This window comes from Bacillus sp. FSL R5-0820 (assembly GCF_038593385.1).
GTDB classification, from domain to species: domain Bacteria; phylum Bacillota; class Bacilli; order Bacillales; family Bacillaceae; genus Bacillus; species Bacillus altitudinis.
Genome location: NZ_CP151991.1, coordinates 1971854 through 2202539, shown reverse-complemented (window position 1 = coordinate 2202539; position 230686 = coordinate 1971854). Strand labels below are relative to the sequence as shown.

The following is a 230686-nucleotide window of genomic DNA, read 5'->3' as shown; positions in this document are numbered from 1 at the left end:
GCTCACAAAGGATGCTGGACAAGGCGCCATCGCTTCAAAAATAGAGCTTGGCGGCAAGATTCTTATTTTGGTCATGGCGGTACCGATTTTAACGGTCATCATTGAGACGATCCTAGGTATGATCCCGTCCATGACTTGATGGAAAAGAGGTGATGATGATGAAACGGGCGACAGCTGTGCTGGGGTTTATGATGTTCTTTTGGATGATCGTTCCGTATGCAGGTGCAGAAGAAAGTGTGCCTTTATCAAGTGAAGAACCGGTCGCAGAAGAAGTTGCGGGTGGACAGGCTGATGCCTTAGAGCTTCATTCTATCAGTGACTTTTGGGAAACGATATTGGACGAGTATGGCGGCTTTCTGCCTGAAAGCCAAAAAGGTACAGTGAAGGAAATGATCGATGGCGATAAAGAGCTATCTCCCCAAACGTGGCTGAAGGCTTTTGTTCATTATCTGTTTCATGAGCTGATTGCCAATGGAAAGCTCTTAGGCACACTTATATTACTCACCATCTTTTGTTCGCTTTTGCAGCTTTTGCAAAATGCGTTTGAGCAAAGCACTGTTAGTAAAGTTGCATACGCTCTTGTTTATATGGTGCTTATCATTATTGCATTAAACAGTTTTCATGTTGCGATCTCTTATGCAACAGAAGCCATTCAAACGATGACTAGTTTTATTCTTGCTCTTATTCCTCTTTTATTAGCACTTATTGCCTCATCAGGCGGGCTTGTCTCAGCCGGATTCTTTCATCCTGTGATTTTGTTTTTAATGAACACGAGCGGTGTTTTTATTCAATATGTCGTTCTTCCGCTTATTTTTTTATCAGCGATATTGAGCATTGTCAGTACGCTGACTGAACAATACAAGGTTACCCAGCTTGCCCAGCTGTTAAGAAATGTGGCCATTGGCGGGCTCGCTGTTTTTTTAACCGTATTCCTCGGCGTCATTTCTGTACAGGGGGCATCTGCTGCTATCACTGATGGCATCGCTCTTCGCACAGCTAAATTTATTACCGGAAATTTCATCCCTGTCCTCGGCAGAATGTTTACTGATGCGACAGATACCGTTATCAGCGCCTCTGTGCTGTTGAAAAATACGGTTGGCCTTGTAGGCGTCGCCATTTTGATTTCAATTGCGGCTTTCCCAGCGATTAAAGTGCTGTCGCTCGCTCTGATTTATAAACTGGCCGCTGCGATTCTTCAGCCTTTAGGGGGCGGGCCGATTATTAGCTGCCTTGATGTCATTTCAAAAAGTGTTCTTTATATATTTGCTGCATTAGCTGTTGTATCGCTTATGTTCTTTTTAAGCATTACCGTTATTATCACTGCTGGCAACCTCACCATGATGATGAAGTAAGGAGGGGACACCATTTGAGTTTTCTCACAGAATGGATCACAAGTATTATTCTATTTATTTTATTTGCGATTGTGATTGATCTTTTGCTTCCCAATTCAAGCATGCAGAAGTATGCAAAAATGGTCGTCAGCTTACTGTTAATTGTGGTGATGCTCAATCCGATCTTTGCGTTATTCCGGGCAGATCCGGACCAAATTTTCTCAGAAATCATGAAAGGGAAGGACCAAGCGCAATCAGAAGAAATAAAAAATCAGATGAATTTAGAAAAAAAAGAAATACAAGCTTCACAGCGTGCATATATTTTAAAGCAAATGGCTGTCCAACTAGAAAAAAGCGCAAAGGAGCCACTGGAGAAGGAGAGCTATGAAATGAAACACGTAGAAGTGTTGGCAGATGAGGAGCACCTTGATCAGAATATGGAGGCAGATCAATTTCGCATCAAAGCAGTCCTTGTCCCGCTCACAGGTGATGCTGTAGAAACGGTGGCAAAGGTCGACATTGATCTCTCCAGGCAAAAGGAGGAAAGCGCCGGGGCGTCAGCAAAAGAGATGGCGAGGGTGAAAGAGACGCTTGCAGATGTATGGAATACACGGCCTGAACACATTGCGCTGAACATTGAGGGAGGTGACGCAGCAGATCATGAATAACAAAGACTGGAGACAAAAACTGAAATCAATGTTCCAAGCACCTGAAAAAGGTGAAGGGAAACCAAAATTAACGAAGCACCATTACTTACTGCTTGTCTTCATCATCGGCGTGTCATTCATGTTAGTCAGTCAGATTCTGTCACCGCCATCAAGCAAACAAGAGGCTGCTGTTCCTGCGTCTAAAAAAACATCCTCAGAAGAGCAGGCGGTGTTCAAACCATCCTCTTCAGGTAAGTCAAACAACTCGATAGAGGATGTTGAACAAGAATACGAAAATCAGCTGAAAGAGATTTTAGAAACGATCATTGGTGTTGAGGATGTTTCCATTGTGGTAAATGTAGACGCAACTTCTTTAAAAGTGTTTGAAAAAAACAAATCCAATAAAAGCACTACGACCGAGGAAACAGACAAAGAAGGCGGCGTGCGAAGTGTCACGGATCAAACAAAAGAAGAAGAGATTGTCATTATTAAAAATGGAAATGAAGAAACACCTGTTGTTGTCCAAACGAAAAAGCCAGCCATTCGAGGTGTCCTCGTTGTTGCTCAAGGAGTAGACAACGTTCAAATAAAGAAAACCATCATTGAAGCGGTTACACGAGTGCTTGATGTACCGAGCCATAGAGTGGCTGTTGCCCCTAAAAAAATCAAGGAGGATTCGGAATGATGTTAAAAAAACAAACGGTTTGGCTATTAACGATGCTAAGTTTAGTTGTCGTATTAAGTGTGTACTATATCATGTCTCCACAAGGTGAGAATGCTGTGACAGTAGAAGATACAAAATCAAAAGGAATGGAAGAGAAAAAGGCTGAGCCAGAAAAAGGGACTGACAAAGGAACCGAAAAGAACGCAGAAGAGAAATCAACTGACAAAGAAACCAATGCGAAACAAGAAGATGTTGAAACAAGTGGAGAAGAAGGAAAGGCTGTTTCAGAGCAGACCGACGATGAACTTTTCACAACCTACAGACTTGAACTGGAAGATAAGCGCAGCAAGCAGCGTGAAGAGTATAACGAAATCGTGTCTAGCGATGATGCAACAGCGCAAGAGAAAAGTGAAGCTTATGATCAAATGACAGCGCTTAGTGAGGCAGAAGGAACAGAGCGTCAACTGGAGACATTAATCAAAACAAAAGGATATAAAGATGCGCTCGTCAGTGCAGAAGGAGATAAAGTGAACATCACGGTTCGTTCTGATAAAAAATCAAAGTCCCAAGCAGCAGATATTATTGATTTGGTCACAAAAGAAATGAGAGGGCTTGATAACGTAGCCGTCACTTTTGAGCCATCGAATCAATAAAAAATGCAAAAGCGCCCTTTTCTGAAAAGGGCGTTTTTTCATGCGGGTTGACGCCCTTTTTCAGGTGCTTGTGCGAGGAGTGTCATCACATTAATAGTTGAATTCAACGAAATCCTCCTGTAAGATGGTTATAGTATGTACTTTTAGTACTAGCCTATAAAAAAAGATAAATCCATACATAGGGGTGCAAATCCATGTTAAAAATTGAAGAGATTCATGAACTAATTAAATTAATTGACGAATCAACAATTGATGAATTTACGTACGAAAATGAAGGTGCAAAAATCAAGTTAAAGAAAAATAAAGAAGTCGTTCAGCAAGTTGCGGCACAAGCACCAGTGGCTCCTGTCCAAGCAGCTCCAGCTCAACAAGCTCCTAAAGCACAAGCTCCAGCTCAGACCGAAGCCCCTGCACAAGAGGCAACTGCGTCTGAAAACCTGCATAAAATCACATCCCCAATGGTTGGCACATTTTACGCTTCTTCTTCACCAGAAGCAGATCCATATGTGACAACAGGTTCTAAAGTGAAGGAAAACTCAGTTGTATGTATCGTTGAAGCGATGAAACTGTTTAATGAAATCGAAGCAGAAGTAAAAGGCGAAATCGTCGAAGTATTAGCTGAAAACGGTCAGCTTGTAGAATTCGGACAACCCCTCTTTCTAGTGAAAGCAGAGTAAGGAGTACGATCATGATTAAAAAGCTATTAATTGCAAACAGAGGAGAAATCGCAGTTAGAATCATCCGTGCTTGTAAAGAGCTTGGAATTGAAACAGTTGCGGTATTTTCTGAAGCGGATCGTGATGCGCTGCATGTTCAAATGGCTGATGAAGCATATTGCATCGGACCGACTGCTTCAAAAGATAGTTATTTAAATGTGACAAATATTGTCAGTGTGGCAAAACTAACAGGTACAGATGCCATCCATCCAGGATATGGTTTCCTTGCTGAAAATGCAGACTTTGCAGAGCTTTGCGAGGAATGTAATGTCATCTTTGTTGGACCAACTGCGTCAGCAATTTCCAAAATGGGAACGAAAGATGTGGCAAGAGAAACAATGAAGCAAGCTGGTGTTCCAATTGTCCCTGGTTCTCAAGGAATTGTAAAAGATCTTGATGATGCTGTTTCAACAGCAGCTGGTATTGGGTATCCTGTCATTATTAAAGCAACTGCAGGCGGCGGTGGTAAAGGTATCCGTGTGGCTCGCACAGAAGAAGAGCTCATTAACGGTGTCACCATCACGCAGCAGGAAGCAGCACAAAACTTCGGGAACCCAGGTGTCTATTTGGAGAAATTCATTGAAGACTTTAGACACGTTGAAATTCAAGTCCTTGCTGATCAGCATGGGAATACCATTCACTTAGGTGAACGTGATTGTTCTATCCAAAGAAGAATGCAAAAGCTTTTGGAAGAAACGCCATCACCTGCACTAAATGCAGATATTCGTGAGCAAATGGGTGAAGCTGCCGTAAAAGCAGCCGAAGCTGTTGAATACACAGGTGCTGGAACGGTTGAATTCATTTACGATTATAATGAAGAGAAGTTTTACTTCATGGAAATGAATACACGTATCCAAGTAGAGCATCCTGTAACGGAAATGGTCACTGGTGTTGATTTGATCAAAGAACAGATCAAAGTAGCTTCAGGTGAAAAGCTTTCCCTTACGCAAGAGGATGTCGTATACGAAGGCTGGGCGATTGAATGTCGTATTAATGCAGAGAACCCTGAGAAAAACTTCATGCCTTCTGCTGGTGAAATTAAAATGTACCTTCCGCCAGGCGGTTTAGGAGTACGTATTGATTCTGCCGCTTATCCTGGTTATGTGATTCCGCCATATTACGATAGTATGATTGCGAAAGTGATCACATATGGTAAAACGAGAGAAGAAGCAATTGCAAGAATGAAACGTGCGCTTCAAGAATTCGTCATTGAAGGAGTCTACACAACGATTCCATTCCACCTCAGATTACTAGAGCACGAAACATTTGTGAGCGGTAATTTTAATACGAAGTTTTTAGAAACGTATCAAATTATGAAATAATAACAGCTTTCGGAGGTGAATGATCGTGTCAGAAAACAATTTGCTTGAAATGAACCTTGATGAAGATCAATTGGGAAAAGTGCAAATTGCGCCAGAAGTGATTGAAGTCATTGCTGGGATCGCTGCATCAGAGGTCGAAGGAATTGCGGAAATGCGCGGCAACTTCGCTGCTGATGTGGCAGAACGCTTTGGGAAGAAAAATCACCGTAAAGGTGTGAAAGTAGATGTCTCTGATGAAGGCATCACAATTGATGTGTATTGTGTGGTTGAATTTGGCCTATCCATTCCAAAGGTATCCACTGCTGTTCAAGAAAATATCCGTCAAACCCTTTTAAACATGACGGCCTTAACGATTAATGAAATCAACATTCATGTCGTCGGCATTCAATTTGATACAAAAACAGCTGAAGCTGAAGTTGATCAAGAAATGTAAAAAGGGTTGAAGTGAAACCAAGGAGGCATTGCCTCTTTGGTTTTTTAAAGCCCATTTTTGGGGAAATTCCGCATGATGATTACGTCACGCATGGAGAGATTCGTTTTTCGTCACAGCTCGCATGGATCTTGGTGCGACTACGGTCAAAATATGTTATGATCTCTGTATGGCTTAACGACAAGCGGATAAAGTGGTTAAAGGAGTAAATAATGAAAAGAAGAACTGCAAGAGAAAAGGCGCTACAAACATTATTTCAAATTGATGTCAGCAATATTGATCCGAAAGAGGCCATTACACATGCGCTGGATGAACAAGAATCAGATCCTTTTTTCGAGGAACTGGTTTTCGGTGTGCTCGAACAAAAGGACAAGCTCGATGACATGATTTCACAGCATCTTGTGAATTGGAAACTTGATCGTATTGCGAACGTAGACAGAGCCATTTTAAGGCTGTCTGTGTACGAAATGGTATATCAAGAAGATATCCCGGTGAGTGTTTCAATGAATGAAGCCATTGAACTGGCTAAATTGTTCGGTGACGATAAGGCGCCGAAATTTGTAAATGGTGTACTTTCAAACATTAAAAACGACCTAAAGCAGTAATAGGAGGATTCGACATGACAGCAACAATCATCGATGGGAAAGAAACAGCAAAAGAAAAGCGTGAACAATTAGCAAAAGAAGTAGAAGAGCTAAAACAAAAAGGAGTCACACCTGGTCTTGCCGTTATTCTAATCGGTGATGATCCGGCTTCACTTTCTTACGTACGCGGGAAGAAAAAAGCAGCAGAAGCCATGGGCATGCATTTCCAGCTTGATCATTTAGATGCTTCTTTAACAGAAGAGGAATTGCTAAAGATGATTGATCAGTACAATGCAAATGATCAATTCCACGGAATTCTTGTTCAGCTTCCACTGCCAAAACATATTTCTGAAAAAGCCGTCATTGAACGAATTTCACCAGAGAAAGACGTAGATGGTTTTCATCCGCTGAATATCGGGAAAATGCTACTTGGGGAAGACACATTCCTCCCTTGCACACCAGCAGGTATTGTTGAATTATTGAACAAAACAGGTGTGGATCTCTCTGGTAAAGAAGTGGTCGTTGTAGGACGAAGCAATATCGTCGGCAAACCAGTTGGACAATTGCTATTAAATGAAAATGCAACCGTCACCTACTGTCATTCAAGAACGGCGAACATTTCAGAACATACGTTAAAAGCGGACATTTTAGTTGTTGCCGTCGGTCGAGCAAACTTTATTAAAGCTGACCAAATTAAAGAAGGCGCTATTGTCATTGATGTAGGAGTCAATCGTCTAGAAACGGGGAAACTTGTAGGGGACGTTGACTTTGAAGCAGCAAAAGAAAAAGCTTCTTACATCACACCAGTCCCTGGCGGAGTGGGTCCAATGACAATTACGATGCTTGCACACAATACGGTTAAATCAGCAAAACGTACATTATCATAAGCTTGATCCATTCATCCACCTGCGTGCTGCCGGTGGATGAATGTGCGTTTTTGAAGAGGAGGAATACGTCATGAGTGAAAAAGCCTTTGTGACGGTCACAGCCCTTACAAAATACATAAAAAGAAAATTTGATGTTGACCCTCATTTAGAAGATATTTGGATCAAAGGTGAGTTATCAAATGTGAAGATTCATTCAAGGGGGCATGTTTATTTCACCTTAAAGGACGAAAATGCACGTATGCAAGCTGTCATGTTCCAGCGCTCCGCGTCCAAGCTGCCTTTTTCACCAAAGAGCGGAATGAAAGTGTTCGTACGTGGCGGAATTCAAGTCTACGAACCGAGCGGAAGCTATCAATTATATGCAAAAGAAATGCAGCCTGATGGTGTTGGTGCTCTTCATCTTGCCTATGAAGAGCTGAAGAAGAAACTAGCAAGTGAAGGCTTATTTGATGAGCGCTATAAAAAAACAATTCCTGAATTTCCAGAGGTTGTTGGTGTCATTACATCCCCAACAGGAGCAGCTGTTCGAGATGTCATTACCACGATCAATCGGCGCTATCAGCAGGCCAAGATCATTGTGCTTCCGGCATTAGTCCAAGGAGAAAATGCTCCGCGTTCGATTGTGGAACGGATTAAAGAAGCCAATGAAAAACAGCTTTGTGATGTCTTGATTGTCGGGAGAGGCGGAGGATCGATTGAAGAACTTTGGGCCTTTAATGAAGAAGCAGTCGCAAGAGCGATCTTCGCATCAGACATTCCAATCATTTCTGCGGTTGGGCACGAAACAGACTTTACCATTAGTGATTTCACTGCAGACATGAGAGCACCCACACCAACAGGAGCAGCAGAACTAGCTGTTCCAAGCACCGCCGACTTAATCGAACGAATCAAATCAATCGACATTCGGTTAACAAGAGCGGTAAAAAATCGAACGTCACAAGCAAAAGACCGTCTTGTGGCACTTCAATCCTCTTATGCTTTCCGTTTTCCAAAGCGATTACAAGAGCAAAAAGAGCAGCAATTTGATTTGGTATTTGATCGTTTTCAAAAACAGCTGACAAGACAAATGGAACAAAAACGCAGTCAACTTGACCGCCAAACATATAGGCTGAAGCCGCTTCATCCAAAAGAGCAGCTGCTTCAGGCGAAAAAACGCCACGCCAATGAAACAGAACAGCTCATTCGGAGCATGAATGTGCAAATGAAATCAATTCATTCGCAGTTCCAATCGGTTCTTGGTAAACTAAATGCATTAAATCCGCTTCAAGTCATGGAAAGAGGCTATAGTTTAGCCTATAAAGAAGATGAGCTCATTAAAAGTGTGAATCAAGTAGAAACGAAGGATCAACTGACGATTACAATGAAGGATGGACGTCTGATTTGTGAGGTTATTGAGAAGGAGGGCAATCATCATGACAGAATCAAATAAACAAAAAGAAGAACAAATGACATTTGAAGAGGCCATGAAAGGACTTGAAGAGATTGTGGGAAAGCTCGAAGAAGGCGATGTACCGCTTGAACAAGCCATCCACTATTTCCAAGAGGGTATGACACTCTCAAAACTTTGCCATGAAAAATTACAGCATGTTGAAAAGCAAATGGATTTCATTTTAAAAGAGGACGGTGAACTGGCTCCTTTTTCAGTGAAGGAGGCAGATGCTGGTGACAAGTAACTTAAACGAATTTTTAACAACACGAAAACAAGCAATTGAAGATTATTTATTTACATATGTGCAGGAATTGTCTATTCCAGAAGAGCTGAAATCTTCTATGCTTTATTCTCTGAAAGCTGGCGGAAAAAGACTGCGTCCTGTTCTTATTCTTGCTCTTTTAAATGCGTATGGAAAAAGGGAAGAAGACGGTATACCAGTAGGCTGTGCAGTGGAAATGATTCATACGTATTCCTTGATACATGATGATCTTCCTTGTATGGACGATGATGATCTGCGCAGAGGAAAGCCGACCAACCATAAAGTTTATGGCGAGGCAACAGCCGTTCTTGCAGGTGATGCGCTGCTCACTGAAAGCTTCCGTCTGATTACATCGCAATTATCTGACGATGTACCTGCTGATCAAAAGCTTAGAATCATAGATGAACTTGTTACATCAGCAGGTGCACTCGGAATGGTTGGCGGGCAATTTGATGATATGGAAGCAGAACAGAAACAAATCCCTCTTTCTGAATTAGAATCGATTCATGCTCGCAAAACAGGAAAGCTACTCACCTTTAGTGTGGTTGCTGGTGCGATACTGGCAGGTGCACCTGATGATGAGATCGAAAAGCTGAGAGAATTCAGCTATCATATTGGCATTGCTTTTCAAATCCGTGATGATATTTTAGATCTTGAAGGCAGCGAAGAGAAAATAGGAAAGCGGATCGGCTCCGATACAGCAAATGAAAAGTCGACATATCCTTCTTTATTAACGCTTTCAGGAGCAAAAGAAAAGCTGGATGAACATATCACTCGTGCGAAAGAAATTGTCTCAAATCTTGAGTTAGAGCAAAACTTGCTGCATGATTTATGCGATCTGATTGCCTCACGAGATCACTAAAAACAGCCTAGATTTGAGGGTCCTCGAGCAATTGTGGTAAACTGTAAACAGTTTATCATGATGAGACAACTCTTATTCCTGAATTGGTTTTCATAGGAATAAGGCATTATATATGTAGATAGAAATTTTGTTGAAAGCGAGTTGATCCTGATTGGATCTTTTATCAATAAAAAATCCAACGTTTCTAAAAGGAATGTCAAATGCAGAATTAGAGGAGCTTAGTGCGGACATTCGCACGTTTTTAATTGAGTCGTTAGCGAACTCTGGTGGGCACATTGGTCCAAACCTTGGTGTCGTTGAACTTACTGTTGCACTTCACAAAGTATTTGACAGCCCGAAAGACAAATTTCTTTGGGATGTTGGACATCAGTCTTACGTTCACAAGCTGTTAACTGGAAGAGGCGCCGAGTTTGATACACTTCGTCAATATAAAGGGCTCTGCGGTTTCCCTAAACGAAATGAAAGTGAACATGATGTTTGGGAGACTGGACACAGTTCAACCTCATTATCTGGTGCAATGGGAATGGCGGCAGCGCGTGACATTAAAGGAACAGATGAATACATTCTCCCGATTATCGGCGATGGTGCACTAACCGGCGGTATGGCGTTAGAAGCACTGAACCATATCGGGGATGAAAAAAAAGACATGATTGTGATCTTAAACGACAATGAAATGAGTATTGCACCAAACGTTGGTGCGATCCATACAATGCTTGGCAGACTACGTACAGCTGGTAAATACCAATGGGTAAAGGACGAGCTTGAATACTTATTCAAGCGTATCCCAGCAGTAGGCGGGAAGCTTGCTGCAACAGCAGAACGTATCAAGGACAGTCTGAAGTATTTGCTTGTCTCTGGTATGTTCTTTGAGGAAATGGGCTTTACTTACTTAGGACCAGTAGATGGACATTCCTATGAAGATTTGTTTGAGAATCTTGAGTACGCAAAGAAAACAAAAGGCCCGGTTCTCCTTCATGTCATCACGAAAAAAGGAAAAGGCTATAAGCCGGCCGAATCTGATAAGATCGGCACATGGCATGGAACAGGACCATACAAAATCGACACAGGTGACTTTGTGAAACCGACAGCAGCCGCACCGTCATGGAGTGGTCTCGTCAGTGAAACCGTCAGAAAGCTGGCACGGGAAGATGGGCGAATTGTCGCAATTACACCTGCAATGCCCGTTGGCTCAAAGCTTGAAGGGTTTGCAAAAGAATTCCCAGAGCGAATGTTTGATGTTGGAATTGCAGAGCAGCACGCTGCAACAATGGCAGCTGGACTTGCTACACAGGACATGAAGCCATTTTTAGCGATTTATTCAACGTTCCTCCAAAGAGCCTATGACCAAGTGCTGCATGATATTTGCCGTCAAAATCTCAATGTGTTCATTGGAATTGACCGTGCAGGTCTTGTCGGTGCAGATGGAGAAACACATCAAGGTGTGTTTGACATTGCTTTCATGCGTCATATGCCGAATATGGTTCTCATGATGCCAAAGGATGAAAATGAAGGACAGCATATGGTCAACACAGCCATTCAATATGATGATGGTCCAATTGCCATGCGCTTCCCGCGTGGAAATGGACTAGGCGTCAAAATGGATGAACAGCTGAAAACCATCCCAATTGGTTCTTGGGAAGTTCTTCGTCCCGGGAAAGATGCTGTCATTTTAACATTCGGTACAACCATTAAAATGGCGCTGCAGGCAGCAGAAGAACTGCAAAAAGAAGGAAAATCAATTCGTGTTGTCAATGCACGTTTCATTAAGCCTCTTGATGAAGGCATGTTAAATGAGATACTGTCTGAAGGTTTGCCAATTTTAACAATAGAAGAAGCGGTGCTTCAGGGTGGATTTGGCAGCAGCGTACTAGAATATATTCACGACAAAAAAGCGTCTCATATAAAAGTAGAACGTATGGGCATTCCAGATGAATTTATTGAGCATGGAAGTGTCGATGCGCTACTTGAGGAAATTGGACTGACGAAAACACAGGCTGCTGAAACGTTACGTGACCTGCTTCCCGCAGCACCAAGAAAAGGAATTGGATCATGACATCAAAGAAAGAACGACTTGACGTTTTATTAGTCGAACAAGGACTAATGGAAACGAGAGAGAAAGCAAAACGCGCCATTATGGCAGGGATCGTTTACTCAAATGAAAACCGTTTGGATAAGCCAGGAGAAAAAATCGCTCGTGATACCCCGCTGACTGTGAAGGGGAATCCGCTGAAATATGTCAGCCGAGGTGGGCTAAAGCTCGAAAAGGCACTTCAAGAATTTGATTTAACCGTTGAAGGAAAGCTTTTAATTGATATCGGCTCATCAACAGGGGGATTTACAGATTGCGCACTCCAAAATGGAGCAGTCAAATCCTATGCTGTGGATGTTGGCTACAATCAGCTTGCGTGGAAATTACGACAGGATGATCGGGTGATCGTCATGGAACGCACCAACTTCCGCCATTCTGTTCCGGCAGATTTCACCGAAGGATTACCAGAGGTTGCATCTATTGATGTATCATTTATCTCGCTCAAACTCATTCTTCCCGCATTAAAGCATATTCTTATCCCAGGCGGCGACTGTATTGCGCTAGTAAAGCCGCAGTTTGAAGCGGGCAGAGAGCTTGTTGGAAAAAAAGGCATTGTGCGAGAACCTTCTGTACATCTTGGTGTGCTAGAAGAAATGAATCAATTTGCTGCAAAAGAAGGCTATGATGTAAAGGATGTTTCGTTTTCACCGATTACAGGTGGAGATGGAAATATCGAATTTCTCCTCCACTTGGTCCTGCATCCCGATCAAGAAGAGAATACGGCACTTCCAGTATCTGAACTTGAAAAAGTCGTCAAAGAAGCCCATGCCGTATTGAAAGAAAAGAAAAACAGTCCTGAGCCGGCTGACACATGAATTATTGAAACAAAAGGAATAATAGCTCGCTATTATTCCTTTTAGATTGTTGACAAAGGGCTAAAATGAACTTGATTTTAGCCCTTTGTCTTCTTTTCAGCGTGATAGAAAACCTTTGCAGTCTAGGAAGGACGAGTACTGGCGCGGAGCGAATTTGGCATTCGTGAGCACCAGAGCGCAGGACTGACAAAGAATGCGAGGGTTTGTCTACATGCTGAAAGGAATAATAGCTCGCTATTATTCCTTTTTACATGGTCAAAAGATCAGAATTAACCGTTTCTCACGTAATGCTTGTTTTTTGAAGTGTGCATCATATAACATAGAACGTAAAGACAAACTGAGATTCTAACGCCTAGGGGGGTCAAAATGAACAAAGGTCAAAGACATATTAAGATTAGAGAAATTATCGCAAGCCAAGAAATCGAAACACAAGACGAATTAGTCGATATTTTGAAAGCGGATGGATATAACATCACACAGGCGACCGTATCAAGAGATATCAAAGAACTGCATTTAGTCAAAGTGCCAACAAATAATGGAACATATAAATACAGCCTTCCTGCAGATCAGCGGTTTAACCCGCTATCAAAATTAAAGCGTTCCTTAATGGACGCATTTATTAAAATGGATGCTGCCAGTCATTTAATCGTTCTAAAAACAATGCCTGGGAACGCTCAAGCCATCGGTGCTTTAATGGATAATTTAGATTGGGAAGAAATTATGGGAACCATTTGTGGGGATGATACCATCTTAATCATTTGCCGCACGCCAGATGATACGGATACCGTTTCGTCCAAAATTTTAGAGCTTCTATAAAGAGATCAGGTTTACAAAAAGAGGTGTCAAATGAGTGTTAGCAGAACTAACCATTAAAAACTTTGCAATCATTGAGGAGTTAACGGTTTCGTTTGAAAAAGGACTCACAGTTCTAACAGGGGAAACAGGTGCCGGAAAATCAATCATGATTGACGCTGTCTCACTTCTCGTAGGGGGAAGAGGATCATCCGAATTTGTCCGTTATGGCGAAAAAAAAGCAGAGCTGGAAGGTCTTTTTCTTGTACCAGCAGATCATCCTGTATTTGCCCTTTGTGAGGAGCAAGGAATTGATGCATCTGATGAAATGATGATTCTTCGCCGTGATATCAATCAAAGCGGGAAAAGCATTTGCCGCATTAATGGTAAGCTTGTCACCATCTCGCTTTTAAGAGAAGTCGGCCGGCTTTTGCTTGATATACATGGACAGCACGATAATCAGCTGCTCATGGAGGATGAAAATCATTTGCATTTGCTTGATCAATTTGGAGCAGAAGAAATTGCACCTGCTCTCTCGCAGTATCAAGAAGCGTATGATCAATATATGAAGACAGCGCAAAAGCTCAAACAGCTGTCTGAAAATGAACAGGAAATGGTTCACCGGTTAGACTTATTGCAATTTCAGCTGGAAGAGATTGAAGCGGCACAATTAGAGCCTGGAGAAGATGAGAAGCTTCAAGAGGAACGTCATCAAATCAGCAATTTTGAAAAAATCTTTTCCTCGCTTCAAAACGCATATAATGCTCTGCGTAATGAGCAGGGAGGACTTGATTGGGTTGGAATGGCTTCAAGCGAGCTTGAGCAAGTTTCTGAGATCAACGACGATCTGAAAAAGCTCTCTGAGCAAGTGTCAAACTCCTATTATTTATTAGAAGATTCTACTTTTCAAATGCGCAGCATGCTTGATCAATTAGAATTTGACCCAGCCCGTCTTGATTTTATTGAGTCTAGGTTAAATGAGATGAAGCAGCTGAAGCGAAAGTACGGCACAACCGTTGAGGAAATTTTAGAATATGCGGCTAAGATTGAAGAGGAGATAGACCAAATCCAAAATCGAGACAGCCATTTGCAGACACTTAAAAACAAACTTGATGCGATAAGTCGGGATGCATTGCTTGAAGCGCTTAACGTGTCAGAGCTCCGTAAAAAATGGGCGAAAAAACTGGCGAAGCACATTCAAGCTGAATTGAAGGATTTATATATGGAGAAGTCTTCTTTTGATACCGCTTTTACGATTCGATATGCACCATTTGGCAGTACGGACTGCCCGCTTTTAGATGGAAAACCCGTACAGCTCGGGAAAAATGGCATAGATCAAGCGCAATTTGTCATTTCTACAAATCCGGGTGAACCGATGAAATCTTTGTCAAAAGTAGCATCTGGAGGAGAAATTTCACGTGTCATGCTGGCAGTGAAAAGTATTTTCTCAGCGAAACAAGAAGTGACGTCCATTATATTTGATGAAGTGGATACAGGCGTTAGCGGCAGAGTCGCACAAGCCATTGCTGAAAAAATTTATAAAGTAGCAGCAGGCTCACAAGTACTCTGTATTACCCATCTGCCGCAAGTCGCAGCAATGGCTGATACACATCTTTTTATTTCTAAACGCGCTAAAGCTGGTAGAACAATGACGAACGTCAAACCACTAAGTGATGATGAAAAAGTGAGTGAAATCGGCCGAATGATTGCTGGTGTAGAAGTCACTGAGCTCACAAAACAGCATGCAAAAGAATTACTGCACCAAGCAAATGATGTCAAAACGACAGGGTAGCTGAAACAACAGCTGCCTTTTTTATATTGTCTCATATTCGCCGTATATACGCATGAATTCGTCTTTTTCTTTTATCAATTTATCCAATCATTTTCTAAAGGTGTCGGTTATAAATCCTCGCTAAGAAGGCAAAAGTAAAGATGTAGCCAAAACATTAATGTTCTGGTGTGGGTAAGGAGCGAGGAGAGTGAAAAATGAATGCCCGAAAAGATGAGAAAAGCCATTGGTGTGATTCTCCTTGTTTCTTTAATAAGTACAGGGTTTATGAGCATAGTGAAGGAATATATCAGCATTCCAACAACTGTCGCAGTATTTGAACACGAGAAGCATTCGATTGATACATCCATTGAAGCGTCAGCCATTGCTTCTTCACCAGCCTTTAGTCTTTCAGAGAAAAAGAATCAACTTGAAGTAACGGGACAAAAGGCGGGAAAAGCCGAAATTGTTTATGATTTTAAAGGATTTCCTATTAAGAAAACAAAAGTCGATGTTCTTCCCGAATTAAAAGTCATTCCTGGAGGACAATCCATTGGCGTCAAACTCCACTCTGTCGGAGTTCTCGTTGTCGGTTTTCATCAAATCACAACAGCAGACGGCAAAAAATCACCAGGTGAAGCCGCAGGCATTCAATCAGGGGATATGATCATTGAGATCAATGGTCAGAAAATGGAGAAGATGAATGACCTCACCCCATTTATTCAGAAAGCCGGAAAAACGGGGGAAACCCTTCATTTACTCATAAAAAGAGACCATAAAACCTTTCAAACGACATTAACACCCGCGAAAGATGCAAGTGAAGGTACTTATCGAATCGGTCTTTATATTCGTGATTCCGCAGCAGGAATCGGGACGATGACCTTCTTTGAACCATCTTCTAAAAAATATGGCGCCCTTGGGCATGTGATTTCTGACATGGATACAAAAAAACCAATCGTGGTCGACAATGGTGAAATTGTCAGATCAACCGTCACATCCATTGAAAAAGGGACAGGAGGCAACCCTGGAGAAAAATTGGCCAGGTTTTCTTCCGAAAGAAAAACGATAGGTGATATTTCACGTAACAGTCCATTCGGTATATTTGGTAAGTTAACCGAAAAACTTGAAAATCATGTAGCAGACAAACCACTTCCAGTCGCGTTATCAAGTGAAGTAAAAGAAGGTCCAGCCGAAATATTAACGGTTGTGGACCATGATAAAGTAGAGAAATTTGATATTAAAATCGTCAGCACAACACCGCAAAAATTCCCGGCAACAAAAGGAATGGTGCTTAAAGTAACGGATGAGCGCTTATTAAGCAAAACGGGCGGGATCGTTCAAGGAATGAGCGGAAGTCCGATCATCCAAAATGGCAAAGTCATTGGAGCGGTCACTCACGTGTTCGTCAATGACCCGACAAGCGGATACGGCGTACACATTGAATGGATGCTGTCAGAAGCAGGAATTGATCTTTATCAAAAAAACAAAAAAGCAAGCTGACGAAAAACTGCCGCGAATCTTCCGGCAGTTTTTTTCTACCCTTTCTTTCTCTCCCATCATGTTATAAAATAAGGAAAAAGAGATTTTTCGACAAAATGGAAAACAGTGTATTGTCAAATTGCAATAATCGTCGATTCATTAAGAAAAACGTAGAAAAAGCTAGATAATGCTCTATTATTCGGAAAATTAAACTTTTTTAAAGGGGATAGCATGGTTTTGTCGAATTGAACACTCAGAAGAGAAATGCAAAAGACTAAGGAATCGACATTGGGGAGGAAAGAACGTGGAGAAAATTAAAGTGTGTGTAGCTGATGATAATCGAGAACTTGTTGGCCTTTTGACAGAGTATATTGAGGGACAGGAAGATATGGAAGTACTTGGCGTGGCGTATAATGGTCAGGAATGTCTGACATTATTTAAAGATAAAGAGCCCGACGTTCTCCTCTTAGATATTATCATGCCTCATTTAGACGGTCTTGCTGTACTGGAACGCCTCCGTGAAAACAATGAAATGACCAAACAGCCAAGTGTCATTATGCTGACGGCTTTCGGACAAGAAGACGTAACGAAAAAAGCGGTTGATTTGGGCGCATCCTATTTCATTTTGAAACCATTTGATATGGAAAACCTCGTAGGTCATATTCGTCAAGTCAGTGGAAACGGCACACAAGTCAGCCATCGATCTTCATCTATCCAAAACAGTGTCCTTCGCAGCAAACCTGAACCGAAACGTAAGAACTTAGATGCGAGCATTACGACAATTATTCATGAGATTGGCGTGCCAGCTCATATTAAAGGCTATTTATACTTAAGAGAAGCCATTTCGATGGTGTACAATGATATTGAACTACTCGGCAGTATTACAAAAGTATTGTACCCAGACATTGCAAAGAAATTTAACACGACAGCCAGCAGGGTAGAACGAGCGATTCGTCATGCCATTGAAGTGGCTTGGAGCAGAGGGAATATTGACTCCATTTCCTCACTCTTTGGTTACACAGTCAGCATGTCAAAAGCCAAACCAACCAATTCAGAATTTATTGCGATGGTGGCTGATCGTCTGCGTTTAGAGCATAGAGCAAGCTAAGTCAACGTCCATAAAAAAACGTTTCTTCAATGAGGCGTTTTTTTATTTTTGTAAAATATTGCTAAAAAATGGATATGTTGATAAAATCATCTTTAATGTTTAAATTGGACAAACGGGTCGCTTTATTTTCAGAATAAAATGAAAAATAAAGCATGAAAGAAATGAATAGGACATAAAATAGTGGTAATCAGCTACGCTAATCAACTGGCTTATAGAAGAAGAAAACGCTCATTCGTAAGAAAAAGGATGAGAGGAAAAGGTCTTATGTAATTGGTAAATAAAGCAAATGAGATCGAAAGTTCTATTTCTATTGACCCGATTGATTGGCGTTTTAAAGTCACTGGCTTCTTAGAGATTGTGCCATTTGAACTGAATATTCCCATTGTCGAATTTAATAATTTTCACATTCTTTTACTATGCTATAATAATGAAAAGAAGAGGGTGAGGTTATGGGAAAGCTGAAAATCCACTCTGCTGAGGTTGCGAACGAAATTAGCAAGTGGACGAGGGTCATTTCTCAGAATGACCTAGAAAAATCTGCTGTCTATAAAGAGAAAATTCAGAATTTGCTAAAAAATACAGATGAGGACCGAGAAGTTCTTCTTTATTATCAGCTAGTCGACGGCAGACATGAAATGTTACTTGGAAATATTGAAAAAGCCAATCAGATTATGAAAAGTGTCGGAACGCTGGATGAAAAAGCAGATGACATTATTAATTTTTATTTTTACTTTTATAAAGGCCAATATGCCGCCTATGTCAAAAAATATGATGAGGCGATTAGTTTTTATAAGATTGCAGAGCAGCGTCTAAAACGTGTGAATGAAGATCTTGAAGTAGGGACTTTTCATCATAAAGTCGCTTCCATTTATTACGAACTGAAGCAAAATTTCATTTCCATTAATCATATTAAAAAAGCCATTGATACGTTTAAAGCGCATGAGGAATATACCGCACAGGCGATTGACAGCTTAATCTTACATGCGAGCAACTGTATTGATTTACTACAGTTTGATGAAGCTGAGGAAAAGTACCAAGAGGCACTTGAGAAAAGTAAGCGCATTAACAATGAAGTGCTGATTGGGAAGTGCTATCACAATTTAGCGGTTCTTTATTACGCAAAACATGATTATGAAAAAAGCGCACAATACGCCAAAAAAGGGATGAGCATTCAAATTCATCGCGACAATAGCCATTATTTCATCCAATCTTTATATGTTCTCGCAAATGCCTTAGTTCATTTAGGAGATCATGAGGCGAAAGAATATATTAAAGAGGGGATTCAATATAGCTGCGATATCCAAAATAATGAATATATAGTAAAATTTGAAATTTTGGATCTGATGTGCGAAAATAGTGGAGCAGCAGACGTATTCTCTGAAAAATTAGACTACATAGAAAAAAATAGATTATATGTGGAGCTTGAGGATTTGTCTGAACAAATATCGAAATACTTCAAGGAACGAAATGATTATCAAAATGCCATTCGTTTTCTTGAAAAGAAATTCGATGCACAAATACTTCAAAAGAAAGTGGAGGTTATCTTATGAAAAAGTTGTTGTTAGGTGTAACAATCGTTACAGCAGTCGCAGTTGTTTCTTCCCTTTTTGCTCTTGACGCAGAGACGACAGAGCAAGCCATCAGAGCGATTACGTGATCGAATTTACCTGTCAACCTCTTCTCTCTAATCAGAAGAGGTTTTTTTATGTGCTCAAACTGGAAAAACGAAAACAGACACGTCATAATATAGGTAATCATCATATTTAGAGGTGGCATATGACGAAAATTTTTGCACATAGAGGCTTTAAAGGAAACTATCCAGAGAACACCATGATTGCCTTTGAGCACGCACTCCATTCTGGAGCGGATGGAATTGAGCTTGATGTTCAGCTCACCAAAGACGGCAGACTGGCTGTCATTCACGATGAAAAGCTGAATCGAACGACCAATATGAAAGGGTTAGTGAAAGACTATACATATGAAGAGTTAAAAAGAGGGGATGCCAGTCATTCTTTCTATGAAGAAACGGGTGCGGTCTCCATTCCTCTTTTAGAAGAAGTATTAGAGCTAGTGACGCAGCGACCATCCTTTATGATCAACATTGAATTAAAAAACTCTATTTATCGATATCCAGGGATTGAAGAGAAAGTAAAAGAGCAAATTGAGCACTTTCAAATAGAGGATCGTGTGCTTGTCTCATCATTTCATCACGGCAGTTTAGCTCTTTTTCACAAGCTGATGCCGCACATTGAACTGGCGGTCCTCACGATGGATGTGATTCATCAGCCGGAGATGTATTTAAAAACAATACCGGCAAAGGGATACCATCCGAATATAAAGGGCGCTGGGGTGACAAAAGAAGTTGTATCCGCTCTCCATGCGGACCAACAAGTGATCAGACCGTTTACTGTAAACAGTGAGAAGCAAATAAAAAATATGTTGACCTTGGGTGTTGATGGAATCTTTACAGATTTTCCTGATCGTGCCGTCAAAATAAGAGAAGAAATGAAATAAAGACCTGCTATCAACAGCGGGTCTTTTTCATGATTACCTTTGCTTAAAACGAGTTGTTACTTTATTTCGTTTACGATCCCTATATAAAATAAATCCTGCAACAACATAAAGACCTCCCCCTAAAAATAACAACCCTGCAATTCCTTGCAGCCATAAATATGGAAATGGTGCAATGATGATGCCGAAAACAGTGTCACGCAGCAGCTTAATGCCAAGTGCTGCAAAGGCTCCAGGTATTAAAATAATCACTAATGCGAGTAGTCTTCCCATCGAATGTCCCCTTAAACGTCATTTACTTCCATTGTCTAATTCAAAAAATATTTTGTCAAGAAAGGAAAACGTGGTAATATAGGTGTTGTGCAATTTTTTGCAACGGAAAAATATGGTGTGCAAAATTTTTCATATAAAGGGGTAACGGGATGCAGAGAGTCTTGATTGTCGGTGCAGGACAAGGTGGATCAGCACTGCTTGAAACATTGCTGAAAACAAATACGGTTCAAATCATTGCGATCGCCGACCTTGATCTCGAGGCACCGGGGATGGATGAAGCGAAAAAGAATGGAATTGAGACGACGACGGATTGGAAAGAATACATAAAAGATGACATTGATATCATCATTGAAACCACAGGCAGTTCTGCTGTACTGAAGGAACTAATTGAACAAAAACCAGAGCATGCTGTGATTGTGCCAAGCTCGATGGCATACGTCATTTCAGAATTAATGGCAGAGAAACAACAGCTTATTCAAATATTGAAGGAACAAACCTATAAACATGACCGCATTTTTAATGCAACGAATGATGGCATGATTTTTATTAATATGGATGAAGAAGTGGTCCTGTTTAATCGATCGGCTGCCAAAATGGTGGGGTGCTCGCAAAAGGATGCGATTGGCCGTCACATTCGAGAAGTGATTCCGAACACGAAACTTCCCGATATATTAAGGTCAAGGGAGCCGGAATTTAATCAAAAGCAATTTTTGAATCAGCAAATTCAAATTGTGACCACCCGTCTGCCGATTATTGATGACGCGGGGAGAATGTTAGGTGCTTTATCCATCTTTAAAGACATTACAGATGCGGTGGAGCTTGCGGAGGAAGTAACGAACCTCAAAGAAGTAAGAACGATGCTTGAGGCTATTATTCAATCATCAGATGAAGCCATATCGGTTGTCGATGAGCAGGGGAAAGGTATCTTGATCAACCGTGCTTATACGAAAATGACCGGTTTAACGGATAAAGAGGTCGTGGGTAAACCAGCAGGAGCTGATATTTCCGAAGGGGAAAGCATGCACTTAAAGGTGCTTGAAACAAGAAGACCTGTTCGAGGCGTCAGAATGAAGGTTGGTCCAAACAAAAAAGATGTCATCGTCAATGTAGCACCTGTTATTGTTGACGGCATTCTAAAAGGCAGTGTCGGGGTCATTCACGATGTATCCGAAATCCAATCATTGACGAATGAATTAAATAAAGCAAGACAGCTCATCCGAACACTTGAAGCAAAGTACACATTTGAAGACATTATTGGAGAAAGTGAACAAATGCTTGTCGCGCTTGAGCAGGCAAAGCTGGGCGCAAAAACGCCCGCAACCATTTTACTCCGCGGAGAATCAGGTACTGGGAAAGAGCTGTTTGCGCATGCCATTCACAATGAAAGTGATCGCAAGTACAACCGCTTTGTCCGTGTCAACTGTGCTGCCTTATCAGAAACTCTTTTAGAGTCAGAACTGTTTGGCTACGAGGAAGGAGCGTTTTCTGGTGCAAGGCGAGGCGGGAAAAAAGGGCTGTTTGAAGAAGCCAATCAAGGCAGCATCTTTTTAGATGAAATCGGTGAAATGACGCCAAGTACACAAGCGAAATTGCTGCGTGTCATGCAAGAAAAAGAAATTGTTCGGGTAGGCGGAACGAAAGCGATACCGGTCGATGTGCGTGTGATCACAGCGACAAATGTCAATATTGAAAAGGCGATGGCAGAAGGTAAGTTCAGAGAGGATTTATATTATCGAATGAACAGATACCCGATATCGATTCCACCACTCAGACAGCGTCTCGAAGATATTGAATCATTAAGTAAACGCCTCATTCAGAAGATCAATTTAGACTATGGGCGAAACGTCAGTGGCTTAACAGATCGTGCGCTTAATAGACTTCGATCATATAGCTGGCCAGGCAACGTGAGAGAGCTTGAAAATGTGCTTGGACGAGCTATGATCTTTTTGAATCCGCAAGAAGAATGGATCGATGAAGCACATATCGCCTTCATGGAGTCAGAAGAGCATGATGAAAAAGAGCAGCAGGAACTGGCTGTTAGTCAATTTGAGGGGGAGACGCTCTCGGATGCTGTAGAAGCATTTGAAGCGCAGCTGATCAAACAAACCCTTGAAAAACATCAATTCAATCGTACAAAAACAGCAAAAACGTTAGGGATCAGCATTCGAAATCTTTACTATAAAATGGATAAGTATCAGCTTGCAAAAGATAGCATGCAGTAACATGCACGTAACCTGCAAGAAATTGCATGATTTCTTTGCGAAAAGGTTTATTTTTCACACATTTCAAGCTGGCACGGAACTTGCATATAAAAAGAGGAACCGAGCACAAGGAAAGGTGGGCAAGTATGAAGCTTGACGATCTGATTATCAAAGCCTCGCAGCTGCAGAATAAAACAGCGGCTGTGGCTCATGCAGAAGACGAAGAAGTGCTTCATGCCATCAAAATGGCAATCGAACGAAAAGTCGCTCGCTTCCTGCTGGTTGGAAACAAACGCAACCTAAAGGAGCTAGTCAAACAGCATGAGATCAATGAAGACTGGATAGATATTATTCATTCAGATTCACCCGAAGAATCTGCCAAAATTGCCGTTCAGGCAGTAAGTGAAAATCATGCAGATATTCTCATGAAGGGTCATGTCCCGACAGCCGTATTGTTAAAAGCTGTCCTAAATAAAGAGTATGGGCTTCGGACAGCGAGTGTCCTTTCACATGTTGCAGCCTTCGAAGTACCGGGCTTTGACCGTTTTATCTATGTGACGGATTCTGCGATGAACATTGCGCCTGATTTAAATATGCTGAAAGAAATTACGGTGAATTCCGTTCAAGTCGCACAAGCTGTCGGAAATGATATGCCCAAAGTGGCGGTATTATCAGCGGTAGAAGTCGTAAACCCAGCGATGGATTCGACACTCACAGCTGCAAGTCTTGCGCAAATGAATCGAAGAGGTCAAATTTCTGGCTGCCTGATTGATGGGCCGCTTGCTTTAGATAATGCCATTTCTCAAACGGCCGCTTCTCATAAAAATATTACGAGTGATGTGGCTGGTCATGCTGATATTTTGCTTGTGCCAACCATTGAAGCAGGCAACATTCTTTATAAATCTCTCATCTACTTTGCTCATGCAAAAGTGGGGGCTGTGGTGGCAGGAGCGAAGGCCCCGATTGCTTTAACAAGCCGGTCTGATTCAGCAGAAAGTAAGCTCTATTCAATTGCACTTGCCATCTGTACATCAAATTAAGTGAAAGTAATAGGAGGAAAAGAAAATGGAACTTTTTAAATATATGGAACGATACGATTATGAACAGCTTGTATTTTGTCAGGATGAACAGTCTGGTTTAAAAGCCATCATTGCCATTCATGATACAACACTTGGGCCAGCACTCGGCGGAACAAGAATGTGGACATATGAAAATGAAGAAGCAGCTATCGAAGATGCCTTGCGTCTTGCAAGAGGTATGACCTATAAAAATGCGGCGGCAGGGCTAAACCTTGGCGGCGGTAAAACGGTCATCATCGGTGATCCGAGAAAAGACAAGAATGAAGAAATGTTCCGTGCTTTTGGCCGTTACATTCAAGGATTAAATGGCCGTTATATCACCGCTGAAGATGTCGGTACAACGGTAGAAGATATGGATCTTATCCATGAAGAAACAGACTTTGTCACAGGAATCTCTCCTGCATTTGGTTCTTCAGGAAACCCATCTCCAGTGACTGCTTACGGTGTATATAAAGGGATGAAAGCAGCTGCAAAAGCAGCATTCGGTACAGATTCATTAGAAGGAAAAACAATTGCCGTTCAAGGTGTTGGAAACGTGGCTTACAACCTATGTAAACACCTGCATGAAGAAGGCGCACAGCTCATCGTCACTGATATCAACAAAGACTCAGTTCAGCGAGCTGTAGAAGACTTCGGTGCAAAAGCGGTAGACCCTGATGATATTTATGATCAAGAATGTGATATTTACGCACCATGTGCACTCGGTGCAACCATTAACGATGTGACGATTCCTAAATTAAAGGCAAAAGTCATTGCAGGTGCAGCGAATAACCAGCTGAGAGAAACACATCATGGAGATCTTATTCATGAAATGGGCATTGTGTACGCACCGGATTATGTGATCAATGCAGGCGGTGTGATTAACGTTGCAGATGAGCTTTATGGCTATAATGCAGATCGTGCAATGAAAAAAGTAGAAGGCATTTACCAAAACATTGAGCGAGTGATTGAAATCTCTAACCGTGATGCCATTCCAACTTATAAAGCGGCAGACCGATTGGCTGAAGAGAGAATTGAAAGAATGCGCAAATCAAGAAGCCAATTCCTGCAAAATGGTCAACATATTTTAAGTCGTCGCTAAATGGATGAATGAGTTGAAACGGAGGTTTTGTTTTTGCTGACAAAAGAATGGCGTATTCTCACTATTAATCCTGGCTCTACCTCAACAAAAATCGGTGTGTTTCATAATGAACGATCTATTTTTGAAACGACATTAAGACATACAGATGAGGAAATCAAGCAGTTTCCTCATATCATTGATCAATTTTCATTCCGTAAAGAAACCATTTTGAAAACACTGCATGAACAGGGGATGAACATCTCAAAGTTTGATGCAGTTTGCGCACGCGGTGGTCTTCTTCGTCCGATTGAAGGTGGCACATATGAAGTAAATGAGCAAATGGTTGAAGATCTAAAAGAAGGGTATGCTGGCCAGCACGCCTCTAATCTAGGCGGAATCATTGCCCGAGAAATTGCACTTGGTCTTAACATCCCAGCTTTTATTGTGGACCCAGTAGTCGTAGATGAACTACAGCCGATTGCTCGTATTTCAGGACTGCCAACAATTGAGCGGAAAAGCATTTTTCATGCGTTAAATCAAAAAGCAGTCGCAAGAAAAACGGCTGCTTCGTTTGGAAAACGTTATGAAGATTTGAACATGATCATTACCCATATGGGCGGCGGAATTACGATTGGTGTACATCAAAAAGGAAAAGTCATTGATGTGAATAACGGTCTTCATGGCGAGGGTCCTTTCAGCCCAGAGCGGGCAGGTACTCTTCCAACAGGCGACCTTGTCAATTTATGCTTTTCTGGTGAATATTCGCAAGAGGAAATGCTCAAACGCATTATTGGTGAAGGCGGTCTTGCGGGCTATCTTGGCACGACAGATGCAGTAAAAGTAGAGCGCATGATCGAAGCAGGTGATGAGCGTGCGGCGCTTATTTATGAAGCGATGTGCTATCAAATTGCCAAAGAAATCGGTGCGGCTAGTGCGGTCTTAAAAGGAGCTGTAGACGTCATTGTGTTAACAGGCGGCCTTGCGTACAGCAAACAAATTACGTCAAGCATTAGAGGATACATTGACTGGATTTCAGATGTTGTTGTGTACCCAGGTGAAAATGAATTGCAATCCTTAGCAGAAGGGGCGCTTCGTATTTTAAAAGAAGAAGAAACACCAAAAGAATACCCAAATGATCAAAAGGCGGAGAAAGGAGTGACAAGTCATGGCAACTGAATATGACCTCGTCATTCTTGGTGGAGGCACAGGCGGCTATGTAGCGGCCATTCGTGCCTCTCAACTTGGATTGAAAACAGCAGTCGTAGAAAAATCAAAGCTCGGTGGAACATGTCTTCATAAAGGCTGTATCCCATCTAAAGCGCTTCTTAGAAGTGCAGAAGTCTATCAAACGGTCAAACGTGCCGCTGATTTTGGCGTTGAAGCAAGCGGAATTGCCTTACAATTTGCAAGCGTACAAAAAAGAAAAACAGAGATTGTCGACAAATTAGCAGGCGGCGTCAAACACTTAATGAAACAAGGGAAAATTGATGTATACGAAGGAATAGGCCGTATCCTAGGCCCTTCGATCTTTTCGCCAATGCCAGGCACGATCTCGGTAGAAATGGCGAATGGCGATGAAAATGAAATGCTGATTCCAAAGCAGGTCATCATTGCGACTGGATCAAGACCGCGCGTCCTGCCTGGGCTTGAAGCGGATGGAACACACATCCTTACATCAGATGAAGCACTTGAACTGCAAGAACTTCCTCAGTCCATGCTGATTGTCGGCGGAGGCGTGATTGGGATCGAGTGGGCTTCCATGCTTAACGATTTTGGCGTAAAAGTCACAGTGATCGAATTTGCAGATCGCATTTTACCAACAGAGGATCAAGACATTTCTAAAGAAATGGAAAAGCTTTTGACGAAGAAAGGGATTACCTTAGTGACAAATGCGAAGGTTCTGCCAGATACTGCCGAAAAGCACGAGAATCTCGTCAAGATCCAAGTGGAACAAGGTGGAGACACTCAGTCGTTTGAAGCAGAGAAACTGCTTCTTTCAGTTGGCCGAGTGCCAAACGTGGAAGGCATAGGTCTTGAAAACACGGACATTCAGACAGAAAAGCAAGGCATTGTCGTGAATGAGCATTATCAAACGAAAGAGTCGCATATTTACGCAATAGGTGATGTCATTGGCGGTCTTCAGCTGGCGCATGTCGCATCACATGAAGGCATGATTGCAGTAGAACATATGGCTGGTCAAGATCCAAAGCCGCTTGATGAAACGCTCGTGTCTAAATGTGTTTACTCTCACCCAGAAACCGCTAGTGTTGGGCTGACTGAACAGGCGGCAAAAGAGCAAGGCTACGAAGTCAAGATTGGGAAGTTTCCCTTCATGGCGATTGGAAAAGCGCTTGTATTTGGAGAGTCTGATGGATTTGTCAAAATCATTGCTGACCAAAAGACAGATGATATCTTAGGGATTCATATGATTGGTCCTCATGTAACAGATATGATATCTGAAGCTGGATTAGCTAAAGTACTAGATGCAACTCCGTGGGAAGTGGGGCAGACGATCCACCCGCATCCAACCTTGTCAGAGGCAATTGGCGAGGCAGCACTGGCTGTTGACGGAAAGGCGATCCATTTTTAATCAAGGAGGGAAACATGATGAGTAACATGCGTCATCAGGAATTAGGATTATCAGATGAACAAGCGATTGACATATATAGAACCATGCTTTTAGCAAGAAAAATTGATGAACGGATGTGGCTGTTAAACCGTTCTGGAAAAATTCCATTCGTCATCTCTTGTCAAGGACAGGAAGCGCAGCAAGTCGGTGCCGCTTTTGCCCTCAATAGGGAAGAGGATTACGTTTTACCTTATTACCGTGATATGGGGGTTGTCCTTGCATTCGGGATGACGGCGAAAGATTTAATGATGTCTGGTTTTGCGAAAAAAGACGATCCAAACTCAGGCGGGAGACAGATGCCAGGTCATTTTGGGCAAAGATCAAACCGAATTGTGACTGGATCATCACCTGTGACAACGCAGGTTCCTCATGCGGTTGGCATCGCACTTGCCGGGCGTCTAGAGCAAAAGAATTTTGTTAGCTTTGTCACGTTCGGTGAAGGCTCTTCAAACCAAGGAGACTTCCACGAAGGCGCCAACTTTGCTGCGGTGCATAAGCTGCCTGTTATTTTCATGTGTGAAAACAATAAGTATGCGATTTCTGTCCCGTATGACAAACAAGTGGCATGTGAGCGTATTTCAGATCGTGCAATAGGGTACGGAATGCCTGGTGTGACGGTTGATGGAAATGATCCGCTTGAAGTGTATGCAGCGGTCAAAGAAGCGAGAGACCGTGCAGCAAGAGGTGAAGGCCCAACATTGATTGAAACCATTTCTTACCGGTTAACTGCGCATTCAAGTGATGACGATGATTCTAGCTATCGAGAAAAGGAAGAAGTGCTCGAAGCAAGAAAGAAAGATCCGCTCATTCAATATGAAACGTACTTAATCGAAGGAAATGTCATGAGTTCTGAAATGAAAGAAGACATGACCAAAGAAATCATGCAAATCGTAAACGAAGCCACTGATGAAGCGGAAAATGCAGCTTATGCCGATGCAGAAAGCGCACTTCGTTACGTGTATGCGGAGTAAGGGGGAAGAAAAATGCCTGTTATGTCATATATAGACGCTATTACACTAGCGATGAAAGAAGAAATGGAGCGAGATCCGAAAGTGTTTGTGCTCGGAGAGGATGTCGGGAAAAAAGGCGGCGTATTTAAAGCAACAGCGGGTCTTTACGAGCAATTTGGAGAAGCACGCGTCATGGATACGCCTCTTGCCGAATCAGCGATTGCAGGTGTAGGTATTGGGGCTGCTATGTATGGAATGCGTCCGATCGCGGAGATGCAATTTGCGGATTTTATTATGCCAGCCATCAACCAAATCATTTCAGAGGCTGCAAAAATTAGATATCGTTCCAATAATGATTGGAGCTGCCCAATGGTCATTCGTGCTCCTTACGGGGGCGGCGTACACGGGGCGCTTTATCATTCACAATCGGTCGAAGCCATTTTTGCCAATCAGCCAGGCTTAAAGATTGTGATGCCTTCTACACCTTATGATGTCAAAGGGTTGTTAAAAGCCGCAGTGCGTGATCCAGATCCTGTATTGTTCTTTGAACACAAACGTGCATACCGTCTCATTAAAGGAGAAGTGCCTGAAGAGGATTATACGCTCCCTATTGGAAAAGCGGATGTGAAACGAGAAGGCGATGACATTACGGTCATTACATATGGCCTTTGTGTTCATTTTGCCCTCCAAGCAGCAGAGCGCCTTGCGAAGGACGGAATTTCTGCTCATATTCTCGATTTACGTACAGTGTACCCGCTTGATCAAGAAGCGATTATTGAAGCGGCATCAAAAACAGGGAAAGTACTCTTGTTAACAGAAGATACAAAAGAAGGAAGCATCATGAGTGAAGTGGCTGCCATCATTTCAGAGCACTGCTTGTTTGATTTAGATGCGCCAATTAAACGTCTAGCAGGACCTGATATCCCTGCAATGCCTTATGCACCGACAATGGAGAAATTCTTCATGGTTAATCCGGATAAGGTAGAAGCTGAAATGAGAGAACTAGCGGCGTTTTAAGAAAGAGGAGGGTTTCAAAGTGGCAACTGAACAAATGAAAATGCCTCAGCTTGGTGAAAGTGTAACAGAAGGAACCATTAGCAAATGGCTCGTTTCACCTGGCGATCATGTGAATAAATACGATCCGATTGCGGAAGTTATGACAGATAAAGTAAATGCAGAGGTTCCGTCATCCTTTACAGGAACAATCACTAAACTAGCGGCTGCAGAGGGTGATACACTTCAAGTAGGAGAAGTGTTTTGTGAAATTGAAGTAGAAGGCAGTGCGCAGCAGAGTGCGAAAACAGAAGAGGCGCCTGCGCAAGATGAAGCACCAGAACCTGACCAAACAAATGTGGATCAGAGTCAAAAGAAACGATACTCTCCGGCAGTCCTGCGTTTAGCAGATGAGCACGGAATTGATTTAGCGGCTGTTCAAGGAACGGGAGCTGGCGGCAGAATCACAAGAAAAGATTTGCTGAAGCTTATCGAAAGTGGAGGCGCACAAGAAACGGCAGCACCTGTGAGTGATAGTGCGGGTCAACCAGAGCCTGCGAAGCCGTCACAAGCAAAAGCGGCTCCTTCCATCTCTTCAATGCCTGGAGATGTTGAACTGCCGGTCACACCGATTAGACAGGCGATTGCCGCAAATATGCTAAGAAGCAAGCATGAAATTCCACATGCCTGGACGATGATGGAAGTGGATGTGACAAACCTTGTGACAAGAAGAAATCAGCTAAAAGATCAATTCAAAGCAAAAGAAGGCTTTAATTTGACGTTCTTTGCATTCTTTGTCAAAGCAGTGGCTCAGGCCTTAAAGGAATTTCCTGAAATGAACAGCATGTGGGCTGGAGATAAAATTGTTCAAAAGAAAGCGATCAACGTCTCCATTGCTGTTGCAACAGATGACGCTCTTTTTGTCCCAGTGATTAAAGATGCGGATGAGAAAACGATTAAGGGAATCGCCAAAGAAATTCATGAACTTGCTTCCAAGGTCAGACAAGGCAAACTGAAGCAAAGTGACATGGAAGGCGGCACTTTCACTGTGAACAACACAGGATCATTTGGTTCAGTTCAATCAATGGGGATCATTAACTATCCGCAAGCAGCCATTTTACAAGTAGAATCTATTGTAAAGCGCCCGATGATTGTAAATGGTATGATTGCCGCAAGAGATATGGTGAATCTTTGTCTTTCATTAGATCATAGAGTACTCGATGGTCTTGTATGCGGTAGATTCCTGCAAAGAATTAAACAAATTCTTGAAGGCATTGACGAAGAGACGTCCGTCTATTAAGCTCATTTATATGTCCCCTTCTCACAATGAGAGGGGGATTTCCATATCAATCAGAAAGGAGCGATGAGATGTCTGGATTAGATTTCTTTGCTTTTCTTACGATTGGTCTGATGTTTATAACAGCCATTGCGTTCGCTTTTCTTCGGTATATTTCCAAATCACGCAATCATCCTGAACGCTTACTGCTAATCATATCAATCGTTTCAATCATTCAAATCGCCTATTGCTTGTTGATGATAGGTGGATTTAAAGGAGTCGCCAATAGTTTATTAGGCATTTCCCTTCTTATAGGTACACTGCTAGGGTATGCACTTGAATATTTATACAGACGTTATATCAAAAAAACGCCCGCATCGAAATGATGCAGGCGCTTTTTATTCTGCTGGAACAATAAAGGTCAAATGCTGTTTTAATACTTCAAGGGAAGAAGGAGCAGTCATATATACCTCACCATCTGTATCTGCATCCATTTCCTCTTTTGTATGAATATGAATGCGGGATGCTTGAATAAGAGACAGGTCACCTTTAAAATCTTCTAGCTCTTCGCGGTTCATTGAAAAAATCTCTTTTAAAGCAGAGAAACTCGTATTTCTGCAAATTAAAATTTCGGCTTTTCCATCATCAATTGAAGCATTTGGCAGATCTATTTTATTTGTACCGATAAAGTGCCCATTCATGACAAGGACAATCACAGCTTCTTCTTCCCAGTTTTCCTCTTCGGTTTCAATGCGTACGTAGAAAGGTTCTGTCTGCTGAAGGGTTCGAAGAGCGCTCGTGAAGTAACTGATTTTTCCGAGGACAGCTTTTTCTTTATCATTAATATTGTTTGAGGTATCTGCGATGAGACCAATCCCCCAAAAATTTAAAAGGTATCGATCATCTGCTTTGATTAAATCGACCTTTTTTTCAGTGCCATCTATCACCATTTGAGCGGCCTTTGGCATCTGCTGCGGGATGCCTAGCGTTCTAGAAAAGTCATTGCACGTCCCGCCAGGTAAAATCGCTACAGCTGGCCTTTTTTCTAAACCGCCAATTCCATTCATACATTCATGGACGGTTCCGTCTCCGCCTAGTATAATCAACAATTCAATCGACTCATCCATCTCGCGGCAGAAATGATAGGCATCATTTGGCTGTTTTGTAGGCTTAAGGATGAGTTCATCAATATGTAAAGAAAGAAGAGGCACTGTTTGACCTAGTGTTTTTTCCATGTTTTTTTGTCCAGCATTTCCGTTATAAATGAGTATCGCTTTTTTGAATTGTGCCATCACGCAGTTCTCCCTTTCATCACTTTATTATCACTTTTCCCCAATTCCACAGGTCATAAACGACGTTTGAAAAAAGTGAAGGGGGCGAAACAAGACATTTGCCCGCCGGCGTTTTCCTTGATATGATGTAGTTAAAATGGTTTTGTACGTAGAAGGAGTGGACGGTTATGAATATTGATTTTAATTTATTTATGAATGATATCGTGAAACAAGCACGAGAAGAAATTAAACAGGCAGGCTATACGGAGCTGACAACAGCTGAAGAAGTTGATGAAGCGCTAACGAAAAAAGGAACGACACTTGTTATGGTGAATTCAGTGTGCGGCTGTGCAGGCGGTATTGCAAGACCAGCGGCTGGTTATTCTGTTCATTACGATAAGCGTCCAGATCAATTGCTCACAGTGTTTGCTGGACAGGACAAAGAAGCAACCGCAAGAGCACGTGAATACTTTGAAGGCTTCCCGCCATCTTCACCATCATTTGCTCTATTAAAAGACGGGAAAATCATTAAAATGGTCGAACGTCACGAAATCGAAGGACATGAACCGATGGAAGTGGTGTCAAAACTTCAAGCCGCTTTCGATGAGTATTGCGAAGAAGTGTAACATGTTACTTTTGAATGAATTATTCAAATGCAGTCCGGTCTTTTGATCGGTCTGCTTTTTTGTTTTACATGACATACGAATCAAAATAATTTTAGCAAAATACTATTGCATATCAAAAAGAAAGTGTTTAAAATACATTATAGTGAATAAATATTCAAATCTACTCATGATTTTAAATACTAGGAGGCATTATCATATGAAAAAGTGGTTATTATTACTTATGACAGCTGGTCTTGCAGCTGCATTAGCAGCATGCGGAACTTCTTCTAATAATTCAAACGCATCAGGAGACGACAAAACACTCATTATGGCGACTTCAGCAGATTATCCGCCATTTGAATCAAAAGACGGTGATAAAATTATCGGTTTTGATGTCGACCTTGCTACAGCTCTAGCGAAAAAGAACGGCTACAAGCTAGAAATTCAAGATATGGACTTTGCAAGCCTCGTGTCAGCTCTTAAAACAAATAAAGCTGATATTGTGCTTGCAGGCATGACACCTACTGAAAAGCGTAAAAAACAAGTTGATTTCTCAGATGTTTACTACAATGCTGAAAACTTGGTTGTATCAAAGAAATCTAGCGGTATGAAAACAGAGAAAGATTTAAAAGACAAAACGGTTGGTGTTCAATTAGGTTCTATCCAGCAAGATGAAGCAAATGGATTGCAAAAGAAATATAACTTAACGGTCGAAGATCGTAATAAAATCTCTGATATCATTCAAGAAATTAAGGCAGGCCGTTTTGATGCAGCCATTATTGAAGATAAAGTAGCGGCTGGCTACTTGAAAAAGGAAAAAGATTTCCAAGCGTTTGGATTGAATAGCTCAAACGAAGGTTCAGCCATTGCATTCAAAAAAAATAGCGACTTAACAGCGAAATTCAATAAATCATTAAAAGAAATGAAGGATAATGGCGAACTTGATAAACTAATTAAAAAATGGTTTGCTGATGAAAAGTAAGTCAGGAAAAGGATCAGCGTCATTCATGAAAATCAAGTAGAAAGCGCTGAAAAGTTCAACATGTGTTGAACTTTTTTCCTGTTTTATTCTTTGATTTTATCTGAAGGAAAAAAAGGAGAATATCATGATGGATTTTAAAGATGTAATACCTCAGATGCCCTTTATTTTAGAAGGTCTTAAAGTAACGCTTTCTATTGTTGTGGTATCATTGTTCCTTGGTTTTATTTTAGGAATCTTATTAACGCTCTGTAAAATTAGTGTATTTAAGCCGCTTATCTGGCTAGCAGATTTTTATACGTCAATCTTCCGAGGCACACCGCTTGTGCTTCAGCTTTTGATTATTTATTTTGGTCTTCCCCAGCTGCTCGGCTTTCAAATTGATCAATACTGGGCAGCTGTAGCCGCATTTTCACTAAACTCGGCGGCGTACGTTTCTGAGATCATTCGTGCAGGAATCAATGCCATTGATAAAGGGCAAAAAGAAGCGGCCGTTGCTTTAGGTATTCCGTATGCTAAAATGATGAAGGACTTATTGCTTCCGCAAGCATTCAAAAATATTTCACCAGCACTTGTGAACGAAACGATTACACTGACAAAAGAATCAGCGATTGTCACAGTCATTGGACTGGGCGATGTCATGAGACGAGCTTATCAAGCAGGTGCCGTCACCTATAACTATCTTGAACCGCTTATTTTTGCGGGTCTCATCTATTATGTCATCGTGCTTATTCTTACCTTCGTCGGCAAATCGGTGGAAAGGAAGTTAAAATCAAATGATTAAAATAGAGAAACTCACAAAATCTTTCGGTAAAAATGAAGTGTTGAAAGGGATTGATACCACGATTAAAGAAGGCGAAGTGGTAGCTGTCATCGGGCCGTCTGGTTCAGGAAAATCAACATTTCTTCGCTGTATTAACTTACTTGAAAAACCGACTTCTGGAGTGATTACGATTCAGGGGACGGAAATTACCAATCCAAAAACAAATGCATTAAAAGTGCGCGAAAATATTGGTATGGTGTTTCAGCATTTTCACTTATTCCCGCACAAAACAGTGCTAGAAAATATTACGTATGCGCCAATGAATGTAAAGAACCAATCGAAGGAAGACAGCATCAAGCAGGCAGAGGAGCTTTTAAAAAAGGTCGGACTTCTAGAGAAAAAAGATGATTATCCGAATCGGCTGTCAGGTGGTCAAAAGCAGCGTGTCGCCATTGCACGTGCCCTTGCGATGACACCAGATATCATGCTTTTTGACGAGCCGACGTCTGCTCTTGATCCAGAAATGGTAAAGGAAGTATTAGAGGTCATGAAAGAGCTCGCTCAATCTGGGATGACGCTGATGATCGTCACACATGAAATGGGCTTTGCAAAAGAAGTGGCAGACCGTGTGATCTTTATGGATGATGGGAAAATTGTAGAGGATGCCAATCCTGTAGAATTCTTTGAATCTCCGTCTTCACAGCGTGCTCAAGATTTCTTACAAAAAATATTATAATGAAAAAAACGAGGAGGAGACTTAACATCTCCTTCTTTTTTTGATTATAATGGGGAAAGTAAAAAAAGTTCATCATTTCACAAAAGTAGACAGAAAAGAGTGAATCACATCATGTTTAAAATCGGCTACCGAACGCTGAAAACAGCATTAGGAACAGCTCTAGCCATTTACATTGCACAAATGCTCGGTCTGCAAAACTATTCAGCTGCCGGCATTATTACGATCTTATGTATTCAGGTGACGAAAAAAAGGTCACTCCTCGCATCTGGGGCCCGCTTTGCCGCATGCAGTCTTGCCATCTTATTTTCTTATTTATTTTTTGATCTGATTGGGTATCATCCTTTCGTCATTGGACTAATGCTGCTCGTCTTTATTCCAACAACGGTCTTGCTTCGGATTAAAGAAGGGATTGTCACAAGTTCAGTGATTATCCTTCATTTGTATATGTCTGGAGGCATTACGCTTCATCTCATCTGGAATGAGCTTTTACTCATCACCATTGGTGTAGGGGTCGCACTCATTATGAACCTGTATATGCCTAGCGTTGATAAAAAGCTGAAACAATACAGTGAACAGATTGAAGCGAATTTTGCGAAAATCTTTGAAGAAATCGAGCAATATTTAATGACCGGAAAACAAGACTGGACAGGAAAAGAAATACCAGAGACGCATCAATTGATTAAAGAAGCGAAAGCTCTTGCATACCGTGATGTTGAAAACCATGTCTTAAGACATGAAAATCTGTATTATCATTATTTCAACATGAGACAAAAGCAATTTGAAATCATTGAGCGGGTGCTTCCGAAAATTACGTCCATTTCTGTTACAACGGAGCATGGGCAAATCATTGCAGAATATATTAGAGATTTACGAGAACATATTCACCCAGGGAACACAGCGCATAAGTTCTTAAGACGCCTGATTGATATGAAAGAAGAGTTTGATGCACTGCCGCTTCCGCAAACACGTGAAGAATTTGAAGCTAGAGCCGCACTCTTTCATTTTCTCGGGGAAATGGAACAATATTTGGTGCTGAAAAGTTATTTTAAAGGGATGAAAGAATAAAGACGCATGAGTTCCTCCTTCATTGGTCAATCTAATGAAAAAGGAGGAGCCTATGCGTCTTTTATTTTATACTGTGCTGACCATGTCCCTTTCACCCATCTGGCCGCTCGGGCAAAACCCGCTTCCAGGTGATCCGTATGTCATTATTAATAAACAAACGAATGAGCTTGCGTATATTGATCATGGGAAAATTCAAAAAGTCTACCCGGCTTCTACTGGCAAAACAGCTGATTTAACGCCAGAAGGTGAATTTACGATTATGATCAAAGCGAAAGATCCTTATTACAGAAGAAAAAATATTGAAGGCGGCGCAAAGAATAACCCACTCGGCCGAAGGTGGATTGGATTTGATGCGCGAGGAACCGACGGGAGAATCTATGGCATTCATGGAACAAGTGATGAGACATCGATAGGGGAATTTATTACGGCAGGCTGTGTACGTCTTCATAATCAAGATGTAGAACGGCTATTTGATCAGCTTCCAGTTGGTACAAAAGTATGGATCACGAAATCAAGCGATGCATTTGAAAAACTGGCTAAAGACAAACAGGCCATTCGTTAAAAAACGAATCACCTGCTTGTCTGCTTTTTTATCAACACTTTATAAAAAGGCTGCCGCTCCTGCTAAAAGTGAAGAAATTAACAGTAAGCTAATCATGAGCAATACCATAAATTTCATGAATTTCTGAGACATATCGCACCCCTATAATCAAATGTTTTTGCGACGAGCGCACCTTTCTTTATTCTAGCTCGTTTTTACGCAGGCGACAAGTGATGTACAAAGGAAGTGAACGGATGAATCAAATCGATCATATTGCCATTGCCGTTTTTTCTATTCAAAAAACAGCATGTATGTTCTCCAGGCTGTTTAACTGGGAATTTTCAGACATAGAAGTACTTCCGAATCAAGGGGTCAAAGTATCTTTTGCTTCCCTAGGTAATCTGCACATTGAGTTGATTGAACCGATGTCAAATCACAGCACATTACATACCTTCTTAACAAAAAGAGGAGAGGGGCTTCATCATATTGCATTAAAGTCAGGTGACATTCAGGCTGATCTCAGTCAACTTGACGAGCTCGGCATACAGCTCATTCAAAAGGACGCACAAAATGGTGCGAACGGAAAGCGCATTGCGTTTATTTCACCAAAAGAAACGTCAGGTGTGCTATTTGAATTGTGTGCGCCATTGAAAGGAGAGAAATAGGAAGATGCATGAATCGTTCAATGACTTGTCTGAATGGCGCGAGAAAGCTTTAAGGGGCGGCGGTGAAAAACGAGCAGCGGCTCACCTGAACAAAGGCAAGCTGACTGTTCGTCAGCGGCTTCATGAACTTCTTGATGAAGGCAGCTTTATGGAAATCCAGTCATTTGCTAAAGGCTCCCGCTCAGAGCATTTAGGGGATGGCGTTGTCACTGGGACGGGACTGATTCATGGGAAACAAGTAGGCGTTTATGCACAAGATGCGACCGTGTACGGGGGTTCACTAGGGGACATGCATGCGAAAAAAATAGCGGCTTTAATGGATTTGGCGGCTAAAAATCAAATGCCTGTTATCGGTCTAAAAGACTCAGGTGGTGCGAGAATTCAAGAGGGTGTGGTATCATTAGAGGGATATGGTCAGATTTTTAAACGGAATGTGCTGTACTCTGGTCAAATTCCGCAAATATCCGTTATTTTAGGCTCCTGTGCGGGAGGTGCAGTTTATTCACCTGCATTGACGGATTTTGTATTCATGACGGAGCAAACAGCTCATATGTTTTTAACTGGTCCGAAAGTGATAGAAAAAGCAACAGGAGAGACGGTCTGTCCTGACCGGCTTGGAGGTGCAGCAGTTCAGCATCAAACAAGCGGGAATGTGCACTATACAGGGAAAGATGAGAGAGACGTGTTAAAAGCAGTTCGAACGCTTTTAACGTACATACCAACGAAACGACGGCCTGTCATTCATCGTAAGGTGCAAAAGCATGATGCGAGCGATCTTGGGAACATCTTGCCAAAGGAGCCATCACGCACTTATGATGTCAAACAAGTGGTGACAGCGATCACCGACCACGGCTCATTTTTTGAAACGCAGCGTTGTTTCTCCAAAAATATCGTCACAGGTTTTGCCAGATTACAAGGGTCTTCCATTGGTCTTGTAGCCAATCAGCCTAAGGTGCTGGCAGGAAGCCTTGACCTCGATGCTGCTGATAAAGCGGCTCGGTTTATTCGATTTTGCGATGCATTTCATATTCCCATTTTAACCCTTGTGGACGTTCCTGGATTTTTGCCAGGTGAGAAAGCTGAGCATGCAGGCATTATCCGCCACGGCGCAAAGCTTCTATATGCGTATGCTGAGGCGACCGTTCCAAAAATCACTGTGATTTTGAGAAAGGCGTTTGGCGGCGCATACGTTGCGATGAATAGTAAGGGATTAGGTGCTGACTTTGTATATGCATGGCCAGAGGCAGAAATTGATGTCATGGGAAAATCGTTTGCAGACGAAATTGTTCATCCTGCTTTGCGTGAGGTGGACAATGAACCTAGTGTCATGAAGGCAGCACAATTAGGATTAATCGACGATATTTTAATGCCAGATGAAACGAGAGAGCGGCTCATTCGCTCATTTGACCTGCTTCGCAGTAAGGAAGAAGATAGACCGTTAAAAAAGCATGGAAACATGCCGCTATAAGAGGAGGAGCTTCATCATGATCAATGAGAAACGCTTATTAGACGAATTTTTAGAACTTGTACAAATCGATTCAGAAACAAAACATGAAGAAAAAATTGTTGAAGTCCTAAAAGAGAAATTTACTGGTTTAGGGCTTAAAGTAATCGAAGATGATTCAAAAGAGACAACCGGCCACGGAGCAGGCAACCTTATTTGCACACTTGAAGGGAATCAAGAGGCAGATACGATTTATTTTACTTCTCATATGGATACAGTTGTACCAGGTAATGGCGTTAAACCAGTCATTGAAGACGGCTATGTCAAGACAGATGGAACAACCATTCTTGGTGCTGACGATAAAACAGGGCTTGCTGCAATGTTTGAAGCGATCCGTGTCCTAAAAGAGAAAAATGTACCGCATGGCAAGATTGAATTTGTCATTACAGCTGGTGAAGAATCAGGACTTGTAGGAGCAAAAGCGTTAGATCCGAAACTGATGACAGCAAAATATGGTTATGCCCTTGATTCAGATGGCAAGGTCGGTACCATTATCGTGGCTGCGCCAACACAGGCGAAAGTACGCGCAACCATTTACGGAAAGACAGCTCACGCAGGTGTGGCACCAGAAAAAGGCGTTTCTGCGATTACGATTGCATCAAAAGCGATCGCCAGCATGCCGCTTGGCCGTATTGATGAAGAAACAACGGCGAATATCGGCCGTTTTGAAGGTGGAACACAAACGAATATTGTCTGTGATCAAGTGGATATTCTGGCAGAGGCGCGTTCTTTAGAACCGGCAAAAATGGAAGCACAAGTAGCAAAAATGAAAGAAGCCTTTGAAAAAACCGCTAAAGAAATGGGCGGAAGTGCCGATGTACAAATTGACATCATGTATCCAGGCTTTAAATTCTCACACGGCGATCAAGTCGTTGAAGTGGCGAAAAAAGCGGCTGCGAAAATTGGCCGCCCTTCAGAACTACAGACAAGCGGGGGAGGCAGTGATGCAAACGTCATTGCTGGAAATGGCATCCCAACTGTCAACCTAGCTGTTGGATATGAAGATATTCATACGAAAAATGAGAAAATGCCGATTGAAGAATTAGTCAAGACAGCTGAAATGGTTCTCGCCATTATCGAAGAAACGACAAATCCATCGTAAAGGCAGGAGACTCTGTGAGCACGCAAAAGATCATTATTTTCCAAGTGGGACAAGAGGATTTTGGTATCAGCGTAGAGCATATACGCTCGATTGAGAAGGTCCCTTATTTACAAGAAGTATCGAACCTTCCAAAAGAGATTAAAGGACTCATGTCGTTAAGAGGAGAGGTCATTCCAGTCAGTGACACAGGTGTCATGCTGCACGGAAAACCTCTGGATGTAACCGAACAGTCTAAGGTTCTACTATTTGAATTAAACGATCAAATGATTGGCTGCCTTGTTTCTGATGCAAAAGATATCATTGATATCGAGCTAAATGAGATCAAGCCATTTCATATGAACACAAAAGCATCTGAATATTTCTTCGGCGTCGTTGAGAGAGAGAACAAGATGATTTTACAAGTGGACCCTAATAAGTTTCTTGGGAAAATTGAGGATCTTGATCAATTGCCTGAGCGATTGAAAGAGGAATTGGCATAAACAAAGGCCCCTTATCCATGGATAAGGGGTCATTTTGCGTGCCGGAGCTCACGAATCTTTTATTTGTTGCGCTCTACAGAAGACAAATATAGCCCCCTTATCATGTTTAGGTAAGGGGGCTATAATTTATTCAGCTGCTGGGTTAATTGAATCGTTTGCCGCAGCTTTTGTTTTTGATTTTTGGTACATCACATTTAAAATAATCGTTTGAATGGTGAGTAAAAGTCCACTTGTCATCCAATATAAAGGAAGAGCAGCGGGAGCATTAATTGATAGAAACAGCATCATGACTGGGAAAATCATGCCCATGATTTTTGCTTGTTTCAGTGCAGCTTCTGTTTGGGTGCCTGATTGCTTTGCGAATTTTTGTGTGACATAAAATTGCAAGAAATACATGGCCCCTGCAAAGATCGCCACCAAAAGATCAGTTTGTCCTAAGTTAAACCATAAGAACGAATGCGTTGCGATCTCAGGTGTTGAGCGGATTGCCGAGTAAAAGCCAAGAACAATTGGGATTTGAATCAGCATCGGCAGACAGCCCATTGCCAGCGGGTTCACATTGTTGTCTTTATATACTTTCATCATTTCCATTTGCAGTTCTTTTTGTTTTTCAGGTTCTTTCGTTTTTTTCAATTTGCTTTGTATTTGGTCAATCTGAGGTTTAACGAGTGCCATTTTCTCTTGCATCACTCTCTGCTTTTTAAATTGGTTTGCAAAAAGCGGGAAAATAAGCAGCCGGACAATCAATGTCACGAACATAATGGATAAACCGTAGTCATCATGGAAAAAGTTCGCAAGCCAGATAATCAACTCAGAAAAAGGCTGAACAAAATAATGATGGAAAAACCCATCAGAGCTTGTATTTGTTTGCGCACTCGCAGCAAATGCCGGTGACGCTACCATCATCAAAAATAAAGTCGTACAAATAGTCAATAAACGTTTCAATTCGTTTCCTCCTCAATAATAAAATCTAATAAGAGAGAGGAAGCGAATGGTCTTCATCATCATTTGATGATCTTTTCATTCGAATGACTTTACTAATCCAAGTTGTAATGCGATCATATATGATAAACAGAAAGTCTGTTCGATTCAAACAAGATGCGTCCAACTCTTCTAAACGATGTCCTCCGAGGTGCTCGTTCATTCGGCAGTCTTTTAATAAGAAAGCAATACCGATGGCGGTCAGCGCTGGAAGAATAATCGTAAAGAATTCAACAAGGAAAAAGACTTCATTGAATGTATCAATAATCATGATTATCACATCCATTTCATTACTCACAGTGTACTATACACATTGTTAAATGTCTAACCGAACCATTCGTTTCCTCCATTAAATAAAATACTTAATTTAACTAAAATGGTAATTGTCATCCAAACTTCATAGTTCTTCTCTTATAATGAAGTGGAATAGAAGAAATGGAGGTTTTGAAATATGACAAGTATTTACCCTAAATTTCGAGCAGCTGCGGTACAAGCAGCACCCATCTATTTAAATTTGGAGGCAACAGTTGAGAAGTCATGTAAAATGATTGACGAGGCAGCTTCAAATGGTGCAAAGCTTGTGGCATTCCCAGAGGCATTTTTGCCTGGTTATCCTTGGTTTGCTTTTATTGGTCATCCAGAATATACAAGAAAGTTCTATCATGAATTGTATAAAAATGCAGTGGAAATCCCCAGCTTAGCCATTCAAAAAATAAGTGAGGCAGCAAAAAGAAATAAAACGTACGTTTGCATATCATGCAGTGAAAAAGATGGTGGCTCTCTCTATTTAGCTCAACTTTGGTTTAATCCAAAGGGGGATTTAATAGGAAAACACCGAAAAATGAGAGCTTCTGTAGCAGAAAGACTAATCTGGGGTGATGGAAGCGGAAGTATGATGCCGGTTTTTCAAACGGAGATTGGAAATCTTGGTGGGTTGATGTGTTGGGAGCATCAAGTGCCGTTAGACCTTATGGCGATGAATGCCCAAAATGAGCAGGTACATGTTGCATCCTGGCCAGGTTATTTTGATGATGAGATTTCAAGTCGATATTATGCCATCGCGACACAGACATTTGTGCTAATGACTTCATCTATATATACTGAGGAAATGAAAGAGATGATTTGTTTAACACAGGAGCAAAGAGATTACTTTGAAACATTTAAGAGTGGGCATACGTGCATTTACGGTCCAGATGGAGAACCGATCAGTGATATGGTTCCAGCTGAAACAGAGGGGATTGCTTATGCTGAAATTGATGTGGAAAGAGTAATTGATTTTAAATATTATATTGATCCGGCTGGACACTACTCTAATCAAAGTTTGAGTATGAATTTTAATCAACAGCCCTCGCCGGTTGTTAAACATTTCTATCAGAGTAAACATGAAGTGTTAACCTATGAGGATATTCAATATCAAAATAGTATACTTGAAGAAAAAGTTTAAATGATTGTGGAGCCTTCTCTTTTTTAGGAGAAGGTTTTTTTGAGGAAAGGTGAATCAAATCAATGTATAATTGAGGATAAATGTAATCTACAATGATTGATTCAATCTGAACCGATTAAAAATATAAGTAGACAAGAAAATGGGGTTATTCCAATGTCAAATATTATTTTTCATATAGACATGAATGCTTTTTATGCCAATGTAGAAATGGCGTATGACCCTTCTCTGAGAGGGAAACCATTAGCCATTAGCGGAAATGCAAAAGAGCGCAAAGGGATTGTTGTGACCTGCAGCTACGAGGCAAGAGCACTCGGTGTGAAGCCCCCGATGCCACTCTGGGAAGCGAAGCGGCTTTGTCCGGGACTGATTGTGCGTACACCCAACTTCGACCGGTACCGCAGCTCCTCACAAGAAATGTTTACCATACTAAGAGAATATAGTGACTTAGTTGAACCCGTTTCAATTGATGAAGGCTATATTGATTTAACCAATACCCCTTATGCGGAGCATGCTGTGAAAACCGCTCATGATATTCAAACGAGGCTAGTAGAAGAGCTCATGCTTCCTTCTAGCATTGGCATTGCACCAAATAAATTTCTAGCGAAGATGGCGTCTAATTGGAAAAAGCCAATGGGCATTACCATTTTGCGTAAACGAGATGTCCCGAGAATGCTCTGGCCGCTCCCGGCAGGTGACATGCATGGGGTTGGACAGAAAACGGCAGATAAGCTGAAAACCATCGGAATTCATACAATTGAAGATTTAGCGAAAGCGAATGAATATGCGCTGAAAGAGTTATTAGGCATCAATGGACCGAGGTTAAAGCAAAAGGCAAACGGAGAGCATGACGGCATTGTCGATCCAGAAAGAATATACGAATTTAAATCTGTCGGCAATTCTTCCACTCTTCCTCACGATTCTGATGATACAGATGAACTGGTCTCATTAATAGAGAAACTGTCGCAATCGGTGAGTGCCAGATTACGAAGAAAAGAAGTGATGGCGAATCGGCTACTTATTATGATTCGCTATGCGAGCTGGAAAAATATCACACGGAGCGTCACACTCACGAATCCAACTGATCGAAAGGAAGATCTATTTGAGGCGGCAAAGCAGCTATTCCTAAAGCATTGGAATGACCAGCCAGTAAGACTTTTAGGTGTGACGGGGACCGATCTTGTGGAACGAAAATCAGCCGTCAAGCAGCTTGATTTATTCTCTTATACAGAAGATGCAAAAGACGAACCGCTCCAATCTCTTTTAGACGGACTGAAAGAAAAATACGGTAAACCACTCATTCAAAGAGGAGTGACCATGAAGGAAAAAGAGAGCAAAACAAGTGGTACAAGTTTTAATAAAGACTTTTTTCAGGACGAAAGAGGAAATGACTAGCCTGAAAACTTGATAAAAGAGGTGATGTTGTGGTAATTTCAAAGGGTACATCATTTCAGCAGTAATCAATATAGTGTGTTAGAAGGGACGTCAGAATTATGTCAAAACAACAAATCGGTGTCGTTGGACTAGCCGTTATGGGGAAAAACCTTGCCCTAAATATTGAAAGCCGCGGTTTCTCCGTGTCCGTTTATAACAGATCTAGCAGCAAAACAGAAGAGTTTCTTCAAGAATCACAAGGGAAAAACGTTGTAGGCACATACAGCATTGAAGAATTTGTTCAATCGCTTGAAACGCCGCGTAAAATTCTTTTAATGGTAAAAGCGGGTGCAGCAACAGATGCAACCATTCAATCATTACTGCCTCACCTAGAGAAAGGTGACATTTTAATTGATGGTGGAAATACATATTACAAGGATACACAAAGACGTAACCAAGAGCTTGCGGAAAGTGGTATTCACTTCATTGGAACAGGTGTTTCTGGCGGTGAAGAAGGCGCACTAAAAGGTCCTTCTATCATGCCTGGCGGTCAAAAAGAAGCGCACGAGCTAGTGAAACCAATTTTAGAAGCCATCTCTGCGAAAGTAGATGGTGAGCCTTGTACAACGTATATCGGTCCAGATGGAGCAGGACATTATGTCAAAATGGTTCATAACGGTATCGAGTACGGAGACATGCAATTGATCTCTGAATCATATTTTATCTTGAAGCATGTGGCAGGATTGTCAGCAGAGGAGCTTCATGAAGTATTCTCAGAGTGGAATAAAGGCGAGCTTGACAGCTATTTAATTGAAATTACAGCTGACATTTTCACAAAAGTGGATGAAGAAACAAATCAGCCGCTTGTGGATGTGATCTTAGATAAAGCTGGACAAAAAGGAACTGGGAAATGGACGAGCCAAAGCTCTCTTGATCTAGGTGTTCCGCTTCCAATCATTACTGAATCTGTTTTCGCGCGTTACATTTCAGCAATGAAAGATGAGCGTGTTGAAGCAAGTCAATTAATTGAAGGTCCTAAGCCAGCGCAATCAGCAGAGAATAAACAAGAGCTGATCGAAGCGGTTAGAAAAGCCCTATTCATGAGTAAAATCTGCTCATATGCACAAGGTTTTGCGCAAATGAAAGCAGCGTCTGATGAGTATAACTGGGATTTGAAATACGGTGAAATTGCGATGATCTTCCGCGGTGGATGTATCATTCGTGCAGCCTTCCTGCAGCAAATCAAAGAAGCATATGACCGTAACCCTGAATTAAAAAACCTATTGCTTGATCCTTACTTTAAGGATATCGTAGAAAGCTATCAATCATCACTTCGTAAAGTGATTTCACTTGCAGTAGAACAAGGTGTTCCTGTTCCTTCATTCTCAAGTGCACTAGCTTACTTTGATAGCTATCGTACAGCTGTCCTTCCAGCTAACTTAATTCAAGCACAGCGTGACTACTTCGGCGCACATACGTATGAGCGCACAGATAAAGAAGGCGTCTTCCATACTGAATGGATGAAATAAGTATAAAACCTCAAAAGACCTTACCTTTGGTAAGGTCTTTTTTGTGTTTACATCTATTCGGCTAAAAATCCGAAAAAGAGGGATGCTAAGTAAAAAAGAACAGAAAGTAGGGATAGAAGTGGGCATTTTATATGCACTTCTCCCAGCGATATTTTGGGGAAGTATTGTTCTCATCAGTGTCAAACTTGGCGGGAATGCCTATCAGCAAACACTCGGCATTACCCTCGGCGCTTTTTTGTTTTCAATCGGCGCCTATTTGATCAAAATGCCGGAACTGACACCGCTTATTTTTGCGGTTTCCGTTATCTCTGGGATCTTTTGGAGTATTGGGCAAATGAATCAGCTTTCAAGTGTCGCCTTTCTAGGGGTGTCAAAGGCTGTTCCTTTATCAACGGGTATGCAGCTTGTGAGCACGACATTATTTGGTGTCATTGTCTTCAAAGAATGGCAGACCATGACGGTCATACTTATTGGTTCTTGTGCCATTTTATTTATTATTGCTGGCGTTGTCATGACATCCCTCGGTCAAAAAAAGAGTGGCGGGAACGAAGGCGGCAATTTTAAAAAGGGAATCATCATTTTGCTCATCTCAACCGTAGGCTACGTCGGATACGTCGTCATTTTAAGATGGTTTCATATAGATGGCTGGTCTGCGCTCGTTCCGCAATCTGTCGGCATGCTGCTTTCATCGTTAGCGATTAGTCTAAAGCAAGACCCGTTTAGCAAATATACGTTCAGAAATATCATTGCTGGTCTTGTGTGGTCGACAGGAAATCTAGGGCTTCTTTTGGCGATTCCACTCATTGGCGTAGCAGTAAGTTTTTCCATGTCTCAAACAGGAATTGTCATCTCGACTTTAGGCGGTATTTATTTATTAAAAGAGAAAGCATCTAAAACAAGCTTTGTCATTGCAGGCTGCTTGATGATTATCGCAGGTGGTGTGCTGCTAGGTTTTACAAAATAGGAGGTTAAACGAATGTATCCAGATTTGGAAGGAAAAACAGTTCTCATCACAGGAGCAGGTACAGGGATAGGTCAGGCGATGGCGCGCCGGTTTGGACAAGAAAAAGCCAATGTAGTGATCAATTATTTCTCAGATAAAGAAAACCCGGACGACACGATTGCTGAGATTCAAAAAAGTGGCGGACAGGCTGTCAAAATTCAAGGGGATGTATCAAAAGAAGAGGATATGAAGGCGATGATTGATCAAGCTGTTGATACATATGGCAGTCTTGATGTCATGATCAATAATGCAGGAATTGAAAATGAAGTTCCTTCAACTGAAATGACGCTAGATAACTGGAACAAAGTGATGTCCACCAATTTAACAGGTATGTTTTTAGGGTGCCGTGATGCATTAAAGTATATGACAGAACACGGGATCGAGGGGTCGATTATTAATATGTCGTCGGTCCATCAGCAAATTCCGTGGCCTCATTTTGTCCATTATGCAGCAAGTAAAGGAGGCGCCAAGCTTTTGACAGAAACGCTGGCACTAGAATATGCCCCTAAAAAAATTCGTGTAAACAGCATTGCACCAGGTGCAATTGATACCCCGATCAATGCCGAAAAATTTGATGATCCAGCATTGAAAAAGGGCGTCATTGAGCTGATACCGATTGGTTATATCGGAAAACCGGAAGAAGTGGCAGCATGTGCTGTCTGGCTTGCATCAAAAGAGGCGAGCTATGTGACAGGGTTGACGTTATATGTAGACGGCGGTATGACCAAGTACCCTGGATTCCAAGCAGGAAAAGGATAATCGTGATGAACACGGGCTGGGCTCAGAGGATAACACAACATCAAATTATGATCTAGTATGTTGTCATGCTAGTGAAAAGCGTGAGCATAAACATTGCACACGCTTTTATCCATTTATTCGCCTTTTTCAAATATGGCTTCTTTGTTCTTCACGATGATGCCTACTTTCGTTTTGACACGAGGAACGCCATCTTTTTGAAGATAATCATATAAAATGGGTTCTATTTCATTGATATCTGTACGAAGTATTTTAGGTGATAACTCCTCGATAAATGGATCGTTTTTAACTGCTAGACAGTTCGCCATTGTATCGAGTGCAATTAAACTGAAAGGTCTTCCTTTGTTTAGCCAAGATTTCATTCTGAGCCATGTTGGAAAGCATGCTGATGCCAACCTGCCCCAACTATCGTTAAAAGAGGAGCAATGAGACTCCATCCAATCAAGTATGTGATGTGAACGGAAACGATATAGGCTGGAGAGAGCGGTCATTGGCAATTCCTTTTCACTTACACATTTCAATTGATCAAAAATACGTCTCATTCCTTCCTCGGCTGGTAAACTACTGGCTGCTGCCCAAGAAAGCGGATGAAAAAATTTATCGGCATCATTCTCCCAAAGCTCTCTTACCCAATCCGAAGCTGCAGTACCTAAAACATCAGCTGCGATCTCCAGCATTCTTGATTTGACTTCATGATTTTCCGTTCCATAAAATCTAGCTTTTACAGACATCAACATTTTTTGTGTATCGTGTTTTTTCAGGGCAATGATGACATCGTTGTGAAGAAACCATCTTGTGATTGAGAAATCTAATAAAGACTCCAAATCATGTTGAACCGCTTGTAATGTGGGTATTTTCTCTTCTGCTGTGACCAATACATCTTCTTCTGGCTGACAAGCCTCTCCGTCTTCTTCATAAAAATCATCGTGCAATAAAAATTTCTTTGGAGAGTGGATGATCGCTAAGTGATACCATTCAATTGGCCGTAAAGAATAGGTTAAGAGCCGCCTGTGACAATCATTGCATAATCGATAAGGCTGAGCTGGTTCATCAGAAATTTTTACAACATCAATCTCGTTTCTTTTACAGGCTTCACACAAATGAGTGACTGCCATGATATCCACTCCTTTTGATTGCAAAGATATGAATAGATTCGAAAAGTAGCAGCAAAAGACGTTTACCTATCCATCAAATTGAGTGGGAATAGAATCTGTTTCCATCTCTGGGCAGTTACTTCTCATGATTTATGGGATGAAAAAATGGGTTTTTGAATGAGCTAAGTCATTCGCACTTATTTTAACAAAGTTCTCAAAGACTGTCTTCTGAAGAAAAAGCTACTTTATGGTTCATTCGGAGAGTATTTTTTAAAAGAAAAGGGGTCTCGTTCATATCTGGATGAGATCTCTTTCGTTTTGAAAGCTTGTTTTGAGTAATGATACGGTCATTTTTAAAATAAAATACATACATATAAAATTAAATGTCTAGACATTTAAAAATAAAAATATATAATATTAACTGGAAGCGCTTTTATTACAACAATGGGGTGAGAGAAATGAAACGTATTTTATTAGCATGCAGTTCAGGTATGTCTACGAGTTTACTAGTCACAAAGATGAAGGCACATGCTGAGTCTATAGGGGAAGAAGCAGAGATTTGGGCAGTCGGACAAGACCAAGCGAAAAAAGAAATGGCACATGCCGATGTTGTATTAATTGGACCGCAAATGAGCTTTTTAAAAGGGGATCTTCAAAAAGAAGCTCAAAAATATGGGATTGAAGTAGAGGTCATCGATATGCAGGCGTATGGGCTAGCAGATGGTCAAAAAGCGTATGAACAAGCGGTTTCATTGATGGGGGAATCTTAAAGGATGGAAAAGAAAACACTCGAAGGACTCACGGAAGAACAAATCAGTTTTCAATTGATCTTACACAGCGGAAATGCACGAAGCAAATTGCTTCAATCTCTTAAACAATTTAGAGAAGGTCATGAAACAGTAGCATCTGACCTTCTCAAAGAAGCGGAAGATGACTTGCGGAATGCACATGATATCCATTTTCAAATGGTACAGCAAGAGGCAAGCGGAGAAACGATTTCATTCTCCTTGCTGCTCATGCATGCCGAAGATCATTTCATGTCAACGATGACGATAAAAGAGCTTGTGGGAGAGCTCTTACCGATATTGCAATCACTGAAACAATAAAGGGTGTAAACAAGGGGGGAAACCAATGTTTGATAAAATAAGTGCGATTTTGGTTCCGATTGCTGGGAGATTGAACAACAATCGCTATCTAGGGGTATTAAGGGATGCCTTTATGCTTGCGTTCCCATTAACGATTTTTGGTTCCATCATGGTCGTATTAATGAATTTGCCATTTTTAGATAAGATCATGAGTCAAACAGCACTTGAAGGTGTTCAGTCTGCACTGAATATTGCACCTAGTGCGACCATCAGCATTATGAGTGTGTTTGTTGTATTTGGGATTGGCTACTATTTATCGAAAAGCTATGATGTGGAAGCTGTCTTTGGCGGTGTGATCGCTTTAGCCTCTTTTCTTCTCCTTACGCCATTTTTACTAGAACAAGAGGGCGGTGCATCCATTGCAGGCGTCATCCCAGTCGATCGTTTGGGCGCAAAGGGAATGTTCCTTGGAATGATCACAGGCTTTTTGTCTGCTGAAATTTATCGCTATTTTGTCCAAAAGAAATTTGTCATCAATATGCCGCAAGGGGTTCCGCCAGCTGTTTCTAAGTCTTTTGCTGCACTCATCCCGGCTACTTTGACACTCACAACCTTTTTACTGATCAATATCATCATTACACAAGGGTTCAAAACCAACATGCATGACTTGATTTACAATGCGATTCAGGCGCCGCTTGTCGGACTTGGAAGCGGTATCATTCCGACCTTGATCGCTATTTTCTTTATACAAATTCTTTGGTTCTTTGGGCTCCACGGCCAAATTATTATCAACTCTGTCATGGACCCGATTTGGAATACATTGTCCATTCAAAATCTAGAAAGCTACACAAAAACAGGTGAGGTTCCGAACATCATCAGCAAGCAGTTTATCGAAATCTATACAGTGGGTATGGGTGGAACCGGTATGACGCTAGCTGTTGTGTTTACGATTTTAATTTTTCTTAAAAGTAAGCAATTGAAACAAGTAGCAAAGCTCGGCTTAGGACCAGGTTTATTTAACGTCAATGAACCCATTATCTTCGGTTTACCGATTGTGATGAACCCGCTTATTCTCATTCCATGGATTTTGGCACCAATGGTGATTACTTGTATTTCTTATTTTGCGATGGCCGCAGGTATTGTGCCGCCTCCGACAGGCGTGAATATTCCATGGACAGTACCGATCTTTATTAGCGGAGTCATGGCAACAAATTCATTAGCGGGCGGTCTGCTTCAGCTGTTTAATTTAATGATTGTGTTTGTCATTTGGTTCCCGTTCCTAAAATTTATTGATCGTATGAATGTGAAAAATGAAAAAATAGTCACGACAGAAAAAACGAAACAAACAAACATCAAAGGTGAAGGAGACTCAATACATGTCGATGGAAACTAACAGTCAATCATATACATTTCCAGAAGGTTTCTGGTGGGGATCTTCTGCCTCTGCTACGCAAACAGAAGGCAGTTATCCAGGAGATGGAAAGGGACCGAACATTTGGGATCACTGGTTTGAAAAAGAGCCGAATCGTTTTTTTCAGGGCGTCGGTCCAGGTGTGACCTCGCAATTTTATCGTAAATACAAAGAGGATATCCGACTCATGAAGGAGATTGGGCACAACTCGTTTCGTCTATCTATTTCATGGTCACGCCTTTTACCTGAGGGAAAAGGGGCTGTTAATGAAGACGCTGTGGCTTTTTACAATGATGTGATCAATGAACTGATAGCGAGTGACATTGAACCGTTTGTGAACTTGTATCATTTTGATATGCCAATGGCGCTTCAGGAGACGGGAGGATGGGTAAACAGGCAGGTCGTAGACGATTATGTCAGCTATGCGACATTGTGTTTTCAGCTTTTTGGCGACCGGGTGAAAAAATGGTTTACCCATAACGAGCCGATTGTTCCTGTAGAGGGTGGATATATGTATAGCTTCCATTATCCAAACGAAGTTGATTTCCAAAAGGCAGTGCAAGTTGGATTTCATGAGATTTTATCAAATGCTAAGGCCATTGCGGCTTATAAAGAGATGAAGCAGGATGGGAAAATAGGCATTATCCTCAACCTTACTCCTTCGTATCCGCGAAGCCAGAATCCGCGGGATGTCGAAGCAGCTGAGATGGCTGACGCCTTCTTTAACCGGTCCTTCCTAGATCCAGCTGTGAAAGGACATTTCCCTGAAAAGCTAGTGGACGTGTTAAAGAAAGAAGGATTGATGCCGGCTATGGAGGAAGGAGACCTTGAACTCATTCAAGAGAACACGATCGACCTTCTCGGCATCAACTATTATCAGCCAAGAAGAGTGAAAGCAAAGGAACATATGCCTCACCCTGATGCACCATTTATGCCAGACCATTATTTCGATTCTTTTGAAATGCCGGGCAGAAAAATGAATGTGTACCGCGGCTGGGAAATCTATGAAAAGGGTATTTACGATATATTGAAAAAAGTCCAGACAGACTATGGGAATATTGAATGCTTTATTTCTGAAAATGGAATGGGTGTCGAAGGAGAAGAGCGGTTTCAGGATGAAGAAGGAATGATTCACGACGATTATCGCATTGATTTTATTTCTGAGCATCTTAAATGGGTGCATCAAGCCATTCAAGAAGGAAGTCATGTAAAAGGCTATCACCTGTGGACGTTTATGGATAATTGGTCATGGTCGAATGCCTATAAAAATCGCTATGGATTTGTCTCAGTGGACCTTGAGAAAGACGGGAAACGTACCATCAAAAAAAGTGGCTACTGGTTTCAATCGGTTTCAGAGAATAATGGTTTCTAATCAAGATACTTGCTCTTTCCTTGAAAAGGGCAAGTATTTTTCTTATGTAAAGATGAAAGGGTTGAAATGAAAGTGGCTCGAACCTTTTAAGCGCACTAGGCTTAGTGTAGAATGAGAGGAAGGCTAGAAAGCGCTATAATAGGATATGAAAAAACAAGTCAGTTGGTGGTGTGAGATGACAAAGTACGAACTCATTTCAGAAGAAATTAGAAAAAGAATAGGAACAGCATATTATCCAGAAGATCAACCCATTCCAGATGAAAACTCGCTTGCCGCTGAATTTAAATGCAGCAGAATGACGATGAAGCGTGCGCTCGATCTTTTAGTGGCGGAAGGTCTGCTCTTTAGAAAAAGAGGTCATGGCACATTTATTGTGAAGGCAGCGCTAAATCAAGGTGCGATCAACGTATCAGGTCATGAAAATAAAGGGTTCACGAAAGTGATGGCAGATAAAAACGTGACGAGCCAAATCATTCGCTTTGATGTGCATTTTCCAAGTGAAGAGGTGGCAGCTCATTTATCCATTGACTCAAGCACACCCGTCTATGACATTATTCGGCTCCGTTTGGTGGAAGAAGAGCCATATGTATTAGAAAAAACCTTTATGCCTGTCAATGTCATTAAGGGAATAGATGAAGAGGTTTTATTGGGGTCTATCTATAGCTACATTACAAACACACTTCATTTAAAAGTGGCAGGAGCGCACAAAAAAATTAGAGCGGCTAAATCAGATCAGCTTGATCAGCAATATTTAGGCTGTGACCCTACGGATCCGGTGCTAGAAGTGGAGCAGGTGGCTTATTTAAACACAGGCCGGCCGTTTGAATATTCCTTTAGCCATCATCGCTATGATAAATTTGATTTTTCAACGGTTGAAATTACGAAAACACGACTTTAAAAAAAGAGCAGAACCCCCTCAATCGGGAGACTGCTCTTTTTTCGTTGATTTTATATATTCCACCAGTGATATCCATCTTTTTCAAGAAGCTGATCTGCTTCTTTTGGTCCCATAGAACCAGCAGGGTAATTTGGTTTTAACGTTTTGGTTTCAGCCCATTTTTCTGAAATTGGATCAACAAAGTTCCAAGACAGTGCCACTTCATCCCAGTGGGCAAAGTTTGTTGCGTCACCTAGCAAACAGTCATGAATCAGCTTTTCATACGCTTCTGGTGTATTCATGATGTCGTTGTAATTTGTTTGATAGTCCAGCTTAATTGGTTTAGCATACGTTCCGCCATCAAGCTTGCGAGCATTCAGGTGAAGGGTAATGCCTTCGTCTGGCTGAATGTGAATCACAAGTAAGTTTGGATGCATGGAATTCCCGTTTCCATAGTACAGGTTCATCGGAATGTCTTTAAATTGCACCACGATTTGAGTGGATTTCTTTTCTAGACGTTTTCCTGTACGAATGTAAAATGGTACCCCGGCCCATCTAAAGTTATCGATGAGAAGTTTCCCTGCAACGAATGTTTCTGTGTTGGAGTTTGGGTCCACATTTTGCTCTTCAAGATAGGAAGGAACCATATTGCCATCAATCGTTCCTGCATCATACTGTCCGCGGACAAAGAATTGATCCACTTCATCTTTCGAGAAAGGACGAAGCGCACGCAATGCTTTCCGTTTTTCACTACGGATTTCCTCTGTATTGAGCTTAATCGGTGGCTCCATGGCTAGTAGTGCAACCATTTGAAGCATATGGTTTTGTACCATATCTCTCAGTGCACCAGAACTCTCGTAATATCTCGCACGGTCTTCGACACCTAATGATTCACTCGATGTGATTTGAATGTTTGAAATATAGCGGTTTGTCCAAAGCGGTTCAAAGATCGCATTCGCAAAACGAATTACCTCAATGTTTTGCACCATCTGTTTACCGAGGTAGTGGTCAATACGATAAATTTGATCCTCTGTAAATGCATCTCGGATCTCTTCATTTAATGTTTTGGCACTAGGCAGGTCATGACCAAACGGTTTTTCAATAACAAGTCGAGACCATCCAGTCGTTTCTGATACGCCTTCACTTTTTAAAAACTTCGCAATGGTTCCGAAGAATTCTGGTGCCATCGCTAAATAGAACATCCGGTTATTCGGGATACTGTATGTATCTTCAAGACCAGAAAGAAGTGTGTTCAGTGCTTGATAGGAAGCAGGGCTTGAGACATCAAAATCATGGTAATAGAAATGAGAAATAAATTCCTCTGCTTTTGCTTCTGCATCATCAGAAGAGACCGATTCTTTTACCACAGCTCTTAGGTCTTCATGAGACCAAGGACGACGTCCAACCCCTACAACGGCGAATTGATCTCCAAGCTTTCCGCTATGATAAAGTCTATGTATAGAAGGGTAGAGCTTGCGTTTTGCAAGGTCTCCTGTTGCGCCAAAAATGACAATGACTGCTTTTGGATAGTTAGTTTCTGTATTCACGAAAAGTACCTCACTTTATTCGTAGCATTGTTGTAAAAACCGAGAATGTATGTACATTTTCTTTATTTTAAAGGTTCATTGTTCGTAAAGCAAACATTTGATTCGACTTTTTCTGCCCGAGTTTGACTTTTTTCAAAAATTCCGCTGAATTCACATTTATCCTGTCTTCATGTATTCTATATGAATGAAGAGATTGTATACCGGCTGTAGGAGGAAATCGTAATGGAACTGCTCTTTTTAGGAACAGGTGCAGGCATTCCTGCAAAAACAAGAAACGTCACTTGCACTGCGCTGAAGCTTTTAGAAGAGAGAAAAGCCGTGTGGCTTTTTGATTGCGGAGAAGCGACGCAGCATCAAATATTACATACAACGATTAAACCAAGAAAAATTGAGAAGATCTTTATCACGCATATGCACGGTGATCATGTATATGGTCTCCCGGGTCTGCTTGGCAGCAGGTCCTTTCAAGGGGGAGAGGATGAATTGACGATATATGGTCCAAGCGGCATTAAAGCTTTTGTAAACGCGGCACTTTCAGCGACACAAACGCATTTGACTTATCCGCTGCATATCATAGAAATAGAGGAAGGGATCGTTTTTGAAGATGAGACCTTTCAAGTAGAAGCAAGACGAGTGTCTCATGGGATCCCAGCTTACGGCTATCGGGTCGTGGAAAAAGATGTACCCGGCGCACTAAAAGCCGAAGACCTAAAAAAAATCGGTGTAAAACCTGGACCTTTGTATCAGAAGTTGAAAAATGGGGAAACCGTTACACTCGAAGATGGAAGAATGATTGATGGAACCGATTATTTGGAACCCCCTAAAAAAGGGAGAATCGTTGCATTTTCAGGAGATACCCGTTTGTGCGAGAATATAACAAGGCTTGCCAAGAATGCGGATGTGTTAGTCCATGAAGCAACATTTGGGAAAGAAGATGCAGAACTAGCCTATAATTATTATCACAGTACGACAGAACAGGCAGCAAAAACAGCGCAGGAAGCAGGCGCAAAAAGACTGATTTTGACCCATATTAGTGCACGGTACCAAGGGGAAGAGTCACTGAAACAATTACTCAAAGAAGCCCGCGATATATTCCCGCTGACTGAAGCTGCACATGATTTCTTTTCTTTTCCTATTGACCGTACCCTGTAAAAATTGGATGAATCGTCAAAAAAAGTTGTGTGATTTTTTTGATATTTATGATGACGCTCTTTTTCAGGTAGTGGTAAAATGGTGAAGAAAAAACAAATGACGAATTACACTATGAAGAATACGGGAGGCACAATCAAAGATGAGCGGTTTTACAGCGTTAAGTGAAGCAGAATTAAATGACCTATATGCAGCACGACAAAAAGAGTATGAAACGTACAAAAGTAAAAACTTACACTTAGACATGTCAAGAGGGAAACCTTCACCAAAACAGCTCGATTTATCTATGGGCATGCTCGATGTCGTGACATCAAAGGATGCAATGACAGCTGAGGATGGTACAGATGTGCGAAACTATGGCGGCTTGACAGGCCTTCCTGAAACAAAGAAATTTTTTGCAAGTGTGCTCAATCTGAAGCCAGAACAAATCATCATTGGCGGTAATTCTAGTCTGAATATGATGCATGACACAATTGCACGTGCTATGACTCACGGCGTATATGGCAGCAAAACACCTTGGGGAGAGCTTCCAAAGGTAAAATTCCTTGCACCAAGCCCAGGATATGATCGTCATTTTGCCATTTGTGAGCATTTTAACATAGAGATGATTACGGTAGATATGAAGTCGGATGGACCTGACATGGATCAGGTGGAAAAATTGGTTGCAGAAGATGAAGCCATCAAAGGGATTTGGTGTGTACCGAAATATAGTAACCCTGACGGCATTACGTATTCAGATGAGGTTGTTGACCGTCTTGCTTCTATGCAGACAAAAGCAGACGACTTCCGTATTTTTTGGGATGATGCCTATGCAGTCCACCATCTAACAGATACGCCTGATACGTTAAAAGATATTTTTCAAGCAGTAGACAAAGCAGGACATGCAAACCGTGTGTTTATGTTCGCCTCTACTTCTAAAATTACGTTCCCAGGCTCGGGTGTTGCACTGATGGCATCTAGTCAGGACAACGTCAGCTTTATTCAAAAACAGCTATCAGTTCAAACCATTGGGCCAGATAAAATCAATCAATTAAGACACCTTCGTTTCTTCAAGAATCCAGAAGGATTGAAGGAACATATGAAAAAGCATGCAGCGATTATTAAGCCGAAATTTGACCTCGTTCTTTCGATCCTTGATGAAAAGCTTGGTGGAACAGGCATCGCTGAGTGGCACAAACCAAATGGCGGATATTTTATCAGCTTAAATACACTCGATCATTGTGCAAAAGCTGTTGTGCAAAAAGCGAAAGAAGCCGGTGTGACACTAACAGGTGCAGGGGCGACATATCCTTATGGAAACGATCCGCTTGATCGTAACATCCGTATTGCGCCAACGTTCCCAACACTTGAAGAACTAGAGCAGGCGATTGACATCTTTACGTTATGCGTTCAGCTTGTCAGCATTGAAAAGTTGCTGTCTGAGAAAAGTCAATCAGCACCAACGGTATAATGAAAAAACTCCTTGACTGATGTCCGGTCAAGGAGTTTTTGTTTTTAGTTAGCTGTTTGATAATAAGAGACAGGCTGTTTTGCTGCACACCATACATCATAAATCGCCAGCTGCACAATATGTGGTTCATCGTGATGAATATAGTGCGAGCTGTTCTGCGCCTGAATCCATCCGCTTTGGGATGATAATGTGAGCATTCGTTTATGAAGCCTGAGCCAAGCTTCATGTGCTGGATGAAACAAGCGGCTTTTGCCTGATGAAATGACAAGAAGGGGCATCATCCCATAATGCGTTTGCTCCTCTTTGATCGTACGCAGCATTTGCTCAAAGTCCTCATGTGTACATTCTGCTGTGAACTGCGCCATATATGAAGTGCGTTCTTCCTTTGATAAGAGCGGCAGAATGACCTGCTCTTGCTCCTCACTTGCTGGGTCTAGAAGGACCATACCGATAACATCTTCTTTTCTGCGGCTTGCCCATAAGCGACTGACAAGAGAGCCAAATGAGTGCGCCACAATGAGAAATGGCGGCTGAATATTGGCTTGATGTAAAAGTGTATCTAAATCATCCGCAAGATCATGCAAAGTTCTTCCTTCCTTGCTTTCACTGCTTTTTCCATTACCTAAACGGTCATATAAGAAAACACCAAGCTCTGGGTCAATATCACGAGCGATATTCGCCCACGTATCGCCTGAAATTCCATATCCTGCTTCAAAAATAATGGTGGCTTCCTTTTTCCCTTGACGATGCCTTGTATAAAAGTGATGTCCATCTATATGATACGTTCTTTCAATCAATGCCGAGTTCATTCTTCCATCTCCTCTAAGTGGTTCTTTAGCTAAAAGACGGCACAAAAGGCAAAGATGTTTCTCTTAAAAACAAAAAAGATGCCTATTTCAAAAAATAGACACCTTTTTGCTTAGAGATGTTACCAAGCACGATCGTATTGGCGCGGGCTTTCGATGGATGTACGAAGCTCTTTAGCGGCTGTTTTTGGGAAATACGGATCTCGTAAAAATTCTCTGCCGATAAAGATTAAGTCAGCACGCTGATTTTGTAAAATTTCTTCGGCCTGTACACCAGATGTGATCATACCGACAGCGGCTGTTTGGATGCCGGCACCTTCTCTTATTTTCTCAGCAAAGGTGACTTGGTAGCCGGGGAATGTTTTAATACTGGCTTGCACCACAGCGCCTGAGCTCACATCAATTAGATCGACTCCTTGCTCTTTCAGCCATGCGGCAATGCCAATATAATCTGCAATATCTAGTCCTTTTGTTGTGTAATCAGAAGCGGATACACGGACAAATAATGGTCCATCCCACACTTCATTGACTGCATCAACCACTTCTCTCAAGAAGCGATAACGATTTTCTGGTGAACCGCCATATTCATCTGTCCGGTGATTGGCAAGCGGTGAGAGAAATTCGTTAATCAAATAGCCATGCGCACCATGAATCTCAATGATGTCAAATCCAGCTTTCTTGGCGCGGACAGCGGCATCTTGAAATGCCTGAACTGTGTCTTTTATTTGATCGATAGACATCTCAAGAGGTGTTTTAGATTGCTCGTCAAATGGAATGCTGGATGGAGCAAGAATGTCACCATCTAGCTCAGCCTTGCGTCCTGCATGGGCTAGCTGGATGGCCGTTTTTGTTCCGTACGCTTTGATTTGTTCGTTTAATGAGGCAAACCCTTCAATGTGCTCATCACTCCAAATTCCGAGGTCCTGATCACTAATTCTTCCCTCAGGTGAAACAGCACTTGCCTCGACCATAATTAATCCGGCCTGACCTTGCGCACGGGAAATATAATGTGCAAAGTGGAAAGGCTGTAATTTTCCATCACGGTCATAGGATGAGTACATACACATCGGGGACATGACGATGCGGTTTTTGAGTGTGACACCTTTTAATGTCCACGGTGAAAAAAGCTTTGTTTCCAATTACCTTCGCCTCCTCATAGAATGGTATAGCCGATTATAACAGCCATTCAAACATTCGTCATAAAAGGTGCTCAAACCATATAGCTTTTGTACATGATTTTGTATAATGAAAGATATGGACATCAAAGGGGGATAAACGGATGAAATGGCAAACGGAAAGTGAACTAAAGGAGCTACTCACAGCTCTTATGCAGTATGAAAGCATATCTGGTACAACGGGAGAAGTCGCATTAGCGGAATATTTATATTACTTGCTGAGGGAGCGGCCGTATTTTGAACAGCATCCTGATCACTTGGCTTTGCATCCAATGAAAGATGGCCGGTATTTTTTAACGGCACTTGTCAAACGAAGTACGCTGCCACGTACTGTTTTACTCCTCAGCCATTTTGATGTCGTCGATACAGAGGATTACGGAGAATTTCAAAATATGGCGTGTAAGCCCGAAGAGTTAATGGCGTCCTTTTCTCAAAAAAGTGCACTTCTTCCAAAAAGGGCAAGAGAGAATTTAGCTTCAGGTGACTGGCTGTTTGGACGAGGGTCCATGGATATGAAAGCAGGCCTGACTGTCCAGCTTTCCATGCTAGAAAGAGCCATGGCGGGGAGGTTTGAAGGAAATATTCTGCTCGTCACAGTGCCAGATGAAGAAGTGAATTCACAGGGGATGCTGGAGGCTGTTCCGAAACTAAAGGAGCTCAAGCAGAAGTATGACCTTGATTATACCGCGTGTTTAAACAGTGAGCCGATGTTTGAAAAGTATCCCGGGGATGCGCACCAATACATCTATACAGGTAGTATAGGGAAGGTACTTGCGGGATTTTTCTGCAAAGGAATTGAAACACATGTAGGTGAGCCCTTCTCAGGATTAAATGCAAATTTTATGGTATCTGAATTAAACAGGCTGTTAGAACTGAATAGTGATTATTGTGAGGAAGTAGATGGTGAAGTGACACCACCTCCGACCAATTTGATGCAAAAGGATTTGAAAGAAGCTTACTCTGTTCAAACGCCTCACACGGCTGTTTCTTTATTTAATGTGCTGATGATGAACCGCTCTAGTGAAGAGCTTCACGGGCTCCTCTATGAAACTGCGAAACAAGCAGCAGCCCAAATCGAAGCCAATCTCAAACAGAAAACCGCTGCATTTCAACGCTTTAAACATTTTACACCCATCGATACAAACATCACGGTGTTAACGTATCATGAGCTGTACGAAAAAGCTGCTGAACGATCCGGCAAGCAGGAGGTCGAGCGAATTGTCAACTACGCCTTTGCCAACCGGGGTGAGCTAGGGGATCGTGATTTTTCAACCAAAATTGTATCAGAACTGACGACCCTTTGTAAGGAAGATGGAGCACTGATTGTGTTGTTTTATAGTCCGCCATTTTACCCATCTGTTTCTTCAACAAACGATCTGCATATTCAAACGACCTTAAAGAAGATTCAAAGAGAAGCAAAAGAGATCTATGGAATCGAAGTAGAAGAAGTCAAATATTTTCCTGGTTTATCTGATTTAAGCTACTTACAGCTTGAAAATCAAGATATAGAGGATTATACAGCCAACATGCCGCTATACCAAAAAGGCTACTCGTTACCACAAGGAGAAAAAGAAGCTCTTAACGTTCCTGTCATCAACGTTGGTCCATTAGGAAAGGATGCGCACAAATGGACAGAACGGCTGCATGTCCCATTCTCTTTTGGCGTTTTGCCGTCGCTCTTACAATCAACAATTCATGCTTTATTAGAAAAGAATTAAGTGAAAGCTCTATCGTCATGATAGGGCTTTTCTTGATATCAATCACCTTCTGTCTAAAGAAATAGAGTATGATATAGAATAATACTTACATATATTTGAAGGGGGATTGTGAGAGTGAAAACAGGAGTACTAACAAAAACAGAGATCATGAGATCACTTCATGAGAGTTTGCGTAAGCTTGAGGAGTTAGTATGGACATGTGATGAGGCTACATTAGATGAATCTTTTGGGGAAGGCAAGTGGTCGATTAAACAAATTGTTGGACATTTGTATGATACAGAAGAAGTCTGGTCAGAGCGGATAGAGCAGGCAATATCAAATGAGCACACGCTTTTCGCATCATATGATCCAGAGATATATGTGAAGGGAAGAGCTTATGAAACGTATACCGCACAAGAGGTCAGTGCATTGATCGAGCGCTTAAAAGAGAGCAGAAACAAAACACTACAGCGATTAGAAAAGGATACATGGGATTTTTCAGGTCTCCATCCTGAAGAAGGGATGATGACAGTCCAAATTTTAGCTGAAACCATTGCTTTACATGAAATTCATCACCTCGATCAAATCAAAGCCATCATGTCCATGAGAGCATCGAGTGATAGATGAAAAGCACCTGTCATCAAGGCAGGTGCTTTTCTCACTCACTCACTTACTTATACGTACTCGCTGAAAACATGTCGTTTAATTCTGCTGCGCGTTTTGTCGCTGTTTTCACACAATCGACAATCGCTTCTTCAAATTGATAGGAAGCAAGGGTATTAAGTCCTGCTTCTGTCGTTCCACCTTCGCTCGTAATTTCTTTGCGCAATTCAGCAGGTTCCTTACCGCTATCCTGAAGCATATTTGCAGCGCCTGCAATCATTTGACAAATGAGCAATTTCGCTGTCTCTTGGTTCATCCCAAGTTCCGATGCACCTCGCTCCATTCCTTCAATCAAATGATAAATAAAGGCAGGACCGCTGCCGGCAATGGCTGTGACCGCATTCAGCTGTGATTCATCTAAAACCGTCACATGACCGATCGTTTCAAACAGCTGAACTGCTTTTTCCTTTTGCGCCTCTGTGACTTCATCACTGACAGCAATGCCAGTAGCTGATTGTTGTATGGCCGCTGATGTATTTGGCATGGCACGAACCACCGCCGTTTTTGCGCCAGCATAATGCTGAATGGTTTCAATAGAAATGCCCGCTAAAATAGAAATAATCAGCTGTCCATTTAAATGGGGCCTTACTTCAGAAATGCCACTTTCCGCATCTTTTGGTTTTAAAGCAAACACCAGCATATCGGCTTCTTCATAAATAAAGGAACGAGCGAAATCTGTTTTGACTCCATAACGTGCATGTAATTCTTCTAATCGTTTTTCATTTGTTTTATTTGTGACAATGATATCTTCATTTGACATAATGCCGCTCTTTAAAAGACCTTTAATCATAGACTCGGCCATTGAGCCTGCACCAATAAATCCAATTTTACTCATAAGCTGCTCCTCCTTGTAGAAAATAAAAAAACCTCTCGTCTGCAAAGGACGAAAGGTTTTTCGCGGTACCACCCTCAATTAGCATGCAATCATGCATACTCAGCTCTAGTCCCTTAACGCGGGAAACGTTTAGGTTTGCCTAACAGCTCAAAGGGCAGGTTCAGCAAATAAGAGGATGGTGAAGCCTTACAGCCGGCGGACCTCACTCTCTTGCATCATTATTTTGCTTACTAATCCTTGTCATCGCGCATCTTATATTTGTTGTTCATTATGCAACGATGGACAAGTTTGTGTCAATAGGGAAAGATAAAAAAATGACCATCTAAACCGCATGACAGTCTGCCCTTTGCAAGATACAATGAATAAAGAAGAGGAAGTTCAGATAATCTATGAGTCAAAAAGCAGGAGATGACGTATAAAAGTGAAAGAAGAAATGATTCAATTATCCATTCCCACACCGTTTGCGGTTGGGGATGTCCATGCATATGTATTAAAAGGCGATGCCGTGACCTTAGTCGATTGCGGACCGATGACACAAGAGGCGCATCATGCCTTTGTCACGCAATTAAAGGAACATCATTTATCAATAGATGATATTGATCAAGTGGTTTTGACACATCATCATGCAGATCATGTCGGTCTTTTAGATCTGATGAAACCCCATGTCCGTGTCATCGGACATGAGTTGAATGAGCCCTATATTAGTCAGGATGCAGCGTTTAAACAGCGTCAAATCCATTTTATGAATGATTTTTTTCAGCAGTTAGGTGTGCCGCTTCGTCAAGGTGAGTGTGAAAGAATTGTGAGGCAGTCCTATACATATTCATGTACGGCACATGTTGATGACGTCATAAAAGAAGGCGATCGTTTGAAGGGACATGAGCATTTCCAAGTGCTGGAGACCCCAGGACATGCACAATCTCATCTTTCTTTTTTAGATGAAACAACAGGGAATTTCATCGGCGGTGATCTGCTGCTTACGACCATTTCTTCCAATCCGTTAATGGAAGCACCGGTGAAAGGAACAGAACGTCAAAAATCGCTGCTTCAATATAAAGCATCACTCAAGCGTTTATTGCATTTGCCCATTCAGGCGATTTATCCAGGGCATGGCCAGCTCATTACCTCTCATCACGAATTGATCGAAGAAAGATTTAAAAAACAGGAAAAACGGGCAAATACGATGTATCAGCTGCTTCAACGAAAGGAAATGACCGCCTTTCATCTTTGCCGCACCTTATTTCCGGGCCTGTATGAAGAAGCATTATTTCTGACAATGTCTGAGACAGTCGGGCAGCTTGATGTGCTTTTAGCGGCTGGACAAATTGAAGAAGTGCAAAAAGACGGAACCCTCTATTATCGAGCAAATGAAGGAGTGAAATAAATGGGGCGACTAACAGGAAAGAGAATATGGATTACAGGTGCTTCAGGCGGTATTGGTGAAAAGATGGCGTACTTGGCAGCAGCCGAAGGAGCAGAAATCATTGTGTCAGCAAGACGAATTGAAAAGCTCACAGGTGTAAAAGAAAAGATTATAAGTGCTGGCGGCGTATGTCACATCGTTCAGCTTGATGTCAGTCAGCTTGAGGACATTGATCAAGCCTATCAACAAGTGGGAGCTGTTGATATTTTGGTGAACAATGCCGGCTTTGGTGTGTTCGATCTCGTCGAGGACGCATCCATTGAGGAAATGGTGTCGATGTTTGAGGTCAATGTCTTTGGTTTAATTGCCTGCACAAAAAAGGTCCTTCCTGAGATGAAACAAAGAGGGAAGGGACATATTATCAATATTGCGTCACAGGCAGGCAAAATTGCCACCCCTAAATCCGCCATCTATTCCGCATCAAAGCATGCGGTTCTCGGATTTTCAAACAGCCTCAGAATGGAGCTGGCAGACAGCGGAATTCATGTCACAACCGTCAATCCAGGACCGATTGCCACAGACTTCTTTACCATTGCAGACCGCAGTGGTGAATATGTGAAAAATGTTGATTTTATGATGCTCAGTGCTGACAAGGTAGCAGGGAAGGTCGTATCCGCCATGATGACGAAAAAAAGAGAGATTAATTTACCAGGATGGATGAATGCTGGCAGTAAATTGTATCAATTATTCCCGTTTTTATTTGAAAAAGCAGCACGGAAAGCGATGATGAAAAAATAACAAAAAAAGAAACCGGTCACAGGCTGGTTTCTTTTTTTGTTTGATGGGGCTTAATATTGGTGACGCCAAAGACATTGCCATCAACATCTTCGAAGCTAAAACCGCCTAAGTCTGGGTCAGCTAATATTTGAATATCCGATACGGTGACGTTATGCTCGCTTAAATACTGGTGAAAGTTTTTTAAATCCTTCACAAATAAATCAATCATACTATGCCGAACTCCTGTAAAAGAGTTCATAAAGTAGATTCGTTTCTCGTGTTTTGTTTTGACGAGATAAAAAGAAGGTCCCTCGCCATGAGTAAAAGTGAGCATAGCGGCTTCTTCTGATTGATGTAGAACGATCATTTCTAAAATCTGTTCATACCAAGAGACAGCCCGGGGGATATCAGTCACAGGAATTTCAATAGTAGCAATTTGTTGAATGGTCAATGGCTTCACTCCTTTTTCTATATCCGCCTTGCCGCTTGCTGAAGTGGATCCCATACACTGTTAAAAGGGGGGGCATAGCTAATATCTAAATCTTCAAGGTCTGTCACAGTCAGCCCTTGATAAAGAGCCGTTGCCATGACATCAATTCGTTTATCAACACCTTCTTTACCGATGATTTGTGCGCCAAGCAAGGTGTGATCATCGCTTCTGTAAATCAGTTTCACTTTCATTTTCTCTGCATCTGGGTAATATCCAGCGTGGTCAGTGCTGTCGATGGTGATGGTGGAGAAAGGAAGGCCCGCGTCTTTTGCTTCTTTCTCTGATAAACCCGTTCGCCCTGCTGTCACGTCCATAAATTTCATCACCGCTGTGCCGGTGACGCCTTGAAACGCGCGGTTTGTTCCTGTCATATGAAAGCCTGCGATTCTTCCTTGTTTATTTGCTGTCGTGCCGAGCGGAATATAGTCCAGTTCTTTTTTGATACGGTGATAGGTCGCTGCGCAGTCCCCCGCCGCATAGATATCTTGTACATTCGTCTGCATGTATTCATTCACAACGACTGCACCATTTTGAAGTCGCTGAATTCCTGTGCTGTCTAAAAAGGATGTTTGCGGAGTGACGCCAACGGCAATGATGACCATATCTGTTTCAATGGTCTGTTTGTCTGTTTGAACAGCTGTTACATGTGTCTTGCCCTTTAATTTTTGCACTGTTTCACCAAGTACCACGTGAATGCTTTGATTGTCCGCTTCTTCTTTCAGATATTTTGCCATATCGGGATCAAAGCCTGGCCCAAGTGTTGCACCCCGCTGAATGATATGAACGTCTTTGCCTAGCGCTTTTAAATTTTCTGCCATTTCTAAACCGATATATCCTCCGCCGATGATCGTGATATGTGTGACGTCTTTTTTGAGATTGTCTAAAATAGACAGCGCATGCGGGATTGTTTTTAATACGTGGACACCTTCTAATGAATGACTGTCTAGATCAAGTGTGACGGGGCTTGCTCCTGTCGCAATTAACAGACGGTCATACGTTTCTGTAAAGGGCTCTTTTGTTTTAGAATGAATACCCGATACTGTTTTTTGCTCTGGATCAATTGAGGTCACTTCGTGTAAGCATCTGGCATCAATTCCGTATTTGTCACGAAAGGTGTCAGCGCTGCGTGCGATGAGTTTTCTGTGATGATCAATGAGACCGCCGATCAAGTAGGGGAGTCCGCACTGTCCATATGAGAAAATCTCTCCTTTTTCAAAAGCTACAATTTGCGCGTCTGGATCCTCCCTATATATTTGCATAGCGCAGCTCATTCCTGCTGCATCTCCGCCAATCATCACATATTTCATTTGGTGTGCTCCCTTCTATCTATCAAACTGAATACTCTTATTTACCCTCATTTTCCTTTATTTAATGCTTTTTTTTCGCAAAAGAAGCAAACTTTCGTTGAAAAATAAAGACAGCGCCTTCATTTTAAGCTACAATCGGATTATCGTCTTTTTGGTTATGAGTTTAGTTTAGATTGGTGGGAAAGACTTTGGGTGACGAACGACTAGATTTTAATACACTATATACACGCCATACGAGAGAGGCATGGGCCGCTCTTGGAGAATATATGCCGGTATCTGTTTCAGAAGAAGAAGTGAGAGCACTTCAAGGATTAAACGACTACTTATCGCTAGAAGAAGTTCGAGATATTTACATACCGCTTATTCGTTTTCTGACATTACATGTCTTTGCAGAAAAACAAAAAAATCAGCATGTCAATGCTTTTTTAAACTACCCGCATCATGCGAAAATCCCCTTTTTAATCGGGATTGCAGGAAGTGTGGCCGTCGGAAAAAGCACGACAGCACGTATCATTGAAACACTTTTATCAAGGCTTGGAGATGGGTTGAAGGTGAGTCTCGTAACAACGGACGGCTTTTTGTATCCTCAAAAAGAGTTAAAAGATCGGGGGCTGATGGAAAAGAAAGGTTTCCCGGAAAGCTATGATGTTAAAGCGCTACTTTCGTTTTTAAATGAATTAAAATCAGGGAAACAAACTGTGCATGCACCTGTATATTCACATCTGACCTATGATCGTCTTGAAGGGGTGTATGAAACAGTAGAAGATGCAGATATTGTCATCATTGAAGGGATCAATGTGTTGCAATCACCGGCACTGGATGATCTGAAGGATGAGCCGCGCGTGTTTGTATCAGATTACTTCGATTTTTCGATTTATGTAGATGCCGCTGAGACGCAAATTCAATGCTGGTATAAAGAACGGTTCCGTTTGCTGCGGGAAACAGCCTTCCAAGACCCTGAATCCTTCTTTCATCAATACAAAGATTTGACGGATGAAGAAGCAGATCAGATGGCAAGCACGATTTGGAATACAGTGAACCGTCCAAATTTATATGAAAATATTTTGCCGACAAAATATAGAGCCGATTTGATTTTAAAAAAAGGCGATCAGCATAAGGTGGAAGAGATCGCCATCCGCAGGGTATAAAGAAAACCGCTCAATTGAGAGCGGTTTTAGATTGTTGACAAAGGGCTAAAATGAACTTTATTTTAGCCCTTTGTCTTCTTTTCAGCGTGATAGAAAACCTTTGAAGTCTAGGAAGGACAGCTACTTTTACGGAGCGAATTTGACATTCGTGAGTACCAGCGCGCAGGACTGACAAAGAATGCGAGGGTTTGTCTACACGCTGAAACCGCTCAATTGAGAGCGGTTTTTTTAATGACCTCCACTTACTTTCACAGCCACGGCAGCCGCCGTTCGTTTTTTTAGGCGGTAGTATCCGATGAGTAAAAACGGAACGCCTGCAGCGGTGACAATCGCCAAGACTGAAAAAATAGAAAGGGGATGGGCTGCGCCAAATAAGTCAATACACAATCCTCCGACAAACGGTCCGACGACGCTGCCGAGCTGAGAAAACCCCATTGCGCCGAAGTATGATCCTTTCACTTCAGGTTTTGCAATATTGTCTACAAACAGATCCATCATCGCAAAGAGCAGCACTTCACCAATCGTAAACACGACAATGATGAAAGCAAGCGTACCGAGACTTTGTGAAAAAGCAATGGCAAACAAACTGCCTGCTAGAAGCACGTTCCCAGTCGTTAACGACAAAATCGTTGAATAGCGCTTAGCGATCATAATCAGCGGGTACTGAACGACAATGACAACCACTGCGTTTAAGGATAAAAGATACCCAAACAGTTTAGGGCCATCCTCAATCATAGGGGATGCCGATAAATATTGAGGCAGTGTTGAGCTTAGGTGTGAATAGCCAAATGAACATAAAGTAACGCCAATGAGGATGATACTAAAGACCGTATCTTTCTGAATAATGGAAAGAGCTTTTTTAACGCCGATTTGTTTGGTGCTTTCTGGAGCAGCCACTGGATGCTTTTGAAATTGCCATGCCAGCGTTAACCCGTACAACAAGTAAATGAGGGCAGCGACGAGAAATGGAAAAGTCGTTTTTGATGACCCGAGATATAAGCCAAGCAGCGGGCCGAAAATGACACCAATGTTAATGGCCGTATACCGTAAGTTAAAAACAAACAACCGAATGCTTGATGGGGTGACATCGGATAAGAGTGCTTTAGACGTTGGTTCAAACAGCGCCCGGCACAGTCCATTTAAAGCATTCATAAAAAAGAAGACCCAAATGGCATCTGCAAACGCGAAGCCAACAAAGACAAGTGTCCAGCCAAAGATGGATAAAAGCATGACCTTTTTTCTGCCGATTCGGTCGGAAACATAGCCGCCGTAAAAACTCGCAACAATCCCAATAAGAGAGCTGACGGCAATGATCAATCCAGCTGAAGAGGCTGAGGCGCCTTTGACTTGTGTCAAATAAACGGCTAGAAAGGGAATGCTCATGGATGTCGCCATTCGGCCGAATATCGTGCCGATGATGATCGTCCAACTAAGTGGATGTAAAGTGCGTAAGTTATTTTTCATGCTGTGTCTCCCCTGAGTTTGTAAGATGTTCCAATCATACATGAAAAATTGTGCAAATTAAATACACAATTTGATGGAGGAGTCATCCGTCAAATGACAGAGAAGCTTGAACCGTTCCGTTCATTCGAAGAGCATATGCCTCGTTTTCAAGGTTTTAAGCCTTGATGGGTCATGATTTTTTCAGAAAAACGAAGCGGGTTTTTTCAATGATCATGTTTTCGTTTTGTGAAAATCAATTGAGATCGATGGCAATAATTTGATGTAAGGAAAGGTTTAGAACATCTTCGTCATTCACGATTTTCATTTGGCGTGTTTCATAATGAATGGCTTTCACCCAGCCCCAAAACTGTGCTTTCATGCCGGATGAGACATATGTCACGCAAATCGCTTGATCCTCGGTAATCGACTGTGTGATCAAAACATTCATTTCCTCTAGCTGATCGGAGCTGAGCGGTAGAGGTGTATATTCTTTTTTCTTTCGTTTTTGAGCAAGAAGCTGCTCCCGGTGCTCTGGTAGCATCATTCGGCTTGATTCCCACATGATGTTGTATCCAGGTGTTAATTTATTGGGATTCATGCTTGTTCGCCTCCGTTATTTGTAATGCCCGCCAATTTTTTCGGCGCGGTGATATGCCTGCCCTGCGCTTGTCAGTGACGAAGCATGCAATAATGCCGCAGGTCCATATTTCAGATGGATCGCATCAAATACTTTGCTGAGTTGATCTTTCTTCAAATGATGATCAAATAAAGTCAGCTGATAGTGGCTGTCAGGCTGCAGCTGTGAGAGGGTAATGCCTACACTGCGAATGGGCTGGCCATCCCAGTGCTGCTGGCATAGCTGAATCGCTGCCTCTGCAATATCTGAGCCATACTGTGTCGGTGAATGAAGCTTCATTTGTCGATGAAAGCCTGTTGGATGTGAAAAATCAGCCCCTCTTACACCAACAGACACCGTTTGACCGAGATAATGCTTAAAACGTGCCCGCCGAGCGACTTCCTCACTCAATTCAAGAAGAGCAACTTTGATCTCCTCAAAAGATGCGTAATCACGGGGAAGGGTCATATGATGCCCAATGGCTTTTTGCTGATCATGTGTGTGAATAGTGACTGGGGAGGGATCGTGTCCTAAAGCTGTTCGCTGCAGAAGCTCCCCATTGATTCCCCAGCGTTTTTTTAATCGGTCTAACGGATAAGTAGCAAGTGTGCCAATGGTACTGATGCCCATTCGTTTCAAATGATGCTCCATTCGTTTGCCGACGCCAAATAATTTTCCAATGGGAAGCGGCCATAAATCAGCAGCAACCCGGTCGGCACTCAGTTCATAGATGCCGGTTCTGTTTTTTTTGGCAAAATGGTCACAGGCCATTTTAGCGAGCACTTTATTAGGGCCTATGCCCACACGTGCGTAAATGCCAGTCTGGTTCATAATCGTTGTTTGTATATGTTGAGCGATCTCATGTGGAGAGCCGAATAGTGTAAGACTGCCTGTAATATCAAGAAACTGTTCATCAATGGAATATGGCTCGACAAGGTCTGTGTATTGTTCAAGCAGTTCTGTAATCATGACAGAGATATCGAGATAGCGCTGCATACGTGGACGTACGACCACTGCTTCAGGACATTTCTCCTGTGCTTCCCATAACCTTGATGCATTTTGTACGCCACGTTTCTTCGCGAGAGGGCAGGCTGCCAGGACGACTCCGCTTCTTCGTTCTGGATCTCCAGAGACAATGAGCGGCACATTCTCCAAATGAGGCGCCTCCACCTTCTCAACTGATGCATAAAATGACTGCATATCCACAAGCAGAATGGCTCGTTCATTCATTGTACTTCACCTCTTAGAACGTATGTTCTGTATCTATTGTAAACAACATGAGGTGAAATTCATACTGGTAAATCATTCAAAAGCTGTCCATACAAAAAAGACGAAGTGGTGAACACTTCGTCTCGTCTGCTGCAACGATTGTTAGGCATGTGCCATGTTGTGGAATGTTTGGAGCGGTTCAGAACGCAGACGATAAGCCATCAGCTTTTTCTTTGGCTTATGTGTAAACTGCCGAACCACATCCACATGGTCATCATAATGGAACAGATAAAGGGTGACATCATGTTTCCCATGCTTTGTTTGCATAATAAGCGGCGCTGGCCCTTCATTCGGATGAAGAAAGCGTTCTTCATCACCAGGGTAAATATAATAGCGTTCAATAAAGATCGCATCATTAAAATGTTGAATGATTTCAGATGCTCGCTGCTCATCAAGCGAACGACCTTGAAAAGTAATATTTGTTTGCTCACTTGTTACTTTAGCATGTACGGCGTAGCGGCTAAAAAGGCGCTCAACAACACCAGAAGGCAAAGAGGTGACAAGCAGCTTTAAAAGACTAAATACAACAAGCGAAATAACAACCCAAACCAATCTCATCATCTCCAATAAACATTTGTACCATTTCCTATATGAACCATCTTAACATAACAAATGAATGAAACTTTCGCACAAAAAGTGAACTTTTTGAAATAAGTGTGAAGATTTAAAAGGAGATGACGGCTGAAAGACGAAGAACCAACAAGTGAACATGAAAAAAGACGGGCATACTGTCTTTACAACCATTTGATCAGACAGTAGACTATTGAAACAATCGCATTTTTGAGAAAAAACGATCAAAGGAAAGCCAAAATGGAAAAAGGGGCGAGGCCATCATGATACGTCAAGTGAAACCGTCAGATTTTTACGCAGTCACATCCGTCATTCAAAGCTGGTGGGGAGGCAGAGATTTGCGTGCAAAATTGCCAAAGCTCTTTTTTGAACATTTCCAGCAAACAAGTTTTGTTGTCGTTGAAAAGGGAGAGCTGATCGGCTTTTTGGTTGGCTTTTTATCGCAATCTCATTCGGATGAAGCCTATATTCACTTTGTTGGCGTCCACCCAGATCACCGTAAATTAAAGATAGGCAAAATCCTCTATCAAGCTTTTTATGAAGCGGCTGAAAAGGAAGGAAGAACAACCATTAAAGCTGTCACAGCTCCTATCAATAAAGTCTCCATTGCTTACCATACAAAACTCGGGTTTCAGATAGAAAAGGGAGATAAAACAGTAGATGGCATCTCAGTCTTTTCAGATTACGATGGCATTCATGAAGACCGTGTGTTATTTGTGAAGAAGCTGGAGGCAATGAAATGATTGTTCATTTAGATCACACAATAAGTGATGTAGCAAAGCAGATCTTACATATTCAACTAGCTGCATACCAACAAGAAGCTGAACAAATTGGCTATGCTGATCTTCCGCCATTAAAAGAGACCATTCAAGATGTCATGAAAGCAAAAGAGCAATTTATTGGTTTTGAGCAAGATGATCTCTTATTAGGTGTAGTCTCCTATGAAGAGCTGAAAGATTGTTTGATCATTAGTCGATTGGCTGTGCATCCAAAAGCGCTAAAGCAGGGTATTGGAACAAGACTTATGTCGACAATTATGGAGAAGAATGTCCCGATAGAACTGACCACAGGGCAAGAAAACACCCCTGCAAAAAGGCTATATGAAAAATTGGGGTTTTTTGAAACAAATGTGATTCATGTGGCAAAAGAGCTCACCCTATCAAAAATGAAATGGACACCGCGACGCAAGGTTGAGGTTGTCGAATTCAAAAAAGAATGGCATGAAGAATTCCGTCAAGAAAAGCAGCGACTCAAGCAAATCATTCAAAAGAGCTGGATAGAAGGATACCATATTGGCAGCACGTCAGTTACAGGACTTGTTGCCAAACCAATTATAGATATATTAATAGAAGTAAGCGATATAGAAGAGATTGATAGGAAAAAAGAGAGATTTGAACACCTTGGATACGAAGTGCTCGGTGAAAATGGTATAAAAGGGAGACGTTTTTTTCAAAAGGGTGGCTTGAATCGTACGCATCATGTCCATGTTTATGAAAGAAATCATCCTGATGTGAAAAGACATTTATTGTTTCGAGATTACTTAAGAGTCCACCCAGAACGAGCTGTAGCGTATGCGTCTGTCAAGGAACAATTAGCAAATCAGTATCCGGAAGATATACAAAGCTATATGGCAGGAAAGAATGAAATCATAAAAGAAATAGAAAATGAGGCATATCGCTGGGATAGAGAAGGAAGAGAGGAAGCTCTTAAATAAGCTGCCTCTTCTCCTCGTTAATTAGGAAGCTGAACATTGCCTTTTACAATATAGGCCTGTGAAGCAGCAGTAGACGGAAGAGCGGGTAATTGATCCTTTACTATGACCCCGCGGATATCTGTGATTCGAACAGGAAGAGATGTAGACCCCATATGAAAGCCAAGGAAATGGTTGTAGTCTGTCTTTTCCATGTTCACCCATTTTCCATCTTTGTAATATTCCATTTTCATAACCGGATATTTATGATTGCGCACTTGAATCGCAGCCCACCACTCACTGCTACCTTCTTTTATTCTGTAAGCTACATTTCCGCTAATCGGTGCTTTTATAATTTTCCAACTAATCGGGATTTTCCCATCTTCCATATTGCCAATTTTGGTAAAGGCATTAGGAGAAAGATCAAGAGCTCCTTTTGCTCCTTCTGGATATTTATCGGTTACATACACAACGGTTTTTCCTTTTGGCCCCGTTACTTCAAGGTAAGCCCCTGCAAGTGCCGCATTTACCCCTTTATAGTTATAGTCATGGGGATTTAAAGCTGTAATTTTCATGTCAGAGGGAATAGGATCTAATAAAGCGGCGCCCCCTGAGTAACCAGATCCCGTATAAGTCGCATAGCTTTCTCGTACTTCATCAAGGATAGATGCCGCTTTCATGTTTGGCATAGTGAAACTCAACATCAATATCAGCGCCCCGATAAAGCAGAGAGATAATCTTTTTTTCACGATCTAAAACCTCCTGTTTCTTCTTTTTAAAATTGATAGCGTCATCAGTATAATTCTAAAAAACAGGATGCAGAAAGAGCCAATAGATAGATATAATCCTAGTGAGAAGAGCGTGTATTTCAAAGAGTATGACTTTCGGATTTAGTCGTGTGTCATGTTTTATGGTGTTTTATGTGTTACAATGTAAGCATCAATTTAAAAAGGATGTTCGCCATGTATATTCACATCACAGAACTGGCTAAAACATATATAGAAAAACAGCAAACAGGAAACGAGACGAAGGAGTTACTGCTTCGCTACGATTCAGAAGGTTGTGGCTGTGCAGTGAGTGGCGTACCAATGCTTTGGTTAACAAGTGAAAGAACAGGTGAATGGGAACCACTTAAAAATAGCCAACATTTAAAACTATATATACACACAGCACAAAAGGTGTTTTTTGACGAGGAAATGACGATTGATTTTAATGAAAAAGCCAATACACTTATGTTGAAAAGTCCTCAACAAATACTCAGCCCGAGAATGGGTATACTTGTAAAGTAAGGTGGAAACGTAGTGGATCAAAAGCTGAAAGTGATACAAAATACGGCACAAAATAAAACGTGGGTGTCGTTTTTAAATAATAATCATCCATATAGCCTTTTGCACTGGTCAATCGGTGGAATGGATTCAGTAAAAAAGGACGTCTGGCTTCTCCAAGATGAAGTCACATTTGAAACGGAAGAATTTCCAACGCTTGAATTAGCAGTCAGTTGGATAAAAGAGAATATGGAACACATAACAGATGTGTTATAAGCCCTTTGCTGAAGAGGGCTTTTTTTGTGCCATCATCATCTCATCAAACAGGAGAACTGTCTAATTTGAAAAATGAGATTTTTCAACGATAAAAAGTCATTTTTAACAAACATTTCGACAAAATGAGAAAAGTAGAAAGAGAAAAATAGAGACTGTAAATGCCGAAAAATCGGCAATGGAAGCGGTTATTGCGGGATACCGAAAACTTTACGAAAAACGACATTTCATATTTCTTCCATTCGAGGAAATATGATAGAATACAACATGTATCGTACATGAGGAGGGAGGTGCTAAGGTGAATTGAAGCTCAAGCTGTCATCGCCTCAGGTTGGAATCAAAATAAACGAATGGTATAGGCAGATTTGCGGATTTCATGTCATGAAAGCAGAGAAGCTAAAGGCCGAGATCGAGCAGGAGATCCTTGAGATGGAGCAAGATCAGAACTTGCTGCTTTTTTACCAGCTGATGGATTTTCGACATAAGGTCATGCTTGAATATTTTGAACCGGCAAAAAAAGCCTCGAATGATGAGGAGATTAAGAAGCTTCTAGAAACGATTGAACATTCGCAGACCAAATTAACGGATATGCTTGAATACTATGTTCATTTTTTTACAGGAATGTTTGAATTTGAACAGAGAAACTATTTGAGCGCCATTGCTTATTACCGTTCCGCAGAAAAAAAGCTCAATCTCATATCAGATGATATAGAAAGAGCAGAATTTTATTTTAAATTAGCAGAAATATACTACCACATGAAACAAACCCACTTTTCGATGCACTATGCTTTGCAAGCGTTAGATACGTACTCTGCCTACAGAACGTACACGCTGAGAATCATCCACTGTGAATTTGTCATCGGTGCAAACTATGATGATTTGAAATGCTATGAACATGCATTGCCCTACTTTAAAAATGCTCTAAAGCGAGCACGCTCAATTGGAAACCCTCGAGTCATAGGTTCGGCCCTTTTCAACTTAGGTAACTGCTATTACCAAATGAACGATCTTGCTACAGCAAGTCGCTATCTCAAAGACTCTCTTGAAGTGTTTGAAAAGGAGAATTTAACCCATCTGAATCGCTCTCTAGACCCACTATTTATGCTGACCCAAATCCTGTTTAAACAAAAACAAATAGAAGAGTCGTTAACCCTCTATCAACAAGGTATTATGAAAGCCTGTGAATTAGAAGATGAAATTTACATCTGCAAGTTTCAGTTTTTAAAAGCATTATACGTTGATGCAGAAATAAAAATCATAGACGATACATTAGATTTGTTGGAGGACAAGCGCTTATACCCAGATATTGAGGAACTGGCACTTGATGCGGCTCATTATTATAATGAGCTTGGATTATTTGAAGTTTCTACCCGGTATTACGAAAGGAAAATTCAAGCCATATCAAAAATTCAAAATGGAGGTCATTTATATGAAAATGAGTTTGATAGTTCTTTTATTGGCAGCAACTGCAGGGTTATCGGTCATGAGTCAGCAGCAATCGGAAGAGAGCCATATGGAGCTGGCGGGCAGACACCATACAACAGTGGTGACTATCGTATAAGTTAGCAAAAAGAGGAGACGAACGGCTGTTCATTCTCCTCTTTCATTTTGATTGAATTGAAATGCTTCCAGAAATGCTTCGACCTCTTGTTCATAGACTTCCTTATTGTCACTATAAGACATCGCATGCGCACCATGTGGCGCAATAAATAGCCGTTTATCACCTTTTTTGCGTGCGTATAACTGCTCGCTTTGCTCACAAGGGATATAGTCATCATGGAGACTATGAATAAAAAGGATAGGTTCTTTCACCTGATCGATTACATCAAGTGGAGAAACTTGTCGAATGCTGTATCCGTCCCGCCATTTCAACACTTGATCACTTAGTGGAAGAATCCACTGTCCTGAAAGACGAAAATCTGTTTTTAATCGATACAGAAGCTGATCCTCAAAAGAAGCAAAAGGACAATCAGCGATGTAAAAATTGGCGTTTGCATCCGGTTTAGCAGCATATAATAGAGTTGTGACTGCGCCCATCGATTCTCCGTGTATCCCAATGATTGCTTTTTCCCCAAGCTTTTTTCTCAGCCACTTGACGACTTGAGCCAAATCCTCTTTTTCATAATATCCATAGCTCGTTGTTTTTCCGCCGCTCATCCCATGTCTTCTATGATCATAAAGCAGCACATTCCATCCAAGCTTTTGGAATAATTTCATATACTTCACGGAATTGATCAAACTGACGGTAACCCCGTGACAAAGAACGATGGTACGTGTTGTATGAGGGAGCGGTACAAAATAGCCATGAAGATCATAACCAAATGCTGAAGGAATACAAACTTTCTCTTTTTGCAGCTGTTGAAACTCCTCGTGATGATAGTGCCCTTCATCTGATTCTCGTTTGATGAGCTCTTCATCCGTTAATTTTCGTATATACATCATTTTATTGGTAAAAAAAATGCCGATGGCAGCGAGTGGAAATAATACCAAGGCGAGTATAGCGAGCCATTTCTTCTTCAAGCTGATTCTTCCTTTCCGAAGGGTTTCTATGAAGATCATACCACATGTTGGGAGTTTGGCGTGACTCTTGCTGAGCAAATAAAACGGATGATACACTAAAGCAAAAGGAGAGAGGCAAAGTGAAAAAGACCAATCAAGATCAAGCAAAGCTAAAGGACGGCATAAAGGATGATGTGAAACAGCAGCTCCTTCAAATGAAGCAGAATCTGGCCGCCGAGACAGAAAAAAGAGAAGAACAAAAACGACAAGACCTCCTTCGGCAACAGAAAGAAAAAGAAAAAAATAAAAGTTTCTCAGAGCTGCTAGATGAAAGTCATTTAGACTGGAGAAAGTATAAAAGTTAAAAAAGGGAGCTGCGATGCTCCCTTTTTTATGTTATATCATTGAGATGAAAACATACTACATGAGCCTGAAAACACGTCTGACTCCCTCGTATCACTTCATTTCAGAATCGCACCACCAATAGGGTTGTACATTAAAACAAAAAATAGGTGGCAAGCTGTTCTTCCATTTGTCTTCTATTGATTCAAACGATGCGTCTCATACACAGACTGTTTTGTGAAATATGACAAAGCTTTAACTTCTTGGTCGCTTAATGAACGTGCATTTGCCGCTGCCACATTTTCTTTTAACTGTTTCACCGAGCTTGCGCCAAAAACAACAGAGCTGACTGCAGAATGCTTAAGCAAGTATTGAATGGACAGCTCTGTCAGTGATAGGTCATACGCGACTTTCTTTAACGAAGGAATGACCTGCTGGAGCTCTTCAAATGAATAGTCAAGATACCCGTTCTTTTGAATCGCCGCACTTGCTTGCGAAAGGGATTTTTCAGTTAATAATCCTTTTGCTAAAGGACCTCTTGCCACGACACTAATGCTTTGTTCTTCAAGAAGAGAAAACCATTCTTCTGGGCGGCGGTCGAGTAAACTATATTGCATCATCACACTCACGATATTTGATTTTTTGGCGTATTCTTTAATGACATTTGGACGGATCGACGATATGCCGTAATAGCGAATGACACCTTCTTCAACCAATTCTTCAAATGCCTCGATGGTTTCGTCAATTGGATCGTCAATTGTGCCGCCATGCAATTGATATAAATCAATATAATCTGTTTGAAGTCGTTTCAGGCTTTGTTTCACTGCCTCTTTTATATATGCTTTTGAAGGATCCCAGTCCCAGCCAGGTTTGCCTTTTTCAAAGCGGTTGCCGCCTTTTGTGGCCAAAATCAGATCTTGGCGTCTGTTCTTAATGGCTTCCCCGACGATTTCCTCATTTGTTCCAAAATCATATAAATCAGCTGTATCCAAATAGTTAATCCCAAGATCAATGGCTTCATCTAATAAAGAGAGCGCTTTTTCTTTTTCAGTCCCAAGGGACATACATCCTAGTGCCGCCTCACTAACCAAGAGATCAGAGGTGCCAATTCGTCTTTTTTTCAATTCAATCACACTCCTATCCTTTCACATTAAGTGAAACAATTCTGGAATTCAAGCTAGGTGATTTCAAAAGGCGCATTGAAGCAGGCATCCGCATTTTGGCTTCTCCTAAAACATCTATGTTAAAATGAATGAAGTAAAAAGTGAAAGTAGAACGAGGAGCTGACAAAATTGAAGGACTTTGAAGAAAAAACATTATCGTCAAAAACATTATATAACGGAAAAATCATTGACTTGGTTCTTGAAGATGTAGAATTGCCGAACGGAAAACCAGGCAAACGCGAAATCATTAAACATCCAGGTGCAGTAGCAGTCATTGCACGTACAGACGAAAATAAAATCATTTTGGTCAAGCAATACCGTAAAGCACTGGAGAGAGCCATCGTTGAGATTCCGGCTGGAAAATTAGAAAAAGGAGAAGAGCCGGCACATACAGCACTGAGAGAATTAGAAGAAGAAACAGGTTATACAACTCAGGCGCTCCAAAAGCTGACCGCCTTTTATACATCACCAGGGTTTGCGGATGAAATTGTTCATATCTACCTTGCCGATCAGCTCGTCCCACTTGAAGAAAAACGAGAGCTGGATGAGGATGAATTTGTCGAAGTGATGGAAGTTTCACTAGAAGAAGCACTGCACCTCATCGAAAAACAACATATTTATGATGCGAAAACAGCCTATGCCATTCAATACTTACAATTGCAAGAGGTACTTAAGTCTACAAAATGAGGGAATTCTTTGCAGATATCCATATTCATATTGGTCGAACAAGAACAGGCAGGGCTGTCAAAATTACAGGTGCAAGGTCACTGACCATTGACCAAATTCTCATTGAAGCGTCTCAAAGTAAAGGGATGGGGATGATTGGTGTGATTGATGCACAATCTCCTGAAGTCCTAGAAGAATTGATAGAAGGTGTAGAGGAAGGCACGTACACTGAACTAAGCGATGGCGGTTTATCATTTGGAAAGACCGTTTTGCTTTTAGGCAGTGAGCTAGAAATCAATGATGACCAATCAAAAGGTCCGATTCATGTGCTTGCCTTTATGCCCACGCTTCGTAAAATGTCTGAGTTTTCCGCATGGCTTTCTCTTCATATGAAAAATGTGCATTTGAGTTCACAGCGTTTATATGTGGATGGAAGAACGCTTCAGCATAAGGTGAAGGAACTAGGGGGATTATTTATTCCTGCCCATATTTTTACGCCGCATAAAAGTTTATACGGCAAAGGGGTTAATACTTCTTTAACCGAAGTATTCGATCCAGAACTCATTGATGCTGTTGAGCTTGGCCTTAGCTGTGATACGTCTATGGCCTCCCAGCTAAGTGAGCTAAACCGTTATCCTTTTTTAACAAATTCAGATGCCCATTCTTTAGGGAAAATTGCGCGGGAATATACTAAGATCCGAATGGATCATGCCTCCTTTGCTGAATTTGAGCTAGCGCTTCAAGGAAAAGATGGCAGAAATATCACTGGAAATTATGGGCTCGCTCCGCGGCTCGGAAAGTATTATCTTACGACCTGTGAGAAATGCGGGGTAAGACCTGACAGTCAGGATCAAGAAAAGTGCCAAGCATGCGGCCATACCCGAATGACAAAAGGGGTGAGTGAGCGGTTAAAGGAGCTTGCTGACCAAGAAAGTGACAAAGGAATAAGGCCTCCTTATGTTCACCAGCTTCCCCTTCATTTTATTCCGGGTGTTGGAGCCAAAACGTTAGAAAAGTTAAAAGCTGTCTTTCATACAGAGATGAATATTCTTCATCAAGCAACAGAACAAGAATTAAAAGCGGTCCTGCCTGAGAAAACAGCCGATTACATCATCAAAGCAAGAAGAGGTGAAGTTGGACTGATCGCTGGCGGAGGCGGAGTCTACGGTAAGGTGGATATCAATCATGAATCAACTTAAATGGACATGGCACACATTTGAACAACTGTCTAAAGAGGACCTTTACCTGATTTTAATGGAAAGAGTGAATGTGTTTGTTGTAGAACAAACATGTCCTTATCCTGAAATTGATCATCGTGATCAAGAGGCGCTGCATGTCATCGCCAAAGAGAACGGCACGATTGTCGCTTATTGCCGCATTTTCCAAAGCGGGATCATGTACAAAGAGGCGTCCATTGGTCGTGTCCTTGTGACGAAGGCCGGCCGGAAAAAAGGTTACGGGAAGATCCTGCTCGATCAGGCGATAAAAAAGCTCAGTGAATTAGGCGAAACAAAGATTAAAATCCAAGCACAGGCTTATTTGAAATCGTTCTACGAATCGTTTGGCTTCGTAGCTGTCTCAGATTGTTATGATGAGGATGGAATTCCGCATCTTGATATGGTAAGAAAAGAAAGATAGGCGTGAATACGTCTATCTTTTTTAGGTGCGTTCATGTATCATACCGACAACGAAAGGGGTTTTGCGAAATGGGAAAAAGCAAAGCAAAGAAAAAGAGAGAACACCTTCAAAGGCAGCACAGCCGAAATCCAGAACAATCGAGAGGAAATATGCCGCATTTTAGTACACACGAAAGAAAGACAAAAACAAAACAAGAAGCCTTGCAGCATATGATGAAAAAACATAAAGGCAGGAATGCTTATGATCGCTATGAACAGGATCATAAGCATTTTTATTTTGCTTTTTTGTGACAAGTAGATCAAATAATTGGAAAAATTTTAAAAAATAGGACAAACGGTCGTTTCTTTTTGTCTAAAAATGTAGTTAAATGACAAAAAGAAATGAAAGGGAGAGTGGGTATCGTGAAGGTCAAATCATTTGGAGCAGGGCTTTGTATGGCAAGTATGCTGCTGGCATCGATGACATTCGGCGCATCAGATGTATCTGCAAAGGATCAAGCAAAAAAAGAGTATATGATTGGTTTTTCTTCTTCCGTTCAAGACAAAACACAAAAACAGCTTGTTGAAAAAGCTGGCGGTCATGTGAAAGAATCAATAGAGAAAATAGATATGATGAAAGTTTCGTTGAACGAAGCATCAAAAGAAAAACTACATCAAGCAAAAGAAGTCACTTTTATTGAGGAAGACCAAAAAGCGAAAACAAGCGGTCAAAGCGTCCCTTATGGCATTAAAAGCATCAAAGCACAAAAGGTACATAAACGAGGATATGCCGGACAGAATGTCAAAGTAGCTGTTCTTGACAGTGGAATCGACGGCAAGCATGAAGATTTACATGTAACTGGTGGTGTCAGCTTTGTTCCAACAGAGTCCGATCCGCTTGTTGACCCGCATGAACACGGAACCCATGTTGCGGGCACGATCGCAGCACTAGATAATAAGGTAGGCGTCGTGGGTGTGGCACCAAAAGCTTCGATCTATGCGGTGAAAGTGGCAGATGAAAATGGTGACGGCTATTATAGCTGGATCATTAAAGGCATTGAATGGGCGATTGAGAATGAGATGGATGTCATCAATATTAGTATGGGAGGAGCAAGTGAATCGGAGGCGCTGAAAGAAGCGGTAGATCGAGCATATGACAACGGGATTCTCATTGTTGCATCTGCAGGAAATGCTGGGAGCTACGGGTCACTTAATACGATAGATTACCCGGCCAAATACAGCTCTGTCATGGCAGTCGCATCTGTGGATCAACGAAAGCAAAGAGCCTTTGATTCCTCTGTTGGGGAAGAAGTGGAAGTATCAGCACCAGGCGTTTCAACATTAAGTACCATTCCTCATAACGAATATGGATATAAGAGTGGAACGTCTATGGCATCACCTCATGTAGCTGGTGCTGCGGCAGTCATTCTATCAAAACATCCGAATCTGACAAATGATGAAGTGCGTGAAAGGCTGACAAAAACGGCAACAAAACTTGGCGAACCTTTTTATTATGGCGCTGGGCTTGTGAACGTACAAAAAGCTGCACGATAAAGGAAACGAGAAAGCAGTGTACAGCTGCTTTCTCGTTTTTCTTTTCATAAAACTGTCATGTTTCGTCTGCTCTCTCATAGAATCTAGTAACCTTTACTATTTGGGAGGAAGGCGCATGCGGAAAAAGTCTTGGAAAGAACATCTTCTTCAGCACGTGAAAGATCATTTATCAATTTATTTGTTTGTTTCTGTACTATTTTTAATGGGCGTCATTTTTGGAGCCATTATCGTCAATAGTATGACAATGAGTCAGAAAGAGGATTTATTCTACTATTTAAATCAATTTTTTGGTCAACTGACGAATGAGAAAGCAGCAGAATCAAAAGACATGTTTTTGCAAAGCTTTTTACATCATATGAAATATTTGGGCCTCATGTGGATACTCGGAATTTCCATCATTGGCCTGCCGCTTATTTTTCTTATGATTTTTTTAAAAGGGATTGTAGTTGGGTTTACTGTCGGTTTTTTGGTCAATCAAATGGGGCTTAGCGGTTTTTTTCTATCTTTTGTCTCGGTGCTTCCTCAAAATATCTTGCTCATTCCAGCGTATTTAGTGATCGGAACTTGTGCGATTGCGTTCTCCATTCGTTTAATTGGTCAGCTTTTTATGAAAAAAACCATCAGTCAAGCGCCAATCCATTGGTTTGGCCGGTATGCTTCTGTTCTACTGATGATTTTAACCCTCGCTGCTCTTTCGTCCTTTTTTGAATCATACTTATCATTCATGCTGATGAAAAAGCTGGCAGGTGTTCTGTTTTGATGATTTTATAATCATTATTAAATAATAATCAATTTATTTATCAATTTAAAATGATTATAGTTGGCTCTCTGCACATCATTTGATATAATGATCAAGTAATGTGGCGTAGGAGGGAAAGTCAATGGAAAATCGGATTGATCGAATTAAGAAACAGCTTCATTCTTCCAGCTATAAGCTCACGCCACAGCGTGAAGCAACAGTAAGAGTACTGCTTGAGAATGAAGAAGACCATTTAAGTGCAGAAGATGTATACCTCCTCGTAAAAGAGAAGTCTCCTGAAATTGGTCTTGCTACTGTTTATCGGACGTTAGAATTGCTTACTGAACTGAAAGTTGTTGATAAAATTAACTTTGGAGACGGCGTTTCGCGATATGATCTTCGCAAAGAAGGAGCCGCTCACTTCCATCACCATCTTGTCTGCATGGAATGCGGGACAGTCGATGAGATAGAAGATGATTTATTAGAAGATGTTGAAGAGATTATTGAACGCGACTGGAAATTTAAAATTAAGGATCATAGATTGACATTCCATGGTATTTGCCACCGGTGTCATGATGATGAATCCGGCAAATAATCCGAATTGGAACCTTTTCATTCAAAATGAAAAGGTTTTTTGCATGTTCGCTGTATATTCCTTGTCCCACCTGGCATATGCTGAAGTAATGAGAACACGAGAAAGGACATGAAGAACATGCGAAAATGGCTCAAAACAACAGGTGAAGTAATGAAAGTATTTATCTTGTTCACTGGTTTTACCGTCTTGTTCTATTATGCTATGATATGGATAAATTCAGAATATGAAAGCTATCATCGTTATGATAAACCAGAAGGTGCAGCGATAAAAGTGATGGAAATGGATCAGCCGAAACAAGACAGCTGGCAGGATCGATTGATTTATTTTTATCAAAACGGGGAGTAGAAACCATTGAAGGATCAATTATCCGACTTTATTCATTTTATGACAGTAGAGAGAGGACTCTCTGAAAATACCATTGTCTCTTATAAAAGAGATTTACAGAACTATTTGTCTTTTTTAATGACGCATGAACAATTGACAGATGTAAAAGACGTCACACGCCTTCATATTATTCATTATTTAAAACAGTTAAAAGACGAGGGGAAATCGAGTAAAACGTCCGTCCGTCATCTATCATCGATACGCTCCTTTCATCAATTTTTGCTCCGTGAAAAAGTGACAACAGATGACCCGTCATGGAACATTGAATCACAAAAAACAGAGCGGAAATTACCGAAAGTTCTATCATTAGATGAGGTAGAAAAGCTGCTCGATACACCTAAGCAGCAAACACCATTTGACTACCGTGACAAAGCCATGCTCGAACTTTTATATGCAACAGGTATTCGCGTAAGTGAAATGCTTGATCTGACTCTTGCAGATGTGCATCTGACCATGGGGTTTATCCGCTGTTTTGGAAAAGGAAGAAAAGAGCGGATCGTGCCTATTGGTGAAGCTGCTGCAAGTGCGATTGAAGTGTATATAGAAAAAGGAAGAAACAAGCTGCTCAAAAAACAGCCGGCCGATGCCTTATTTCTGAATCATCACGGAAAAAAAATGTCGCGGCAGGGCTTTTGGAAGAACTTAAAGAAACGAGCCATAGAAGCAGGTATTCAAAAAGAATTGACGCCTCATACGCTCAGACATTCATTTGCGACACATTTGCTTGAAAACGGTGCGGATCTTAGAGCCGTACAGGAAATGCTCGGACATGCCGATATTTCTACTACACAAATTTACACACATGTCACAAAAACAAGATTAAAAGACGTGTATCACAAATTCCATCCAAGGGCATAAGTAAAGCATGGCACGGTGAACGTGTATCATGCTTTTTTATGTTTGGACCGTTTATGGTTGTCAATTGACTTGAAAACGGTTTATACTTGAGATGTCTGACCTCTCCAGTTGTGAAAGGTGAAAGGACAAGAATATTGAAGGAGGCGCTTTTTTATGCCTGATTATCAGTATAAACGTATTTTCCTCATTGTGATGGATTCAGTAGGAATCGGGGAAGCACCTGATGCTGCTGAATTTAATGATGTAGGTGCAGATACACTTGGACATATTGCTGAAAAAATGAACGGGCTTCATATGCCGAATATGGCGAAGCTTGGGCTAAGTCATATTAAAGAAATTAAAGGAATTCCAGCGGACGAAAAACCGCTTGCGTATTATGGAAAAATGCAAGAAGCATCCAACGGGAAAGACACAATGACAGGGCATTGGGAAATTATGGGTCTTTACATCGACACACCATTTAAAGTCTTTCCAGACGGCTTTCCAGATGAACTGTTAAATGAATTAAAAGAAAAAACAGGGCGTGGCATCATTGGAAATAAACCAGCGTCTGGTACAGAAATTCTTGATGAGCTTGGAGAAGAGCATATGAAAACAGGCGATTTAATCGTTTATACTTCAGCAGATTCTGTGCTGCAAATTGCTGCACACGAAGAAGTTGTGCCATTAGACGAACTTTACCGCATTTGCGAAATCGCACGTGAACTGACTTTAGATGAAAAATATATGGTAGGGCGCATCATCGCTCGTCCATTTGTCGGGGAGCCGGGGGCATTTGTTAGAACACCAAATCGTCATGACTATGCATTAAAACCATTCGACCGTACCGTCATGAATGAATTGAAAGATGATGGACTAGATGTCATTGCGATCGGAAAAATCTCTGATATTTATGATGGAGAAGGAATCACCTCTTCACTCAGAACGAAATCCAACATGGATGGAATGGACAAGCTAGTTGAGACGCTGAAATCAGACTTTACTGGGCTGAGCTTCTTAAATCTGGTCGATTTTGACGCGCTTTATGGACATAGAAGAGATCCAGAAGGCTACGGTAAGGCACTAGAGGAATTTGACGCACGTCTACCTGAAGTGTTTGATCTATTAAAAGAGGATGATCTGCTTGTGATCACAGCAGATCACGGAAATGACCCGGTTCATCACGGAACAGATCATACAAGAGAATACGTTCCGCTTATTGCTTACAGCAAAAAGCATCAAGAAGCGAATGAGCTACCAACAGCGAAAACATTTGCTGATCTTGGGGCAACGGTAGCAGATAATTTTAAATCAACGCTGCCAAAATACGGAACAAGCTTTTTATCTAAACTCAAATAGGGGGAAATCACGTGGGAGCACAGTTTTCAGAAGCGGCGGCATATATTAAACAAGCATCGACATATGTACCAACAGTTGGATTGATTTTAGGTTCAGGTCTTGGCATTTTAGCCGATGAGATTGAAAATCCAATCAAATTGAAATATGAAGATATTCCTGGATTCCCTGTTTCAACAGTAGAAGGGCATGCAGGCCAGCTCGTCATTGGAACGCTGAAAGGCACGGTCGTTTGTGCCATGCAAGGACGTTTCCATTACTATGAAGGGTATGATATGAAGCAGGTGACATTTCCTGTCCGTGTAATGAAAGAAATCGGCATTGAAACATGTATTGTGACAAATGCAGCGGGCGGTGTGAATACGTCCTTCCATCCTGGCGATCTTATGTTGATTACAGATCATATCAATATGATGGGGACCAATCCGTTAATTGGACCAAACGACAGTCAAGGGGTTCGTTTCCCTGATATGTCTGCACCGTATGATAAAGATTTGCTGGCACTTGCAGAGAAAACGGCTAAACATTTAGGCATATCTGTGCAGCAAGGGGTTTACGCAGGAATGACTGGCCCTTCATATGAAACACCGGCAGAGGTTCGTTTCCTCAGAACGCTTGGCGCTGATGCAGTCGGTATGTCGACTGTGCCAGAAGTGATTGTAGCACGTCATGCAGGCATAAAAGTACTTGGTATTTCATGCATCTCTAATGCGGCTTCAGGTATTTTAGATCAGCCGCTTTCTCATGATGAAGTGATCGAAGTGACGGAAAAAGTGAAAGCAAGTTTCCTTGATTTAGTGAAAGATGTTGTCAAACAACTCTCATAGATCGTGTGAAAAAGCCTTCTGTTCATGAAACAGAGGGCTTTTTTTTATGGCAATCAAACGATCTCTGAATAAAACAGCCTTTATGAGGAAAAAATAGAAAGGATTACGATAATGGAGGTCTGCCACTTGAAACGTCATATATGTGCATTGTTTACTTTAATGATCCTTATCTCAATGGTTTCACCATCAGCGATGGCAAAAGAAAAGATTGAAAAGCCAGGAGAAAAACAAACATCAGAATTGGCGCATGAAGCCAAATCAGCGATTTTAATGGAACGTGACACGGGAAAAGTGCTTTACAACAAAAACAGTGATGAAAAGCTTGCCCCTGCAAGTATGACCAAAATCATGACGATGCTTCTCATCATGGAAGCGATGGATCAAGGAAAATTAAAAATGACTGATAAAGTAAGAACGAGCGATCATGCAGCATCTATGGGGGGCTCACAAATTTTCCTTGAACCGGGAGAAGAAATGACGGTTAAAGACATGCTAAAAGGCATTGCGATTGCGTCAGGAAACGATGCTTCAGTTGCCATGGCAGAACATATTGCTGGATCTGAAGAACAGTTTGTTGAGCAAATGAACAAAAAGGCAAAAGAGCTAGGGCTCACCTCAACGGTCTTTCAAAATCCAACAGGACTTCCTGAAAAAGATCATTACAGCACGGCTCATGATATGGCAAAAATGGCAAAAGAGCTGTTGAAATATGAAGAGATCACCAAGTTCACAGGTGTATACGAAGACTATCTTCGTCAGAACACGGATAAAAAATTCTGGCTTGTGAATACAAACCGTCTCATTAAATTTTATCCAGGTGTGGATGGGGTGAAAACAGGGTTTACAGGCGAGGCGAAATACTGTCTAACTGCATCCGCTAAAAAAGGGAACATGCGCGTGATTGCTGTTGTATTCGGCGCAAGTACACCAAAAGACAGAAATGCCCAAGTCGTCAAAATGCTGGATTACGCTTTTAGTCAATATACAACGCATCCTCTGTACAAGCGTGGTCAAGACGTAGCAGAGATCAAAGTGAGCAAAGGGAAAAAGAAAAAAATTCAGCTTGTCACGTCTGAACCGATTTCTCTTCTAACGAAAAAAGGTGAAAATGTCGATCAGATCAAAAAAGAAATTAAATTATCTCAAGATGTCACAGCCCCATTTTCAAAAGGAACGAAGCTTGGCACCATCATCTTGAAAAAAGATGGAAAAGTGCTTCATGAAAGTCCTGTTGAAGCGAAAGAAGATATGGAAAAAGCCGGTGTTTGGACGTTCTTCAAACGGGCTATGGCCGAATTTGTTAAATGGAAGTAAAAGGTGAAAGACTGCTGCAACTGGCAGTCTTTTTTGCTATGAACGAAAAGAACATCTAAATGTGACGAATGATCACTAGTTTTGTCATGGTGAAGGATTTGCATGTGAAGAAAGAGAAACATTCTTTATCCGAAAATAGAGCAAGGAGGAAGAAAAGATGAGCCTTGGTATTGATTTTCAAATAAAAGAGAGCGTACTTTGCATTCGGTTGACAGGGGAGCTTGATCATCACTCCGCAGAGACATTGAGACAAAAGGTGACGAATTATTTGGAAACAGAGGACATTCGCCACATCGTGCTGAATTTAGCTGATTTATCGTTTATGGACAGCTCTGGGCTCGGAGTGATTTTAGGAAGATACAAAGAAATTAAACAGCTTGGCGGTGAAATGGTCGTCTGTGCGATCTCGCCAGCAGTGAACCGTTTATTTGATATGTCCGGCTTGTTTAAAATTATTCGTATGGAGCCTTCAGAGCAAACTGCGCTGCAAACATTGGGGGTGGCATCATGACAAATGAAATGAATCTGACTTTTTCTGCTTTAAGTCAAAACGAATCCTTTGCGAGAGTAACGGTGGCAGCATTCATCGCTCAGCTCGATCCAACATTAGATGAGCTAACAGAAATCAAAACCGTTGTATCAGAGGCGGTCACGAACTCGATCATTCACGGGTATGACGGGAATCCAGACGGCAAGGTGCACATTAGCGTCACACTGGATGACCATATTGTGTATCTGACGATTCGAGACGAAGGCATGGGCATTTCAGATCTTGAGGAAGCAAGGCAGCCGCTTTTTACGACGAAACCAGACTTAGAGCGTTCCGGGATGGGTTTTACGATCATGGAGAACTTTATGGATGATGTCATGGTGGACTCATCTCCAGAAATGGGCACAACGATCCGCTTAACAAAGCATCTATCAAAAAGCAAAGCGCTTTGTAATTAAGGAGCTGCTCATATGGATGTGGAGGTAAAAAAGCAAGCAAAAAAAGCACAGCTGTCTAATGATGAAGTGAAACAGCTCATCAAAAAAAGCCAAGACGGAGATCAACAAGCAAGAGACCTCCTCGTAGAAAAAAACATGCGTCTTGTTTGGTCCGTTGTTCAGCGCTTTTTAAATAGAGGATATGAACCAGATGATCTGTTCCAAATAGGCTGTATTGGCCTGCTGAAATCTGTTGATAAATTTGATTTGTCTTATGATGTGAAGTTTTCGACCTATGCCGTTCCAATGATCATTGGTGAAATTCAGCGTTTCATTCGTGATGATGGAACCGTCAAAGTCAGCAGGTCCTTAAAGGAACTTGGAAATAAAATTAGGCGGGCAAGGGACGAATTGTCTAAATCTCATGGACGAATGCCGACTGTTCAGGAAATCGCTGAATATCTGGACATCACACCTGAGGATGTCGTCCTCGCTCAAGAAGCGGTCCGCTCACCATCATCTATTCATGAAACCGTGTATGAAAATGACGGCGATCCGATTACGTTGCTCGATCAAATTGCCGATCATTCAGAAGAAAGATGGTTTGATAAAATTGCGCTGAAAGAGGCGATTAAAGAATTAGAAGAGCGCGAGAAACTGATTGTCTATTTAAGGTATTATAAAGACCAAACACAATCAGAAGTAGCAGAAAGACTCGGAATTTCCCAAGTGCAAGTCTCACGGCTTGAAAAGAAGATTTTAAAACAAATCCAAATGCAAATGGATCAAAAAGACAGCTAGCCAATTCGGCTGGCTTTTTTTGTGTGGTAATTACCGGTAAATCAAGTTCTTTCAGTATGAGAACCATTTTTCACCACATACTATTTTTAACCCATCGTATAGGAAGTGACTTGGATGGACGGACAAATCTTTATTCGGCTGCGCCATCGGATTAAGACTGGTAATGATCAGCTTATTTATTTAGAGGATATTGCCCAAATCACTGGAGATGACAGTGCTGTGCAAAAGTTGAGCAAAATGCCGATATACCATGTCAGCAAAAAGGATCGTCACATCGTTGTGTTAGATATCATGCATGTGGTCAAAACGATCAAAAAAGCGTGGCCTGACATCGACATTCAAACGGTCGGAGGCTCAGAAGCCATTGTTGAAATTGATACAGGCAAACGCCAGCTGTCCCCCGTATTATTCGTGTTTGTATGGCTCCTCTTATTTGTCGGAGCGGCCCTTGCCATCATGAATTTCCATGAGGATGTTAGTATGCGGCTTGTTCATATCCGCCTTTACGAGATGATTACTGGAAACACGGTTGAGCATCCTTATTTATTACAAATTCCATATAGCTTTGGACTCGGTTTTGGCATGATTTTATTTTTCAATCATGTGTTTAAAAAGCGTTTAAACGAAGAGCCAAGTCCGCTTGAAGTGGAAATGTTTAAATATCAGCTCGATCTTGATCATTATGTCGCACTCAATGAAAACAAAGAAACATTGAAAGATATTCATGATCGGTAAATGGCTTTTTGTGGTGCTTGTTGGGCTCGGCGGCGGTTTAACGGTAGGGGCAGGATTTGTGGCGTTTCTCACAGTGCTTGGTATTATCCCTCGATTAATGCAATTAACGAAAACGCAGCGTTTCATTCAAGGATATGAGGCTGCTGTCATAAGTGGAGCGGTCGTTGGCGGCTGGGCTACTTTAAGTCAAGTTCATTTGCATTTATCCAAATGGTTGGCGCTTCCGATCGGTCTTTTATCTGGCATTTTTGTCGGCATGCTTGCAGCCGCACTCACTGAAGTGTTAAATGTACTTCCTATCTTAACGAAAAGAATTGGAATGGACGGGAAAATTGTGCTGCTGCTCATGGCCATCGTCTTAGGGAAGGTGTTTGGCTCGCTATTTCATTGGCTTATTTATATTTAAAAATGTGGAGGGAACAACACGTGTCAAGTTTAAAAGAGAACTATCCATCTAAAGTGAAAACGTATCAGCCGAAACCTCCTTATGTACTAAACTGCATCAAGGCTTTTCTTGTCGGCGGTTTGATTTGTGCGATAGGCGAGGGATTGCAAAATTTCTATATTACTTTTTTTGATTTTAATGAGAAGACAGCAGGGAATCCAACGGTGGCGACCCTTATTTTAATTTCTGCTATTTTAACTGGTATTGGTATTTACGATAAAATCGGCCAGTTTGCTGGAGCGGGATCAGCTGTCCCGGTGACAGGATTTGCAAATAGCATGACAAGTGCGGCTCTTGAGCATAAAAGTGAAGGGCTTGTGTTAGGTGTAGCGACCAACATGTTTAAACTGGCTGGGAACGTCATTGTGTTTGGTGTCGTCTCGGCATATGTCGTAGGGATTATTCGATACGTCTTGGAAAAGATGTTTTCGTAGGAGGAATAAAACGTGAAACTAACAGGTAAGCAATCTTGGGTATTTGAACACAAGCTTTATGTGAATGCGGAAGGAACAGCTGCAGGACCGAAAGAAAAAGAAGGCCCAATCGGTCATCTCATTGATAAAACCTATGATGAAATGCACTGTTATCAAAAGAACTGGGAAATGGCTGAAAGGCAGCTCATGGATGATGCCATATCAATGGCCTTATCAAAAGCCAATTTGCAAAAAAGTGATATTGACCTTCTGCTGGCAGGAGATTTACTGAACCAAAACGTGACAGCCAACTATGTGGCAAGAGAACTCAAAATCCCGTTTCTTTGTTTATTTGGTGCCTGCTCCACATCTATGGAATCAGTTGCCATTGCCTCAGCGCTAGTAGATGGTGGCTTTGCCAATAGAGCACTTGCTGCGACAAGCAGTCACAATGCGACGGCAGAGCGGCAATTTCGTAATCCAACAGAATATGGCGGGCAAAAACCCGATACAGCCACAAGTACAGTGACAGGGAGCGGTGCTGTCGTCATCAGCCAAGAACCTTCCCAAATTCAAATTACAAGTGCCACCGTCGGACGGGTGATGGATCTTGGGATTACAGATCCATTTGATATGGGTTCGGCTATGGCGCCTGCAGCGGCAGACACAATCAAACAACATTTAGAAGACTTAGGAAGAACAGTAGATGATTATGATCTCATCCTAACAGGAGATCTATCTGGAATTGGATCGCCTATTTTAAAGGATCTTCTGAAAGAAGATGGCATTCAGCTTGGACGAAAGCATGATGATTGCGGATTAATCATATACACACCTGATCAAAATGTATTCGCTGGAGGCAGCGGCTGTGCCTGCTCAGCTGTCGTGACATTCAGTCACATCTTTCAAGAAATTAAAGCAGGGAATTTACAAAGAGTATTGGTTGTAGCAACCGGGGCGCTTCTCAGCCCAATGATGGTTCAGCAAAAAGAGACCATTCCAACCATTGCGCACGGAGTTGTATTTGAGCGTGCAGGAGGAGAAAGCTAATGGATTATTTGATTGCTTTTGTTGCAGGCGGACTGATTTGCGTGATCGGCCAGCTTTTACTTGATGTACTGAAACTCACACCAGCACATGTCATGACGACCTTTGTTGTGGCAGGGACGATTTTAGACGGGTTTGGTATTTATGATAAATTTATTGAATTTGCAGGAGCGGGTGCTACCGTCCCTATCGTAAGCTTTGGTCATAGCTTGCTTCATGGGGCGATGCATCAGGCTGATGTCCATGGATTTATTGGAATCGGAATTGGGATTTTTGAGTTAACCTCTGCTGGAATATCAGCTGCAATTTTATTTTCATTTATCATTGCACTTATCTTTAAACCGAAAGGATAACCTAATATGGGGCAAAGACGCAAAGTCATTTTAGTGACAGACGGAGATATATATGCTGCCAAAACGATTGAGCTTGTCGCAAAGAAAGTCGGCGGAAGATGTATTTCCAGCTCAAAAGGGAATCCGAGCAAACGAACAGGACCAGAACTGGTCCAGATGATTTTAAAAACGCCGTATGACCCAGTGTTTGTCATGTTTGATGATTCTGGCTTAACAGGTGAAGGAACAGGGGAGACGGCGATGAAGCACGTAGCACGTCACCCTGAAATTGAAGTGATTGGCGCCATTGCAGTGGCATCTAAAACCCATCAAGCGGAATGGACAAAGGTACATGTCTCCATTGACCGGGAAGGTGAACTGACAGAATACGGCGTTGACAAACATGGACTTCCAGAAATGGAACCACACAAAATGAGTGGAGATACAGTGTATTGTCTCGATTCACTACAGCTTCCGATTGTTGTCGGCATTGGAGATATTGGCAAGATGGGACGGAAAGATGATCTAAGCAAAGGGTCCCCCATCACAATGAAGGCAGTCGAATTAATTTTAGAAAGGAGCGGTTTCCATGAAGAAAGACAAGGTGCACGTGTACCGAGATCCGAAGAAAAATGAAGATTTTTTCAAAGACAATGTCGGGATGGGTCTCAGCTTTGACCTTGGCGTTCGGAAAATTTATGTCCATGATCAGGAAATCCAGCTTTACTATGTAAATGGATTATGTGATACACAATATGTGATCTATTTATTAAAAGAACTGATTGAAATCAATGACAACGAACCTGAATCAGATGATCTTGCACGTGTGGTAGAAAACCGTCTTGTCAATCAGCAAGTCTCAAAAGTTGAAACGCTTGATGAAGCAGTGGATCAAGTGTTGTCTGGACTTGTAGCAGTCGTTGTCGAAGGTGAAAATTACGCATTTATCATTGACGTCAGGAGCTACCCTGGCAGAATGCCGGAGGAACCGGATACAGAAAAGGTTGTCAGAGGTGCAAGAGACGGCTTTGTTGAAAACATCATTGTGAACACAGCACTCATTCGCAGAAGAGTGCGGGATGAAAAATTGCGATACAAAATGCTTAAAGTAGGCGAGCGTTCTAAAGCAGACGTCTGTGTTTGTTATATTGAAGACATTGCTGATCCTGATCTTGTTGATATTATCGAAAAGGAAGTGTCTGGGATTAAAGTTGACGGACTGACGATGTCTGATAAAACAATAGAAGAATTTATCATTAAGCAAGGATATAATCCCTTCCCGCTTGTGCGATACACCGAGCGCCCAGATGTAGCCGCTAACCATATATTAGAAGGGCATGTCATCATCATTACGGATACATCCCCTAGTGTCATCATTACACCAACCACTATTTTTCATCACGTTCAACATGCTGAAGAATACCGCCAGGCGCCAGCGGTTGGGACTTTTTTAAGATGGGTGCGTTTTTTAGGCATCTTATGTTCTACTTTTCTTTTGCCGATCTGGTTTCTTTTTATTCTAGAACCGAATCTTCTGCCAGACAATCTAAGCTATATTGGATTTAACAAACCCTCCCATATCCCTGTCATTCTCCAAGTATTCCTTGCTGATTTTGGGGTGGAATTTTTACGAATGGCGGCCATCCATACGCCGACCGCCTTGTCGACTGCCATGGGCTTGATTGCAGCCGTTTTAATTGGACAAATTGCAATTGATGTCGGTTTATTTACACCAGAGGTCATATTATACGTCTCGCTAGCAGCCATCGGCACATTCACCACTCCAAGTTATGAACTGAGTGTCGCTAATAAAATCATCCGACTGATCATATTAGCACTAGTAGCGATCTTTAAGCTGAATGGACTGATCATCGGTTTTACGCTGTTACTTATTTATTTAACATCCATTCGTTCCTTACAGACACCTTATATGTGGCCGTTCATTCCTTTTAATGGAAAGGCTTTGTGGCAAGTGCTCATTCGGACGTCTGTACCTGGCTCAAAAGTAAGGCCAAGCATCGTTCACCCTCAGAACAGATCAAAAATTCCGCCAAATTCTTAACGCTCGTTGAAAGTGGCTGAAGATTGTGATATTGTATTTTTAACTTTGAGAAACGGCAAAAGGCAGCTTGTGCAGCTGTCTTTTTTCAGCCGAGGCGGAGAAAGAGGGAATGACATTGTATTTACACGGCACTTGCAGACAAAATGAACTCGGACATTTAGAAATTGGTGGTGTTGATGCCGTTTCTTTAGCTGAAACGTATGGGACACCACTTTATGTATATGATGTGGCTTTAATACGGGAGCGTGCAAAAAGCTTTCAGAAAGCATTTATTGAAGAAGAACTAAAAGCTCAGGTGGCATATGCGAGTAAGGCGTTTTCTTCTATTGCCATGTTCCAGCTGGCAAAAGAAGAAGGCTTATCACTTGATGTCGTTTCAGGCGGGGAGCTGCACACAGCCATTTGTGCCGGTTTTCCAGTAGAAAAAATTCATTTCCATGGTAACAACAAAAGCAGAGAAGAATTAAAGATGGCACTAGAGCACGGAATTGGCTGTATTGTCGTTGATAATTTCTATGAAATGACGCTCATTGAACAGCTTGGTCAAGAGCTGTCAAAACAGGTGAAAGTACTACTCCGCATCACGCCGGGTGTCGAAGCACATACGCATGACTACATTACAACAGGTCAAGAAGATTCAAAATTCGGTTTTGACCTTCATAATGGACAAGCAGACGAAGCGGTGAAACAAGTGCTTAAATCAGAAGTGATCGAGCTCTTAGGTGTTCATTGTCATATCGGCTCACAAATTTTTGATACGGCTGGTTTTGTCCTTGCGGCAGATAAGATTTTCTTGAAGCTAGATGAATGGAGAGAATCATTTGGCTTTATTTCCACAGTGCTGAACTTAGGCGGAGGTTTTGGCATCCGTTATACAGAAGAGGATGAGCCACTGCCTGCGACTGAATATGTGGAGAAAATTATTCAAGCGGTGAAAGAAAATGTAGCCCGCTATGAATTTGAGATGCCTGAAATTTGGATTGAGCCAGGCCGTTCACTTGTTGGAGATGCAGGAACCACTCTTTATACGATCGGCTCATCCAAACATGTACCTGGCATTCGCGATTATGTAGCCATTGACGGCGGAATGAGTGATAACATTCGACCTGCTTTATATCAAGCGAAATATGAAGCAGCGAGCGCCAATAAAATGAGCCAAACGCATGATCAAACTGTGTCCATTGCAGGGAAATGCTGCGAGAGTGGAGATATGCTCATTTGGGATATTGATCTGCCAGAGTTATCACAGGGAGACTTATTAGCTGTCTTTTGTACAGGAGCTTATGGCTACAGCATGTCAAACAACTATAACCGTATCCCGCGCCCGGCTGTAGTATTTGTAGAAGATGGGGAAGCGCAGCTTGTCGTTGAGCGTGAGACATATGAGGACATTGTCAAATTGGATTTACCTTATCAATCAAAAGTGAAATCATCGACTTAAAAAAAGCTGCCTGATCATCAGGCAGCTTTTTCTATGACATTTATTTTCCACCAGTAAATACAGAGACGATCGCGTTCCAAATGGAGACAAAGAAATCCCAAATTTTCTGTAGAAGGTTTTTCCCTTCATCTGATTCTATGAATTTTGTAATCTTGTCTTTTGCTTTATCAATTTGAGATCCGACTTGTTTCCAATCGATATTGATATTTTTCATTTTATCGAAGAGAGAGACAAGTTGATCTTTTTGGTCCTGCGTCAGATTTAAGTTCAAATCAGAAGCGGCTTGATCTACTTTTTCTTCCACTTCTTTTGTTGTTTTAGGAACTCCATTTTTGGCAATGTCATCTTTGATTTTTGCAATCAGAGCAGAAGCATTGTCTTTTCCAATAGAGTCACCCAATTTAGATGTTGTTACAAGCTCTTCGTTAGCCACCTGTTTCACATCTTCGGGAATGGCTTTGTCGCTTGACACCTCATAGGCTTTTAATAAACCTGTCAGTGCTGCTGTGCCAGATACTTCAAACGGCGCCGTCACGACAACCTTTGCATCTTTCACGCCTGCGGTCATTAAAGCATTTAAATACATCTCATCTGTAATGGTCTTAATGTTATGTGTATCCACAGTCAGACCCGTACCTGATTTTTCAATAGTAATAGATGAAGATGATAATGCTCGAGTCCCGATTTGAGAGCGAGGGATATACTTTCCTAAATATTCGTGCTCTTCTTTATTGGTTACTTCAATTTTTGTCGCATTTTCAGGTGGATTCAACTCGTCAAGCACCTTCTGGCGATCAGCCGGTGTTAAGTCTTGCCCGAGTGTGACGATGACATCGCCGACAGCTGCATCCGCTAAGCTGACTTTTGGCGCACCAATCAGTAAAAGGAGCGCTGCCATCATACCAAGCATTGTTTTTTTAAACATGTTGACCTCCTTCAAGTCGAAAGCGTTTCTCGATGGTGAGAAACTCATCTTTTGAGTACATGATTTGAATCGTACTCCATCATATAGACGTAACAAATCAGTCTGACGTTTCAATTATCTTTTAAAGATGTTTGAAACCTCCAATATGATGAAGTGTTTTGCTCAGTCTGTGATCATTTCCTTAGGAGAAAAGGATCAAGCTCTTTTATTTTATCAATGTTGGCAAAAGAGGTAAATCACATTAGGTAAGCAGGGGATGTTTAACATGACCAAAAATGTGCTATAATGAGCGTTGTTTAACCTGAAAGGAGAATGTGAAAAATGGCGAAAAAAGGATACATACAATTAACGAATGGAAAGAAAATTGAGTTTGAACTTTACCCAGAGGCTGCTCCAGGTACAGTAGCAAACTTTGAAAAATTAGCGAATGAAGGCTTCTACGATGGATTGAAATTCCACCGCGTGATCCCTGGGTTCGTAAGCCAAGGCGGCGATCCAAACGGTAATGGAACTGGAGGACCTGGTTACACAATTAAATGTGAAACAGAAGGAAACCCTCATCAGCACGAGAGAGGTTCATTATCAATGGCACACGCTGGTAAAGACACTGGCGGCAGCCAATTCTTTATCGTACATGACCCACAGCCGCACTTAAACGGTGTTCACACTGTTTTTGGTAAAGTAACATCTGGTATCGAGGCTGTTCTTGACATGGAACAAGGTCAAGGGATGGAAAAAGTCGAAGTTGTCGATGCTTAATCCATTAACACCGCTTAATTGCGGTGTTTTTTATTTTAAATCTGATGTTCCTGTGATCTGTGCCGTGAAGCGGTAGGTGATCATCCAATATAAAAGGGCTAAGGCGCTGATAGAGGCTCCAAATAGACATACCCCATTCCAGCCAGCGTTTGCGTATATGTTAGTTGATACAATAGAACCGAGCGCACTGCCGAGGGAATAAAAAATCATATAAGCAGCAGTCAGCCGGCTTCTCGCCTCAGGCCGGACTGTGAAAATCATACTTTGATTGGTCACATGAACGGCCTGCACAGATAGGTCAAGAATGACGATACCAACGATTAATAAAATGAGGGAATATTCAGTGAAAAAAATAAAACACCATGAAAAGAGTAATAGGACAAGGGCGATGCACGTTGTTAACTGTCCTAAGCCTCGATCAGCAAGGCTTCCAGCTCGAGCGGCACCTAATGCTCCGGCAACTCCAGCAAGGCCAAATGCACCAATCGCCGTATGTGACAGATTGTATGGCGTAGTGCTGAGAGGCAGCACAAGTGAAGTCCACAGCGTGCCAAACACAACAAAGATCAGAAAACCCAGTACGCCACGAATACGTAGAATCCGTTCTTGTCTGAACAATATAAACAAGGAAGCATTTCATACATTATTTGCTGAATTAGTAGAAGAGGAATATGGACATGGGCCGAGTAAAGGGTGCTTCTGCATCAATACAATAGTCGAGCTTGCCCCCCACGAAGAGAAATTTGAAATTCTCACAAGAGAGCATCAGATGTATCTTTCGGTCATTTTTGAAGAAAAAATTGTACAAGGTATTCGCTCGGGTGAGCTCGAAAGCAGTCTGAATGCCAAAGCCTTAGCACAGGCACTGGTTGTTTCTTTTATTGGACTTACAGTTCTCATGAAATCTCGCCCTGAGCGTTCATTTGTAGATCATTCTGTAGCGACGATACTATCCATATTGAAATAAATAGTCTATATAAAGAAAGCGTATTTTGATCAATTGATTAAAACACGCTTTTTCTTTTAGGGTGTGATGGACACGTTTTTGTGATATGATAAGAGAACAAACATTCGTATTCGTGAGTGTCACCATATGTAGCTCTAAAAATAAGTGAAAGTGCAAATCTAAAAAGCGTGTGATCATGCTGAAAGAAAGCAGGAGATACTTTGAAACCATTAACAAAAGAAGAAAAAAATCAGATGATGATTGCTATTCAGCGTTACTTTGCCGAAGAACGAGAAGAGGAGATTGGTGAATTAGCAGCCATCAATATATTAGAATTTATCACAAAACATCTTGGAAGCTACTATTATAATCAAGGGGTTCGTGACAGCCGAAATATCGCTGTTCAAAGATCTCAATTGTTAGAGGAAGATCTATTCGCACTAGAGAAAAGAATATAATCAAAAAGCTCGTCTATCTTATTCACCCTGCTAACAGATAAAGAGGAAAAAAGACCCCCTTAATAAAGAACGCATATTCGTATCATATGTAATGATGAAAAGGTGGAACCAAAAGTCCATTTGAATCGTTATATAAGTAACCATTAATGAAAATCAGCTTTTTTGGTTTTATTTCATCAAAAGAAGGAATAGAACATACAAATAGGCGAAGTGCAGATGATGGAGGTTCTAAATATGGGGAAAATCAAATTAAAAATCGCAATCTTATTTGTTTTACTGCTTTGTTTAGGCGCAGGTTATTTATACATGAATGGTATGAAAATTGAAGATGTGCCAACAGCCATCGGCGAAAGCTTAACGAATAATGACAAAGATTACACAATCTATGAATATACCATTACAAAAATTGATGGTGATGAGTATTACGGTCAAGCCAAAAATGGCACGAAAATCATTTTTAATGGAAAGAAATTTGAAGATGATGTGGCCGATCTGAAAAAAGGCGATCGTATTAAAGCATACTTTAGTAATGAAAAAAGAATAGACGGTCTTATAAAAGTAGTAAAAGTCGTCAATTAACAAGTCTCCTTTCCTATAAGGAGGCTTTTTTTATGAACAGGTGAATAAATCTTGATTGTTGCATTTGACAACAAGGATCGCTATAATAGCCCCTAAGGACAGCTAAATATCGATTGTATCCTTCGGGGCAGGGTGAAAATCCCGACCGACGGTAATAAAGCAAATGCTTTACAGCCCGTGACCCGTTAATTTATTAACGGTTGATTCAGTGAGAAGCTGAAGCCGACAGTGAAAGTCTGGATGGGAGAAGGATAACGAAAGCTATGTATGAACAAAAAATAAGTGTTGATCATAGTTTTATTTCTAATGCAAAAAAACCACAGCCCCGGAATTTTTCCGGGGCTTTCTGTATGTCAATATAGTCATCGCATGCAGTGTTTATTAGGTGATCCCTCATTTACCTTGTATGGACCATAAAAAGCGACGAAGGTGTTCAATCGATCACATGTCCCAAACATCGCTTTTTCATAAAGTGAGAAATACAAAAGAAAGAGAAAGGGAGGATCACATGTTTACGGGGATTATTGAAGAAGTGGGTACAGTCCAGTCATTGAGCAAAAGATCCGCAGATGCCATGGAAATCATCATCAAGTGCAGTCGTGTACTAGAAGATGTTCACCTAGGCGATAGTATCGCCATCAATGGCGTTTGTCTCACTGTCACAAGCTTCACAAAAGAACAGTTTGCGGCAGATGTGATGCCTGAGACGGTCAAAGCGACATCACTTGATCAGCTTGCACCAGGTAGCCAAGTGAATTTAGAGCGAGCGATGTCCTCAAATGGACGATTCGGCGGTCATTTTGTTTCAGGCCATGTTGATGGAACGGCTGTGATTACCCGTGTAGAAAAGAAGAGTAATGCCATTTACTATGATTTGAAAATGGACAAGACCCTCACAGATATGCTTACAAAAAAGGGATCGATCGCAATAGACGGCGTCAGCTTGACTATTTTCGATTTGCGAGATGCTCACGTGACAGTTTCTATCATTCCACATACGCTTGAAGGAACTATTTTCCCGACTAAATCTATGGGGGATGTAGTAAATATTGAATGTGACATGATCGGTAAATACATTTATCGCTTTTTAACAAAAGAGCAAAACGAAAAGCAGCCATCACGATTAACCCCATCATTTTTAAAAGAGCACGGATTCTAGGAGGCGATTGTATGTATCATTCAGTTGATGAGGCAGTAAATGCCCTGAAACGAGGAGAAATCATTATCGTAGTAGATGATGAAGACAGAGAAAATGAAGGAGACTTTGTGGCACTTGCTGAGCATGCAACGCCGGAAGTCATTAACTTCATGGCTTTACATGGAAGAGGTCTTATTTGCACACCAGTTCATGCTTCGATTGCGAAACACTTGGATCTGCATCCTATGGTCGAGCGAAATACGGATGCACATCATACAGCATTTACAGTAAGCATCGACCATACGTCAACAACAACTGGTATAAGTGCTTTTGAGCGCTCAACGACCATTTTGGCCATGTTAAATAAAGAGTCAAAACCAGAAGATTTTGCCCGCCCAGGTCATGTTTTCCCTCTTATTGGGAAAGAGGGAGGCGTAGTAGAAAGACCAGGTCATACAGAAGCGGCCATTGATCTTGCTAAACTTGCGGGTTCAGTGCCAGCGGGTGTCATATGTGAAATTATGAATGCAGATGGAACCATGGCCCGTGTACCCGAACTGCAAAAAATTCAAAAAGAACACGATTTAAAGATGCTGACGATTGAAGCATTGCAGGCATATATAAACAAGCAAACAACGACAATGAAAACAAAATAAAAATCACAAAAAAGGATGATGAACATATGAATACAATACAAGGGAATGTAGTAGCAGAAGGATTAAAGTTTGGAATCGTCGTCGCTAGATTTAATGATTTCATTACAAGCAAACTGCTAGACGGAGCAGAAGATACATTGCTTAGACACGGAGCAAACGGTGACGATATTGATGTCGTGTGGGTGCCGGGGGCTTTTGAAATTCCGTATATGGCAAAAAAACTAGCAGAAACAAAAAAATATGATGCAGTCATTACACTTGGAACCGTGATTCGCGGGGCAACATCACATTACGATTATGTTTGTAATGAAGCGGCTAAAGGAATCGCACAAAGTGCCATCTCAACAGGGGTGCCGATTATCTTTGGTGTACTGACAACAGAATCTATTGAACAAGCCATTGAAAGAGCCGGTACAAAGGCTGGAAATAAAGGCAGTGAATCGGCTGCAGCTGCTATTGAAATGGCCAACCTAAATCGAACGTTTCGTTAATTTGATGAAAAAGAGTTTAAAAACAACCTAAAAGTGTTTATAATGTGTGATGAGCAAGTGATTCATAAGACATTTGCTGGAAAATAGGATAATTTTAATATTGAGGGGTATATATGTTAATTCGTTACAAGAGGTCTTTTGAAAAAATTGCCATGGGACTCCTGTCCTTTATGCCGGGTGAGAAAGACGTCAAACAGCTTCAGCAGACGATAAAGTCGTATGAAATGGATGAAGATCGGCAGCTGTTCCTTTGGAAAGATGGTGAGGATATCGTCGGTGCGATTGGTGTGCTGAAAACAGACGACCAAGTACAAATCGAACATATTAGTGTCAATCCGTCCCATCGTGACCAAGGCATCGGCAAGGAAATGGTATTAGCCGTGGAAGAAGTATTCAAAACGAAAACACTCATTCCAAATGAATTAACGCAAGGCTTCTTTCATAAGTGTCACAGTGAAACAAACTAAATATCACACATGTAAAAGCAGAGGTTATATGCCTCTGCTTTAGATTGTTGACAAAGGGCTAAAATGAACTTGATTTTAGCCCTTTGTCTTCTTTTCAGCGTGATAGAAAACCTTTGCAGTCTAGGAAGGACGAGTACTGGAGCGGAGCGAATTCGATATTCGTGAGCACCGGCACGCAGGACTGACACCGAATGCGAGGGTTTGTCTACACGCTGAAGCAGAGGTTATATGCCTCTGCTTTTTTTACGTTCCATCTGCTTTTCACGTTCAAGCAATACGTCCGTCCGATCACGCAGTCTATGTTTTTCAATTAAGAATGTATGGGATAAGTTGCTCTCCTGTCCGAAGGTTAAGCCTTCTTTTTGGGCCATCTCTTGGCATAAAGAAAGAAGCGTTTCATCTCGTATTGGCAGCATCACACTTTCGTAGGGCATGTCTTCATCGATTTTCTTTTTCAGTGTTCTCAGCAGTAAAAGAAATGCCTCTTCATCAAGACCTAATTCTGTTAGTATGTTCCGGTCCGAATCTAATATATGAAGGCTGTTTGAAATCAGCCGTTTTGCTCCTTTTCCATTCCCTCGTCTTTGATGATACAAAGCAACAGCAAGCTGAATGAGACCCACCCAGTACTTTTTACGCTGATGAGGAGGATCTTCTTTCCAAAATTCTTCAAGAATTTCATGACACTCAAAATAATCTCTTGTCGTATGAAATTCATGTAAAAAAGCCACGTACGCTTTAGGATACACAGCGGTCATCTCCTTTTCCACTATCAGTCTAACATACCGAAAAGAAAAGAAGAAAGAGCGCCCCTTTATGAAAGGACGCTCTGTTTCTTTAATAAACCCAAGCCGCGCCAACGATGATCAGCAAGATGAACAGCACAACAATAAGCGCAAATCCTCCGCCGAAGTAATAACCATCTCCCATAATGTTACGGCCTCCTTTTTTCATCAGTTCTGATTACAATGGTATTCTATGTATAAATGCCCTCATTGGTATGGGCGAATCAACTGTTTTTCTTTTTTTGCCTGCTGCCTCATAGTCGAAATTATATTGGACGAGAGCTTTATGGTGTCTTATACTAAAGGTTAGCCGATGAAAACGGTACTTAGAAGACAGTAGAAATGGTGAGAAAAGAATGCTGGAATATCAGGTGAAAATAGATTCGTTTGAGGGTCCTTTGGACTTGCTTTTACATTTAATTAACCGTTTGGAAATTGATATTTATGATATTCCCGTCGCTAAAATTACGGAGCAGTATTTATTATATGTCCACACGATGAGGGAGCTTGAACTTGATGTTGCAAGTGAGTATTTGGTGATGGCTGCAACCCTCCTGAGCATTAAAAGCAGAATGCTTCTCCCAAAACAAGAGGAAGAGCTGTTTGATGAAGACCTGATGGAAGAAGAAGAGGACCCTCGTGATGAGCTGATTGGCAAATTAATTGAATACCGCAAGTATAAAAATGCAGCGCAAGAACTGAAGGAACGTGAAGAAGAGCGGCAAAACGCCTTTACAAAACCACCAAGTGATTTAAGTGAATTTGCAAAAGAAGCAGAAGCGAAGGACACAAACTTACACGTCACGGTGTATGATATGTTAGGTGCGTTCCAGAAGGTATTGAACCGCAAAAAAATAACAAAACCAGCACCATCAAAGATTACAAGACAAGAAATCCCGATTGAAGACAAAATGAATGAGATTATGAACCATTTAAGAAAAACAAAAAAGCGGACCAATTTCATGACTTTATTTCAACATGATCAAAAGGAACACCTTGTCGTGACGTTTCTTGCTGTTCTCGAATTGATGAAAAGCCATCAAATCATGCTGGAGCAGGAAGGAAACTTTGAAGATATTTATATCATAGGGAGTGAAACGATTCATGACGCTTGATATCGTGAATTGGAAAGCCATCTTAGAAGCGCTGCTATATGCAGCAGGTGACGAAGGCTTAACAAGAAAACAGCTCATGTCTGTTCTTGAAGTTGATGAGGCAGCGTTGCTTGATATTATGTCTGCCGTAAAAGAAGAATATCAAAAACAAGAACGAGGAATTGAGCTCATTGAATATGCAGATTCATATATGCTGCTGACGAAAAAAGAATACAGCGTATATTTAAAAAAATTAGTAGAGACACCATCGAAAGGTTTGTCACAGGCAGCGCTAGAAGTGCTCGCCATTGTCTCGTATAAACAACCGATTACACGCAGCGAAGTCGAGGAGATCAGAGGCGTTAAATCAGAACGAGTGTTGCATAGTTTAGTTGCCAAAGCACTGCTCTGTGAAGTAGGACGTGCCGATGGACCGGGACGAGCGATCCTTTATGGGACAACACCTACCTTTTTAGAGCAATTTGGTTTAAAAGCCTTAGATGAATTGCCGCCACTTCCAGAGAATGTGGAAGCAGATGGGGTGCAAGAAGAGGCTGATCTCTTTTTTGAAAACTTCAATCAAACATTTGAAGAGATAAAATAGTTCAAAATAAGGAAAAATGTATGATAAAATATAACAAAGATTTTAGGTCTAAAACCTTTGTTTGAAAGATAAAATGGTGACAAAGCCATGAGGGGAAGGTAAACACGAAACAAATGGCACATATGAATGTAAAGGCTCAAGTTGATCAAGCAGGCGTTTTTTTATCAAAGGTTGCAGTTGAAATGAATGATTTTCTGAACGAAGCTACCTTATCAAGCTTGAAACGATTAAACCCGGAAGCGGAAGCCTATTATTGTGACATATTAAGTACATTGCGGAAGCTTGCAGTTTATAGCGAGGATGCCGCGGCGGTTTGTAGGAAAATCGGGCAGCAGCAGACATTCCCGCAGCAAGCCGCACAGCAGACGCTTCATCGTATTTATCATCAATGTATTGAAGAATTTTTTACACCAAAAAAGGATACATGGTATGAAGATAGCCGTTCAGCCTACACAGGAAAAAGCTGCATTGTTTTCCATCATGAAGTATCGGCTGAAGTCAAACGTTTGTTTTCTTCATTAGAAAAAGAGTTTTTAACGATGAGAGAAGAGCTGGAATATACAACATCTCATCAGCAAATGAAAATGGTATAAAGAAGACAAGGCAACTCTCACATGAGAGTTGCTTTTTTTTATGGACGAGGCATCATAACTTTTTCAGCCGCGCATACACTTGTACAAAACGGACAAGGACGTGAATGAACATGCCCTATTTAAAAATTGGAACAGCAGTCCTTCTTCTATTGACACTCTTACTGCCTTTTTCCTCACACGCTCAAGCAGACATTTCATTATCGGTGAGTGCGAGAAGCGCCATTTTAATAGATGGACAGTCAGGCAGAGTCCTATTTGGAAAGGACGAGCACGAAAAAAGAAGAATCGCCAGTATCACAAAAATTATGACGGCTGTATTAGCCATTGAATCAGGAAAAATGAACGACATGGTCAAAGTGTCAAAACGTGCGATTCAAGCGGAAGGTTCTTCAATTTATTTAAAGGAAGGACAGAAGGTGAGCTTAGAAGACTTGACATACGGGCTCATGCTGCGCTCTGGAAATGATGCAGCTGTTGCCATTGCAGAACATGTTGGTGGCAGCTTAGAAGGATTTATTTTTATGATGAACCAAAAGGCCTCTGAACTAGGCATGGAGAATACGAATTTTCAAAATCCGCATGGACTCGATGATCATAAAAACCATTATTCATCAGCTTATGATATGGCAATCTTAACGAAATACGCCATGAAGCATCAGCAATATCAAAAAATTGCCGGTACCACCTTTTATAAAGCAAAAACAATCGAAGGTTATTGGAAAAACAAAAACAAGCTGCTCACTGGTTTATATCAATATTCGACTGGAGGGAAGACAGGATATACAAAACTTGCAAAACGCACGCTTGTCTCCACAGCTGCAAAAGGAGATGCTGCGCTCATTGCTGTGACGATTAATGCACCGGATGATTGGAAGGATCATATCTCAATGTTTGAGTATGCATTTGATCACTATAAAACGTATGTGCTTGCTGAAAAAGGCAGGCTCGCTTCGTTAAAAGGGACTTTTTACGAAAAAAAAGCGTTTATTCAGCGGGATGTGGACTATTTTTTAAATGAAGATGAGAAAAAACTAGTGGAAATCGAAACGGAAATGCTGACGCCTGAAAAGAAATGGGAGAAAAACAAAGAAGCGATCCCAGATGTAGTAGGGAAAATGACGTTCTTACTGGATGGTCAGGTGATTGAGCAAGTCCCCATTTTTTATGAAAATAAACGCAACCGAATGCCTCAAAAAAGCTTTCAAGAAATGTTTAAGTCTGTCTTTCAGACATCGATAGGCGGATCTTCATGGTCAATCTGATCTGGGTATTCCTCACGGTCATCGGTCTTGTCTATGCAATGTTTAACGGAACGATGCATGAAGTGAACGAAGCTGTTTTTAAAGGATCAAAAGAAGCGGTCACCATTTCAATTGGGTTGATTAGTGTTCTTGTATTCTGGCTGGGATTGATGAAGATCGCAGAAGAAGCGGGGTTGTTACATTTCTTTAGTAAATTATGCCGGCCCTTTATCTCAAAACTATTTCCTGAGATTCCTGCGAATCATCCAGCGATGGGGTATATTCTGTCCAATCTCATGGCAAATTTCTTTGGCCTTGGCAATGCCGCCACTCCACTTGGGATTAAGGCGATGGAGCAGATGAAAGCATTAAATGGCGGAAAAAATGAGGCGAGCCGGTCTATGATCACTTTTTTAGCAGTCAATACATCTTCTATCACACTTGTGCCAACGACTGTCATTGCCATTCGTATGACCTATGGCGCAGATCAGCCAACAGATATTGTAGGTCCAACCATTTTGGCGACACTTATTTCAGGTATCGGTGCGATTATGATTGATCGCTATTTCCACTATCGCAGAAGCAGACGGGGGTGATCTTGTGGCATTTATTAACTGGCTGTCACTTGCTTTGATTCCACTGATCATCGCAGGAATATTGATTGCAGGGACGATTAAAAAAGTACCGACGTACGAAACATTTGTAGAAGGCGGGAAAGAAGGCATTCAAATTGCCTTTTCAATCATTCCGTATTTAGTCGGTATGCTTGTCGCCATTACGATTTTCCGAGCATCAGGTGCCCTTGATTTTGTCATGGAATTATTGAAACCTGTGTTTACAGCGATTGGTGTTCCTACAGAAGTGGTTCCGCTTGCTTTGATACGCCCTATATCAGGAACAGCGGCGCTTGGTATGACATCAGACTTAATCGCGACTTATGGTCCAGATTCTTTTATCGGCAAGCTTGCCGCCGTTATGCAAGGGTCAACTGATACGACCCTTTATATTTTAACCGTCTATTTTGGAGCAGTTGGTATTAAAAAAATGGGAGATGCACTGAAAGTGGGGCTGCTTGCAGACCTGATTGGGATCATTGCATCGATTATTATCGTCAGTTTGTTATTTAGCGGCGCCTAAACAGGTGCTTTTTTTATTTCGTGGATGGAAAACAGCTTTTTTGTTGAAATTAGACAGATGAAACGCTTATTTTTCCACGAATGCTTGTTTGTTTCAAGCCAAGCAAGTAAGATAGTACATGAGGTGAAAGACAAATGGAACGTTTACAGAAAGTAATTGCCCATGCCGGCGTCGCTTCTAGACGAAAGGCTGAAGAATTAATTAAAGAAGGACGAGTTACCGTTAATGGTGAAACAGTGACAGAGCTCGGAGTAAAGGTGGGCTCTTCAGATAAAATTGAAGTCAATGGCTTAAAGCTTGAAAGAGAAGAACCGGTTTACTTTATGCTTTATAAACCGCGCGGCGTCATTTCAGCTGCCGAGGATGATAAAGGACGCAAAGTCGTGACAGACTTCTTTGATGATGTTCCGCAGCGTCTGTATCCAATCGGCCGGTTGGATTATGATACGAGCGGTTTAATTTTGATTACAAATGATGGCGAATTTGCCCATAAGCTCATGCATCCGAAATATCAAATTGATAAAACGTATGCAGCGAAACTAAAAGGCATCCCTTCAAAAGAATTGCTTAGAAAGTTAGAAAAAGGAATCATGTTAGACCATAAAAAAACAGCACCTGCCCGTGCCAAAATGCTTTCGATTGATAAACGAAAGCAAACATGTATTGTGCAATTAACCATTCATGAAGGCAGAAACAGACAGGTTCGCCGCATGTTTGAAGCAATCGGCCACGACGTTTTAAAACTCAAAAGAGAGCAATATGCTTTCCTTCATATTGAAGGCATGAGACCAGGAGATCGCAGAGAATTGACGCCGCATGAAGTAAAACGCCTAAGAGCGATTGCGGATCATGGGAAAAGCGCTTTTTAATTTTCACATAAACTTCAAAAAATGAAGAAGCATCAAAAGAAGGAGAATGCTATAATTTACCTGAATGTCTATGGGGAAGGGGTACTTCAGATGAAGAAAAGACGATTTTTCATACGGACGGGCATTCTCCTCGTGATGCTTGCTGCACTATGTTATACGATGTATAACTCAGTATTTGCCAAACAGGATCAAGTCAAAGAAGGATCTATTGCGCCTAACTTTGTCCTTCAATCGGTAGATGGGGAACGGATTGAATTAAAGGACTTAAAAGGCAAAGGCGTCTTTCTCAATTTTTGGGGTACATGGTGCGGTCCATGTAAGCAGGAATTCCCTTATATGGCAAATCAGTATGAAGTGTTCAAGGATCGCGGTGTCGAAATTGTTGCCGTGAATGTGGGGGAATCCAATATTGCTGTGAAGAACTTTATGGATGCTTATGGCGTGAATTTTCCTGTTGCCATGGACAAAGATCGTCAAGTGACAGAGGCATATGATATTACGCCGCTGCCAACCACATTTTTAATTAATCCTGAAGGCAAAGTAATCAAAGTCATAAAGGGAACGATGACAGAACGTAATGTCTATGAATATATGAATTTGATTAAACCAAAGGGGTCATAGAATGAAAGAGGTAAAGTGCGAGTGTGGACATATTAATCCAATCGGTACTGTTCTATGTGAATCATGCGGGAATCCCATTGCAGCAAAAGAGAAAAATTCATCAAAGCTGCTTGATATGAGATATGACGGCAGTGCAAGACGCTCGCAAACATACAACAAAACGATTGTTGATAAAGTATGGAACTTTTTTTCTTCCGTAAAAGTGGGTGTGTGGCTCATTGTCATCACACTGTTAGCTTCTTCGCTAGGAACTATTTTTCCGCAGGAGCGGTTTATTCCGCCAGGTGCATCAGCTTCCACTTATTATGAGGAGCAGTATGGGTCGTTTGGCAAGTTATATTACATCCTTGGATTCCATGATCTTTATAATTCTTGGTGGTTTTTAGCCCTTGTCGCATCTATCGGAATTTCCCTTGTGATTTGCAGCCTTGATCGAGTGATTCCACTTTATCGCGCACTCAAAAATCAAGGGGTTGTCAAAAAAGAAGGTTTTATGAGAAGGCAGCGTCTTTTCAGCGAAACAAATCAAACATTAGATCAACATACATATGAAGGCATCGTTAGTAAAATGAAACAAAAGCGTTACCGCGTAAGAGAAGAAGATGGACATATTTTAGCTGAAAAAGGCCGCTTTTCCCGCTGGGGACCTTACGTCAATCATATTGGATTAATTATATTTCTCATTGGATCCATGCTCCGGTTTGTCCCAGGAATGTACGTGGATGAAACATTATGGGTAAGAGAAGGCGAAACGGCACCAATCCCAGGGACGGGAGGCCAATACTTCTTAAAGAATAATGCGTTTTCAATTGATCGCTATGAATCTGAAAAAGAAAAAGAAGTCTTTGAAAATGCGATTGAAAAGGCTGGCGATGGTCAAGTCGTCAAAAGTTATAAAACCGATGCCGTTTTATACAAACGTGAAGGGGAAGTTGTTTTTGGTGAAAAGCCCAAGCTGAAGCAGGTAACAGAACACGATATTAAAGTGAATGAACCGCTTAAGTTTGACAATTTCTCATTATATCAAGTGGATTTTAAACAAAATGAACTCGATCAAATGGTCTTTCAGCTGATTCGAAAAGATACTGAGAAATCTTTCGGAACAGTGAAGATTAATCTGCTGGAGCCTAAGTCAGAATATGATCTTGGTAGCGGTTACAAAGTCAAGGTGATGAGTTATTTGCCTGATTTTTATTTTGACGAAGATGGCACACCTAGTACGAAAACGAGGAATCCGAATAATCCTGCGTTCGTATTTGAAATGATCTCTCCTGAAAAACCAAAAGGTGAAAAAAGCTTTGTCGCAATTCAAGAGACAGTAGAGGGTTCTGATAACAATCTTTATAAAATGAAATTTGACCGGGTTGAAACAAAAAACGTGACAGGTTTAACGGTTCGAAAAGACTTAACACTCTGGGTACTTATTGTTGGCGGAATGATCTTTATGATTGGTGTCGTACAAGGGATGTACTGGCAGCATAGAAGAATCTGGCTATCGGCAAAGGATGGAAAAGTATTTGTGGCAGGACATACAAACAAAAACTGGTTCGGCTTAAAGTCTGATCTTAAGGTGTTACTGCACGACAGTGGCATCAAACAGCCAGTGGATCAAAAAGAACTGCCTGATACAACAAGTATCAGCAAAAGCAAGGGGGAAGGGTTAGATGGCGGCAGTCAGTGAAAACCTGTTATTTGCAGCTTTTCTATTTTATTTAGCGGCAGTTCCTTTTTTTGGAGGGGCCATTAAAGGAAAAAAGAAAGAAGAGGGTCCGCGCAAAAATAAGGCGGCACTTATCGGCATAACGCTCACCATCATTGGTTTTTTGAGTCAATTTGGCTATTTTATTTCAAGGTGGATCGCGTCTGGTCACGCACCAGTCAGTAATCTGTTTGAATTCACCACAGCCTTTGGAATGATGCTGGTGCTCGCATTTATTATTTTATATTTTGTCTATCAAGTGTCTGTGCTAGGTTTATTCACACTTCCAATCGCTTTATTAATCATTGCTTATGCAAGCATGTTTCCATCGGATATTTCACCGCTGATTCCTTCGCTTCAAAGTAATTGGCTATATATTCACGTCACGACAGCAGCGCTTGGTCAAGCCATTTTGGCGATCAGTTTTGTGGCAGGTGTGATTTTTCTTTTGAAGCATGTCGATCAAACAAAACCGGGGAAGAAAACCTTTGGCTTAGAGCTGGTCATGTTTATGATTGTGGTCACCCTTGCATTTATCGCTGTCACGTCCATCTTTAGAATGACAGGGTATGAAGCGAAATTTAATTGGGTAGATAAAAATAAAGAAGAGAGCGTCATGGTCTATGAGCTGCCTGCCTTAGTAGGACCTCATAAAGGAGAGCTTATCACAAAAGATCGTTTAGAGCCTGTGGTTGATCTGCCGCCTGTTTTTTCAGGTAGAAAGGTGAATACAGTGCTGTGGTCATTTGGCGTTGGGCTGATTATTTATGGATTGCTGAGATTGATCATTCGCAAACGTCTAAGTGCGCTGCTTCAGCCGCTCGTAAGACAAGTGAATCTCGATTTAGTCGATGAAATTGGGTACAGGGCTGTTTCCATAGGATTCCCTGTATTTGCGTTAGGCGGTCTTATTTTTGCGATGATCTGGGCACAAATTGCATGGACGAGATTCTGGGGATGGGACCCGAAGGAAGTATGGGCTTTAATTACATTTTTATTTTACGCCGCCTATCTCCACCTTCGGTTATCACGAGGCTGGCATGGTGAAAAGTCCGCTTGGCTTGCTGTAATCGGATTTGCGATCATTATGTTTAACCTCATCTTTGTCAACCTAGTGATTGCGGGGCTTCATTCTTACGCGTAATCGCATGAAAAAGGCCAACTTTTATGATTCGATTCGGCTTTTTGTTAAAATGTATGTAACAACGGAGAAAGCAGGAGGATTGTCTAATGGAACACACAACTCAAACGAAAATATTAGTCGTCGATGATGAGGCAAGAATTCGCCGCCTTTTAAAAATGTATTTAGAACGGGAAAATTATGAAATTGATGAAGCGGAAAATGGGGATGAGGCCATTCAAAAAGGACTTCAAACCGATTATGACCTCATTTTGCTTGATTTAATGATGCCTGGGACAGATGGGATCGAAGTGTGTAATCAAATTCGAGATAAAAAAGCCACACCAATTATTATGCTGACAGCAAAAGGTGAGGAAGCCAACCGTGTGCAAGGTTTTGAGGCAGGAACGGATGATTATATCGTCAAACCTTTCAGTCCGCGTGAAGTGGTTCTTCGTGTGAAAGCACTGTTAAGAAGATCGTCTCAAACGTCATATCTCAATACTGGAACAACCACAAAAGATGTTCTTGTGTTTTCTCATCTATCCATTGATCATGATGCACACCGGGTCACAGCAGATGGAAAAGAAGTCAGCCTCACGCCGAAGGAATACGAACTTTTGTACTTCTTGGCAAAAACGCCGGATAAGGTCTATGACAGGGAAAAGCTTCTCAAAGAAGTGTGGCAGTATGAATTCTTTGGGGATCTGAGAACAGTGGATACCCACGTCAAAAGGCTTCGCGAAAAACTAAATAAAGTGTCACCTGAAGCAGCGAAAAAAATCGTGACAGTATGGGGTGTCGGGTACAAATTTGAGGTCGGCACTGAATGAAGCTGTGGAAAAGTGTCGTAGGAAAGCTATGGTTAACCATTCTTTTCCTCGTGCTCATTGTTTTATCGATTTTAACTGTGCTTCTTTTAGAGTTCATTGAGAATTACCATGTGGAAGAAGCAAAGTCTGATTTAACACAAATGGCCAACAAAGTAGCAGTCATTTTAGAAAGCCATGAGGATCAATCGCTTGCAAGGTCGATTACATCAGAACTAGCTGATAAATTGACAAGTATCGCGATTGTTCAAGAGGATGGACTAGAATGGTATTCGTCTGAAAAAGGCGGGAAGCTTCCTGCGATCACAAAAGAACAAATTGAAGCAGACAAAGATTTGAACAAAGCACTGACAGAACGAAAAAAAATCAGTAAACGAGCTGAATCTGATACAGGCAATCAGAAGGATGAACGCATTGTAGTAGGTGTTCCTTACGAGGCGAACGGAAAGAAAGGGATGGTCTTTCTTTCTCAATCCCTCCTTGCTGTAGAGCAGACAACAAAACATACGACGCGTTATATCTTCCTCGCAGCCGGAATTGCGATTGTGCTGACGACAATTTTCGCTTTCTTCTTATCCACTCGTGTCACCTACCCTCTCAGAAAGATGAGAGAGGGAGCACAAGATTTGGCGAAAGGGAAATTTGATACAAAGATTCCTATTTTAACGCAAGATGAAATTGGGGAACTGGCGATCGCCTTTAATCAAATGGGTAAGCAGCTTAAATTTCATATAACCGCTTTAAATCAAGAAAAAGAACATTTGTCCAACATTCTGAGCAGTATGGCAGACGGTGTCATCACGATCAATATTGATGGAACGATCCTCATGACAAATCCTCCTGCAGAAAGATTCTTGCAGGCTTGGTATTACGAGCAAAATATGAAGATCAAAGATGGGGATGAACTGCCGCCAGAAGCGCGTGAATTGTTTCATACTGCCGTCAGTACGGAAAAAGAGCAAATGATCGAAGTCACGCTGCAAGGGCGTACTTGGGTTCTTCTCATGTCTCCGCTTTATAATCAGCAAGATGTCAGAGGAGCGGTAGCGGTACTTCGCGATATGACAGAAGAGAGAAGACTGGATAAGCTAAGAAAAGACTTCATTGCAAATGTTAGTCATGAACTCCGCACACCTATTGCTATGCTCCAGGGCTATAGTGAAGCGATTGTCGATGACATTGCCGGATCTGAAGAGGAAAAGAAAGAGATTGCCCAAATTATCTATGATGAATCACTTCGAATGGGGCGTCTTGTGAATGATCTTCTCGATCTCGCACGTATGGAAGCTGGTCATATTACACTGAATCTTGAATCAACTGATACAGAAGAGCTGACTGAAAAAATTTACCGTAAATTCCTTGGAATTGCGAAAGAAAAACAAATCAACCTGACGTATGAAATTCAAGTAGAAGAACCGTATTTTGTATTTGATCCAGATAAAATAGAACAGGTTTTTACAAATCTCATCGATAATGCCATTCGTCATACACCAGAAGGCGGAGAAGTTCACTTCTCAGTTCAATCGGTGGAAAATGGGCTCAAGATGGATGTGAAAGATTCGGGAAGCGGCATTCCTGAAGAGGATCTCCCGTTTATTTTTGAACGGTTCTATAAAGCAGATAAAGCAAGAACAAGAGGACGTTCCGGTACGGGGCTGGGCCTTGCGATTGTGAAGAACATCGTAGAAGCGCATCAAGGCTCCATTCATGCACATAGTAAGGCTGGAACAGGTACTCACTTCACTTTCTATATTCCGAAAAAAAAGCAGGAACTCGTCTAATCTTGACGAAGAATCTTGTTACATGAGAAACACTTCTTTTCGAAAGAAAATGAAGTGTTTTTTCTATTTTCATATTTTTAAGGAGAAGTTAAACAAAAAGCCCTTTCCAAATTGTCGATCTTGTAATATATTTGTCATAAAGTTGTAATGTAACGTTTTGTGAGAGTCACTCGACAAAAATAAGTGAACGGAGGGGTTTCCTATGCATGAAACCTTTCAAAAAATATATGATTCGTACCATCAAGATTTGTACCAATTTTTATTTTATATGGTAAAAGATAAAAATCAGGCAGAGGATCTCGTGCAGGAGGTTTACATTCGGGTACTTCACTCATATAAAACTTTTGAAGGAAGAAGCAGCGAGAAAACATGGCTGTTTTCAATTGCAAGGCATGTGGCAATTGACTGGTTTCGCAAACAGCAAACCATCAGACAACGGGTGCTTGGCACGTTTGATTGGGATAAACAGGATGTAAAAGATCCAGACCTGCTCCCAGATGAATTGGCTGTACAGGATGAAAATATCAAAGAAATTTATGCCGCACTTGATCATTGCACCATTGATCAACGAGCCGTCATCATTTTAAGGTTTATCCAAGGCTACTCAATTATGGAGACGGCCAAGGCGCTAAAGTTCTCGGAAAGCAAAGTCAAAACAACGCAGCACCGAGGCCTGAAAGTGCTCCGAAAACATATGGAGCTTTTGAAGGAGGAGCTAGTGAATGAAAACGAACAGGTCCAATTGGAGCGAAGAACGAATTAAAGTATTACTCAGTCAGCTTCCAAAGGTGGAGGACAACCGTTCATCTAAGCAGATTTACCAGCAAATGCTGATGGCAAGCGGGAAGAAAAAGAAAAGTGCCAGATGGATCGGTCCAGCGGTCGCAACCGTTGTGGTCTTATTTATGGCGTTTTTGATTTCTCCTCATTTATTTCAGCCGGCTGCTCAAGATATAAAGAAAGTGAAAATGGACTCGAGTGCTGAAAAAGGACAGGTGAATGCTACATTAGAGGCGGTAAAAAACACAAATGTTCCTTCACATGTTGCTTACGCATCTGACAAAGAAAAGTATATGACGATTTCATACATAGATGAATCGACTTCTCAAGTTGTCCCAATCAGTATTCAAAAAGAAAATAAGCATGATGATGTGCAGGCGCTTCTTGATACATACGAAAAACTGGAGCTGCCTGAAATGACAAAACCTCTTCAAGCTTATATGGATATGGTGGATGTGAGTGAAAAAGGGGATACACTGATTTTTCAGCTGAAAAATGATTTGTCTCTTGATACATTAAAAGAAGCCAATCGTTTTAAAGACATGGTCAAAGAAACGTTAAAATGGAGCCAATATAAACAAGTACAGGTCAAGTCTGTCAATGGCTCGCACCTTCAATTAGGGACGAATGGCCGTCTTGGTACCATTTCAATTAATAAACAAACAAAGCACGCTTACTACGTTTTAGAAAATAAGAGCGGGACATTTTTGGTGCCCTCAAAAGATGATTATCCTTCTTATAAAGATGCAGTAGAGGCGATGAAGCGGGCGAATGATGCAGGACTCGATCCACTCATTAAAGAAGAGCCTGTTCAAAAGGTGACAACAAAAGGAAAACATGCAACCATCACGTTTGGAGCATCAGCACAATTAACGGACTCAATTGATCATATTTTACTTATTGAAGGACTGCTGCTCACAGCGAAAGATTTCGGTTTTACAGATGTCACGATACAAAATGCAGGAACAGATCAAGTAGGCCCATATGAATTAAAAGAACCGCTAGAGGTACCGGCACTGCCAAACCCAGTTGTTATCAAAGAACGCTAAAGGACGCAACTTATTGCGTTCTCAGCGTGTAGACAAACCCTCGCATTCTTTGTCAGTCCTGCGCTCCGGTGCTCACGAATGTCAAATTCACTCTGCTCCGGTGCTCGTCCTTCCTAGACTGCAAAGGTTTTCTATCACGCTGAAACGAAGACAAAGGGCTAAAATCAAGTTCATTTTAGCCCTTTGTCAACAATCTGAGGACGCAACTTATTGCGTTCTTTTTTCATGTATAGAAAAGGGCTTCCTTGAGGTATACTAAGCTGTCATGAAAAGAACTTCAAAGAAGGGAAGTCACTGATGAAAAGGTATTGCTACATATGTGCTAGCTGTTTCTTGTTCTTGACCTTATCACCGTTTGCCCATGCAGAGAAAACAACCGAGTGGGTGGAACCAATCAAAGGTGAAGTCACTGATTTGTTTGGGACAAGAGGTGGTTCGCATAAGGGGTTAGACATTGCTGCACCAGAAGGAGAATCCATTTTTGCTGCTAGCGAAGGTGTGGTTACTCGTTCCTATGTATCTGCTACATATGGTGAAGTTGTATTTATTCGGCATCCAAATGGATATGAAACCGTCTATGCGCATTTAAATGCGCGTTTTGTAAAGAATGGTGACCATGTACAAACAGGGCAGCCGATCGGCATCATAGGCAACACAGGCGCCTCTAGGGGCACTCATTTGCATTTTGAGGTGCACAGGGGTAATTGGTCAGTTAGTAAAGAAGATGCAGTAGATCCGCTCACAATCATTGCAAGAGATCGTTTCCAAGAGCCAGCCCTCCATGTAGATGGATATGAGAAACATACATATGTCATACAACGAGGGGACACGCTCTGGTCTATTGCTAAAGCACATCAAATGACCGTTGATCAATTGAAGAAAATCAATGCACTGACAACGCATCTCATACGTACAGGTGAACGTTTAATCGTTTCAACAAAATAAACCTCATGCTTTTGCATGAGGTTTACCATTTTTTTATAGGTCAATCAGACGTACAGAAAGAATATCGCTCACTTTAGTTAACGTTTGGACAATTTCATCTTCAAGGTGCTTATCAAAAGAAAGCATCATGATGGCTTCGCCGCCTTTTTCTTTACGGCCTACTTGCATTGTCGCAATGTTCACATCGTGGTCGCCTAAAATTTTTCCAACTTGACCGATGACACCAGGTGCGTCAGTATGCTGAATATAGACAAGGTGCCCATCTGGGTAAAAGTCAATATTGAAACCATTAATAGAAACGACACGCTCACCTAGATGCGGGATATACGTTGCTTTTAATGTAAAGGTGGAAAGGTCACCTTTGACTTCAATGGAAATGCTGTTCTCATAGCCAGATTCGCTTGAAGAAATTTTCTCGCTAAAGCTAATGCCACGTTCTTTTGCCACCATACCAGCATTGACTTCATTTACAGTCGAATCGACACGCTCTTTCAAAAAGCCAGAAAGCAGACTTTTTGTAATAAATGATGTTTCGAGTTTTGCGATAGATCCTTCATATGAAATGCTGACTTCTTTTACAGGTTCTCTCATCGATTGAGAAACAAGACGTCCAAGTTTTCCTGCAAATTGATGATAAGGCTGGATTTTTTTGAACTCGTCTTTTGTCATCGCTGGTAGATTAATAGATGACATGACCGGGAGTCCTTTTGCAAATTGAAGAACTTCTTCAGAGACTTGTGCCGCCACATTTAATTGTGCTTCTTTTGTAGATGCACCAAGATGCGGAGTGGCAATGACGTTTGGATGATCCACAAGTGGATTCTCAGTAGGTGGTTCTACTTCAAATACATCGAGAGCAGCCCCTGCGACATGACCATTTTCAAGTGCTTCAAGAAGGTCTCGTTCGTCAATGATGCCGCCGCGTGCACAGTTCACTAGACGAACACCTTTTTTCGTTTTTGCGATTGTTTCTTTATTGAGAAGTCCTCTAGTTTCTTTTGTTAAAGGTGTATGTACCGTAATAATATCTGATACTTCAAGCACTTCATCAAGTGATTTTGCATTGACACCAATTTTTTCGGCACGTTCTTTTGTAAGGAAAGGGTCAAATACGTTGACGGTCATGCCAAATGCTCTTGCACGCTGGGCGATTTCACTTCCAATTCTGCCTAAGCCAACAATCCCAAGAGATTTTCCGTAAAGCTCAGCACCGACATATGCGCCTCTGTTCCATTCTTTTGATTTCACAGAAATATTCGCTTGAGGAATATGACGCATGAGAGATGAGATCATCGCAAACGTATGCTCTGCCGTTGAAATCGTATTCCCATTTGGTGCATTGATGACAATCACACCGTGTTTTGTTGCTTCATCAATGTCAATGTTGTCGACTCCCACACCAGCACGGCCAACAATTTTTAATGAAGTCATTTTTTCATAAAGTTCTTTTGTCACTTTTGTGGCACTTCTGACAAGTAAGGCATCAAACGTGTGTAATTCATCTTCTGCTTCTGTTACATTTTTTTGAACAATTTCAACAAAATCTGATTCTAATAGTGGTAAAAGACCATCATTGCTCATCTTATCTGAGACTAATACTCGAAACATCGTAAGATTTCCTCCTAAAATAAACGTCATAAATATCTGATAATTTACCATATTCCTTTTCACTGTGTCAATCAAATTAAAGCAGTAAAGCGAAAAAGAAAACACGAACATTTTTTAGTGTATTGATCAAGAATGGACACCTTTAAACAAAAGATACCCAATTTTTACGCATTTGTCATTATAAATTTTAGGTTTTTTACGATTTCTTAAAACTGATGAATTTGCTCAGGATTTTTATCTGTACAAATGCTCATATATCATATATAATGATGTCGAATTGAATAATGATCAATCTTCGGGGCAGGGTGTAATTCCCTACCGGCGGTGATGAGGCATAGTCTCTAAGCCCGCGAGCCTTTTTTGGCAGGATTCGGTGTGATTCCGAAGCCGACAGTATAGTCTGGATGGGAGAAGATGGAGGTTCGTAAACGTTGAAAACATGTCTGTTTATACGTTTATTTGTGTAGCCTAAATTTCCCGCTCCTGTGTATGTATTCAGAGCGGTTTTTTTGTGGCTAAAATTGAACAATCCTCTTTTCGAAAGATTTGATCGAAAAGGAGAGAGAATATTGAATCAAAGTAAAGTAAAACGTTTAGTTGTTACCAGTATGCTTAGCAGTATTTCGTTTGTATTAATTTTATTAGATTTCCCTTTTCCGGGACTTCCAGCGTATTTAAAAATTGATTTTAGCGATATTCCTGCGATTATTGCGATTTTGATTTATGGGCCAGGTGCAGGGATTGCCGTTGAGGCTTTAAAAAATGTACTACATTACCTCATTCAGGGCAGTATGTCCGGTGTTCCTGTTGGGCAAGTAGCCAATTTCATTGCAGGCACATTATTCATTTTGCCAGTCGCTTTTATGTTTAAAAAAATCAAATCAGCAAGAGGAATGGCGTGGTCAATGGTCATCGGTACAGTGCTTATGACCGTCATGATGAGCATTTTAAATTACTTCTTGTTCCTTCCAGCGTACACATGGTTTTTAAACGCACCTGAACTATCAGATCATGCGCTTAAAACAACCATTACAGCAGGAATCTTACCTTTTAACTTTATTAAAGGAATCATCATCACCATCGTCTTTAGTTTCATTTTTGTCAAAATGCGTCCATGGTTTGAAAATAAACGTCGACTTCAAAATAGTTAATATAAAAAAAGCCCCTTTTAAAGGGGCTTTTATCCTATTCATGCTTAAGTGGATCACCATCGAAAGTTTCGTCCGCAACTTTAATTGAGTCAGTTGGGCAACCTTCAAATGCATCAAGCATATCTTCTTCAAGTACTTCTGGAACTTCTACAGTCCCCTGATTGTCATCAAGCGTGACAAATGCAATGCCTTCATCATCATAATCATAAATGTCTGGAGCAGCTGCACCGCATGCGCCGCAAGCAATACATGTGTCTTTGTCTACAATTGTATATTTTGCCATGTTAAAAAAATACCTCCCAGATTGTTCGATGGAACAAATGGTTTAACCTTTTTAGTTTCACCGATAAAAAACCAATTTCCTCAAACCTTATTGTAATGATTTTAAATTCACATTTCAACTGTAAAGTGATTGAGAATGCTTATCACATAAGGGTTTGTTCATAACTTTCCCCCATTAATTGAGTTTAAACATTTCTTCTTCAATGAAATCTGTTAAAATAAAGGGAGAAAATATTCGAATTTTGTCAGGAAGACAGGTGCTTTGGTCAATGACGATTCATTACTTGGATGTCATGTTGATGGACAGCGTACATAAATTGAACGGCGAACGCTCCATTAGTGCTGTCTACCATCTTTTTAAAGGAAAAAAATCATCACAAACGATACAGGATGCAAGTTTGTTTCAGCTTTCTAGCTACTTCGGCTGCTATCCAGCTTTTACGAGGGATCAGTTGAACCGCTCTGTACAAAGGCTAAAAGAGCAGCACTTCATCAGAAAGACAGGGGATACATTCATCGCCACAGATGCAGGAATAAGTATGCTCAGGCAGTGTTTCACTGAAAAACCGATGCCAGTTTATTTTAATGGTGCCAAGTATCATGATAAAGCAAAGGTGTTATGGATGAGACTGTCTTTACTTGTGCAGGTCCTTTCACATCATGCAGCGGGGTCACAACACTATGTGCCGATTCAAAGAGATATATCGGTTCAAAACTGGACAAAATCCTTCTTCTCGCAATATCACCAGAAGAAAAAGCTTTCTGAAGATATCCATCATGAGCTTGAAACACTTCTTGCTCATTTAACTGATCAAGAGGCACTGCTTTTTGTTTATTCATTGACTTCCAATGAAAGAATCGGACGGACGTACCAGCAAATGGCGGAATGGATGAAAGAAGATGTATGGTATGTTTACTTGCTTTTTTGGAATGTGCTCCATTATTTTATTCAATGTGCGCAAAAAGGTGAGGCACCGATCATCCAGCGAATGATAGATGATCTTCAATTCAAACGTGTGCTGACCACCTCTACCCATAAAACGCTTGAGCTTGTACAAAAAGGGTTCAGTATTGATCAAATTGCTCATATTCGTTCATTAAAAAAAGCGACAATTGAAGATCATATTGTAGAGCTCTCGATACATGAGCCGAGCTTCTCGATCGAACCATATGTCAGTAGTGAAGCTCAACAGGCGATACATGAGGTAGCCGGTCAGCTCCAAACCAACAAGATGAAGCTGATCAAAGAAAGTCTCGAGCATTCATTTACTTATTTTCAAATACGATTGGCATTGACAAGGATGGTGAAAGCAAGTGGATAAGCTTCATCAGACGCTGATGCGATACTTTGGTTATGATGCCTTCAAAACAGGTCAGGAGGACATTATTCGAAGTGTACTTCAACAAAAAGATACGGTTGCCATGCTTCCTACTGGTGGCGGGAAGTCACTTTGTTATCAAATTCCGGGCTATTTGACAGACGGGTTAGTGCTGATCATTTCACCTCTTTTATCACTCATGGAAGATCAAGTAGAACGCATGAAAATGCGCGGTGAAAAGCGAGTGGCTGCGCTTAACAGTACACTGTCCTTTCAGGAAAGAAGACATATTATTCGGCATTTGCCATCATATAAATTTTTATTTGTCGCACCTGAGGCGCTTATGTCAGAGGTATTGGTAGAGCAGCTCAAAGCGATGCATGTGGGTCTATTCGTTGTAGATGAAGCTCACTGTATATCGGAATGGGGACATGATTTCCGCCCGGAATATTCCAAGCTTGGGGAATGGAGGGAAGCGCTCGGTAATCCTGTCGCCTTAGCACTAACGGCAACTGCGACGAAACAAACCTTAAAAGATACTGTGCAAACGTTGCGGCTAGAGCATCCAGATGTTCATATTCATTCAGTCAACCGGCCGAATATTGCACTATTAAAAGAGGCGCATGAAACGAAAGAAGCAAAAGAGAAACGAGCACTTGAGTTTGTGGAAACCCTTCAAGGGCCTGGGCTGATTTATTGTCCGACCCGGCAAATGACAGAAGATATCTCACGTTTGGTGAAACAAAAAACGCATCAACGTGTAGAGTTTTATCATGGCGGAATGGAGTCAGGAGACCGCATGCTGATCCAGCAGCAATTTATCAGTGGTCAAATTGATCTCATTTGCTGTACAAGTGCTTTTGGAATGGGAATTGATAAAGCAAATATACGCTTTGTGATTCATATGAGTCCGCCTCAGTCAATTGAAGCATTTATGCAGGAAATTGGAAGAGCTGGACGGGACGGGAAAAATAGTGTGAGCGTTCTTTTATATACAGAAGAGGATGCGGATATTCAAAGTCATTTGATTCAAGCAGAAGGTTTTGATGATCCAGAAATTGATTTTTTCTTAGCTCGAGTATCACAAATGCCGATCAATGATGAAAAGAAATTACGTGAACAATTGATGGAAGCAGGGCTTCAGGAGACGCGCGCGCGAATGCTCTCGCATTATTACACGATGTACCAAACTGAACAGCCCCGTTTACTCATGAAGAAGCTGAAAGAAAAGCTGCAGGATAGACAAACAGAAAAGCTAAAAAAAGTGTGGCAGTTTAAAGAGCATATCACTGGCCATCGCTGCTTTAGGCAATCTTTGTTATCATACTTTGATGAGCAGCTTGATCTAACGGAGGACGCTTCCTTTGGGAACTGCTGCTCTTCATGCGGACTTGACCTGTCTGATTACGAAAAAAAAGATCAACCATTGGAGCTGAATGAAATGAAACACTGGAAGACCGAGCTGGATCGTCTGTTTCACCTGACAAAAGAGGCGCAGCATTGATTGAACAACATCGCCGTATTATTGAAAAATTAACCGATCGACAAGTAGTAGAACAGTTGTATTTTACACAGCTGCTCATGCTGATTGTCTCTTTTTTACTAGGGATGTTTATGTTTGATCATTGGACTGATTTTACAGCCCTATGGCAGATCCGAGATATGCGTATCCTGACTTACGGAATTGGCGGCGCTTTGCTTGTGATTATTGTCGACGCTATTGTCATGAAGGTGTTTCCGGCTCATATGTATGATGATGGCGGATTAAATGAAAAAATGTTCAAAAACCGCAGCATCCCGCATATTGTTTGGTTAACGCTGCTCATTGCCTTTTCAGAAGAAATTTTATTTCGGGGGATCGTTCAGCAGCAATTTGGACTGGAGATCGCAAGCATTGTGTTTGCACTTCTTCACTTTCGCTACTTGTCAAAAATACTCTTGTTTATCCTTGTGGTTTCTATTAGTATTTTTTTAGGACTTTTATACGAGTGGACAGGGAATTTATTCGTTCCTGTCATGACACACTTTGTCATTGACTTAGTCTTTGCAAGTCAAATTCGTTTTAAATATTGGGGGAGGGATGAACATGGAAGAAATGTCGAGAATGAAGAGAAAAAAGCAGCAGCTGACAAACATCCATGATGAGGATGTAGAGGAAAATCTTGAAGAAGAAAAAGTGCACCCTTCAGATGACTCTCAATTTCCTACACGAGAAGATTTTCATGAATATAAAAAGCAGCGAACTAAAAAAGTGCGTAATCCATTGTTTACGACACTGGCTATTATCTTTCCTATTATTGTCGTCACGGTTTTCTTCCTGTTGATTTATTACACATCAAAGGAAATTAATGATAACAACAATCAAGGTGTTTATATTGATAAAACGTCGAGTGCTGACACAGATCCAGTCCCGTCAGCACTTGTTGAAACAAAAAATGATTCAAGCGCTGACAAAGCGGATGCGTCTGATGATGAGAAGAAAAAGAAAGATGCTGATAAAGAAAAGCAGCGTTCAAAAGAAAAAGCAGAGCAAAAGAAAAAAGAACAAGCCGCTAAAGAGAAGGCTGAGCGTGAAAAGGCCGAAGCTGCAAAAAAGCGTGAGCAGCAACAGCTCGCTCTTCAAAAACAGCAGGAAGAGAAAAAGCGAAAAGAAGCAGAAGAGAAGAAGAAGCAGGAAGAAAAACCTGTTCGTGTCGTGCAGCATACTGTTGGACCAGAGGAAAACTTGTATCGAATTTCCATGAAGTATTATCAAAACCGATCAGGGGAAGAGAAAATTCGAGCTTACAATCATTTAAAAGGAAATAGCGTGTACAGCGGGCAAGTATTGAATATCCCATTAGAAAATTAATATTTGACATGAATGAAATGAAAAGCACATACATATGTAGAAAAAAGGGACAAGGGTGTATGTGATGACATTGCACGCAATCAGCCGCTATATGGATCAGCCGACACAGAAAATGATTGAAACATTGATCAAAAGGAAGCGCAAATACGAGGGGTTTGCAAAACAATGCAAAAGGTGGCAATGGACAGCCCTTTTATCACTTGCGATTCTTCTGTTTTATTTTGTGATAACAGCTAATAGCGGGGGCTCCCTGCAGCCGGAAGCGATGATTGCCACATTGCTTGGCCATGAGGTATTTCTGTTTTGGATCATGGCTGAAGTGTTTGCTTTTTACGCATCGTATTATTATAAGAAAAAAGAAGAAAAGGCTGAGGATGAATATCATAAGCTCAGATGTGAAATTATACAGAAAAGCACAGATTTATGGCCTCAATCAAATCAATGGAAAGAGCGCGAGGCCGTTTTTCACTTCATGCAGACGCAATATGACATCAACCTCTATTATGAAAGTAAATAAATGAGCAAAAGACGTTTAAACAGTTGAAACGTCTTTTTTCATTCAAGCGTCTTATAAAAGAAAGCTGATACAAGGGAGTCATTCATAATGAAATATGCCATCGGATTTACTGCTGCCATAGCGGCTGTGACAACAGGTGTGTGTGTAACAGCGAAAATGGTGAAAACGGCAAAACAAAACAACATCAAAAAGCATTACTTTACAATAGAAGGACTTCAGTCAGATCGACCTGCAGTCATTTTCTTTATTTCTGATACCCATCGCCGTCTAATTAGTGATACTTTATTAGCGGAAGTAAAAGAGCAGCAGCCTGATGTCATTATGATCGGCGGGGACTTAGCTGAAAAGGGAGTCCCTTATGCTAGAGTCGAAGAAAATGTGAAACGTCTAGCGAGGATTGCCCCGGTGTATTTTGTGTGGGGGAATAATGACCATGAGCTGCATCAGCAAAAACTCAAAGACATCCTCCATACCTATCAGGTGACGACATTGCAAAATGAGACGGCTGTGTGGGATTTTGAAGGACAGCCCATTAAAATAGGCGGAATCGATGATATCCGGCTTGAAAAAGCAGATTATGAAGCGATACGGCCGGAGTTTGTCAAAGAAGATGTGAATATCCTTTTATCACACAACCCAGATGTGCATCACTTGATGAGTGAAGAAGAGGGAATTGATCTTGTTTTGAGCGGTCATACCCATGGGGGTCAAATTCGTATTGGGAAATTTGGTCCGTATGAAAAAGGAAGAACAGGCCAAGTCAAAGGTGCTTTCTTTCTAATTAGTAATGGTTACGGAACAACAAAGATTCCGATGCGTCTTGGAGCAGAACCAGAAACCCATCTGATCTATTTAATGCCGCTAAAAACGCGCTAAGTTGATGCCCCATCAATATTTTCCATAAAAGTCACCGTAAGCATAGCTTCATGCTTGTCTTCCGTCTTGACACAGTGTAAACTGAATACAAAATTAAGAACCTATGACTCATCATCTCATATACTACAGTATGATGTGTGTTAGAAGAGGCAGGAGGGAACGTTATGCGGCTAGAGCGTCTGAATTATAATAAAATCAAAATTTTTCTCACACTAGATGATCTGACAGACCGAGGTCTTACGAAAGAAGACCTTTGGAAAGATTCGTTCAAAGTTCATCAGCTGTTTAAAGACATGATGAACGAAGCGAATCAGGAGCTCGGTTTTGAAGCGAATGGACCGATTGCTGTTGAAGTATTTTCTCTTCAGGCGCAGGGGATGGTCGTCATTGTGACAAAGAGTCAGCAGGAAGATGCTGATGATGAGTTTGATGAAGATTACATTGAGATGCAAGTCAAGCTCGACGAGAGCAAGCATGTGCTTTATCAATTTGCCTCGTTTGAAGATGTGATTCAACTGTCCCATAGTTTAAGTCGTATTGGACTTTTAGGGGGTACAGTTTACCATTATGAAGGTCAATATTTTCTCAGCCTAGATGATTTCGAAGAACTGTCTGCAGATACGGTCATTTCTATTTTAGCGGAGTTCGGTTCACCGACGACATTAACCATTCACCGGTTAAAAGAATACGGAAAAGTGATCATGCAGGAAGATGCAGTGAAAACGATTCAACTGTATTTTTAATCACTTTTTTCTATTATATTTAATACTGTTGTGATGAAACAACAGTATTTTTTTATATCCATTTTTATATTTATAAACGCTGATATTTTATTTTGATAAAAAACGCTTTTTACCTTTGCTTTACCAGTACGAAGGTGTATACTATTGCTTGAAAGGGAGCAGTAGATCATGAAAGATTTCTAGGGGGTTTATTTTAATGGCAGCCGATCAAAACGCCGCTCATAACGCAGAAGATAAGCTAGATGTTTTAAAGTCAACTCAAACCGTCATACATAAAGCGCTTGATAAATTGGGCTATCCGCAAGAAGTGTATGAATTGCTGAAGGAGCCAATTCGCCTATTAACGGTCAAAATTCCAGTACGTATGGATGATGGATCGGTGAAAATTTTCACTGGTTATCGTGCGCAGCATAATGATGCTGTCGGTCCAACAAAAGGCGGAATTCGATTCCACCCGAACGTTACTGAAAAAGAAGTAAAAGCGCTTTCAATTTGGATGAGTTTAAAATGTGGTATTGTGGATCTTCCTTATGGCGGAGGAAAAGGCGGTATTATCTGTGATCCAAGAGAAATGTCATTTAGGGAGCTTGAAAAACTAAGCCGCGGCTATGTTCGCGCAATTAGCCAAATCGTTGGACCAACAAAAGATGTTCCAGCACCAGATGTGTTTACAAACTCTCAAATCATGGCATGGATGATGGATGAGTATTCTAGAATTGATGAATTTAACTCGCCAGGATTTATTACAGGAAAACCAATTGTTCTTGGAGGCTCACACGGACGTGATACTGCAACGGCAAAAGGTGTAACGATCTGTATCAAAGAAGCGGCGAAGAAAAAAGGAATTGACATCAATGGGGCTCGTGTTGTCGTTCAGGGATTCGGAAATGCAGGAAGTTACTTGGCTAAATTTATGTATGATGCCGGAGCGAAAATCGTAGGAATTTCAGATGCTTACGGCGGTTTGTATGATGAAGATGGTCTCGATATTGACTACTTGCTTGACCGACGTGACAGCTTTGGAACCGTCACTAAATTATTTAATGATACAATTACAAACCAAGAGCTGCTTGAGCTAGATTGTGATATCTTAGTACCTGCAGCCATTGAAAATCAAATTACAGAAGATAATGCGGCGAACATTAAAGCCAAAATTGTCGTAGAAGCAGCAAATGGACCAACGACATTGGAAGGGACAAAAATTCTTTCAGATCGTGGTGTACTGCTTGTTCCAGACGTACTTGCAAGTGCGGGTGGAGTGACTGTTTCTTACTTTGAATGGGTTCAGAATAACCAAGGGTTCTACTGGACAGAAGAAGAAGTAGAAACTCGTTTAGAAGATATGATGGTGAAATCATTTAATAATATTTATGAAATGGCGCAAAACCGCCGTATTGATATGCGACTAGCAGCATATATGGTCGGTGTACGTAAAATGGCTGAAGCTTCTCGATTCAGAGGCTGGATTTAAGCGACTTATTTGCATCGCGCCTTAAAATCTCCTATCCTTAAATAGGAGATTTTTTTATGGAATCATGCAAAGAATCAAACAGCCCAGCAATTGTTATTGCAGTGAAACGACAGGAGTGGAACAAATGAAACAAGAAAAAGCGATCATAATAGGAGGAGGCCCGTGCGGTCTATCAGCTGCCATTGCATTCAAGCAAATTGGGATTGATGCACTTGTGATTGAAAAGGGCAATGTGGTCAACAGTATTTATCATTACCCTACACACCAAACCTTCTTCAGTACAAGTGAAAAGCTTGAGATCGGTGACGTCGCTTTTATCACTGAAAATCGGAAGCCCGTTCGTATTCAGGCGCTTTCCTATTACCGAGAGGTGGTCAGACGAAAAAGCCTGCGTGTGAATGCTTTTGAAAAGGTAAACGCTGTGACGAAAAAAGATGGCCATTTTACGGTAAATACATCAAAAGACGACTATACATGTGACTATGTTGTGATTGCGACTGGCTACTATGATCATCCTAACTATATGAATGTAAAAGGGGAAGACCTTCCTCACGTGTATCATTATTTTAAAGAAGGACATCCCTACTTTGATAAAGATGTAACGGTGATCGGCGGGAAGAACTCTAGTGTTGATGCTGCCCTGGAACTTGTGAAATGCGGAAGCAGGGTGACGGTTTTATATAGAGGAACTGAATATTCATCCAGCATCAAACCTTGGATTTTACCAGAGTTTGAAGCGCTTGTTCGAAATGGCACCATTCGAATGGAGTTCGGTGCAGAGGTGAAGGAAATCACAGAACAGGATGTTGTCTTTACAAACCAGCAGGGCCAAACGGATCGAGTGAAAAGTGATTATGTGTTTGCGATGACAGGTTATCATCCTGATCATTCATTTTTAGAAAAAATGGGTGTAACAATCGATCCAGAATCAGGCCGCCCAGCATTTAATGAACAAACAATGGAAACAAATGTAGAAGGTATTTTCATTGCAGGGGTTATTGCAGCTGGTAACAACGCCAACGAAATTTTCATTGAAAATGGAAGATTTCATGGCGGGTTGATTGCAGAAGAAATCAACAAAAGAATCAACGGGTAAAAAAAGAACTGGGTCCTTCTAAGGGATTCAGTTCTTTTTTATGTAAATTGGGATTATATAGAAGATTATTTTTGGGAAAATGGGCTCGAGTCATATAAAAAAGGGGTGATTCGTGGTACGATAATAAAGGATAATGTAGGGAAAGAGGTCTGATTATGATCGCAATCATTTCAGCAGGTTTAGCTCCCGGCATCGCACTTTTAAGTTATTTTTATTTGAAAGATCAATACGACAATGAGCCGGTTCATATGGTCATCAGATCTTTTATGCTAGGTGTCATACTTGTGTTTCCAACCATGTTTATTCAGTATGTCCTCCAAGAGGAAAATATCGCCACGAATCCTATCGTGATTTCATTTGTGACATCGGGTTTTTTAGAAGAATCATTAAAGTGGTTTATTTTAATGGTCAGTGTCTATGCGCACGTACAGTTTGATGAACACTATGACGGGATTGTCTATGGAACAAGTGTCTCGCTTGGATTTGCGACACTTGAAAATATTCTGTACTTAGTGGGTCATGGGGTAGAGTACGCGTTTACACGTGCCTTGCTGCCTGTATCAAGCCACGCTTTATTTGGTGTGGTGATGGGGTTTTATATAGGTAAAGCTCGCTTCTCTGATAAAAAAGAGCAGCGAAAATGGCTGATTCTCTCTTTAATACTTCCTATCCTTTTTCATGGCTTATATGATTTCATTCTTCTTGGCATGAAAAATTGGGGATATATTATGTTACCGTTCATGATTTTTTTATGGTGGTTTGGTCTGCGGAAAGCCAAAAAAGCCCGTGCGGTGAAGATGGTACAAATTTAAATTGGAAAACGTCCTATACGTCTTTAGGGCGTTTTTTGTCTTTTCCATCCAATTCCCTCCTGTGATGAATGTATAAAAATAGGGATCGGAAGAAACATATATTCAAACATCAAAAGTACAGGAGGATCAAATATGGACAAAGCTCGTTTCATGAAACAAATCGTCCTTATCTTCTCAATTGTTCTGCTCGCGTCTTCATTGATGACAGCTGAAAAAAGTGAAGCTTTCACAAATCAAGTGATTCAGCGGGGAGCTACAGGAGAAGATGTCGTCGAGCTCCAGGCAAGGCTCCAATACAATGGTTTTTACAATGGAAAAATAGACGGGGTGTATGGCTGGGGAACTTACTGGGCCGTGCGCAATTTTCAAAGCCAGTTTGGTGTAAAGAAAGTCGATGGACTCGTAGGGGAAAAAACAAAAAGCCTATTAGTTCAAAAGACGAAATACTATAAAGAGTTTGTGCAACAGCAGTTGCAAAAAGGGAATCAGTTTACGCACTATGGCGGGAAACCTCTTGATCAGCAAACAAAGGCTCCTGCGCAAAGAAACACGCAAAAAAAGACAGCACAAGGTGCAAAAGAGAATCAAAAAAGTCAAAGCGGAGGAAACAGCTCGTCTGGAAACCAGTCAGGAAATGGTCAAGCAAATCAAACGCCGAAACAAACAGCAGCCAACATGCCAGGTGGTTTTTCAAGCAATGACATTCAGCTCCTTTCACAAGCTGTTTATAGTGAAGCGAGAGGTGAACCTTATGAAGGACAGGTAGCGATCGCAGCCGTCATCTTAAACCGTTTAAACAACCCGACCTTTCCAAACACGATCGCTGGTGTCATTTTTGAACCGCTTGCGTTTACTGCTGTAGCAGATGGACAATTTTATATGGCGCCAAACGAAACCGCTAAAAAGGCAGTATTTGATGCCATTAATGGCTGGGACCCATCTGAAAGCGCCGTTTATTACTTTAATCCTGATACAGCGACAAGCCCATGGATTTGGGGAAGGCCACAAATTAAACGAATCGGGAAACATATTTTCTGTGAATAAAAAGAGGTGTAAATAAATGATCAGAGGAATATTGATTGCTATTTTAGGAATTGCTGTCATCTCAACAGGATACTGGGGCTATAAGGAGCATCAAGAAAAAGATGCAGTGCTGCTTCATGCAGAGAACAACTATCAAAGAGCCTTCCATGATCTAACGTATCAAGTCGATCAGTTGCACGATAAACTTGGCGCAACACTTGCGATGAACAGCCAAACATCTATATCTCCAGCACTTGCAGATGTATGGAGAATGTCATCAGAAGCGCATAACAATGTCAGCCAGCTTCCGCTCACATTGATGCCTTTTAACAAAACAGAAGAGTTTCTAGCGAATGTCGGTGACTTTAGCTATAAATCGTCACTTAAATCTTTATCAGATGAACCATTAAACAAAGATACACACAAAACCATTACCACTTTATATGATCAAGCGGCAGATATTCAAAACGAACTTAGACAAGTGCAGCATCTCGTACTCAACAAAAATTTAAAATGGATGGATGTTGAAATGGCACTGGCTGATGGAGATCGAAAAAACGACAACACCATCATTGACGGATTAAAAACCGTTGAGAGAAATGCTGATGCGTTTGCAGATGTTGATCTTGGTCCTACAAATGTGTCAACTGAATCAGAAACGCAAGGCTACAATCACTTAAAAGGGCAAAAGATTTCAAAAAAAGAAGCGATCCGTATCGCCCAGCAATTTGCGCCTGACCATAACAAAGATTTCAAGGTGAGAAAAAGTGGGAGTAAAACGAACCGTGATGTCTACAGCCTGTCAATGTCAGACCCAGATAGCCGAGCAAACTTTTATTTAGACTTGACTGAAAAAGGAGGCCATCCTGTTTATCTTCTTCAGAACCGTGAAGTGAAAAAACAAAAAATCAGTTTAAATGATGCCTCAGAAAAAGCACTAAGTTTCTTAAAGAAGCATGGATTCGATACTGAATCATTTCATTTAGATGAGAGTGCGCAATTTGATAATATCGGCGTATTTACCTATGTACCTTTACAGAATAACGTATTGCTTTATCCAGATAGCATTCGAATGAAAGTCGCTTTAGATGATGGTGAGGTTGTGGGATTCTCAGCGAAAGACTATTTAATGAATCACAGAAAACGTGACATAAAAGCACCAAAGATTTCTCGAAAAGAAGCTGAAAAGACCTTAAATAAACATGTGAAGATTGAGGATACACATGTAGCTCTTGTTCAAAATGATATGTCAGAGGAAGTTCTCTGCTATGAGTTTTTAGGAACCATTAAAAACGACACATACCGAATGTTTATTAATGCAGATACTGGAAAAGAAGAAAGAGTAGATAAACTAAAAAATGCAGAACCTATATATAAAGACCTATAGAAAAGGAAGCGAGGAAAAGGCGAATAAGCCTTTTCCTTTTGTTTTATACATGGTTTAATATAAGAGAGGATACGATTTCACAGATGAAAAGAGTGATGAGGAATGTTACAAATAGGGGATGCAATCACAATTGAGTATATCAATGAGAACAAAGAAGTGAAAACTGCAAAATCGAAAGTTTTGGAAAATAATAACGATGATATTTGCATTAATTATCCAGCTGATAAAGAAACGGGGCGCACGATCTATTTAAATCAAGAAACAGAAATCACCGTCTTCTTTTTCGATGAAAATCAAATTCCATACAAATGTACAAGCAAAGTCATTGGGAAAAGAAAAGAAGATATTCCAATGATTGTCGTTTCGATTCCGCCAAAAGAAGAAATGATTCGGCTTCAGCGAAGAGAATATCTTCGAGTGGATACGATGGTGAAAGCGTCCATTACGCAAAATGGTGAAGAAACCTTCGACACATTTATTGTCAATATGAGTGCTGGCGGTGTAGCAATTGCTGTTCCAGAAGGTGTCTCACTAAAAGAATATGGCGAGGTCGTCACAGAGTTTGAACTTTCACTGAAAGAACCAGTGAAAATTAAAGCGATTGCAGAAATGAATCGTGTTTATCAAGATGAACAGACGGGAAAAACAAGAGCGATCATGGAATTTACTGAAATCACAAACGACCACCAGCAACACATCATGAAGTACTGCTTCCAGCAGCAGCTTCTAACACGTGTGAAAAAAGTATAAGAATAAAGGTTGTCAAAAGCTTCCATACTAGAGAGAAAGAATCTAGCGTTGGAGGCTTTTTGTATGAAAACAATGGAAAGATGGCTATTCAAAGCAGTGCTCATTCAGCTCATTCTGCTTTTGGTGGTTCAGGTCACCCTTCACTTGACGAAAGGAGAACTATTTTTGTCAAAAGTCGTACAATACGAGGGTGTGAATAACATGAGCATTGAAGATTGGATTGAGACATTTAAGCAAAAGGATTGATAGAAAATTCCCCCGTTTGAGCGGTGATCGTGTTACAATTCATAAGGGAGATTCAATCAAGGAGAGGTATTATGAAAAAGAAATTATCTATCGCAATTGACGGTCCTGCTGCAGCAGGAAAAAGTACTGTGGCAAAAATTGTCGCAGCGAAAAAATCATATATTTATATCGATACAGGTGCGATGTACCGCGCGATTACACTTGCGGCACTCAATCAAGGTGTAGACCTTGAAGACGAACAGGCACTTGATGCGTTATTGAAAAACACAGTCATTGAACTTGTGTCAACTGACGAAGGTCAAAAAGTACATTTAGACACGATTGATGTCACAGAAGACATCAGAACAGACCGTGTGAGCAATCAAGTCTCTGTTGTTGCAAAGCATAGAGCTGTCCGGGAAGAAATGGTCCGCAGGCAGCAAGAGCTGGGGAACCGAGGCGGTGTTGTTATGGATGGAAGAGACATCGGCACGCATGTTCTTCCAGATGCAGAAGTGAAAATTTTCTTACTTGCGTCAGTAGAGGAAAGAGCAAAACGTCGTTTTGAAGAAAATCAGAAAAAAGGCTATGATGTCAATTACGATCAGCTGATCGAAGAGATTGCAAGACGTGACAAGCTTGATTCTGAGCGGGAGGTATCACCGCTGAAGAAAGCAGATGATGCCATTGAAATTGACACGACTTCCCTTTCTATTCAAGAGGTTGCAGGTAAAATTTTAGATGCAGCAGAGCGTGTAGAAAAACAGTAAGAAATTTTAGAAAACTTTTATAAGTTAGAGGTTTATCTCTTGACAAACAAGGTCTTTTATTAGAAGTTTATACTAATACTATTTTTATTGATCATTCAAGCAATTCTGTTGATTTGAATGTTTCTATAATACATATTCGGCTGGCAATCATCATGCTAAGGACACATATTCACCCAGTCGTTTTAACTAAGCTGTGTAGGTTTGGACCAAGGAGGTTATCGAAATGACAGAGGAAATGAATCAAATCGATGTTCAGGTACCAGAGGTTGGAGATGTAGTGAAAGGGATTGTTTCTAAAGTTGAGGACAAGCATGTCAATGTAGATATCGTCAATGTGAAACAACCTGGGATCATCCCAATCAGTGAATTATCAAGTCTTCACGTTGAAAAAGCATCAGATGTCGTGAAAGATGGCGACGAGTTAGAGCTTAAAGTAACAAAGGTCGAAGACGATGCTTTGATTTTATCGAAACGTGCTGTTGATGCAGACCGCGCTTGGGAAGACCTAGAGAAAAAGTTTGAAACAAAAGAAGTATTTGAAGCAGAAGTAAAAGACGTTGTCAAAGGTGGTCTAGTGGTCGACATTGGTGTTCGCGGATTTATTCCTGCGTCTCTTGTTGAGGCACACTATGTAGAAGACTTCACTGACTACAAAGGAAAAACACTCTCGCTTGTTGTGGTAGAGCTTGACCGCGAAAAAAACCGCGTGATTCTATCGCATCGTGCAGTCGTTGAGCAAGAACAATTAGACAAGAAGCAAGACTTCCTGCAAAAGCTTGCAGTAGGCAGTGTGATTGATGGAAAAGTGCAGCGTCTGACTGACTTTGGTGCATTTGTTGACATTGGCGGCATTGATGGATTAGTTCACATTTCTCAACTATCCCATGCGCATGTCGAAAAGCCATCTGACGTTGTTGAAGAAGGACAGGAAGTAAAAGTCAAAGTTCTTGCTGTTGACCGCGATAACGAACGTATCTCACTATCTATTAAAGAAACATTACCAGGACCTTGGAGCCAAATTGGTGAAAAGGTAAAACAAGGTGATGTTCTTGAAGGAACCGTTCAACGTCTTGTGAGCTTTGGAGCATTTGTTGAAATTCTGCCAGGTGTAGAAGGACTTGTGCATATTTCCCAAATTTCACACAAACATATCGGTACTCCTCAAGAAGTCCTTGAAGAAGGGCAGACTGTGAAAGTGAAAGTGCTTGATGTCAATGAAGATGAAGAGCGCATTTCACTTAGCATTCGTGAATTAGAAGAGAATCCTGAAAAACAAATCGAAGAGGATTACCGTCAATATCAGGCGAAAGAAGAAAATACAAGTGGATTCCAGCTTGGTGACCTGATTGGTGATAAACTCAATAAACTAAAATAATTTGGTGATCAAAATTGACGCGAGCAGAAAGAAAGAAACAGCATATTGAGCATGCTTTGTCGACTGGCCAGCATGCTGCAACAGGTTTACAAGATGTTTCCTTCGTTCACGCCAGTTTACCAGATCTTGCGACATCACAAATTGATACACATACGACAATTGGCGGACTGACTTTCGGTTCGCCAATTTTTATCAATGCAATGACTGGTGGAGGCGGAGAATCGACCTATGAGATTAATCGCTCTTTATCTATCGCAGCGAAGGAAACCAATATTCCAGTAGCAGTCGGATCACAGATGGCTGCACTGAAAGATGCAGACGAACGTCGTACGTATGAAGTGGTTCGAAAGGTGAATCCAGATGGACTCGTTTTTGCCAATTTGGGTAGTGAGGCGACAATTCAGCAAGCACGGGATGCCGTTGACATGCTGGAAGCAAACATGCTTCAAATTCACTTAAACGTGATTCAAGAGATCGTCATGCCTGAAGGAGATCGTGATTTCAGAGGTGCTGTTGAGCGGATCGCAGCCATCACTGAATCAATTGAGGTACCTGTTGTCGTCAAAGAAGTTGGATTTGGGATGAGTAAGGAAACAGCAAAGAAATTATTTGATGCTGGAGTTGCTGCTGTTGATGTAGGTGGATTTGGGGGAACGAATTTTTCTAAAATCGAGAACCTGCGCCGTCAAAAAGCACTTCGCTATTTTGACCAGTGGGGAATTCCAACTGCAGCGAGTCTGGCTGAAGTACATACAGCCTTTCCAGATCAAACCGTCCTAGCTTCTGGAGGCATTCAAGATGCACTTGATGTAACAAAATCAATTGCTCTTGGTGCGTCTGCCGCTGGATTAGCCGGCTTTTTCTTAAAATCCCTGACGAGTGGAGGAGAAAAGGGCCTCATCTCTGATATCATTGATCTACAAGATGATGTGAAGATGTTGATGACAGTACTTGGCATGAAGACAATTGAGGAGCTACGGCAAGCTCCAATTGTGCTTACAGGGGAAACAAGTCATTGGCTGAAAGAAAGAGACGTGGATACTACGTACTATAGTTTAAGAAATAAGAAGACAAAGGACTAAATGAAATTTAGCCCTTTGTCTTCTTTTCAGCGTGAAAGAAAACTTTTTTGTCTATGAAAGACAGCTACTTTTTGCGGAGCGAATTTGACATTCGTGAACACCAATGCGCAGGACTGACACTGAATGCGAGGGTTTGTTTGCACGCTGAGACATGTGGTAATCACATGTCTTTTTTATTGATTTCTTTTGCGAGCGTCTTCCGGGCCTTCTAAAGTTGTTGCCCCTTTGTGATGAATGGATTGATCGCGGTCAGATTCAACTCTTCTTGACGCCTTTAGGCGTTTTTCCTGTCTATCCTTACCCATTATACATCCCTCCTCAACTATTAGGGTGTCACCTCTTGTTTATTTCATGCAAATCCCGCACCTTCTCATACGTTTAAAAACTGGAGATTTTCCCATAATGTAATTGAGGTGATGAGGGTTGGAGGCATTGTACTATTATTGGTCAATATGGTTCGTTTGGATTATGGTGACATTTATCATGGAGAAAAGCACATGGCGCAATGTGCTGGGCGTATGTGTTCTCATTCATATTATATGCAGTCATGTCATGGTTTCTATTTTAGACATTAGGATCAATGCAGGATTTTTGATGACCTTTTTATATGCTTGCATGTCATTCGTGATCTTTCGGCCTGCTCATCGAATCATGCGAATCATGCAATTAGGTTCCATGGTCAGTGCGTATGCCTTTTTTATGATTTTTGCATTATATGATCCAGTTTGGTTCACGATAATAAAGGTGGACTGGGTTGTATTTGCCTTGCTGATCTTGATGTGTTTAACATATGGGCATCAGTTAACGGAACGGATCACTTTATGGATGATGGCTATATGTCTGGGGGAAGCCCTTTATGTGCTTACGATTCATCGCCTCACATCTTCCATTGTCATAGGAGATCTCTCGTTTCTTTCCATGGCTGTTCAAGGAGCTGTTTTTCTATTAGGTGTAGGTCAGCTTGAAAAACTCTTGAACACCCGTTCATCTAGAAAACCAGTAAAAGGGGCTGCAAAATCAACATGACGGATTACACGTTTCCTGTGATTATTGGTGTCATCTTTGGGATGGCGGCTAGGCTTTATATGCTAAGAACTGATTATCGGCAATATCCCACATATATTCATGGACAAGTGATTCACATTGCGCTTGGTTTTATCGCATCAGGGCTTGGTGCTATTATTATGCCTGCACTGATCCAGGAAGAATTCACTGCTATTACCTTTCTGACGCTTGCAGCCACGCAATTTCGTGATGTGCGTAATATGGAAAGAAATACATTGACCCAAATGGATTCGTATGAGCTTGTCTCACGAGGCAGTACATATATCGAAGGCATTGCGATTGCCTTTGAAAGTCGAAATTATATTGCCATTCTTACTGCCCTTATTACAACGACCGCCTGTATTTTCTTCTCGCTCGTCGTTGGGACAGTGGTCGGTATTCTTTGTTTTTTCATGGCAAAACTATTAATGTCAGGGAGCCAATTAAAGGATATCGTGAATATTCAAAAAGGGGAACTTCGCTTTGACGGCGCAGGACTTTACGTAAATGATATTTACATTATGAATATCGGGCTGCCTGAAAAGCAAAAATTGATTTTAGAGCACGGAATGGGGTTCATCTTGACTCCAAAGAATTTTAACTCGGCCACAACCATCGCAAACCTTGGGCAGCGGCAAGCCATCTTATTTGATTTATCCAACGTGCTTGGTGTATACCGAGATTCTGGTGAACCATCGCTTTGTCCGCTCGCAAAACGTGATCTGAATAATGGCACACTTGGCGTATTCATTTTACCGCAATGGCAGCGTGAAGATTTGGCTGTCCGTGTATTAGAAGAGGTGCCTATTTTAGAAAATGCCATTAGAATGCCGACAGATTTCATTAAAAAGAAAGTGAGGTAATAGGGCATGGCGAACACCATTGAACAATTTATATTGGCTGTGGCGACAACAAATAAAGAGCGGGTCATTGGCGGAACAGCCGTTTTTTTCTGTGAAAATAAAGAAGAGCTCGACATGTATGCCATGAATTTAGAGGCCATTTTAGATGGAATTGCACACGGCATTGGAGAAGATCTTTATTTGATTGTCAAACATTTTTAAGTTATTCATTGTGGTCTGATTAAAAATTGATATAATATATAAGTTGAACCCTTCATGTTTGAAGGGTTTATTTCATAAAACTGAATGAAAATTATAAATCCCGGTTGAAACATGATGATGAACATATTGAATCGCGGCTGGATTGAAAGGAAGGGTACTATGGGTAAACCTGTCGTAGCCATTGTTGGAAGGCCCAACGTTGGAAAATCTACAATTTTTAATCGAATCGCAGGCGAAAGAATATCGATTGTAGAAGACACACCTGGTGTAACAAGAGATCGAATCTATAGCTCTGCTGAATGGTTAAATTATGACTTTAATTTAATAGATACTGGTGGAATTGATATTGGAGATGAGCCGTTTTTGGCGCAAATTCGCCATCAGGCTGAAATCGCAATGGATGAAGCGGATGTTATTATCTTTATGGTCAATGGAAGAGATGGCGTCACATCTGCGGATGAAGAAGTCGCAAAAATTTTATATCGCACGAAAAAACCTGTCGTACTTGCTGTCAATAAATTGGACAACCCTGAAATGAGAAGCGACGTGTATGACTTTTATGCACTTGGATTTGGCGAACCGTATCCGATTTCTGGAACGCACGGACTCGGTCTAGGTGATCTGCTTGATGCTGTCGCAGAGCATTTCAAAAACTTACCAGATACACAGTATGATGAAGAAGTGGTACAGTTCTGCTTAATCGGCCGCCCAAATGTAGGGAAATCCTCTTTGGTGAATGCGATGCTCGGTGAAGAACGTGTCATTGTCAGCAACATCGCTGGTACGACAAGAGATGCTGTAGATACAATGTTTACGTACAACCAACGTGACTTTGTCATTGTTGACACAGCCGGTATGAGGAAAAAAGGGAAAGTATATGAAACAACAGAGAAATACAGTGTACTCCGTGCGTTGAAAGCCATTGATCGATCGGATGTTGTCGCTGTTGTTCTTGATGGTGAAGAAGGCATTATTGAACAGGATAAACGTATTGCCGGCTACGCACACGAAGCGGGTAAAGCCGTTGTGATCATTGTGAACAAGTGGGATGCTGTTGAAAAAGACGAGCGTACAATGAAGGAATTTGAGCAAAACATTCGTGAGCATTTTCAATTCCTTGATTATGCACCTGTCTTATTCATGTCTGCTCTTACGAAAAAGAGAATTCACACGTTAATGCCAACAATCATTACCGCTAGTGAAAATCATGCGATGCGCGTTCAAACGAACATTCTAAACGATATTATCATGGATGCCGTAGCAATGAACCCAACGCCGACCCATAACGGACAGCGTCTGAAAATTTACTATGCAACACAAGTGGCGATCAAACCGCCGTCCTTTGTTGTGTTTGTAAATGATCCAGAACTTATGCACTTTTCTTATGAGCGTTTCCTAGAAAACCGAATTCGAGATGCATTTGGTTTTGAAGGAACACCAATTAAAATATTTGCGAGAGCGAGAAAATAAAAAGGGTGAGCAGGATGAAGAAAATTTCAGTACTTGGAGCAGGGAGCTGGGGAACAGCTCTTGCGCTTGTATTAGCTGATAATCATCATGATGTACACATGTGGGGACATAGACAAGAATTAATTGATCAAATCAATGAGAAACATGAAAATCATGATTACTTGCCTAATGTTGCATTGCCAGCGTCTATTCAAGCGACAACAGATATGAAACAGGCACTAGAAGGGACAGATGCGATTATTGTCGCTGTGCCAACAAAGGCCATTCGAGAAGTATTGAAGCAGGCAAATGAGTTTGTTTCGTCAAAGGTGCCATTTGTTCATGTCAGTAAAGGGATTGAACCAGACACACTTCTTAGAATTTCTCAAATGATTGAACAAGAAGTCCCAGAAGCAAAAAGAGAAGCAGTTGTTGTCCTGTCAGGACCAAGTCATGCTGAAGAAGTTGGCTTGCGTCATCCGACAACTGTTACAGTTTCATCAGAACATATTGAAGCGGCTCAATTTGTTCAAGATTTGTTTATGAACAACAACTTCAGAGTGTACACAAACCCTGATGTGATTGGGGTGGAAATTGGCGGGGCGCTGAAAAACATCATCGCTCTTGCGGCAGGGATCACAGACGGACTCGGATATGGCGATAATGCGAAAGCAGCGCTCATCACAAGGGGTCTTGCTGAAATCGCCCGCCTCGGCACAAAAATGGGAGGAAACCCTCTTACGTTTGCCGGATTAACAGGTGTTGGAGATTTGATTGTCACATGTACAAGTGTTCATTCACGTAACTGGCGCTGCGGGAATTTACTCGGTAAAGGATATAAGCTCGAAGAAGTGCTTGAAAAAATGGGGATGGTTGTCGAAGGCGTCCGCACAACAAAAGGCGCTTATCAGCTCTCCAAAGAATACAAGGTCAGCATGCCGATTACAGAGGCTCTTTACGGCGTCCTATTTGAAGGGAAAAAGGTAGACGATGCTGTAGAATCCTTAATGGCACGTGTGAAAACACATGAGATGGAAGACCTTGTGAACATGTTCGAAAACCAAACAAAGTAATTGGAAGACTGAACTTAGGCGTGTAGAGGATGCAAGAAGGGGCAGACTTGCATAACATAACAATGAAGTTTGAATAGAGCTTTGCCTCTACAGAATGAGGAAAAATAGTCGACCTAATGGCTGAAGCAGAGTCCCCCTCTTTGCTTCAGTTTTTTTATGCACTTTTTTCTGAATGATTGGAAAAATGATTGATATTTGACTTAATTTTGGTTTAGAATGAAATATAAACGCTTACAATTCGTTTGTATTAAAGGGGGACAGGCACGATGAGTTTTGCTTTAATCAAGATGTGGTTTGCGCTTGGTTCAATGGGGCTCATGTTTTTAGCCGTTGTAACCATTTATCTGAGTAGATTTAAGCTGAAGAGTCGATTTCTGAAAATAACAGCTTCGACTGTTGCGTACAGCTTGATGCTCATATCAGGTATCATTGTGTTTTTAGTTGTATTTAGTGGGCCGGTCAATGAATAAAGAAAAAGGAAGAATATGATGATCAAAGCAAAAATCAGTGTCATGCTGTTAACACTTATTTTACTTACGGGGTGCCTCTATCCAGAGAATCGCAAAGCTGAAAACCGCGTGCCATATAAAGAGCAGCTGCAAAGTGTGCAGACAGCGATTGAAGATTTTCAAAAAGCGACAAATGGCCTTTTGCCCATTGAAACAAAAGAAGGCGACACACCGATTTATCAGAAGTATGTCATTGACTTTAAGCGTCTGTCACCAAGATATTTACACGATGTACCGTCGACATCTTTTGAAGGCGGGGGCGAATATATCTATGTCCTCACAGACGTCGAACAAAATCCAACGGTGAAACTGCTTGATGTCAAAATGACACAAACGATCAGTGAATTGCGTCTGAGAATCAAAATATATCAAGATGAACATACATATCCGCCATATGGCAAAGTAGTATCCAAAGATTTATATACGTTAAATGAAAAAAAACTAGGGTTAAAAGCACCGCCTACAGTGACGAGCCCTGTTACGGGTGAATCACTTCCATTACTGATTTCCTCAAATGGCGAAATCTATGTTGACTATCGCAGTGATTTTGCCCAGATTTTGAAAAATACGAAACAAAAGCTGAAACCAGGTGAAAATATTCAAGATGTCTATTGGCAGGAAACCCCGTTTGTACCAGCGTTTTCTGTTCCATATACGATCAACAAAAAAGGTGAGCCGGCTTTTTTAGAAAAAAAGACGTCATAAACAAGAATGAACCTTTCTCCTCTGCATATAAATGAGGAGAAAGGTTTTTTTATGGCTAAACATACTCTCAAAACAAAAAAGGTGTCATATTCAAATAGGACAACGTCATACACATATATTGTCCTGACACCTTTCAAGCACCGTTTGATTGAAGTATAGAGTATTTTATTTGAAAACGAGGATAGCAAGTCCGGGAGGGGATCACTTGGAAAAAGTTGATATTTTCAAGGATATCGCTGAACGAACAGGAGGCGATATATATTTAGGAGTCGTTGGAGCTGTTCGTACAGGGAAATCTACGTTTATTAAAAAGTTTATGGAGCTCGTGGTGCTCCCGAATATCAATAATGAGGCAGACCGTGCAAGAGCACAGGATGAATTGCCGCAAAGCGCAGCAGGAAAAACCATTATGACCACAGAGCCAAAATTTGTGCCAAATCAAGCGGCATCCATTCACGTGAGCGACGGTCTGGATGTCAACATTAGGCTTGTCGATTGTGTAGGCTACACCGTGCCTGGTGCACGCGGCTATGAAGATGAAAATGGTCCGAGAATGATTAATACGCCGTGGTATGAAGAACCAATCCCGTTTCATGAAGCAGCGGAAATTGGTACACGCAAGGTCATTCAAGAGCATTCAACCATTGGTGTTGTGATTACAACAGATGGATCAATTGGAGAAATCCCAAGACATGACTATATTGAATCAGAAGAACGTGTCATTGACGAACTCAAAGAAGTTGGAAAGCCGTTTATTATGGTGATCAACTCTGTGAGACCTTATCACCCTGAAACAGAAGCACTGCGGCAGGAGCTTAGTCAAAAATATGATATTCCTGTACTCGCGATGAGTGTCGAAAGTATGAGAGAACAAGACGTCCTCAGTGTACTTCGTGAAGCATTATATGAATTCCCAGTGCTTGAGGTGAATGTGAACCTGCCAAGCTGGGTCATGGTACTAAAAGAAGATCATTGGCTAAGAGAGAGTTATCAGGATTCAGTGAAAGAAACCGTCAAGGATATTAAGAGATTAAGAGATGTTGACCGAGTGGTAGGTCAGTTCAGTGAATTCGATTTTATCGAAAGAGCGGGCTTAGCAGGCATTGAAATGGGTCAGGGGATCGCAGAAATTGATCTGTATGCGCCGGATGATCTATATGATCATATCCTAAAAGAAGTGGTTGGTGTGGAAATTAGGGGCAAAGATCACCTTCTTGAGCTCATGCAAGATTTTGCACATGCGAAAACGGAGTATGATCAAGTGTCTGACGCTTTAAAAATGGTGAAGCAGACTGGTTATGGAATTGCGGCACCAGCTTTGTCAGATATGAGTTTAGATGAGCCGGAAATCATTAGGCAAGGATCAAGATTCGGCGTCAGATTAAAAGCAGTCGCGCCATCTATTCATATGATTAAGGTAGATGTAGAAAGTGAGTTTGCGCCGATTATCGGAACAGAAAAACAAAGTGAAGAGCTCGTCCGATACTTAATGCAAGACTTTGAAGATGATCCGCTTTCGATCTGGAATTCCGATATATTTGGACGCTCACTCAGCTCGCTTGTCAGAGAAGGCATTCAAGCAAAACTCTCGCTGATGCCGGAAAATGCAAGGTATAAACTAAAGGAAACGCTTGAACGAATTATTAACGAAGGATCAGGCGGTCTGATCGCGATTATTCTATAGGATGTGAGACCTCTCATTGATGGGGGTCTTTTTTTGCGTGCGGGTTAAGTCATAAAAAGACAATTGTATAAAGATTAGTCAGATTCAGGCTGAAATTAGGAATATTCGTTCGCAAAAGTGCCCTTAATCCTTGACGAATAAGGATTCTTCCCTTTAAAATGCTTGATATGGTATTTCATATGTGTTAATCTACTTACAGAAAATCTTCACTTTGTTGGACAAACATTCCTTCAAAGAGAAGTTTTCTAATGAAAAGCCATGTATGACGCTTTCTAGACGCTCTTTTTTTCAAAAAAAGTGTATAGAAAGAAGATGAATTGTGAAGAAATGATAACAATCTATTGAATGCATATTTTTGGGAGGAGGTGAAAGGCATGAACAAGACAGAACTTATTAACGCGGTTGCTGAAGCAAGCGAGTTATCTAAAAAAGACGCGACAAAAGCAGTTGATTCTGTTTTTGATACAATTTTAGATGCACTTAAAAATGGTGACAAAATCCAACTTATTGGTTTTGGTAACTTTGAAGTACGTGAGCGTTCAGCTCGTAAAGGACGTAACCCACAAACTGGTGCAGAGATCGAAATCCCTGCAAGCAAAGTACCTGCTTTCAAACCAGGTAAAGCACTTAAAGACGCGGTGGCAGGTAAATAATCGTTATGTGTAATGATCCTATTGAAGGAGTTATACATATACAGTTTCACACTGGTCTAGAAAAGCCCCTTTGATAAGGGGCTTTTCCTTTTGAATCAAATGGTTTGTTTAGAACGCTCTCCTTTGCTTTTAGGATCTGAAGTGTGCTAGAATCTGAATGAAATGTAATCGCCTTTGGAGGATATAATACATGAGTGAAATAAATAAAGAATTAATCGAACACGCAGTACGCGATATATTAAAAGCAATCGGAGAAGATCCAGATCGTGAAGGACTTCTTGATACCCCAAAACGAGTAGCAAAAATGTATGAAGAAGTGTTCTCGGGATTAAATGAAGATCCAAAAGAACATTTTAAAACCATTTTTGGTGAAGATCATGAAGAACTCGTTCTTGTCAAAGATATTGCTTTTCATTCAATGTGTGAACACCATCTTGTGCCATTCTATGGCAAAGCCCATGTCGCTTATATTCCGCGCGGCGGAAAAGTAACGGGACTCAGCAAGCTGGCAAGAGCAGTAGAAGCCGTGGCAAAGCGCCCGCAGCTTCAGGAGCGCATTACATCAACGATTGCAGATAGCATGGTGGAAACTTTAAATCCACATGGTGTGATGATTGTCGTTGAAGCAGAGCATATGTGTATGACGATGCGCGGAGTGAAGAAGCCCGGCGCTAAAACAGTCACTTCAGCCGTACGCGGTACATTTGCAAATGATGCGGCAGCAAGAGCAGAAGTGCTTTCATTTATTAAAAACGACTAATCCATAGATGGAAGGTGAACAGATTGAGTGAAAATAAAGCATCTGATTTTGTGGTGATTAAAGCCATTGATAATGGTGTCAATGTGATCGGCTTAACTAGAGGTTCCGATACAAGATTTCACCATTCCGAAAAGCTCGATAAAGGTGAAGTCATTATCGCGCAATTTACTGAGCACACATCAGCCATCAAAGTGCGGGGCGATGCTGTCATTCAAACAAGCTTCGGTGAAATTCAAAGCGAAGCAAAGAAATAACGCTCGACTATGCACTTGATAGCATGAAAGTCAGGCCTGATATGGTATAATAAATCTCTATACAATGTAGAGAGCTACATATGAAACTGTAATTTTTGGGACAAGGGTGATATCTTTGCAAGACATCTACGGAATTTTATCTAATCTGAATATAAAATTAAACAAAAAGCTTTCTCATCCTTATTTGGCGAAGCATTTGCGTGCACCGCTCATCGATGAAGATAAGCTCCTTCTTTTTCATGCAATGTTTGATGAAGCTCAAATCGATGCTGAGAAAAAAGAAAATTATATTTTAACGGCGATGCTTGTGCAAATTGCCCTTGATACCCATGACGAAGTCACAACTGCTGCAGCCATCAAACAAGACGAGTTCAAAAATCGTCAGTTGACCATCCTAGCAGGAGACTATTTCAGCGGTCTCTATTACTCTCTTCTCTCTGACATGAAAGATATTTACATGATCCGTACTCTCGCCACGGCGATCAAAGAGATTAATGAACATAAAATTAGACTATATGATCGATCCATTCAAGATGCAGCCCACTTTTATAAAAGTGTTGCTACAGTAGAATCTGCGCTATTCCAAAGAATTTCTGAGCACTTTCAATTGACGCATTGGAATGAAATTGCAAGTCGCTTCCTTGTTTATAAACGTTTTATGAAACAAGCAGAAGACGACAAACATTTAAAACTTTTTTTGAACGATAGCTATACGGACGCCTATACATGTTTTGACAACTTTGAAAGTGAAGGCTATGAAAAGGCCAAACGATCAATCAAGGAGCATCTAGTTTCATCTCCGATCGTTCAAAAAGAGCTATTAAATCGCTTGGATCATATGAAAAATGAACCTGCGTACCATCAGAAAGTGGAAGAAGGGTAAGTCATGCAGCAATCAAAAGAACAGCGAGTACACGGTGTATTTGAAAAAATTTATAAAAACTATGACCAAATGAACTCTGTCATTAGCTTTAAACAGCATAAAAAATGGCGCGATAAAACAATGAAGCTCATGAATGTTCAAAAAGGAGCCAAAGCACTAGATGTATGCTGTGGAACTGCCGATTGGACGATTGCGCTTGCAGACGCTGTTGGAGAAACTGGCGAGGTCAAAGGTCTTGACTTCAGTAAAAATATGCTGAGTGTTGGCGAAACGAAGGTGAAAACAGGCGGCTACAATCAAATTGAGCTGCTCCACGGCAACGCAATGGAGCTTCCTTTTGAGGACAACTCATTTGATTATGTCACAATCGGTTTTGGACTTCGAAATGTCCCTGATTACTTAACAGTGCTAAAGGAAATGACGCGAGTGGTAAAACCCGGTGGAATGGTTGTCTGCCTTGAAACATCACAGCCTGAGATGATTGGGTTTAAACAAGGGTATTATGTCTATTTCAAATACATCATGCCGCTCTTTGGCAAGCTGTTTGCCAAAAGCTATCAGGAGTATTCATGGCTTCAAGAATCAGCCAAAACGTTCCCTGGCATGAAAGAACTGGCGTCTCTTTTTGAAGAGGCTGGTCTGTCTGATGTCTCGTATCATCCATTTACAGGCGGTGTAGCAGCAACACATATCGGAAAGAAGCTTTGAATAAACGATATTTGGGTGAAAATAATGAAACTAAAAGCAATGATTTCTTTTCTAAATCATGATATCGATATAATTGAAAAAGAGCTTGAACAAACCGTTCGCTCTGATTATGCATTATTAAGTGAAGCCGGTCTTCATTTGCTGCAAGCGGGCGGAAAACGAATCCGCCCCGTTTTTGTTCTCCTTTCAGGCATGTTTGGTGACTATGATATTAATAAAATTAAATATGTAGCCGTAGCGCTTGAATTAATTCATATGGCATCACTTGTCCATGACGATGTCATTGATGATGCAGAACTGAGAAGAGGAAAACCGACGATTAAAGCAAAATGGGACAACAGAATTGCGATGTACACGGGGGATTACTTATTTGCAAGGTCACTCGAGTACATGACGAAAATCAATCACCCAATGGCACATGAAATTTTGTCAAAAATGGTCGTCGAGCTCTGTCTTGGGGAAATAGAACAAGTCAAAGATAAATACAACATGGACCAAAACCTTCGTACATATTTAAGAAGAATTAAACGAAAAACAGCCTTGCTTATTGCAGGTAGCTGCCAATTAGGTGCGATTGCAGCTGGAACAGATGAAAAAACACATAAAGCCCTTTACTGGTTTGGGTACTATGTTGGTATGTCGTACCAGATCATTGATGATGTCCTTGATTTTACATCAACTGAAGAAGAATTAGGTAAACCTGTTGGCGGGGACCTTTTACAAGGAAATGTCACTCTTCCCGTTTTATATGCGCTTCAGAACCCGACGTTAGAAGGTCAGTTGAAGCTGATCAATAGTGAAACGACGGAAAAGCAGCTGAAACCTGTGATTGAACATCTCAAACAAACAGATGCGATCGACCGTTCCATTCGAGTGAGTGAAATGTATTTGAAAAAAGCATTTGAACAGCTCGATCAACTTCCGCGCGGGCGGGCTAAATCTTCATTAGCGTCGATTGCAAAATATATTGGTAAACGAAAATTCTGATCAACGTTTCGTTGGTTGGTTTTTTTGTGAAATTTTTTTGTCAAAAATTGATTATTATAAAAAAAAATGATACGATCACTTTGTAACAATGTAAGCCTATACATACATAACGACGGGGTGGAGAACGTATATGGACAAAACATTTCTTATGGTCAAGCCTGATGGTGTGGAAAGACAATTAATCGGTGAAATTGTGTCAAGATTCGAAAAAAAGGGGCTTCAGCTTGTTGGAGCAAAGCTCATGAGCATTCCAAAAGAAGTAGCAGAAACACATTACGGAGAGCATAAAGAAAAACCATTTTTCGGTGAATTGGTTGACTTTATTACGTCAGGACCTGTATTTGCGATGGTATGGCAAGGTGAACAAGTCGTAGACGTAACAAGGCAGATAATTGGAAAGACAAATCCGAAGGAAGCGCTTCCGGGAACAATAAGAGGCGACTATGGATTAACTGTTGGCAAAAACATTATCCATGGCTCAGACTCACCAGAAAGTGCCGAAAGAGAAATCAACCTGTTCTTCAAACAAGAAGAACTGACAAACTGGGATCAAACGATCTCAAGCTGGATTTATTAATGTTCAAGCCAAAGTGTTCATCAAATGATCACTTTGGCTTTTTTATATTGAGATTTCTATACGAATTTTCGCATGAGATGATACAAATTTATGATAAAAACAGCTATACTAGGACAAAGATAGATGAGACAGGAGAGGACATTGATGGATCAGTATCAAGTATTTGTTGGAAAATGGAAAAAACTAACTGGGGTAGATCTGAACTTATATAAAGAAGCACAAATGAAACGAAGATTAACATCCCTTTATGATAAAAAAGGATATAAAGATTTTGAGGCATTTGCGTCTGCTCTTGAAAAGGACAAAGCGCTATTAGATGAAACGATGGATCGAATGACGATCAATGTGTCAGAATTTTACCGAAACTATCAGCGCTGGGAAGTACTTGATCAAAAAATCCTGCCGCTGCTTTCAAAAAACAGTGGCACTCTAAAAATATGGAGTGCAGCTTGCTCTACTGGAGAAGAGCCGTATACACTCTCAATGCTGCTATCAAGCCATCCGCTTGTGAAGGACTTCCAAATTATCGCAACGGATATAGATGATAAAGTCCTGCAATCTGCGCAAAAAGGAAGATATCATGAACGATCTTTGCAAGAGGTGCCAGATCAAATCAAGCAAAAATATTTCACCAAAGAAGATTCTTCATTTTACACGGTGAAGGATGAGATTCGAAAGCACATTCAATTTAAGAAACACAACCTTTTAGCAGATCCATATGAAAAACAGCTGGATCTCATCGTGTGCCGAAATGTTCTCATCTACTTTACAGAAGAGGCGAAAGAAGAAATTTACTTAAAAATGAGCAGCAGTTTAAAGCAAAACGGCGTATTATTTGTTGGTTCAACAGAACAAATTTTTCACCCAGAAAAGTTTGGATTAACCTCTGCTGATACTTTCTTTTATCAAAAGAAGGGGTAGTAGCTGACTTTTTAGTAGGAAGTGTGTTATTATAGTTTTACTTAAAAGCGTTAATGCGATGAAGGGAGAATAAGTCATGAGGTACTTAACAGCAGGTGAATCACATGGTCCACAACTGACCACAATTATTGAAGGAGTTCCAGCGGGACTTTACATAGAGCAGGATGACATCAATTATGAACTGGCTAGAAGACAAAAAGGTCATGGCCGCGGAAGAAGAATGCAGATTGAAAAAGACCAAGCGAAAGTGTTAAGTGGAGTCCGCCACGGGAAAACATTAGGTTCTCCTATTGCACTTGTTGTTGAAAATAATGATTGGAAGCACTGGACAAAGGTCATGGGTGCAGAGCCAATTACTGAAGAAGAAGAGAGTGAAATGAAGCGTCAAATCTCTCGTCCAAGACCAGGGCATGCGGATTTAAATGGTGCGATTAAATATGGTCACCGTGATATGAGAAACGTATTAGAGCGCTCATCAGCACGCGAGACAACGGTTCGTGTAGCAGCAGGTGCAGTAGCGAAACAAATTTTGGCTCACCTTGGAATCAAAGTGGCTGGTCACGTCCTTGAAATTGGTGGAGTAAAAGCTTCCCATACCGCTTATGAATCTATTGAAGATTTGCAAAAAGTAACAGAAGAATCACCTGTTCGCTGCTATGACAGTGAAGCTGGTCAAAAAATGATGGATGCCATTGACGAAGCGAAGAAAAACGGCGATTCAATTGGTGGTATTGTCGAAGTCATCGTTGAAGGGATGCCAGTTGGAGTCGGCAGCTATGTGCACTATGACCGTAAACTGGATAGCAAGCTTGCAGGCGCAGTACTGAGTATCAACGCTTTTAAAGGTGTTGAATTCGGTATTGGCTTTGAGGCAGCTTCTAAAAATGGCAGTGAAGTTCATGATGAAATCATCTGGGATGAAGAAAAAGGCTATACGAGAAAAACAAACCGCTTAGGTGGTCTTGAAGGCGGAATGTCAACTGGCATGCCAATCGTCGTAAGAGGGGTTATGAAACCAATCCCAACTCTATACAAACCATTGCAAAGCGTGGATATTGAAACAAAAGAACCTTTCTCTGCAAGTATTGAGCGTTCTGACAGCTGTGCTGTTCCAGCCGCAAGTGTTGTGGCAGAAGCAGTCGTTGCATGGGAAATCGCCAATGCAGTGGTTGAGCAGTTTGGTCTTGATCAAATTGACCGCATTAAAGAAAATGTCGACAAAATGCGCCAGCTTCAGAGGGAGTTTTAATGAAAACACTGGAAGTGAAGACGTCTTCAGCCACTTATCCTGTATATATCGGTGATGGGATTAGACAAAATATCGTAGACTTGATTACTTCCACTGGGCGATCTTACACGAAGCTCTTCATCGTGACAGATTCAGCCGTCGATGCCCTTTATGGAGATGAAATGGTTCAATTACTGAAACAGAAATGGTCTGTACAAAAAGTAGTGGTGCCAAACGGAGAACAATCAAAATCTTTTGCACAGTTTGAGCAGATTCATACGAAAGCCATCCAATTTCAACTCGACCGCTCCTCATGCATCATTGCATTAGGAGGTGGGGTGATTGGAGACTTGGCTGGCTTTGCTGCTGCCACTTATATGAGAGGCATTGATTTTATTCAAGTACCGACCACGCTGCTTGCACATGATAGTGCAGTCGGCGGAAAAACCGGAATCAATCATCCGCTCGGCAAAAATTTAATTGGTGCGTTTCATCAACCGGCAGCTGTCATCTATGATACAAGTATGCTAGAGACACTCTCACCAATAGAGCTAAGATCAGGCTTTGCTGAGGTGATAAAACATGCACTGATTTCAAGTGAAGTCTTTTTATCAGAACTGATGTCCATTCGTTCGTTGACAGAATTATCAAAGGGTGAACTGGCACATATGCTTTATCAAGGGATTCAAGTGAAAGCATCCATTGTTCAAGAAGATGAAAAAGAACATGGTGTGCGGGCATACTTGAATTTAGGTCATACACTAGGGCATGCCATTGAAGCGGAGTATGGATACGGTGCGATTACGCATGGAGATGCCATTGCAATTGGCATGCAGTTTGCTTTATATGTCAGTGAAAAAGAGCAAGGACTCAGCCTAGATCGTGAGAAACTTAAAGTGTGGATGAAAGAACTAGGGTTCCCAGTACAAGTCACACAAACGATTTCAACCAAAACATTTGTCGATCGCATGATTGGTGATAAGAAGGCAAGAGGCGGGAGTGTTCAATTTGTTTTGCTAAAACAAGTTGGAGACGTCACCCTGCAATCTTTCACAAAAGATGAGCTGTATCACTGGCTCGAAGAATGGAAACGGGAGGAGGGCTGTCTATGATGTTTCGCGGGATACGCGGGGCTACAACTGTGACAGAAGATACTGAAACAGAAGTGTTAACCAAAACGAAGCAGCTGCTAGAAGCGATCATTTCAAAAAACCAAGTAGATCCAGAGCGTGTCGTGCAGATCTTGATTTCAGCTACACAAGATATTCACTCCGTTTTTCCAGCAAAAGTACTCAGGCAGTTTGAAGGATGGACCTATGTGCCTGTCACTTGTATGCAAGAGCTTGACATTGATGGAGGTCTAAAGAAGTGCATTCGCGTTTTAATGACCGTTCAGACAGATGTCAAGCAGGAAGACATACAGCACGTATACTTGGAAGAGGCTGTCACGCTTCGGCCTGATTTACAGTTGACAAAAAACAAGGAATTATAATACGATATGAACAGCCGAAGTTTACACACAGGTGTGAACGGCATTGCAAGCTTAGAGAAGATGAGAATGAGACTAGGGTAGTTGAGATGAGTAGAGTTGAGCAGAGATACGATACTTCTATTTAATCATACTGCCTAAAAGAGCGAAGCCTCTTTTAGGCTTATTTCGTATACTCAAACAAATCCTCAAGATGTCCCCTCATTCTCCTTAATTCCATTTAAGGAGTGTGCTTATGAAATCCCAATCAAACCTTACCCAATTTTTAAGAGACAGTCAGTTTTACAAAACCATCCCGATTGTTGAAACCATTACAGTTGATACGCTCTCACCCATTCAAATTGTCGAGAAACTGAAACAGGATATTGTGTATTTGCTAGAAAGCAAAGACGAATCTTCTAGCTGGTCGAGATATTCCTTTATCGGATTACATCCTTTTTTAACATTACATGACGAGCAAGACCATTATATTGCTCGTGACGCTGCGGGAAAGTCAGTGATGCAAAAAGCGGAGCTGAAAGAGTTGCTTGACTGGATGAAAGAGCAATATCAAATCAAGACACCTGAAATTGATATCCCATTTACTGGCGGAGCCGTAGGGTACTTAAGTTACGACCTCATTCCCAACATTGAGCCGTCTGTCAAGCCGCATCCGAATGCATCAACAACAGATAATTGCACATTATTTGTTTGCCAAACAATGATCGCATTTGATCACGAAACAAACCAAGTTCATTTTATTCAGTACACGCAGCTGAACGGTCATGAAACAGACGAAGAAAAAATTCTGGTTTATCGAGAAAATCAAAAGCAGCTTGAACTGATGGTACAGCAGCTTCATACAAAAATTGATATGAAAGAACTGATTATCTCAGGGAATATGAATGAACCCCCTTCGTTTGAACAGGTGACGTCTACCTATGAAAAAGCAAAATTTTTAAAGGATGTCGAAAAAATCAAGGAGTACATTCGAGCGGGTGATATCTTCCAGGGTGTACTTTCTCAGCGTTTTGACATTCCAGTGACAGTGAGCTCATTTGAATTGTATCGTGTGCTTCGGATTGTCAATCCATCACCGTATATGTATTTTATGAAATTAAAAGATCGAGACTTAGTCGGAAGCTCGCCAGAACGATTAATCCATGCGAAAAACGGTCACTTAGAAATCCATCCAATTGCTGGTACAAGAAAACGAGGAATGACAAAAGAAGAAGATGATGCACTAGCAAGAGAGCTGCTCGATGATGAAAAAGAAAAAGCAGAACATTACATGCTAGTGGATCTGGCTCGAAATGATGTGGGGCGTGTGGCAGAATATGGCAGTGTGTCTGTCCCAACTTTTACAAAAGTCGTGAACTTTTCGCACGTCATGCACATTATTTCTATTGTGACAGGGAAGCTGAAGCAGGATACACATCCAGTAGACGCGCTTATGTCCGCTTTTCCAGCAGGCACATTGACAGGCGCCCCAAAAATTAGGGCGATGCAATTATTAAACGAAATGGAGCCTGAGCCAAGAGAGACGTATGGCGGCTGTATTGCCTATATTGGTTTCGACGGCAATATCGATTCCTGTATTACCATTCGCACAATGAGCGTCAAACATCAGACTGCTTCTATACAAGCAGGTGCCGGCATTGTCGCTGATTCCGTTCCAGAAAACGAATGGGAAGAGACGTGCAATAAGGCAGGAGCACTTCTAAAAGCCATTCAGCTTGCTGAACATATTTTCTCAGAAAAGGAGAGTATGCCAAATGAATCAACGACTATCAGCTCTTGTTAATGGAGGAAAACTATCAGAAAAAGAAGCGAATGGCCTGATGCATGATATGATGAGCGGCTCGTTAACAGATGCTGAAGTCGCTGCTAGTCTATCTATTTTAGCGCATCGAGGAGAAACAGCCGAAGAAATGACAGGCTTCGTGAAAGCCATGAGGCAGCATGCAGCGCCACTAGAAAGATCACTTGATGTCGTTGATACGTGCGGGACAGGAGGCGATGGTTTATCAACATTTAATATATCAACAGCTGCTGCCATCGTTGCTTCGGCTGCTGGGGCGAAAATCGCCAAGCACGGAAATCGTTCCGTCTCCTCTAAAAGCGGGAGTGCTGACGTGCTAGAATGTCTTGGTATTCAAATTCAATCCACACCTGAAGAAACAAGACGACAAATACAGCAGAAAAACATGGGCTTTTTATTTGCACCGCTCTATCATTCTTCTATGAAACAAGTAGCCGCCGTACGCAAGCAGCTCGGATTTCGGACGGTATTTAACTTATTAGGACCGCTTTGCCACCCGATGCAGGCCAAAAAGCAAATCATTGGTGTGTATGCAAAGGAAAAGGCAAAGCTCATGGCGAAAGCTCTTGCTCCTTTAGAGCCAGAACATGTCCTGTTTGTTTGCGGAGATGATGGGCTGGATGAATTAACCATTACAGCAAATTCATACATCATTGAACTCAAAAAAGGTGTCATGACAGAATATACGTTAAACCCAGAAGACTTCGGACTTGAAAAAGGGCATTTATCAGACATTCAGGTCCAATCACCAGAAGAAAGTGCCAAATTGATTCAGAATATATTGAATTATCAAGCGGGTGGAGCACCGCTTCATATTACAGCGCTTAATGCTGGGGCCGCATTATATGTGGCAGGAAAAGCAGAGAGTCTGATGGCAGGAACAATGAAAGCATTAGAAACGATCAAAAACGGATCAGCTAAAGAACAATTAGCCCGTCTAAAACAAAAAACGAAAGAGGAAGAGATCTATGCTTAATCAAATTATCGCCCGTAAAAAAGAACATGTGCAAACCTTGCAATTACCTGAGGAAGGACATTATGAAAGACAATCATTTAAAGAAGCCCTTATGAATCCTCACCGCTCGATCGGACTGATTGCTGAGGTGAAAAAAGCGTCTCCTTCCAAAGGCATCATTCAGCCTCATTTTGATCCTTTACAGACAGCAAAAGCATACGAAGCATCAAATGCAGATTGTTTATCTGTCTTAACGGATGAACCGTTTTTCCAAGGGAAAAACGAATATTTGTCTCTTATTAAAGAACACATCACACGTCCTATTCTAAGAAAAGATTTCATTATTGACTCTATACAAGTAGAAGAATCGAAACGGATAGGGGCAGATGCCATTTTATTAATTGGAGAGGTGCTTGAGCCGCAAAAGCTGTATGAGCTCTATACAGAAGCGAAAGAAAAAGGACTGGATGTCCTCGTTGAAGTACATGCAGCACATACACTAGAAAAGATCTTACACCTATTCACTCCTGAGATCATCGGTGTGAACAACCGGAATCTCAATACGTTTACAACAACAGTTGAACAAACAAAAGAGATCGCGCCACTTGTTCCAAAAGACGTATTACTAGTAAGTGAAAGCGGCATAAAGACATTTGATGATCTGACCTTTGTGAAACAGCACGGAGCAAACGCCGTTCTTGTTGGTGAATCTTTAATGAGGGAACAATCACAGGAGAAAGCCGTTCAGGCATTGTTCGGAGAATGAATAGGATGAAACCTTATTTAAAATATTGCGGGGCTGTCTCACAAGAGGATGTCGCATGCATCTCGCAATCACAAGCGGATGCCATCGGTTTTATTTTTGCCCCGAGTAAAAGACGAGTTCATCCAGATCAAGTGAAACACTGGCTGTCACAAGTAAAATGCAAAAAAGAGATAGTGGGCGTATTTGTGAATGAAAAAACACCAAAAGTGTGCGAGATCACAAACAACCTCCCCTTAGATATTGTGCAGCTCCATGGCGATGAGACGCCAGAAGTTGCAAATGACATCAAACAGCAAACGAAGGCTCTCGTTTGGAAAGTGTTCCATCACGAGCCCGATGTAAACGACACACTTGAACATATGACGGCATTCGCTCCAAGTGTCGACGGTTTTCTCATTGATGCGAAAGTGAAAGGAATGAGAGGCGGTTCTGGAACAGCTTTTGCATGGGAGGCAGTGCCTTCATATGTTCAGCATGCAAAACAACTGGGAAAAACTTGCGCCATTGCTGGCGGGATCACGCCAGACACCATAACAGATCTGCTTGCTTTTGGTCCAGACGCCATAGACCTTTCAAGCGGTATAGAAGAAAACGGGAAGAAAAGCAGTACAAAGATGAAAGTGCTCGAAGAAAGGATGTTGAACCATGTACGCATATCCAAATGAGATTGGCAGATACGGAGAATTTGGAGGGAAATTCGTTCCTGAAACGCTCATGCAGCCACTAGAAGAGATCGAACAAGCTTTTCGTGAATTAAAAGAAGACCCTGCTTTTCAAAAGGAATATATATCGCTTTTGAAAAACTATTCAGGCAGACCAACCGCACTCACATACGCTGATCAATTATCGGCATATCTCGGCGGTGCTAAAATCTATTTAAAAAGAGAAGATTTAAACCATACAGGCGCTCATAAAATTAACAATGCGCTTGGGCAGGCACTGCTAGCGAAAAAAATGGGGAAATCAAATATCATCGCCGAAACAGGAGCAGGTCAGCACGGTGTAGCTGCTGCAACAGTGGCCGCAAAATTCGGTTTATCCTGCACTGTATTTATGGGAAAAGAAGATGTGGAAAGACAATCACTCAATGTGTTCCGAATGAAACTGCTCGGCGCTGAAGTCATACCTGTTACTAGCGGGAATGGAACATTAAAGGATGCAACCAATGAAGCCATCCGCTATTGGGTCCAGCATTGCAGTGACCACTTTTATATGATCGGCTCAGTCGTTGGACCTCATCCGTATCCTCAAATCGTCAGTGAATTTCAGCGGATGATCGGAGATGAGGCAAAAGCACAGATACTTGAAAAGGAAGGGCAGCTTCCTCATAAAGTCGTTGCCTGTGTTGGCGGCGGAAGCAATGCGATAGGAATGTACCGGGCGTTCTTAGATGAAGAGGTCGATATCATTGGTGTAGAAGCTGCTGGGAAAGGAATCGACACTCCGCTTCATGCAGCAACCATCACGAAAGGGACAAAAGGTGTCATACATGGATCTTTGACATACTTGATCCAAGACGAATTTGGTCAAATTATTGAGCCCTATTCCATTTCAGCTGGATTAGACTATCCGGGGATCGGGCCAGAGCATGCGTACTTGCATGCGAGCGGCCGGGTTCAATATGTGAGTGCGACAGATCAAGAAGCACTAGATGCGTTAAAGCTACTCACAGAAAAAGAAGGAATCCTGCCAGCGATCGAATCTGCACATGCTTTAGCAAAAGCGTTTGAGATGAGCCAGAACATGAGTGAAGACGACATTGTTCTTGTCTGCTTGTCAGGCAGAGGAGATAAGGACGTGCATACATTAATGAATGTGCTTGAAAGTGAGGGTGAAACAAAATGATCACATTTCAATTAGAGCAAGGTCAGAAATTATTTATTCCATTTATTACAGCGGGTGATCCATCAGAAGAGATCACCATTGATTTAGCCCTCGCGCTTCAAGCAGCAGGGGCACATGCGATTGAACTAGGTGTGCCGTATTCCGATCCGTTAGCGGACGGCCCTGTCATTCAAAGAGCTTCTAAAAGAGCACTTCATCATGGTATGAATATCGTAAAAGCGATAGAATTAGCAGGAAAGATGAAAAAAAACGGCGTAAAAATTCCTGTAATTCTATTTACGTATTATAATCCTGTGTTACAATTAGACACAGAATACTTTTTCGCTTTACTGCGCAAAAATCATATTTCGGGACTCTTAACACCCGACTTGCCTTTTGAAGAGAGCAGCGAGCTACAGAAGAACTGTCAAGCACACGACATTTCATATATATCACTCGTTGCACCAACAAGCAAGGAACGATTAGAAAAAATTGTAGAGCAGGCAGAAGGTTTTGTGTATTGTGTTTCATCTCTCGGCGTCACAGGTGTCAGACAATCTTTCGACGCATCGATTACAGATTTTATTCAACAAGTGAAACAGCTGAGTCAAATACCAGTTGCTGTAGGTTTTGGTATTTCAACAAGAGAACAAGTAGACTCAATGAATAAAATTAGTGATGGTGTCGTTGTCGGCAGTGCACTTGTCAAAAAAATTGAAGAGCTTCAAGAACAATTAGTAGCGAGTGATACACGCCAAGAGGCTTTAAGAGAATTTGAAACATATGCAAAAACATTTAGTCCCCTCTATTCATTCAAATGAGGTGAAACATTTTGCAAATCAAAGATCAATTAAAACAGCTAAAACCGTATCAACCTGGGAAACCAATTGAAGAGGTCAAAAAAGAATATCAATTAGACAAAATTGTGAAATTGGCTTCAAATGAAAACCCTTTTGGATGTTCCACACATGCAAGAGAGGCCATACAAGCTGAACTTGAACATTTAGCGATTTATCCAGACGGATACAGCGCAAGTTTAAGAACGGAACTGGCTGAGTTTCTTCAAGTAAATGAAAAACAATTAATATTCGGGAATGGCTCAGATGAACTTGTGCAAATTATTGCTAGGGCATTCCTTGATCAACATACAAATACGGTGATCCCATCTCCGTCATTCCCGCAATACCGTCACAATGCAGTAATTGAGCATGCAGAGATTAGAGAAGTACCACTTCTAAATGGAGGAGCTCATGATCTAAAGGGAATGCTGAATGCGATGGATGACAACACAAAAGTCGTTTGGGTGTGTAATCCGAACAATCCGACAGGAAATCATTTGTCAGAGTCTGAGCTCGTATCGTTTTTAGATCAAGTGCCTGCTCACGTGCTTGTCGTTTTAGACGAAGCATATTTTGAATATGTTCGTGCGGAAGACTTTCCGAACAGTTTATCTCTATTAAAAGCCTATCAAAATGTCATTGTACTGCGCACGTTCTCTAAAGCATATGGACTTGCGGCACTTCGAGTAGGTTATGGGGTTGCCTCAGAGGAGTTGATTACCGCCATTGAACCTGCGAGAGAGCCATTTAATACAAGTCGTATCGCTCAGGCAGCTGCACGTGCAGCCATTAAAGATCAAGACTTCATTCAATCGTGCAGACAAAAAAATGAAGCAGGTCTCAAGCAATATCAAGAATTTGCGGAACGTTTTGGACTATTTATCTATCCATCTCAAACAAACTTTGTGCTGATTGACTTTAAAAGAGATGCAGATGAGCTGTTCAATGCACTTTTGAAAAAGGGCTATATCGTTCGATCTGGTCAAGCTCTCGGATTCCCAACTTCTTTGCGTATTACTGTTGGAACGAAGGAGCAAAATGAAGAAATCTTAACTACACTTGCCGATTTATTACAAGGCATCCGTGCGTAGCATAACAATGAAGTCATATCCTGTTTATGGGATATGGCTTTCGTTGTAACTCATCCAATATACATATAAGCTATTGAAACAGCTTGTTTAATTTTCGCGAAAAATCAGGTGATGAACATGAATGAAGCAAACGAAACCATATTAATCGCTGGACTTGGTTTAATTGGTGGTTCTATTGCACTGTCGATTAAAAAAGAATTTCCACATAAAAAAATTGTAGGCTATGATGTCTCTAAAGAACAAATGATTGCTGCAACAAAACTAGGGATCATTGACGCGACTGCCGAGTCCTTTATAGAAGGCTTAAAAGCATCAGCAACGATTATTTTGGCAACGCCAGTACAACAAACCGTCAAAATGTTAAGTGATATTGCAGCATCTGGAATTGAAAGAGAGCTCACGATTACGGATGTAGGGAGCACAAAGCAAAAGGTCGTTCACTTTGCTGAAAAAACGTTGCCTGATCATTACCAATTTATTGGCGGGCATCCGATGGCAGGGTCTCATAAATCAGGTGTCATTGCAGCGAAAGACTTTTTATTTGAAAATGCATTCTACATTTTAACGCCAGCAAAGGTAACAAGTCGTCAGGCTGTTGACCGTTTGAAGGATCTGCTGAAGGGAACCAATGCTCATTTCATTGAAATGACACCCGAAGAACATGATGCTGTGACAAGTGTGATTAGTCACTTTCCACATATCGTCGCTGCCAGTCTTGTGCATCAAGCGCATCATTTTGAAGAAGAATTTCCTCTTGTAAAACGGTTTGCTGCTGGAGGCTTTCGAGATATTACCCGTATTGCATCAAGTAATCCTGCAATGTGGCGCGATATCCTCTTGCACAATAAAAACAAGATTTTAGACCGGTTCTATGAATGGAAAAAAGAGATTGACCGCATTGAATCCTTTGTGCAACAAGAAGATGCTGAGGGGTTATTCTCTTATTTCCAAGAGGCCAAGGAATATCGCGACGGCCTGCCTCTGAGGAAAAAAGGAGCGATCCCTGCTTTTTATGATCTTTATGTCGATGTGCCGGATCATCCTGGTGTTATTTCGGAAATTACAGGATATCTAGCAAATGAAAACATTAGTATTACAAATATCCGTATTATTGAAACGCGAGAAGACATTAACGGGATTTTACGCATCAGTTTTCAAACAGATGACGATCGAAAGCGGGCAGAACTCTGTATAAAAAATAGAGCAAATTACGATACATTTTATGCTGATTGAGGTGAGGAACATGAAAATTCATAAAAGTGCTCCTATGAATGGAGAAATTCATATTCCAGGAGATAAATCCATTTCTCATAGATCTGTGATGTTTGGCGCTATTGCTGACGGGACTACAGTAGTAAAAAACTTTCTACCTGGCGCTGATTGTTTAAGCACGATTGATTGTTTTAGAAAGATGGGTGTAGACATCGAGCAAAAAGGTACAGATGTTGTCATTCATGGTAAGGGACTAAAAGGACTTAAAGAGCCGAGCGATATTCTCGATGTTGGTAACTCTGGCACGACCATTCGTTTAATGATGGGAATCTTGGCTGGCTGTGAGTTCCACAGTACGCTGATCGGAGACGAAAGTATTGCCAAAAGACCGATGAAACGGGTAACAGGTCCGCTAAAACAATTGGGAGCCAAGATAGATGGCAGAGCAAATGGCGAGTATACACCACTTTCTATACGTGGGGGTAATTTAAAAGCTATCTCTTATGAGTCTCCAGTTGCCAGTGCCCAGATTAAGTCGGCTGTCCTTCTAGCTGGGCTGCAGGCAGAAGGAACAACGACGTTAACTGAACCGCATAAATCAAGAGACCATACCGAAAGAATGTTATCAATGTTTGGTGTCTCGCTACATGAAGATGCACAAAGTGTTGCAATTGAAGGTGGACAAACGTTAAAAGCAACAGATGTATTTGTCCCTGGAGATATTTCTTCAGCTGCATTTTTCTTAGTGGCTGGATCTATCGTTCCAAACAGCCGGATTGTATTGAGAAATGTCGGTTTGAACAAAACGAGAACTGGTATTATAGATGTGCTAAAACAAATGGGTGCAGACCTCGACATTCAAGAAGTGGATGCTAAAGGCGGAGAACCGTACGGTGATTTAACGATCTCTACCTCTTCATTAAAAGGGATCGACATTTCAGGTGATATGATCTCTAGACTCATCGACGAAATTCCTATTATTGCGCTCCTAGCTACTCAAGCAGAAGGAACAACGATCATTAAAGATGCCGCTGAATTAAAAGTGAAAGAAACCAATCGTATTGATACAGTCGTTTCAGAACTTAAAAAACTAGGTGCTCATATTGAAGCAACAGATGATGGAATGAAGATTCATGGTAAAACGAGCCTTAAAGGCGGCGCAGTCGTCTCAAGCTACGGAGATCATCGAATTGGTATGATGTTAGGAATTGCGGCATGTATAACAGAGCAAGCAATCGAGATTGAAGATACAGATGCAGTACGTGTATCTTACCCAAATTTCTTTGAACACATTGAATACTTAACGCAAACAGTCTGAGGATTTCCTCAGGCTTTTTCTTTCCTTTTGCATATTTGAAAGAACTATAGCATAGCTTGTCTCAAGGTGAAACCTTGAAAAAGAGCATTTTGCTGATTCAAAAACAATTTTTTAGCGTATTCGGTTTACAAATCGTCAGTTTAGTAAAGTATTGATTGAAAAAGAGTCTTCAAAACACAAAAATGGCTTCATGTTAAAAGAGCAACATATTTGCTGGATATGCAGCTGTCGATTATGATATGAAGTAACAACAGTTTAGGTTTTTGGAAACAGAAAGGAACGGTTTGATTTGAATAGTTCATTACAAGAAGCCATAAAATTAGTTGAGGCGGGTGAGACTGAAAAGGGACTCCAAACACTTGCTCAAGCAGAGAAGCATCTTCATGATGAAGAAAAAGCGCAGGCAGCTCAGTTATATTATGACTGGGGAGATATTGATAAAGCACGGAATCTCATTAGTGATTTACATGATTTATATCCAGAAGAAACAGGATTAACCTGTTTTTATGCAGAGCTTTTAATAGACTCTGACGAAGAAGAGAAGGCAATAGCAGTTCTTGAAACGATTCCTGAAGATGACGATGCGTATCCAGAGAGTTTATTGTTAATGGCAGATTTGTATCAAATGCAAGGACTATTTGAAGTCAGTGAACAAAAGCTTTTAAAAGCGAAAGAGTTACTACCTCATGAAGCCGTCATTGATTTTGCTTTAGGGGAATTGTATTTTTCTCAAGGTCTTTCAAAGAAAGCAGCCGACTATTTCTACAAAGTGGCCGATCAACAAAATGAAATTGGCGGTGTCAATGTATATCAGCGGCTCGCTGAATCATTAAGCACAGCTGGAGAATTTGAAGATGCCCTTGAATGGTATGAAAAGGCTGTAAAGGATCAAGTGGATCCAAATACACTTTTTGGCTATGGATTTACAGCGATGAGGGCTGGCAGAACGAAAACGGCTATTCAGCAGCTTTCTGAACTAAAAGATATTGATCCTTCGTATTCGTCACTTTATATGCCTTTAGCCAAAAGCTATGAGGAAGAAGGACTATATCATGAAGCTTTAGAGATAGTAAAAGAAGGAATTAAAGTGGATGAGTATAACAAAGAGTTATATTTATATGGGGCAAAGATTGATTTGAAAAATGGCCATTCGGAAGATGCGAAAAAATTGCTTCAAGAAGCACTTGCTCTTGATCCAGGATATATTGAAGCGGTTCAAACGCTGCTTGCGATCTATTTAAATGAAGAGCTGTTTGATGAAATTCTGGATGTGATTAAAGAGGTTAAAAGCTTTGGGGAAGAAGATCCAAAATGGAATTGGTATGCTGCTTCTGCTTCTGTCGGACGAGAAGAATACGATGAAGCCGCTGAGTATTTCAAACTTGCTCTGCCTGATTTTGATGAGGAACGTGACTTTTTATATGAATATGCTTCGTTCCTTTTAGAAGAAGGCAGACAAAAAGAAGCCTTGCCGTTATTACGAAAAGTTCTTCAGAAAGATGGCACGAATGAAGAAATTGAAGAAACGATTTTAAGAATTGAAGACGAAATTTCCTTATAGTTTGCAGGAATGAAGAACTGGTTTGTTGAATAATTCATGTATAGCAATTTAATTTACGATAGAGGAGGGAATAACATGCAGACCCCTGTTTCTGTCAATGAAAAGAAGGAATTTATCCGGTGGTTCTTAAACCATTATCAGTTAAAGCGAAGAGAGTGTGTTTGGATATTAAATTATTTAATGAGTCACGACTCTTTGATGGAAAAGGTTCATTTTGTAGAGCAAGCCGAATTTTGCCCAAGGGGAATTATTATGTCAACACACTGTGTGGATGAAGTTCCCTTTAGATTTTATAAAGAAAATATCATGACGACAGATGCAGAAAAATCATTTCATGATATTCGTTTGAATAAACAGCAAGATTTATTTATTCAATTGAATTTCCGATCTGCATATCGTTCGCCGGAATATGCCGCTGTACTTGAAACAAACCCTCATATTCCTAAAGATCTTTATGAAAATGAAAAAGATAAAGATCTTGCTGAGAAAGTGCTAGAGCATTCTATCGCTACTTTCCAAAAAGAACGGCTGATGAAAGAAATCGATGAAGCGCTTGACCGTCATGATCAAGAAACATTTAATAAGTTAGCAAAAGAATTAAGCCTATTATCATAAACCAAGCCAATAAGCCTTGCCCTATACAGGCAGGGCTTATGTGATGAAAGAGGGGAACTAGATGAAGTTTCAGGCGGAGGATGCGGATCTCTTTTTACAATCTAAAGATTACATTGATACCGCTATCATTCCATTAGTTGGGATAAATGCGAGCCATATCAAACAAACCGTGTCTTTAGGTGAGTTTACAATGCTTGTGGCAGAAGATCTTGAAAGGCAACTGAAAGGCAGAGTGTTTCTTTTTCCTCCACATACATATTTAGAAGTAAATCATCGTAAGCAAGAAGACATACTTGCAGTAAAACAATCATTGCAAGAACATTTTCAGCATGTTGTGTTTATCACATCTGATAACAAATGGAAAGAACAGCTAGAAGTGAGCGAATCGGCATTTATATTGCAGTCTGTTCCGCTTGAGCATTTAAAGGTCAATTTAAAGCAAAAAGTCATTCAAGACAGTGTAGAACAAATTTTGAACTTTTTGTTACAAAAATGGAACCCGTCATAAAAACCCTTACATTTGCATTGTACATAGCTTTTTAGGCTGTTGACCTTGTGAATAGATTGATATATTATGAGGGTGTCCTAGTTTTATGAAATTTTTTCTAATTCAGTTATAAAGTAGCTGACGACCTGAGGGGGGGAGAAAAAAATGAGCGAGAAGAGACATGGAGTGTCCAGGCGTCAATTTTTGAATTACACGTTGACCGGCGTGGGGGGATTTATGGCCGCTGGAATGCTCATGCCTATGGTTCGCTTTGCGCTTGACCCTGTGCTAAAAGGAACAGAGGATCAGGATATGGTTCAAGTTGTCAGTGTAGATGAACTGACAAGAGAACCGAAGCGCTTTGACTTTAAAATTGATCAAGTAGATGCATGGTATGAGTCAAAGGAATCTAGGTCTGCATGGGTGTACAAAGAAGGGGATGAAATTGTCGCTTTATCGCCAATCTGTAAACATTTGGGATGTACAGTGAACTGGAACAGTGATCCGAAAAATCCAAACAAATTTTTCTGCCCATGCCATTATGGGCTGTACGACAAGGATGGTACAAACGTACCCGGAACTCCACCGCTTGCACCGCTTGATCATTATAAGCAGCAAGTGAAGGACGGATACCTCTATCTTGGAAAAGCTGTGCCGAAAGGGGAAGGGTAACGATGCTTAACAAGATTTACGATTGGGTAGATGAGCGGCTGGACATCACACCGATATGGAGAGACATTGCGGATCATGAAGTGCCTGAGCACGTCAATCCAGCACATCATTTCTCTGCTTTTGTGTATTGTTTTGGCGGTTTAACGTTTTTTGTGACGGTCATTCAAGTCCTTTCGGGCATGTTTTTAACGATGTATTATGTACCGGATATTAAAAATGCATGGGAATCTGTCTATTATTTGCAAAATGAAGTGGCATTTGGACAGATTGTAAGAGGGATGCACCACTGGGGTGCGAGTCTAGTCATTGTTATGATGTTTTTACATACGCTGAGGGTCTTTTTCCAAGGGGCGTATAAAAAGCCTAGAGAGCTAAACTGGATTGTCGGTGTGCTCATTTTCTTTGTGATGCTTGGACTTGGTTTTACAGGATATCTTTTACCGTGGGATATGAAGGCGCTATTTGCGACGAAGGTTGGTCTTCAAATTGCAGAGGCGACACCTTTCATTGGGAAAGAGATTAAAACGCTGCTTGCAGGTCATCCTGACATTGTAGGTGCACAAACGCTGACGAGATTTTTCGCTATCCATGTCTTTTTCTTGCCAGCGGCATTATTTGGGCTGATGGCTGCCCACTTTATTATGATTCGTAAGCAAGGAATTTCTGGACCGCTGTAAAATTTTGCGTTTGATGAATGTTCAATGAGGAGGGGATGACTTTGCATAGGGGAAAAGGGATGAAGTTTGTCGGAGATTCCAGAATACCGGCAGAAAGAAAACCTAACATACCTAAAGACTATTCCGAATATCCGGGAAAAACCGAAGCCTTTTGGCCGAACTTTCTTTTAAAGGAATGGCTTGTAGGTGCTGTTTTTTTAATTGGATTTCTTGTCCTAACTGTTGTTCATGCACCTCCGCTTGAGCGGATGGCTGATCCGACAGATACGGGCTATATTCCGCTGCCAGACTGGTATTTCCTATTTTTGTACCAGTTGTTAAAATATGAGTTTGCTGCAGGGAGCTATACGGTAGTTGGCGCAATGATTATGCCTGGAATTGCGTTTGGTGCTCTTTTACTCGCACCATTTCTTGATTCTGGTCCTGAACGCAGGCCATATCGAAGACCAATTGCAGTTGGGATGATGATTCTTGCAGTTGGTGCAGCAACCTATTTAACATGGGAATCTGTTGCTACTCATGACTGGGAAGCAGCTGCGAAGCAAGGTGAAATCAAGAAAGAAGCAGAGATTGATACCTCAGCTGAAGAGTATAAAATCTATCAAGAGCAGACATGTATCTCCTGTCACGGAGATAATATGCAAGGCGGGGCAGCTGGACCGTCACTTGTTGACAATGGTTTAGCACCAGAGGAAATTGCGAAAATCGCTGTAGAAGGTAAAGGCAACATGCCTAAGGGCATTTTTAAAGGCAGCGATGAAGAACTTGAAAAGCTCTCGAAATATTTATCTGAGGTCAAATCTAAATAATTCAGTTGTTTAAATGCAAGTACAAGGATATACTCAAAAGGAGAAAAAAGCTGGCGCTGTCAGCTTTTTTCTGATTTTAACAGATCGTGAGTGAAGAGAAATATGAGATGGATTCAATATTTGCTAGCCACACGCTACATGCTTGTGCTGGTGCTCATTGTCAACTTTCTTGGTACTGTGTACGGCTACTACTGGTATATCCCGCAGCTCGTTGAGACGCCGGCTATCTTTTTACCTTTTGTTCCAGACAGTCCGACGGCAAGCTTTTTCTTTTTATTTGTATTACTAGCCTTTCTAATGAAACGCCATGCTCCTTATTTTGAAGCACTGGCCCTTGTCACCTTGATCAAATATGGATTATGGGCTGTAGGGATGAATCTTTTCGTGCTCGTTTCTGTTGATGATTTTCCTTGGGAAGGATATATGCTAATTGGTTCGCACTTTGCGATGGCGGTACAGGCTGTGTTATTTGCGCCGTATTATCGTTTTCAAATGCGTCATTTGGTTGTAGCAGGCATATGGATTTTACATAATGATGTGATTGATTATGTATTTGGAATGATGCCGCGTTATTCTATGCTTTCTGCCTATTCAAATGAGATCGGCTACGTGACGTTTTGGTTAAGTATTGCCGTTCTTCTTGTTTCGTATTATCTTGTCATCTCGAAAAAATCGGTCAAGCTTGAACTCCCTTAACAATGTTGGTCTAACCTTGTCCTTTTCTTCATACGCTGTATGGAGAAAGGCTAGGAGGGACTTGCATGAAACGAAAGTCAATCGCGATGATTCTATTATTATTTCTTGTCTTGCATCCAGCTGCTGCAAAAGGTGAGGAAACAACAGCTGCTAAAGCGCTGCAAGAATTAACGGAACTATCAGATTCAATCTTTCAATTAACGAGACAAGCTAAATATGATGAGGCATTACAAGTTGCATTGTATGCTGAAAAGACATTTAAAGCTGAGAATTGGCGCGGAACTTTGACGAATACGCAGGTTCGGCAAATTACACTTGGCTATCAAGATATCATTAAAGGACTCCCGCAGGAAGACTTAAATGAGCGCGAAAAACTTCGGTATGCCTCTCAGTTTAGAATGCTTCTCGATGCGATACAATCAAATTCAGAACCTCTTTGGGGATCTCTCGAGAAGCCGATTATGGGGTCTTTTCCGACATTAAAGAAAGAAGTAAAAGATCCAGAATCGACGACGTTCTATGAAACTTGGAATGAGCTGGTTTCATTGTATGATATGATTTATCCGAGTTTAACCATTGATATCTCGCCTGAAAAGCTGCAAACGATTAAGCAGCACATGGAAGTAATTGAACAAGGTGAATTTTTAAAAGCATCGAGTGGGACAAAGCTTGAGCGTCTCACGAAACTCGAAGAGGATTTATCAAGTGTGTTTGCGAACGTTGATCAAGATGAAGCGGATCCATCGCTTTTATGGGTCATTTTAACAACAGGAAGTATGATTTTACTCACTTTAACGTATGTTGGGTTTAGGAAATACCGTGCTGAAAAAGAAAAAAAGCAAAAGAGACAAGCCGATTATCCAAAGTCATAAAAAAAGAAGCACCGTTATCGGGCTTCTTTTTTAATGGGGATTGAGCGGCTTTTTATGTTCATCTAATGTGAAGCCTTCACCAAGTACGTCATGCACGTCACTCACTGATACAAAGGCATGAGGATCGACGGAAGTTACGACGCTCTTGAGGTGGACAAGCTCATTTTTTGGAACGACGCAGTAAAGGACGTTGCGTTCCTGTTTCGTATAGGAGCCGACACCCTTTAAAATGGTCACTCCACGCTCCATTTCCTCTGTGATTTTCTTTTGAATGATGTCATCCTTTTCAGAAATAATCATCGCTCCTTTGGCAGCGTAAGCGCCTTCTTGCATGAAGTCGATGACTTTTGCAGCAACAAATACGGCAACAAGTGTATACATGGCTTCTTTGTAATTTAAATAGGTGAGAGAGATGGTAATGACGCACGCGTCGAAGATAAACATCGTTCTTCCCATTGCGACTTGATAATGTTTGTTGATCAATCTTGCAATAATGTCAACGCCGCCTGTTGTCCCGCCGAATTTAAAGATGATTCCGAGGCCTGTTCCGATAAACACACCTGCAAAAAGTGCGGCTAAGGCTAAATCGTGCTGAAGAGGCATATGTATTTGAAAGCGCTGGAAGATGGCTAGAAAGACAGAAAGACTGACGGTTCCGACAATTGTATATGTAAACATGGTTCTTCCAAGCATTTTCCAGCCGATAAAAAAGATCGGAATGTTTAACACAAGGTTTGAAATAGATGGATCAATGTGAAATAGAAAATATAAAAGCAGTGTGATACCTGTAAATCCGCCTTCCGCCAAGTTGTTCTGCATATTAAAATGAACAAGGCCGAAAGAAAAAATCGCAGATCCTATTAAAATAAATACGATATTTTTAAGACGAATTTCTTTTAGCAAAAGATCACTCCTTTTTTTGCTTAGACAGCGATAATATTATATGGTATGGAAGAGAAACAAGCAAACTGAGTTTTAAACATTTGTCAAATATTTATGATTTCGCTAACATGTAAGAGATGGATAGGAGGATGAGCTTCATGACGAATGAAAAAACGCTGCGTCACGTGCAGCAAGAAGTAGATGATTACATAGGACAATTTAAAGAAGGCTATTTCAGCCCGCTTGCCATGATGGCCCGTCTGACAGAAGAATTAGGTGAGCTGGCAAGAGAGGTTAACCATTACTATGGAGAAAAGCCGAAAAAAACAACTGAAACAGAAAAAAGCATGGAAGAAGAAATTGGCGATGTGCTGTTTGTGTTAACATGCCTTGCCAATTCACTCAATATATCACTTGAAGAAGCCCATGATCGTGTGATGCATAAATTCAATACAAGAGACAAAGATCGCTGGACGAAAAAAGAAGGGAAGTAGAGAAGATGACGAATCAAACCATCAAAGTCGTAATCGCTGGAGCAAGAGGAAGAATGGGGATAGAGGCTGTCAAGCTTGCAGAAGAAACAAGCCATTTTGAACTGGTAGCAGCACTTGATCACACACATGAGGGGAAAAAGCTATCTGATGTGCTTCATACAACATCTGATGCGCCCATTTATACGGATATTGACGTGTGTCTTTCAGAAACAGCACCGGATGTATTAATTGATTTGACGACCCCAGAAATCGGGAAAGTACATACAAAAAAAGCCCTTGAACATGGCGTACGTCCAGTCGTAGGCACAACAGGTTTTTCAGAAGACGACCTAAAAGAACTTCAGCAATTAACAGAAGAAAAAGGGATAGGCTGTATTATTGCGCCTAACTTTGCTGTTGGTGCTGTTTTAATGATGAAGTTTGCCAAAATGGCAGCAAATTATTTTCCTGATGTTGAAATCATTGAGCTTCATCATGATAAAAAATTGGACGCTCCGAGCGGTACAGGACTAAAAACAGCTGAAATGATCGCAGAAGTAAGAGAAAGCAAAAAGCAGGGGCACCCTGAAGAAAAAGAACTAATCGAAGGTGCACGAGGAGCAGATTATGATGGCATCCGCCTTCACAGCGTAAGACTTCCAGGCATGATTGCACATCAAGAAGTGCTGTTTGGAATGGACGGACAGACGCTCACGATCCGTCATGATTCTTATAACCGTGCATCCTTTATGTCAGGTGTGAAGCTTTCTGTTGAACAGGTGATGCATATTGATCAACTCGTTTATGGCTTAGAAAATATTATCGACTAATAAGGAGTGGATCCCTGATGAACATTGCTTTAATCGCTCACGATAAGAAAAAAAGTGACATGATTCAATTCGCCATTGCGTATCGAGATCTTTTGGCAGATCATACACTTTATGCAACAGGAACCACAGGTTTAAGAGTGAAAGAAGCGACTGGGCTTCCCGTTCATCGTTTCCAATCAGGACCACTTGGAGGGGATCAGCAGATTGGTGCCATGATTGCTGATAATGCAATGGATCTTGTGCTCTTTTTTAGAGACCCTCTCACTGCACAGCCGCATGAACCGGATGTATCTGCACTCATCCGGCTTTGCGATGTGTATGCCATCCCATTAGCAACCAATATGGGGACTGCCGAAATTTTAGTCAGGAATTTAAATAAAGGTACGTTTGATTTTCGAGATGTAGCAAAAAACGGAGGAACGCATGAAACCACTTGATATCCTTGCATTCGGTGCCCATAGTGATGATGTAGAGATCGGTATGGGTGGAACGATTGCAAAATACGTAAAAAAAGGGGCACGTGTTGGGATTTGTGACTTGACTCAGGCTGAATTATCTTCAAATGGAACGATTGACAGCCGAAAAGAAGAGGCCAGAGCAGCCGCTGCCATTTTAGGCGTCACGACTCGAATCCAGCTCACGCTGCCAGATAGAGGACTTTATCTGAATGACGAAGCGATAAAAGAAATTGCAGGTGTCATCCGAACATATAAACCAAAACTTATTTTTGCCCCGCACCACCAAGATCGACATCCTGATCATGGTCATGCGGGTTCACTTGTAGAAGAGGCCGCTTTTTCTGCAGGTATACATAAATTTGAAGATTCATACAAGCAGCCAGCGCATAAAATAAGCCAGATGTATTATTACATGATTAATGGCCACCATCGTCCAGATTTTGTGATCGATATCTCAGACGAGATGAACCAAAAAATTGATAGCTTACATGCGTATAAAAGCCAATTTGTCAAAACAGAGAGTTCAGTGGAGACACCGCTTGTAAATGGTTATATTGATTTTGTCAAAATGAGAGAGTCGATGTATGGAAGGGAAGTCAATAAACCTTTTGCAGAAGGGTTTCTGACAAAGAAGCCACTTTTGATGGACGATGACTTACTTGGGGGGTAATTATGAAAAAATTGAAGATCGGAATCACTTGTTATCCGAGTGTTGGCGGTTCGGGCATTATTGCCACAGAGCTTGGAAAACGTTTAGCTGAAAAAGGGCACGATGTTCATTTCATTACCTCAAGTATTCCGTTTAGACTCAATAAAGTGTATCCGAATATTTATTTTCATGAGGTGGATGTCAATCAATATGCTGTGTTTCAATATCCGCCTTATGACCTTGCACTGGCAAGTAAACTCGCAGAAGTGGCAAAACGAGAGAAGCTTGATATTATTCATGCGCATTATGCGGTCCCTCACGCCGTCTGTGCGTTCTTAGCTAAGCAAATGACTGGACAGTCTGTCAAAGTCGTCACCACGCTTCACGGGACGGATATTACGGTTTTAGGCTATGACCCATCTTTAAAGGAAGTCATCCGGTTTGCGATCGAATCATCTGACCGCGTAACGGCTGTATCACATTCATTAGCTGCGCAGACATACGATCTGATTAAACCGAATAAAAAAATTGATACGATCCATAATTTCGTCGATGAGCGCGTATATTTGCGTGAAGATCACGAAGTGCTGAAGACGCATTATGGTCTTCTGCAGGATGAGAAGGTCGTCATCCATGTATCAAATTTCCGTAAAGTGAAGCGGGTGCATGACGTGATCCATGTGTTTAAACAGATTTCTGAACAGGTGAATGCAAAACTGCTACTGATTGGGGACGGACCTGAAAAATCGGTTGTTTGCGAGCTTGTGAAAAAGCTTGGATTAACGGACCGCGTGTTATTTTTAGGAAAGCAAGAGAAAGTGGAGGAGCTCTATTCGATTAGTGATTTGAAGCTGCTGCTTTCTGAGAAAGAGAGTTTTGGTCTTGTACTACTTGAAGCAATGGCATGCGGAGTACCTTGTATAGGAACAGACGTTGGAGGAATTCCAGAGGTGATTGCACATGGAGAGACAGGATTCCTTGTTCCGCTTGGTGATGTAGATGGAGCAGCAAAACATGCCATCACTATTCTGAAAGACAATGCGCTCCATCAGCAAATATCGATGGCAGCCCAGTCTAGTGTGGAAGCCAATTTCTCTTCTGACAAAATTGTGAGAGAGTATGAAGAGCTTTACTTAGAATTGATCGAAGGTGATGTTGAAGATGAATGAACCATTCACACATGCGATCCCTATTTTACATACACTGCACGAACATGGGTATCAAGCTTATTTTGTCGGCGGTGCGGTGAGAGATGTCCTTTTAGGCAGGGAAGTTGGGGATATCGATATTGCGACAGATGCCACACCTGATGTGGTGGAGTCTTTATTTGATAAAACAGTAGATGTCGGCAAAGAGCATGGCACTGTTATTGTTTTACTTGACGGGGTCAGCTATGAGGTCACTACGTTTCGGACTGAATCAGAATATGAAGACTTTCGCCGGCCTAAAGAAGTGGCGTTTATTTCATCACTAAAAGAAGATCTTTTAAGAAGAGATTTAACGATCAATGCAGTAGCCATGGATATTCATGGTGACATCATTGACCATGTAGGCGGCAAGCGGGATATTAAGCGAAGACGAATTCAAACGGTTGGAGATCCTGCGTGCCGCTTTCAAGAAGACGCGCTTCGGATGATGAGAGCGGTGCGGTTTTTAAGCCAGCTCGGGTTTGAGCTTTCTAAAGAGACGGAAGAAGCCATGAAAAAAGATAAACATCTGCTTGCCAACATCTCTGTTGAACGCAAAAAAATCGAAATGGAAAAACTTTTAAAAGGCCGCTACTGTGAGCAAGCCATCAAGGTGCTCATCTCCACCAAATTGTATGAAGAATTGCCCGGCCTCAAAAAGGATCAGCTGAATGAAACGTTCCAAGCTTTCCCGTATTATTTATTGGATGGGTTAGATGAGGTGTGGGGAGCCTTTATCCATTTACTTGGTCTAGATGAGGCGGAGGCGGTGTCCTTTTTAAAAGAATGGAAGTTATCAACGAAACTTTTAAAAGAAGCCGTTGCTATTAGCAAATATGTTGATTGTGACTGGGATGCGGAAAAAATGTTTGAAGCTGGTGAACATGTCCTGCTTTCTAGTATGAAAATCACGCAGCTCAAACATGAGCGTCGCATTTTCTTTGATGAGCTGGAGGCGGCGAAACGTTCATATGATGCGCTGCCGATTAAACAGCTTCAAGACCTTGCAGTGTCAGGAAAAGATTTGATGGCCTTTCGGCAAAAGCCAGCTGGTAAATGGATTGCAGAAGAGCTTGCTTCTGTGAAAAAAGCCGTTTTGCAAAACCAGCTTGAAAACCGAAAAGAAGCCATAGAGGAGTGGCTCATAGCGTGCGATCAGCGATTAGAAAACGATTAATTGAACTATTTACAGCATCTGAGCAAGATTTTGTCTCAAGCCAGCAAATATGTGATGAGCTTGGCTGCTCCCGAACGGCGGTATGGAAGCATATAGAGGATTTGCGAAAAGAGGGATATGAGGTCGAAGCGGTCAGAAGAAAAGGATACCGGCTGCTTCGTAAACCGGACAAAATTAGTGAAGACGAAATTCTGTTTGGTTTGGAAACAGAGCTGTTTGGCCGGCATATTTACTTTCAAGAAGAAGTCGCCTCAACTCAGCTCATTGCCCATGACTTCGTCAATAAAGGAGCCCCGCACGGCTCGCTTGTTGTCAGTGATCATCAGACAAACGGAAAAGGACGCCTTCAAAGAACGTGGCACTCACCAAATGGGACAGGCATATGGATGAGTTTGATTCTCCGGCCGGAAATACCGCTGCACAAAGCGCCGCAAATGACGCTTTTAGCATCTGTCGCCATCACTGAAGCCATAGCGCAGCAAACGGGTCTCAGTCCATCAATCAAATGGCCAAACGATATTTTGCTAAACGGAAAAAAGGTCGTTGGTATTTTGACTGAATTAAAAGCAGAGGCTGACCAAGTTCACGCAGTCATTATTGGCCCAGGCATTAACGTGAATCAGACGGCAAATGATTTTCCTGAAGAATTAAAGGATGTTGCGACGAGTTTGCAAATGGAGCTGGGTGAAAAGGTAGACAGAGCAGCACTGATTCAAACCATCATGTCCACCTTTGAAAAAAGGTATGATGAATATATGACGTATGGTTTTGCTCCGATCAAACAATTATGGGAATCATATGCGGTGACCATTGGAAAGCGTATCATCGCACGCACCGTCAATGGACAATATGCTGGAACGGCGCTTGGGATTAATGATGAAGGCGTTCTTTTACTCGAAACGGAAGGCGGAATCCAAAACATCTACTCCGCTGACATTGAGATCAAGTCAACTTAAGTGGAACACCCGGCACATTTTTGATATACTTCGTGTGGGCAGTATCTGAAAAAGAACTGTACCTGTTAGGAAGAAAAATTCGATAAATTTCTGCCTTGATCCTAAGGGACTTGGACAGAGGGATGATTCGTCTGCACATGAGAGATAAAAGCGTGTGAGATCAGACAAGCCATCTCCTCTCCAGAATGAGGAGGAACAAATGAAGACAAAGTTAGATTTTTTCAAAATGAAAGAACAAAACGAACCTATTGTGATGCTGACAGCATACGACTATCCAGCTGCAAAACAAGCGGAAAAAGCGGAAGTCGACATGATCTTAGTTGGTGACTCACTTGGGATGGTTGTCCTTGGACTTGATTCCACAGTGCAAGTGACGATGGATGATATGATTCATCACACAAAAGCAGTCAAAAGAGGCGCAAAAGACACATTTGTTGTGACGGATATGCCATTTATGTCTTATCATTATTCATTAGAAGAAACGATGAAAAATGCAGCACGCATTATGCAAGAAAGCGGTGCTGATGCCTTAAAGCTTGAAGGTGGAGACGGAGTATTTGAATCCATTCAAGCACTTACAAGAGGCGGCATTCCTGTTGTAAGCCATTTAGGGCTCACCCCTCAATCAGTCGGTGTCCTTGGCGGCTATAAAGTGCAAGGAAAAGACAAAGAGAGTGCACAGAAATTGATTGAAGATAGTCTGAAATGTGAGGAAGCAGGCGCCATCGCTCTTGTGTTAGAGTGTGTACCTGGTGAACTGACAAAACGGATTACTGACATGCTGAAGATTCCTGTGATCGGAATTGGGGCAGGGGCTGAAGCAGATGGACAAGTTCTTGTTTACCATGATGTGGTAGGATACGGTGTGTCTAGAACACCTAAATTTGTGAAACAATACGCGCAAATCGATGCTGTATTAGAAGAAGCGCTCATACAATATACAAAAGAAGTAAAAGCACGCACATTCCCAGAGGATGCTCATACCTTTCATATGAAAGAAGAAGTCCTTGATGGTTTATATGGGGGGATCAAGGAATGAAGGTTGTCTCCCATATTCATGAATTAAAAGAAATGATCAAGCAGCATCAAAAGAAGCAGCATTCCATTGGATTTGTCCCTACAATGGGTTTCCTTCATGAAGGACATCTTACGCTTGCAAAAGAAGCAAGAGATCAAAATGACATCGTGGTGATGAGCATCTTTGTTAATCCATTGCAATTTGGACCGAACGAAGACTTTGAATCCTATCCAAGAGATATGAAAAGAGACCAGCGTCTTGCTGAAGAAGCTGGAGTAGATATATTATTTACACCTGATGTGAAGGAAATGTACAAAGATGAGCCATCGATTACGATGACTGTTCAAAAGCGTACAGACGTCTTATGCGGGAAGAAACGCCCAGGACACTTCGACGGCGTTGTCACGGTGCTGACAAAGCTGTTTCACCTTGTCGCACCAACCAATGTATACTTTGGTCTAAAGGATGCACAGCAAGTCGCTGTTATCGATGCGATGATCAAGGATTTCTTTTTTGATCTTCACCTTGTGTCTGTTCCTACTGTTCGAGAAGAAGACGGTTTAGCGAAAAGTTCAAGGAACGTGTATCTGTCTGAAACAGAAAGGCAAGAAGCACCTGCTTTATACCGGGCATTAAAAAAAGGACAGACAGCTGTAGAAAATGGTGAACATGATGTAAATCGTATTTATCAATTAGTGGAAGAGGAGATTCTTCAAACGAGTGGAGAAATCGATTATATTGACATTTACTCCTACCCAGAACTTGAACCTCTTCAGCACTTAACGGGCCAAGTGATCATTGCCATTGCTGTGAAGTTCTCCCGGGCAAGACTGATTGATAATGTGATTTTCCATGTTCCTGAAAGCGGTGAAAAACATGTATAGAACTTTTATGACCTCGAAACTTCATAAAGCGACAGTGACTGAAGCAAACTTACACTATGTAGGTAGTATTACCATCGACGAAGATTTGCTTGATGCGGCAGGCATGATGGCAAATGAGAAAGTGCAAATTGTCAATAATCACAATGGTGCTAGACTTGAAACATATATCATCCCTGGAGAAAGAAAGAGCGGTGTCATTTGTTTAAATGGTGCGGCAGCAAGATTGGTTCAGCCAGGAGATGAAGTCATTATTATCGCTTATGGGCTGTTGTCAGAGGAAGAAGCGAAATCGCACACACCTAAAGTGGTCGTGTTAAATAAACAAAATCAAATTGAACAAATGATTGGGCAAGAGCCTGCGAGAACGATTTTATAACGCACGCTCACATGGAAACAGAACAGTTTTATCATAAGGAAGCTGTTCTGTTTCAGCTATATTGCCCAGAGTGTGTTTCACTATGAGTGGAACGAGGAATTGAGGTGTCCATTTTATGACCGATCAAAGGTTTGTTGTCGTTGATATTGAAACCACCGGGAATTCACCAAAAAAAGGTGATAAAATCATTCAAATTGCTGCGGTGGTCATTGAAAATGGACAAATTGTCGAACGGTATTCAAAATATGTGAACCCAGGGAAAACGATTCCTGGATTTATTGAACAGCTGACAGGTATTAAACAGCACATGGTTGATGACGCGGTGTTTTTTGAGGACATTGCCCAAGAGGTGTATGATCTCATACAGGGCGCTTATTTTGTTGCGCACAATGTTCATTTTGATTTGAACTTTTTAAACGATGAACTAAAAGCATGCGGGAAAAATGAGCTGGATGTGCTAGCGATTGATACGGTTGAAATTTCTAGAATTCTTTATCCTGAGCTTGAAGGTTATAAGTTAACTGAATTAAGCGAAGAGCTCATGCTTCCACATGACCACCCGCACAGGGCGGATAGTGATGCGGAAGTTACTGCCATGTTATTTTTAACCTTATTACATCAATTAAGGAATACACCGCCAAATGTGTTAAAACAGCTGCGCAGATTATCCTCGTATCTTCTAAGTGATATAGGACTTTTAATTAAGCAGCTTGAAACCAATCACACGAGTCAGGATGATTCGCTTGTAGAAGTAGGATCTTTTGCTGTGAAAGATGTGACCAATCCTATCACTGAATCGACATATGCAGTAGGCGCTGACGACGAGCAGCTGTTTGAGGAGATAAAAGAGAGGCTTCCTCAAACATTAGAAGGCTATGAAGTAAGAGAAGGCCAGCTCACGATGATGAACAAAGTAAGAGATGCGTTCCATGAAAGAGCCTATGCGTTAATTGAAGCGGCGCCAGGAATCGGGAAAACACTCGCTTATCTTATACCAGCTGCTTTAGAAGCAAAGAAATCAGGAAAACCTGTCATTATCAGTACATATTCTATTTTACTGCAGCAGCAAATGCTTCAGCGCGATGTTCCGCTACTCAAGCAATTGCTCCCATTTGAGCCAGCCGCCTGTGTGTTTAAAGGGCGGGCACATTATATTTGTTTAGATAAGTTTGAGCATGTCCTGCATGAGGAAGATGATAACTATGATGTTGTCTTAACAAAAGCGCAAATTTTAATGTGGCTCCTTGTCACTGAAACAGGTGATTTGTCTGAACTGAATTTACCGTCAGGAGCTGCAAATATAAAAGACCGTATCTCCTGTGTACACATGCCATTTACATCGAAAAAACGCCGTTTTAAAGAACATTGTTTTTATGAACGGGCTAAACGAAAGGCTCAAACCGCTGACTTAATTTTGACGAATCACCGTCTGCTTTTATCCCAAACAGAAGGAGCCTCTATCTTTCAGGATGCAGACGTCTATGTGATTGATGAGGCCCACCAATTTGAAAAAACAGCCAATGAAACGCTAGGTGACAGTGCGTCTTATATCCAGCTTCATGCGAAATTAACGCAGCTTGGCTCTTTGCAAGGCGGGCTGCTTAAGAAATTGAAAAAGAGATTTCATGGGGCAGGTTTATCAACTGACACCTTTATTGAAATGGACGAGTATCTTCAGCAGCTTCAGATGGAAAGTGACGCATTTTTTAGTACCGTTCATTCTTTTGTCAAAAGGACAAAACCAAAAGCGGACATCAATCGTCTCATTCATAGAGTCCGTCATCATTCAAAACATGCTCAGTGGGTCCGAATTAAAGAATCAGCGAGTAAGCTTTGTTCGTTATTGATTGCTTGTGAGAAACTGTATGAGCAGCAAAAAAATGAGCTGCTTCACAAAAGTGATCAGTTCATAGAACACTTTGCATTTGAAGCAGAAGAATACGATCAAGTGATGTCGTTTATGCAGACATTCTGCAGTACGCTGTACCGGTTTATCTTTGAACCAAACAATGATGAAACCGTTTGGATTGAGATTGATGCAAAGGGTGCCAAGAATGCTGTCTTTATGCACGCGCAGCCGCTAGATACAGGGGAGCTGCTAGCTGATCGGTTTTTTATGAACAAAAAAAGCGTTGTCCTCACATCAGGGACGCTTACCATCAATCAACGCTTTGATTATTGCTTGGAACGATTTGGCCTGCAAGATTTTTACCCGCACCTTGTCCAAATTGATTCACCTTTTGAACTTGAAAAACAGCTTAAGGTCGTTGTACCGGCTGACATGCCGCCGATCACAAACCGTGATGAACGCGAATATGTGAAGCAAGCTGCAACATATATTAAGATCATGGAAAAGCAGGATCAAGCGAAAATATTGGTGTTATTTAATTCACATGAGATGTTAAAAGCAGTGTATGAAGAGCTGAAATCAGAAGGTATGCAATCGGCATTGTTTGCTCAAGGTTTGACAGGCGGGAGCCCTGTAAAATTGACAAAAATGTTCAAATTGGCGAAGCAAGCCATCTTGCTAGGAACAGGGAGTTTCTGGGAAGGTGTGGATTTTCCTGGCTCAGAGTTAACGACCGTCATTATGGCAAGGCTTCCTTTCCGACCGCCTGATTCACCGCTCATTGAAGCAAAATGTGAAGCCGCAAAAAAACAGGGGAAGAATCCCTTTAAAGCCGTCGCTCTCCCGGAAGCTGTGTTAACTTTTAAGCAAGGAGCCGGCCGCTTGCTGCGCTCGGAAAAAGACATCGGAACATTGCTGATTTTAGACCGCCGAGTGAAAACCGCTTCGTATGGAAAACTATTTTTAGAATCACTTCATCATGCGCCAGTTCACGAGATGTCCAGAGAGTCGCTTGAGGCGTATATAGAAAAGCTTAACAACGAAAAGCCGCTGTCATAAGCGGCCTTTCACTGGTGTGGGTTTGGAGTTAATTTATCGTAACGGCTTTTTATGTTCCGTTGTAAAAATAGTATCGGTTCTCACATTGAAAAGTATGACTAACAATATTTACGTACCGAGGAGGAATTAGAAGTGGAAAGTAAAATAGAGGTACTTTCAACTGTTCAAATTAAGCATTCAGAAGACCTATACAAAATCGTCGATTTACTGAACAGAACGCTTAAAAGGGAAGATCTTATGTTTGGATTAGCATTAGATCAAGAAGATCAAAATCAAGCGATATTTACCATATATCGCACATAGGGGAAGCTTGACATGAAAAAAATAGTTTGGATTATTTCATCCGTTGCTGCGCTCGTTTTACTCATTGGCATCATTAGCTTTTCGTGGATTTATCAAATGGCCATGGGTCAAAAAGAAGAAGGTCATGAGGCAGCGATTGAACGAGCAAAAAAGCAAGCATCATTAGCACAAGTAGAGCAAGTGGATACCTTTGTTGGGAAAGAAAAGCAATTTATTGTGGAAGGTAAAAACAAACAAAACGAAGCGATCTATGTGTGGGTACCTGCCAGCAAAAAAGAAAAAGTCATTGCCAAAAAAGCAAAAGAAGGCATTACTTCAAACCAAGCAGTACAAGCCGTTCAAAAGGAGAACACCATTTCTAAGCTAAAAAATGTTCAATTAGCACGAGAAGGTGACGTCCTCCTTTGGGAAGTAACGTACTTAAATGAGAACAACCAATATAGTTTCAGCTATGTTGATTTTACGACAGGACGAGTGGAAAAAAATTTAACACCGTAGTTTCTTCTGTCTTGCGTTGACCATGCTGATTTAGAACGGTTATAATAAAATGTATGAAAAAAGAATCACACCTATTTAACAAGGTGAGTTTCTTTCTGGCTTTGGAGGGAAATATGTTGAAAACAACTATTAATCAAGTGTTTAAACACGTCGATGAAGAAGTAACAATCGGCGCATGGATTGCCAATAAACGTTCAAGCGGGAAAATTGCATTCTTGCAGCTTCGCGACGGGACAGGCTTTATTCAAGGAGTCGTTGTAAAAGCAGAGGTGGAAGAGGAAGTCTTTAAGCTTGCGAAATCAGTGACACAAGAGACTTCGGTCTATGTCACAGGACAAGTAACAAAAGACGAACGTTCACCACTTGGTTTTGAATTACAAGTGAAATCCATTGAAGTGATTCACGAAGCAACAGATTACCCAATTACACCAAAAGAACATGGAACAGAATTCTTAATGGATCACCGTCATTTATGGCTGCGTTCTAAAAAACAGCATGCCATTATGAAAATCCGTAATGAAATTATTCGTGCTACATATGAGTTTTTCCATCAAGAAGGTTTCGTGAAAGTGGATCCGCCAATCTTAACAGGAAGTGCTCCAGAAGGAACAACAGAGCTGTTTGCTACTAAATATTTTGATGAAGATGCATATCTTTCTCAAAGTGGACAGCTTTACATGGAAGCTGCTGCGATGGCACTCGGAAAAGTATTCTCATTTGGTCCAACATTTAGAGCAGAAAAATCGAAAACAAAACGTCATTTAATCGAGTTCTGGATGATCGAGCCAGAGATGGCATTTGTTGAATTTAATGAGAACCTTGAGTACCAAGAAAATTATGTGTCTCACGTTGTTCAAAGTGTACTTGAAAACTGTAAAGTAGAACTGCACACACTTGGCCGTGATACAGCAAAATTAGAAAACATCAAAGCACCATTCCCGCGCATCACATATGATGAAGCGATTAAATTCTTGCAGGATAAAGGATTTGATGATATCGAATGGGGAGATGATTTCGGTGCGCCACATGAAACAGCGATCGCCGAAAGCTATGATAAACCAGTCTTTATCACTCATTACCCAACCTCATTAAAACCATTTTATATGCAGCCTGCACCAGACCGTGATGATGTCGTCCTTTGTGCAGATTTAATTGCGCCAGAAGGCTATGGCGAGATTATCGGCGGTTCTGAACGTGTTCATGATTTAGATCTGCTTGAAGCAAGACTAAAAGAACATGGGCTAGATCAAGAAACGTACAAATGGTACACAGAATTAAGACAGTATGGTTCTGTACCACATTCAGGTTTTGGTCTTGGACTTGAACGAACAGTTGCTTGGATTAGCGGAGCGCCGCATGTGCGTGAAACAATTCCATTCCCAAGATTATTAAACCGTTTATATCCTTAAGACGTGAAAGCCTCCAACATATGGAGGCTTTTTCAAACGTCTTAAGGACAGCACGTATGAGAAAACGTGATATACTGAAAGTGAAGAGGTGTATCCGATGAAAAGGCAGCAATTTATAGATATGCAGAAAATGGGTTCGACCAGTTTGCCTAATTTGCTGATTGCCCATTATGAGCAATTAGGACTGAATGAATCGCAAATGATGGTCATGTTAAAGATTAAAATGAATGAAGAACAAGGCGTCTTTTTTCAGACATTTGAAGAGCTTTCACATGGTATGACCATTTCGGCCGAAGAATGTGCTTATATGGTGCAGTATTTGATTCAAAAAGGGTTTATTTCGATCCAGCCGTTTGAAGACAGGTCTGGTATTCAGCATGACCGGTACTCGGTAGAACCCTTATGGGGTGTGCTGTATGACTTTTTAGAAGCAAAACAGGCGAAAGACGTACAAAAGAATCATGTGCAGGCTGAAAAGTCTTTATATGCGCTATTTGAAGATGAGTTTGGCAGACCACTTTCTCCTCTTGAAGGGGAAACACTCTCGATCTGGATGGACCAAGACCATCATGATGCTGAGATGATTCGTCTTGCTCTAAGAGAAGCCGTTTTATCCGGAAAATTAAATTTTCGCTATATCGATCGAATATTGTTTGAGTGGAAAAAGAAAGGGCTGAAAACAGCGGAAGAAGCGAAAGAGCATAGCCAGCATTTCCGTTCGCAGCAAAAAGCCCCACCTTCAAAAGAAGAAACATCTTCATATAAACGACAAGTTCCTTTTTATAATTGGCTGGAACAATAACCAATAAAGGAGAAGGCATGTTATCAAAAAAACAAATCAATGAATGTTTAGATATTATAGGAGATATGTTTCCAGAGGCTGAGTGTGAGCTTGTTCATTCCAATCCATTTGAACTAGTGATTGCTGTCGCACTTTCAGCGCAATGTACAGATGTTCTAGTGAACAAAGTGACCAAACATCTATTTCAAAAATATAAAACACCAGAAGACTATTTAAGTGTGCCGCTTGAAGAGTTGCAGCAGGATATTCGTTCAATCGGTCTTTATCGTAATAAGGCAAAAAACATTCAAAAATTAAGCCAAATGCTGATTGAAGATTATGGCGGTGAAGTGCCAAGAGATCGAGATGAGCTAATCAAGCTCCCAGGGGTTGGACGGAAAACAGCAAATGTCGTTGTATCTGTCGCTTTTGGAATTCCCGCCATTGCAGTAGATACACATGTCGAGCGTGTCAGCAAACGACTTGGGATTTGCCGCTGGAAGGATTCTGTTCTTGAGGTAGAGCAAACCTTAATGAAGAAGGTGCCAAAAGATGATTGGTCCGTGACCCATCATCGTCTCATCTTTTTCGGCAGATATCACTGTAAGGCGCAGCGGCCGCAGTGTGAATCTTGTCCACTTCTTGATATGTGCAGAGAAGGGCAGAAGAGGCTAAAAAAAGGGCTGGTGAAGCTGGCATGAGCGGAGCAGCTGTTTTCACCTCATATGTCGAAAAGCTAAAAGAGAAAAAGGTAGAGATAAGCGGCGAAAAAAAGGATATATTAAGAATCAATCCACTCGCATTTGATCTATCTTCAGAACCTTTACTAGATGAGCAACCGTGGCAGAAAACGGAAGAATTTATTCCTTTGATGTTTGAACTGTGGAATGAATTAAAAGACAACATGCTTCCTCGCTTTCAAACGAGAAAATCTCGGTGTGAAGAGGATGATATGCTGCAAGGCATTGTCAGTATGATTGCAATGTTTTACTGGATCAAAGGAGAGAAGCTTCAAACCTTTGATTGGGAGCAAATTAAACAACAGACGTTTCCAGTAGCCCCCATTAACTGGACAGAACGATTAGAGTTTATTTTGCTTAAACCTACTCAATATCATTGCTTTATTCAATTGGACGAGTTATACACAGAACTCAAAAAGCAGTATGGAAAATACGAAGCACTCAGAAAGTTAAAACAAAATCGTTAAAAAAGCACTTGCCACATAGGGCAAGTGCTTTTTTGTTATTCGTCTTCTTTGCGAGAAGTAGAATTTGACTGAGTATTTGAGCTTTGAGAATTGGCTTTCTCGTCGTCTTTCTTTTTATCTTTATTGCCATCGCTCTGTGAGTTGCTGTTTCCATTTGTACTGTCTGAGCCATCACCATTTTCGGTATTTCCGCCTTGATCTTTTTTATCATCAGGCTTCTGCTCATCAGTGCCGCCTTGGTTTTGATTATCATCTGTTTGATCTGTTTGCTCATCATCAGGTTGCTGTGGCTCTTCTTCTTCTTTGTTCTCATCATCTGCTTTTTCTTCCTCTTCTTCGTCATCTTTAATGGTGAGGAAGGTAGAAGCAGCTTTACTTGTGACATCGTCTACAGTCGCTGTCACTTGGAATTTATAGGTGGATCCTGGCTTCACATCAGAGATGACGGCTTCTTTAGAAGAGCTGTTTTGAATGTCTTTATAGCCGCCATCATCGACCGCTTGCTTTACATTAAATGTTGCATCTGCATCGTCATCATAACCCCAAGTGAGTGTAATCGATTTTTTCTCTTCATCATACACCGCTTTTAAGTCAGATGGTTTGTCAGCTTCTTTCTTTTCATATGTGTCAGAAACTTTTGTTGGGACAGTTCCTTTGACGAAGTATTCCGTTGTCTTCTTATCACTTGGTGTGTTTGGTCCAGCTAACTTCGCTGGATCTGATCCTTTTTCAACCGTTGCTTCAACGACACTGTCTGGCTTTTCAAATGAGCCGCTTCCATCATCAATTTGAGAAATTAATTTCTGGAAGACCACTTTGGCAACACGTTGTTCATAATCCGTGAGCCACATTTTGCCGTCCGCATCTTTTGAGTTGCCAATTCCGGTCCACACAGCTGCTGTGTATTGCGGCGTGTAACCGACAAACCAAGAATCTTTCGCCCCGCCAGAAGGGATGTTGTATTTATTAATATCATCTTGTGTAAAGTTGGTTGTACCTGTTTTACCAGCTACTTGAACATTCGGTACTTGTGCGAGTGTACCTGTTCCAGATTGTACAGCAGTTTTCAGCATATCTGTGATCATAAATGCAGTGTAATCACTCATGGCTGCTTTAGAGTCTGGAGTTAAGTCAAGCTTCGTCCCGTCATTAAATTCAACAGATGTTACGGCATGCGGTTCATTATAGTATCCGTTGTTACCGAATGCACTAAATGCACCAGCCATTTTAAGTGAAGAGACACCTTCGTCAAATCCGCCGATTGAGTAAGACTCAGGAATGTCAGAAGGTAAATCCAGACCTAAGTTATTGGCGAATTGAACAGCATTATCTGTACCAGCTTCTTGGAAAGCTTTTAAAGCAGGGATGTTTCGTGATTGTGCCAAAGCACTTCTCATCGACATTTTCCCTAAGTGTCTTCTGTCAAAGTTGTTAATTGGTGTACCGTTAGAGTACGTATAAGGCGCATCATCAATTTGCTGATATGTTGACCATTTTTTGTTTTCAATTACAGGGCCGTAATCTAAAATTGGTTTGATTGTAGATCCCGGCTGGCGTTTTGCATCAGTGGCATAGTTAAAGCCGCCGGCTGGTACATCACGTCCACCGCCAATGGCACGAATTTCACCATTTTTTGTATCTAGCAGGGTGACTCCAGCTTGCATACCTTTCGTAAATCCGGCTGAATCCCCATTGATAATGTCATCCAGATGATCCTGTGCTTTTCGATCAAGAGAAGTATAGATTTTTAATCCATCTGTTGATACATCTACTTTGGCTTTTTTCTGTACTTCTTCCATGACTTCTTCAATATAAGCAGAGTACTTACTTGAGTTTTGACTCTTATATTTATCAGCTGAAACAACGGTTTTGCTGACAGGTGTTGCTTTTGCTTCCTCATACTCTTTTTCTGAAATATAGCCTTGTTTTTTCATTAGGCCTAAAACGATATTACGGCGTTTTTCCGCTGCCTCTGGATGTTTCACAGGGTTATAGGCAGAAGGACTTTGCGGCATACCCGCAAGTGTAGCAGCCTGTGCTACAGTTAGTTTATTTAAATCTGTCACTCCGAAAAATTGTTCAGCCGCTTTCCCAACCCCATAAGCATAAGGAGAGAAGAAAATACGGTTTAAATACATTTCTAAAATTTCATCTTTAGAGTATTTTTGCTCAAGCTGAATCGAGAGCCACACTTCCTGAACTTTACGTTTTAACGTCTTTTGATTGTTAAGCAGGGAGTTCTTCACAACCTGCTGTGTAATCGTACTTCCACCTTCTGCTCCAAAACCGTCCTCGACGTTTGCGACAAGAGCACCGCCAATACGGATAGGATCAATCCCGTGGTGTTTATAAAAACGTGCATCCTCAGTTGCAATAAACGCATCTTTTACCACGTCGGGTATATCTTTAATTGAGACATACGTTCTTTTTTCCGCCCCGACTTCTGCAAAGATTTTTTTGTCTTTATCATAAAGTTTTGAAGAATACGGCGTTTTTAGCTTGCTATCATCAATAGAAGGAGCGCTTGATGCAAAAACGGCAAAAGTTGTGATTCCGGCTACTAAACAAAGAAGACCGATCACGAGTAAAGATAAAAATATTTTTTTAAATAGACCTGCTTTCTTTTTGCCTTTTTTGTTCTTTTGCTTCTTATTGTTTTCTTGACTTGCTTTACGTCGCTGTTCACGACTTGTAAATTGATCAGACATCACATCTCAACCTTTCGTGTTAAACCTTTTTCGAACGTAAATGATGCTTGCTTTCATCCGAAAAATGAAGTGTCTCCACTACTTTAATATAATCAATTCTTGGCGAATATCCAAGTGTCATGAGGTGGCCTGCTTCCATTAATTCATCTTTGCTAATGGATTTACGGCCGTTTTGCTGCTGCCGCTCCCAAAAGAAGAAGAGGTCAGAAGCGGACAAATAATAAACGGAACCAAATGCGGATATAATAACAAAACAAATACCGCCTTGCTTTTCAACCTGTTTCATATGCTCAATTTGATGGTTGTGGAAATTTTTGAGCGGAAACGAGGTGGTGCTTTTGGTTTCCTTTGCTTCAAAATCGATATAGCGCCCTTTGTATACCCCGTTGTAGTCTGTTGTGGAGGATTGTTTAAAATAGGCTTCTTTAATGACAGCAGCGCTTCTTTTTGGATAATCCACATTGACAATTTGAACAGGGGTAGGCTTTTTATGAATGACTGCGATCCCGTTGACCAAATAGTACTGGTTCGTTTCATTTAAGTCAGCTTCAAGCGTCATCCCGCGGTTACTATAAGATGATTCGCCGCTGATTCTTTTTTTTGTCCCAATTTGTTGAATGGGCTGATACGATTTTCCGTTAGGATACCGAATCATCAAGTTTCAGCCTCCTTTTAATGCATTTTGTATTGGAGAGATCACCATGTTGTCACAACAAGAGCACATGATTACCCAGCATATTTTACATGAAACGAAAGCGAAAAATAAGGACAACCTGACAAGGACAAATGCGTACAAGCGCTTTTATGACCGTCATCCAGAGATGAAATGGTCTCTGCTTGCTTCTTTTGTCTCGAGAAATGCTGGATGGTCCATGACAGATTTAAAAGGCGAGCTCTTCCATCCGGGTTTAACGGATCAGCAAGGGCATCTGTTCTTTACAGCATATGAAAGAGCGAATTGGCTGATCTTTTCAGATGCTTACCCGCAGCTTCTCTTGTATGAATGGTCAAAAAGGTGCCGCAAACCTTTATTTCATCTGCTGCCCCATTTCGGTGTGTCTCGTTTTATGAGCGCTGAGTGGGAACGATTTTGGCAAAAGCGTGACAGAGAGCGATTGCTGCATGCACTCATCATAAATGAACAATATACTATACAATCTCCTATTATACAAAATCCTCTACTGAAAAAGAATGTTTTTCACTCGATTCAATATCTTTTCAGCGAGTGGGCACATTTTCAAACCGTCGTTTTTCCGACAGTAGACGGGCATTTGTACGGCTTAACCATACGAAAGTTTTCCCAAGTAAAAGAGCGCATTACGTTAGGGAAAAAACTAGCAAAACTATTGTTTCGAGCCGATTTGTTTTCGGATTTTTATCACTTTTTGCATACCGTGCCGCATACGGGATCTCGATTTGATTTTGAACCGTTTTTAGGAATTGCGCGAAGGTCAAGCCCTTTCCTCAGAACAGTGTATCCAGTCATGACACATTCATTAGACGATCAAAGGGAAGATTGGTTTCAAAAGAAATTGAGTCCATCCTTGTTTGAAGCAGAGCGTTTACCAAAACAAATTGAGCTGACCGACTGGTATTTTCATAAAAAAAGGCAGCTTCGTTTTCTTTTCTCATTAGAACACTATTTTTTGCATAAATAAAAAGCAGGGGGTACCTGCTTTTTTTACGTGGATGGACGGTTAGGGCCGCCGAGCTTTTTATCAAGCTGATCTGTACTATTTTCTTTCCCTTTTGTTTTTTGCTCTTTTGGTGCTTGCTGCTTTTTCATGACATCTACCTCCTTTGTCCTTAGAATTTACACAATCGGACGCGATCATACAAAGAAGGACAAGCACGTGTCGAAATGGAAGAAATTGCGCTTATCTTCACTTAGATTGGCGATTTAGTTCTAGTTTTGTCATGTATGAAGGAGGGAGTAAAAGAAAAGAGAATGTAACGAGAGATGATAAAGGAGGAATCTGATGATGAGCGAATTTGTATCAAAAGAATCCATTATGCAATTGTTAGAGGAAATTGAGCGAAAGATTGATGAGGTGGAAGAAGAACTGTCTTTAGCTGTCAAAAAAACAAAAAACGCTGCCGTAGAGGAGCAAGAACAAATCATTGACCGTCTTGAATCTGAAGTGAAGGAATGTGAATTGAAAATTCATGCAGCAGAGTATAAGCTGCAGGCAAGACCCGCATATCACGCCGGATAGCTTTTCTATTTGAGCAATAAGTAAACGTTTGATAGGATGGTTCATAGAGGTGAACACTTTGGATAATCAAACATTACTGAAACATACACAAGACTTGATCACGTGGATCGAAAAAGCATACGAGCAGTACCTAAAGGGAAAGGCAGAAGAGGAATACCCAGATTATGATTTTTACAACGATATTCAGCCGGCCGTTGTCAAATTTGATCAGCAAATGGAAGAGTGGCTTACTGCTGCTACCTCATTTATTCATCAGGCCAAACCTAGATACTTACATCAAGAACAGCTTGAAGCCGTCCAAGAAAATGGAAAAGAGGTTGTGCTGCAATCTTATTTTGGCAAACAGCATGCACCTCGTGTGAAAAATTTAGTTGAGTCAGTGATTTATACACTGAACCTTTTAATAGAAGAAATCAACAAACGCAGCTGATGAAACAGCCTGCGTTTTTCTTATGGCTGCTGTAGGCACATCTTCTGCTTCCTGAACATAATATATCATTGACTTCAATATGTTTTCAGAGCGAGAGGAGCGAGATACATGTTCCCTTATTCAAACCAGCCATCTTATGAAATGAATCAATTTCAGCAACGGCCTTTTCCGTATCCAGATATGCAGCAGCCTCCGCAGCCTCCAGAATATTTCATGCCCCCATATCAAGGTGAAATGAACCAGCCGCCGTCTGCAGGCTATCAGCCGCCTTTTGGATATCAGGAAAACTTCCAGCCTTATCAGCCGCAAATGCAGCCGCCGGGCATGATGCCTATGCAGCAGCCTATGAATCCTTATCCTTTGCCAAGGCCGCAAAAACAGCAATCATCTCAATTTAAAAGTGTGCTGTCACAATTTAAAAAAACGAATGGGCAATACGATTTTAATAAAATGTTTGATACTGCTGGACAAATGATGAGTACAATGAATCAAGTGGGCTCATTGGCGAAAGGATTTACTAGTATTTTTAAAGCATAGCAAAACCCAATAGATATACATCTATTGGGTTGTTTGTTTTGGCGCAGTCACACGAAGTGATTGATCTTTCCAAACGCTCTTCATATTGGTTTCATCTATTTTTGCCGGCATTAAAATGGTTTTGGTAAAGCTCGAATAGGAGGAAGTCGTGTCTGTTTTGATTTTTTCCTGTACCGATAAGTGTAAATATTGCGCTTTCACTTCTAGTGCGATATCACCTTCGACAAAATGGTCTGGAAATCGAATCTCAATGTATACATATTGATCATCTTCTGTCACATCGGTTGTAATGGATGCAAGTGAATGGCTCGTGGTCATCAGCGCCTCTGCACTATTTAAAATGTCGTGAAACGGCGATGATGCAAAAAATTGTTCAATCGCTTCATATAAAATGTCTTCATTTGCTAACAACTCGTGTTTCTTTTCACTTTCATGTTTCATTTGAATCACCTCTCATCTACAGCCTATGCAAAAGGGGCTCAGGCGGTTATCAATTGATGAGAGGAAAAAATTATGATTAAATAGTGTTGAATGAAGCAAGGTGTATGGGCGTGAAGGTTTATACGCTGAATAGATCTAGAAGCAAAGCTTGAAGGGAGCAAATGAACATTGCTGAAAAAATTATTCGGTTTCGGAAAAAACCAAGATGATGTAAAGGAAGAAGTCATTTATTCTCCAGTTGATGGAGAGTTAATGGATATGACCGATGTACCAGATCCCGTTTTTTCTCAAAAGATGATGGGAGACGGCGTAGCTGTAAAACCAAAAAACGGCACCATTGTGTCACCAGTAGATGGTGAAATTATTCAACTCTTCCATACAAAACATGCAATTGGGATTCGAACACTCTCGGGGCTTGAGCTTCTGATTCATATCGGACTTGAAACGGTTGGGTTAAATGGTGAAGGCTTTGAAGCACACATAAAAGAAGGGGATAAAGTGAAAGCAGGTGATCCTCTCATTACATGTGATTTAGTGCTGATTGAAGAAAAAGCGGCAAGCACAGTGACACCAATTGTCATCATGAATGGTGATTTAGTAGAACATCTTACCAAAGAACCTAAGGGCTCTGTAGAAAAGCAGACGTCCAAACTTTTCACAGTGAAAATGAAATAATCCAAAAAAACTACCCTGAGTTGATAGGGTAGTTTTTTGATTGAGGACATTAATCCTCCATTGGAACCCAGCCTTTACTTGCTTCCATGACAGTCCATAAACCTTCTGGAATCAAGTACTTATCTTTTTGACTGCGTTTAATGACGGTCTCAATCTCGTTTTCTCTGCCTTCTTTAATCTTTACTGCCCAATCGGGATCAACAATGACTTCTCTTGCAACAGCGATGAGTGGAATCCCTTGATTGTATGCATTCAGTGCATCCTCAGCTGTAATGACGCTGCCGACACCGATGAGTGGAAGCGTGTCACCACAGCGCTCTTTTAATAGCTCCATCCGCGTCTTACTTGTATCAGCACCACGTCTTGCTTTAGCGTCAATCTCCATTAAAGAAATATGCAAGTAATCAAGGTTTTTCGTCTTAAGTACGTCTACTAAAGTAAATGTTTCTGTCATGGTTAAACCAGGTGTTTCTGGTTCTTCAGGTGATAATCGGTATCCAAAGATAAATGGTTTTGTTACATGCTCTTTGATTGCTTCTTTCACTGCATCTACTACTGCAATTGGAAATGCGAGACGCTTTTCTTCGCTTCCGCCCCATTGATCTGTACGCTGATTACTATGCGGGGAGTAGAATTGCTGTAATAAATATCCGTTCGCTCCATGGATTTCGATCCCATCAAATCCTGCTTGGATCGCGCGCCTTGCTGCTTCTTTAAATGAGTCGATGATGTGAGGAATTTCTTCTTCTGTCAAAGCTCTCGCAATTTGTTTTCCATCTTTGAATACATCACTTGGCGCAACGACATCACCGTTTGGGACTAAATGAGGGAGAGCCTGAGAGCCGCCATGATGAATTTGCATAATGGCTTTTGTTCCTTTCGCTTGAATCGCAGAAGCAAGCTTTTGAAGGCCAGGTATATCTTCATCCCTTGCAATAGAAGGCTGTCCTTCAAACGCCTTACCATCTGGCGTCACGTTTGCGCATGCGGTGATGACCATGCCCATTTCGCTTGATCTAGCGGTAATAAAATCAATTTCTTCCTTTGAGATCGTGCCATCCTCATGAGAACCGAAGTGTGTCATTGGTGCAACGACTAAACGGCCATCAATAGAGGCACCCCCTGGGAATGTAAAAGGTTCAAATAAAGGCTTAAATTCGTTTTTCAATCTCATCATCTTCTTCCTTAATAAAATCATTTCACTATAGAAGTGTAATAGATCCTGTTACAACACATCAAAATATTTGCTCACAAGCGGCGCATCAAAAAATTGCCGCCTAGTCATGCAAACAAATATTCGGTACACTAGAATGAGAGGTGGATACCAGATGAAGAAGAAAACAATGAACGAACTCATAGAAGATTTAAAAAAAGACGAACAGGTCGAGCATTGGCATGAAATTGAAGCGAAGCCTGCACGGACTTCTCCAATTCCTGAAAGAGTAAATGACAGGCTCAAAGTGGCGCTTGAAAAAAGAGGTGTGAGCGAACTATACATTCATCAAAAGGAAGCCTTTGAACGTGTGATGGATGGTGAGAATGTGGTGACTGTGACACCTACAGCTTCAGGTAAAACGCTTTGCTACAATCTGCCAGTTCTTCAGTCGATCGCAGAAGATCAGACAAGCCGCTCCCTCTATTTATTTCCAACAAAAGCACTCGCGCAAGATCAAAAAAGTGAATTAAACGAAATCATTCATGAGATGGATGTTCCAATTCACAGTGAAACCTATGACGGGGACACCTCCCCAGCGATTCGCCAGCACGTCAGACAGGCAGGACATATTGTCATTACAAATCCAGATATGCTGCACTCAGCGATTTTGCCTCACCATACGAAATGGGTCAGTTTATTTGAGAACTTAAAGTATATTGTCATTGATGAGCTTCATACATATCGAGGCGTGTTTGGCAGTCATGTCGCCAATGTCATTCGTAGACTAAAGCGAATTTGTGCATTTTATGGAAGTGACCCGACCTTTATTTGTACTTCAGCGACCATTGCGAATCCGAAAGAGCTTGCAGAGCAGCTGACCGGAAGCAAGGTGCATCTCATTGAACGAAACGGAGCGCCTAGCGGTAAAAAGAATTTTGTCTTTTACAACCCGCCAGTCGTCAATAAGCCATTAAATATTAGACAAAGTGCGGCCACTGTTGTGAATCAGCTCGCTAAAACATTTTTAAAAGAAAAAATTCAAACGATTGTTTTTGCTAGAAGTAGGGTAAGAGTTGAAGTCATCCTAAGTCATATTCAAGAACTAGTGAAAAAAGAAATTGGTCCTAAATCGATCCGTGGTTATCGCGGGGGCTATTTGCCGAAAGAGCGGCGCATGATTGAAAAAGGCTTAAGGGAAGGAGACATTCTCGGTGTTGTCAGCACAAACGCACTAGAATTAGGAGTAGATATTGGACAGCTAAAAGTCTGTATCATGACCGGATATCCTGGCAGTGTAGCGAGTACGTGGCAGCAAGCAGGACGAGCTGGAAGGCGTCATGAGGAAGCACTCATTATCATGGTCGCAAGCTCATCGCCACTTGACCAATATATTGTCAGACACCCTGAATACTTCTTTAACAGACCACCTGAATCGGCAAGAATCAATCCTGAGAACCTTATCATCCTAGTCGATCATCTAAAATGTGCGTCCTACGAGCTACCGTTTCGAGAAGATGAACAGTTTGGCAGTATGGAAGTAGAAGAAATCTTGCAATACTTACATGAAGAAGGGGTTCTTCATTTCAGCGGGAACCGTTATTATTGGTCAGATCAATCGTTCCCGGCTCATGGCATCAGTCTGAGATCTGCAAGTCAGGAAAATGTCGTCATTGTCGATCAATCCGATGTAGCGAACGTTCGAATTATTGGGGAGATGGATCGATTCAGTGCGATGACCTTACTTCATGATGAAGCGATTTATTTACATGAAGGGGTTCAGTATCAAGTGGAAAAGCTAGATTATGAGCATCTTAAGGCTTATGTGAAACAAGTCGATGTAGAATATTATACAGATGCGAATTTAGCGGTTCAGCTCAAGGTGCTTGAAATTGATCAGACAACAGAGAAGGAAGCGGTATCTGTTCACTACGGTGATGTGACCGTCAATGCAATGCCGACCATTTTCAAAAAAATTCGATTATCAACCGGGGAAAATATTGGTTCCGGCCCGATTCACTTACCTGAAGAAGAAATTCATACGAGTGCTGCTTGGTTTGAATTACATGAAGCAGAGCGGACATTTGAAGAAAAAACACTTGAACAGCTCTTGCTCGGTATTGCCAATGTTCTTCAGCATATTGTTCCGGCGTTTGTCATGTGTGACCGTTCAGACATTCATGTCATTTCTCAAATAAAGGCAGCCCATACCGGGAAACCGACTGTATTTTTATATGATCATTACCCAGGTGGAATCGGTTTAAGTAAAGAGGTGCAGGCTCGCTTTGATGAAATTGCCCGTGCAGCCACTCAGCTGATTGAGCGATGCAGCTGCGAGAACGGCTGTCCATCTTGTATTGGCATGGAAATGAAAGAGATCGATGGAAAAAGCAGGATCATTCAATTGATGGCAGGATTTTAAGGGAAGGGGGAATAGACGTACTCATGTCATTAAAAGGAAAATTAAACAGAATGAAAAAACACCTGTCGCACAATCAGTCAGATGAAAAGCGTGTGGCAGTAAAAGAGGGACAAACGCACACTGTGACGGCTGAAACCATCCCATTTCTAAAAGAGTGGGGGGAATTAAGTGCAGCTCCTTACTACTTTGAAGACTCTTTCTGCCTCATTCGGGAAGTGACCTATCCACTTGACCATCAGCATGGGCGATATTCATTTGCAGAACTGCCGGAGATGGTGAGTGCATGGAACAAAAGTGAGATTCAGCATTCTCTTTCTGCAAAAGGCTACAAGCCTCACGAGCTATTTTTCTTCGATACAGAAACAACAGGACTATCTGGCGGAACGGGAAATATGATTTTTTTGCTTGGGCATGCGAGAGTTTATTCAGATAAAGTGGTGGTAAAACAACATCTGCTCACGAATCCAGGAAATGAAGCGGCACTTTACAAAAGCTTTCTTAGTGAGGTGGATGTCGAATCACTTGTGACATATAATGGAAAATCATTTGACTGGCCTCAAGTCAAAACGAGGCATACATTATTGCGCGATCAAATACCTGCTCTACCTGAATTTGGTCATTTTGACCTTCTGCATGGGTCAAGGAGATTGTGGAAACATAAATATGAGCGTATGGCTCTTTCGGTTGTAGAAAAAGAGGAACTGCACGTCAATCGAGAGGGAGATACACCGGGGTTCCTCGCACCAATGATCTATTTTCACTTTTTAAAGGAACAAAACCCGAAACTGATTGAAGGAATTTTGACTCACAATGAACTTGATGTCTTATCGTTAATCAGTCTCTACATTCATTTGTCTAAAAAAATCTTATCTAAAGATGCGGTGAAGGAAGACGATGAGAAATATGCATTAGCTAAGTGGCATCTTGCTCACCGTGATGTGCAGGAAGCAACAAAGCACCTGCAAGAATTAACGGGAGCAGCGTTTGAGCATGCGGATCAAGCAGCTTATGATCTATCGTTACAGTACAAGCGATTAAAACAATGGGATGAAGCGGCATTCATATGGAGACGTCTATTTGAATCAAGTGATGTTCATGTAAGATTAAAAGCGGGTGTAGAGCTTGCAAAGTATGAAGAACACCGTCAAAAAGATCCAAAAGCAGCCCTTTCCATTACCCAAACATTGTTATCACAATCGTCTTTAAGTGAACGAGACATTGTGGAACTTGACAAGCGAGAAAAGCGGCTCTTAAGAAAAGCTGGGCAATGAAATTATTGCCTGGGAAAGCGCAAAAAATGACAACGTTCGGCTCTCGGCCGAAAATAAAAATTGTTTAGCACTTTTATTGTAGAAAAGTCACGAATCCTGTAAAATAACGTTAGATATTGAATGAGGAGCGTAGAGCATGTATAAGGGTCTTTTCTACTTGTTTTTTCTTGTTGTCATATTGGTCGCTTTTGTTTTTTCAAACTATAAAGATGTTTTTCTTGCAAACTTTTAAAATAGGTTAATGCATTAGTACATGTACACCTCTTGATTCATACATTGTTAATGTAAGAAAATCAAGGAGAGGGGAATGCTACATGTACCATCATCATCATTGCAATCCAAATGTTACACAGCCAATTGTACATCCAACGAATCACTGCTGTACGCACAGTGAGTCAACTACAATTGTGCCGCACATCCACCCGCAGCATGTAACAAATGTTCATCACCAAAATTTCCAACATGTTCACTACTTCCCGCATACGTTTTCTCAGGTGGACCCGGCAACACATCAACACTTTAACTGCGGTGGACCTTGCTGTAACAGATAAAGTGAAATGGGACTTTTATAAGTCCCTTTTTTTAAAAGCAGGTGAAAAAATGAAAATTATCGCTGTCACAGGGTACAAGCCATTTGAGCTTGGGATCTTCAAACAAGACGAGCCTGCACTTCAATACATAAAAGCGGAACTTCGGAAAAGGCTGGCGGCACTCATTGAAGACGGGCTAGAATGGGTGCTCATTTCAGGTCAGTTAGGGGCAGAAATATGGACAGCTGAAGTGGTCTTTGAGCTTCAAGAGGAGTACCCAGATTTAAAACTTGCTGTCATTACACCATTTTATGAACAGGAAGAGCGCTGGAATGAACAAAATAAAGAGCTGTATGAAGGCGTTCTTGCACAAGCTGATTTTGTAGAAAGTGTCACGCATAGACCGTATGAAAGTCCGGCACAATTTAAACAAAAGAACCGCTTTTTTATTGAAAAAACGGACGGCCTTCTCGTCTTATATGATCCCGAGCATGAAGGCTCGCCAAAATATATGATCAAAGAAGCTGAAACCTATACCGACTACCCAATTATGTATATTACAATGGATGATTTAAGAGCACAGGTTGAGGCGGAAGATCCGTTTTTTGACTAAAAGCAAGAGAAAATTTGACAACGTCACGTATTTCTGAAAAAATATACTATGAATTCACGATATGAGGTGAAAAAGATGCTTGCTGATAAAGTAAAGCTTTCTGCGAAAGAAATTTTAGAAAAAGAATTTAAAACAGGTGTCCGAGGGTATAAACAAGAAGAAGTCGATAAATTTCTAGATATGGTCATTAAAGACTATGAGACATTCCATCAAGAAATTGAAAAACTCCAACAAGAAAACCTTCACTTGTCAAAACAGCTTGAAGAAGCGGTTGAGCAAGGGAAAAGACAGCCTGCACAGTCCAATACAACAAACTTTGATATTTTAAAAAGACTATCTAATCTTGAGAAACACGTTTTCGGCAGCAAACTTTATGATTGAGTAATACCAAAAAAGCTTGTGTCAGATGACATTGTCGTTTATAATAACGCATGTTGATTAACGTTCGGGTAATCGCTGTAATGCTTTGACATTGCAGAGGAAAGTCCATGCTCGCACGGTGCTGAGATGCCCGTAGTGTTCGTGCCTGGCGAAAAAATAAGCCAGGGCAGCCTGGGAAAGGCTGACGGCAGGAAAAATGCCTACGTCCTTTTAGGATATGGCAAAGTATCCTTGAAAGTGCCACAGTGACGAAGTCTTACTAGAAATGGTGAGAGTGGAACGCGGTAAACCCCTCGAGCGAGAAACCCAAACTTGGTAGGGGAACTTTCTCAAAGGAACCAAACGGAGAGAAGGACAGAGAATTCTGTAGATAGATGATTACCACCTGAGTACGAGGCTTTTGCCGTTTGCAGTACGATGGAACAAAACATGGCTTACAGAACGTTATATCCGTTATCATAAACATGATGAAATCAAAGCTCTCCTATTTCTACATATGGAGAGCTTTTATCTTGATTACAGAATAGAACGAGAAAACAGGTGATAAACAAATGAAAACCTATACACTCATCGCAACAGCGCCAATGGGAATTGAAGCGATTGTTGCAAAAGAAGTAAGAGACCTCGGGTATGAGTGCACTGTAGATAATGGAAAAGTCATTTTTCAAGGAGATGCACTTGCCATTTGCCGTGCGAATCTATGGCTGCGTACAGCAGACCGAATCAAAGTCCAAGTTGCTGAATTTTCGGCCAGGACATTTGACGAGCTTTTTGAGCAGACAAAAGCCATTGACTGGGCCGCTTTTTTACCGAAAAATAGTACATTCCCTGTCATTGGTAAATCTGTTAAATCTCAGCTTGCCAGTGTGCCGGATTGTCAGCGTATCGTCAAAAAGGCTATCGCGCAAAAACTTAGATCATCTTACAACATACAGTCTGAATGGCTAGAAGAGACGGGTCCTGAATACAAAATCGAGGTAGCGCTTTTAAAAGATAAAGTATTGCTGACGCTCGATACGTCTGGTGTGGGTCTTCATAAACGTGGATACCGTGCAGATCAAGGCGGGGCGCCGATTAAAGAAACCCTTGCAGCGGCGCTTGTCTTATTAACGAACTGGACACCTGACCGTCCGTTTGTCGATCCTTTTTGCGGATCAGGAACAATTGCCATCGAAGCAGCGATGATTGGACAAAACATTGCCCCTGGATTTAACCGGGAATTTGCATCTGAATCATGGGAATGGATCGGTGAGGACGTTTGGAACAAAGCACGCCTTGAAGTAGAAGAAAAGGCGAACTATGATCAGCCGCTTCGCATTATCGCGAGCGATATTGATCATCGTATGGTAGAGATTGCGAAACTGAACGCAGAAGAAGCTGGACTTAGTGAACTGATACAATTTAAGCAAATGCAAGTGAAAGACTTCCAAACAAAAGATGAGTATGGTGTGATTGTCGGAAATCCGCCTTACGGTGAACGTCTCAGCGATAAGCCAGCTGTGGAAAAAATGTATCAAGGCATGGGCGAAGCATTGAAAAACCTAGATACGTGGTCCATTTACATCTTAACGTCACATGAAAAATTTGAAGAGTGCTTCGGAAGAAAAGCGACGAAAAAGAGAAAACTGTTTAATGGATTTATTAAAACAGACTATTATCAATACTGGGGAAAACGCCGGTCTAGAAAGCAAACAACTGAATCGTAAAAAAGAGCCACACCGAAAGAAGGTGTGGTTTTTTTGTACCAAAAAGGTATAAGTCTTCACGGGACGGAATAAACTGAACTTGATTTTAAAAAAAGAGGTGTCTTCATGATTCATTATGATCAATTTCAGTTAATTCAAAAAGCACTCGCTTCAACAGCCCGAGAAATAGAGGGGATTGAAACAGGACAATCTGCTAAACTTACGGCAGCCATCGAGAACTTAGCAATGGCTCAAAACTACATAGACCATTCAGAGCACGCATTTTTAATGAAGGAAAGCTACCAGCATCGCCTGCGCTCTTAAAAAAAGATTGTCATACCCCAGCATAAATGTTACTATTGAATGTCTGAATGATTCAAAAGTTGGGGGTTGGAGCAGGTGACAGCATCTCGTTTGCCTTTTTCATTAACAAAAGAACATAATTTTTACGAAGAACTGGGCAACTGGATTGGTGATGTGTTTTATGACATTTTGCCAGAAAAGGGCTTTGATCTTCGAGATGAACAAATATTCATGGCTTTTCAGTTAGAAAGAGCCTTTAAAGAAAAAAGTGTGATGTTTGCCGAAGCTGGGGTAGGCACAGGCAAAACAATCGTTTACCTTTTATTTGCGGTCACATATGCAAGATATACAGGGAAACCTGCGATCATTGCATGTGCAGACGAAACGTTAATTGAACAGCTGGTCAAACAAGAAGGTGATATCTATAAAATTGCCAATCACCTTGATATTCAAATAGATGCGAGATTAAGTAAATCGCATGATCAATATTTGTGCTTAAAGAAACTAGAGAAAACGATGCAACGTGAAGATGATGAGAAGTGGCTCGACATTTATGAATCGCTTCCTTCATTTGTTCATGAATCTCATGGGATGCAGACATTTTATCCGTATGGTGATCGAAAAGAGTATCCAGAATTAACAAATGATGAGTGGTCAAGAATTGGCTATGACTCTTTTCAGGACTGCTTAACGTGCGACATGCGGCACCGCTGTGGCTTGAATTTATCAAGAGACCATTACCGAAAAGCCACAGACCTCATCATTTGTTCTCATGACTTTTACATGGAGCATGTATGGACAAAGGAGTCACGTAAACGTGAAGGACAGCTGCCGCTCCTTCCTGAGCATAGCTCTGTTGTATTTGATGAAGGACATCTTCTTGAGTTTGCAGCACAAAAAGCGCTAACATACCGAGTGAAGCAATCAACACTAGAAACGTTTTTAGAGCGTCTTTTGCAAAATGACATTCGTGAAGAGTTTGCAGAACTTGTTGAAGATGCACTTGCAACAAACGATCAATTCTTTTACCTCTTAAAAACGAATGCCAAAGAAATCAAAGGATCACACCGTCTTGAAATTGGTCGTGTAGATGAGGTGAAGCGTTCAGCAAGTGAATTATGTGATTTGCTTGAGAAGATTGGAGAAGCGCTCGTATTTGAATCAGAGATGTACACAATTGATCAATATGAATTGTCTGTTGTGGAAGAGTACATTGAACAGATGGCGTATTCTCTGTCGCTTTATCAGAAAAATGCCATTAGCTGGCTGGAGAAACAGGAATTAGATACAACCTTTGTCGTCATGCCAAAAACGGTAGCAGAGGTGCTTGGTGAAAAGGTATTTTCACAAAAAATCCCTTATATTTTCTCATCTGCTACGTTGTCTGAAAATCAATCATTTGATTATTTAGCTGAAAGCCTTGGGATCAAAGATTATTTATCCATGAGTGTGGCTTCGCCGTATGATTATGAGGAGCAAATGCAAATGTATTTCCACGGAATTCAGCAGCCAATGACAGAGTCAGATGTAAAAGGTCAGCACGTGCTGGCTCAGGTAAAAGAAAATGGCGGTCGATCTCTTATTTTATTCCCTTCATTTGATGAACTGCATGTATTTAGAAAGCAGCTCGATGCATCAAATGAATCACTGCCTTTCCATGTGTATTTTGAAGGAGACGAGGAGATCAGTACCATTGTTCAAAAGTTCCAAGCGGATGAAACATCTGTGTTATGTTCCGTTCACTTGTGGGAAGGGCTGGATATTCCAGGACAGTCTCTAACAAATGTGGTCATTTGGGGACTTCCATATCCACCGCATGACCCAGTATTTGAAGCAAAACGGAATGAAGCGAAAGATGCATTTACTGAAGTGGACCTTCCATACATGCTGCTTCGTCTAAGGCAGGGTATTGGGAGACTGATTCGGACAAGCCAAGATGCTGGCAGCATTCATATTTACTTTGGCAGTCAGAAAGATATTGAGCTACAAAGTAAAATTGAATCCGTTCTTCCAGTGAGGCCAGTGATCTCTTAATAATAGAAAATGATTCAACAAAAGGAGGATACGAGCAGCGTATCCTCCTTTTTCATTGACAAAAGAACATTTATTGAAGTAGCCTTGAAACGTACATACATATTTTATTGATTGGGGGAACGAACGCATGAGTCTTGAATCAAAAGAGAAAGCGTTTTATCAATTACTAGGAAAAATCGCCCATTATACAGAGGCGCTTCATTTACTTTATTGGGACTCTCGAACACAAGCGCCTAAAAAAAGCGCTGATTTCAGAGCAGAAACCATCGGTCAATTATCCAGCGATATCTTTAATATGAAGACTTCTGATGAAATGAAAGATCTTCTTGATGCTTTAAATAAAGAAAAAAAAGAGCTGTCAAAAGACACACAGAAGGCACTCGAATTATCGCAAAAAGAATATGATGAAAACAGTAAAATTCCAAAAGAAGAATTTAAAGAATACTCCATTCTACAATCAAAAGCAGAACATGTTTGGGTAGAAGCAAGGGAGAAATCAGATTTTTCACTCTTTGCGCCCTATTTAAAACAGCTGATTGATTTTAACAAGCGTTTCATTCAATACTGGGGCGTGAAAAAAACGCCATATGATGTGCTGCTCAATAATTATGAGCCGGATATGACGGTTGAACAACTCGATCAAAAATTTGGCGCACTTCGAGACGCCATCGTTCCTCTCGTGAAAAAAATTGAAGCTTCGCCAAATAAACCAGATACATCATTTTTATCGAAAAGCTTCCCGATCGACAAACAAAAAGAGCTGAGTCTCTTTTTCTTAAAAGAGTTAGGGTATGACTTTGACGCAGGACGACTTGATACAACGGTTCATCCATTTGCTGTGACATTAAGCAGAGGGGATGTACGTGTGACGACGCGTTATGATGAGCACGATTTTCGCATGGCGATCTTTGGCACCATTCACGAATGCGGCCATGCCATTTATGAACAAAATATTGATGAGGCACTGAGCGGAACGCTCTTATGTGACGGCACATCAATGGGTATTCATGAATCACAGTCTCTTTTCTTTGAGAACTTTATCGGCAGACATGAAGATTTCTGGAAAACGTATTATCAAAAGCTGCAAGAGGCATCTCCTGAACAATTTAAAGATGTCACTTTAGAAGAATTTGTGCATGCGGTGAATGAATCGAAGCCGACTTACATTCGAATTGAAGCAGATGAACTCACGTATCCGCTTCACATTATTATTCGCTATGAAATTGAAAAGGCCATTTTCAATGAAGAAGTAGCCGTTGAAGACTTGCCAGCGTTATGGAATGAAAAATATAAAGCATATCTTGGCATTACGCCGCCTAACGATGCGCTTGGTATTTTGCAGGATGTTCACTGGTCTGATGGTAGTTTTGGTTATTTCCCTTCATATGCACTTGGTTATATGTATGCGGCGCAATTAAAACAGCAAATGATCAAAGATTTACCGAATTTTGATGAACTGATTCAAAATGGGTCTTTTGCACCGATAAAAGAATGGCTAACTAAACATGTCCATCAGCATGGAAAACGGAAAAAACCATCTGAAATCATTCAAGACGCAACTGGTGAAGAATTAAATGTTCAATACTTAATTGATTATTTAACGGATAAGTACACGAAACTGTATTTATCATAAAGAAAGGCACCCTTTGATCAGAAGGGTGCTTCAGCGTGTAGACAAACCCTCGCATTCGTTGTCAGTCCTGCGCGCCGGTGCTCACGAGTGTTAAATTCGCTCTGCTCCGGTGCTCGCCCTTCCTAGACTGCAAAGGTTTTCTATCACGCTGAAAAGAAGAGAAAGGGCTAAAGTAAAGTTCATTTTAGCTCTTTGTCAACAATCTGAGGCACCCTTTAATCAGAAGGGTGCTTTTTTGCTGGTTGAATATTCTAAAAACGAACGTTTAAAGCTTAATGATTATTTAAGTTCGGTATTTTTCTAGAAAAGTGCTTTCCAAGTGTCTGAAATCTTGTTATAATTTGAACACTATGAAACACTCATATAATCGCGTGATGAAGGCACGCAAGTTTCTACCGGACACCGATACCGTCCGACTATGAGTGAGCAAAATGAAACAGCTTTTGTATGAGCTGAAGATCCCGTGGATCGTTTTCGCATTGCTTGCTCCTTAATGGACAGCAATGCTTTTTTTATGCAAAAAAATGAAAGTTGCTAATATGCTGGGAGGAAGAATGATGGAATTGTTACGTCAAAAGATTGAGAACGAAGGAATCGTTCTGTCAAATCAAGTGCTAAAGGTAGATGCTTTTTTAAATCATCAAATTGATCCTGTGTTGATGCATGAGATCGGTCAAGAGTTTGCTAGATTATTTAAGCATGATGGGATTACTAAAATTATCACGATCGAATCTTCTGGTATTGCACCTGCTGTCATGGCTGGACTTTCCCTTCATGTGCCAGTTGTTTTTGCCCGAAAGCGGCAATCACTGACTTTAACGGATAACCTTTTGACCGCAAGTGTGTATTCTTTTACCAAAAAAGTAGAAAGTACGATCGCTGTCTCTAACACTCACCTTAGTGAGGATGATTGTGTGTTAATTATCGATGACTTTTTAGCAAATGGAGAAGCCACTAAGGGACTAGCCGCAATCGCAAAGCAAGCGAAAGCAAAAGTAGCTGGTTTTGGAATTGTCATCGAGAAATCATTCCAGCCTGGAAGAAAAGAGCTTGTGCAATTGGGCTATAGAGTCGAGTCACTCGCACGTATCGAATCGCTCGAGGAAGGAAAAGTCACGTTTGTACGCGAGGTACAATCATGAGTGCCGCTAAAAAAGCCAAAACCCTTTCGCTAGGGATACAGCATGTACTGGCGATGTATGCAGGTGCGGTTCTTGTCCCACTCATTGTTGGAGATGCGCTTGGGCTCACGCCAGCCCAGCTGACGTACTTAATTTCGGCGGATATTTTCATGTGCGGTGCCGCCACACTGCTTCAAGTATGGAAAAACCGCTTTTTTGGCATCGGTTTGCCTGTTGTACTAGGCTGTACATTTACTGCGGTATCTCCTATGATTGCGATTGGCTCTAAATATGGAATTTCGTCTATATATGGAAGTATTATCGCCGCAGGGTGTATTGTCATTGCTCTTTCATTTTTCTTTGGGAAGCTTGTGAAATTCTTCCCGCCCGTTGTCACAGGTTCCGTCGTCACGATCATTGGAATTACCTTAATTCCGGTCGCCATGAACAATATGGCAGGTGGTGAAGGAAGTGCAGACTATGGTTCTTTTGAGAATCTTGGACTTGCTTTTCTTGTATTGTTTATCATTGTCCTTCTCTATCGATTTACAAAGGGATTCATGAAAGCTATTGCCATCTTAATCGGCATTCTACTCGGGACAGCAGTTGCTGCTTTCTTAGGGAAGGTGGAGACAGCAGAAGTGGCGAATGCACAAGTTTTCCGCATCATTGAGCCTTTTTACTTTGGGTTGCCTACTTTTGAATTTGCACCAATCATGACAATGACATTAGTTGCCATTGTGTCATTAGTCGAATCAACGGGTGTATACTTTGCGCTCGGAGATTTAACGAATCGTTCATTAAAAGAGAAGGATTTAGCAAAGGGATATCGTGCAGAGGGAATTGCCGTCTTATTAGGCGGTATCTTCAACGCTTTTCCATACACAGCCTACTCCCAAAACGTTGGATTGATCCAATTAACAGGTGTGAAGAAAAATCAGGTCATTGTGGTGACAGGTGTATTATTAATGGTATTTGGCCTTTTTCCTAAAATCGCGGCATTTACAACGATTATTCCAAAATCCGTTCTAGGCGGTGCAATGGTCGCCATGTTTGGTATGGTCATTGCGTACGGGATTAAAATGCTCTCACGCGTCGATTTTGCCAAACAGGAAAACTTACTCATTGTCGCATGCTCAGTTGGCATCGGGCTCGGAGTAACGGTTGTGCCGCAAATGTTTGAGCATTTGCCAGAATCGATTAAATTGTTAACAAGTAACGGAATTGTCGCCGGAAGCTTTACCGCTATTTTGCTTCATATTATTTATCACATGATTCCTTTTAAAAAAGAAACAGAGCAGGAGCTAATGGAAGAACCTAAGCAATCTGTTATGTAATCACTTCTCTTTGGAGAGCTGAAAGCCCGCATCCTTTGGATACGGGCTTGTTGTGATTAGTGCTATTAATGTTGTACCGGAGGCATTGTTTCGTTAATGACTGCAAATGTATAGCCCCTTGCTTTTAGTTGTGTAATCAGGCTATCTAAATAGTTCGTGGTAGAGGGTTGATCATGCATTAAAATCACTTTTGGTTCCCATGGTTTATTTTTCTCAAACATTTGCAGTTGATTCAATACCTCTTGAACATATTGTGAGTTTTTATATCTCCAGTCAAGGCTATCAATCGTCCAATCCCAGTAGATAAAGCCATATTGGTTTAAGCGTACTTTTTGATCATATGTTAAATTTGGAACACTGCCATAAGGTGTTCTCACAAGACGGGTGTAACCGCCTGTAACAGAAGCAAGAATGCGCTGAGCTTCTCTCATTTCATTTGCGGGAGACTCACTGTTTTGATAAAAGCGGTTTATATCATGCGTCATGCCATGAAGCCCTAACTGATGTCCTTCTTGATAAAGTCTTTTCACAGCTGCTTGGTGAGCTTGGATTTGCGGTCCAAGCATGAAGAATGTCGCCTTCACTTGATGTGCTTTTAAGACATTTAACAGCTGATTTGATGTAGCAGAAGGGCCATCATCAAATGTTAAAAAGACCATTTTATTCGTTGTCTGTTGGTTTGGATTGGTCCTAAATTGTTGATCCAATGTTCTTGTAGAATGATCTTTTGCATTCAGACTGATACTTGTGTCTCGGAAGTCACTGCTAGTAACAATTGTTGCTTGCCCATTTGTCGCCTGCAAATGGGGTTTAGACATATCCCAGATAAAAACGAGAAACAGTGTAAGAAGCACTAAACCAATTATCTTCGAGAGAAATATCGTGTTGTAGGGTGTCTGTTTTTTGGACACCTTTTTCATGACAATCACTCCAATCAATTAAATTTTGTGCCGAATCATGTAGTAGATTCTGTCTTTTTTCACTGTTTTTCATGGTGTTCATATTGATTAAGTATACAGGAAAAAAACACCTTTTCATATATAATCATCAAATAAATTAGCATTTTATGGTTATTTATTTGTGTTGATCAGAAAAAAGGTGATCCATTCATGTTTAAATGAAATAATTCTGAATAATGATCGAAACGTTGATATTTATACGCTGAGATAGCAACAGATTTAACCATTAATGCGAAGTGAAAGGAGATTCCGTATGAAAGTGTTGTAAAATGACGATTTCATTGAAAAAAGGGTGCTCATGTGGATTTTGGAGATAGAGGCTAGCAATCGCGAAATACATAGAGAAAAGCTCTTCCCCTACAAAATAAAGAAGAAACAAAAGAAAGCAAAGTCAGTACAACTGAATCAGAGATTGGCTACTATGTAAAAGGTGAACGTGAAAAGTCATTTGCTTATTCCTTTCATACAGCACTTTTACTTCAAGTAAAGGTGGGGTTTGTCTACGGTCTGCACTTCTCATTTGAGAGGTGTTTTTTTGAATAAAGCTATATTAACTAACTCTATTAATAATCGGTTGAAGGGATTTTTGTTCTTTAGATATAAAATAAGATGAGAGTGAATTGTTAAGAATCGTATTGAATGACATCAACCAAGAAATAGATCTAAACGAATAGGATGATTATTGAAATCTGTCTGCTCTCTCCATATGGGACCTATGATAAAGTTGGTTTATTAACATTCTCCAAATGGGTGTTAAAAGGTGGGATAAGTAAATGTTAGGATTACCAAGAGGGGAAGTCTTTTTAGTTCCTTGGTCTATTGAGTGGACAAAAGAATTTGAAAGTGAAAAGCGAAAGATAATAGGTGATATTGGTCAATACATAATCAATGTACACCATATTGGAAGTACAGCAGTAAAAGGTTTAAGCGCTAAGCCAATTATTGATATTGCAATTGAAATAGAACATTTTTTTGATGGAGAAAAATGTGTAATAGCGTTGGAAGGACTCGGTTACTCATATAAAGGAACAGACGTATTACCTGAAAGACACTACTTTAATAAGGGAGAACCACGAACACATCAAATCCATATGTACCAAAGACATAATAAGTATTTACTTGAACAGTTAAATTTCAGAGATTACTTGAGAAATAATGAGCAAGCTAGAAGTGAGTACCAACAGCTTAAACTTAAATTATCAAGATTACATGGAAATGACAAACACAAATACGCACATGAAAAAACTGATTTTATTAAGTCAATCCTTGAAAAGGTTTAGGTGAGGGTTTGCTATTTAGATGTTCATAAGAGAGGTCATTCACAGAGGAACTCCCAATTAACGGAGTTCTTTTTTTCATTAAATCACCATTATTTTTGAACATAAATTGCATAAAAAAAGCAGGTTCGCTTGGCTTGGAACGAACCTGTGAAGGAGGAAAACTACATCATGTTTTCACCTATATTATCCAATATTTATCAATTGTCGTCAAGACAAAAAGTTAGACGGAGGAAAATATTTTGACTGAATTGTGTCGTTTTGGCATGTATATCCTTTTTTTGATTGGGGATATTAACCGAAAAAAGAGGTGAAGCCGATGGCATACATTCTTTCAGTTGGAACAAGTCTGCCAAAACATCATGTGGATCAGCAAGCAGCTGCTCAATTTGCAAGGTCTCAATTTAAACGATCGTTTAAAGATATTGATCGGCTATTAAAAGCTTTTAATAATGGCGAAATAGAGAGCAGGCAGTTTGTCCAGCCTATTGATTGGTATCAAGAACATCACTCTTTTGAAGAGAAAAATAATCTCTATGTCGAAAAAGCATTGGTACATGCGAAAGAAGCCGTTTTTCACTGTCTGCATGAAACAGCATTTCTTACAAAGCCAGTTCCTTTTGATGAGATTGATGCTTTGTTTTTCATCTCCAGTACAGGGTTATCAACGCCAAGTCTTGATGCAAAGCTGATGAATGTTCTTCCATTTTCTCCTTATACGAAACGAGTGCCAATTTGGGGGTTAGGATGCGGGGGCGGGGCGGCAGGCTTATCCCGAGCTTATGAATACATCAGGGCGTATCCAGAAGCGAAAGTGCTCGTTGTTGCCTGCGAGCTTTGCAGCCTCACTTTTCAGCCGCAAGATCAATCAAAAAGCAATTTAATTGGAACCTCGCTGTTCGGTGACGGGACGGCGGCCGTTCTTTTAACTGGAGAAAAGGCTGCCTCTAAGTATACGCGGTTAAAAACAGTACCTAAAGTGCTTGGCACGCAGTCAGTGACCATGAAAGATTCTGAAGATGTGATGGGATGGGATTTTACCGCCGACGGATTTCGGGTCATCTTCTCACGTGATATTCCGTCCATCATTTCTGGGTGGTTAAAAGAGCAAGTGGATCAATTTTTACATCAGCTAGGGTTTTCAACAGAGGATGTATCCGTTTTTCTTGCTCACCCTGGAGGAAAAAAAGTGATTGATGCCTATCTTGAAAGCCTATCTTTACAAGATCATCAGCTATTTTCTTCAAAAGAGGTTCTGAAACAGCATGGAAACATGTCTTCTGCCACCGTTTTATATGTCATGAAGCATTTTCTTGAACATCAGTCACTAGATGCAGGACAGGTGGGGCTTTGCGGAGCACTTGGTCCAGGCTTTTCGTCAGAATTATTGTTCATGAAATGGGAGGGGCTCTCGTGATGATTTTCTGGATAGTGATTGGCATTTTCATTTGTCAGCGCCTCATTGAAATGCTTGTGGCGAAAAGAAATGAAAAGAAGGTGAAGGCGATCGGAGCGATCGAATTTGGTGCAAGCCATTATCCTTATATGGTCGCTATGCATGCAGCATTTTTCCTCTCGCTTATTGGAGAGACATGGCTGCTGCATCGTCAACCGTCTCGTTTTTTCCTATTGCTGCTTGTGTTCCTGCTTGCTACCCAGGTGATTCGGTACTGGGCACTATGTTCACTTGGGACGTATTGGAATACAAAAATCTTAGTCGTTCCAAATGCGATGATTGTGAAAAAGGGGCCGTATCGCTGGTTAAAGCATCCTAACTATGTGGTGGTGGCGATTGAACTGATGTTCATTCCGCTGCTATTTAACGCATTTATTACTGCCATTTTGTTTACTTGTTTAAATGGATGGATGATGATGGTCAGAATACAAACAGAAGAAAAAGCACTGAATCAATATTTACTAAATTAATATTGAAAATCATTATCAATTGTGCTACACTTTCATTAATGATAAACATTCTCAATCATGAAGGATGGACGGTGATCACATGACAATGATTTTCTTACTCGGTACGGTCTGTGTATACAGCTTATTGATTGGCTTCGTATTAAAAGGTGTTTCAAAAAAATCTGCTTCCTGATTGCAGTCCATTGTGACTGATCGGGCAGCAGATTTTTTTTATTTCCTCAGATCAGAAGAAAAATCTCTTTATTTTGTGTAAAATGGTACTCATACATAACTGACTTTTCTAAAAACAAAGGGGTTTATCGTCATGAAAGACTTGTCTATTCGAGATTCGCTCGTTCAAACTACAGGTGCTTTATATCAAAGCCTTCTGAAAAGGGATGATCACGAGCGCGCAGCCAAACTTGCATCTATTATGAAAAAGGAAGCTGAAGAAGAAGTATATATCGCATTTACCGGCCACTATTCTGCTGGTAAGTCATCACTAGTGAATCATCTTCTTCATGATCACATCCTGCCCACAAGCCCAATTCCAACGAGTGCAAACTTGGTTGTTGTCAGGAAAGGGGTCAGTGAAGTTCAACTCCATACGTCTGATGGACGTTTTGCAAAAATGAGCGGTTCTTATGATAAAGAAGCGGTGCAGCGTTTTTGTAAAGATGGGGAACAGATTGAGATGGTGGAAATTAGCGGTGATTATAGTGGACTTGAAGAAAAAGTGGCACTCATCGATACACCGGGAATTGATTCAACGGATCATGCGCACTTTTTATCCGCTGCTTCTATTCTTCATCAAGCGGATGCTCTTTTTTATGTCGTTCATTATAACCATGTCCATTCTGAAGAAAACATTCGCTTCATTCGCTCGATTAAAGAGAAAGTACCAAATCTTTATTTCATCGTCAATCAAGTGGATCGGCACGATGAACAAGAGACAACTTTTGAAGACTACAAAAAACAAGTCGTTGAGATGCTTTTAAAAGAAGGTATAGAAGAAGAACATCTATATTTTACTTCTGTGACGGATGAGGCACACCCAAAAAACGAAATGATCCGTTTAGTGAAGAAACTACAAGAATTACAAACCATGCCTAAAGCATCGCTTCGAGCCTATACAGAGCAGAAAATTGAACATGTTTTAAAAGAACATATGGACTCGTTAAAAGAAGAACTGCATGAAGAGGACCTTGACGCGCAGCTTCAAGAAAAAAGGAATGAAGTGAAAGAACTAGAAGAGAAACGCCGATTTATTGAAAATGGTGCAAAGCAGGTAGAAGATGAAGTGTCTTCTGAAGTAGAGAACATCTTAAAAAACGCAAACCTCACGCCATTTAAGATGCGAGAGCTTGCAAGTGACTATATCGAATCGAAAGCACCTGGCTTTAAAGTGGGTTTACTTTTTGCCAAAAATAAAACCGAGCAGGAAAAGGAAAAGCGGGCAAATGATTTCTTAGCAGATGTAAAAAAGAGAATGAAAGCGGAAGTTGACTGGCACATTGCCGAGCTCCTTAAAAAAGAAATAAAACAGCATCAGCTTGGCGAAGCGTTATTAGACAAAGCCATGGCATTTGAGACACCTATTGAAGAATCCCTGCTTGAAAAGGTCATTCACCAAGGGGCAACTTTTTCTAACGAATACGTTCTTCAATATGCGAAAGATGCTGGTGAAGCATTGAAAAGACAGGCAAAACAGCAAGCGCTTCAATTGATTGAACAGATGATTGAGACCTTGAAAGACCAGCTCCGGAATGAACAAGAGAAGCAAGAGGAAAAATGGAAACAAGCGAAACAAGAGCTTCAGAGCCTTGAGGGGTATAACGAAAAAAATGAACAAATAAGACAGGATATTCAGCATATATGGGATATTTGGCAAAACGGAACGGATGAACATATCCCAGGTGACTGGTTTTATGCGAAAAAGCAATGGATGCAGCACGACCAGCTGGAGAAGAATCACGCATCAATTCATGCTAAAGAGAGCGATCTAGCTGCTGAAAGGACAGAGCGCAATCAATACCGTCAATCGCAGCATTTAACGACAGCACAATCGATTGCACAATTTAAAGAGCTTTCCCGCATTTTATCGCCTTTAGATATTCTAAAGTCTCAAAGAGATTCCTTTGAAAAACGAACAGAACGGCTGCAAGCAAAAGAATTTACACTCGCATTATTTGGCGCTTTTAGTTCTGGAAAATCTTCTTTTGCCAATGCGCTTGTTGGACGGAAGGTGTTACCATCATCTCCTACGCCAACAACTGCAACAATTAACAAACTGACACGACCTACGGAAGATCATCCTCATGAAAGTGTCAAAGTGGTGTTTAAAACGAAGCAGGACATTCTAGAGGAACTCGATCAGATTCTTGGATTTTCGATCACAACAGAAAAAGGAGATTCGTTTAAGGCAAAGCTGGAAAGAGTGCTGAAAAAACGGCAGCTCGAACAGGATCACCGAATCATTGTAGAACATTTTCTACAAGCCTATGCCAAGTTTCATGATGACATTGACAACCAAACCAATTTACATGTCACACTTCAAGAATTAAAGCCTTATGTAGCGGAAGAATCTGTTTCTTGTGTGGTGAAGGAAGTGACGGTGTATTTAAGTACACCTCTGACAGATAAAGGGCTGACGATTGTCGATACACCAGGTGCAAGCAGTATGAATAAGCGTCATACAGAAATCGCCTTCCAGTATATGAAGGATGCAGACGCCCTTCTTTATTTAACGTATTATCAGCATTCTTTCTCAAAAGCTGATCGCTCATTTTTACGGAAGCTTGGACTCGTAAAAGATTCCTTTAGCATGGATAAAATGTTCTTTATCATCAATGCAGCTGATTTGGCTAAGGATCAAGCAGAGCTTGAAACCGTATTTGACTATGTACGAAGCGAGCTCACAAAAGAAGGCATCCGCAATCCAAACCTGCATCATGTGTCTAGTAAGGAAGAGATCGAAGGGAAAGAGCCGACATCTTATAATCAATATGCAACACTGAGAAAACAGCTCGACTATTTTATTGAGGAAGAATTAACGAAAGATGCCATTGAACTTTTGCATTTTGAAGCTAATACATTATGTACAACGGTCGATAGACTACGTGCGACCTTGCATCAATCAGAAGATGAGAAAGAAGCTGAAAAGAAAAACATCAAGACATCCTATGAAGCCATTCTCGAAAAAATGCAAGACGTGAAACGGTCTAAGCTTGTGACCGAAAGCGTAAAAAAAGACGTGCATGAACAGCTCTATCATATTGTACAGCGGCTTTCATTATTTGCGAATGATCTATTAAAGTCGGCTTTTTATCCTGGCATATCTCAAGGGAATTTTGGTCAGCAGTTAAAAAAGGCACTTGAGAAAGCGTTAAAGGAGTATGAATTTGAATTTGTGCAGGAGCTCAAGGCACTTGATATCCGAATGGAATCGTTTATCCACCATTATTTCCAGGAGGAGTGGGAAAAAGGGATGCAGGCTGCATGTGCGGAAGATCCTTACTTTTCTCTCAGCCTGTCAGCCCCTGAGGAGAAAAATGCTGAGCTAAAACAAATTGAAGTCGAAGCAGAGATTGCACCATTTGAGCCGCTTTTAAAGAAACAAAAATCAGCGAAAGCCTTCTTTGAACAAAATGAAAAGGCTACGTTTATTGAAGCCATTCGAGATGTTCTACATCAAATGACAACACGTTGGGCAGATAACGAAAAAGAAGAGTTGCTGAGCAGATATGAAAAGCTAGTGAAGACCTATACGGAAAGGTACGAACAAGATGCTCTCCAACAGCTCAATGAGCAAAAACAGACATTTATGACGAGCCTTACAACAGATGCTGAAAAACAGGCGATCATTGAACAAGTTTATGAACAAACAAATGAATGGAAGAACCAGTTGAAAACGATATGATTCATGATAGACTATATAAAAAAGAAAGCAGCTGATAGACGATGACGAGCGTACACGAAGAAATTTCTGCACATTCACAGAAACAACATGCCCATATCCAATCTTTTCTTGCACTTGAACAAAAAAGAGAGCAGGCGATTGAATCGGCTGTGAAAAAATGTGAACACAATGAACCATTTTCAACAGATGAGATCAATGCCATTACGTCTAAAATGAATGAGCTTGCCCGAGGCGGAATTGTTCCGCTTCGTAAACATGTCACGATTGAGATGGTGGAAGAATACACCCAGCGTAAACAGAAGTAAAGAGTAACTTTCTCATTTTTGGTCATCTTAACAAATGAACCAGAAAGGGGAATGATCATGGCAAAAAAGCAAAACGGAAAGCAGCAGGAGGAGCGCATGCCGAAGGAAAAAGACATGCCATCCTACGCAGAAGCGGAAACGAAAAAAATGCAATATGGTAAAAAGTAATCGGGCTGCCTCTTCTTTATCAAAAAGAAGAAGGCGCCTTTTTTATGTTCGTTTCGATGTTCTATGATAGAATAGGAGTATTGTTTATAAAAAGGGAGTTTAGATGAATGAATAAACACGTCTTACTTGTAGATGGCATGGCCCTTCTTTTTAGGTCGTTTTATGCGACGGCTGTCCATCGCAATTTTATGATAAATGATCATGGTGTGCCGACAAATGGAGTGAATGGTTATTTGAAGCATTTGTTAACAGCTGTCCAAACATTTGAGCCGACTCATATCGTTTGCTGCTGGGATATGGGAAGCCAGACATACCGGAACGAATTGTTTCAAGATTATAAAGCCAATCGAGGCGAGGCGCCTGTTGAGCTTATCCCGCAGTTTGATTTAGCAAAAGAGGCGACAGAAGAACTTGGGATCATGAACATTGGTGTGACAGGTTTTGAAGCAGATGATTGTATTGGAACGCTTGCATCTATCTATCAAAACGAAGCACGTGTGACCGTCTTAACAGGAGATAAAGATTTGCTGCAGATCTTGAATGAACAAGTGACCGTGGCTTTGATGCAAAAAGGCATCGGGAATTATAAGCATTATACAAAAGCCATTTTTGAAGAGGAAATGGGCATTTCTCCAAAGGCGCTGATTGATATGAAAGCGCTGATGGGTGATACTAGCGATAATTACCCTGGTGTAAAAGGAATCGGCGAAAAAACAGCATTGAAATTTATTCAAACGTATGAAACGATTGATCGACTGTTAGAAAATGTTCATGCATTAACGGCAGCTCAGCAAAAGAAAATGCAAGCAGGTTTAGAAGATCTGAAGCTTTCTCGTATACTGGCAGAAATTAAATGTGATGTACCACTCAGCTGTCCGATTGATCAAACAAAAATGAACATCAATCCAGAGCGGGTAGCCGCGATGCTTCGCTTGCATCAAATCAAAGGGATCGAACCAATGGTTAACCGCTTAAGTCAATTAGGAATCAGTTAAGGTTGTTCTTACGCAGAAAAGAAACAAAGGGCTACATGTATTAGCCCTTTGTGTTGCTTTTTTTCGCCTTATTTTCTAATTGCGATATTGGCTGTTTATCTTTTGTTTGCGCATCACCTTGAGGAGTCGTTCCGTTTGTGACACGGCCTCTGTTCTCTTTATCCAATTCGTATCACCTCACACATTAGCATAACCAAAAGAAAAGCGATTCATCCTTTTGAAAGGTGAATCGCTTTTCTAGCGAGCTGATCAGCCACTTGATTTTCCTTGCTCGGAATCCACTTAATGAAAAATAAATCAAATTCGCTTTGAAGCTGCAGCATTTCTTCGATAAAATGACGAAAAGATGGATTTTTAGCAAATCCTGCATTGGCTGCACGATCCACTACTTGTGAATCAGTGCGGAATGAAACGGTCCGTAATCCTTTTTCTACGCAAATTTTCATGCCTTCAATGAGCGCGGAAAACTCTGCTTCATGATTGCTCATGGTGCCAAGAGGAATGGAGAAAGACTCAGCTTTTCCGTCATATTTCAAGAAAATGCCGATGCCAGATGGACCTGGGTTTCCGGCACTAGCACCGTCAATATATATTTCAGCTAGCAATTTATTTCCCCCTTTCATCAATCGGAACCATTTTTTTCGCCGCATAGGCATAAGGTGTGCCAATGGCAGCGACGATAAATTTAATCACATAAGTCGTGATGAAAATTTCGATCCATATATGGAATGGGTAGGTCCCAAGAAAGGCAATGGTTGTGAAAACGAGTGTATCAAGCAGCTGGCTAATCATTGTACTCCCCGCATTTCGCAGCCAGAGCGCACCATCTGAAGGAAATATCCGGCGAATAAACGAATATACATAAACATCTAACATTTGACTGATGATATAAGCAGCAAGGCTACCAAGAGCGACCCTTGGCATAAAGCCAAATATCGTTTCTAATGATGATTGGGAAATGTCAGATGGAGCGGGATGGAAAAGCAAAGCCTCCTGCATGACAACAGTTAATGTTAAAAGGGTGGCAAAGCCAATCCAGACAGCTTTTTTCGCTTCGGTTTGTCCATATTTTTCATTGAGGACGTCCGTTGCAAAGAACACACTGCCGTATAAAATGTTGCCAAGTGTTGCCGTTAAGCCAAATAATTCAACGGTTTTGACCACTTGTAAATTGGCAGCAACTGTTGCAAAACCAATCCAGACGAAAAGCCCCATCTTGCCAAATCCTTTATAAAATAGAAGAACAATGATAAAATTAATGATCGCAAATAAGATCCAAATACCTTCATTAAACAAGTGACATGAACTTCCTTTCTAAATGTAAAATGTAACTTTTTGATTATAGCATAACGAACGTTTACCTTAAAAGTACGGGAAGGCGATGTGATCAATGAAACTAAGAGCGCACTATACAATGAAAGTGAAATCGATTGGGTCCATTGCTTTTTTCCAAGAAGATTGGATGGAGCTCAAAGAGGCCTTGCTTTTAGCAAAACATATAGACAAAAAAGAACCGCAGTCACTTCTATCATTTGAAGATGAAAAGGGTGCGATGTGGTCGACGAAAGAACTTGAAAAGCTAAACGAAGAACTTAGGCTTGAGCCCGATCAGCTTCAGGTCTATTTTGATGCGAGTTTTCGCAAAGAAACAGGTGATGCTGGGCTTGGAATTGTCGTGTATTATCAGCTCGGACAGGATGCATACCGGCTAAGGAAGAATCAGCCTTTTCAGAGCACCACGAACAATGAGGCAGAGTATGCGGCTTTATTTGAAGCGGTAAAAGCTTTAAAAGAACTTGGAGCCAGCAGAAACTCTGTAACGATTAGAGGAGATTCTCTTGTTGTGATGAATCAGCTCAAAGGGGAATGGCCTTGTTATGATGATATACATAACAAATGGCTCGACCGAATTGAGGCTGCGATCAAAGAGCTGAAGCTCACGCCAACATATGAAGTCATCGATCGTAAACAAAATGCAGAAGCAGATCAGCTTGCCAGACAGATACTTGCAGACGTCCCCATCGAAAGTAAGTTGAAATTAGAAGCAGACGGAGCTGAATAAAGTGGATAAAAAAACAGCAGTAAAAGAATTAACAGATCTTCAAGACACGTATTGTTCAGATTGCTTGATTAAGAAGCACTTTCGCAAAGAGTTTGGTAAAAAATACGCCCACTCCTTTTGTATACAGCAATGCACGGTAGGAGAGAAGATCAAACAATACGGGAATGAATTACTCAAAAAATAAGCGTACACTCCGGTTTTCCTCTAGATGTATCATACGCTCACGAAAAAAAACGAATAGAATGTGTAAAAAAAGAACATATTCTGAAAAATGAGCCGATATAACTATAGAAAGTTTTGGTTGAGTTACTTTTTGACTAAGTGACGGATAATAGAGGAAAAGGGGAAGGCCGGCATGGATAATAAGGATTTTGAAACGGTATTACATCGGACATTTCAAGAGGTGTACAGTGATTTAGAGCAACTGGTAGATGTAGCAAAGAAGGGAAGACCTTTTCTCGAAAAAGATATCTCTGAAATTGAACAAAGATTAAAGCAAAATATTTTAGCGATTGAAATTCAGCTGAAAATCAAATAAGAGAGGCATACGCCTCTCTTTATTTTGTCGTTTCATCATTGATTGAGTTGATTAGATTTTTGTTACGTTTGCAGCTTGAGGTCCACGATTACCTTCAACGATTTCAAAAGAAACTTCTTGTCCTTCTTCTAGAGATTTGTAACCGTCACCTTCGATAGCTGTGAAGTGAACGAATACGTCGTCTCCGCCTTCAACTTCAATGAAGCCGAAACCTTTTTCATTATTGAACCATTTTACTTTACCGTTTTGCATATTGCTTTTTCCTCCTAGTACTGTAGCACACCTTTTGGCATACTAAAAAAAATTTTTCATCACCTAACGACTTAAGAAGTTGTTAAATGATGGTTCCACTATACACCATCAAAAGTAAAGCGTCAAGCAGGCTAGCCAAATTTTGAGCAGAATGTTTGATTTTTTTGTTTTTTTAGTGAATGACATTTATCTATAAAACGTCCTAATCTCATGAAACCTAACGTATAACTTGTCCGTATATAGTAAAAATACAGAAAGAGGTGCGTCATGAATCGTTACACAATTGAGGAGTTTGTTCAGAATACGCAGCAAGAAGACAAAGGGGAAGGGGTCTTTGAACTTGAAACACCAAGATTGTTAGAAATTAATTTAACGGATACCATTTGGGCAAAAACAGGCTCCATGGTTTCATATCGCGGGAAAATAAAGTTTGAACGTGAAGGTGTGTTTGAACACGGTGTGTCAAAGATGTTCAAAAAAATGTTATCAGGAGAAGGAACTTCTTTGATGAAGGCCACAGGTGATGGAAAATTATATGTAGCAGACCAAGGGAAAAAAATCTCGATTCTTCGATTGGCTCAAGGGGAGTCTATTTTCGTTAATGGAAACGACTTGCTCGCATTTGAACCGTCTGTTCGGTGGGATATTAAATTAATGAAAAAGGTGTCTGGCATGCTTGCAGGCGGATTATTTAATGTCAAACTTGAAGGACCAGGTCTTGTGGCAATCACAAGTCATTACGAACCGCTGACGCTGATTGTTCAGCCAGGTGATTCTGTTTATACAGATCCGAATGCGACGGTCGCATGGTCAGGAGATTTGCAGACTGAATTTGTGACAGATGTATCGTTCAAAACGTTTATTGGCAGGGGAAGCGGAGAGTCCATTCAAATGAAGTTTAGCGGAAGTGGCTTTGTTGTCGTGCAGCCGTTTGAAGAAGTATATACAACGAATGGAAATCAAGGTTAAAAGAAAAAAGGTGTCCGTCATTGACGGACACCTTTTTATGATAATGCTTGAGCATACGATTTGTTGCTCATGATCAGATCTGATTGTTCGACGATATCTTCTAAAATGGTTTGAGAAGACTGTTTTAAGTGTAATTTTTTGATGTTTTGTTTCATGGATTCTAATTTTTCTTCGTCTTGCAACAAGTTGGTGACAGATTCTAAAATGTCTTCGTGTCTGTTGATGACAATGGCAGCGCCGTAATCTTCAAAGAAAAGAGCATTTTCTTTTTCTTGTCCTGGAACAGGTTTGTAAAGAATAACTGGGACACCAATTGCTGTTGCTTCTGTTAATGTAATTCCGCCCGGTTTTGTAATCATACAGTCCGTTACTCTGAACAATTCATCAATTTGTTCCACATATCCAAGCGCCTTCAATTGATTTGGGTGTGCTTGTTCAAGTTCGCTAAGCGATTGCTTCAGCGCTGCATTCTTACCGCACACAACAACAATTTGTACTTCACTGTCAAGAAGTAGTGCTTCACACAGTTCCTTCACATTTTTTAGTACACCATGGGCACCCGCCATAATGAGAAGGACTTTTTTGTCTGATGATAATCCATATTTTTTATAGATGATCGATTTAGGCACGTCTACTTCAAATTGTGGTCTAATCGGAATGCCTGTTACCTTGACATCGCTTGGATGTGTGCCGATTTCTACTAGCTTTTGTTTCACATAATCGGTTGCAACATAGTATCGGTCAATGTTTTCATGTACCCAAATTTTATGAAGACAAAAGTCTGTCATCACATTAAATGTTGGAATGACTTTACCTGTTTTGTTTCGGTATTCAGGTACAACAATCATCGGGAATGTAATGATGATGATATCCGGATTGTGTAATTGAATTAATTCATCAAGACGCTTATTTCCCATCTTTAAATAAATGTTAAATTTGCGTTTATTGTAAATTTTATCTACACCGTAATAAAACAAGCGATAAAATTGTTTCCCAATGGAGAAGCTCTTTAAATATAAATATTGAGTCACTTCAGACACAATGGGATTTGATTCTTGATACAAATTAGAAACTATCACATGTTCAAACCCTTGGGATTTGCATTCATCATACAGTGTTTTTGCAACCTGCATATGTCCATTTCCATAATTTGCGGTCAAGATTAATATTTTTTTATTGGTATTCAAGAATATTCACCTCAAATGTAATCAACAACAACAAAACTTCGTACGAAAACTATAAATCTCATAGGTCTACATATACATAAAGATAACATATAAACAGCGAGAGCATATCATTCGTTACGAAAGAATTAAACTAATTTTAAAAAACAAACAGACTAAATTGATAATGGAAGACAGAGCCATTTGTATTTTAACACATTTTAAGCATTTATCATCAGACTACAGTCTATTTTATTCCCACACATATGGTGTTTCTTGATAAACATAGTAATTAAGCCAATTCATAAACAGCAAAGTAGCATGGGCTTTCCAGCGGTTCACTGGAACTAATGTGTCTCCATCTTCGATGAAATAGTGGACGGGTTTTTTGACTGTATCATGTTTCAACAAATCTCTTTCATATTCCTGCTTCAATGTATCTGTATCGTATTCAGGATGTCCAGTTAAAAATACTTGTTTATCATCATCTGAAACAATTAAACAAACACCAGCTTCCTCAGACGTGCTCAATACTTTTAGATTCGGCGTGTTTTTTAATTGTTCTGTATTAATATCTGTATGCCTAGAATGTGGGACATAGTATACTTCATCGAAACCTCTTACTAATCTTTCTTTTTTCTCTTTGACAAGATGCTCAAAGACACCGAATTTTTTCTCTGGAAGCTTGATTTTTTCAATGCCATAATGATGATATAGACCAGCCTGTGCCCCCCAGCATATATGGAGAGTAGACGTCACATTCGTTTTACTCCAGTCCAAAATGTCCTGCAGTTCTTTCCAATAGGAAACTTCTTCGAAAGCTAAATGCTCAATTGGTGCACCTGTAATGATCATGCCATCAAATTTTTTATGGCGAATCGAGTCAAAGGTCGTATAAAATTCATCTAGATGCTCTCTCGATGTATTCTTCGGTGTATGTGTACTTGGAATTAAAAATGTAAAATACACTTGCAACGGAGAATTTCCGAGCATTCTCAGCAGCTGCGTTTCAGTTTGTATTTTTTTTGGCATTAAGTTTAAGATCACGATATTCAAAGGACGGATATCTTGTTTGAATGCCCTTGTCTCATCCATGACGAAAATGTTTTCGCTCTCTAGTATTTGTTTTGCCGGCAGATGAACTGGTATGTTAATAGGCAACTCGCCACCCCCTGAACCAAAGCTAATTTCACTTCATTATAGGAACTTTCTGGCGATATTTCAATGTTTCAATTATGTTACAATGAAAAATAGAGCAAAAAAGAAAGCTGTTTCTGTCAAAAAAGGAGGCCATTAATCATGATTACAAAGCATTTATCAGATATTGACATTGCCCAAAAGGCAAAGCTGAGACCGATTCAAGACATCGCAGCAAAATTACAAATACATGACGAAGAATTAGAATGCTATGGTTTCACAAAAGCGAAAATATCTTTGACTATTTTTGACCGTTTAAAGGAACAAAAAGAAGGAAATGTGATTCTTGTGACTTCGATCAACCCAACACCAGCAGGTGAAGGGAAGTCCACCGTAACAGTTGGCCTCGGTCAAGCCTTCGAGAAAATTGGGAAAAAAGCGATCATTGCCATGCGTGAACCTTCACTAGGTCCCACAATGGGTATTAAAGGCGGTGCAGCTGGCGGCGGATATTCACAGGTGTTGCCTATGGAAGAAATTAATCTTCATTTCACAGGGGATTTTCATGCGATTACATCTGCACATAACGCTTTATCTGCTTTTATTGATAATCATATCCATCACGGAAATGAGCTTGGGATCGACGCACGCAGAATTGTATGGAAACGAGTTTTAGATTTAAACGATCGTGCTCTAAGACAAGTGGTCATAGGACTTGGCGGTCAATTAAATGGGTACCCTAGAGAAGATGGATTTGATATTACGGTTGCATCCGAAATGATGGCCATCCTCTGTTTAGCAGACGACTTAAACGATCTGAAAAAACGTCTTTCTTCTATTGTTGTTGCCTACAATCAAGAAGGTGAACCGGTCACAGTTGGAAATCTAGGATATGAAGGCGTATTAACCTTGCTATTAAAAGATGCGCTGAAACCAAACCTTGTTCAAACGATTGAAGGAACTCCAGCCCTTGTTCATGGTGGTCCTTTTGCCAATATTGCACATGGATGCAATAGTTTAATTGCCACAAAAATGGCGGCAAAACTAGCAGATTACGTCGTAACAGAAGCGGGATTTGGTGCAGACCTCGGCGCGGAAAAATTTCTTCACATCAAAACAAGAGCCGGTGATTTTAAACCAGGCGCTGTTGTCATTGTAGCAACTGTCAGGGCGCTAAAAATGCATGGCGGAATGCAGAAAACAGAGCTCAAGGAAGCAAATGCACAGGCTGTATTAGAAGGTATACATAATTTAGAGAAGCATATTGAAACAGTGCAAGCCTTCGGTCTACCATACATCGTTGCAGTGAACCGTTTTATTACCGATACAAAAGAAGAAATTCAAGCAATAGAAAACTGGTGCGAAACGAATGGACATCCAGTCAAAGCCGTCAATGTATGGGAAGAAGGGGGAGCTGGCGGCGTAGCACTTGCCGAAGAGCTCACGACACTCATTGAAAAGAATGAAAACAGCTTTTCTTATTTATATGAGGAGCAAGATTCCATTGAAGAAAAGTTGTCAAAAGTCGCCAAAGTGGTTTATGGTGCAGACGGCGTCAACCTTACATCAAAAGCAAGAAAGCAGCTAGCTGCAATTGAGAAAAATGGCTGGGCCCATTTGCCGGTTTGTATGGCAAAAACGCAATATTCACTATCGGATGATCCAGCTTTAATCGGCAGACCAAAAGGCTTTACCGTTACGATTCGAGAGTTAAAACCATCTGTAGGGGCAGGTTTTATCGTTGCACTAACGGGAAGCATTCTGACCATGCCAGGTCTCCCTAAAAAACCTGCGGCACTTGAGATGGATTTATTAGAAGACGGCAGTGTGACTGGACTCTTTTAGCAGGAAGCATAAAAAGCGATTTTCTAAAAGAAGCATGTTACGATAGGAAAAAGTGAATCCTAGGAGGCTATGAGATGTCAATTTATGATATTCAGGTCAAGACCATTAACGGTCAGGAAAAATCAATGGCAGATTACAAAGGGAAAGTACTGATCATCGTGAACACAGCGAGCAAATGTGGACTGACCCCTCAATTTAAACAATTACAAGAGTTATACGATCAATATCATGAAAAGGGCCTTGAAATTTTAGGATTTCCGTGCAATCAATTTATGAATCAAGAGCCAGAAGGGGAAGAAGCAATTCAAGAATTCTGTTCGTTGAACTATGGTGTGACCTTCCCGATGTTTGCAAAAGTAGATGTCAATGGTGACAATGCGCATCCGCTTTTCAAATACTTAACGAGTCATGCGAAAGGTGTGCTTGGCACAAAAACGGTGAAATGGAATTTCACAAAATTTATCGTTGACCAAAACGGAGAAGTGACTGAACGATTCTCTCCTAAAACACCACCAAAAGAATTAGAAAGCTCCATTATCGCTCTTTTGGAGAAATAAGCATGTATTCGAGTAAGCAGCAAGAACAATTGGAGGCAGCTGCCTCCTTTGTTTCAAAACAGCTAAAGAATGAACCGACTGGACACGATGAAGCTCATATCAATCGTGTGCGCCAGCTTGCCGTCCATATTGCACAACAGGAGGGCGGGTCGCTTTTTGTCATTGAAATGGCAGCGATTGTCCATGATGTCATTGATGACAAGCTGTCTAGTGAATGGAAGCTTTCACCGCATGATCTCAAGCAGCAGCTCCATTTGTGGGAAGTGGACACGCGAGATATTCGCTATATCATGGATATCATTACAACGATGTCTTTTCGGCACCGGCATATGCAGCATAAGCCAGTGACATTAGAAGGGGCCATTGTTCAAGATGCAGATCGGCTAGATGCGATAGGTGCAACTGGGATTGCAAGGGTGTTTACATATGCAGGTGCAAAAGGGGAGCCTCACTATACAGAGGGTGCTCACCAAGGCACAGTACTTTTGCATATGCAAGAAAAGCTGCTTCAATTAAAAGACTTGATGAACACACGTGCTGGAAAGCAGCTGGCTCATGAGCGGCATGAGTTTATGTGTCTATTTATCAAGACATGGAAAGAAGAATGCGGCCTTACAGATGAGTAGGGTCTTTATGTGTGTAAGGAGGATGTATAGATGAAAATAACTGCCATAGAACCAACGCCAAGCCCGAATACAATGAAAGTCATTTTGACAGAAGCGCTTGCAGGCGGTAAAAGCAATAACTACAAAAAAGATCAAAAAGACGAAGCGCCAGAGATGATTAAGCGCATTTTAACCATTGAAGGTGTAAAAGGTGTTTACCATGTAGCCGATTTCTTAGCGGTTGAGCGCAATGCGAAATTTGACTGGCAAGGTATTTTACAGCAAGTCAGAGAAGCCTTTGGACAAGAAACAGAAGGTCTTCAGGGAGAATCGCAGTCAGGTGATGACACATTTGGAGAAGTCAAAGTGCATGTTCAAATGTTTAATGGGATTCCGATGCAGGTGAAGTTGACAGACGGTGAAAGAGAAGAACGATTTGGAATGCCTGAACGTTTCCAGGCAGCGATTTTAAAGCTAAGAAGCAGTTCAGATAATGTTGTATTTGAACGTGTGTGGAAAGAACATGGCGTACGTTTTGGAGAATTTGCTGATATCGGTCAAGAAGTCACAGAAGAGCTGCAAGCTGCATATGACGACGAGCGTTTATCCCGTTTAACAGAGGCAGTGAAGGAAGGTCAAGAGGCTGTAGATAAACAAGTGAACCGAAAAGCATATGATGTGACAGAAGAGATGCTGCGTGATGAAGATTGGAAGAAACGTTTTGCTCATTTAGAGCAAATGCAGCCAGAGAAAAAAGATATACCTGTTTTAATGAAAGCGATGGAGGATCCAAAAACATCGATTCGCAGACAAGCTGTTGTGAATGCTGGCATGATTGAAGATCCAGACATTTTGCCTATTTTGTATAAAGGGCTTGAAGATAAAACAGTGACAGTTAGAAGAACTGCTGGAGATTGTATTTCAGATCTTGGTGATCCTAGTGCGATTGAAGCGATGATTCAAGCCTTAAAGGACCCAAGTAAGCTTGTCCGCTGGCGTGCGGCCATGTTCCTTTATGAAGAAGGTGACGAAACAGCACTAGAAGCTTTAAAAGAAGCGGAGCAGGACCCTGAATTTGAAGTCAGTCTTCAAGTGAAAATGGCCATCGAACGAATTGAGCACGGAGAAGAAGCAAAAGGCTCTGTGTGGAAGCAAATGACAGAAAGTAGAAAAAATGCATCAGAATCATAAGAAAGACGAGTAGGCTGCCAATAAAAGGCAGCTTGTTTTCTGAAAATGGCTTTTTTATTGGCAGAAAAATTTTTTTAGAAAAATTATTTTGAATATTGTTGAAATATGAGAAAAAACTCTATATAGTAGTACCAATATAGAATATTGGAGGTCAGATTTTATGACACAATCCTTGCTGAGCACTTGCTTCAGCAGAGAAATCAGTCACTATCTATTATAGGTGGCTAAATAAACAGAAAATTTGTAAAATAAAATGAACTCAAAATCATACAGTCAACAAGACTAGTAGTATAGGAGGCTTTTTAAACAGATGGCAGAACTTCGCAGTAATATGATTAAACAAGGAATTGACAGAGCACCTCACCGAAGCTTACTAAGAGCAGCTGGGGTAAAAGATGAGGATTTTGGCAAGCCGTTTATTGCCGTATGTAATTCCTATATTGATATTGTCCCAGGGCATGTCCATCTTCAGGAATTCGGAAAAATTGTGAAAGAAGCCATTCGTGAAGCTGGCGGTGTTCCATTTGAATTTAATACAATCGGGGTAGATGATGGTATTGCGATGGGGCATATTGGGATGAGATATTCATTGCCAAGCCGTGAAATCATTGCTGATTCAGTAGAGACCGTGGTGTCTGCACACTGGTTTGATGGCATGGTGTGTATTCCTAACTGTGATAAAATCACGCCAGGTATGATGATGGCTGCCATGCGTGTGAATATCCCAACTGTATTTGTCAGTGGTGGACCGATGGAAGCTGGGAGAACAAGTGATGGCAGAAAAATTTCGCTTTCTTCTGTCTTTGAAGGCGTAGGCGCATACCAATCAGGGAAAATCAATGAAGAGGAATTAAACGAATTAGAGCAGTTTGGCTGTCCAACATGCGGATCTTGCTCTGGTATGTTTACAGCCAACTCAATGAACTGTCTAGCAGAGGCGCTTGGGATTGCTCTTCCTGGAAATGGAACCATTTTGGCGACTTCACCAGAACGAAGAGAATTTGCGAAGAAGTCAGCAAAACAATTGATGGAGCTAATCAAAAAAGACATTAAACCACGTGATATTGTCACGGAAAAAGCGATTGATAACGCATTTGCTTTAGATATGGCACTTGGTGGTTCAACCAATACAGTTCTTCATACATTGGCGATTGCAAATGAAGCAGGCGTTGAATACTCACTTGAGCGTATCAATGAAGTCGCAGAACGAGTGCCGCATTTATCGAAACTTGCTCCAGCTTCAGATGTATATATTGAAGATTTACATGAAGCTGGCGGAGTGACTGCTGCACTAAATGAATTGTCCAAAAAAGAGGGGGCTCTTCATTTAGATACCATGACCGTCACAGCGAAAACGTTAGGCGAGAACATTGCAGGTCATGAGGTAAAAGATTATAACGTCATTTATCCAATTGACAAGCCATTTACTGAAAAGGGCGGCTTAGCCGTTTTATTTGGAAACCTTGCGCCAGATGGAGCAATCATTAAAACAGGCGGTGTACAAGACGGCATCACACGTCATGAAGGACCTGCGATCGTATTTGAATCCCAAGAGGAAGCACTTGAAGGAATCATTAATCGAAAAGTAGAAGCAGGACATGTTGTCATTATTCGTTATGAAGGACCTAAAGGCGGTCCAGGTATGCCTGAAATGCTAGCACCAACTTCACAAATTGTTGGAATGGGACTTGGTCCAAAGGTTGCTTTAATTACAGACGGACGATTCTCCGGTGCTTCTCGCGGATTGTCTATTGGACACGTCTCTCCAGAGGCAGCAGAAGGCGGCCCGCTTGCCTTTGTTGAAAATGGTGATCATGTCGTTGTTGATATCGAAAAACGCATTTTAAGCGTAGATGTCCCGGAAGAAGAATGGGAAAAAAGAAAAGCAAACTGGAAAGGCTTTGAGCCAAAAGTAAAAACAGGTTACCTTGCCAGATACTCAAAACTTGTGACATCAGCCAATACAGGCGGAATCATGAAAATTTAATGTGAAATTGATCATTTGAAAATTGGCTCTCTCTATAGTATCCTTTATTCACAACATAAGGATTATAGAGGGGGCTTTTTTATGTCAATGGCATATGAAGAATATATGCGTCAGCTCGTCGTACCAATGCGCCAAGAACTGACAAGTGCAGGGTTTCAAGAATTGACGACTGAAGAAGAAGTAGAAAAAACGATGCAGGAAGCAGAAGGAACAACATTTGTTGTCGTCAATTCCGTATGCGGATGTGCTGCCGGTTTAGCACGCCCTGCTGCTACTCAAGCTGTCATGAAAGCAGAAAAAGCACCAGATCGAATGGTGACGGTCTTTGCTGGTCAGGACCGGGAAGCTACGGCTAAAATGAGAGAATACTTCACAGGTGAGGAGCCATCTTCTCCATCTATGGCACTTTTAAAAGGAAATGAACTCGTTCACTTTATCCCGCGTGACGAAATTGAAGGTCATGAAATGGAAGAGATTATGAAGAACGTCTTATCTGCATTTGAAAAACATTGCTAATACAAATGTTGAAATGTCCTGTGATCCATCAGGGCATTTTTTCTTGATTATGATGGAGGAACGTCATGCTCATTACAACAAGCTTTAGAGCAAATGAACAAACAATTGAAACGGCAAAGGCCCTCGCAAAGGACTTGCATGGTGAGTATATCGAGCGGCGCAAACAATCTGTCAAACAGCTTGCGATCAAGCGGGGGGATGTACTCGTTGTTGGGAAAGAACGATTTGAATGGTATCAGTCAAATGGTGAAAAGTTCTTTTTCCATCCAAGCTCAGCGATGTTTAGGGTGAAGCGGGTTCTGCGAGGGGAAAAAGATCCATTAATAGAAGCAGCACAATTAAAGCCGGGCGATTCCTTTTTAGATTGTACGCTTGGCTTAGGATCTGATGCGATTACCGCAAGCTGCGCTACAGGAACCAATGGAAAAGTGACCGGTATTGAAAAAAATCCGGTGACGGCATTGCTTGTTCGAGAAGGACTCAGCACATGGGAAACGGGTGTGAGAGAGGCAGACGAAGCGATGAAACGGATATCTGTTATCAGCGGGGATAGTATTGAGCAGTTAAAGAAGCTCCCTGATCGATCCTATGATATCGTCTATTTTGACCCAATGTTCGAAGAAACCATACAAGAGTCTGCTAGTATGATGCCGCTTCGTCATGCAGCTGAGCATCATTTTGACCATGAAAC

251 protein-coding genes, 1 other RNA gene, 2 pseudogenes, 3 riboswitches and 1 other annotated feature (2 of these 258 cut by a window edge) are annotated in these 230686 nt (G+C 41.1%); of the genes and pseudogenes, 215 read left to right on the top strand and 39 right to left on the bottom strand.

The annotated features are described in order from the left end of the window. The 21 genes from spoIIIAD to NST15_RS11160 all read left to right on the top strand — a co-directional run. Nucleotides 1–139 carry the final stretch of a stage III sporulation protein AD gene (gene spoIIIAD, locus NST15_RS11260; protein WP_087978339.1) on the top strand. The gene continues 275 nt to the left of window position 1, outside the view, so 139 of the gene's 414 nt are visible here — the last part of the coding sequence; its start codon lies beyond the left edge, outside the window; it ends in the stop codon at nucleotides 137–139. Between the two features lie 64 nt (nucleotides 140–203). Continuing rightward, on the top strand, nucleotides 204–1352 hold the full coding sequence (gene spoIIIAE, locus NST15_RS11255; RefSeq protein ID WP_230677075.1) for a stage III sporulation protein AE: 1149 nt from the start codon (nucleotides 204–206) through the stop codon (nucleotides 1350–1352). 14 nt (nucleotides 1353–1366) lie between these two features. Further along, nucleotides 1367–1999 carry a stage III sporulation protein AF gene (gene spoIIIAF, locus NST15_RS11250; protein ID WP_007501185.1) on the top strand — a complete coding sequence of 211 codons (633 nt, stop codon included), beginning with the start codon at nucleotides 1367–1369 and terminating at the stop codon, nucleotides 1997–1999. Next, nucleotides 1992–2663 (top strand): stage III sporulation protein AG, encoded by a 672-nt coding sequence (spoIIIAG, locus tag NST15_RS11245; RefSeq protein WP_025207609.1) that lies wholly within the window; start codon nucleotides 1992–1994, stop codon nucleotides 2661–2663. Before spoIIIAF ends, spoIIIAG begins: the two co-directional genes overlap by 8 nt. Further along, complete coding sequence (locus NST15_RS11240; RefSeq protein ID WP_024718861.1) at nucleotides 2663–3295, top strand: SpoIIIAH-like family protein; 633 nt, start codon at nucleotides 2663–2665, stop codon at nucleotides 3293–3295. Before spoIIIAG ends, NST15_RS11240 begins: the two co-directional genes overlap by 1 nt. 194 nt (nucleotides 3296–3489) lie before the next feature. Then, nucleotides 3490–3972: an acetyl-CoA carboxylase biotin carboxyl carrier protein gene (accB, locus tag NST15_RS11235; RefSeq protein WP_019743732.1), complete on the top strand. Its 483-nt coding sequence runs from the start codon at nucleotides 3490–3492 to the stop codon at nucleotides 3970–3972. A gap of 11 nt (nucleotides 3973–3983) precedes the next feature. Then, nucleotides 3984–5333 (top strand): acetyl-CoA carboxylase biotin carboxylase subunit, encoded by a 1350-nt coding sequence (accC, locus tag NST15_RS11230; protein WP_008342217.1) that lies wholly within the window; start codon nucleotides 3984–3986, stop codon nucleotides 5331–5333. Nucleotides 5334–5358: 25 nt separating this feature from the next. Then, nucleotides 5359–5766, top strand: coding sequence for an Asp23/Gls24 family envelope stress response protein (locus NST15_RS11225; RefSeq protein ID WP_017357965.1), 408 nt, complete (start codon nucleotides 5359–5361; stop codon nucleotides 5764–5766). 209 nt (nucleotides 5767–5975) lie between these two features. Next, nucleotides 5976–6368 (top strand): transcription antitermination factor NusB, encoded by a 393-nt coding sequence (gene nusB / locus NST15_RS11220; RefSeq protein ID WP_008342218.1) that lies wholly within the window; start codon nucleotides 5976–5978, stop codon nucleotides 6366–6368. A 14-nt stretch (nucleotides 6369–6382) separates the two neighbouring features. Next, nucleotides 6383–7234, top strand: coding sequence for a bifunctional methylenetetrahydrofolate dehydrogenase/methenyltetrahydrofolate cyclohydrolase FolD (folD, locus tag NST15_RS11215; RefSeq protein ID WP_007501171.1), 852 nt, complete (start codon nucleotides 6383–6385; stop codon nucleotides 7232–7234). A 70-nt stretch (nucleotides 7235–7304) separates the two neighbouring features. Next, complete coding sequence (gene xseA / locus NST15_RS11210; RefSeq protein ID WP_008342220.1) at nucleotides 7305–8663, top strand: exodeoxyribonuclease VII large subunit; 1359 nt, start codon at nucleotides 7305–7307, stop codon at nucleotides 8661–8663. Next, the gene (locus tag NST15_RS11205) at nucleotides 8647–8907 is read left to right on the top strand and encodes an exodeoxyribonuclease VII small subunit (RefSeq protein WP_003215880.1); all 261 of its coding nucleotides are present in this window, start codon (nucleotides 8647–8649) and stop codon (nucleotides 8905–8907) included. Before xseA ends, NST15_RS11205 begins: the two co-directional genes overlap by 17 nt. Continuing rightward, nucleotides 8897–9787 carry a polyprenyl synthetase family protein gene (locus NST15_RS11200; protein WP_039964013.1) on the top strand — a complete coding sequence of 297 codons (891 nt, stop codon included), beginning with the start codon at nucleotides 8897–8899 and terminating at the stop codon, nucleotides 9785–9787. Before NST15_RS11205 ends, NST15_RS11200 begins: the two co-directional genes overlap by 11 nt. A 151-nt stretch (nucleotides 9788–9938) precedes the next feature. Further along, a complete protein-coding gene (gene dxs, locus NST15_RS11195; RefSeq protein ID WP_056705228.1) occupies nucleotides 9939–11840 on the top strand; it encodes a 1-deoxy-D-xylulose-5-phosphate synthase in 1902 nt (633 codons plus the stop codon). Further along, on the top strand, nucleotides 11837–12691 hold the full coding sequence (locus tag NST15_RS11190; RefSeq protein WP_007501164.1) for a TlyA family RNA methyltransferase: 855 nt from the start codon (nucleotides 11837–11839) through the stop codon (nucleotides 12689–12691). Before dxs ends, NST15_RS11190 begins: the two co-directional genes overlap by 4 nt. Before the next feature lie 366 nt (nucleotides 12692–13057). After that, nucleotides 13058–13507 carry a transcriptional regulator ArgR gene (gene argR, locus NST15_RS11185; protein WP_007501163.1) on the top strand — a complete coding sequence of 150 codons (450 nt, stop codon included), beginning with the start codon at nucleotides 13058–13060 and terminating at the stop codon, nucleotides 13505–13507. 34 nt (nucleotides 13508–13541) lie between these two features. Then, nucleotides 13542–15275 (top strand): DNA repair protein RecN, encoded by a 1734-nt coding sequence (gene recN, locus NST15_RS11180; protein ID WP_008342224.1) that lies wholly within the window; start codon nucleotides 13542–13544, stop codon nucleotides 15273–15275. A 198-nt stretch (nucleotides 15276–15473) separates the two neighbouring features. Further along, nucleotides 15474–16751: a SpoIVB peptidase gene (spoIVB, locus tag NST15_RS11175; RefSeq protein WP_065460685.1), complete on the top strand. Its 1278-nt coding sequence runs from the start codon at nucleotides 15474–15476 to the stop codon at nucleotides 16749–16751. A 283-nt stretch (nucleotides 16752–17034) separates the two neighbouring features. Further along, nucleotides 17035–17838, top strand: a complete 804-nt coding sequence (gene spo0A / locus NST15_RS11170; protein ID WP_008342226.1) for a sporulation transcription factor Spo0A — start codon at nucleotides 17035–17037, stop codon at nucleotides 17836–17838. Nucleotides 17839–18287: 449 nt separating this feature from the next. Continuing rightward, nucleotides 18288–19388: a Rap family tetratricopeptide repeat protein gene (locus NST15_RS11165; protein WP_007501159.1), complete on the top strand. Its 1101-nt coding sequence runs from the start codon at nucleotides 18288–18290 to the stop codon at nucleotides 19386–19388. Nucleotides 19389–19614: 226 nt separating this feature from the next. Further along, nucleotides 19615–20352 (top strand): glycerophosphodiester phosphodiesterase, encoded by a 738-nt coding sequence (locus NST15_RS11160; RefSeq protein ID WP_008342228.1) that lies wholly within the window; start codon nucleotides 19615–19617, stop codon nucleotides 20350–20352. 33 nt (nucleotides 20353–20385) lie between these two features. Here the strand turns inward: NST15_RS11160 and NST15_RS11155 are convergent, their stop codons facing one another. Continuing rightward, nucleotides 20386–20622, bottom strand: a complete 237-nt coding sequence (locus NST15_RS11155) for a DUF2627 domain-containing protein (RefSeq protein ID WP_008342229.1) — start codon at nucleotides 20620–20622, stop codon at nucleotides 20386–20388. A gap of 149 nt (nucleotides 20623–20771) precedes the next feature. Between NST15_RS11155 and NST15_RS11150 the strand changes: the two genes are divergently transcribed. The 9 genes from NST15_RS11150 (at nucleotide 20772) to NST15_RS11110 (ending at nucleotide 31196) form a co-directional block, all read left to right on the top strand. Further along, nucleotides 20772–22844 carry a sigma-54-dependent Fis family transcriptional regulator gene (locus tag NST15_RS11150; protein WP_008342230.1) on the top strand — a complete coding sequence of 691 codons (2073 nt, stop codon included), beginning with the start codon at nucleotides 20772–20774 and terminating at the stop codon, nucleotides 22842–22844. 125 nt (nucleotides 22845–22969) lie between these two features. Beyond that, the gene (gene yqiS, locus NST15_RS11145; RefSeq protein WP_008342231.1) at nucleotides 22970–23863 is read left to right on the top strand and encodes a phosphate butyryltransferase; all 894 of its coding nucleotides are present in this window, start codon (nucleotides 22970–22972) and stop codon (nucleotides 23861–23863) included. A gap of 25 nt (nucleotides 23864–23888) precedes the next feature. Continuing rightward, a complete protein-coding gene (gene bcd / locus NST15_RS11140; RefSeq protein WP_007501155.1) occupies nucleotides 23889–24983 on the top strand; it encodes a branched-chain amino acid dehydrogenase in 1095 nt (364 codons plus the stop codon). Nucleotides 24984–25010: 27 nt separating this feature from the next. After that, the gene (gene buk, locus NST15_RS11135; RefSeq protein ID WP_139761155.1) at nucleotides 25011–26138 is read left to right on the top strand and encodes a butyrate kinase; all 1128 of its coding nucleotides are present in this window, start codon (nucleotides 25011–25013) and stop codon (nucleotides 26136–26138) included. After that, nucleotides 26128–27552, top strand: a complete 1425-nt coding sequence (gene lpdA, locus NST15_RS11130; RefSeq protein ID WP_008342233.1) for a dihydrolipoyl dehydrogenase — start codon at nucleotides 26128–26130, stop codon at nucleotides 27550–27552. Before buk ends, lpdA begins: the two co-directional genes overlap by 11 nt. A gap of 17 nt (nucleotides 27553–27569) precedes the next feature. Continuing rightward, on the top strand, nucleotides 27570–28562 hold the full coding sequence (locus tag NST15_RS11125) for a thiamine pyrophosphate-dependent dehydrogenase E1 component subunit alpha (RefSeq protein WP_039955993.1): 993 nt from the start codon (nucleotides 27570–27572) through the stop codon (nucleotides 28560–28562). 12 nt (nucleotides 28563–28574) lie between these two features. After that, nucleotides 28575–29558 (top strand): alpha-ketoacid dehydrogenase subunit beta, encoded by a 984-nt coding sequence (locus tag NST15_RS11120; protein WP_007501148.1) that lies wholly within the window; start codon nucleotides 28575–28577, stop codon nucleotides 29556–29558. Between the two features lie 19 nt (nucleotides 29559–29577). Beyond that, the gene (locus NST15_RS11115) at nucleotides 29578–30834 is read left to right on the top strand and encodes a dihydrolipoamide acetyltransferase family protein (RefSeq protein WP_008342235.1); all 1257 of its coding nucleotides are present in this window, start codon (nucleotides 29578–29580) and stop codon (nucleotides 30832–30834) included. Nucleotides 30835–30902: 68 nt separating this feature from the next. After that, nucleotides 30903–31196 (top strand): YesK-like family protein, encoded by a 294-nt coding sequence (locus NST15_RS11110; RefSeq protein ID WP_008342236.1) that lies wholly within the window; start codon nucleotides 30903–30905, stop codon nucleotides 31194–31196. Nucleotides 31197–31208: 12 nt separating this feature from the next. Here the strand turns inward: NST15_RS11110 and NST15_RS11105 are convergent, their stop codons facing one another. After that, nucleotides 31209–32102 carry a YegS/Rv2252/BmrU family lipid kinase gene (locus NST15_RS11105; protein WP_008342237.1) on the bottom strand — a complete coding sequence of 298 codons (894 nt, stop codon included), beginning with the start codon at nucleotides 32100–32102 and terminating at the stop codon, nucleotides 31209–31211. A gap of 167 nt (nucleotides 32103–32269) precedes the next feature. On the opposite strand from NST15_RS11105, the gene NST15_RS11100 reads away from it, so the two are divergent. From NST15_RS11100 to NST15_RS11075, 6 genes are all read left to right on the top strand, one after another. After that, on the top strand, nucleotides 32270–32707 hold the full coding sequence (locus NST15_RS11100) for a BrxA/BrxB family bacilliredoxin (protein WP_007501138.1): 438 nt from the start codon (nucleotides 32270–32272) through the stop codon (nucleotides 32705–32707). Nucleotides 32708–32903: 196 nt separating this feature from the next. Further along, the gene (locus tag NST15_RS11095) at nucleotides 32904–33668 is read left to right on the top strand and encodes a transporter substrate-binding domain-containing protein (protein ID WP_017357953.1); all 765 of its coding nucleotides are present in this window, start codon (nucleotides 32904–32906) and stop codon (nucleotides 33666–33668) included. 121 nt (nucleotides 33669–33789) lie between these two features. Continuing rightward, nucleotides 33790–34449, top strand: coding sequence for an amino acid ABC transporter permease (locus tag NST15_RS11090; protein WP_024718895.1), 660 nt, complete (start codon nucleotides 33790–33792; stop codon nucleotides 34447–34449). Then, on the top strand, nucleotides 34442–35164 hold the full coding sequence (locus NST15_RS11085) for an amino acid ABC transporter ATP-binding protein (RefSeq protein ID WP_017357952.1): 723 nt from the start codon (nucleotides 34442–34444) through the stop codon (nucleotides 35162–35164). The genes NST15_RS11090 and NST15_RS11085 overlap by 8 nt, the downstream gene beginning before the upstream one ends. Nucleotides 35165–35275: 111 nt before the next feature. Beyond that, the gene (locus NST15_RS11080; protein ID WP_007501130.1) at nucleotides 35276–36229 is read left to right on the top strand and encodes an aromatic acid exporter family protein; all 954 of its coding nucleotides are present in this window, start codon (nucleotides 35276–35278) and stop codon (nucleotides 36227–36229) included. Between the two features lie 52 nt (nucleotides 36230–36281). After that, nucleotides 36282–36791: a L,D-transpeptidase gene (locus NST15_RS11075; RefSeq protein WP_342498539.1), complete on the top strand. Its 510-nt coding sequence runs from the start codon at nucleotides 36282–36284 to the stop codon at nucleotides 36789–36791. A gap of 39 nt (nucleotides 36792–36830) precedes the next feature. Here NST15_RS11075 and prli42 read toward each other — a convergent pair whose 3' ends face one another. Continuing rightward, nucleotides 36831–36923: a stressosome-associated protein Prli42 gene (gene prli42 / locus NST15_RS11070; RefSeq protein WP_017357951.1), complete on the bottom strand. Its 93-nt coding sequence runs from the start codon at nucleotides 36921–36923 to the stop codon at nucleotides 36831–36833. Nucleotides 36924–37024: 101 nt separating this feature from the next. On the opposite strand from prli42, the gene mce reads away from it, so the two are divergent. Genes mce through NST15_RS11050 form a run of 4 tightly spaced genes read left to right on the top strand, consistent with a single transcriptional unit; the run spans nucleotide 37025 to nucleotide 40520 of the window. Beyond that, nucleotides 37025–37435 (top strand): methylmalonyl-CoA epimerase, encoded by a 411-nt coding sequence (gene mce / locus NST15_RS11065; RefSeq protein ID WP_342498538.1) that lies wholly within the window; start codon nucleotides 37025–37027, stop codon nucleotides 37433–37435. Between the two features lie 4 nt (nucleotides 37436–37439). Next, on the top strand, nucleotides 37440–38903 hold the full coding sequence (locus NST15_RS11060; protein ID WP_025207595.1) for an acyl-CoA carboxylase subunit beta: 1464 nt from the start codon (nucleotides 37440–37442) through the stop codon (nucleotides 38901–38903). Nucleotides 38904–38919: 16 nt separating this feature from the next. Further along, nucleotides 38920–40041 carry a tripeptidase T gene (locus NST15_RS11055; protein ID WP_272511691.1) on the top strand — a complete coding sequence of 374 codons (1122 nt, stop codon included), beginning with the start codon at nucleotides 38920–38922 and terminating at the stop codon, nucleotides 40039–40041. Between the two features lie 14 nt (nucleotides 40042–40055). Beyond that, the gene (locus NST15_RS11050) at nucleotides 40056–40520 is read left to right on the top strand and encodes a chemotaxis protein CheW (protein ID WP_025207593.1); all 465 of its coding nucleotides are present in this window, start codon (nucleotides 40056–40058) and stop codon (nucleotides 40518–40520) included. A gap of 126 nt (nucleotides 40521–40646) precedes the next feature. Here the strand turns inward: NST15_RS11050 and NST15_RS11045 are convergent, their stop codons facing one another. Further along, the gene (locus NST15_RS11045; protein WP_007501121.1) at nucleotides 40647–41465 is read right to left on the bottom strand and encodes a membrane protein insertase YidC; all 819 of its coding nucleotides are present in this window, start codon (nucleotides 41463–41465) and stop codon (nucleotides 40647–40649) included. 25 nt (nucleotides 41466–41490) lie between these two features. Further along, on the bottom strand, nucleotides 41491–41772 hold the full coding sequence (locus NST15_RS11040) for a hypothetical protein (RefSeq protein WP_008342247.1): 282 nt from the start codon (nucleotides 41770–41772) through the stop codon (nucleotides 41491–41493). Nucleotides 41773–41952: 180 nt separating this feature from the next. Here NST15_RS11040 and NST15_RS11035 point away from each other — a divergent pair, with 180 nt between their 5' ends. From NST15_RS11035 to NST15_RS11015, 5 genes are all read left to right on the top strand, one after another. Then, nucleotides 41953–42945 (top strand): carbon-nitrogen hydrolase family protein, encoded by a 993-nt coding sequence (locus tag NST15_RS11035; RefSeq protein WP_317327583.1) that lies wholly within the window; start codon nucleotides 41953–41955, stop codon nucleotides 42943–42945. A gap of 147 nt (nucleotides 42946–43092) precedes the next feature. Next, nucleotides 43093–44337 carry a DNA polymerase IV gene (locus NST15_RS11030; protein WP_342499055.1) on the top strand — a complete coding sequence of 415 codons (1245 nt, stop codon included), beginning with the start codon at nucleotides 43093–43095 and terminating at the stop codon, nucleotides 44335–44337. A gap of 98 nt (nucleotides 44338–44435) precedes the next feature. After that, on the top strand, nucleotides 44436–45845 hold the full coding sequence (gene gndA, locus NST15_RS11025) for an NADP-dependent phosphogluconate dehydrogenase (RefSeq protein ID WP_017357947.1): 1410 nt from the start codon (nucleotides 44436–44438) through the stop codon (nucleotides 45843–45845). A 118-nt stretch (nucleotides 45846–45963) separates the two neighbouring features. Next, nucleotides 45964–46809 (top strand): GRP family sugar transporter, encoded by an 846-nt coding sequence (locus NST15_RS11020; protein WP_024718904.1) that lies wholly within the window; start codon nucleotides 45964–45966, stop codon nucleotides 46807–46809. Nucleotides 46810–46821: 12 nt separating this feature from the next. Next, complete coding sequence (locus NST15_RS11015; protein WP_008342255.1) at nucleotides 46822–47607, top strand: SDR family oxidoreductase; 786 nt, start codon at nucleotides 46822–46824, stop codon at nucleotides 47605–47607. Nucleotides 47608–47720: 113 nt separating this feature from the next. On the opposite strand, the gene NST15_RS11010 is transcribed toward NST15_RS11015, so the two are convergent. Continuing rightward, nucleotides 47721–48719 carry a hypothetical protein gene (locus tag NST15_RS11010; protein ID WP_046527199.1) on the bottom strand — a complete coding sequence of 333 codons (999 nt, stop codon included), beginning with the start codon at nucleotides 48717–48719 and terminating at the stop codon, nucleotides 47721–47723. Nucleotides 48720–49156: 437 nt separating this feature from the next. Between NST15_RS11010 and NST15_RS11005 the strand changes: the two genes are divergently transcribed. The 5 genes from NST15_RS11005 to NST15_RS10985 all read left to right on the top strand — a co-directional run bounded on the left by NST15_RS11005 (nucleotide 49157) and on the right by NST15_RS10985 (nucleotide 53464). Beyond that, nucleotides 49157–49468 (top strand): PTS sugar transporter subunit IIB, encoded by a 312-nt coding sequence (locus NST15_RS11005; protein ID WP_017367558.1) that lies wholly within the window; start codon nucleotides 49157–49159, stop codon nucleotides 49466–49468. 3 nt (nucleotides 49469–49471) lie between these two features. Beyond that, entirely contained in the window at nucleotides 49472–49804 is a 333-nt protein-coding gene (locus tag NST15_RS11000; protein ID WP_017357943.1) for a PTS lactose/cellobiose transporter subunit IIA, read from the top strand. Nucleotides 49805–49829: 25 nt separating this feature from the next. Next, nucleotides 49830–51176 (top strand): PTS cellobiose transporter subunit IIC, encoded by a 1347-nt coding sequence (gene celB, locus NST15_RS10995; protein ID WP_007501108.1) that lies wholly within the window; start codon nucleotides 49830–49832, stop codon nucleotides 51174–51176. Beyond that, nucleotides 51160–52566, top strand: a complete 1407-nt coding sequence (locus NST15_RS10990; RefSeq protein ID WP_048001405.1) for a glycoside hydrolase family 1 protein — start codon at nucleotides 51160–51162, stop codon at nucleotides 52564–52566. The genes celB and NST15_RS10990 overlap by 17 nt, the downstream gene beginning before the upstream one ends. A gap of 175 nt (nucleotides 52567–52741) precedes the next feature. Further along, nucleotides 52742–53464, top strand: a complete 723-nt coding sequence (locus NST15_RS10985) for a GntR family transcriptional regulator (protein ID WP_017357941.1) — start codon at nucleotides 52742–52744, stop codon at nucleotides 53462–53464. A 50-nt stretch (nucleotides 53465–53514) separates the two neighbouring features. Here the strand turns inward: NST15_RS10985 and zwf are convergent, their stop codons facing one another. After that, entirely contained in the window at nucleotides 53515–54990 is a 1476-nt protein-coding gene (zwf, locus tag NST15_RS10980) for a glucose-6-phosphate dehydrogenase (protein WP_008342269.1), read from the bottom strand. A 222-nt stretch (nucleotides 54991–55212) separates the two neighbouring features. On the opposite strand from zwf, the gene rnz reads away from it, so the two are divergent. Both rnz and NST15_RS10970 read left to right on the top strand, forming a co-directional pair. Next, nucleotides 55213–56142, top strand: a complete 930-nt coding sequence (gene rnz, locus NST15_RS10975; RefSeq protein ID WP_039165882.1) for a ribonuclease Z — start codon at nucleotides 55213–55215, stop codon at nucleotides 56140–56142. A gap of 139 nt (nucleotides 56143–56281) precedes the next feature. Further along, a complete protein-coding gene (locus tag NST15_RS10970; RefSeq protein ID WP_039165881.1) occupies nucleotides 56282–57589 on the top strand; it encodes an aminotransferase class I/II-fold pyridoxal phosphate-dependent enzyme in 1308 nt (435 codons plus the stop codon). 44 nt (nucleotides 57590–57633) lie between these two features. Here the strand turns inward: NST15_RS10970 and NST15_RS10965 are convergent, their stop codons facing one another. Beyond that, complete coding sequence (locus NST15_RS10965) at nucleotides 57634–58398, bottom strand: alpha/beta hydrolase (RefSeq protein ID WP_108611157.1); 765 nt, start codon at nucleotides 58396–58398, stop codon at nucleotides 57634–57636. A gap of 119 nt (nucleotides 58399–58517) precedes the next feature. Then, nucleotides 58518–59534 carry an NADPH dehydrogenase NamA gene (namA, locus tag NST15_RS10960; protein ID WP_024718910.1) on the bottom strand — a complete coding sequence of 339 codons (1017 nt, stop codon included), beginning with the start codon at nucleotides 59532–59534 and terminating at the stop codon, nucleotides 58518–58520. A 140-nt stretch (nucleotides 59535–59674) separates the two neighbouring features. On the opposite strand from namA, the gene NST15_RS10955 reads away from it, so the two are divergent. Next, nucleotides 59675–61288, top strand: a complete 1614-nt coding sequence (locus NST15_RS10955; RefSeq protein ID WP_342498537.1) for a M20/M25/M40 family metallo-hydrolase — start codon at nucleotides 59675–59677, stop codon at nucleotides 61286–61288. Nucleotides 61289–61402: 114 nt separating this feature from the next. Next, nucleotides 61403–61894: a DinB family protein gene (locus NST15_RS10950; RefSeq protein ID WP_144683946.1), complete on the top strand. Its 492-nt coding sequence runs from the start codon at nucleotides 61403–61405 to the stop codon at nucleotides 61892–61894. A gap of 43 nt (nucleotides 61895–61937) precedes the next feature. Here the strand turns inward: NST15_RS10950 and proC are convergent, their stop codons facing one another. After that, complete coding sequence (gene proC, locus NST15_RS10945) at nucleotides 61938–62765, bottom strand: pyrroline-5-carboxylate reductase (RefSeq protein WP_025207584.1); 828 nt, start codon at nucleotides 62763–62765, stop codon at nucleotides 61938–61940. 41 nt (nucleotides 62766–62806) lie between these two features. Beyond that, nucleotides 62807–63018 (bottom strand) — a binding site (T-box leader). A 168-nt stretch (nucleotides 63019–63186) separates the two neighbouring features. Here proC and NST15_RS10940 point away from each other — a divergent pair. Both NST15_RS10940 and NST15_RS10935 read left to right on the top strand, forming a co-directional pair. After that, entirely contained in the window at nucleotides 63187–64149 is a 963-nt protein-coding gene (locus NST15_RS10940) for an MBL fold metallo-hydrolase (protein ID WP_281215276.1), read from the top strand. Continuing rightward, on the top strand, nucleotides 64150–64926 hold the full coding sequence (locus NST15_RS10935) for an SDR family oxidoreductase (RefSeq protein ID WP_007501086.1): 777 nt from the start codon (nucleotides 64150–64152) through the stop codon (nucleotides 64924–64926). It begins immediately after the preceding gene. Between the two features lie 16 nt (nucleotides 64927–64942). On the opposite strand, the gene NST15_RS10930 is transcribed toward NST15_RS10935, so the two are convergent. Both NST15_RS10930 and NST15_RS10925 read right to left on the bottom strand, forming a co-directional pair. Continuing rightward, nucleotides 64943–65365, bottom strand: coding sequence for a VOC family protein (locus NST15_RS10930; protein WP_235562250.1), 423 nt, complete (start codon nucleotides 65363–65365; stop codon nucleotides 64943–64945). A gap of 8 nt (nucleotides 65366–65373) precedes the next feature. Then, nucleotides 65374–66702, bottom strand: coding sequence for a CoA-disulfide reductase (locus NST15_RS10925; RefSeq protein ID WP_035390747.1), 1329 nt, complete (start codon nucleotides 66700–66702; stop codon nucleotides 65374–65376). A 188-nt stretch (nucleotides 66703–66890) separates the two neighbouring features. Here NST15_RS10925 and coaA point away from each other — a divergent pair, with 188 nt between their 5' ends. Then, complete coding sequence (coaA, locus tag NST15_RS10920; protein ID WP_008342294.1) at nucleotides 66891–67850, top strand: type I pantothenate kinase; 960 nt, start codon at nucleotides 66891–66893, stop codon at nucleotides 67848–67850. 228 nt (nucleotides 67851–68078) lie between these two features. On the opposite strand, the gene NST15_RS10915 is transcribed toward coaA, so the two are convergent. From NST15_RS10915 to NST15_RS10900, 4 genes are all read right to left on the bottom strand, one after another. Continuing rightward, a complete protein-coding gene (locus NST15_RS10915; protein WP_008343828.1) occupies nucleotides 68079–69314 on the bottom strand; it encodes an MFS transporter in 1236 nt (411 codons plus the stop codon). Between the two features lie 232 nt (nucleotides 69315–69546). Continuing rightward, nucleotides 69547–69891 carry a YolD-like family protein gene (locus tag NST15_RS10910; RefSeq protein WP_017367544.1) on the bottom strand — a complete coding sequence of 115 codons (345 nt, stop codon included), beginning with the start codon at nucleotides 69889–69891 and terminating at the stop codon, nucleotides 69547–69549. Between the two features lie 15 nt (nucleotides 69892–69906). Continuing rightward, nucleotides 69907–71139 (bottom strand): DNA polymerase IV, encoded by a 1233-nt coding sequence (locus tag NST15_RS10905; RefSeq protein WP_342498536.1) that lies wholly within the window; start codon nucleotides 71137–71139, stop codon nucleotides 69907–69909. 141 nt (nucleotides 71140–71280) lie between these two features. Continuing rightward, nucleotides 71281–71730, bottom strand: a complete 450-nt coding sequence (locus NST15_RS10900) for a YfmQ family protein (protein ID WP_041091963.1) — start codon at nucleotides 71728–71730, stop codon at nucleotides 71281–71283. Between the two features lie 281 nt (nucleotides 71731–72011). Between NST15_RS10900 and NST15_RS10895 the strand changes: the two genes are divergently transcribed. Both NST15_RS10895 and NST15_RS10890 read left to right on the top strand, forming a co-directional pair. After that, nucleotides 72012–72491, top strand: a complete 480-nt coding sequence (locus NST15_RS10895) for a GNAT family N-acetyltransferase (RefSeq protein ID WP_007501073.1) — start codon at nucleotides 72012–72014, stop codon at nucleotides 72489–72491. Next, a complete protein-coding gene (locus NST15_RS10890; RefSeq protein ID WP_056705199.1) occupies nucleotides 72488–73462 on the top strand; it encodes a GNAT family N-acetyltransferase in 975 nt (324 codons plus the stop codon). The genes NST15_RS10895 and NST15_RS10890 overlap by 4 nt, the downstream gene beginning before the upstream one ends. Nucleotides 73463–73479: 17 nt before the next feature. On the opposite strand, the gene NST15_RS10885 is transcribed toward NST15_RS10890, so the two are convergent. Then, entirely contained in the window at nucleotides 73480–74187 is a 708-nt protein-coding gene (locus tag NST15_RS10885; protein WP_048001415.1) for an expansin EXLX1 family cellulose-binding protein, read from the bottom strand. Between the two features lie 213 nt (nucleotides 74188–74400). Here NST15_RS10885 and NST15_RS10880 point away from each other — a divergent pair, with 213 nt between their 5' ends. The 3 genes from NST15_RS10880 (at nucleotide 74401) to NST15_RS10870 (ending at nucleotide 76542) form a co-directional block, all read left to right on the top strand. After that, the gene (locus tag NST15_RS10880; RefSeq protein ID WP_024718944.1) at nucleotides 74401–74727 is read left to right on the top strand and encodes an iron-sulfur cluster biosynthesis family protein; all 327 of its coding nucleotides are present in this window, start codon (nucleotides 74401–74403) and stop codon (nucleotides 74725–74727) included. Between the two features lie 12 nt (nucleotides 74728–74739). Next, nucleotides 74740–74979, top strand: coding sequence for a YqkC family protein (locus NST15_RS10875; RefSeq protein ID WP_342498535.1), 240 nt, complete (start codon nucleotides 74740–74742; stop codon nucleotides 74977–74979). A 300-nt stretch (nucleotides 74980–75279) separates the two neighbouring features. Beyond that, nucleotides 75280–76542, top strand: a complete 1263-nt coding sequence (locus NST15_RS10870; RefSeq protein ID WP_024718943.1) for a tetratricopeptide repeat protein — start codon at nucleotides 75280–75282, stop codon at nucleotides 76540–76542. Nucleotides 76543–76566: 24 nt separating this feature from the next. On the opposite strand, the gene NST15_RS10865 is transcribed toward NST15_RS10870, so the two are convergent. After that, nucleotides 76567–77496 carry an alpha/beta fold hydrolase gene (locus NST15_RS10865; protein ID WP_079919587.1) on the bottom strand — a complete coding sequence of 310 codons (930 nt, stop codon included), beginning with the start codon at nucleotides 77494–77496 and terminating at the stop codon, nucleotides 76567–76569. A gap of 119 nt (nucleotides 77497–77615) precedes the next feature. On the opposite strand from NST15_RS10865, the gene NST15_RS10860 reads away from it, so the two are divergent. Next, nucleotides 77616–77840, top strand: coding sequence for a YqkE family protein (locus tag NST15_RS10860; RefSeq protein WP_008343840.1), 225 nt, complete (start codon nucleotides 77616–77618; stop codon nucleotides 77838–77840). A gap of 174 nt (nucleotides 77841–78014) precedes the next feature. Here the strand turns inward: NST15_RS10860 and NST15_RS10855 are convergent, their stop codons facing one another. Then, the gene (locus NST15_RS10855) at nucleotides 78015–78941 is read right to left on the bottom strand and encodes an aldo/keto reductase (protein ID WP_342498534.1); all 927 of its coding nucleotides are present in this window, start codon (nucleotides 78939–78941) and stop codon (nucleotides 78015–78017) included. A gap of 168 nt (nucleotides 78942–79109) precedes the next feature. Between NST15_RS10855 and NST15_RS10850 the strand changes: the two genes are divergently transcribed. The 23 genes from NST15_RS10850 to lysA all read left to right on the top strand — a co-directional run bounded on the left by NST15_RS10850 (nucleotide 79110) and on the right by lysA (nucleotide 97071). Beyond that, nucleotides 79110–79667 carry an NUDIX hydrolase gene (locus NST15_RS10850; protein WP_024718940.1) on the top strand — a complete coding sequence of 186 codons (558 nt, stop codon included), beginning with the start codon at nucleotides 79110–79112 and terminating at the stop codon, nucleotides 79665–79667. After that, on the top strand, nucleotides 79664–80845 hold the full coding sequence (locus NST15_RS10845) for a TIGR00375 family protein (RefSeq protein WP_342498533.1): 1182 nt from the start codon (nucleotides 79664–79666) through the stop codon (nucleotides 80843–80845). Before NST15_RS10850 ends, NST15_RS10845 begins: the two co-directional genes overlap by 4 nt. After that, a complete protein-coding gene (locus NST15_RS10840; RefSeq protein ID WP_342498532.1) occupies nucleotides 80832–81284 on the top strand; it encodes a GNAT family N-acetyltransferase in 453 nt (150 codons plus the stop codon). Before NST15_RS10845 ends, NST15_RS10840 begins: the two co-directional genes overlap by 14 nt. Before the next feature lie 68 nt (nucleotides 81285–81352). Continuing rightward, nucleotides 81353–81574 (top strand): hypothetical protein, encoded by a 222-nt coding sequence (locus NST15_RS10835; protein WP_008344413.1) that lies wholly within the window; start codon nucleotides 81353–81355, stop codon nucleotides 81572–81574. A 111-nt stretch (nucleotides 81575–81685) separates the two neighbouring features. Next, nucleotides 81686–82816 carry a S8 family peptidase gene (locus NST15_RS10830; protein WP_019743101.1) on the top strand — a complete coding sequence of 377 codons (1131 nt, stop codon included), beginning with the start codon at nucleotides 81686–81688 and terminating at the stop codon, nucleotides 82814–82816. Between the two features lie 115 nt (nucleotides 82817–82931). Beyond that, the gene (gene spoIIM / locus NST15_RS10825; RefSeq protein ID WP_019743100.1) at nucleotides 82932–83576 is read left to right on the top strand and encodes a stage II sporulation protein M; all 645 of its coding nucleotides are present in this window, start codon (nucleotides 82932–82934) and stop codon (nucleotides 83574–83576) included. A 121-nt stretch (nucleotides 83577–83697) separates the two neighbouring features. Further along, nucleotides 83698–84150 carry a ferric iron uptake transcriptional regulator gene (fur, locus tag NST15_RS10820; protein ID WP_003215577.1) on the top strand — a complete coding sequence of 151 codons (453 nt, stop codon included), beginning with the start codon at nucleotides 83698–83700 and terminating at the stop codon, nucleotides 84148–84150. A 117-nt stretch (nucleotides 84151–84267) separates the two neighbouring features. Further along, nucleotides 84268–84495 carry a YqzK family protein gene (locus NST15_RS10815; protein WP_008344420.1) on the top strand — a complete coding sequence of 76 codons (228 nt, stop codon included), beginning with the start codon at nucleotides 84268–84270 and terminating at the stop codon, nucleotides 84493–84495. 6 nt (nucleotides 84496–84501) lie between these two features. Continuing rightward, nucleotides 84502–85392 carry a site-specific tyrosine recombinase XerD gene (gene xerD, locus NST15_RS10810; protein WP_007501057.1) on the top strand — a complete coding sequence of 297 codons (891 nt, stop codon included), beginning with the start codon at nucleotides 84502–84504 and terminating at the stop codon, nucleotides 85390–85392. Nucleotides 85393–85545: 153 nt separating this feature from the next. Further along, nucleotides 85546–86730, top strand: a complete 1185-nt coding sequence (deoB, locus tag NST15_RS10805) for a phosphopentomutase (RefSeq protein ID WP_008344423.1) — start codon at nucleotides 85546–85548, stop codon at nucleotides 86728–86730. A gap of 11 nt (nucleotides 86731–86741) precedes the next feature. Next, entirely contained in the window at nucleotides 86742–87554 is an 813-nt protein-coding gene (locus NST15_RS10800) for a purine-nucleoside phosphorylase (RefSeq protein WP_008344425.1), read from the top strand. Between the two features lie 111 nt (nucleotides 87555–87665). Further along, on the top strand, nucleotides 87666–88868 hold the full coding sequence (locus NST15_RS10795) for a D-alanyl-D-alanine carboxypeptidase family protein (protein WP_089374163.1): 1203 nt from the start codon (nucleotides 87666–87668) through the stop codon (nucleotides 88866–88868). Between the two features lie 157 nt (nucleotides 88869–89025). Continuing rightward, nucleotides 89026–89379, top strand: coding sequence for an anti-sigma F factor antagonist (spoIIAA, locus tag NST15_RS10790; RefSeq protein ID WP_008344431.1), 354 nt, complete (start codon nucleotides 89026–89028; stop codon nucleotides 89377–89379). Continuing rightward, nucleotides 89376–89816, top strand: coding sequence for an anti-sigma F factor (spoIIAB, locus tag NST15_RS10785; protein ID WP_007501052.1), 441 nt, complete (start codon nucleotides 89376–89378; stop codon nucleotides 89814–89816). The genes spoIIAA and spoIIAB overlap by 4 nt, the downstream gene beginning before the upstream one ends. A 12-nt stretch (nucleotides 89817–89828) precedes the next feature. Beyond that, on the top strand, nucleotides 89829–90596 hold the full coding sequence (gene sigF / locus NST15_RS10780) for an RNA polymerase sporulation sigma factor SigF (protein WP_007501051.1): 768 nt from the start codon (nucleotides 89829–89831) through the stop codon (nucleotides 90594–90596). Nucleotides 90597–90710: 114 nt separating this feature from the next. After that, the gene (locus tag NST15_RS10775) at nucleotides 90711–91331 is read left to right on the top strand and encodes a stage V sporulation protein AA (RefSeq protein WP_008344433.1); all 621 of its coding nucleotides are present in this window, start codon (nucleotides 90711–90713) and stop codon (nucleotides 91329–91331) included. Next, a complete protein-coding gene (locus NST15_RS10770; protein WP_007501049.1) occupies nucleotides 91321–91737 on the top strand; it encodes a stage V sporulation protein AB in 417 nt (138 codons plus the stop codon). Before NST15_RS10775 ends, NST15_RS10770 begins: the two co-directional genes overlap by 11 nt. A 20-nt stretch (nucleotides 91738–91757) precedes the next feature. After that, a complete protein-coding gene (gene spoVAC / locus NST15_RS10765) occupies nucleotides 91758–92210 on the top strand; it encodes a stage V sporulation protein AC (protein ID WP_019743094.1) in 453 nt (150 codons plus the stop codon). Between the two features lie 12 nt (nucleotides 92211–92222). Further along, nucleotides 92223–93239 (top strand): stage V sporulation protein AD, encoded by a 1017-nt coding sequence (spoVAD, locus tag NST15_RS10760; protein ID WP_342498531.1) that lies wholly within the window; start codon nucleotides 92223–92225, stop codon nucleotides 93237–93239. Continuing rightward, nucleotides 93239–93589, top strand: a complete 351-nt coding sequence (gene spoVAE, locus NST15_RS10755; RefSeq protein WP_007501045.1) for a stage V sporulation protein AE — start codon at nucleotides 93239–93241, stop codon at nucleotides 93587–93589. Before spoVAD ends, spoVAE begins: the two co-directional genes overlap by 1 nt. 6 nt (nucleotides 93590–93595) lie before the next feature. After that, nucleotides 93596–94204: a stage V sporulation protein AE gene (locus tag NST15_RS10750; RefSeq protein WP_007501044.1), complete on the top strand. Its 609-nt coding sequence runs from the start codon at nucleotides 93596–93598 to the stop codon at nucleotides 94202–94204. After that, entirely contained in the window at nucleotides 94158–95630 is a 1473-nt protein-coding gene (locus NST15_RS10745) for a spore germination protein (RefSeq protein ID WP_007501043.1), read from the top strand. Before NST15_RS10750 ends, NST15_RS10745 begins: the two co-directional genes overlap by 47 nt. 115 nt (nucleotides 95631–95745) lie before the next feature. Continuing rightward, a complete protein-coding gene (lysA, locus tag NST15_RS10740) occupies nucleotides 95746–97071 on the top strand; it encodes a diaminopimelate decarboxylase (protein WP_008344445.1) in 1326 nt (441 codons plus the stop codon). A 40-nt stretch (nucleotides 97072–97111) separates the two neighbouring features. On the opposite strand, the gene NST15_RS10735 is transcribed toward lysA, so the two are convergent. Beyond that, on the bottom strand, nucleotides 97112–97996 hold the full coding sequence (locus NST15_RS10735) for a DUF1002 domain-containing protein (RefSeq protein ID WP_017359791.1): 885 nt from the start codon (nucleotides 97994–97996) through the stop codon (nucleotides 97112–97114). A 321-nt stretch (nucleotides 97997–98317) separates the two neighbouring features. On the opposite strand from NST15_RS10735, the gene NST15_RS10730 reads away from it, so the two are divergent. Beyond that, a complete protein-coding gene (locus tag NST15_RS10730; RefSeq protein WP_008359679.1) occupies nucleotides 98318–98755 on the top strand; it encodes a peptidylprolyl isomerase in 438 nt (145 codons plus the stop codon). Nucleotides 98756–98785: 30 nt separating this feature from the next. Here NST15_RS10730 and NST15_RS10725 read toward each other — a convergent pair. Further along, nucleotides 98786–99385, bottom strand: a pseudogene (locus tag NST15_RS10725) (MFS transporter); the annotation flags it as partial. Between NST15_RS10725 and NST15_RS10720 the strand changes: the two are divergent. From NST15_RS10720 to NST15_RS10690, 7 genes and pseudogenes are all read left to right on the top strand, one after another. Next, nucleotides 99273–99722: pseudogene (locus tag NST15_RS10720) on the top strand (hypothetical protein); the annotation flags it as partial. The pseudogenes NST15_RS10725 and NST15_RS10720 overlap by 113 nt on opposite strands. Before the next feature lie 200 nt (nucleotides 99723–99922). Continuing rightward, on the top strand, nucleotides 99923–100159 hold the full coding sequence (locus tag NST15_RS10715) for a DUF2164 domain-containing protein (protein WP_017359788.1): 237 nt from the start codon (nucleotides 99923–99925) through the stop codon (nucleotides 100157–100159). Between the two features lie 234 nt (nucleotides 100160–100393). Then, the gene (locus tag NST15_RS10710) at nucleotides 100394–100738 is read left to right on the top strand and encodes a hypothetical protein (protein WP_008344451.1); all 345 of its coding nucleotides are present in this window, start codon (nucleotides 100394–100396) and stop codon (nucleotides 100736–100738) included. Nucleotides 100739–100852: 114 nt separating this feature from the next. Continuing rightward, nucleotides 100853–100994: riboswitch (FMN riboswitch) on the top strand. Nucleotides 100995–101246: 252 nt separating this feature from the next. After that, the gene (gene ribE, locus NST15_RS10705; RefSeq protein ID WP_026050106.1) at nucleotides 101247–101897 is read left to right on the top strand and encodes a riboflavin synthase; all 651 of its coding nucleotides are present in this window, start codon (nucleotides 101247–101249) and stop codon (nucleotides 101895–101897) included. Between the two features lie 11 nt (nucleotides 101898–101908). Next, nucleotides 101909–102532 (top strand): 3,4-dihydroxy-2-butanone-4-phosphate synthase, encoded by a 624-nt coding sequence (ribB, locus tag NST15_RS10700; RefSeq protein WP_008344453.1) that lies wholly within the window; start codon nucleotides 101909–101911, stop codon nucleotides 102530–102532. Between the two features lie 26 nt (nucleotides 102533–102558). Further along, complete coding sequence (ribE, locus tag NST15_RS10695) at nucleotides 102559–103023, top strand: 6,7-dimethyl-8-ribityllumazine synthase (RefSeq protein ID WP_007501031.1); 465 nt, start codon at nucleotides 102559–102561, stop codon at nucleotides 103021–103023. A gap of 113 nt (nucleotides 103024–103136) precedes the next feature. After that, nucleotides 103137–103490 (top strand): GNAT family N-acetyltransferase, encoded by a 354-nt coding sequence (locus NST15_RS10690; protein ID WP_008344455.1) that lies wholly within the window; start codon nucleotides 103137–103139, stop codon nucleotides 103488–103490. Between the two features lie 224 nt (nucleotides 103491–103714). Here NST15_RS10690 and NST15_RS10685 read toward each other — a convergent pair whose 3' ends face one another. Then, nucleotides 103715–104239, bottom strand: coding sequence for a DUF309 domain-containing protein (locus tag NST15_RS10685; RefSeq protein WP_017359784.1), 525 nt, complete (start codon nucleotides 104237–104239; stop codon nucleotides 103715–103717). Nucleotides 104240–104327: 88 nt separating this feature from the next. Continuing rightward, entirely contained in the window at nucleotides 104328–104420 is a 93-nt protein-coding gene (locus tag NST15_RS10680) for a YjcZ family sporulation protein (RefSeq protein WP_008359694.1), read from the bottom strand. Between the two features lie 211 nt (nucleotides 104421–104631). Between NST15_RS10680 and NST15_RS10675 the strand changes: the two genes are divergently transcribed. The 15 genes from NST15_RS10675 (at nucleotide 104632) to NST15_RS10605 (ending at nucleotide 118638) form a co-directional block, all read left to right on the top strand. Further along, nucleotides 104632–105390, top strand: coding sequence for a segregation/condensation protein A (locus tag NST15_RS10675; protein WP_007501021.1), 759 nt, complete (start codon nucleotides 104632–104634; stop codon nucleotides 105388–105390). Further along, entirely contained in the window at nucleotides 105380–105973 is a 594-nt protein-coding gene (gene scpB / locus NST15_RS10670) for an SMC-Scp complex subunit ScpB (protein WP_008344462.1), read from the top strand. Before NST15_RS10675 ends, scpB begins: the two co-directional genes overlap by 11 nt. Before the next feature lie 113 nt (nucleotides 105974–106086). Then, nucleotides 106087–106566: a YpuI family protein gene (locus NST15_RS10665; RefSeq protein ID WP_007501019.1), complete on the top strand. Its 480-nt coding sequence runs from the start codon at nucleotides 106087–106089 to the stop codon at nucleotides 106564–106566. Nucleotides 106567–106676: 110 nt separating this feature from the next. Continuing rightward, on the top strand, nucleotides 106677–107828 hold the full coding sequence (locus tag NST15_RS10660; RefSeq protein WP_342498530.1) for a D-alanyl-D-alanine carboxypeptidase family protein: 1152 nt from the start codon (nucleotides 106677–106679) through the stop codon (nucleotides 107826–107828). Further along, the gene (locus NST15_RS10655; protein WP_007501015.1) at nucleotides 107816–108403 is read left to right on the top strand and encodes a nucleoside recognition domain-containing protein; all 588 of its coding nucleotides are present in this window, start codon (nucleotides 107816–107818) and stop codon (nucleotides 108401–108403) included. Before NST15_RS10660 ends, NST15_RS10655 begins: the two co-directional genes overlap by 13 nt. Before the next feature lie 4 nt (nucleotides 108404–108407). Then, entirely contained in the window at nucleotides 108408–108944 is a 537-nt protein-coding gene (locus NST15_RS10650) for a spore maturation protein (protein WP_017359781.1), read from the top strand. A gap of 134 nt (nucleotides 108945–109078) precedes the next feature. Next, nucleotides 109079–109813, top strand: a complete 735-nt coding sequence (gene rluB, locus NST15_RS10645) for a 23S rRNA pseudouridine(2605) synthase RluB (protein WP_008344472.1) — start codon at nucleotides 109079–109081, stop codon at nucleotides 109811–109813. A gap of 90 nt (nucleotides 109814–109903) precedes the next feature. Continuing rightward, nucleotides 109904–110434, top strand: coding sequence for a thiol-disulfide oxidoreductase ResA (locus NST15_RS10640; protein ID WP_008344474.1), 531 nt, complete (start codon nucleotides 109904–109906; stop codon nucleotides 110432–110434). A 1-nt stretch (nucleotide 110435) separates the two neighbouring features. Continuing rightward, nucleotides 110436–112115, top strand: a complete 1680-nt coding sequence (locus tag NST15_RS10635; protein WP_056704685.1) for a cytochrome c biogenesis protein ResB — start codon at nucleotides 110436–110438, stop codon at nucleotides 112113–112115. Beyond that, nucleotides 112099–113277 (top strand): c-type cytochrome biogenesis protein CcsB, encoded by a 1179-nt coding sequence (gene ccsB, locus NST15_RS10630; protein ID WP_019743082.1) that lies wholly within the window; start codon nucleotides 112099–112101, stop codon nucleotides 113275–113277. Before NST15_RS10635 ends, ccsB begins: the two co-directional genes overlap by 17 nt. Before the next feature lie 86 nt (nucleotides 113278–113363). Further along, entirely contained in the window at nucleotides 113364–114086 is a 723-nt protein-coding gene (locus NST15_RS10625; protein WP_017359777.1) for a response regulator transcription factor, read from the top strand. Next, nucleotides 114083–115864, top strand: coding sequence for an ATP-binding protein (locus tag NST15_RS10620; RefSeq protein ID WP_017359776.1), 1782 nt, complete (start codon nucleotides 114083–114085; stop codon nucleotides 115862–115864). The genes NST15_RS10625 and NST15_RS10620 overlap by 4 nt, the downstream gene beginning before the upstream one ends. 202 nt (nucleotides 115865–116066) lie before the next feature. After that, nucleotides 116067–116627, top strand: a complete 561-nt coding sequence (gene sigX, locus NST15_RS10615) for an RNA polymerase sigma factor SigX (RefSeq protein WP_007501006.1) — start codon at nucleotides 116067–116069, stop codon at nucleotides 116625–116627. Continuing rightward, nucleotides 116587–117693, top strand: coding sequence for a sigma X negative regulator (locus NST15_RS10610; RefSeq protein ID WP_065460648.1), 1107 nt, complete (start codon nucleotides 116587–116589; stop codon nucleotides 117691–117693). Before sigX ends, NST15_RS10610 begins: the two co-directional genes overlap by 41 nt. A gap of 297 nt (nucleotides 117694–117990) precedes the next feature. Further along, on the top strand, nucleotides 117991–118638 hold the full coding sequence (locus NST15_RS10605) for a M23 family metallopeptidase (protein ID WP_035391628.1): 648 nt from the start codon (nucleotides 117991–117993) through the stop codon (nucleotides 118636–118638). A 33-nt stretch (nucleotides 118639–118671) separates the two neighbouring features. On the opposite strand, the gene serA is transcribed toward NST15_RS10605, so the two are convergent. Further along, nucleotides 118672–120246, bottom strand: a complete 1575-nt coding sequence (gene serA, locus NST15_RS10600) for a phosphoglycerate dehydrogenase (RefSeq protein ID WP_008344488.1) — start codon at nucleotides 120244–120246, stop codon at nucleotides 118672–118674. Between the two features lie 287 nt (nucleotides 120247–120533). After that, nucleotides 120534–120666: riboswitch (FMN riboswitch) on the top strand. 149 nt (nucleotides 120667–120815) lie between these two features. Between serA and NST15_RS10595 the strand changes: the two genes are divergently transcribed. Beyond that, nucleotides 120816–121397, top strand: a complete 582-nt coding sequence (locus NST15_RS10595) for an ECF transporter S component (RefSeq protein WP_081298156.1) — start codon at nucleotides 120816–120818, stop codon at nucleotides 121395–121397. A gap of 34 nt (nucleotides 121398–121431) precedes the next feature. Here the strand turns inward: NST15_RS10595 and NST15_RS10590 are convergent, their stop codons facing one another. Beyond that, on the bottom strand, nucleotides 121432–121680 hold the full coding sequence (locus NST15_RS10590) for a ferredoxin (RefSeq protein ID WP_008344492.1): 249 nt from the start codon (nucleotides 121678–121680) through the stop codon (nucleotides 121432–121434). A gap of 268 nt (nucleotides 121681–121948) precedes the next feature. Between NST15_RS10590 and NST15_RS10585 the strand changes: the two genes are divergently transcribed. The 17 genes from NST15_RS10585 (at nucleotide 121949) to fni (ending at nucleotide 137976) form a co-directional block, all read left to right on the top strand. After that, complete coding sequence (locus NST15_RS10585) at nucleotides 121949–123001, top strand: helix-turn-helix domain-containing protein (protein WP_224558427.1); 1053 nt, start codon at nucleotides 121949–121951, stop codon at nucleotides 122999–123001. After that, a complete protein-coding gene (locus NST15_RS10580; protein ID WP_342493000.1) occupies nucleotides 122994–124502 on the top strand; it encodes an ATP-dependent DNA helicase RecQ in 1509 nt (502 codons plus the stop codon). The genes NST15_RS10585 and NST15_RS10580 overlap by 8 nt, the downstream gene beginning before the upstream one ends. Then, nucleotides 124499–125140 carry a CPBP family intramembrane glutamic endopeptidase gene (locus tag NST15_RS10575; RefSeq protein WP_268359006.1) on the top strand — a complete coding sequence of 214 codons (642 nt, stop codon included), beginning with the start codon at nucleotides 124499–124501 and terminating at the stop codon, nucleotides 125138–125140. Before NST15_RS10580 ends, NST15_RS10575 begins: the two co-directional genes overlap by 4 nt. Continuing rightward, nucleotides 125085–125849: a LysM peptidoglycan-binding domain-containing protein gene (locus tag NST15_RS10570; protein ID WP_342498529.1), complete on the top strand. Its 765-nt coding sequence runs from the start codon at nucleotides 125085–125087 to the stop codon at nucleotides 125847–125849. Before NST15_RS10575 ends, NST15_RS10570 begins: the two co-directional genes overlap by 56 nt. Nucleotides 125850–125913: 64 nt before the next feature. Beyond that, nucleotides 125914–126366, top strand: a complete 453-nt coding sequence (locus NST15_RS10565; RefSeq protein WP_007500988.1) for a DUF2663 family protein — start codon at nucleotides 125914–125916, stop codon at nucleotides 126364–126366. Nucleotides 126367–126453: 87 nt separating this feature from the next. Beyond that, nucleotides 126454–127242 (top strand): metallophosphoesterase, encoded by a 789-nt coding sequence (locus NST15_RS10560; protein WP_007500986.1) that lies wholly within the window; start codon nucleotides 126454–126456, stop codon nucleotides 127240–127242. Nucleotides 127243–127406: 164 nt separating this feature from the next. After that, complete coding sequence (locus NST15_RS10555; RefSeq protein ID WP_007500984.1) at nucleotides 127407–127985, top strand: genetic competence negative regulator; 579 nt, start codon at nucleotides 127407–127409, stop codon at nucleotides 127983–127985. Between the two features lie 196 nt (nucleotides 127986–128181). Further along, entirely contained in the window at nucleotides 128182–129456 is a 1275-nt protein-coding gene (locus NST15_RS10550) for a Glu/Leu/Phe/Val dehydrogenase (RefSeq protein ID WP_007500982.1), read from the top strand. A 124-nt stretch (nucleotides 129457–129580) separates the two neighbouring features. Continuing rightward, nucleotides 129581–130552 carry a YpdA family putative bacillithiol disulfide reductase gene (locus NST15_RS10545; RefSeq protein ID WP_046343866.1) on the top strand — a complete coding sequence of 324 codons (972 nt, stop codon included), beginning with the start codon at nucleotides 129581–129583 and terminating at the stop codon, nucleotides 130550–130552. 155 nt (nucleotides 130553–130707) lie between these two features. After that, nucleotides 130708–131364, top strand: coding sequence for a glutamic-type intramembrane protease PrsW (gene prsW, locus NST15_RS10540; protein WP_008344507.1), 657 nt, complete (start codon nucleotides 130708–130710; stop codon nucleotides 131362–131364). Nucleotides 131365–131496: 132 nt separating this feature from the next. Beyond that, nucleotides 131497–132408: a spore cortex-lytic enzyme gene (gene sleB, locus NST15_RS10535; protein WP_035391637.1), complete on the top strand. Its 912-nt coding sequence runs from the start codon at nucleotides 131497–131499 to the stop codon at nucleotides 132406–132408. 16 nt (nucleotides 132409–132424) lie between these two features. Next, on the top strand, nucleotides 132425–133774 hold the full coding sequence (ypeB, locus tag NST15_RS10530; protein WP_116307088.1) for a germination protein YpeB: 1350 nt from the start codon (nucleotides 132425–132427) through the stop codon (nucleotides 133772–133774). A 102-nt stretch (nucleotides 133775–133876) separates the two neighbouring features. Beyond that, nucleotides 133877–134524, top strand: coding sequence for a flagellar brake domain-containing protein (locus NST15_RS10525; RefSeq protein WP_342498528.1), 648 nt, complete (start codon nucleotides 133877–133879; stop codon nucleotides 134522–134524). 63 nt (nucleotides 134525–134587) lie between these two features. After that, nucleotides 134588–134770 (top strand): DUF5359 family protein, encoded by a 183-nt coding sequence (locus NST15_RS10520; protein ID WP_035391644.1) that lies wholly within the window; start codon nucleotides 134588–134590, stop codon nucleotides 134768–134770. A 71-nt stretch (nucleotides 134771–134841) separates the two neighbouring features. Next, nucleotides 134842–135519, top strand: coding sequence for a (d)CMP kinase (gene cmk / locus NST15_RS10515; protein ID WP_017359766.1), 678 nt, complete (start codon nucleotides 134842–134844; stop codon nucleotides 135517–135519). Between the two features lie 223 nt (nucleotides 135520–135742). After that, nucleotides 135743–136894: a 30S ribosomal protein S1 gene (gene rpsA / locus NST15_RS10510; protein WP_008344519.1), complete on the top strand. Its 1152-nt coding sequence runs from the start codon at nucleotides 135743–135745 to the stop codon at nucleotides 136892–136894. Between the two features lie 14 nt (nucleotides 136895–136908). After that, on the top strand, nucleotides 136909–137976 hold the full coding sequence (gene fni, locus NST15_RS10505) for a type 2 isopentenyl-diphosphate Delta-isomerase (RefSeq protein WP_268359013.1): 1068 nt from the start codon (nucleotides 136909–136911) through the stop codon (nucleotides 137974–137976). Nucleotides 137977–138149: 173 nt separating this feature from the next. On the opposite strand, the gene NST15_RS10500 is transcribed toward fni, so the two are convergent. Then, nucleotides 138150–138281 (bottom strand): YpzI family protein, encoded by a 132-nt coding sequence (locus NST15_RS10500; protein WP_008344525.1) that lies wholly within the window; start codon nucleotides 138279–138281, stop codon nucleotides 138150–138152. Nucleotides 138282–138399: 118 nt separating this feature from the next. Here NST15_RS10500 and NST15_RS10495 point away from each other — a divergent pair, with 118 nt between their 5' ends. From NST15_RS10495 to ypjB, 36 genes are all read left to right on the top strand, one after another. Further along, entirely contained in the window at nucleotides 138400–139002 is a 603-nt protein-coding gene (locus tag NST15_RS10495; protein ID WP_342498527.1) for a hypothetical protein, read from the top strand. Further along, on the top strand, nucleotides 138999–139883 hold the full coding sequence (locus tag NST15_RS10490; RefSeq protein ID WP_007500964.1) for a YIEGIA family protein: 885 nt from the start codon (nucleotides 138999–139001) through the stop codon (nucleotides 139881–139883). Before NST15_RS10495 ends, NST15_RS10490 begins: the two co-directional genes overlap by 4 nt. A gap of 6 nt (nucleotides 139884–139889) precedes the next feature. Then, nucleotides 139890–140084 carry a hypothetical protein gene (locus tag NST15_RS10485; protein ID WP_008344527.1) on the top strand — a complete coding sequence of 65 codons (195 nt, stop codon included), beginning with the start codon at nucleotides 139890–139892 and terminating at the stop codon, nucleotides 140082–140084. A 159-nt stretch (nucleotides 140085–140243) separates the two neighbouring features. Next, complete coding sequence (gene der / locus NST15_RS10480; RefSeq protein ID WP_008344528.1) at nucleotides 140244–141554, top strand: ribosome biogenesis GTPase Der; 1311 nt, start codon at nucleotides 140244–140246, stop codon at nucleotides 141552–141554. A 14-nt stretch (nucleotides 141555–141568) separates the two neighbouring features. Then, nucleotides 141569–142606, top strand: a complete 1038-nt coding sequence (locus NST15_RS10475; RefSeq protein ID WP_025207551.1) for an NAD(P)H-dependent glycerol-3-phosphate dehydrogenase — start codon at nucleotides 141569–141571, stop codon at nucleotides 142604–142606. A 266-nt stretch (nucleotides 142607–142872) separates the two neighbouring features. Beyond that, complete coding sequence (locus NST15_RS10470; protein WP_008344530.1) at nucleotides 142873–143076, top strand: DUF2768 domain-containing protein; 204 nt, start codon at nucleotides 142873–142875, stop codon at nucleotides 143074–143076. 18 nt (nucleotides 143077–143094) lie between these two features. Further along, nucleotides 143095–143820 (top strand): hypothetical protein, encoded by a 726-nt coding sequence (locus NST15_RS10465; protein ID WP_007500961.1) that lies wholly within the window; start codon nucleotides 143095–143097, stop codon nucleotides 143818–143820. 205 nt (nucleotides 143821–144025) lie between these two features. Continuing rightward, nucleotides 144026–145504, top strand: a complete 1479-nt coding sequence (gene spoIVA, locus NST15_RS10460) for a stage IV sporulation protein A (RefSeq protein ID WP_008344534.1) — start codon at nucleotides 144026–144028, stop codon at nucleotides 145502–145504. Nucleotides 145505–145878: 374 nt separating this feature from the next. Further along, entirely contained in the window at nucleotides 145879–146157 is a 279-nt protein-coding gene (hbs, locus tag NST15_RS10455; protein WP_003215863.1) for a non-specific DNA-binding protein Hbs, read from the top strand. Between the two features lie 190 nt (nucleotides 146158–146347). Continuing rightward, nucleotides 146348–146917 (top strand): GTP cyclohydrolase I FolE, encoded by a 570-nt coding sequence (gene folE / locus NST15_RS10450; RefSeq protein WP_003215789.1) that lies wholly within the window; start codon nucleotides 146348–146350, stop codon nucleotides 146915–146917. Nucleotides 146918–146940: 23 nt separating this feature from the next. Continuing rightward, complete coding sequence (mtrB, locus tag NST15_RS10445) at nucleotides 146941–147171, top strand: trp RNA-binding attenuation protein MtrB (protein WP_008344541.1); 231 nt, start codon at nucleotides 146941–146943, stop codon at nucleotides 147169–147171. A 115-nt stretch (nucleotides 147172–147286) separates the two neighbouring features. Beyond that, nucleotides 147287–148054, top strand: coding sequence for a heptaprenyl diphosphate synthase component 1 (locus NST15_RS10440; RefSeq protein WP_024718505.1), 768 nt, complete (start codon nucleotides 147287–147289; stop codon nucleotides 148052–148054). A gap of 3 nt (nucleotides 148055–148057) precedes the next feature. Further along, the gene (locus NST15_RS10435; RefSeq protein ID WP_007500957.1) at nucleotides 148058–148762 is read left to right on the top strand and encodes a demethylmenaquinone methyltransferase; all 705 of its coding nucleotides are present in this window, start codon (nucleotides 148058–148060) and stop codon (nucleotides 148760–148762) included. A gap of 24 nt (nucleotides 148763–148786) precedes the next feature. After that, nucleotides 148787–149749: a heptaprenyl diphosphate synthase component II gene (hepT, locus tag NST15_RS10430; RefSeq protein WP_007500951.1), complete on the top strand. Its 963-nt coding sequence runs from the start codon at nucleotides 148787–148789 to the stop codon at nucleotides 149747–149749. 130 nt (nucleotides 149750–149879) lie between these two features. Continuing rightward, nucleotides 149880–150326: a nucleoside-diphosphate kinase gene (ndk, locus tag NST15_RS10425; RefSeq protein WP_003216015.1), complete on the top strand. Its 447-nt coding sequence runs from the start codon at nucleotides 149880–149882 to the stop codon at nucleotides 150324–150326. Between the two features lie 144 nt (nucleotides 150327–150470). After that, nucleotides 150471–151247 carry a protein-glutamate O-methyltransferase CheR gene (locus NST15_RS10420; protein ID WP_008344547.1) on the top strand — a complete coding sequence of 259 codons (777 nt, stop codon included), beginning with the start codon at nucleotides 150471–150473 and terminating at the stop codon, nucleotides 151245–151247. 76 nt (nucleotides 151248–151323) lie between these two features. After that, entirely contained in the window at nucleotides 151324–152496 is a 1173-nt protein-coding gene (aroC, locus tag NST15_RS10415; RefSeq protein ID WP_007500947.1) for a chorismate synthase, read from the top strand. Beyond that, complete coding sequence (gene aroB / locus NST15_RS10410; RefSeq protein ID WP_035702911.1) at nucleotides 152496–153587, top strand: 3-dehydroquinate synthase; 1092 nt, start codon at nucleotides 152496–152498, stop codon at nucleotides 153585–153587. The genes aroC and aroB overlap by 1 nt, the downstream gene beginning before the upstream one ends. Beyond that, nucleotides 153584–153967 (top strand): chorismate mutase, encoded by a 384-nt coding sequence (aroH, locus tag NST15_RS10405; protein ID WP_035702913.1) that lies wholly within the window; start codon nucleotides 153584–153586, stop codon nucleotides 153965–153967. The genes aroB and aroH overlap by 4 nt, the downstream gene beginning before the upstream one ends. A gap of 232 nt (nucleotides 153968–154199) precedes the next feature. Continuing rightward, on the top strand, nucleotides 154200–155747 hold the full coding sequence (gene trpE / locus NST15_RS10400; RefSeq protein WP_035702915.1) for an anthranilate synthase component I: 1548 nt from the start codon (nucleotides 154200–154202) through the stop codon (nucleotides 155745–155747). Further along, nucleotides 155719–156741 carry an anthranilate phosphoribosyltransferase gene (gene trpD / locus NST15_RS10395; RefSeq protein ID WP_035702918.1) on the top strand — a complete coding sequence of 341 codons (1023 nt, stop codon included), beginning with the start codon at nucleotides 155719–155721 and terminating at the stop codon, nucleotides 156739–156741. Before trpE ends, trpD begins: the two co-directional genes overlap by 29 nt. Further along, the gene (trpC, locus tag NST15_RS10390; RefSeq protein WP_024718509.1) at nucleotides 156734–157486 is read left to right on the top strand and encodes an indole-3-glycerol phosphate synthase TrpC; all 753 of its coding nucleotides are present in this window, start codon (nucleotides 156734–156736) and stop codon (nucleotides 157484–157486) included. The genes trpD and trpC overlap by 8 nt, the downstream gene beginning before the upstream one ends. Next, entirely contained in the window at nucleotides 157483–158151 is a 669-nt protein-coding gene (locus NST15_RS10385; RefSeq protein WP_050827342.1) for a phosphoribosylanthranilate isomerase, read from the top strand. The genes trpC and NST15_RS10385 overlap by 4 nt, the downstream gene beginning before the upstream one ends. After that, the gene (gene trpB, locus NST15_RS10380; protein WP_007500937.1) at nucleotides 158132–159331 is read left to right on the top strand and encodes a tryptophan synthase subunit beta; all 1200 of its coding nucleotides are present in this window, start codon (nucleotides 158132–158134) and stop codon (nucleotides 159329–159331) included. The genes NST15_RS10385 and trpB overlap by 20 nt, the downstream gene beginning before the upstream one ends. Continuing rightward, a complete protein-coding gene (gene trpA, locus NST15_RS10375; RefSeq protein ID WP_050827340.1) occupies nucleotides 159328–160131 on the top strand; it encodes a tryptophan synthase subunit alpha in 804 nt (267 codons plus the stop codon). Before trpB ends, trpA begins: the two co-directional genes overlap by 4 nt. Before the next feature lie 11 nt (nucleotides 160132–160142). Further along, nucleotides 160143–161240, top strand: a complete 1098-nt coding sequence (gene hisC / locus NST15_RS10370; RefSeq protein ID WP_061419491.1) for a histidinol-phosphate transaminase — start codon at nucleotides 160143–160145, stop codon at nucleotides 161238–161240. Between the two features lie 117 nt (nucleotides 161241–161357). Further along, nucleotides 161358–162473 carry a prephenate dehydrogenase gene (locus NST15_RS10365; protein ID WP_035702923.1) on the top strand — a complete coding sequence of 372 codons (1116 nt, stop codon included), beginning with the start codon at nucleotides 161358–161360 and terminating at the stop codon, nucleotides 162471–162473. A gap of 10 nt (nucleotides 162474–162483) precedes the next feature. Next, entirely contained in the window at nucleotides 162484–163770 is a 1287-nt protein-coding gene (aroA, locus tag NST15_RS10360) for a 3-phosphoshikimate 1-carboxyvinyltransferase (protein ID WP_046527075.1), read from the top strand. Between the two features lie 289 nt (nucleotides 163771–164059). Continuing rightward, nucleotides 164060–165331: a tetratricopeptide repeat protein gene (locus tag NST15_RS10355; protein WP_035702924.1), complete on the top strand. Its 1272-nt coding sequence runs from the start codon at nucleotides 164060–164062 to the stop codon at nucleotides 165329–165331. 75 nt (nucleotides 165332–165406) lie between these two features. Then, nucleotides 165407–165946, top strand: coding sequence for a ReoY family proteolytic degradation factor (locus NST15_RS10350; protein WP_008344562.1), 540 nt, complete (start codon nucleotides 165407–165409; stop codon nucleotides 165944–165946). Between the two features lie 61 nt (nucleotides 165947–166007). Continuing rightward, nucleotides 166008–166454: a YpiF family protein gene (locus NST15_RS10345; RefSeq protein WP_017359747.1), complete on the top strand. Its 447-nt coding sequence runs from the start codon at nucleotides 166008–166010 to the stop codon at nucleotides 166452–166454. Between the two features lie 144 nt (nucleotides 166455–166598). Next, nucleotides 166599–167105, top strand: coding sequence for a ubiquinol-cytochrome c reductase iron-sulfur subunit (locus tag NST15_RS10340; protein WP_035391667.1), 507 nt, complete (start codon nucleotides 166599–166601; stop codon nucleotides 167103–167105). A 2-nt stretch (nucleotides 167106–167107) separates the two neighbouring features. Further along, nucleotides 167108–167782 (top strand): menaquinol-cytochrome c reductase cytochrome b subunit, encoded by a 675-nt coding sequence (qcrB, locus tag NST15_RS10335; RefSeq protein WP_003215804.1) that lies wholly within the window; start codon nucleotides 167108–167110, stop codon nucleotides 167780–167782. Between the two features lie 41 nt (nucleotides 167783–167823). After that, complete coding sequence (locus NST15_RS10330; RefSeq protein ID WP_008344567.1) at nucleotides 167824–168591, top strand: menaquinol-cytochrome c reductase cytochrome b/c subunit; 768 nt, start codon at nucleotides 167824–167826, stop codon at nucleotides 168589–168591. Between the two features lie 102 nt (nucleotides 168592–168693). Continuing rightward, entirely contained in the window at nucleotides 168694–169287 is a 594-nt protein-coding gene (locus NST15_RS10325; protein ID WP_017359746.1) for a DUF1405 domain-containing protein, read from the top strand. 65 nt (nucleotides 169288–169352) lie between these two features. Next, nucleotides 169353–170159, top strand: coding sequence for a sporulation protein YpjB (gene ypjB, locus NST15_RS10320; RefSeq protein ID WP_008344572.1), 807 nt, complete (start codon nucleotides 169353–169355; stop codon nucleotides 170157–170159). 30 nt (nucleotides 170160–170189) lie between these two features. Here ypjB and NST15_RS10315 read toward each other — a convergent pair whose 3' ends face one another. Next, nucleotides 170190–171062: a YitT family protein gene (locus NST15_RS10315; RefSeq protein WP_003215598.1), complete on the bottom strand. Its 873-nt coding sequence runs from the start codon at nucleotides 171060–171062 to the stop codon at nucleotides 170190–170192. A gap of 137 nt (nucleotides 171063–171199) precedes the next feature. Between NST15_RS10315 and NST15_RS10310 the strand changes: the two genes are divergently transcribed. The 17 genes from NST15_RS10310 (at nucleotide 171200) to NST15_RS10230 (ending at nucleotide 186155) form a co-directional block, all read left to right on the top strand. Then, entirely contained in the window at nucleotides 171200–171535 is a 336-nt protein-coding gene (locus tag NST15_RS10310) for a nucleotide pyrophosphohydrolase (protein ID WP_008344575.1), read from the top strand. Between the two features lie 5 nt (nucleotides 171536–171540). Further along, a complete protein-coding gene (gene dapB / locus NST15_RS10305; protein WP_017359745.1) occupies nucleotides 171541–172344 on the top strand; it encodes a 4-hydroxy-tetrahydrodipicolinate reductase in 804 nt (267 codons plus the stop codon). A 17-nt stretch (nucleotides 172345–172361) separates the two neighbouring features. Further along, nucleotides 172362–172781: a methylglyoxal synthase gene (gene mgsA / locus NST15_RS10300; protein ID WP_008344580.1), complete on the top strand. Its 420-nt coding sequence runs from the start codon at nucleotides 172362–172364 to the stop codon at nucleotides 172779–172781. Beyond that, nucleotides 172768–173472, top strand: coding sequence for a bacillithiol biosynthesis deacetylase BshB1 (bshB1, locus tag NST15_RS10295; protein ID WP_017367496.1), 705 nt, complete (start codon nucleotides 172768–172770; stop codon nucleotides 173470–173472). The genes mgsA and bshB1 overlap by 14 nt, the downstream gene beginning before the upstream one ends. A gap of 2 nt (nucleotides 173473–173474) precedes the next feature. After that, nucleotides 173475–174620: an N-acetyl-alpha-D-glucosaminyl L-malate synthase BshA gene (gene bshA / locus NST15_RS10290; protein ID WP_046527071.1), complete on the top strand. Its 1146-nt coding sequence runs from the start codon at nucleotides 173475–173477 to the stop codon at nucleotides 174618–174620. Next, nucleotides 174613–175815, top strand: a complete 1203-nt coding sequence (locus NST15_RS10285; RefSeq protein WP_017367495.1) for a CCA tRNA nucleotidyltransferase — start codon at nucleotides 174613–174615, stop codon at nucleotides 175813–175815. Before bshA ends, NST15_RS10285 begins: the two co-directional genes overlap by 8 nt. Next, on the top strand, nucleotides 175788–176771 hold the full coding sequence (locus NST15_RS10280) for a biotin--[acetyl-CoA-carboxylase] ligase (protein ID WP_342498526.1): 984 nt from the start codon (nucleotides 175788–175790) through the stop codon (nucleotides 176769–176771). The genes NST15_RS10285 and NST15_RS10280 overlap by 28 nt, the downstream gene beginning before the upstream one ends. Before the next feature lie 199 nt (nucleotides 176772–176970). Further along, nucleotides 176971–177810 (top strand): 3-methyl-2-oxobutanoate hydroxymethyltransferase, encoded by an 840-nt coding sequence (gene panB, locus NST15_RS10275; protein ID WP_008344587.1) that lies wholly within the window; start codon nucleotides 176971–176973, stop codon nucleotides 177808–177810. Beyond that, entirely contained in the window at nucleotides 177807–178673 is an 867-nt protein-coding gene (panC, locus tag NST15_RS10270; RefSeq protein ID WP_342498525.1) for a pantoate--beta-alanine ligase, read from the top strand. Before panB ends, panC begins: the two co-directional genes overlap by 4 nt. Next, a complete protein-coding gene (panD, locus tag NST15_RS10265; RefSeq protein WP_113747231.1) occupies nucleotides 178666–179049 on the top strand; it encodes an aspartate 1-decarboxylase in 384 nt (127 codons plus the stop codon). The genes panC and panD overlap by 8 nt, the downstream gene beginning before the upstream one ends. Before the next feature lie 115 nt (nucleotides 179050–179164). Further along, the gene (dinG, locus tag NST15_RS10260; RefSeq protein WP_342498524.1) at nucleotides 179165–181957 is read left to right on the top strand and encodes an ATP-dependent DNA helicase DinG; all 2793 of its coding nucleotides are present in this window, start codon (nucleotides 179165–179167) and stop codon (nucleotides 181955–181957) included. A gap of 132 nt (nucleotides 181958–182089) precedes the next feature. Beyond that, the gene (locus tag NST15_RS10255) at nucleotides 182090–182260 is read left to right on the top strand and encodes a YpmA family protein (protein ID WP_008344594.1); all 171 of its coding nucleotides are present in this window, start codon (nucleotides 182090–182092) and stop codon (nucleotides 182258–182260) included. 12 nt (nucleotides 182261–182272) lie between these two features. Further along, nucleotides 182273–182758: a cell wall elongation/penicillin-binding protein regulator TseB gene (gene tseB, locus NST15_RS10250; RefSeq protein ID WP_007500889.1), complete on the top strand. Its 486-nt coding sequence runs from the start codon at nucleotides 182273–182275 to the stop codon at nucleotides 182756–182758. A 116-nt stretch (nucleotides 182759–182874) separates the two neighbouring features. Next, nucleotides 182875–184167 carry an asparagine--tRNA ligase gene (gene asnS, locus NST15_RS10245; protein ID WP_024718525.1) on the top strand — a complete coding sequence of 431 codons (1293 nt, stop codon included), beginning with the start codon at nucleotides 182875–182877 and terminating at the stop codon, nucleotides 184165–184167. A gap of 97 nt (nucleotides 184168–184264) precedes the next feature. Beyond that, entirely contained in the window at nucleotides 184265–184969 is a 705-nt protein-coding gene (locus tag NST15_RS10240; RefSeq protein ID WP_008344601.1) for a DnaD domain-containing protein, read from the top strand. A 17-nt stretch (nucleotides 184970–184986) separates the two neighbouring features. Beyond that, complete coding sequence (gene nth / locus NST15_RS10235) at nucleotides 184987–185649, top strand: endonuclease III (RefSeq protein WP_249855689.1); 663 nt, start codon at nucleotides 184987–184989, stop codon at nucleotides 185647–185649. Then, entirely contained in the window at nucleotides 185646–186155 is a 510-nt protein-coding gene (locus NST15_RS10230; RefSeq protein ID WP_249668882.1) for a YpoC family protein, read from the top strand. The genes nth and NST15_RS10230 overlap by 4 nt, the downstream gene beginning before the upstream one ends. A gap of 35 nt (nucleotides 186156–186190) precedes the next feature. Here the strand turns inward: NST15_RS10230 and NST15_RS10225 are convergent, their stop codons facing one another. Next, nucleotides 186191–188863, bottom strand: coding sequence for a PBP1A family penicillin-binding protein (locus tag NST15_RS10225; RefSeq protein WP_342498523.1), 2673 nt, complete (start codon nucleotides 188861–188863; stop codon nucleotides 186191–186193). Nucleotides 188864–188882: 19 nt separating this feature from the next. Beyond that, on the bottom strand, nucleotides 188883–189518 hold the full coding sequence (recU, locus tag NST15_RS10220) for a Holliday junction resolvase RecU (RefSeq protein WP_019744016.1): 636 nt from the start codon (nucleotides 189516–189518) through the stop codon (nucleotides 188883–188885). Nucleotides 189519–189564: 46 nt separating this feature from the next. Here recU and NST15_RS10215 point away from each other — a divergent pair, with 46 nt between their 5' ends. Next, nucleotides 189565–190521, top strand: coding sequence for a DUF2515 domain-containing protein (locus tag NST15_RS10215; RefSeq protein WP_050827322.1), 957 nt, complete (start codon nucleotides 189565–189567; stop codon nucleotides 190519–190521). A 23-nt stretch (nucleotides 190522–190544) separates the two neighbouring features. Here the strand turns inward: NST15_RS10215 and sspM are convergent, their stop codons facing one another. After that, complete coding sequence (gene sspM, locus NST15_RS10210; protein ID WP_017359731.1) at nucleotides 190545–190649, bottom strand: acid-soluble spore protein SspM; 105 nt, start codon at nucleotides 190647–190649, stop codon at nucleotides 190545–190547. Between the two features lie 196 nt (nucleotides 190650–190845). On the opposite strand from sspM, the gene NST15_RS10205 reads away from it, so the two are divergent. From NST15_RS10205 to NST15_RS10195, 3 genes are all read left to right on the top strand, one after another. Beyond that, entirely contained in the window at nucleotides 190846–191079 is a 234-nt protein-coding gene (locus NST15_RS10205) for a DUF5446 family protein (protein WP_224563687.1), read from the top strand. 49 nt (nucleotides 191080–191128) lie between these two features. Next, on the top strand, nucleotides 191129–191509 hold the full coding sequence (locus NST15_RS10200; RefSeq protein WP_234823399.1) for a YppE family protein: 381 nt from the start codon (nucleotides 191129–191131) through the stop codon (nucleotides 191507–191509). Between the two features lie 108 nt (nucleotides 191510–191617). Next, nucleotides 191618–192046 (top strand): YppG family protein, encoded by a 429-nt coding sequence (locus tag NST15_RS10195; RefSeq protein ID WP_041507038.1) that lies wholly within the window; start codon nucleotides 191618–191620, stop codon nucleotides 192044–192046. A gap of 21 nt (nucleotides 192047–192067) precedes the next feature. Here NST15_RS10195 and NST15_RS10190 read toward each other — a convergent pair whose 3' ends face one another. Continuing rightward, nucleotides 192068–192487, bottom strand: a complete 420-nt coding sequence (locus NST15_RS10190; RefSeq protein WP_007500867.1) for an Hsp20/alpha crystallin family protein — start codon at nucleotides 192485–192487, stop codon at nucleotides 192068–192070. A gap of 168 nt (nucleotides 192488–192655) precedes the next feature. On the opposite strand from NST15_RS10190, the gene NST15_RS10185 reads away from it, so the two are divergent. Then, nucleotides 192656–193162, top strand: a complete 507-nt coding sequence (locus tag NST15_RS10185) for a PTS glucose transporter subunit IIA (RefSeq protein WP_342498522.1) — start codon at nucleotides 192656–192658, stop codon at nucleotides 193160–193162. Between the two features lie 49 nt (nucleotides 193163–193211). On the opposite strand, the gene NST15_RS10180 is transcribed toward NST15_RS10185, so the two are convergent. After that, complete coding sequence (locus NST15_RS10180; RefSeq protein ID WP_025207530.1) at nucleotides 193212–194330, bottom strand: NADH-dependent flavin oxidoreductase; 1119 nt, start codon at nucleotides 194328–194330, stop codon at nucleotides 193212–193214. A 160-nt stretch (nucleotides 194331–194490) separates the two neighbouring features. On the opposite strand from NST15_RS10180, the gene NST15_RS10175 reads away from it, so the two are divergent. The 12 genes from NST15_RS10175 (at nucleotide 194491) to pbuX (ending at nucleotide 207645) form a co-directional block, all read left to right on the top strand. Then, entirely contained in the window at nucleotides 194491–196737 is a 2247-nt protein-coding gene (locus NST15_RS10175) for a DEAD/DEAH box helicase (protein ID WP_342498521.1), read from the top strand. A gap of 23 nt (nucleotides 196738–196760) precedes the next feature. After that, entirely contained in the window at nucleotides 196761–198008 is a 1248-nt protein-coding gene (locus NST15_RS10170) for a ribonuclease H-like domain-containing protein (RefSeq protein ID WP_129548448.1), read from the top strand. 314 nt (nucleotides 198009–198322) lie between these two features. Then, nucleotides 198323–198559 (top strand): spore coat protein CotD, encoded by a 237-nt coding sequence (gene cotD / locus NST15_RS10165; protein WP_072368252.1) that lies wholly within the window; start codon nucleotides 198323–198325, stop codon nucleotides 198557–198559. A gap of 49 nt (nucleotides 198560–198608) precedes the next feature. Next, on the top strand, nucleotides 198609–199151 hold the full coding sequence (locus NST15_RS10160; RefSeq protein WP_285850555.1) for a DUF1273 domain-containing protein: 543 nt from the start codon (nucleotides 198609–198611) through the stop codon (nucleotides 199149–199151). 75 nt (nucleotides 199152–199226) lie between these two features. Then, nucleotides 199227–199532: a cell division regulator GpsB gene (gene gpsB / locus NST15_RS10155; protein WP_008344631.1), complete on the top strand. Its 306-nt coding sequence runs from the start codon at nucleotides 199227–199229 to the stop codon at nucleotides 199530–199532. A gap of 60 nt (nucleotides 199533–199592) precedes the next feature. After that, nucleotides 199593–199974: RNase P RNA component class B (gene rnpB / locus NST15_RS10150), an RNA gene on the top strand. A gap of 109 nt (nucleotides 199975–200083) precedes the next feature. Then, nucleotides 200084–201238, top strand: a complete 1155-nt coding sequence (locus NST15_RS10145) for a class I SAM-dependent RNA methyltransferase (RefSeq protein ID WP_057079409.1) — start codon at nucleotides 200084–200086, stop codon at nucleotides 201236–201238. A gap of 105 nt (nucleotides 201239–201343) precedes the next feature. Beyond that, on the top strand, nucleotides 201344–201541 hold the full coding sequence (locus tag NST15_RS10140; RefSeq protein ID WP_017359721.1) for a hypothetical protein: 198 nt from the start codon (nucleotides 201344–201346) through the stop codon (nucleotides 201539–201541). Between the two features lie 75 nt (nucleotides 201542–201616). Next, complete coding sequence (locus NST15_RS10135; protein WP_057079410.1) at nucleotides 201617–203554, top strand: ATP-dependent DNA helicase; 1938 nt, start codon at nucleotides 201617–201619, stop codon at nucleotides 203552–203554. 127 nt (nucleotides 203555–203681) lie between these two features. Next, entirely contained in the window at nucleotides 203682–205187 is a 1506-nt protein-coding gene (locus tag NST15_RS10130) for a carboxypeptidase M32 (RefSeq protein WP_317327522.1), read from the top strand. A 339-nt stretch (nucleotides 205188–205526) separates the two neighbouring features. Beyond that, nucleotides 205527–205626, top strand: a riboswitch (purine riboswitch). A 118-nt stretch (nucleotides 205627–205744) separates the two neighbouring features. Continuing rightward, entirely contained in the window at nucleotides 205745–206329 is a 585-nt protein-coding gene (xpt, locus tag NST15_RS10125; protein WP_342498520.1) for a xanthine phosphoribosyltransferase, read from the top strand. After that, a complete protein-coding gene (gene pbuX / locus NST15_RS10120) occupies nucleotides 206326–207645 on the top strand; it encodes a xanthine permease PbuX (protein ID WP_007500846.1) in 1320 nt (439 codons plus the stop codon). The genes xpt and pbuX overlap by 4 nt, the downstream gene beginning before the upstream one ends. A gap of 65 nt (nucleotides 207646–207710) precedes the next feature. Here the strand turns inward: pbuX and NST15_RS10115 are convergent, their stop codons facing one another. Continuing rightward, nucleotides 207711–208565 (bottom strand): polysaccharide deacetylase family protein, encoded by an 855-nt coding sequence (locus NST15_RS10115; protein WP_342498519.1) that lies wholly within the window; start codon nucleotides 208563–208565, stop codon nucleotides 207711–207713. 812 nt (nucleotides 208566–209377) lie between these two features. Here NST15_RS10115 and NST15_RS10110 point away from each other — a divergent pair. From NST15_RS10110 to NST15_RS10080, 7 genes are all read left to right on the top strand, one after another. Further along, nucleotides 209378–209884: a GrpB family protein gene (locus tag NST15_RS10110; protein ID WP_268373066.1), complete on the top strand. Its 507-nt coding sequence runs from the start codon at nucleotides 209378–209380 to the stop codon at nucleotides 209882–209884. Between the two features lie 316 nt (nucleotides 209885–210200). After that, on the top strand, nucleotides 210201–211298 hold the full coding sequence (locus NST15_RS10105; RefSeq protein WP_065460597.1) for a 3-oxoacyl-[acyl-carrier-protein] synthase III C-terminal domain-containing protein: 1098 nt from the start codon (nucleotides 210201–210203) through the stop codon (nucleotides 211296–211298). Then, nucleotides 211298–211807, top strand: coding sequence for an isoprenylcysteine carboxylmethyltransferase family protein (locus NST15_RS10100; RefSeq protein ID WP_017367476.1), 510 nt, complete (start codon nucleotides 211298–211300; stop codon nucleotides 211805–211807). Before NST15_RS10105 ends, NST15_RS10100 begins: the two co-directional genes overlap by 1 nt. A gap of 64 nt (nucleotides 211808–211871) precedes the next feature. Beyond that, a complete protein-coding gene (fbpC, locus tag NST15_RS10095; protein ID WP_306172627.1) occupies nucleotides 211872–211979 on the top strand; it encodes a Fur-regulated basic protein FbpC in 108 nt (35 codons plus the stop codon). Between the two features lie 132 nt (nucleotides 211980–212111). Further along, complete coding sequence (locus tag NST15_RS10090; RefSeq protein ID WP_065460595.1) at nucleotides 212112–215705, top strand: dynamin family protein; 3594 nt, start codon at nucleotides 212112–212114, stop codon at nucleotides 215703–215705. Nucleotides 215706–215746: 41 nt separating this feature from the next. Then, nucleotides 215747–216010, top strand: coding sequence for a YpbS family protein (locus NST15_RS10085; protein WP_008346351.1), 264 nt, complete (start codon nucleotides 215747–215749; stop codon nucleotides 216008–216010). 275 nt (nucleotides 216011–216285) lie between these two features. Continuing rightward, on the top strand, nucleotides 216286–217173 hold the full coding sequence (locus tag NST15_RS10080) for a 5'-3' exonuclease (protein WP_065460593.1): 888 nt from the start codon (nucleotides 216286–216288) through the stop codon (nucleotides 217171–217173). Between the two features lie 40 nt (nucleotides 217174–217213). On the opposite strand, the gene NST15_RS10075 is transcribed toward NST15_RS10080, so the two are convergent. Genes NST15_RS10075 through NST15_RS10065 form a run of 3 tightly spaced genes read right to left on the bottom strand, consistent with a single transcriptional unit; the run spans nucleotide 217214 to nucleotide 218469 of the window. Further along, entirely contained in the window at nucleotides 217214–217339 is a 126-nt protein-coding gene (locus NST15_RS10075) for a hypothetical protein (protein WP_008346357.1), read from the bottom strand. Nucleotides 217340–217382: 43 nt separating this feature from the next. Beyond that, nucleotides 217383–217778: a reverse transcriptase-like protein gene (locus NST15_RS10070; RefSeq protein WP_342498518.1), complete on the bottom strand. Its 396-nt coding sequence runs from the start codon at nucleotides 217776–217778 to the stop codon at nucleotides 217383–217385. A 1-nt stretch (nucleotide 217779) separates the two neighbouring features. Then, nucleotides 217780–218469 (bottom strand): queuosine precursor transporter, encoded by a 690-nt coding sequence (locus NST15_RS10065; RefSeq protein WP_007500834.1) that lies wholly within the window; start codon nucleotides 218467–218469, stop codon nucleotides 217780–217782. A 94-nt stretch (nucleotides 218470–218563) separates the two neighbouring features. Between NST15_RS10065 and NST15_RS10060 the strand changes: the two genes are divergently transcribed. The 3 genes from NST15_RS10060 (at nucleotide 218564) to NST15_RS10050 (ending at nucleotide 219773) form a co-directional block, all read left to right on the top strand. Beyond that, nucleotides 218564–219235, top strand: coding sequence for a ribonuclease H family protein (locus tag NST15_RS10060; RefSeq protein WP_007500833.1), 672 nt, complete (start codon nucleotides 218564–218566; stop codon nucleotides 219233–219235). A gap of 1 nt (nucleotide 219236) precedes the next feature. Further along, nucleotides 219237–219419, top strand: coding sequence for a zinc-finger domain-containing protein (locus NST15_RS10055; RefSeq protein WP_008346366.1), 183 nt, complete (start codon nucleotides 219237–219239; stop codon nucleotides 219417–219419). Nucleotides 219420–219590: 171 nt separating this feature from the next. Continuing rightward, nucleotides 219591–219773 carry a hypothetical protein gene (locus tag NST15_RS10050; protein ID WP_008346368.1) on the top strand — a complete coding sequence of 61 codons (183 nt, stop codon included), beginning with the start codon at nucleotides 219591–219593 and terminating at the stop codon, nucleotides 219771–219773. A 51-nt stretch (nucleotides 219774–219824) separates the two neighbouring features. On the opposite strand, the gene cspD is transcribed toward NST15_RS10050, so the two are convergent. Further along, entirely contained in the window at nucleotides 219825–220025 is a 201-nt protein-coding gene (gene cspD / locus NST15_RS10045) for a cold-shock protein CspD (RefSeq protein WP_003215784.1), read from the bottom strand. Nucleotides 220026–220292: 267 nt separating this feature from the next. Here cspD and NST15_RS10040 point away from each other — a divergent pair, with 267 nt between their 5' ends. Beyond that, the gene (locus NST15_RS10040; protein WP_007500832.1) at nucleotides 220293–220994 is read left to right on the top strand and encodes an AIM24 family protein; all 702 of its coding nucleotides are present in this window, start codon (nucleotides 220293–220295) and stop codon (nucleotides 220992–220994) included. Nucleotides 220995–221029: 35 nt separating this feature from the next. Here the strand turns inward: NST15_RS10040 and NST15_RS10035 are convergent, their stop codons facing one another. Both NST15_RS10035 and metA read right to left on the bottom strand, forming a co-directional pair. Further along, the gene (locus tag NST15_RS10035; protein WP_007500831.1) at nucleotides 221030–222181 is read right to left on the bottom strand and encodes a diglucosyl diacylglycerol synthase; all 1152 of its coding nucleotides are present in this window, start codon (nucleotides 222179–222181) and stop codon (nucleotides 221030–221032) included. Between the two features lie 228 nt (nucleotides 222182–222409). Then, nucleotides 222410–223318, bottom strand: coding sequence for a homoserine O-succinyltransferase (gene metA / locus NST15_RS10030; RefSeq protein ID WP_008346374.1), 909 nt, complete (start codon nucleotides 223316–223318; stop codon nucleotides 222410–222412). 138 nt (nucleotides 223319–223456) lie between these two features. Between metA and NST15_RS10025 the strand changes: the two genes are divergently transcribed. The 7 genes from NST15_RS10025 to NST15_RS09995 all read left to right on the top strand — a co-directional run. Further along, nucleotides 223457–225139 carry a formate--tetrahydrofolate ligase gene (locus tag NST15_RS10025; protein ID WP_144683879.1) on the top strand — a complete coding sequence of 561 codons (1683 nt, stop codon included), beginning with the start codon at nucleotides 223457–223459 and terminating at the stop codon, nucleotides 225137–225139. 74 nt (nucleotides 225140–225213) lie between these two features. After that, nucleotides 225214–225696: a glutathione peroxidase gene (locus tag NST15_RS10020; protein ID WP_007500827.1), complete on the top strand. Its 483-nt coding sequence runs from the start codon at nucleotides 225214–225216 to the stop codon at nucleotides 225694–225696. A gap of 2 nt (nucleotides 225697–225698) precedes the next feature. Next, entirely contained in the window at nucleotides 225699–226322 is a 624-nt protein-coding gene (locus NST15_RS10015; protein ID WP_342498517.1) for an HD domain-containing protein, read from the top strand. Between the two features lie 30 nt (nucleotides 226323–226352). Beyond that, the gene (locus NST15_RS10010; protein ID WP_007500824.1) at nucleotides 226353–227492 is read left to right on the top strand and encodes a conserved virulence factor C family protein; all 1140 of its coding nucleotides are present in this window, start codon (nucleotides 226353–226355) and stop codon (nucleotides 227490–227492) included. Between the two features lie 310 nt (nucleotides 227493–227802). Next, a complete protein-coding gene (gene ilvD / locus NST15_RS10005; RefSeq protein WP_007500822.1) occupies nucleotides 227803–229479 on the top strand; it encodes a dihydroxy-acid dehydratase in 1677 nt (558 codons plus the stop codon). A gap of 81 nt (nucleotides 229480–229560) precedes the next feature. Continuing rightward, nucleotides 229561–229995 carry a BrxA/BrxB family bacilliredoxin gene (locus tag NST15_RS10000; protein WP_144683874.1) on the top strand — a complete coding sequence of 145 codons (435 nt, stop codon included), beginning with the start codon at nucleotides 229561–229563 and terminating at the stop codon, nucleotides 229993–229995. Between the two features lie 65 nt (nucleotides 229996–230060). After that, nucleotides 230061–230686 carry the 5' portion of a class I SAM-dependent methyltransferase gene (locus tag NST15_RS09995; RefSeq protein ID WP_144683871.1) on the top strand. It continues 172 nt past the right edge of the window, so 626 of the gene's 798 nt are visible here — the first part of the coding sequence; its start codon is at nucleotides 230061–230063; the stop codon falls past the right edge of the window.

Bases quoted from the DNA above. Each gene is read 5' to 3' on its own strand.
- spoIIIAE (WP_230677075.1), top strand. From the start codon at position 204: ATGATCGTTCCGTATGCAGGTGCAGAAGAAAGTGTGCCTTTATCAAGT.
- spoIIIAG (WP_025207609.1), top strand. From the start codon at position 1,992: ATGAATAACAAAGACTGGAGACAAAAACTGAAATCAATGTTCCAAGCA.
- NST15_RS11240 (WP_024718861.1), top strand. From the start codon at position 2,663: ATGTTAAAAAAACAAACGGTTTGGCTATTAACGATGCTAAGTTTAGTT.
- accB (WP_019743732.1), top strand. From the start codon at position 3,490: ATGTTAAAAATTGAAGAGATTCATGAACTAATTAAATTAATTGACGAA.
- accC (WP_008342217.1), top strand. From the start codon at position 3,984: ATGATTAAAAAGCTATTAATTGCAAACAGAGGAGAAATCGCAGTTAGA.
- nusB (WP_008342218.1), top strand. From the start codon at position 5,976: ATGAAAAGAAGAACTGCAAGAGAAAAGGCGCTACAAACATTATTTCAA.
- folD (WP_007501171.1), top strand. From the start codon at position 6,383: ATGACAGCAACAATCATCGATGGGAAAGAAACAGCAAAAGAAAAGCGT.
- xseA (WP_008342220.1), top strand. From the start codon at position 7,305: ATGAGTGAAAAAGCCTTTGTGACGGTCACAGCCCTTACAAAATACATA.
- NST15_RS11205 (WP_003215880.1), top strand. From the start codon at position 8,647: ATGACAGAATCAAATAAACAAAAAGAAGAACAAATGACATTTGAAGAG.
- NST15_RS11190 (WP_007501164.1), top strand. From the start codon at position 11,837: ATGACATCAAAGAAAGAACGACTTGACGTTTTATTAGTCGAACAAGGA.
- argR (WP_007501163.1), top strand. From the start codon at position 13,058: ATGAACAAAGGTCAAAGACATATTAAGATTAGAGAAATTATCGCAAGC.
- spoIVB (WP_065460685.1), top strand. From the start codon at position 15,474: ATGCCCGAAAAGATGAGAAAAGCCATTGGTGTGATTCTCCTTGTTTCT.
- NST15_RS11165 (WP_007501159.1), top strand. From the start codon at position 18,288: ATGGGAAAGCTGAAAATCCACTCTGCTGAGGTTGCGAACGAAATTAGC.
- NST15_RS11160 (WP_008342228.1), top strand. From the start codon at position 19,615: ATGACGAAAATTTTTGCACATAGAGGCTTTAAAGGAAACTATCCAGAG.
- NST15_RS11155 (WP_008342229.1), bottom strand. From the start codon at position 20,622: ATGGGAAGACTACTCGCATTAGTGATTATTTTAATACCTGGAGCCTTT.
- NST15_RS11150 (WP_008342230.1), top strand. From the start codon at position 20,772: ATGCAGAGAGTCTTGATTGTCGGTGCAGGACAAGGTGGATCAGCACTG.
- yqiS (WP_008342231.1), top strand. From the start codon at position 22,970: ATGAAGCTTGACGATCTGATTATCAAAGCCTCGCAGCTGCAGAATAAA.
- bcd (WP_007501155.1), top strand. From the start codon at position 23,889: ATGGAACTTTTTAAATATATGGAACGATACGATTATGAACAGCTTGTA.
- lpdA (WP_008342233.1), top strand. From the start codon at position 26,128: ATGGCAACTGAATATGACCTCGTCATTCTTGGTGGAGGCACAGGCGGC.
- NST15_RS11125 (WP_039955993.1), top strand. From the start codon at position 27,570: ATGAGTAACATGCGTCATCAGGAATTAGGATTATCAGATGAACAAGCG.
- NST15_RS11120 (WP_007501148.1), top strand. From the start codon at position 28,575: ATGCCTGTTATGTCATATATAGACGCTATTACACTAGCGATGAAAGAA.
- NST15_RS11110 (WP_008342236.1), top strand. From the start codon at position 30,903: ATGTCTGGATTAGATTTCTTTGCTTTTCTTACGATTGGTCTGATGTTT.
- NST15_RS11105 (WP_008342237.1), bottom strand. From the start codon at position 32,102: ATGGCACAATTCAAAAAAGCGATACTCATTTATAACGGAAATGCTGGA.
- NST15_RS11100 (WP_007501138.1), top strand. From the start codon at position 32,270: ATGAATATTGATTTTAATTTATTTATGAATGATATCGTGAAACAAGCA.
- NST15_RS11095 (WP_017357953.1), top strand. From the start codon at position 32,904: ATGAAAAAGTGGTTATTATTACTTATGACAGCTGGTCTTGCAGCTGCA.
- NST15_RS11085 (WP_017357952.1), top strand. From the start codon at position 34,442: ATGATTAAAATAGAGAAACTCACAAAATCTTTCGGTAAAAATGAAGTG.
- NST15_RS11080 (WP_007501130.1), top strand. From the start codon at position 35,276: ATGTTTAAAATCGGCTACCGAACGCTGAAAACAGCATTAGGAACAGCT.
- NST15_RS11075 (WP_342498539.1), top strand. From the start codon at position 36,282: ATGCGTCTTTTATTTTATACTGTGCTGACCATGTCCCTTTCACCCATC.
- prli42 (WP_017357951.1), bottom strand. From the start codon at position 36,923: ATGTCTCAGAAATTCATGAAATTTATGGTATTGCTCATGATTAGCTTA.
- mce (WP_342498538.1), top strand. From the start codon at position 37,025: ATGAATCAAATCGATCATATTGCCATTGCCGTTTTTTCTATTCAAAAA.
- NST15_RS11060 (WP_025207595.1), top strand. From the start codon at position 37,440: ATGCATGAATCGTTCAATGACTTGTCTGAATGGCGCGAGAAAGCTTTA.
- NST15_RS11055 (WP_272511691.1), top strand. From the start codon at position 38,920: ATGATCAATGAGAAACGCTTATTAGACGAATTTTTAGAACTTGTACAA.
- NST15_RS11040 (WP_008342247.1), bottom strand. From the start codon at position 41,772: ATGATTATTGATACATTCAATGAAGTCTTTTTCCTTGTTGAATTCTTT.
- NST15_RS11035 (WP_317327583.1), top strand. From the start codon at position 41,953: ATGACAAGTATTTACCCTAAATTTCGAGCAGCTGCGGTACAAGCAGCA.
- gndA (WP_017357947.1), top strand. From the start codon at position 44,436: ATGTCAAAACAACAAATCGGTGTCGTTGGACTAGCCGTTATGGGGAAA.
- NST15_RS11015 (WP_008342255.1), top strand. From the start codon at position 46,822: ATGTATCCAGATTTGGAAGGAAAAACAGTTCTCATCACAGGAGCAGGT.
- NST15_RS11010 (WP_046527199.1), bottom strand. From the start codon at position 48,719: ATGGCAGTCACTCATTTGTGTGAAGCCTGTAAAAGAAACGAGATTGAT.
- NST15_RS11005 (WP_017367558.1), top strand. From the start codon at position 49,157: ATGAAACGTATTTTATTAGCATGCAGTTCAGGTATGTCTACGAGTTTA.
- NST15_RS11000 (WP_017357943.1), top strand. From the start codon at position 49,472: ATGGAAAAGAAAACACTCGAAGGACTCACGGAAGAACAAATCAGTTTT.
- celB (WP_007501108.1), top strand. From the start codon at position 49,830: ATGTTTGATAAAATAAGTGCGATTTTGGTTCCGATTGCTGGGAGATTG.
- NST15_RS10990 (WP_048001405.1), top strand. From the start codon at position 51,160: ATGTCGATGGAAACTAACAGTCAATCATATACATTTCCAGAAGGTTTC.
- NST15_RS10985 (WP_017357941.1), top strand. From the start codon at position 52,742: ATGACAAAGTACGAACTCATTTCAGAAGAAATTAGAAAAAGAATAGGA.
- rnz (WP_039165882.1), top strand. From the start codon at position 55,213: ATGGAACTGCTCTTTTTAGGAACAGGTGCAGGCATTCCTGCAAAAACA.
- NST15_RS10970 (WP_039165881.1), top strand. From the start codon at position 56,282: ATGAGCGGTTTTACAGCGTTAAGTGAAGCAGAATTAAATGACCTATAT.
- NST15_RS10965 (WP_108611157.1), bottom strand. From the start codon at position 58,398: ATGAACTCGGCATTGATTGAAAGAACGTATCATATAGATGGACATCAC.
- NST15_RS10955 (WP_342498537.1), top strand. From the start codon at position 59,675: ATGAAATGGCAAACGGAAAGTGAACTAAAGGAGCTACTCACAGCTCTT.
- proC (WP_025207584.1), bottom strand. From the start codon at position 62,765: ATGAGTAAAATTGGATTTATTGGTGCAGGCTCAATGGCCGAGTCTATG.
- NST15_RS10935 (WP_007501086.1), top strand. From the start codon at position 64,150: ATGGGGCGACTAACAGGAAAGAGAATATGGATTACAGGTGCTTCAGGC.
- NST15_RS10925 (WP_035390747.1), bottom strand. From the start codon at position 66,702: ATGAAATATGTGATGATTGGCGGAGATGCAGCAGGAATGAGCTGCGCT.
- NST15_RS10915 (WP_008343828.1), bottom strand. From the start codon at position 69,314: ATGAAAAATAACTTACGCACTTTACATCCACTTAGTTGGACGATCATC.
- NST15_RS10910 (WP_017367544.1), bottom strand. From the start codon at position 69,891: ATGAATCCCAATAAATTAACACCTGGATACAACATCATGTGGGAATCA.
- NST15_RS10905 (WP_342498536.1), bottom strand. From the start codon at position 71,139: ATGAATGAACGAGCCATTCTGCTTGTGGATATGCAGTCATTTTATGCA.
- NST15_RS10895 (WP_007501073.1), top strand. From the start codon at position 72,012: ATGATACGTCAAGTGAAACCGTCAGATTTTTACGCAGTCACATCCGTC.
- NST15_RS10890 (WP_056705199.1), top strand. From the start codon at position 72,488: ATGATTGTTCATTTAGATCACACAATAAGTGATGTAGCAAAGCAGATC.
- NST15_RS10880 (WP_024718944.1), top strand. From the start codon at position 74,401: ATGTATATTCACATCACAGAACTGGCTAAAACATATATAGAAAAACAG.
- NST15_RS10845 (WP_342498533.1), top strand. From the start codon at position 79,664: ATGAGGGAATTCTTTGCAGATATCCATATTCATATTGGTCGAACAAGA.
- NST15_RS10840 (WP_342498532.1), top strand. From the start codon at position 80,832: ATGAATCAACTTAAATGGACATGGCACACATTTGAACAACTGTCTAAA.
- NST15_RS10835 (WP_008344413.1), top strand. From the start codon at position 81,353: ATGGGAAAAAGCAAAGCAAAGAAAAAGAGAGAACACCTTCAAAGGCAG.
- spoIIM (WP_019743100.1), top strand. From the start codon at position 82,932: ATGCGGAAAAAGTCTTGGAAAGAACATCTTCTTCAGCACGTGAAAGAT.
- fur (WP_003215577.1), top strand. From the start codon at position 83,698: ATGGAAAATCGGATTGATCGAATTAAGAAACAGCTTCATTCTTCCAGC.
- NST15_RS10815 (WP_008344420.1), top strand. From the start codon at position 84,268: ATGCGAAAATGGCTCAAAACAACAGGTGAAGTAATGAAAGTATTTATC.
- deoB (WP_008344423.1), top strand. From the start codon at position 85,546: ATGCCTGATTATCAGTATAAACGTATTTTCCTCATTGTGATGGATTCA.
- NST15_RS10795 (WP_089374163.1), top strand. From the start codon at position 87,666: ATGGAGGTCTGCCACTTGAAACGTCATATATGTGCATTGTTTACTTTA.
- spoIIAA (WP_008344431.1), top strand. From the start codon at position 89,026: ATGAGCCTTGGTATTGATTTTCAAATAAAAGAGAGCGTACTTTGCATT.
- spoIIAB (WP_007501052.1), top strand. From the start codon at position 89,376: ATGACAAATGAAATGAATCTGACTTTTTCTGCTTTAAGTCAAAACGAA.
- sigF (WP_007501051.1), top strand. From the start codon at position 89,829: ATGGATGTGGAGGTAAAAAAGCAAGCAAAAAAAGCACAGCTGTCTAAT.
- NST15_RS10775 (WP_008344433.1), top strand. From the start codon at position 90,711: ATGGACGGACAAATCTTTATTCGGCTGCGCCATCGGATTAAGACTGGT.
- NST15_RS10770 (WP_007501049.1), top strand. From the start codon at position 91,321: ATGATCGGTAAATGGCTTTTTGTGGTGCTTGTTGGGCTCGGCGGCGGT.
- spoVAE (WP_007501045.1), top strand. From the start codon at position 93,239: ATGGATTATTTGATTGCTTTTGTTGCAGGCGGACTGATTTGCGTGATC.
- NST15_RS10750 (WP_007501044.1), top strand. From the start codon at position 93,596: ATGGGGCAAAGACGCAAAGTCATTTTAGTGACAGACGGAGATATATAT.
- NST15_RS10745 (WP_007501043.1), top strand. From the start codon at position 94,158: ATGAAGAAAGACAAGGTGCACGTGTACCGAGATCCGAAGAAAAATGAA.
- NST15_RS10735 (WP_017359791.1), bottom strand. From the start codon at position 97,996: ATGTTTAAAAAAACAATGCTTGGTATGATGGCAGCGCTCCTTTTACTG.
- NST15_RS10730 (WP_008359679.1), top strand. From the start codon at position 98,318: ATGGCGAAAAAAGGATACATACAATTAACGAATGGAAAGAAAATTGAG.
- NST15_RS10710 (WP_008344451.1), top strand. From the start codon at position 100,394: ATGGGGAAAATCAAATTAAAAATCGCAATCTTATTTGTTTTACTGCTT.
- ribE (WP_026050106.1), top strand. From the start codon at position 101,247: ATGTTTACGGGGATTATTGAAGAAGTGGGTACAGTCCAGTCATTGAGC.
- ribB (WP_008344453.1), top strand. From the start codon at position 101,909: ATGTATCATTCAGTTGATGAGGCAGTAAATGCCCTGAAACGAGGAGAA.
- ribE (WP_007501031.1), top strand. From the start codon at position 102,559: ATGAATACAATACAAGGGAATGTAGTAGCAGAAGGATTAAAGTTTGGA.
- NST15_RS10690 (WP_008344455.1), top strand. From the start codon at position 103,137: ATGTTAATTCGTTACAAGAGGTCTTTTGAAAAAATTGCCATGGGACTC.
- NST15_RS10680 (WP_008359694.1), bottom strand. From the start codon at position 104,420: ATGGGAGATGGTTATTACTTCGGCGGAGGATTTGCGCTTATTGTTGTG.
- NST15_RS10675 (WP_007501021.1), top strand. From the start codon at position 104,632: ATGCTGGAATATCAGGTGAAAATAGATTCGTTTGAGGGTCCTTTGGAC.
- scpB (WP_008344462.1), top strand. From the start codon at position 105,380: ATGACGCTTGATATCGTGAATTGGAAAGCCATCTTAGAAGCGCTGCTA.
- NST15_RS10665 (WP_007501019.1), top strand. From the start codon at position 106,087: ATGGCACATATGAATGTAAAGGCTCAAGTTGATCAAGCAGGCGTTTTT.
- NST15_RS10660 (WP_342498530.1), top strand. From the start codon at position 106,677: ATGCCCTATTTAAAAATTGGAACAGCAGTCCTTCTTCTATTGACACTC.
- NST15_RS10655 (WP_007501015.1), top strand. From the start codon at position 107,816: ATGGTCAATCTGATCTGGGTATTCCTCACGGTCATCGGTCTTGTCTAT.
- rluB (WP_008344472.1), top strand. From the start codon at position 109,079: ATGGAACGTTTACAGAAAGTAATTGCCCATGCCGGCGTCGCTTCTAGA.
- NST15_RS10640 (WP_008344474.1), top strand. From the start codon at position 109,904: ATGAAGAAAAGACGATTTTTCATACGGACGGGCATTCTCCTCGTGATG.
- NST15_RS10635 (WP_056704685.1), top strand. From the start codon at position 110,436: ATGAAAGAGGTAAAGTGCGAGTGTGGACATATTAATCCAATCGGTACT.
- ccsB (WP_019743082.1), top strand. From the start codon at position 112,099: ATGGCGGCAGTCAGTGAAAACCTGTTATTTGCAGCTTTTCTATTTTAT.
- NST15_RS10625 (WP_017359777.1), top strand. From the start codon at position 113,364: ATGGAACACACAACTCAAACGAAAATATTAGTCGTCGATGATGAGGCA.
- NST15_RS10620 (WP_017359776.1), top strand. From the start codon at position 114,083: ATGAAGCTGTGGAAAAGTGTCGTAGGAAAGCTATGGTTAACCATTCTT.
- sigX (WP_007501006.1), top strand. From the start codon at position 116,067: ATGCATGAAACCTTTCAAAAAATATATGATTCGTACCATCAAGATTTG.
- NST15_RS10610 (WP_065460648.1), top strand. From the start codon at position 116,587: ATGAAAACGAACAGGTCCAATTGGAGCGAAGAACGAATTAAAGTATTA.
- NST15_RS10605 (WP_035391628.1), top strand. From the start codon at position 117,991: ATGAAAAGGTATTGCTACATATGTGCTAGCTGTTTCTTGTTCTTGACC.
- serA (WP_008344488.1), bottom strand. From the start codon at position 120,246: ATGTTTCGAGTATTAGTCTCAGATAAGATGAGCAATGATGGTCTTTTA.
- NST15_RS10590 (WP_008344492.1), bottom strand. From the start codon at position 121,680: ATGGCAAAATATACAATTGTAGACAAAGACACATGTATTGCTTGCGGC.
- NST15_RS10585 (WP_224558427.1), top strand. From the start codon at position 121,949: ATGACGATTCATTACTTGGATGTCATGTTGATGGACAGCGTACATAAA.
- NST15_RS10570 (WP_342498529.1), top strand. From the start codon at position 125,085: ATGGAAGAAATGTCGAGAATGAAGAGAAAAAAGCAGCAGCTGACAAAC.
- NST15_RS10565 (WP_007500988.1), top strand. From the start codon at position 125,914: ATGACATTGCACGCAATCAGCCGCTATATGGATCAGCCGACACAGAAA.
- NST15_RS10560 (WP_007500986.1), top strand. From the start codon at position 126,454: ATGAAATATGCCATCGGATTTACTGCTGCCATAGCGGCTGTGACAACA.
- NST15_RS10555 (WP_007500984.1), top strand. From the start codon at position 127,407: ATGCGGCTAGAGCGTCTGAATTATAATAAAATCAAAATTTTTCTCACA.
- NST15_RS10550 (WP_007500982.1), top strand. From the start codon at position 128,182: ATGGCAGCCGATCAAAACGCCGCTCATAACGCAGAAGATAAGCTAGAT.
- NST15_RS10545 (WP_046343866.1), top strand. From the start codon at position 129,581: ATGAAACAAGAAAAAGCGATCATAATAGGAGGAGGCCCGTGCGGTCTA.
- prsW (WP_008344507.1), top strand. From the start codon at position 130,708: ATGATCGCAATCATTTCAGCAGGTTTAGCTCCCGGCATCGCACTTTTA.
- sleB (WP_035391637.1), top strand. From the start codon at position 131,497: ATGGACAAAGCTCGTTTCATGAAACAAATCGTCCTTATCTTCTCAATT.
- ypeB (WP_116307088.1), top strand. From the start codon at position 132,425: ATGATCAGAGGAATATTGATTGCTATTTTAGGAATTGCTGTCATCTCA.
- NST15_RS10525 (WP_342498528.1), top strand. From the start codon at position 133,877: ATGTTACAAATAGGGGATGCAATCACAATTGAGTATATCAATGAGAAC.
- NST15_RS10520 (WP_035391644.1), top strand. From the start codon at position 134,588: ATGAAAACAATGGAAAGATGGCTATTCAAAGCAGTGCTCATTCAGCTC.
- cmk (WP_017359766.1), top strand. From the start codon at position 134,842: ATGAAAAAGAAATTATCTATCGCAATTGACGGTCCTGCTGCAGCAGGA.
- rpsA (WP_008344519.1), top strand. From the start codon at position 135,743: ATGACAGAGGAAATGAATCAAATCGATGTTCAGGTACCAGAGGTTGGA.
- NST15_RS10500 (WP_008344525.1), bottom strand. From the start codon at position 138,281: ATGGGTAAGGATAGACAGGAAAAACGCCTAAAGGCGTCAAGAAGAGTT.
- NST15_RS10490 (WP_007500964.1), top strand. From the start codon at position 138,999: ATGACGGATTACACGTTTCCTGTGATTATTGGTGTCATCTTTGGGATG.
- NST15_RS10485 (WP_008344527.1), top strand. From the start codon at position 139,890: ATGGCGAACACCATTGAACAATTTATATTGGCTGTGGCGACAACAAAT.
- der (WP_008344528.1), top strand. From the start codon at position 140,244: ATGGGTAAACCTGTCGTAGCCATTGTTGGAAGGCCCAACGTTGGAAAA.
- NST15_RS10475 (WP_025207551.1), top strand. From the start codon at position 141,569: ATGAAGAAAATTTCAGTACTTGGAGCAGGGAGCTGGGGAACAGCTCTT.
- NST15_RS10470 (WP_008344530.1), top strand. From the start codon at position 142,873: ATGAGTTTTGCTTTAATCAAGATGTGGTTTGCGCTTGGTTCAATGGGG.
- NST15_RS10465 (WP_007500961.1), top strand. From the start codon at position 143,095: ATGATCAAAGCAAAAATCAGTGTCATGCTGTTAACACTTATTTTACTT.
- hbs (WP_003215863.1), top strand. From the start codon at position 145,879: ATGAACAAGACAGAACTTATTAACGCGGTTGCTGAAGCAAGCGAGTTA.
- folE (WP_003215789.1), top strand. From the start codon at position 146,348: ATGAGTGAAATAAATAAAGAATTAATCGAACACGCAGTACGCGATATA.
- NST15_RS10435 (WP_007500957.1), top strand. From the start codon at position 148,058: ATGCAGCAATCAAAAGAACAGCGAGTACACGGTGTATTTGAAAAAATT.
- hepT (WP_007500951.1), top strand. From the start codon at position 148,787: ATGAAACTAAAAGCAATGATTTCTTTTCTAAATCATGATATCGATATA.
- ndk (WP_003216015.1), top strand. From the start codon at position 149,880: ATGGACAAAACATTTCTTATGGTCAAGCCTGATGGTGTGGAAAGACAA.
- NST15_RS10420 (WP_008344547.1), top strand. From the start codon at position 150,471: ATGGATCAGTATCAAGTATTTGTTGGAAAATGGAAAAAACTAACTGGG.
- aroC (WP_007500947.1), top strand. From the start codon at position 151,324: ATGAGGTACTTAACAGCAGGTGAATCACATGGTCCACAACTGACCACA.
- aroB (WP_035702911.1), top strand. From the start codon at position 152,496: ATGAAAACACTGGAAGTGAAGACGTCTTCAGCCACTTATCCTGTATAT.
- aroH (WP_035702913.1), top strand. From the start codon at position 153,584: ATGATGTTTCGCGGGATACGCGGGGCTACAACTGTGACAGAAGATACT.
- trpE (WP_035702915.1), top strand. From the start codon at position 154,200: ATGAAATCCCAATCAAACCTTACCCAATTTTTAAGAGACAGTCAGTTT.
- trpD (WP_035702918.1), top strand. From the start codon at position 155,719: ATGAATCAACGACTATCAGCTCTTGTTAATGGAGGAAAACTATCAGAA.
- trpC (WP_024718509.1), top strand. From the start codon at position 156,734: ATGCTTAATCAAATTATCGCCCGTAAAAAAGAACATGTGCAAACCTTG.
- NST15_RS10385 (WP_050827342.1), top strand. From the start codon at position 157,483: ATGAATAGGATGAAACCTTATTTAAAATATTGCGGGGCTGTCTCACAA.
- trpB (WP_007500937.1), top strand. From the start codon at position 158,132: ATGTACGCATATCCAAATGAGATTGGCAGATACGGAGAATTTGGAGGG.
- trpA (WP_050827340.1), top strand. From the start codon at position 159,328: ATGATCACATTTCAATTAGAGCAAGGTCAGAAATTATTTATTCCATTT.
- NST15_RS10365 (WP_035702923.1), top strand. From the start codon at position 161,358: ATGAATGAAGCAAACGAAACCATATTAATCGCTGGACTTGGTTTAATT.
- aroA (WP_046527075.1), top strand. From the start codon at position 162,484: ATGAAAATTCATAAAAGTGCTCCTATGAATGGAGAAATTCATATTCCA.
- NST15_RS10350 (WP_008344562.1), top strand. From the start codon at position 165,407: ATGCAGACCCCTGTTTCTGTCAATGAAAAGAAGGAATTTATCCGGTGG.
- NST15_RS10345 (WP_017359747.1), top strand. From the start codon at position 166,008: ATGAAGTTTCAGGCGGAGGATGCGGATCTCTTTTTACAATCTAAAGAT.
- NST15_RS10340 (WP_035391667.1), top strand. From the start codon at position 166,599: ATGAGCGAGAAGAGACATGGAGTGTCCAGGCGTCAATTTTTGAATTAC.
- qcrB (WP_003215804.1), top strand. From the start codon at position 167,108: ATGCTTAACAAGATTTACGATTGGGTAGATGAGCGGCTGGACATCACA.
- NST15_RS10325 (WP_017359746.1), top strand. From the start codon at position 168,694: ATGAGATGGATTCAATATTTGCTAGCCACACGCTACATGCTTGTGCTG.
- ypjB (WP_008344572.1), top strand. From the start codon at position 169,353: ATGAAACGAAAGTCAATCGCGATGATTCTATTATTATTTCTTGTCTTG.
- NST15_RS10310 (WP_008344575.1), top strand. From the start codon at position 171,200: ATGACGAATGAAAAAACGCTGCGTCACGTGCAGCAAGAAGTAGATGAT.
- dapB (WP_017359745.1), top strand. From the start codon at position 171,541: ATGACGAATCAAACCATCAAAGTCGTAATCGCTGGAGCAAGAGGAAGA.
- mgsA (WP_008344580.1), top strand. From the start codon at position 172,362: ATGAACATTGCTTTAATCGCTCACGATAAGAAAAAAAGTGACATGATT.
- bshB1 (WP_017367496.1), top strand. From the start codon at position 172,768: ATGAAACCACTTGATATCCTTGCATTCGGTGCCCATAGTGATGATGTA.
- bshA (WP_046527071.1), top strand. From the start codon at position 173,475: ATGAAAAAATTGAAGATCGGAATCACTTGTTATCCGAGTGTTGGCGGT.
- NST15_RS10285 (WP_017367495.1), top strand. From the start codon at position 174,613: ATGAATGAACCATTCACACATGCGATCCCTATTTTACATACACTGCAC.
- panB (WP_008344587.1), top strand. From the start codon at position 176,971: ATGAAGACAAAGTTAGATTTTTTCAAAATGAAAGAACAAAACGAACCT.
- panC (WP_342498525.1), top strand. From the start codon at position 177,807: ATGAAGGTTGTCTCCCATATTCATGAATTAAAAGAAATGATCAAGCAG.
- panD (WP_113747231.1), top strand. From the start codon at position 178,666: ATGTATAGAACTTTTATGACCTCGAAACTTCATAAAGCGACAGTGACT.
- dinG (WP_342498524.1), top strand. From the start codon at position 179,165: ATGACCGATCAAAGGTTTGTTGTCGTTGATATTGAAACCACCGGGAAT.
- tseB (WP_007500889.1), top strand. From the start codon at position 182,273: ATGAAAAAAATAGTTTGGATTATTTCATCCGTTGCTGCGCTCGTTTTA.
- NST15_RS10240 (WP_008344601.1), top strand. From the start codon at position 184,265: ATGAAAAGGCAGCAATTTATAGATATGCAGAAAATGGGTTCGACCAGT.
- nth (WP_249855689.1), top strand. From the start codon at position 184,987: ATGTTATCAAAAAAACAAATCAATGAATGTTTAGATATTATAGGAGAT.
- NST15_RS10230 (WP_249668882.1), top strand. From the start codon at position 185,646: ATGAGCGGAGCAGCTGTTTTCACCTCATATGTCGAAAAGCTAAAAGAG.
- NST15_RS10225 (WP_342498523.1), bottom strand. From the start codon at position 188,863: ATGTCTGATCAATTTACAAGTCGTGAACAGCGACGTAAAGCAAGTCAA.
- recU (WP_019744016.1), bottom strand. From the start codon at position 189,518: ATGATTCGGTATCCTAACGGAAAATCGTATCAGCCCATTCAACAAATT.
- NST15_RS10215 (WP_050827322.1), top strand. From the start codon at position 189,565: ATGTTGTCACAACAAGAGCACATGATTACCCAGCATATTTTACATGAA.
- sspM (WP_017359731.1), bottom strand. From the start codon at position 190,649: ATGAAAAAGCAGCAAGCACCAAAAGAGCAAAAAACAAAAGGGAAAGAA.
- NST15_RS10205 (WP_224563687.1), top strand. From the start codon at position 190,846: ATGAGCGAATTTGTATCAAAAGAATCCATTATGCAATTGTTAGAGGAA.
- NST15_RS10195 (WP_041507038.1), top strand. From the start codon at position 191,618: ATGTTCCCTTATTCAAACCAGCCATCTTATGAAATGAATCAATTTCAG.
- NST15_RS10190 (WP_007500867.1), bottom strand. From the start codon at position 192,487: ATGAAACATGAAAGTGAAAAGAAACACGAGTTGTTAGCAAATGAAGAC.
- NST15_RS10175 (WP_342498521.1), top strand. From the start codon at position 194,491: ATGAAGAAGAAAACAATGAACGAACTCATAGAAGATTTAAAAAAAGAC.
- NST15_RS10170 (WP_129548448.1), top strand. From the start codon at position 196,761: ATGTCATTAAAAGGAAAATTAAACAGAATGAAAAAACACCTGTCGCAC.
- cotD (WP_072368252.1), top strand. From the start codon at position 198,323: ATGTACCATCATCATCATTGCAATCCAAATGTTACACAGCCAATTGTA.
- NST15_RS10160 (WP_285850555.1), top strand. From the start codon at position 198,609: ATGAAAATTATCGCTGTCACAGGGTACAAGCCATTTGAGCTTGGGATC.
- gpsB (WP_008344631.1), top strand. From the start codon at position 199,227: ATGCTTGCTGATAAAGTAAAGCTTTCTGCGAAAGAAATTTTAGAAAAA.
- NST15_RS10145 (WP_057079409.1), top strand. From the start codon at position 200,084: ATGAAAACCTATACACTCATCGCAACAGCGCCAATGGGAATTGAAGCG.
- NST15_RS10140 (WP_017359721.1), top strand. From the start codon at position 201,344: ATGATTCATTATGATCAATTTCAGTTAATTCAAAAAGCACTCGCTTCA.
- NST15_RS10130 (WP_317327522.1), top strand. From the start codon at position 203,682: ATGAGTCTTGAATCAAAAGAGAAAGCGTTTTATCAATTACTAGGAAAA.
- xpt (WP_342498520.1), top strand. From the start codon at position 205,745: ATGGAATTGTTACGTCAAAAGATTGAGAACGAAGGAATCGTTCTGTCA.
- pbuX (WP_007500846.1), top strand. From the start codon at position 206,326: ATGAGTGCCGCTAAAAAAGCCAAAACCCTTTCGCTAGGGATACAGCAT.
- NST15_RS10115 (WP_342498519.1), bottom strand. From the start codon at position 208,565: ATGAAAAAGGTGTCCAAAAAACAGACACCCTACAACACGATATTTCTC.
- NST15_RS10110 (WP_268373066.1), top strand. From the start codon at position 209,378: ATGTTAGGATTACCAAGAGGGGAAGTCTTTTTAGTTCCTTGGTCTATT.
- NST15_RS10105 (WP_065460597.1), top strand. From the start codon at position 210,201: ATGGCATACATTCTTTCAGTTGGAACAAGTCTGCCAAAACATCATGTG.
- NST15_RS10100 (WP_017367476.1), top strand. From the start codon at position 211,298: ATGATTTTCTGGATAGTGATTGGCATTTTCATTTGTCAGCGCCTCATT.
- fbpC (WP_306172627.1), top strand. From the start codon at position 211,872: ATGGACGGTGATCACATGACAATGATTTTCTTACTCGGTACGGTCTGT.
- NST15_RS10090 (WP_065460595.1), top strand. From the start codon at position 212,112: ATGAAAGACTTGTCTATTCGAGATTCGCTCGTTCAAACTACAGGTGCT.
- NST15_RS10085 (WP_008346351.1), top strand. From the start codon at position 215,747: ATGACGAGCGTACACGAAGAAATTTCTGCACATTCACAGAAACAACAT.
- NST15_RS10080 (WP_065460593.1), top strand. From the start codon at position 216,286: ATGAATAAACACGTCTTACTTGTAGATGGCATGGCCCTTCTTTTTAGG.
- NST15_RS10060 (WP_007500833.1), top strand. From the start codon at position 218,564: ATGAAACTAAGAGCGCACTATACAATGAAAGTGAAATCGATTGGGTCC.
- NST15_RS10050 (WP_008346368.1), top strand. From the start codon at position 219,591: ATGGATAATAAGGATTTTGAAACGGTATTACATCGGACATTTCAAGAG.
- cspD (WP_003215784.1), bottom strand. From the start codon at position 220,025: ATGCAAAACGGTAAAGTAAAATGGTTCAATAATGAAAAAGGTTTCGGC.
- NST15_RS10040 (WP_007500832.1), top strand. From the start codon at position 220,293: ATGAATCGTTACACAATTGAGGAGTTTGTTCAGAATACGCAGCAAGAA.
- NST15_RS10025 (WP_144683879.1), top strand. From the start codon at position 223,457: ATGATTACAAAGCATTTATCAGATATTGACATTGCCCAAAAGGCAAAG.
- NST15_RS10020 (WP_007500827.1), top strand. From the start codon at position 225,214: ATGTCAATTTATGATATTCAGGTCAAGACCATTAACGGTCAGGAAAAA.
- NST15_RS10015 (WP_342498517.1), top strand. From the start codon at position 225,699: ATGTATTCGAGTAAGCAGCAAGAACAATTGGAGGCAGCTGCCTCCTTT.
- NST15_RS10010 (WP_007500824.1), top strand. From the start codon at position 226,353: ATGAAAATAACTGCCATAGAACCAACGCCAAGCCCGAATACAATGAAA.
- ilvD (WP_007500822.1), top strand. From the start codon at position 227,803: ATGGCAGAACTTCGCAGTAATATGATTAAACAAGGAATTGACAGAGCA.
- NST15_RS10000 (WP_144683874.1), top strand. From the start codon at position 229,561: ATGTCAATGGCATATGAAGAATATATGCGTCAGCTCGTCGTACCAATG.